210 protein-coding genes, 6 tRNA genes and 2 pseudogenes (2 of these 218 only partly in view) are annotated in these 225,296 nt (G+C 71.4%); 123 read left to right on the forward strand and 95 right to left on the reverse strand.

Going from position 1 to position 225,296, the window contains the following annotated elements:
* The 14 genes from gyrB to ACYU7L_RS04880 form a co-directional block, all read left to right on the forward strand.
* Positions 1 to 396, forward strand: partial view of a DNA topoisomerase (ATP-hydrolyzing) subunit B gene (gene gyrB / locus ACYU7L_RS04815; protein ID WP_460794135.1) — the 3' portion only. 1,755 nt of this gene lie to the left of the window's left edge; only the last 396 of its 2,151 coding nucleotides appear in the window; its start codon lies beyond the left edge, outside the window; the stop codon is at positions 394 to 396.
* 128 nt (positions 397 to 524) lie between these two features.
* Positions 525 to 3,188 (forward strand): DNA gyrase subunit A, encoded by a 2,664-nt coding sequence (gene gyrA, locus ACYU7L_RS04820; protein ID WP_460796575.1) that lies wholly within the window; start codon positions 525 to 527, stop codon positions 3,186 to 3,188.
* 156 nt (positions 3,189 to 3,344) lie between these two features.
* The gene (locus tag ACYU7L_RS04825; RefSeq protein ID WP_460794136.1) at positions 3,345 to 3,875 is read left to right on the forward strand and encodes a DUF3566 domain-containing protein; all 531 of its coding nucleotides are present in this window, start codon (positions 3,345 to 3,347) and stop codon (positions 3,873 to 3,875) included.
* 98 nt (positions 3,876 to 3,973) lie between these two features.
* Positions 3,974 to 4,050: transfer RNA gene (locus ACYU7L_RS04830), tRNA-Ile, on the forward strand.
* Between the two features lie 68 nt (positions 4,051 to 4,118).
* A complete protein-coding gene (locus tag ACYU7L_RS04835; RefSeq protein ID WP_460794137.1) occupies positions 4,119 to 4,253 on the forward strand; it encodes a DLW-39 family protein in 135 nt (44 codons plus the stop codon).
* Between the two features lie 8 nt (positions 4,254 to 4,261).
* Positions 4,262 to 4,334 (forward strand) — tRNA-Ala (locus ACYU7L_RS04840).
* A gap of 108 nt (positions 4,335 to 4,442) precedes the next feature.
* Positions 4,443 to 7,544, forward strand: coding sequence for a DUF3427 domain-containing protein (locus ACYU7L_RS04845; RefSeq protein ID WP_460794139.1), 3,102 nt, complete (start codon positions 4,443 to 4,445; stop codon positions 7,542 to 7,544).
* Between the two features lie 108 nt (positions 7,545 to 7,652).
* On the forward strand, positions 7,653 to 9,071 hold the full coding sequence (locus tag ACYU7L_RS04850) for a plasmid pRiA4b ORF-3 family protein (protein ID WP_460794140.1): 1,419 nt from the start codon (positions 7,653 to 7,655) through the stop codon (positions 9,069 to 9,071).
* Positions 9,072 to 9,712: 641 nt separating this feature from the next.
* Positions 9,713 to 10,078, forward strand: coding sequence for an OsmC family protein (locus ACYU7L_RS04855; RefSeq protein WP_460794141.1), 366 nt, complete (start codon positions 9,713 to 9,715; stop codon positions 10,076 to 10,078).
* 199 nt (positions 10,079 to 10,277) lie between these two features.
* The gene (locus tag ACYU7L_RS04860; protein WP_460794143.1) at positions 10,278 to 11,321 is read left to right on the forward strand and encodes a hypothetical protein; all 1,044 of its coding nucleotides are present in this window, start codon (positions 10,278 to 10,280) and stop codon (positions 11,319 to 11,321) included.
* Positions 11,322 to 11,494: 173 nt separating this feature from the next.
* Complete coding sequence (locus tag ACYU7L_RS04865; RefSeq protein WP_460794144.1) at positions 11,495 to 12,307, forward strand: SURF1 family protein; 813 nt, start codon at positions 11,495 to 11,497, stop codon at positions 12,305 to 12,307.
* Complete coding sequence (locus ACYU7L_RS04870) at positions 12,304 to 12,684, forward strand: DUF3817 domain-containing protein (RefSeq protein WP_460794145.1); 381 nt, start codon at positions 12,304 to 12,306, stop codon at positions 12,682 to 12,684. The genes ACYU7L_RS04865 and ACYU7L_RS04870 overlap by 4 nt, the downstream gene beginning before the upstream one ends.
* A 13-nt stretch (positions 12,685 to 12,697) precedes the next feature.
* Positions 12,698 to 13,531 (forward strand): patatin-like phospholipase family protein, encoded by an 834-nt coding sequence (locus ACYU7L_RS04875; protein ID WP_460794146.1) that lies wholly within the window; start codon positions 12,698 to 12,700, stop codon positions 13,529 to 13,531.
* A complete protein-coding gene (locus ACYU7L_RS04880; protein WP_460794148.1) occupies positions 13,528 to 14,568 on the forward strand; it encodes a 1-acyl-sn-glycerol-3-phosphate acyltransferase in 1,041 nt (346 codons plus the stop codon). Before ACYU7L_RS04875 ends, ACYU7L_RS04880 begins: the two co-directional genes overlap by 4 nt.
* Positions 14,569 to 14,605: 37 nt before the next feature.
* On the opposite strand, the gene ACYU7L_RS04885 is transcribed toward ACYU7L_RS04880, so the two are convergent.
* Entirely contained in the window at positions 14,606 to 15,316 is a 711-nt protein-coding gene (locus tag ACYU7L_RS04885) for a hypothetical protein (protein ID WP_460794150.1), read from the reverse strand.
* 163 nt (positions 15,317 to 15,479) lie between these two features.
* Between ACYU7L_RS04885 and ACYU7L_RS04890 the strand changes: the two genes are divergently transcribed.
* Both ACYU7L_RS04890 and ACYU7L_RS04895 read left to right on the forward strand, forming a co-directional pair.
* Positions 15,480 to 15,992, forward strand: a complete 513-nt coding sequence (locus ACYU7L_RS04890; protein ID WP_460794152.1) for a peptidylprolyl isomerase — start codon at positions 15,480 to 15,482, stop codon at positions 15,990 to 15,992.
* An 11-nt stretch (positions 15,993 to 16,003) separates the two neighbouring features.
* Positions 16,004 to 16,954 (forward strand): rhomboid family intramembrane serine protease, encoded by a 951-nt coding sequence (locus ACYU7L_RS04895; protein WP_460794153.1) that lies wholly within the window; start codon positions 16,004 to 16,006, stop codon positions 16,952 to 16,954.
* Between the two features lie 181 nt (positions 16,955 to 17,135).
* On the opposite strand, the gene ACYU7L_RS04900 is transcribed toward ACYU7L_RS04895, so the two are convergent.
* Positions 17,136 to 17,597: a cell division protein CrgA gene (locus tag ACYU7L_RS04900; RefSeq protein WP_460794154.1), complete on the reverse strand. Its 462-nt coding sequence runs from the start codon at positions 17,595 to 17,597 to the stop codon at positions 17,136 to 17,138.
* A gap of 68 nt (positions 17,598 to 17,665) precedes the next feature.
* Here ACYU7L_RS04900 and ACYU7L_RS04905 point away from each other — a divergent pair, with 68 nt between their 5' ends.
* Positions 17,666 to 18,520 carry a DUF881 domain-containing protein gene (locus ACYU7L_RS04905; RefSeq protein ID WP_460794155.1) on the forward strand — a complete coding sequence of 285 codons (855 nt, stop codon included), beginning with the start codon at positions 17,666 to 17,668 and terminating at the stop codon, positions 18,518 to 18,520.
* A gap of 19 nt (positions 18,521 to 18,539) precedes the next feature.
* Here the strand turns inward: ACYU7L_RS04905 and pknB are convergent, their stop codons facing one another.
* The 7 genes from pknB to ACYU7L_RS04940 are packed head-to-tail and all read right to left on the reverse strand — an operon-like array spanning position 18,540 to position 27,455.
* Positions 18,540 to 20,318, reverse strand: coding sequence for a Stk1 family PASTA domain-containing Ser/Thr kinase (pknB, locus tag ACYU7L_RS04910; protein WP_460794156.1), 1,779 nt, complete (start codon positions 20,316 to 20,318; stop codon positions 18,540 to 18,542).
* A 13-nt stretch (positions 20,319 to 20,331) separates the two neighbouring features.
* Entirely contained in the window at positions 20,332 to 21,924 is a 1,593-nt protein-coding gene (locus tag ACYU7L_RS04915) for a protein kinase domain-containing protein (protein ID WP_460794157.1), read from the reverse strand.
* Positions 21,921 to 23,381, reverse strand: coding sequence for a peptidoglycan D,D-transpeptidase FtsI family protein (locus ACYU7L_RS04920; RefSeq protein WP_460794158.1), 1,461 nt, complete (start codon positions 23,379 to 23,381; stop codon positions 21,921 to 21,923). Before ACYU7L_RS04920 ends, ACYU7L_RS04915 begins: the two co-directional genes overlap by 4 nt.
* Entirely contained in the window at positions 23,378 to 24,778 is a 1,401-nt protein-coding gene (locus ACYU7L_RS04925; RefSeq protein WP_460796578.1) for an FtsW/RodA/SpoVE family cell cycle protein, read from the reverse strand. Before ACYU7L_RS04925 ends, ACYU7L_RS04920 begins: the two co-directional genes overlap by 4 nt.
* Before the next feature lie 11 nt (positions 24,779 to 24,789).
* Entirely contained in the window at positions 24,790 to 26,220 is a 1,431-nt protein-coding gene (locus ACYU7L_RS04930; RefSeq protein WP_460794159.1) for a PP2C family protein-serine/threonine phosphatase, read from the reverse strand.
* A gap of 7 nt (positions 26,221 to 26,227) precedes the next feature.
* Positions 26,228 to 26,719 carry an FHA domain-containing protein FhaB/FipA gene (locus tag ACYU7L_RS04935; RefSeq protein ID WP_460794160.1) on the reverse strand — a complete coding sequence of 164 codons (492 nt, stop codon included), beginning with the start codon at positions 26,717 to 26,719 and terminating at the stop codon, positions 26,228 to 26,230.
* Complete coding sequence (locus ACYU7L_RS04940; RefSeq protein ID WP_460794161.1) at positions 26,712 to 27,455, reverse strand: FhaA domain-containing protein; 744 nt, start codon at positions 27,453 to 27,455, stop codon at positions 26,712 to 26,714. The genes ACYU7L_RS04935 and ACYU7L_RS04940 overlap by 8 nt, the downstream gene beginning before the upstream one ends.
* A 252-nt stretch (positions 27,456 to 27,707) precedes the next feature.
* Here ACYU7L_RS04940 and ACYU7L_RS04945 point away from each other — a divergent pair.
* From ACYU7L_RS04945 to ACYU7L_RS04955, 3 genes are all read left to right on the forward strand, one after another.
* Positions 27,708 to 27,791 (forward strand) — tRNA-Leu (locus ACYU7L_RS04945).
* A gap of 160 nt (positions 27,792 to 27,951) precedes the next feature.
* Complete coding sequence (locus ACYU7L_RS04950; protein WP_460794162.1) at positions 27,952 to 28,719, forward strand: hypothetical protein; 768 nt, start codon at positions 27,952 to 27,954, stop codon at positions 28,717 to 28,719.
* Between the two features lie 356 nt (positions 28,720 to 29,075).
* Entirely contained in the window at positions 29,076 to 30,596 is a 1,521-nt protein-coding gene (locus ACYU7L_RS04955) for an HNH endonuclease signature motif containing protein (RefSeq protein WP_460794164.1), read from the forward strand.
* A gap of 112 nt (positions 30,597 to 30,708) precedes the next feature.
* Here ACYU7L_RS04955 and ACYU7L_RS04960 read toward each other — a convergent pair whose 3' ends face one another.
* The 7 genes from ACYU7L_RS04960 to ACYU7L_RS04990 form a co-directional block, all read right to left on the reverse strand.
* Complete coding sequence (locus tag ACYU7L_RS04960) at positions 30,709 to 33,141, reverse strand: M48 family metalloprotease (RefSeq protein ID WP_460794166.1); 2,433 nt, start codon at positions 33,139 to 33,141, stop codon at positions 30,709 to 30,711.
* Positions 33,142 to 33,151: 10 nt separating this feature from the next.
* Positions 33,152 to 33,631 carry a hypothetical protein gene (locus ACYU7L_RS04965; RefSeq protein WP_460794168.1) on the reverse strand — a complete coding sequence of 160 codons (480 nt, stop codon included), beginning with the start codon at positions 33,629 to 33,631 and terminating at the stop codon, positions 33,152 to 33,154.
* Between the two features lie 170 nt (positions 33,632 to 33,801).
* The gene (locus ACYU7L_RS04970) at positions 33,802 to 34,080 is read right to left on the reverse strand and encodes a hypothetical protein (RefSeq protein WP_460794169.1); all 279 of its coding nucleotides are present in this window, start codon (positions 34,078 to 34,080) and stop codon (positions 33,802 to 33,804) included.
* Positions 34,064 to 34,888, reverse strand: coding sequence for an SPFH domain-containing protein (locus tag ACYU7L_RS04975; protein WP_460794170.1), 825 nt, complete (start codon positions 34,886 to 34,888; stop codon positions 34,064 to 34,066). Before ACYU7L_RS04975 ends, ACYU7L_RS04970 begins: the two co-directional genes overlap by 17 nt.
* On the reverse strand, positions 34,885 to 35,541 hold the full coding sequence (locus ACYU7L_RS04980) for a hypothetical protein (protein WP_460794171.1): 657 nt from the start codon (positions 35,539 to 35,541) through the stop codon (positions 34,885 to 34,887). Before ACYU7L_RS04980 ends, ACYU7L_RS04975 begins: the two co-directional genes overlap by 4 nt.
* The gene (locus tag ACYU7L_RS04985) at positions 35,538 to 37,961 is read right to left on the reverse strand and encodes a nitric-oxide reductase large subunit (RefSeq protein ID WP_460796581.1); all 2,424 of its coding nucleotides are present in this window, start codon (positions 37,959 to 37,961) and stop codon (positions 35,538 to 35,540) included. Before ACYU7L_RS04985 ends, ACYU7L_RS04980 begins: the two co-directional genes overlap by 4 nt.
* A 94-nt stretch (positions 37,962 to 38,055) precedes the next feature.
* The gene (locus ACYU7L_RS04990; RefSeq protein ID WP_460794172.1) at positions 38,056 to 38,847 is read right to left on the reverse strand and encodes a hypothetical protein; all 792 of its coding nucleotides are present in this window, start codon (positions 38,845 to 38,847) and stop codon (positions 38,056 to 38,058) included.
* A gap of 157 nt (positions 38,848 to 39,004) precedes the next feature.
* Between ACYU7L_RS04990 and ACYU7L_RS04995 the strand changes: the two genes are divergently transcribed.
* The 3 genes from ACYU7L_RS04995 (at position 39,005) to ACYU7L_RS05005 (ending at position 44,077) form a co-directional block, all read left to right on the forward strand.
* The gene (locus ACYU7L_RS04995; RefSeq protein ID WP_460794173.1) at positions 39,005 to 40,687 is read left to right on the forward strand and encodes an ABC1 kinase family protein; all 1,683 of its coding nucleotides are present in this window, start codon (positions 39,005 to 39,007) and stop codon (positions 40,685 to 40,687) included.
* Between the two features lie 56 nt (positions 40,688 to 40,743).
* The gene (locus ACYU7L_RS05000) at positions 40,744 to 42,318 is read left to right on the forward strand and encodes a peptide chain release factor 3 (protein WP_460794174.1); all 1,575 of its coding nucleotides are present in this window, start codon (positions 40,744 to 40,746) and stop codon (positions 42,316 to 42,318) included.
* A 73-nt stretch (positions 42,319 to 42,391) separates the two neighbouring features.
* Entirely contained in the window at positions 42,392 to 44,077 is a 1,686-nt protein-coding gene (locus ACYU7L_RS05005) for a ribonuclease J (RefSeq protein WP_460794175.1), read from the forward strand.
* A gap of 72 nt (positions 44,078 to 44,149) precedes the next feature.
* On the opposite strand, the gene ACYU7L_RS05010 is transcribed toward ACYU7L_RS05005, so the two are convergent.
* Positions 44,150 to 45,214, reverse strand: coding sequence for an NAD(P)-dependent alcohol dehydrogenase (locus tag ACYU7L_RS05010; protein ID WP_460794176.1), 1,065 nt, complete (start codon positions 45,212 to 45,214; stop codon positions 44,150 to 44,152).
* A 169-nt stretch (positions 45,215 to 45,383) separates the two neighbouring features.
* Between ACYU7L_RS05010 and ACYU7L_RS05015 the strand changes: the two genes are divergently transcribed.
* Positions 45,384 to 46,442, forward strand: a complete 1,059-nt coding sequence (locus ACYU7L_RS05015; RefSeq protein ID WP_460794177.1) for an LLM class flavin-dependent oxidoreductase — start codon at positions 45,384 to 45,386, stop codon at positions 46,440 to 46,442.
* Positions 46,443 to 46,590: 148 nt separating this feature from the next.
* Entirely contained in the window at positions 46,591 to 47,262 is a 672-nt protein-coding gene (locus ACYU7L_RS05020) for a hypothetical protein (RefSeq protein ID WP_460794179.1), read from the forward strand.
* A 36-nt stretch (positions 47,263 to 47,298) separates the two neighbouring features.
* Here the strand turns inward: ACYU7L_RS05020 and ACYU7L_RS05025 are convergent, their stop codons facing one another.
* From ACYU7L_RS05025 to ACYU7L_RS05055, 7 genes are all read right to left on the reverse strand, one after another.
* Positions 47,299 to 47,967 carry a hypothetical protein gene (locus tag ACYU7L_RS05025; protein ID WP_460794180.1) on the reverse strand — a complete coding sequence of 223 codons (669 nt, stop codon included), beginning with the start codon at positions 47,965 to 47,967 and terminating at the stop codon, positions 47,299 to 47,301.
* Positions 47,968 to 48,063: 96 nt separating this feature from the next.
* A complete protein-coding gene (locus ACYU7L_RS05030) occupies positions 48,064 to 48,474 on the reverse strand; it encodes a hypothetical protein (protein ID WP_460794181.1) in 411 nt (136 codons plus the stop codon).
* Positions 48,471 to 48,866, reverse strand: a complete 396-nt coding sequence (locus tag ACYU7L_RS05035) for a hypothetical protein (RefSeq protein ID WP_460794182.1) — start codon at positions 48,864 to 48,866, stop codon at positions 48,471 to 48,473. Before ACYU7L_RS05035 ends, ACYU7L_RS05030 begins: the two co-directional genes overlap by 4 nt.
* A 30-nt stretch (positions 48,867 to 48,896) precedes the next feature.
* Positions 48,897 to 50,363 carry a YncE family protein gene (locus ACYU7L_RS05040; protein ID WP_460794183.1) on the reverse strand — a complete coding sequence of 489 codons (1,467 nt, stop codon included), beginning with the start codon at positions 50,361 to 50,363 and terminating at the stop codon, positions 48,897 to 48,899.
* A gap of 112 nt (positions 50,364 to 50,475) precedes the next feature.
* The gene (locus tag ACYU7L_RS05045; RefSeq protein ID WP_460794185.1) at positions 50,476 to 50,913 is read right to left on the reverse strand and encodes a nuclear transport factor 2 family protein; all 438 of its coding nucleotides are present in this window, start codon (positions 50,911 to 50,913) and stop codon (positions 50,476 to 50,478) included.
* Positions 50,910 to 51,497 carry an SgcJ/EcaC family oxidoreductase gene (locus tag ACYU7L_RS05050; RefSeq protein ID WP_460794187.1) on the reverse strand — a complete coding sequence of 196 codons (588 nt, stop codon included), beginning with the start codon at positions 51,495 to 51,497 and terminating at the stop codon, positions 50,910 to 50,912. Before ACYU7L_RS05050 ends, ACYU7L_RS05045 begins: the two co-directional genes overlap by 4 nt.
* Positions 51,494 to 52,366, reverse strand: coding sequence for an LLM class F420-dependent oxidoreductase (locus ACYU7L_RS05055; protein ID WP_460794188.1), 873 nt, complete (start codon positions 52,364 to 52,366; stop codon positions 51,494 to 51,496). Before ACYU7L_RS05055 ends, ACYU7L_RS05050 begins: the two co-directional genes overlap by 4 nt.
* Before the next feature lie 193 nt (positions 52,367 to 52,559).
* Here ACYU7L_RS05055 and ACYU7L_RS05060 point away from each other — a divergent pair, with 193 nt between their 5' ends.
* The 10 genes from ACYU7L_RS05060 to ACYU7L_RS05105 all read left to right on the forward strand — a co-directional run bounded on the left by ACYU7L_RS05060 (position 52,560) and on the right by ACYU7L_RS05105 (position 62,064).
* Positions 52,560 to 53,462, forward strand: a complete 903-nt coding sequence (locus tag ACYU7L_RS05060; protein ID WP_460794189.1) for an IclR family transcriptional regulator — start codon at positions 52,560 to 52,562, stop codon at positions 53,460 to 53,462.
* A gap of 107 nt (positions 53,463 to 53,569) precedes the next feature.
* A complete protein-coding gene (locus tag ACYU7L_RS05065; protein WP_460794190.1) occupies positions 53,570 to 54,049 on the forward strand; it encodes a flavodoxin family protein in 480 nt (159 codons plus the stop codon).
* Between the two features lie 218 nt (positions 54,050 to 54,267).
* The gene (locus tag ACYU7L_RS05070; RefSeq protein ID WP_460794191.1) at positions 54,268 to 55,164 is read left to right on the forward strand and encodes an alpha/beta fold hydrolase; all 897 of its coding nucleotides are present in this window, start codon (positions 54,268 to 54,270) and stop codon (positions 55,162 to 55,164) included.
* Between the two features lie 4 nt (positions 55,165 to 55,168).
* Positions 55,169 to 56,185 (forward strand): 2Fe-2S iron-sulfur cluster-binding protein, encoded by a 1,017-nt coding sequence (locus ACYU7L_RS05075; protein WP_460794192.1) that lies wholly within the window; start codon positions 55,169 to 55,171, stop codon positions 56,183 to 56,185.
* 101 nt (positions 56,186 to 56,286) lie between these two features.
* On the forward strand, positions 56,287 to 57,471 hold the full coding sequence (locus tag ACYU7L_RS05080) for an acyl-CoA dehydrogenase family protein (protein ID WP_460794193.1): 1,185 nt from the start codon (positions 56,287 to 56,289) through the stop codon (positions 57,469 to 57,471).
* A gap of 26 nt (positions 57,472 to 57,497) precedes the next feature.
* On the forward strand, positions 57,498 to 58,421 hold the full coding sequence (locus ACYU7L_RS05085) for a VOC family protein (protein ID WP_460794194.1): 924 nt from the start codon (positions 57,498 to 57,500) through the stop codon (positions 58,419 to 58,421).
* A 4-nt stretch (positions 58,422 to 58,425) separates the two neighbouring features.
* Positions 58,426 to 59,877, forward strand: a complete 1,452-nt coding sequence (locus tag ACYU7L_RS05090) for an FAD-dependent oxidoreductase (protein WP_460794195.1) — start codon at positions 58,426 to 58,428, stop codon at positions 59,875 to 59,877.
* Positions 59,878 to 59,968: 91 nt separating this feature from the next.
* Complete coding sequence (locus tag ACYU7L_RS05095; RefSeq protein WP_460794196.1) at positions 59,969 to 60,712, forward strand: SDR family NAD(P)-dependent oxidoreductase; 744 nt, start codon at positions 59,969 to 59,971, stop codon at positions 60,710 to 60,712.
* A 21-nt stretch (positions 60,713 to 60,733) separates the two neighbouring features.
* Entirely contained in the window at positions 60,734 to 61,231 is a 498-nt protein-coding gene (locus ACYU7L_RS05100) for a nuclear transport factor 2 family protein (RefSeq protein ID WP_460794197.1), read from the forward strand.
* Entirely contained in the window at positions 61,228 to 62,064 is an 837-nt protein-coding gene (locus ACYU7L_RS05105; RefSeq protein ID WP_460794199.1) for an SDR family NAD(P)-dependent oxidoreductase, read from the forward strand. The genes ACYU7L_RS05100 and ACYU7L_RS05105 overlap by 4 nt, the downstream gene beginning before the upstream one ends.
* Positions 62,065 to 62,173: 109 nt before the next feature.
* Here ACYU7L_RS05105 and ACYU7L_RS05110 read toward each other — a convergent pair whose 3' ends face one another.
* From ACYU7L_RS05110 to ACYU7L_RS05125, 4 genes are all read right to left on the reverse strand, one after another.
* Complete coding sequence (locus ACYU7L_RS05110) at positions 62,174 to 62,965, reverse strand: SDR family NAD(P)-dependent oxidoreductase (protein ID WP_460794200.1); 792 nt, start codon at positions 62,963 to 62,965, stop codon at positions 62,174 to 62,176.
* Positions 62,965 to 63,312, reverse strand: a complete 348-nt coding sequence (locus tag ACYU7L_RS05115) for a hypothetical protein (RefSeq protein ID WP_460794201.1) — start codon at positions 63,310 to 63,312, stop codon at positions 62,965 to 62,967. The genes ACYU7L_RS05110 and ACYU7L_RS05115 overlap by 1 nt, the downstream gene beginning before the upstream one ends.
* Positions 63,312 to 64,487 carry a Rieske 2Fe-2S domain-containing protein gene (locus ACYU7L_RS05120; protein WP_460794202.1) on the reverse strand — a complete coding sequence of 392 codons (1,176 nt, stop codon included), beginning with the start codon at positions 64,485 to 64,487 and terminating at the stop codon, positions 63,312 to 63,314. Before ACYU7L_RS05120 ends, ACYU7L_RS05115 begins: the two co-directional genes overlap by 1 nt.
* 102 nt (positions 64,488 to 64,589) lie before the next feature.
* Positions 64,590 to 66,125 (reverse strand): FAD-dependent oxidoreductase, encoded by a 1,536-nt coding sequence (locus ACYU7L_RS05125; protein WP_460794203.1) that lies wholly within the window; start codon positions 66,123 to 66,125, stop codon positions 64,590 to 64,592.
* A 181-nt stretch (positions 66,126 to 66,306) separates the two neighbouring features.
* Here ACYU7L_RS05125 and ACYU7L_RS05130 point away from each other — a divergent pair, with 181 nt between their 5' ends.
* From ACYU7L_RS05130 to ACYU7L_RS05145, 4 genes are all read left to right on the forward strand, one after another.
* Positions 66,307 to 66,942 (forward strand): TetR family transcriptional regulator, encoded by a 636-nt coding sequence (locus tag ACYU7L_RS05130; protein ID WP_460794204.1) that lies wholly within the window; start codon positions 66,307 to 66,309, stop codon positions 66,940 to 66,942.
* A gap of 36 nt (positions 66,943 to 66,978) precedes the next feature.
* Entirely contained in the window at positions 66,979 to 67,737 is a 759-nt protein-coding gene (locus ACYU7L_RS05135; protein ID WP_460794205.1) for an SDR family NAD(P)-dependent oxidoreductase, read from the forward strand.
* Positions 67,738 to 67,811: 74 nt separating this feature from the next.
* Positions 67,812 to 68,585, forward strand: coding sequence for an SDR family oxidoreductase (locus ACYU7L_RS05140; RefSeq protein ID WP_460794207.1), 774 nt, complete (start codon positions 67,812 to 67,814; stop codon positions 68,583 to 68,585).
* A gap of 104 nt (positions 68,586 to 68,689) precedes the next feature.
* Positions 68,690 to 69,505 carry a sigma-70 family RNA polymerase sigma factor gene (locus ACYU7L_RS05145; RefSeq protein ID WP_460794208.1) on the forward strand — a complete coding sequence of 272 codons (816 nt, stop codon included), beginning with the start codon at positions 68,690 to 68,692 and terminating at the stop codon, positions 69,503 to 69,505.
* A 3-nt stretch (positions 69,506 to 69,508) separates the two neighbouring features.
* On the opposite strand, the gene ACYU7L_RS05150 is transcribed toward ACYU7L_RS05145, so the two are convergent.
* A complete protein-coding gene (locus ACYU7L_RS05150; RefSeq protein ID WP_460794209.1) occupies positions 69,509 to 70,420 on the reverse strand; it encodes a 3-oxoacyl-ACP reductase in 912 nt (303 codons plus the stop codon).
* Positions 70,421 to 70,560: 140 nt separating this feature from the next.
* Here ACYU7L_RS05150 and ACYU7L_RS05155 point away from each other — a divergent pair, with 140 nt between their 5' ends.
* Genes ACYU7L_RS05155 through ACYU7L_RS05165 form a run of 3 tightly spaced genes read left to right on the forward strand, consistent with a single transcriptional unit; the run spans position 70,561 to position 73,814 of the window.
* Positions 70,561 to 72,210 carry an acyl-CoA synthetase gene (locus tag ACYU7L_RS05155; RefSeq protein WP_460794210.1) on the forward strand — a complete coding sequence of 550 codons (1,650 nt, stop codon included), beginning with the start codon at positions 70,561 to 70,563 and terminating at the stop codon, positions 72,208 to 72,210.
* A 52-nt stretch (positions 72,211 to 72,262) separates the two neighbouring features.
* The gene (locus ACYU7L_RS05160) at positions 72,263 to 73,132 is read left to right on the forward strand and encodes a MaoC/PaaZ C-terminal domain-containing protein (protein ID WP_460794211.1); all 870 of its coding nucleotides are present in this window, start codon (positions 72,263 to 72,265) and stop codon (positions 73,130 to 73,132) included.
* A gap of 10 nt (positions 73,133 to 73,142) precedes the next feature.
* A complete protein-coding gene (locus tag ACYU7L_RS05165) occupies positions 73,143 to 73,814 on the forward strand; it encodes a PaaI family thioesterase (protein ID WP_460794212.1) in 672 nt (223 codons plus the stop codon).
* Positions 73,815 to 74,089: 275 nt separating this feature from the next.
* On the opposite strand, the gene casG is transcribed toward ACYU7L_RS05165, so the two are convergent.
* A complete protein-coding gene (casG, locus tag ACYU7L_RS05170; RefSeq protein ID WP_460794214.1) occupies positions 74,090 to 75,730 on the reverse strand; it encodes a steroid-24-oyl-CoA synthetase in 1,641 nt (546 codons plus the stop codon).
* A 128-nt stretch (positions 75,731 to 75,858) separates the two neighbouring features.
* On the opposite strand from casG, the gene ACYU7L_RS05175 reads away from it, so the two are divergent.
* Positions 75,859 to 76,647 carry a class I SAM-dependent methyltransferase gene (locus ACYU7L_RS05175; RefSeq protein ID WP_460794215.1) on the forward strand — a complete coding sequence of 263 codons (789 nt, stop codon included), beginning with the start codon at positions 75,859 to 75,861 and terminating at the stop codon, positions 76,645 to 76,647.
* Positions 76,648 to 76,696: 49 nt separating this feature from the next.
* Here ACYU7L_RS05175 and ACYU7L_RS05180 read toward each other — a convergent pair.
* The 3 genes and pseudogenes from ACYU7L_RS05180 to ACYU7L_RS05190 all read right to left on the reverse strand — a co-directional run.
* Positions 76,697 to 77,026 (reverse strand): annotated as a pseudogene (locus tag ACYU7L_RS05180) (GtrA family protein); the annotation flags it as partial.
* The gene (locus ACYU7L_RS05185) at positions 77,023 to 77,967 is read right to left on the reverse strand and encodes an NAD-dependent epimerase/dehydratase family protein (protein WP_460794216.1); all 945 of its coding nucleotides are present in this window, start codon (positions 77,965 to 77,967) and stop codon (positions 77,023 to 77,025) included. The gene ACYU7L_RS05185 and the pseudogene ACYU7L_RS05180, both read right to left, overlap by 4 nt.
* Positions 77,951 to 78,973, reverse strand: coding sequence for a glycosyltransferase (locus tag ACYU7L_RS05190; RefSeq protein ID WP_460794217.1), 1,023 nt, complete (start codon positions 78,971 to 78,973; stop codon positions 77,951 to 77,953). The genes ACYU7L_RS05185 and ACYU7L_RS05190 overlap by 17 nt, the downstream gene beginning before the upstream one ends.
* 204 nt (positions 78,974 to 79,177) lie before the next feature.
* On the opposite strand from ACYU7L_RS05190, the gene ACYU7L_RS05195 reads away from it, so the two are divergent.
* The 5 genes from ACYU7L_RS05195 (at position 79,178) to ACYU7L_RS05215 (ending at position 84,883) form a co-directional block, all read left to right on the forward strand.
* The gene (locus ACYU7L_RS05195) at positions 79,178 to 80,587 is read left to right on the forward strand and encodes an ABC transporter substrate-binding protein (RefSeq protein WP_460794218.1); all 1,410 of its coding nucleotides are present in this window, start codon (positions 79,178 to 79,180) and stop codon (positions 80,585 to 80,587) included.
* A 108-nt stretch (positions 80,588 to 80,695) separates the two neighbouring features.
* A complete protein-coding gene (locus ACYU7L_RS05200; protein WP_460794219.1) occupies positions 80,696 to 83,008 on the forward strand; it encodes a branched-chain amino acid ABC transporter permease in 2,313 nt (770 codons plus the stop codon).
* Positions 82,995 to 83,750, forward strand: coding sequence for an ABC transporter ATP-binding protein (locus tag ACYU7L_RS05205; RefSeq protein ID WP_460794220.1), 756 nt, complete (start codon positions 82,995 to 82,997; stop codon positions 83,748 to 83,750). The genes ACYU7L_RS05200 and ACYU7L_RS05205 overlap by 14 nt, the downstream gene beginning before the upstream one ends.
* Positions 83,747 to 84,526, forward strand: a complete 780-nt coding sequence (locus tag ACYU7L_RS05210; RefSeq protein ID WP_460794221.1) for an ABC transporter ATP-binding protein — start codon at positions 83,747 to 83,749, stop codon at positions 84,524 to 84,526. The genes ACYU7L_RS05205 and ACYU7L_RS05210 overlap by 4 nt, the downstream gene beginning before the upstream one ends.
* A gap of 3 nt (positions 84,527 to 84,529) precedes the next feature.
* Complete coding sequence (locus tag ACYU7L_RS05215) at positions 84,530 to 84,883, forward strand: hypothetical protein (protein ID WP_460794222.1); 354 nt, start codon at positions 84,530 to 84,532, stop codon at positions 84,881 to 84,883.
* A gap of 21 nt (positions 84,884 to 84,904) precedes the next feature.
* Here the strand turns inward: ACYU7L_RS05215 and ACYU7L_RS05220 are convergent, their stop codons facing one another.
* Both ACYU7L_RS05220 and ACYU7L_RS05225 read right to left on the reverse strand, forming a co-directional pair.
* Positions 84,905 to 85,516, reverse strand: coding sequence for a DedA family protein (locus tag ACYU7L_RS05220; protein WP_460794223.1), 612 nt, complete (start codon positions 85,514 to 85,516; stop codon positions 84,905 to 84,907).
* The gene (locus ACYU7L_RS05225; RefSeq protein WP_460794225.1) at positions 85,513 to 86,109 is read right to left on the reverse strand and encodes a hypothetical protein; all 597 of its coding nucleotides are present in this window, start codon (positions 86,107 to 86,109) and stop codon (positions 85,513 to 85,515) included. The genes ACYU7L_RS05220 and ACYU7L_RS05225 overlap by 4 nt, the downstream gene beginning before the upstream one ends.
* Before the next feature lie 48 nt (positions 86,110 to 86,157).
* Between ACYU7L_RS05225 and ACYU7L_RS05230 the strand changes: the two genes are divergently transcribed.
* The gene (locus ACYU7L_RS05230; RefSeq protein ID WP_460794226.1) at positions 86,158 to 87,405 is read left to right on the forward strand and encodes an NADH:flavin oxidoreductase; all 1,248 of its coding nucleotides are present in this window, start codon (positions 86,158 to 86,160) and stop codon (positions 87,403 to 87,405) included.
* 293 nt (positions 87,406 to 87,698) lie between these two features.
* Here the strand turns inward: ACYU7L_RS05230 and ACYU7L_RS05235 are convergent, their stop codons facing one another.
* Positions 87,699 to 89,321, reverse strand: a complete 1,623-nt coding sequence (locus ACYU7L_RS05235; protein WP_460794227.1) for an AMP-binding protein — start codon at positions 89,319 to 89,321, stop codon at positions 87,699 to 87,701.
* Entirely contained in the window at positions 89,318 to 89,932 is a 615-nt protein-coding gene (locus ACYU7L_RS05240; RefSeq protein WP_460794228.1) for a TetR/AcrR family transcriptional regulator, read from the reverse strand. The genes ACYU7L_RS05235 and ACYU7L_RS05240 overlap by 4 nt, the downstream gene beginning before the upstream one ends.
* A gap of 104 nt (positions 89,933 to 90,036) precedes the next feature.
* Between ACYU7L_RS05240 and ACYU7L_RS05245 the strand changes: the two genes are divergently transcribed.
* The 10 genes from ACYU7L_RS05245 (at position 90,037) to dmpG (ending at position 99,821) form a co-directional block, all read left to right on the forward strand.
* Complete coding sequence (locus tag ACYU7L_RS05245; protein WP_460794229.1) at positions 90,037 to 91,203, forward strand: acyl-CoA dehydrogenase family protein; 1,167 nt, start codon at positions 90,037 to 90,039, stop codon at positions 91,201 to 91,203.
* Positions 91,200 to 92,252, forward strand: coding sequence for a bifunctional MaoC family dehydratase N-terminal/OB-fold nucleic acid binding domain-containing protein (locus ACYU7L_RS05250; protein WP_460794230.1), 1,053 nt, complete (start codon positions 91,200 to 91,202; stop codon positions 92,250 to 92,252). The genes ACYU7L_RS05245 and ACYU7L_RS05250 overlap by 4 nt, the downstream gene beginning before the upstream one ends.
* On the forward strand, positions 92,252 to 93,370 hold the full coding sequence (locus ACYU7L_RS05255; RefSeq protein ID WP_460794231.1) for an acyl-CoA dehydrogenase family protein: 1,119 nt from the start codon (positions 92,252 to 92,254) through the stop codon (positions 93,368 to 93,370). The genes ACYU7L_RS05250 and ACYU7L_RS05255 overlap by 1 nt, the downstream gene beginning before the upstream one ends.
* Positions 93,367 to 93,831 (forward strand): MaoC family dehydratase, encoded by a 465-nt coding sequence (locus ACYU7L_RS05260; protein WP_460794232.1) that lies wholly within the window; start codon positions 93,367 to 93,369, stop codon positions 93,829 to 93,831. The genes ACYU7L_RS05255 and ACYU7L_RS05260 overlap by 4 nt, the downstream gene beginning before the upstream one ends.
* A complete protein-coding gene (locus ACYU7L_RS05265) occupies positions 93,828 to 95,006 on the forward strand; it encodes a lipid-transfer protein (protein ID WP_460794234.1) in 1,179 nt (392 codons plus the stop codon). Before ACYU7L_RS05260 ends, ACYU7L_RS05265 begins: the two co-directional genes overlap by 4 nt.
* On the forward strand, positions 95,003 to 95,896 hold the full coding sequence (locus ACYU7L_RS05270; protein ID WP_460794235.1) for a MaoC/PaaZ C-terminal domain-containing protein: 894 nt from the start codon (positions 95,003 to 95,005) through the stop codon (positions 95,894 to 95,896). The genes ACYU7L_RS05265 and ACYU7L_RS05270 overlap by 4 nt, the downstream gene beginning before the upstream one ends.
* Positions 95,897 to 95,999: 103 nt before the next feature.
* Positions 96,000 to 96,797 carry an IclR family transcriptional regulator gene (locus ACYU7L_RS05275; RefSeq protein WP_460794236.1) on the forward strand — a complete coding sequence of 266 codons (798 nt, stop codon included), beginning with the start codon at positions 96,000 to 96,002 and terminating at the stop codon, positions 96,795 to 96,797.
* Between the two features lie 200 nt (positions 96,798 to 96,997).
* Positions 96,998 to 97,849, forward strand: a complete 852-nt coding sequence (locus ACYU7L_RS05280) for a 2-keto-4-pentenoate hydratase (protein WP_460794237.1) — start codon at positions 96,998 to 97,000, stop codon at positions 97,847 to 97,849.
* Positions 97,846 to 98,799, forward strand: coding sequence for an acetaldehyde dehydrogenase (acetylating) (locus tag ACYU7L_RS05285; RefSeq protein WP_460794238.1), 954 nt, complete (start codon positions 97,846 to 97,848; stop codon positions 98,797 to 98,799). The genes ACYU7L_RS05280 and ACYU7L_RS05285 overlap by 4 nt, the downstream gene beginning before the upstream one ends.
* Positions 98,796 to 99,821: a 4-hydroxy-2-oxovalerate aldolase gene (gene dmpG, locus ACYU7L_RS05290; RefSeq protein WP_460794240.1), complete on the forward strand. Its 1,026-nt coding sequence runs from the start codon at positions 98,796 to 98,798 to the stop codon at positions 99,819 to 99,821. Before ACYU7L_RS05285 ends, dmpG begins: the two co-directional genes overlap by 4 nt.
* Before the next feature lie 24 nt (positions 99,822 to 99,845).
* Here dmpG and ACYU7L_RS05295 read toward each other — a convergent pair whose 3' ends face one another.
* Positions 99,846 to 100,820 (reverse strand): hypothetical protein, encoded by a 975-nt coding sequence (locus ACYU7L_RS05295; RefSeq protein ID WP_460794241.1) that lies wholly within the window; start codon positions 100,818 to 100,820, stop codon positions 99,846 to 99,848.
* A 54-nt stretch (positions 100,821 to 100,874) separates the two neighbouring features.
* Here ACYU7L_RS05295 and ACYU7L_RS05300 point away from each other — a divergent pair, with 54 nt between their 5' ends.
* The 4 genes from ACYU7L_RS05300 (at position 100,875) to ACYU7L_RS05315 (ending at position 105,335) form a co-directional block, all read left to right on the forward strand.
* Positions 100,875 to 102,065, forward strand: coding sequence for a DUF4185 domain-containing protein (locus ACYU7L_RS05300; protein ID WP_460794242.1), 1,191 nt, complete (start codon positions 100,875 to 100,877; stop codon positions 102,063 to 102,065).
* A 95-nt stretch (positions 102,066 to 102,160) separates the two neighbouring features.
* On the forward strand, positions 102,161 to 102,631 hold the full coding sequence (locus ACYU7L_RS05305) for an SRPBCC family protein (protein ID WP_460794243.1): 471 nt from the start codon (positions 102,161 to 102,163) through the stop codon (positions 102,629 to 102,631).
* Positions 102,632 to 102,713: 82 nt separating this feature from the next.
* Positions 102,714 to 104,012, forward strand: coding sequence for a S1C family serine protease (locus ACYU7L_RS05310; protein ID WP_460794245.1), 1,299 nt, complete (start codon positions 102,714 to 102,716; stop codon positions 104,010 to 104,012).
* Positions 104,013 to 104,396: 384 nt separating this feature from the next.
* Entirely contained in the window at positions 104,397 to 105,335 is a 939-nt protein-coding gene (locus ACYU7L_RS05315; protein WP_460794247.1) for an endonuclease/exonuclease/phosphatase family protein, read from the forward strand.
* A 15-nt stretch (positions 105,336 to 105,350) separates the two neighbouring features.
* Here ACYU7L_RS05315 and ACYU7L_RS05320 read toward each other — a convergent pair whose 3' ends face one another.
* From ACYU7L_RS05320 to ACYU7L_RS05330, 3 genes are all read right to left on the reverse strand, one after another.
* Positions 105,351 to 106,250 carry a phosphatase PAP2 family protein gene (locus ACYU7L_RS05320; protein ID WP_460794248.1) on the reverse strand — a complete coding sequence of 300 codons (900 nt, stop codon included), beginning with the start codon at positions 106,248 to 106,250 and terminating at the stop codon, positions 105,351 to 105,353.
* Between the two features lie 20 nt (positions 106,251 to 106,270).
* The gene (locus ACYU7L_RS05325) at positions 106,271 to 108,607 is read right to left on the reverse strand and encodes an MMPL family transporter (RefSeq protein WP_460794250.1); all 2,337 of its coding nucleotides are present in this window, start codon (positions 108,605 to 108,607) and stop codon (positions 106,271 to 106,273) included.
* A 62-nt stretch (positions 108,608 to 108,669) separates the two neighbouring features.
* A complete protein-coding gene (locus ACYU7L_RS05330) occupies positions 108,670 to 109,260 on the reverse strand; it encodes a TetR/AcrR family transcriptional regulator (RefSeq protein WP_460794251.1) in 591 nt (196 codons plus the stop codon).
* A 121-nt stretch (positions 109,261 to 109,381) separates the two neighbouring features.
* Here ACYU7L_RS05330 and ACYU7L_RS05335 point away from each other — a divergent pair, with 121 nt between their 5' ends.
* Positions 109,382 to 109,972 carry a nitroreductase family protein gene (locus tag ACYU7L_RS05335; RefSeq protein WP_460794253.1) on the forward strand — a complete coding sequence of 197 codons (591 nt, stop codon included), beginning with the start codon at positions 109,382 to 109,384 and terminating at the stop codon, positions 109,970 to 109,972.
* A 16-nt stretch (positions 109,973 to 109,988) separates the two neighbouring features.
* On the opposite strand, the gene ACYU7L_RS05340 is transcribed toward ACYU7L_RS05335, so the two are convergent.
* Together ACYU7L_RS05340 and ACYU7L_RS05345 are read right to left on the reverse strand one after the other, a co-directional pair.
* Complete coding sequence (locus ACYU7L_RS05340; protein WP_460794254.1) at positions 109,989 to 110,462, reverse strand: SRPBCC family protein; 474 nt, start codon at positions 110,460 to 110,462, stop codon at positions 109,989 to 109,991.
* On the reverse strand, positions 110,462 to 110,779 hold the full coding sequence (locus tag ACYU7L_RS05345) for a GNAT family N-acetyltransferase (protein WP_460794255.1): 318 nt from the start codon (positions 110,777 to 110,779) through the stop codon (positions 110,462 to 110,464). The genes ACYU7L_RS05340 and ACYU7L_RS05345 overlap by 1 nt, the downstream gene beginning before the upstream one ends.
* 123 nt (positions 110,780 to 110,902) lie before the next feature.
* Here ACYU7L_RS05345 and ACYU7L_RS05350 point away from each other — a divergent pair, with 123 nt between their 5' ends.
* The 7 genes from ACYU7L_RS05350 to ACYU7L_RS05380 all read left to right on the forward strand — a co-directional run bounded on the left by ACYU7L_RS05350 (position 110,903) and on the right by ACYU7L_RS05380 (position 119,218).
* Positions 110,903 to 113,020: a carbon starvation CstA family protein gene (locus ACYU7L_RS05350; protein WP_460794256.1), complete on the forward strand. Its 2,118-nt coding sequence runs from the start codon at positions 110,903 to 110,905 to the stop codon at positions 113,018 to 113,020.
* Positions 113,020 to 113,196, forward strand: coding sequence for a CstA-like transporter-associated (seleno)protein (locus ACYU7L_RS05355; protein ID WP_460794258.1), 177 nt, complete (start codon positions 113,020 to 113,022; stop codon positions 113,194 to 113,196). Before ACYU7L_RS05350 ends, ACYU7L_RS05355 begins: the two co-directional genes overlap by 1 nt.
* 174 nt (positions 113,197 to 113,370) lie before the next feature.
* Positions 113,371 to 114,972 carry a methyl-accepting chemotaxis protein gene (locus ACYU7L_RS05360; RefSeq protein WP_460794260.1) on the forward strand — a complete coding sequence of 534 codons (1,602 nt, stop codon included), beginning with the start codon at positions 113,371 to 113,373 and terminating at the stop codon, positions 114,970 to 114,972.
* A gap of 226 nt (positions 114,973 to 115,198) precedes the next feature.
* The gene (locus ACYU7L_RS05365) at positions 115,199 to 116,170 is read left to right on the forward strand and encodes an ABC transporter substrate-binding protein (protein WP_460794261.1); all 972 of its coding nucleotides are present in this window, start codon (positions 115,199 to 115,201) and stop codon (positions 116,168 to 116,170) included.
* On the forward strand, positions 116,167 to 116,982 hold the full coding sequence (locus tag ACYU7L_RS05370; protein ID WP_460794262.1) for an ABC transporter permease: 816 nt from the start codon (positions 116,167 to 116,169) through the stop codon (positions 116,980 to 116,982). Before ACYU7L_RS05365 ends, ACYU7L_RS05370 begins: the two co-directional genes overlap by 4 nt.
* A gap of 10 nt (positions 116,983 to 116,992) precedes the next feature.
* Positions 116,993 to 117,805 carry an ABC transporter ATP-binding protein gene (locus ACYU7L_RS05375; RefSeq protein ID WP_460794263.1) on the forward strand — a complete coding sequence of 271 codons (813 nt, stop codon included), beginning with the start codon at positions 116,993 to 116,995 and terminating at the stop codon, positions 117,803 to 117,805.
* Between the two features lie 39 nt (positions 117,806 to 117,844).
* On the forward strand, positions 117,845 to 119,218 hold the full coding sequence (locus ACYU7L_RS05380) for a malic enzyme-like NAD(P)-binding protein (protein ID WP_460794264.1): 1,374 nt from the start codon (positions 117,845 to 117,847) through the stop codon (positions 119,216 to 119,218).
* A 142-nt stretch (positions 119,219 to 119,360) separates the two neighbouring features.
* On the opposite strand, the gene ACYU7L_RS05385 is transcribed toward ACYU7L_RS05380, so the two are convergent.
* Positions 119,361 to 121,583: an MMPL family transporter gene (locus ACYU7L_RS05385; RefSeq protein ID WP_460794266.1), complete on the reverse strand. Its 2,223-nt coding sequence runs from the start codon at positions 121,581 to 121,583 to the stop codon at positions 119,361 to 119,363.
* A gap of 84 nt (positions 121,584 to 121,667) precedes the next feature.
* Here ACYU7L_RS05385 and ACYU7L_RS05390 point away from each other — a divergent pair, with 84 nt between their 5' ends.
* A complete protein-coding gene (locus tag ACYU7L_RS05390; RefSeq protein ID WP_460794267.1) occupies positions 121,668 to 122,183 on the forward strand; it encodes a MarR family transcriptional regulator in 516 nt (171 codons plus the stop codon).
* A 22-nt stretch (positions 122,184 to 122,205) separates the two neighbouring features.
* On the opposite strand, the gene ppgK is transcribed toward ACYU7L_RS05390, so the two are convergent.
* Positions 122,206 to 122,955: a polyphosphate--glucose phosphotransferase gene (gene ppgK / locus ACYU7L_RS05395; protein ID WP_460794268.1), complete on the reverse strand. Its 750-nt coding sequence runs from the start codon at positions 122,953 to 122,955 to the stop codon at positions 122,206 to 122,208.
* A 153-nt stretch (positions 122,956 to 123,108) separates the two neighbouring features.
* Here ppgK and ACYU7L_RS05400 point away from each other — a divergent pair, with 153 nt between their 5' ends.
* From ACYU7L_RS05400 to ACYU7L_RS05440, 9 genes are all read left to right on the forward strand, one after another.
* A complete protein-coding gene (locus ACYU7L_RS05400; RefSeq protein ID WP_460794269.1) occupies positions 123,109 to 124,140 on the forward strand; it encodes an ATP-binding cassette domain-containing protein in 1,032 nt (343 codons plus the stop codon).
* Positions 124,137 to 124,898 carry an ABC transporter permease gene (locus ACYU7L_RS05405; RefSeq protein WP_460794271.1) on the forward strand — a complete coding sequence of 254 codons (762 nt, stop codon included), beginning with the start codon at positions 124,137 to 124,139 and terminating at the stop codon, positions 124,896 to 124,898. The genes ACYU7L_RS05400 and ACYU7L_RS05405 overlap by 4 nt, the downstream gene beginning before the upstream one ends.
* Positions 124,899 to 125,099: 201 nt before the next feature.
* Complete coding sequence (locus ACYU7L_RS05410) at positions 125,100 to 126,785, forward strand: vWA domain-containing protein (RefSeq protein WP_460794273.1); 1,686 nt, start codon at positions 125,100 to 125,102, stop codon at positions 126,783 to 126,785.
* A gap of 164 nt (positions 126,786 to 126,949) precedes the next feature.
* Positions 126,950 to 128,413 (forward strand): fatty acid desaturase, encoded by a 1,464-nt coding sequence (locus tag ACYU7L_RS05415; RefSeq protein ID WP_460794275.1) that lies wholly within the window; start codon positions 126,950 to 126,952, stop codon positions 128,411 to 128,413.
* Positions 128,410 to 128,601 (forward strand): ferredoxin, encoded by a 192-nt coding sequence (locus tag ACYU7L_RS05420; protein WP_460794277.1) that lies wholly within the window; start codon positions 128,410 to 128,412, stop codon positions 128,599 to 128,601. The genes ACYU7L_RS05415 and ACYU7L_RS05420 overlap by 4 nt, the downstream gene beginning before the upstream one ends.
* Positions 128,602 to 128,682: 81 nt before the next feature.
* Positions 128,683 to 129,324, forward strand: coding sequence for a TetR family transcriptional regulator (locus tag ACYU7L_RS05425; RefSeq protein WP_460794278.1), 642 nt, complete (start codon positions 128,683 to 128,685; stop codon positions 129,322 to 129,324).
* A 134-nt stretch (positions 129,325 to 129,458) separates the two neighbouring features.
* On the forward strand, positions 129,459 to 130,748 hold the full coding sequence (locus ACYU7L_RS05430; protein ID WP_460794279.1) for a M15 family metallopeptidase: 1,290 nt from the start codon (positions 129,459 to 129,461) through the stop codon (positions 130,746 to 130,748).
* A 37-nt stretch (positions 130,749 to 130,785) separates the two neighbouring features.
* On the forward strand, positions 130,786 to 131,121 hold the full coding sequence (locus ACYU7L_RS05435) for a YnfA family protein (protein ID WP_460794280.1): 336 nt from the start codon (positions 130,786 to 130,788) through the stop codon (positions 131,119 to 131,121).
* Positions 131,122 to 131,239: 118 nt separating this feature from the next.
* Positions 131,240 to 132,208 carry an NADPH:quinone oxidoreductase family protein gene (locus ACYU7L_RS05440; RefSeq protein ID WP_460794281.1) on the forward strand — a complete coding sequence of 323 codons (969 nt, stop codon included), beginning with the start codon at positions 131,240 to 131,242 and terminating at the stop codon, positions 132,206 to 132,208.
* 18 nt (positions 132,209 to 132,226) lie between these two features.
* Here the strand turns inward: ACYU7L_RS05440 and ACYU7L_RS05445 are convergent, their stop codons facing one another.
* Entirely contained in the window at positions 132,227 to 132,886 is a 660-nt protein-coding gene (locus ACYU7L_RS05445; RefSeq protein ID WP_460794282.1) for an NUDIX hydrolase, read from the reverse strand.
* A gap of 54 nt (positions 132,887 to 132,940) precedes the next feature.
* Between ACYU7L_RS05445 and ACYU7L_RS05450 the strand changes: the two genes are divergently transcribed.
* On the forward strand, positions 132,941 to 134,914 hold the full coding sequence (locus ACYU7L_RS05450) for a M13 family metallopeptidase (RefSeq protein ID WP_460794283.1): 1,974 nt from the start codon (positions 132,941 to 132,943) through the stop codon (positions 134,912 to 134,914).
* Between the two features lie 260 nt (positions 134,915 to 135,174).
* On the forward strand, positions 135,175 to 137,343 hold the full coding sequence (locus tag ACYU7L_RS05455) for a DEAD/DEAH box helicase (protein ID WP_460794284.1): 2,169 nt from the start codon (positions 135,175 to 135,177) through the stop codon (positions 137,341 to 137,343).
* A 77-nt stretch (positions 137,344 to 137,420) separates the two neighbouring features.
* Here the strand turns inward: ACYU7L_RS05455 and ACYU7L_RS05460 are convergent, their stop codons facing one another.
* The 4 genes from ACYU7L_RS05460 to ACYU7L_RS05475 form a co-directional block, all read right to left on the reverse strand.
* Positions 137,421 to 138,071, reverse strand: a complete 651-nt coding sequence (locus tag ACYU7L_RS05460; RefSeq protein WP_460794285.1) for a QsdR family transcriptional regulator — start codon at positions 138,069 to 138,071, stop codon at positions 137,421 to 137,423.
* Between the two features lie 34 nt (positions 138,072 to 138,105).
* On the reverse strand, positions 138,106 to 138,996 hold the full coding sequence (locus ACYU7L_RS05465) for an alpha/beta hydrolase family protein (RefSeq protein WP_460794286.1): 891 nt from the start codon (positions 138,994 to 138,996) through the stop codon (positions 138,106 to 138,108).
* 268 nt (positions 138,997 to 139,264) lie between these two features.
* Positions 139,265 to 140,848: a DHA2 family efflux MFS transporter permease subunit gene (locus ACYU7L_RS05470; RefSeq protein ID WP_460794287.1), complete on the reverse strand. Its 1,584-nt coding sequence runs from the start codon at positions 140,846 to 140,848 to the stop codon at positions 139,265 to 139,267.
* Positions 140,849 to 140,951: 103 nt separating this feature from the next.
* Positions 140,952 to 141,440 (reverse strand): glutathione peroxidase, encoded by a 489-nt coding sequence (locus tag ACYU7L_RS05475; RefSeq protein WP_460794289.1) that lies wholly within the window; start codon positions 141,438 to 141,440, stop codon positions 140,952 to 140,954.
* Between the two features lie 138 nt (positions 141,441 to 141,578).
* On the opposite strand from ACYU7L_RS05475, the gene ACYU7L_RS05480 reads away from it, so the two are divergent.
* Both ACYU7L_RS05480 and ACYU7L_RS05485 read left to right on the forward strand, forming a co-directional pair.
* Positions 141,579 to 144,518, forward strand: coding sequence for a DEAD/DEAH box helicase (locus tag ACYU7L_RS05480; RefSeq protein ID WP_460794290.1), 2,940 nt, complete (start codon positions 141,579 to 141,581; stop codon positions 144,516 to 144,518).
* A complete protein-coding gene (locus tag ACYU7L_RS05485; protein WP_460794291.1) occupies positions 144,515 to 145,207 on the forward strand; it encodes an SWIM zinc finger family protein in 693 nt (230 codons plus the stop codon). The genes ACYU7L_RS05480 and ACYU7L_RS05485 overlap by 4 nt, the downstream gene beginning before the upstream one ends.
* A gap of 11 nt (positions 145,208 to 145,218) precedes the next feature.
* Here ACYU7L_RS05485 and ACYU7L_RS05490 read toward each other — a convergent pair whose 3' ends face one another.
* A complete protein-coding gene (locus ACYU7L_RS05490) occupies positions 145,219 to 145,905 on the reverse strand; it encodes a maleylpyruvate isomerase family mycothiol-dependent enzyme (protein WP_460794292.1) in 687 nt (228 codons plus the stop codon).
* 1 nt (position 145,906) lies between these two features.
* Positions 145,907 to 146,500, reverse strand: a complete 594-nt coding sequence (locus ACYU7L_RS05495; RefSeq protein WP_460794294.1) for a maleylpyruvate isomerase family mycothiol-dependent enzyme — start codon at positions 146,498 to 146,500, stop codon at positions 145,907 to 145,909.
* A gap of 75 nt (positions 146,501 to 146,575) precedes the next feature.
* Here ACYU7L_RS05495 and ACYU7L_RS05500 point away from each other — a divergent pair, with 75 nt between their 5' ends.
* Positions 146,576 to 147,277, forward strand: coding sequence for a winged helix-turn-helix transcriptional regulator (locus tag ACYU7L_RS05500; protein ID WP_460794295.1), 702 nt, complete (start codon positions 146,576 to 146,578; stop codon positions 147,275 to 147,277).
* A gap of 90 nt (positions 147,278 to 147,367) precedes the next feature.
* Here ACYU7L_RS05500 and ACYU7L_RS05505 read toward each other — a convergent pair whose 3' ends face one another.
* The 4 genes from ACYU7L_RS05505 to ACYU7L_RS05520 all read right to left on the reverse strand — a co-directional run bounded on the left by ACYU7L_RS05505 (position 147,368) and on the right by ACYU7L_RS05520 (position 152,640).
* The gene (locus tag ACYU7L_RS05505; protein WP_460794296.1) at positions 147,368 to 149,116 is read right to left on the reverse strand and encodes an ABC transporter ATP-binding protein; all 1,749 of its coding nucleotides are present in this window, start codon (positions 149,114 to 149,116) and stop codon (positions 147,368 to 147,370) included.
* Positions 149,113 to 150,777: an ABC transporter ATP-binding protein gene (locus tag ACYU7L_RS05510; RefSeq protein WP_460794297.1), complete on the reverse strand. Its 1,665-nt coding sequence runs from the start codon at positions 150,775 to 150,777 to the stop codon at positions 149,113 to 149,115. The genes ACYU7L_RS05505 and ACYU7L_RS05510 overlap by 4 nt, the downstream gene beginning before the upstream one ends.
* Before the next feature lie 158 nt (positions 150,778 to 150,935).
* Complete coding sequence (locus ACYU7L_RS05515; RefSeq protein ID WP_460794299.1) at positions 150,936 to 151,517, reverse strand: SACE_7040 family transcriptional regulator; 582 nt, start codon at positions 151,515 to 151,517, stop codon at positions 150,936 to 150,938.
* Entirely contained in the window at positions 151,504 to 152,640 is a 1,137-nt protein-coding gene (locus ACYU7L_RS05520; protein ID WP_460794300.1) for a YihY/virulence factor BrkB family protein, read from the reverse strand. The genes ACYU7L_RS05515 and ACYU7L_RS05520 overlap by 14 nt, the downstream gene beginning before the upstream one ends.
* Before the next feature lie 145 nt (positions 152,641 to 152,785).
* Here ACYU7L_RS05520 and ACYU7L_RS05525 point away from each other — a divergent pair, with 145 nt between their 5' ends.
* The 4 genes from ACYU7L_RS05525 to ACYU7L_RS05540 all read left to right on the forward strand — a co-directional run bounded on the left by ACYU7L_RS05525 (position 152,786) and on the right by ACYU7L_RS05540 (position 158,072).
* On the forward strand, positions 152,786 to 154,363 hold the full coding sequence (locus ACYU7L_RS05525) for a carboxyl transferase domain-containing protein (RefSeq protein ID WP_460794301.1): 1,578 nt from the start codon (positions 152,786 to 152,788) through the stop codon (positions 154,361 to 154,363).
* A 5-nt stretch (positions 154,364 to 154,368) separates the two neighbouring features.
* Complete coding sequence (locus ACYU7L_RS05530; RefSeq protein ID WP_460794302.1) at positions 154,369 to 156,285, forward strand: acetyl/propionyl/methylcrotonyl-CoA carboxylase subunit alpha; 1,917 nt, start codon at positions 154,369 to 154,371, stop codon at positions 156,283 to 156,285.
* A 49-nt stretch (positions 156,286 to 156,334) separates the two neighbouring features.
* Positions 156,335 to 157,273 (forward strand): hydroxymethylglutaryl-CoA lyase, encoded by a 939-nt coding sequence (locus tag ACYU7L_RS05535; protein ID WP_460794303.1) that lies wholly within the window; start codon positions 156,335 to 156,337, stop codon positions 157,271 to 157,273.
* A gap of 184 nt (positions 157,274 to 157,457) precedes the next feature.
* Positions 157,458 to 158,072: a dienelactone hydrolase family protein gene (locus tag ACYU7L_RS05540; protein WP_460794306.1), complete on the forward strand. Its 615-nt coding sequence runs from the start codon at positions 157,458 to 157,460 to the stop codon at positions 158,070 to 158,072.
* Between the two features lie 6 nt (positions 158,073 to 158,078).
* Here the strand turns inward: ACYU7L_RS05540 and ACYU7L_RS05545 are convergent, their stop codons facing one another.
* Entirely contained in the window at positions 158,079 to 158,942 is an 864-nt protein-coding gene (locus ACYU7L_RS05545) for a hypothetical protein (protein ID WP_460794308.1), read from the reverse strand.
* Positions 158,943 to 159,120: 178 nt separating this feature from the next.
* Between ACYU7L_RS05545 and ACYU7L_RS05550 the strand changes: the two genes are divergently transcribed.
* Genes ACYU7L_RS05550 through ACYU7L_RS05560 form a run of 3 tightly spaced genes read left to right on the forward strand, consistent with a single transcriptional unit; the run spans position 159,121 to position 162,775 of the window.
* A complete protein-coding gene (locus ACYU7L_RS05550) occupies positions 159,121 to 160,239 on the forward strand; it encodes a hypothetical protein (protein ID WP_460794309.1) in 1,119 nt (372 codons plus the stop codon).
* Positions 160,236 to 161,546, forward strand: a complete 1,311-nt coding sequence (locus ACYU7L_RS05555; protein WP_460794310.1) for a hypothetical protein — start codon at positions 160,236 to 160,238, stop codon at positions 161,544 to 161,546. Before ACYU7L_RS05550 ends, ACYU7L_RS05555 begins: the two co-directional genes overlap by 4 nt.
* Complete coding sequence (locus ACYU7L_RS05560) at positions 161,543 to 162,775, forward strand: hypothetical protein (RefSeq protein WP_460794311.1); 1,233 nt, start codon at positions 161,543 to 161,545, stop codon at positions 162,773 to 162,775. The genes ACYU7L_RS05555 and ACYU7L_RS05560 overlap by 4 nt, the downstream gene beginning before the upstream one ends.
* Here ACYU7L_RS05560 and ACYU7L_RS05565 read toward each other — a convergent pair.
* The gene (locus ACYU7L_RS05565) at positions 162,736 to 163,416 is read right to left on the reverse strand and encodes an EcsC family protein (RefSeq protein ID WP_460794313.1); all 681 of its coding nucleotides are present in this window, start codon (positions 163,414 to 163,416) and stop codon (positions 162,736 to 162,738) included. The genes ACYU7L_RS05560 and ACYU7L_RS05565 overlap by 40 nt on opposite strands.
* Before the next feature lie 58 nt (positions 163,417 to 163,474).
* On the opposite strand from ACYU7L_RS05565, the gene aat reads away from it, so the two are divergent.
* Positions 163,475 to 164,197 (forward strand): leucyl/phenylalanyl-tRNA--protein transferase, encoded by a 723-nt coding sequence (gene aat / locus ACYU7L_RS05570; RefSeq protein ID WP_460794314.1) that lies wholly within the window; start codon positions 163,475 to 163,477, stop codon positions 164,195 to 164,197.
* A 55-nt stretch (positions 164,198 to 164,252) separates the two neighbouring features.
* A complete protein-coding gene (locus ACYU7L_RS05575) occupies positions 164,253 to 164,687 on the forward strand; it encodes a hypothetical protein (protein WP_460794315.1) in 435 nt (144 codons plus the stop codon).
* 24 nt (positions 164,688 to 164,711) lie between these two features.
* Here ACYU7L_RS05575 and ACYU7L_RS05580 read toward each other — a convergent pair whose 3' ends face one another.
* From ACYU7L_RS05580 to ACYU7L_RS05590, 3 genes are read right to left on the reverse strand one after another with little or no spacing between them, the layout of a single operon-like run.
* The gene (locus ACYU7L_RS05580; RefSeq protein WP_460794317.1) at positions 164,712 to 165,047 is read right to left on the reverse strand and encodes a rhodanese-like domain-containing protein; all 336 of its coding nucleotides are present in this window, start codon (positions 165,045 to 165,047) and stop codon (positions 164,712 to 164,714) included.
* Between the two features lie 9 nt (positions 165,048 to 165,056).
* Positions 165,057 to 166,382: an MFS transporter gene (locus ACYU7L_RS05585; RefSeq protein ID WP_460794318.1), complete on the reverse strand. Its 1,326-nt coding sequence runs from the start codon at positions 166,380 to 166,382 to the stop codon at positions 165,057 to 165,059.
* Complete coding sequence (locus tag ACYU7L_RS05590) at positions 166,379 to 167,245, reverse strand: Fpg/Nei family DNA glycosylase (RefSeq protein WP_460794319.1); 867 nt, start codon at positions 167,243 to 167,245, stop codon at positions 166,379 to 166,381. The genes ACYU7L_RS05585 and ACYU7L_RS05590 overlap by 4 nt, the downstream gene beginning before the upstream one ends.
* An 89-nt stretch (positions 167,246 to 167,334) precedes the next feature.
* Here ACYU7L_RS05590 and ACYU7L_RS05595 point away from each other — a divergent pair, with 89 nt between their 5' ends.
* The 5 genes from ACYU7L_RS05595 (at position 167,335) to ACYU7L_RS05615 (ending at position 172,160) form a co-directional block, all read left to right on the forward strand.
* Positions 167,335 to 167,586, forward strand: coding sequence for a hypothetical protein (locus tag ACYU7L_RS05595; protein WP_460794321.1), 252 nt, complete (start codon positions 167,335 to 167,337; stop codon positions 167,584 to 167,586).
* 616 nt (positions 167,587 to 168,202) lie between these two features.
* Positions 168,203 to 169,390, forward strand: a complete 1,188-nt coding sequence (locus ACYU7L_RS05600; protein WP_460794322.1) for an AAA family ATPase — start codon at positions 168,203 to 168,205, stop codon at positions 169,388 to 169,390.
* A 121-nt stretch (positions 169,391 to 169,511) separates the two neighbouring features.
* Complete coding sequence (locus ACYU7L_RS05605) at positions 169,512 to 170,240, forward strand: hypothetical protein (RefSeq protein ID WP_460794323.1); 729 nt, start codon at positions 169,512 to 169,514, stop codon at positions 170,238 to 170,240.
* 190 nt (positions 170,241 to 170,430) lie between these two features.
* Complete coding sequence (locus ACYU7L_RS05610; protein ID WP_460794324.1) at positions 170,431 to 171,210, forward strand: glycerophosphodiester phosphodiesterase family protein; 780 nt, start codon at positions 170,431 to 170,433, stop codon at positions 171,208 to 171,210.
* Between the two features lie 11 nt (positions 171,211 to 171,221).
* Complete coding sequence (locus ACYU7L_RS05615) at positions 171,222 to 172,160, forward strand: DUF5926 family protein (protein ID WP_460794325.1); 939 nt, start codon at positions 171,222 to 171,224, stop codon at positions 172,158 to 172,160.
* Between the two features lie 253 nt (positions 172,161 to 172,413).
* Here ACYU7L_RS05615 and ACYU7L_RS05620 read toward each other — a convergent pair whose 3' ends face one another.
* Positions 172,414 to 173,490 carry a glycoside hydrolase family 16 protein gene (locus ACYU7L_RS05620; protein ID WP_460794326.1) on the reverse strand — a complete coding sequence of 359 codons (1,077 nt, stop codon included), beginning with the start codon at positions 173,488 to 173,490 and terminating at the stop codon, positions 172,414 to 172,416.
* A gap of 212 nt (positions 173,491 to 173,702) precedes the next feature.
* Here ACYU7L_RS05620 and ACYU7L_RS05625 point away from each other — a divergent pair, with 212 nt between their 5' ends.
* Complete coding sequence (locus ACYU7L_RS05625) at positions 173,703 to 174,470, forward strand: hypothetical protein (RefSeq protein WP_460794327.1); 768 nt, start codon at positions 173,703 to 173,705, stop codon at positions 174,468 to 174,470.
* A 129-nt stretch (positions 174,471 to 174,599) separates the two neighbouring features.
* Here the strand turns inward: ACYU7L_RS05625 and ACYU7L_RS05630 are convergent, their stop codons facing one another.
* The 10 genes from ACYU7L_RS05630 to ACYU7L_RS05675 form a co-directional block, all read right to left on the reverse strand.
* Complete coding sequence (locus ACYU7L_RS05630; RefSeq protein WP_460794328.1) at positions 174,600 to 175,958, reverse strand: VWA domain-containing protein; 1,359 nt, start codon at positions 175,956 to 175,958, stop codon at positions 174,600 to 174,602.
* Entirely contained in the window at positions 175,955 to 176,623 is a 669-nt protein-coding gene (locus ACYU7L_RS05635; protein ID WP_460794329.1) for a TerD family protein, read from the reverse strand. Before ACYU7L_RS05635 ends, ACYU7L_RS05630 begins: the two co-directional genes overlap by 4 nt.
* A 13-nt stretch (positions 176,624 to 176,636) precedes the next feature.
* Positions 176,637 to 177,212 (reverse strand): TerD family protein, encoded by a 576-nt coding sequence (locus tag ACYU7L_RS05640; protein WP_460794330.1) that lies wholly within the window; start codon positions 177,210 to 177,212, stop codon positions 176,637 to 176,639.
* Between the two features lie 74 nt (positions 177,213 to 177,286).
* A complete protein-coding gene (locus ACYU7L_RS05645) occupies positions 177,287 to 178,042 on the reverse strand; it encodes an AIM24 family protein (RefSeq protein ID WP_460794331.1) in 756 nt (251 codons plus the stop codon).
* Positions 178,042 to 178,683, reverse strand: coding sequence for an AIM24 family protein (locus ACYU7L_RS05650; protein WP_460794332.1), 642 nt, complete (start codon positions 178,681 to 178,683; stop codon positions 178,042 to 178,044). Before ACYU7L_RS05650 ends, ACYU7L_RS05645 begins: the two co-directional genes overlap by 1 nt.
* 12 nt (positions 178,684 to 178,695) lie before the next feature.
* Complete coding sequence (locus ACYU7L_RS05655) at positions 178,696 to 179,313, reverse strand: AIM24 family protein (protein WP_460794334.1); 618 nt, start codon at positions 179,311 to 179,313, stop codon at positions 178,696 to 178,698.
* A gap of 72 nt (positions 179,314 to 179,385) precedes the next feature.
* Entirely contained in the window at positions 179,386 to 180,504 is a 1,119-nt protein-coding gene (locus ACYU7L_RS05660) for an adenylate/guanylate cyclase domain-containing protein (protein WP_460794335.1), read from the reverse strand.
* A gap of 3 nt (positions 180,505 to 180,507) precedes the next feature.
* Positions 180,508 to 180,897, reverse strand: coding sequence for a cyclic nucleotide-binding domain-containing protein (locus ACYU7L_RS05665; protein ID WP_460794336.1), 390 nt, complete (start codon positions 180,895 to 180,897; stop codon positions 180,508 to 180,510).
* Positions 180,898 to 181,057: 160 nt separating this feature from the next.
* Positions 181,058 to 182,305 carry an arginine deiminase gene (locus ACYU7L_RS05670; protein WP_460794338.1) on the reverse strand — a complete coding sequence of 416 codons (1,248 nt, stop codon included), beginning with the start codon at positions 182,303 to 182,305 and terminating at the stop codon, positions 181,058 to 181,060.
* A gap of 31 nt (positions 182,306 to 182,336) precedes the next feature.
* Entirely contained in the window at positions 182,337 to 182,930 is a 594-nt protein-coding gene (locus ACYU7L_RS05675; protein ID WP_460794339.1) for a TMEM165/GDT1 family protein, read from the reverse strand.
* A gap of 50 nt (positions 182,931 to 182,980) precedes the next feature.
* Between ACYU7L_RS05675 and pheA the strand changes: the two genes are divergently transcribed.
* The 3 genes from pheA to ACYU7L_RS05690 are packed head-to-tail and all read left to right on the forward strand — an operon-like array spanning position 182,981 to position 184,879.
* On the forward strand, positions 182,981 to 183,919 hold the full coding sequence (gene pheA, locus ACYU7L_RS05680) for a prephenate dehydratase (protein ID WP_460794341.1): 939 nt from the start codon (positions 182,981 to 182,983) through the stop codon (positions 183,917 to 183,919).
* A gap of 23 nt (positions 183,920 to 183,942) precedes the next feature.
* On the forward strand, positions 183,943 to 184,344 hold the full coding sequence (locus tag ACYU7L_RS05685; RefSeq protein ID WP_460794342.1) for a DUF4446 family protein: 402 nt from the start codon (positions 183,943 to 183,945) through the stop codon (positions 184,342 to 184,344).
* A gap of 55 nt (positions 184,345 to 184,399) precedes the next feature.
* The gene (locus tag ACYU7L_RS05690; RefSeq protein WP_460794344.1) at positions 184,400 to 184,879 is read left to right on the forward strand and encodes a nitroreductase/quinone reductase family protein; all 480 of its coding nucleotides are present in this window, start codon (positions 184,400 to 184,402) and stop codon (positions 184,877 to 184,879) included.
* 169 nt (positions 184,880 to 185,048) lie between these two features.
* Here the strand turns inward: ACYU7L_RS05690 and ACYU7L_RS05695 are convergent, their stop codons facing one another.
* Positions 185,049 to 186,623 (reverse strand): bifunctional phosphatase PAP2/diacylglycerol kinase family protein, encoded by a 1,575-nt coding sequence (locus tag ACYU7L_RS05695; protein ID WP_460794345.1) that lies wholly within the window; start codon positions 186,621 to 186,623, stop codon positions 185,049 to 185,051.
* Positions 186,624 to 186,721: 98 nt separating this feature from the next.
* On the opposite strand from ACYU7L_RS05695, the gene serS reads away from it, so the two are divergent.
* Both serS and ACYU7L_RS05705 read left to right on the forward strand, forming a co-directional pair.
* A complete protein-coding gene (gene serS / locus ACYU7L_RS05700) occupies positions 186,722 to 188,002 on the forward strand; it encodes a serine--tRNA ligase (protein ID WP_460794346.1) in 1,281 nt (426 codons plus the stop codon).
* Entirely contained in the window at positions 187,995 to 188,909 is a 915-nt protein-coding gene (locus ACYU7L_RS05705) for an HAD family hydrolase (RefSeq protein ID WP_460794348.1), read from the forward strand. The genes serS and ACYU7L_RS05705 overlap by 8 nt, the downstream gene beginning before the upstream one ends.
* On the opposite strand, the gene ACYU7L_RS05710 is transcribed toward ACYU7L_RS05705, so the two are convergent.
* Positions 188,902 to 189,552 carry a hypothetical protein gene (locus ACYU7L_RS05710; RefSeq protein ID WP_460794350.1) on the reverse strand — a complete coding sequence of 217 codons (651 nt, stop codon included), beginning with the start codon at positions 189,550 to 189,552 and terminating at the stop codon, positions 188,902 to 188,904. The two genes, ACYU7L_RS05705 and ACYU7L_RS05710, sit on opposite strands and share 8 nt — an antisense overlap.
* Before the next feature lie 35 nt (positions 189,553 to 189,587).
* Here ACYU7L_RS05710 and ACYU7L_RS05715 point away from each other — a divergent pair, with 35 nt between their 5' ends.
* Together ACYU7L_RS05715 and ACYU7L_RS05720 are read left to right on the forward strand one after the other, a co-directional pair.
* The gene (locus tag ACYU7L_RS05715) at positions 189,588 to 190,394 is read left to right on the forward strand and encodes an HAD family hydrolase (RefSeq protein ID WP_460794351.1); all 807 of its coding nucleotides are present in this window, start codon (positions 189,588 to 189,590) and stop codon (positions 190,392 to 190,394) included.
* Between the two features lie 87 nt (positions 190,395 to 190,481).
* Positions 190,482 to 191,150 carry a hypothetical protein gene (locus ACYU7L_RS05720; RefSeq protein ID WP_460794352.1) on the forward strand — a complete coding sequence of 223 codons (669 nt, stop codon included), beginning with the start codon at positions 190,482 to 190,484 and terminating at the stop codon, positions 191,148 to 191,150.
* On the opposite strand, the gene ACYU7L_RS05725 is transcribed toward ACYU7L_RS05720, so the two are convergent.
* Genes ACYU7L_RS05725 through mobA form a run of 4 tightly spaced genes read right to left on the reverse strand, consistent with a single transcriptional unit; the run spans position 191,151 to position 193,796 of the window.
* Positions 191,151 to 191,780, reverse strand: a complete 630-nt coding sequence (locus ACYU7L_RS05725; RefSeq protein ID WP_460794353.1) for a bacterial proteasome activator family protein — start codon at positions 191,778 to 191,780, stop codon at positions 191,151 to 191,153.
* A 43-nt stretch (positions 191,781 to 191,823) separates the two neighbouring features.
* Entirely contained in the window at positions 191,824 to 192,801 is a 978-nt protein-coding gene (locus tag ACYU7L_RS05730) for an NAD(P)H-quinone oxidoreductase (protein ID WP_460794354.1), read from the reverse strand.
* A gap of 37 nt (positions 192,802 to 192,838) precedes the next feature.
* A complete protein-coding gene (locus ACYU7L_RS05735; RefSeq protein WP_460794356.1) occupies positions 192,839 to 193,162 on the reverse strand; it encodes a DUF6457 domain-containing protein in 324 nt (107 codons plus the stop codon).
* A 52-nt stretch (positions 193,163 to 193,214) separates the two neighbouring features.
* Positions 193,215 to 193,796, reverse strand: coding sequence for a molybdenum cofactor guanylyltransferase (gene mobA / locus ACYU7L_RS05740; RefSeq protein ID WP_460794357.1), 582 nt, complete (start codon positions 193,794 to 193,796; stop codon positions 193,215 to 193,217).
* A 114-nt stretch (positions 193,797 to 193,910) separates the two neighbouring features.
* Here mobA and ACYU7L_RS05745 point away from each other — a divergent pair, with 114 nt between their 5' ends.
* The 3 genes from ACYU7L_RS05745 to ACYU7L_RS05755 are packed head-to-tail and all read left to right on the forward strand — an operon-like array spanning position 193,911 to position 196,148.
* On the forward strand, positions 193,911 to 194,681 hold the full coding sequence (locus ACYU7L_RS05745; RefSeq protein WP_460794358.1) for a carbon-nitrogen hydrolase family protein: 771 nt from the start codon (positions 193,911 to 193,913) through the stop codon (positions 194,679 to 194,681).
* 11 nt (positions 194,682 to 194,692) lie between these two features.
* Positions 194,693 to 195,880, forward strand: a complete 1,188-nt coding sequence (locus tag ACYU7L_RS05750) for a hypothetical protein (RefSeq protein ID WP_460794359.1) — start codon at positions 194,693 to 194,695, stop codon at positions 195,878 to 195,880.
* A gap of 40 nt (positions 195,881 to 195,920) precedes the next feature.
* Complete coding sequence (locus ACYU7L_RS05755; protein ID WP_460794360.1) at positions 195,921 to 196,148, forward strand: biotin/lipoyl-binding carrier protein; 228 nt, start codon at positions 195,921 to 195,923, stop codon at positions 196,146 to 196,148.
* 92 nt (positions 196,149 to 196,240) lie between these two features.
* Here ACYU7L_RS05755 and ACYU7L_RS05760 read toward each other — a convergent pair.
* Both ACYU7L_RS05760 and ACYU7L_RS05765 read right to left on the reverse strand, forming a co-directional pair.
* Positions 196,241 to 196,328: transfer RNA gene (locus ACYU7L_RS05760), tRNA-Ser, on the reverse strand.
* Positions 196,329 to 196,417: 89 nt separating this feature from the next.
* On the reverse strand, positions 196,418 to 196,813 hold the full coding sequence (locus tag ACYU7L_RS05765; RefSeq protein ID WP_460794361.1) for a hypothetical protein: 396 nt from the start codon (positions 196,811 to 196,813) through the stop codon (positions 196,418 to 196,420).
* A 123-nt stretch (positions 196,814 to 196,936) separates the two neighbouring features.
* Between ACYU7L_RS05765 and ACYU7L_RS05770 the strand changes: the two genes are divergently transcribed.
* Both ACYU7L_RS05770 and ACYU7L_RS05775 read left to right on the forward strand, forming a co-directional pair.
* Positions 196,937 to 197,383 carry a hypothetical protein gene (locus ACYU7L_RS05770; RefSeq protein ID WP_460794362.1) on the forward strand — a complete coding sequence of 149 codons (447 nt, stop codon included), beginning with the start codon at positions 196,937 to 196,939 and terminating at the stop codon, positions 197,381 to 197,383.
* Positions 197,384 to 197,474: 91 nt separating this feature from the next.
* Positions 197,475 to 197,564: transfer RNA gene (locus ACYU7L_RS05775), tRNA-Ser, on the forward strand.
* Positions 197,565 to 198,123: 559 nt separating this feature from the next.
* On the opposite strand, the gene ACYU7L_RS05780 is transcribed toward ACYU7L_RS05775, so the two are convergent.
* From ACYU7L_RS05780 to ACYU7L_RS05790, 3 genes are all read right to left on the reverse strand, one after another.
* Positions 198,124 to 199,125: a LuxR family transcriptional regulator gene (locus tag ACYU7L_RS05780; protein WP_460794364.1), complete on the reverse strand. Its 1,002-nt coding sequence runs from the start codon at positions 199,123 to 199,125 to the stop codon at positions 198,124 to 198,126.
* A gap of 153 nt (positions 199,126 to 199,278) precedes the next feature.
* Entirely contained in the window at positions 199,279 to 201,102 is a 1,824-nt protein-coding gene (locus ACYU7L_RS05785; RefSeq protein WP_460794365.1) for a phosphoenolpyruvate carboxykinase (GTP), read from the reverse strand.
* Between the two features lie 311 nt (positions 201,103 to 201,413).
* Positions 201,414 to 203,255: a phosphoenolpyruvate carboxykinase (GTP) gene (locus tag ACYU7L_RS05790; RefSeq protein ID WP_460794366.1), complete on the reverse strand. Its 1,842-nt coding sequence runs from the start codon at positions 203,253 to 203,255 to the stop codon at positions 201,414 to 201,416.
* 161 nt (positions 203,256 to 203,416) lie between these two features.
* Between ACYU7L_RS05790 and ACYU7L_RS05795 the strand changes: the two genes are divergently transcribed.
* The 3 genes from ACYU7L_RS05795 to ACYU7L_RS05805 all read left to right on the forward strand — a co-directional run bounded on the left by ACYU7L_RS05795 (position 203,417) and on the right by ACYU7L_RS05805 (position 205,199).
* Positions 203,417 to 203,489: transfer RNA gene (locus ACYU7L_RS05795), tRNA-Arg, on the forward strand.
* A 248-nt stretch (positions 203,490 to 203,737) separates the two neighbouring features.
* Positions 203,738 to 203,962 carry a helix-turn-helix domain-containing protein gene (locus tag ACYU7L_RS05800; RefSeq protein ID WP_460794367.1) on the forward strand — a complete coding sequence of 75 codons (225 nt, stop codon included), beginning with the start codon at positions 203,738 to 203,740 and terminating at the stop codon, positions 203,960 to 203,962.
* Complete coding sequence (locus ACYU7L_RS05805; RefSeq protein WP_460794368.1) at positions 203,955 to 205,199, forward strand: tyrosine-type recombinase/integrase; 1,245 nt, start codon at positions 203,955 to 203,957, stop codon at positions 205,197 to 205,199. Before ACYU7L_RS05800 ends, ACYU7L_RS05805 begins: the two co-directional genes overlap by 8 nt.
* 65 nt (positions 205,200 to 205,264) lie before the next feature.
* On the opposite strand, the gene ACYU7L_RS05810 is transcribed toward ACYU7L_RS05805, so the two are convergent.
* The 8 genes and pseudogenes from ACYU7L_RS05810 to ACYU7L_RS05845 form a co-directional block, all read right to left on the reverse strand.
* Positions 205,265 to 205,564, reverse strand: coding sequence for a hypothetical protein (locus tag ACYU7L_RS05810; RefSeq protein WP_460794369.1), 300 nt, complete (start codon positions 205,562 to 205,564; stop codon positions 205,265 to 205,267).
* Positions 205,565 to 205,573: 9 nt separating this feature from the next.
* Positions 205,574 to 206,530, reverse strand: coding sequence for a hypothetical protein (locus ACYU7L_RS05815; protein ID WP_460794370.1), 957 nt, complete (start codon positions 206,528 to 206,530; stop codon positions 205,574 to 205,576).
* A gap of 1,324 nt (positions 206,531 to 207,854) precedes the next feature.
* Positions 207,855 to 208,871: pseudogene (locus ACYU7L_RS05820) on the reverse strand (molybdopterin-dependent oxidoreductase); the annotation flags it as partial.
* 94 nt (positions 208,872 to 208,965) lie between these two features.
* Entirely contained in the window at positions 208,966 to 209,334 is a 369-nt protein-coding gene (locus ACYU7L_RS05825) for a hypothetical protein (RefSeq protein WP_460794371.1), read from the reverse strand.
* A gap of 10 nt (positions 209,335 to 209,344) precedes the next feature.
* Positions 209,345 to 211,969, reverse strand: a complete 2,625-nt coding sequence (gene acnA, locus ACYU7L_RS05830) for an aconitate hydratase AcnA (RefSeq protein WP_460794372.1) — start codon at positions 211,967 to 211,969, stop codon at positions 209,345 to 209,347.
* Positions 211,966 to 212,811, reverse strand: a complete 846-nt coding sequence (locus tag ACYU7L_RS05835; protein ID WP_460794373.1) for a citryl-CoA lyase — start codon at positions 212,809 to 212,811, stop codon at positions 211,966 to 211,968. The genes acnA and ACYU7L_RS05835 overlap by 4 nt, the downstream gene beginning before the upstream one ends.
* On the reverse strand, positions 212,808 to 214,013 hold the full coding sequence (locus ACYU7L_RS05840; protein WP_460794375.1) for a CaiB/BaiF CoA transferase family protein: 1,206 nt from the start codon (positions 214,011 to 214,013) through the stop codon (positions 212,808 to 212,810). Before ACYU7L_RS05840 ends, ACYU7L_RS05835 begins: the two co-directional genes overlap by 4 nt.
* Positions 214,010 to 214,795 carry an IclR family transcriptional regulator gene (locus tag ACYU7L_RS05845; protein WP_460794376.1) on the reverse strand — a complete coding sequence of 262 codons (786 nt, stop codon included), beginning with the start codon at positions 214,793 to 214,795 and terminating at the stop codon, positions 214,010 to 214,012. The genes ACYU7L_RS05840 and ACYU7L_RS05845 overlap by 4 nt, the downstream gene beginning before the upstream one ends.
* A gap of 109 nt (positions 214,796 to 214,904) precedes the next feature.
* On the opposite strand from ACYU7L_RS05845, the gene ACYU7L_RS05850 reads away from it, so the two are divergent.
* Positions 214,905 to 216,311 carry an FAD-binding protein gene (locus ACYU7L_RS05850; RefSeq protein ID WP_460794378.1) on the forward strand — a complete coding sequence of 469 codons (1,407 nt, stop codon included), beginning with the start codon at positions 214,905 to 214,907 and terminating at the stop codon, positions 216,309 to 216,311.
* Positions 216,308 to 217,798 (forward strand): aldehyde dehydrogenase, encoded by a 1,491-nt coding sequence (locus ACYU7L_RS05855; protein WP_460794379.1) that lies wholly within the window; start codon positions 216,308 to 216,310, stop codon positions 217,796 to 217,798. Before ACYU7L_RS05850 ends, ACYU7L_RS05855 begins: the two co-directional genes overlap by 4 nt.
* A gap of 64 nt (positions 217,799 to 217,862) precedes the next feature.
* Here ACYU7L_RS05855 and ACYU7L_RS05860 read toward each other — a convergent pair whose 3' ends face one another.
* Positions 217,863 to 219,017 (reverse strand): acyl-CoA dehydrogenase family protein, encoded by a 1,155-nt coding sequence (locus tag ACYU7L_RS05860; RefSeq protein ID WP_460794380.1) that lies wholly within the window; start codon positions 219,015 to 219,017, stop codon positions 217,863 to 217,865.
* Positions 219,018 to 219,107: 90 nt separating this feature from the next.
* Between ACYU7L_RS05860 and ACYU7L_RS05865 the strand changes: the two genes are divergently transcribed.
* The 4 genes from ACYU7L_RS05865 (at position 219,108) to ACYU7L_RS05880 (ending at position 223,906) form a co-directional block, all read left to right on the forward strand.
* The gene (locus ACYU7L_RS05865; RefSeq protein ID WP_460794381.1) at positions 219,108 to 220,289 is read left to right on the forward strand and encodes a thiolase family protein; all 1,182 of its coding nucleotides are present in this window, start codon (positions 219,108 to 219,110) and stop codon (positions 220,287 to 220,289) included.
* Positions 220,290 to 220,309: 20 nt separating this feature from the next.
* Positions 220,310 to 221,089 carry a 3-hydroxyacyl-CoA dehydrogenase gene (locus ACYU7L_RS05870; protein WP_460794383.1) on the forward strand — a complete coding sequence of 260 codons (780 nt, stop codon included), beginning with the start codon at positions 220,310 to 220,312 and terminating at the stop codon, positions 221,087 to 221,089.
* A gap of 110 nt (positions 221,090 to 221,199) precedes the next feature.
* Positions 221,200 to 223,668 (forward strand): CaiB/BaiF CoA transferase family protein, encoded by a 2,469-nt coding sequence (locus ACYU7L_RS05875; RefSeq protein ID WP_460794384.1) that lies wholly within the window; start codon positions 221,200 to 221,202, stop codon positions 223,666 to 223,668.
* The gene (locus tag ACYU7L_RS05880) at positions 223,658 to 223,906 is read left to right on the forward strand and encodes a hypothetical protein (RefSeq protein ID WP_460794385.1); all 249 of its coding nucleotides are present in this window, start codon (positions 223,658 to 223,660) and stop codon (positions 223,904 to 223,906) included. Before ACYU7L_RS05875 ends, ACYU7L_RS05880 begins: the two co-directional genes overlap by 11 nt.
* A gap of 31 nt (positions 223,907 to 223,937) precedes the next feature.
* Here the strand turns inward: ACYU7L_RS05880 and ACYU7L_RS05885 are convergent, their stop codons facing one another.
* Positions 223,938 to 224,111: a hypothetical protein gene (locus tag ACYU7L_RS05885; RefSeq protein ID WP_460794386.1), complete on the reverse strand. Its 174-nt coding sequence runs from the start codon at positions 224,109 to 224,111 to the stop codon at positions 223,938 to 223,940.
* 62 nt (positions 224,112 to 224,173) lie between these two features.
* Between ACYU7L_RS05885 and ACYU7L_RS05890 the strand changes: the two genes are divergently transcribed.
* On the forward strand, positions 224,174 to 224,356 hold the full coding sequence (locus ACYU7L_RS05890; RefSeq protein WP_460794387.1) for a hypothetical protein: 183 nt from the start codon (positions 224,174 to 224,176) through the stop codon (positions 224,354 to 224,356).
* A 9-nt stretch (positions 224,357 to 224,365) separates the two neighbouring features.
* On the opposite strand, the gene ACYU7L_RS05895 is transcribed toward ACYU7L_RS05890, so the two are convergent.
* Both ACYU7L_RS05895 and ACYU7L_RS05900 read right to left on the reverse strand, forming a co-directional pair.
* Positions 224,366 to 225,007 carry an NAD(P)-dependent oxidoreductase gene (locus tag ACYU7L_RS05895; RefSeq protein ID WP_460794388.1) on the reverse strand — a complete coding sequence of 214 codons (642 nt, stop codon included), beginning with the start codon at positions 225,005 to 225,007 and terminating at the stop codon, positions 224,366 to 224,368.
* 13 nt (positions 225,008 to 225,020) lie between these two features.
* Positions 225,021 to 225,296, reverse strand: partial view of a TIGR03618 family F420-dependent PPOX class oxidoreductase gene (locus tag ACYU7L_RS05900; protein ID WP_460794389.1) — the 3' portion only. 129 nt of this gene lie beyond the right edge of the window; 276 of the gene's 405 nt are visible here — the last part of the coding sequence; the start codon falls outside the window, past its right edge — the gene reads right to left on this strand; the stop codon is at positions 225,021 to 225,023.

Consider the following 225,296-nt stretch of genomic DNA (forward strand, 5'->3'; position numbering starts at 1 on the left):
ACGCTGCTGTTCCGCTTCATGAAGCCGCTGATCGACCACGGCCACGTCTACATGGCGCAGCCGCCGCTCTACCGGCTGCGGTGGAACAAGCCCCACGAGCACGAGTTCGTCTACTCCGACTCCGAGCGCGACGCGCTGATGGCTGCTGGCCTGGAGTCGGGCAAGAAGCTCCCCAAGGAGAACCCGGTCCAGCGCTACAAGGGTCTCGGCGAGATGAACGCCAAGGAGCTGTGGGAGACCACCATGGATCCCGACCAGCGCCTGATGCTGCAGGTGACGCTGGACGACGCGGCCCAGGCCGACGAGATCTTCTCCATCCTGATGGGCGAGGACGTCGAGCAGCGCCGTTCGTTCATCCAGCGCAACGCCAAGGACGTCCGTTTCCTCGACATCTAGATATTCCGCTTTCTAGCGCGAACCCTAGATTCGAGTAGAGCCGACCAGAGAGAACAATCGTGACTGACAACACCACTGAGCCCCCCACCCTCGGCGGACGGATCGAGCCCGTCGAGCTGCAGACGTCGATGCAGCGTGCCTACATCGACTACGCGATGGCCGTCATCGTCGGCCGCGCGCTGCCCGACGTACGCGACGGGCTCAAGCCGGTGCACCGCCGGGTGCTCTACGCGATGTACGACGGGGGCTACCGGCCCGACCGGGGCTTCTCGAAGTGCTCGCGCGTCGTCGGTGACGTGATGGGTCAGTACCACCCGCACGGCGACACCGCGATCTACGACACCCTGGTCCGTCTCGCACAGCCCTGGGTGATGCGCGCGCCGCTGGTCCAGGGCCAGGGCAACTTCGGCTCGCCGGGCAACGACTCGGCGGCCGCCATGCGGTACACCGAGTGCCGGATGGCTCCGCTCGCGCTCGAGATGGTGCGCGACATCCACGAGGACACCGTCGACTTCCAGCCCAACTACGACGGTCGCTCCCAGGAGCCGGTGGTCCTGCCGGCGCGCTACCCCAACCTGCTGGTCAACGGCTCGGCCGGCATCGCGGTCGGCATGGCGACGAACATCCCGCCGCACAACCTCAAGGAGGTCGCCGAGGGTGCCAAGTGGGCCCTCGAGCACCCCGACGCGACGCGCGAGGAGCTGCAGGACGCGCTGATCGAGCGGATCAAGGGTCCCGACTTCCCCAACGGTGCGCTGATCGTCGGCCGCCAGGGCATCGAGCAGGCCTACCGCACCGGTCGCGGGTCGGTCACCCAGCGCGCGGTCATCGAGATCGACGAGGACAAGCGCGGTCGCACCTGCCTGGTGATCACCGAGCTGCCCTACATGGTCAACCCCGACAACCTCGCGATCAAGATCGCCGAGCTGGCCGACTCCGGGCGGGTCCAGGGCATCTCGGACGTGCGCGACGACACCTCCGACCGCACCGGCCAGCGCCTGGTCATCGTGCTGCGCCGCGATGCGGTCGCCCGCGTGGTGCTCAACAACCTGCTCAAGCACACCGAGCTGCAGACCAACTTCAGCGCCAACATGCTGGCGCTCGTCGACGGCGTGCCCCGCACGCTGAGCATCGACCAGTTCATCAGCAACTGGGTCGAGCACCAGGTCGAGGTCATCCAGCGCCGGACGCGCTACCGCCTCGCGGAGGCCGAGAAGGAAGCCCACATCCTGCGCGGGCTGGTCAAGGCGCTCGACATGCTCGACGAGGTCATCGCGCTGATCCGCCGCTCCCCCGAGGTCGACGACGCGCGCGACGGCCTGATCGCGCTGCTGGACATCGACGAGATCCAGGCCGTCGCCATCCTCAACCTGCAGCTGCGCCGCCTTGCGGCCATGCAGCGCCAGAAGATCGTCGACGACCTGGCGGCGCTGGAGCTGAAGATCGCCGACCTCGAGGACATCCTCGCCAACCTCTCGCGTCAGCGGCGGATCATCGCCGAGGAGCTCGAGGCGGTCGTGGAGAAGTACGGCGACGACCGCCGGACCCAGATCATCGCGGCCGACGGCGACCTCTCGATGGAGGACCTGATCCCCGACGAGGATCTCGTCGTGTCGATCACCCGCGGTGGCTACGCCAAGCGGACCCGCGCCGACCAGTACCGCACGCAGAAGCGCGGCGGCAAGGGCGTGCGTGGCGCGACGCTGCGTGGCGACGACGTCGTCGAGCACTTCATCGCGACGACCAACCACCACTGGCTGCTGTTCTTCACCACGGCCGGGCGGGTCTACCGGACCAAGGCCTACAACCTGCCGGAGGCGCAGCGAGACGCCAAGGGCGGTCACGTCGCCGGGCTGCTGAGCTTCCAGCCGGACGAGCGGATCGCGCAGGTGCTGGCGATCCGCGACTACGACCAGGCGCCGTACCTCGTGCTCGCGACCCGCACCGGCCTGATCAAGAAGACCCGTCTGGGCGACTACAACAGCCCGCGCCAGGCCGGTGTCATCGCGATCAACTTCCGTGAGGATGACGACGAGCTGATCGGCGCCGAGCTGGTCAACGCCGACGACGACGTCCTGCTGGTGTCGCGCAAGGGGCAGGCGATCCGGTTCCGTGCCGACGACACCCAGCTGCGGCCGATGGGTCGCGCGACCTCGGGTGTCTCGGGGATGAAGTTCCGCGACGGCGACGCCCTGCTGTCGATGTCGGTCATCCGCGCCGAGCAGGTGGCGGCCGAGGAGGCCGCGGAGGCGAGGGCCGCCGAGGCCGGTGAGTCGACGGCGGCCGGCGACCTGCCGGACGTGAAGGAGCAGTACGTCTTCACGATCACCGACGGTGGCTTCGCCAAGCGGACCCGGATCTCTGAGTACCGCCTGCAGTCGCGGGGCGGCATCGGCATCAAGGCGATGTCGCTGGCCAACGAGGAGCGCGGCGGCCTCGTCGGCGCGTTCATCGTGGAGGAGGGCGACGAGGTCCTGCTCATCACCCAGGCCGGCCAGGTCGTGCGCAGCCCGATCAATGCCGAGTTCCGGCCCACCGGTCGATCCACGATGGGCGTGAAGTTCGCCAAGCCCAAGAAGGGTGACGCGGTGGCTGTCGTGGCACGCTCCGTGGAGGCCAAGGAGGACGCGGTCGACGACGAGGAGAGCGGCGACGAGACGGGTCTGGAGACCTCGGAGCAGGTGGCGGGCGTGGACGCGGATGCAACAATCGCTGACGACAACCTTGCTGCAGAGGACTCTGCTGACGACAACGGGGGCGACGGCTCCGGTGACGACGAGACCAAGGAGTGACGTCCGATGACCGACCGCCCGGCCCCTAGGGCCACTCCCCCCTCGCCGGCCCCGACCGGATCGTCCGCAGCGCGGCCGACTGCGAAGCCGGCCCAGCCGGCCCAATCGGCACAGCAGCCCAGTGCGCGCAACGACGACACGGCGGTGCGCCCGGCGATGACCGGGCGCCTGCAGGCGGCCTTCTCCAACGCTGCGGACGAGCGCGCCGCCAACGCCGACCCGACGTCGGCGGCCAAGGCGGCCAAGGCATCGAAGGCGGCCAAGGGCGGGCAGGCACCGAGTGCGCCTGCCAAGAGCGGGCCGGGGCCGCGGCCGCCCCGCCGCGCCCGGCTGCGGCTGACCCGCATCGACCCCTGGTCGGTGATGAAGACCGCCTTCCTGCTCTCGATCGCCTTCGCGATCGTCACGGTGGTATCGGTCTTCATCGTGTGGTCGGTGCTTGGCGTTGCCGGCGTCTGGGACTCCATCAACGGCACCGTGCAGGACGTGATCGGCGGCGAGGAGTCGGCCGACTTCGACGTGGAGGACTATGTCGGGCTCTCCCGCGTCATGGGCTTCACGATGCTCGTGTCGGTCATCGACGTCGTGCTGATCACCGCCATGGCGACGCTCAGCGCGTTCCTCTACAACATGGCGGCAGCCCTGCTCGGCGGCATCGACGTGACCCTCGCGGAGGACGAGCGCTGAGGGTCTCCCACCCCAGGTGGGGGCCGTTTTGTCGGCCTCCGCGGGGGTGGGGTAATGTTCCCCCTCGGTCGTTGCCGAGGATCGGTGAACGCCCATGCGGGCCTATAGCTCAGACGGTTAGAGCGCTTCCCTGATAAGGAAGAGGTCACAGGTTCAAGTCCTGTTAGGCCCACCACCCGCGTCCTGCTTCACCGCCACGGTCCGGTTCCCCGGGCGTGGCACGATCCGCATGGGAGATCCACCGTGAAGAAGCTCCTGCTCGTCCTGCTGGCCGCCCTCGGTGCCGTGATGGCCAAGAAGAAGCTGGACGACGGCAAGCGTGAGCAGGCACTGTGGGCCGAGGCGACCGACCCGGTCGCGAAGCAGACTGCTTCATAACTCAACAGGGGGCATTAGCTCAGTTGGTAGAGCGCTGCCTTTGCAAGGCAGATGTCAGGAGTTCGAGTCTCCTATGCTCCACTCAGCTCGACTGTCGAGCTTGTCGAGACGCCGCAGGATTGCCTGCGGCTCTGTCCTCTCAGGTCGAGCTTCCGCCCAGATGGCCGGTGACCATGAGAGCTTGGGCCAGTGACGGAACAGCCGCTGGCCCTTCCCGGACTCCACGAGCAGTTGGTGACCCAGGCGTTGCAGGTCGCGCTCGACGACGAGGTCGCGTTTCGCGCCGAGTTCGCCAAGGTGGACCCGGCTGACCAACCGCACGTGCTGGCTCGGCACATCTATGAGCTCACTCGCGGTGCCTTGGAAGGCCGAACTGATCCGAACAGTCGGCTTCAGCTTCTCAACAGCCTCGTCGTCCTTCTTGAAGTCCCTGGTGCCAGAGTCGACGCCCCAGCGCAACAGCTGCGACGCCTTGCCAGGGACCCCGGGCCCGGAGTGCTCGATATCGAGCCCACTCGACCTAAGACGCCTTTGTCGGACGCGGCACTCCTCACCAACAGCAGTGGCGAGCCGAACCTCGCTGCCGAGTTGCGCGCCGAAATCGACACCTCGGACGAGGTCGATCTGCTCTGCGCCTTCGTGAAGTGGCATGGTCTGCGCCTCCTCGAGAGCGAGCTCGGGCGACTGCGCCGTCGCCGAGCCCCGCTGCGCGTGATCACGACGACCTACATGGGCGCGACCGAGCGGGCCGCACTCGACCGGCTCGTTCGAGAGCTCGGTGCCGAGGTGCGAATCCAGTACGACGCGGCCCGCACCCGTCTGCACGCGAAGGCCTGGATGTTTCGCCGCCGGACCCGTTACGACACGGCGTACGTCGGGTCATCCAACCTCTCCCGCGCGGCCCTCCTCGACGGGGTGGAATGGAACGTCCGCCTGTCCCGAGTGGCCACTCCTTCGCTGTTGGACAAGTTCCACGGCACCTTCGACACCTACTGGAACGACCCGAGCTTCGAGCTCTACGACCCGGAGCGCGACCGGGACCGCTTGGACGATGCGCTCGCCGAGGCTTCGGGACGCAGACAGAGCGACCGGGTGACCATCAGCCTTTCTGGACTCGAGGTCCGACCGTTCACCTACCAGCAACACATGCTCGACGAGTTGGCTGTCGAGCGCGATGTGCACGGTCGCCACCGCAATCTGGTCGTCGCGGCCACGGGTACCGGCAAGACAGTGGTCGCGGCACTCGACTACCGCCGCTTGTGCGGACCGACGCCCACCGATCGGCCTCGACTTCTCTTCGTCGCACACCGCAAGGAGATTCTCCAGCAGTCGTTGCGCACCTACCGCGAGGTCCTCGGCGATCCGATGTTCGGTGAGCTGTACGTCGCCGGCGCGCGACCCGAGAGATGGGACCACGTCTTCGCCAGTGTGCAGTCCCTCCAGTCGTATGGCGTGACGAACATCCCCACCGACGCCTACGACATCGTGGTCATCGACGAGTTCCACCACGCCCAGGCGCCGACGTACCGACGACTCCTCGACCACCTGACCCCTCGCGAACTGCTCGGTCTCACCGCAACCCCCGAGCGCGCCGACGGGATCGACGTCCGCGCCTCGTTCTTCGAGGGGCGCACTGCCACGGAGCTGCGGCTGTGGGACGCGCTCGGCCAAGACCTGCTCTGCCCATTTCATTACTTCGCCGTCGCGGACGGTACTGACCTCCGGCGCATCAGCTGGAGCCGTGGACAGTACGACGAGGGTGAGCTGTCGAACGTCTACACCGGCAACCAGGCGCGGGCTGCCATCGTCCTTCAGCAACTGCGCGAGAAGGTGATCGATCCCGGGGAGATGCGCGCACTCGGTTTCTGCGTCGGCGTCGCTCATGCCCACTTCATGGCCGAGGCGTTCAGGGCTGCGGGCATCCCCGCCCTCGCCGTCAGCGGTGAAACACCTGGAGCAGACCGGCAGCGCGCACTCGAGGATCTCAAGGCGCGCCGAGTCAACGTGCTGTTCGCTGCCGACCTGTTCAACGAGGGCCTCGACCTGCCGGACGTGGACACGGTGCTGTTCCTCCGTCCCACCGAGAGCGCCACGATCTTCCTGCAACAGTTGGGTCGTGGACTTCGCCGCACACCCAACAAGGCTGTGCTGACCGTTCTCGACTTCGTGGGCCATCAGCGCCAGGAGTTCCGCTTCGATAGGAAGTTGCGCGCCCTCACAGGCGAGACCCGGCGGGGCCTCGTGCGCGAGATTGAACGAGGGTTCCCGTTCCTGCCCTCCGGCTGCCAGATCGTGATGGACCGACAGGCCCAGTCCGTGATCCTCGACAACCTGCGTGCCCAGGTCGCGAACAGCTGGAAGTCGATGACTGCGGAGCTGCGCTCGTACGGCGACCTCGACCTCCCGACCTTCGTGCATGAGTCCGGTATCGAGTTGCCTGACATCCTGCGCCGTGGCCAGCGGTCCTGGACCCAGCTCCGCCGAGACGCCGGCCTGCCGACCGCCGCCGGAACACCACGCGAGGCGCAGCTCCTCAAACGAATCCGCGCCTTCGCTCACGTCGACGACGGACTCAGAGCGGTCGGCTACCCCCAGTTGCTGAGGACAGTCACTCCCTATGCCGACCTCAGCCAGATGGAGCAGAGGCTGGCGCGGATGCTGTTCTTCTCAGCGTTCCCCGGCGCAAACGGCTTCTCGACGTACGACGAAGGCCTCGCCGCAATCCGTGCCGAGCACGCTGCCGCCGCAGAGCTCGGCGCGGTCATCGACTTGGTCTTCGATGCAACCCGGCATGATGCGATGCCGCTGACCGAGTCCCTTTCAGATGTGCCGCTTCGCGTCCACGCGTCGTATCAACGCGAAGAGATCCTCGCTGCCCTCGACTACGCGACTCTCCAGCGAAAGCCGACGAGCATGATGCAAGGCGTCGCCTACTCCGAGTCACTGAACGTCGACGCCTTCTTCGTGACACTGACGAAATCCGAGGCGGACTATTCCCCCACCACCATGTATCGCGATTATCCGATCAGCCCCACGCTCTTTCACTGGGAATCCCAGAACGCCACCTCGGCCGCCTCACCCACGGGTCAGCGCTACCTCCGTGGCTCAAGCACGGTGCTGATCTTCTGCCGGAGGGAGAACAAAGGCGAGTACGACACGGCACCCTACGTATTCCTAGGCCCGGCCACCTATGTCAGTCACGTGGGTGAGCGCCCCCTCGCCATAACCTGGGAACTGCAACACGCAATGCCGTCGGCGTTGTTCGCGAGCGCAACCCTGGCCGGGTCGTGAACACCTCTGCTGCGACCGACGCCTAACAGGAGATGCGCGCGAACCGGCGGTGATTCACTGTCAGCCGTGGCCGAACCGACTGATGTCCAGCACCTAGTAGATCAGCTCATGGCAGGTGGCAGCCCGGAGGAGAAGGAGGCGCTTGTCGATGCGTTGATGAGCCGGCAGGTGCCCAGCATGTTCGAGCAGTTCCAGCAGGTCGAGGCGCCAAGGCTGCTCTCTGTCCCGAGCGAGATCCGGGGGTTCCGGGTGCGTCTGGACCTGCGCGACGCGAAGCCGCCGGTGTGGCGGCGCCTTGAGCTGCCCGGTGACCTGACGCTGCCGCGCCTGCACGACGTCATTCAGGCCGCGATGGGGTGGGCCAATAGCCACTTGCACCGGTTTCGCACCGGCAGCGACCACAGGTCGCCGTACTTCGTGACGACCTTCGACCTCGAGGAGGGAGAGGACGGCACGCTGGAGGACGACGTACGCCTCGATCAGCTCGTCGCTGAGAAGGGCAACCAGCTTTGGTACGAGTACGACTTCGGCGACGGGTGGGACCACAAACTGGTGGTCGAGGAGGTGCTCGACGAGCCACCCGCGACGGCGCGGTGCACTGCCGGGCGGATGGCGTGTCCTCCCGAGGATTGCGGTGGGATCGGCGGCTATGAGGAGCTGGCGACGTGGGTCCGCAGCGGGTGCGACGAGGCACTGCTCCCCGACAACTTCGAGGACGTCGCACACGCTCGCGACTGGCTCCCACTCGACTGGCACCCGGACCACTTCGACGTCGAGGAGGTCAACGCCGCTCTTGCCGTTGCGGTCTCCGAGCCCGCCGAGGTAACCGGGGAGATGGCCGAACTCGTCGAGCAGCTCGATCACCGGGGCATCCGCCTCCTGCGGGAGGTGCTGGGTCGTCCGCTCTCCCACGGGCCGACCGAGATCACGGAGGACGAGGCCGCACGGTTGACCGCGACCTATCGGACCTTCCTCGACATCGTGGGCGGCGGTGTCACGCTGACAACTGCGGGCTACCTCCCACCTGCCGTCGTCGAGCAGGTCGCCGAACGCACTGGCATTGCCGACTGGTGGATCGGCAAGGCCAACAGGGAGGACCTCACCTTCCCCGTCGCCGACATCCGCACCACCGCGCGCGCCCTCGGGTTGGTCAGTGTCCGCAAGGGCCGTCTGAGCCCGACGGCCGCCGCTGTTCGACGAGCCCATGATGCGCAGGCGCTCCTGGGGCACATCGTCGAGCGCCTGCCGGTGGGCACCACTGAGGCCGAGCGCCAGGCAGGCTGGATGGCGCTCGCCGTGGTCGGTAGTGGCGTCTCTGCTCCGGAGTGGCGCAGAGAGATCAGCGACCTGCTCTTCGCGCTCGGGTGGCGCAGCGGACAGGACCGGCTCTCGCTTCCGCCTGCCAACAGCGCGACACTCGACGTCCTTGAGCAACTCGCCGGTGCTTCGCGCGTCCGCTGGCGCGAAATCACCGGCGTCGACCTCGCCGTGGCGGCCATCGCCCGCGCGGCTATCCGACGGACCTGACCACCACCGGAGGTAGCTCGGAGAGAGCGCTGTGGCTGCAGCCCTGGACGGCAGCCAGCAGATCAGCGACAGCCCTCCTGGCTGAAGGTCTCCCCACCGGCGGCAGGCCGCCTGGCCAGCCACGCAAACGCGGCATGCCTGACGACCAACTGTGGCGGCCCGTCACCTGCAATGCTCACGCCATGAGTGACGAGCCGTCGGCGCAACACAAGATCGACATGCTCCGGGAGCGCGCGAGTCACCTCAAAGCCATCCGCGTAGCCCTGGACGACGTCCGGAGTGCTCGACATCCTGCTGGGTGCAGCCGATCCAGAGGTGGCCCGTCAGATGCTCTCCGACCGCTACGGGCTGATCGGCGCGCAGGTGGACGTTGTGATGAACCTGCAGTTCCGCAGAGCAACACAGTCGGACAGAGGCAAGATCCAGCACGAGATCGAGGAGCTCCAACAGCAGCTCGACCGTCTGCTCGAGCAGATGCAGGGGGAGCGAAGGCAAGGAGTAGGGGACGCCTGGACAATTCGATCGGGCCCGAGTGTTCCTCCCCTACCGTTCCTCTCATGGCGACACACGAGTACTCCTCCCGCCTCACATGGTCCGGTTCGACTGGCGACGGGTACCGGACCTACCCCCGGGAGCATGAGGTGCACCTGACCCCGGAGCCGCTGCTCCTGAGTGCGGACCCGGCGTTCCGTGGTGATGCCGCGTTCCCCAACCCCGAGCAGCTGCTCCTCGCTGCGGCCAGCTCGTGCCAGCTGCTGTCCTTCCTCGCGGTCGCTGCGCGTGCCGGCGTCGACGTGGTCGCGTACGCCGACGACGCGGCCGCGTTGATGCCGGACGCAGCCTCCGGGATGCGGATCACCGAGATCGTCCTGCGCCCGCGGATCACCGTCAGGGGGAGCGACGAGTCGATGGTGGCGACCCTGGTGGAGACAGCGCACGACCAGTGCTTCATCGCGAACACGCTCAACGCGACGATGCGCGTCGAGCACACCGTCGAGCTCGTGTGATGCCCCACGACCCCACGATCACGCCCTCGCGCTCACGCCCGTGGGCAGGACCGCGTTCACCGCACTCCAGGAGGGGTTCGGTGCCGAAGCAGCAACGCCGTTCGTCGCGGCCCAGGCCGAATGATTGACTTCTCCGCGTGAGCACTCCTGATGACGCCGTGACACCTGCAGCACCGGCGGTGACCCGGCGGGGCGTGGAGTGAACCTGACTCGTTGGCAGCGAGCTGGCCGGGGAATCGTCGCGCTCGCGGCGGCCGCTCTCGTGCTGGCTGGCTGCGGCCCGGACACCGACGCGCCGTCCCCCTCGTCGGCGACCTCGTCCCCGGGCACCGTGGCCAGGGAGGCCCGCGGCCTGCTCCGCGATGCGACGCTGCCGCCCGCCGTACGCGCGTTGGCGTTGGTACCCCTCGAGGCCGAGACGGTGACGGTGACCGACTACGACGCGATCCGGGACCGGTTCGGGATGACGGATCTGAGCAGCGGATCCGCCGCTGAGGACCGGTCCCGGTTCTGGGAGCGGGCTGAGCGTGACGCCGTGCTGCTCTCCCCGGGCCTCCTACGCGGACGTACGACATCAGCGGTGGCCGGCCGAGGGTTCTCCCAGGACGACGTCGCCTGGGAGGCACGCTTCGCCGGTCCGGAGGGTGAGGGCTTCGTCGTCGCCTTCCGATCCGGGGTGGACATGGGGCCGGTGTCCGCCGCGGTCGCGAAGCGCGATGTCGCGTTGCGAGGCGCCCGGGTGCTCGTCCGTGATCGGCTGCTGGTGAAGGGTACGGCGGACCCGGATGAGGAGGTGTGGGGCGAAGACGGCCCGGCCGAGCTCATCGAGCCGGGCGCCGAGTCCCTCTGGCTTCGCCGCAGCTGCGTCGAGCTCCCCGCCCTGCTCGGCCCCGGCGCGTCGTACGACGAGAGCCGGGTGGCCGACGAGCTCGACCTGCACCTTCTCGACCCGCTGGATGCGGTCAGCGTCACCTTCGAGCAGTGGGTCGCCACCGCCCGCCTCGGGCCGGACCGGCGCGACCTCTTCCCACGCTCCGACCTGGCGGCACAGTGGCCCAAGGGGGCTCAGGGGTCGCAGGGACCGGGCGTGGCCTACCGCGACGCCTTCGTCGGTGAGCCAGCGGTCGACCCCTCGACGGGACGCATCGGCCTCCAGATCGCCGACGTGGGCGCGGCAGCCCGCCTGGTGACGCAGGACCGGCTGCCCTTCACCGTCTGCCCCACCCCGCCTCCCACCTCCTGAGTCGGCGCAGACTCACGCCGTACGACGAGTGAGTCGGCGTGAACGCACAGGTTCAGCCGAGCGTTTGCGCCGACTCAGCGCCCTACCGATGTGCACTTGCGCCGACTCGGGGGGTTGCGGGGGTGCACATACGCCGACTCGGGGTTCGTCCGGGGGCGGCGTACGCTCTAAGGGTGTCTGGTGTGCTGGCTCGTCGGTTCTGGGTGGCGCATCTCGTGGGCGTTGTCTGCACCGCGATCGCCGTGAGCCTGGGGCTGTGGCAGCTGGACTCGTGGCAGGCCCAGCGCGAGGCGGCGGCGCGGGACCTGACGATGCGCGAGCCGGTCGAGCTGACGGACGTGATGGGGGCCGACGACCCGTTCCCCGGCGACCGCGTGGGGCAGCCCGTGCGAGTGGCGGGCACCTGGGTCCCGACCGGGACGGTCTTTGTCACCGATCGCACCCAGGACGGCGTCGAAGGGTCGTGGGTGGTGACGCCGCTGGCCGTCGACGGTGGTGTCGATGCGCCCGCCATCCTGGTGGTGCGCGGCTTCCTCGACGACCCCGAGCCCGACCCGGACAGCGCGCCCGAGCCGCCGACCGGAGAGGCCGAGCTCGTCGCGTGGCTGCAGCCGGCCGAAGGCACCGGCCAGATGGACCCCGACCCCTCGGACGACCTGCTCCCCCAGCTGCGGCTCGCCGACGCGATCCAGCACGTGGAGCAGGACCTCTACAGCGGCTATGCCGTCCTCCAGGACCCCACCGAAGGGCTCGGCCAGGCCGACCTCGACGCCCTGCCGAAGTCCGACCAGTCCACCGGGCTGCGCAACCTGCTCTATGCCCTCGAGTGGTGGATCTTCGCCGGGTTCGTGCTCTACATCTGGTGGCGCTACGTCCGCGACGAGCTCGAGCGGGCAGCGCGCGGTGACGCGGATCATGAGGGGAGCAGCGAGCAGGAGGCCGCCTCAGCCGCCGCTCAGGATGACGCGGTAGCGTCCCAGCCGTGAAAGCCGCGCTCCTCCGCTATCGGGTGATGGCCACCATCGTCGGTGTCTTGCTCGTCGTCCTCTGCCTCGTCGGCGTCCCGCTCGCCAACTTCGACGGCACCGGCATGTGGGGCCTCTTCGACAGCACGCCCAACTGGTTCGCCACCGGCAGCGACGCCCAGCACGTGGGCGAGGCGATCACGGAGTACCTCGGCGTCGCGCACGGCTGGCTCTACATGATCTTCGTGCTGATGGCCTTCATGCTCTCGCGCAAGGCCGAGTGGGACATCGGCTTCACGCTCGTGACGCTGATCTGCGGCACGGTGCCGATCCTCTCCTTCTGGGCCGAGCACCGCGCGACGCAGCGCGTGCGCGCGGAGCACCTCCAGACCGCCTGATACCTTCTCGAAGGTGACCACCACCGCCTTCGTCCTCGGCGGTGGTGGGGTGCTCGGCGCGGCCGAGGTCGGCATGCTGCAGGCGCTCTTCGAGCGCGGCGTCGTCCCCGATCTGGTGCTCGGCACCAGCATCGGCGCCATCAACGGCGCCATGGTCGCCCGCGAGCCCCGCGCCGCGGTGATCGGTCGGCTGACCGAGCTGTGGCAGGCCGCCGCCGAGTCCGGTGACGTGTACGGCGACCGCCCGCTGCGCACCGTGCGGCGCGCGATGTCGACCGGCACCCACATCTACTCTGCCAAGCCGCTCACCCAGCGGCTGCGCGATGAGCTGGGTGAGCTCGCCTTCGAGGACCTCGAGGTCCCGCTGCAGGTGTGCGCCGCCAGCATCGAGCGCGCAGCCGAGCACTGGTTCACGACCGGCCCGGTGGTCGACGCGGTGGTCGCGAGCGCCGCCGTACCCGGGCTGCTGCCGCCGGCGAAGGTCGGCGACGAGCACTTCCTCGACGGCGGCATCGTCAACTCGATCCCGTTGGGGCGCGCGGTCCAGCTCGGCGCCGACCGCGTCTTCGTCCTCCAGGTGGGCCGCATCGACCGCCCCCTGGTGGCTCCGCGCAAGCCCTGGGACGTCGCCCGCGTCTCCTTCGAGATCGCCCGTCGGCACCGCTTCGTCCGCGAGATGGCCGAGCTGCCCGAGCACGTCGAGGCGCACGTGCTCCCCGCGGCCGGCACCTCGAGTCGCGACGACTCCCTCTTCGCCCACCGCGACTTCACCTCCGTGCACCAGCGCATCACCGCGACGTACGACGAGTCGCTCGCCTATCTGCGCGAGCATGGGGTCGGCACGTGACCTGGAGCGCCCTCCTCGTCAGACTCCTGCGCCGCGTGGTGCTCGCCCCGGCGGTCATCGCGCTGACCGTGCTCATCTGGGGGACGCTCCCGCTGTGGCTGATCGGGGCCGCCGCGATCTCCCCGTTGGTGCCGGGCCGCTGGCGGGCGCTGCGGCTGATGTGGGTGGCCATCGTCTACCTGACCTGCGAGAGCGTGCTGCTGGTGGTGATGTTCGCCTGGTGGATCTCCTCGGGGTTCGGCTGGCGGATGCGAACGCCGTACTTCGAAGGGATCCACTACGACCTCGCGCAGGGGCTGCTGTGGGTGTTCTTCCGCGAGGCACGCCGGGTCGTGCGCTTGCGGATCCTCACCGAGGGGCCCGCCCCGGACGCCCACCCCGGCCGTCCGTTGCTCGTCTGCTGCCGGCACGCAGGACCCGGCGATTCCTTCACGCTGATGTATGCGCTGCTGCACTGGTATCACCGCGAGCCGCGCGTCGTCCTCAAGGACACCCTGGCCTGGGACCCGATGATCGACGTCCTGCTGCGCCGGGTGCCGGCGCGATTCATCTCCCCCAACCCGGCAGCCGGGGAGGACCTGGAGTCGCAGATCGCGGAGCTGGCGCAGGGGCTCGACGAGAACGACGCGTTCGTGATCTTCCCCGAGGGCGGCAACTTCACCCCGCAGCGCCGCGAGAGGGCGATCGGCCGGCTGCGCAAGCTGGGGCTCGACAAGATGGCGGACCGGGCCGAGGCGATGACGCACGTCCTCGCCCCGCGGCCGGGCGGTCTCATCGCCGCTCTCGACGCCGCGCCGGACGCCGACGTGGTGCTGGTCGCCCACACCGGGCTGGATCACCTGCTGACGGTCGCCGACGTGTGGCGCGAGCTGCCGATGGACAAGCAGATCGTGATGCGCTGGTGGCAGGTGCCGCGCGCCGAGATCCCGGCCGGACGCGAGGAGCGCATCGAGTGGCTCTACGACTGGTGGGAGCGCATCGACGTCTGGATAGCGCAGAACCGGCCGGAGGAGCTTCCCTCCGGCCGGTCCAGATAGCTGAGTCCCGATGACTCAGCAGTGATCGAGCAGTGACTCAGGCGCGGTTGTCGGGGTCGATGTCGATGACCTCGGCAGGAGCGTCGGGCGTGGTCGGCCGGTGCGGCTCGTCGGTCGCGTCCGAGAGTGCCTCGTCGGGCGACGCGGCCGCGCGGTCGTCCTCCTCGACGGCCGCAGCCGCGGTGGCGACGGGGCTGGCGGGGGTGGTCGGCGAGGTCGTCTGGGACGGCGGCGTCGGCGTGTAGGACGACTGCCAGTTGTCCGACGACTTGTCGGCCGTGAGCTTCTTCACGACGAACGCGGCCAGCCCGGCGAACAGGCTGAACAGCACGATCTTGCGCAGCTTGCCGCCCTTGGGCTCCGGCTCCGGCTCGGCCTTCAGCTCGGCGATCTTCGTGGCGGCGAGCTCCTTGCCGTGCGCTGCCTTCTCGGCGGCGTACGCCGCGCCGACGGCGGCGCCGGCCGCGGCCTTGGTGCGGCCCTCGGCGATGAGGGGGGTGGCCTTCTCACGTGCCTCGGCGGAGAGCTCGGCGGCACGCTCACGCGCGTCGGCCAGCATCGGCGCCGCCTTCACACGTGCCTCGGCGGAGAGCTCGGCAGCGCGCTTCTGTGCGTCGGCCAGTGCGGGACCGGCCTTCTCCTTGGCGGTGACCAGCGCGGACTCGATCTGGGGGCGAACGGACTCGGCGAACTCAGTCGCCTGGTCGATGGCCTGGTCGATGACGGACTTCTTCTTGCGGATGCCCATGGTGGCCTTCCTCTTGTCGTGTCACATTCATTCGATCATGCCCGGACAAACGGGTCCCGACACGCGGAACCCGGGGGCTTGTGCTGTTGCAGTACCCACAATGGCCGGGTTGGTCGATCGTGGGAGGATCGAACCCGCATCAATCGTCCATCGAGAGGCAGACATGGCTGACCTGCAGGCCACCATCAAGACCAACCAGGGTGACATCGTCATCAACCTGTTCCCCAACCACGCACCGGAGACGGTCGACAACTTCGTCGGCCTCGCGGAGGGGACCAAGGACTACAAGGCCGACGGTGGCAAGACCGGTCCGTTCTACGACGGCCTCGGCTTCCACCGCATCATCGCGGGCTTCATGCTCCAGGGCGGCTGCCCGCTGGGCACCGGCACCGGCGGCCCGGGCTACACGTTCAAGGACGAGCCGCACCCCGAGCTCGTCTTCGACAAGCCCTACCTGCTCGCGATGGCCAACGCCGGCCCCGGCACCAACGGCTCGCAGTTCTTCATCACCACCGGCACCGCGCCGTGGCTGAACTTCAAGCACACCATCTTCGGTGAGGTCGCCGACCAGGCGTCGCGTGACGTCGTGGACGCCATCGACAAGGTCAAGACCGACGGCCGCGACCGCCCGATCGACCCCGTCGTCATCGAGACGGTCCAGGTCGTCCGCTCCTGAGCACGCCCCCTATGTCCGGGCAACCGGCCCCGGGGGACGGGGTGCCGACCTGCTATCGGCACCCCGACCGGGAGACCTACATCCGCTGCCAGCGGTGTGATCGGCCGATCTGCCCCGACTGCATGCGCGACGCCGCCGTGGGCTTCCAGTGCGTGGGGTGCATCGCCGAGGGGGCGCGCGAGACGCGCGCCGGGCGTGCGCCGTACGGCGGGAAGCCGTCGGCCAACCCGGCACTGACCTCGATCGTGCTGATCGTGATGAACGCCGGGGTCTGGTTGGCGCTGCTCGCCACCGGAGGGCAGGCCAGCTCGTGGTTCTATCGCCTCGCGCTGTCGCCCATCGGCACCTGTGAGTCGCGGCAGAAGGCTGACGGCACCTTCGCCCTGGACTCGGAGTCCGCGTGCCTGAGGTGGACGAACCCGCCCGGGGACGGACTGTGGACGCCCGGTGTCGCCGACGGCGCGCTGTGGCAGATGCTCACCAGCGCGTTCGCCCACGTCGAGCCGATGCACATCGGCTTCAACATGCTCGCGCTGTGGGTCCTCGGACCCCAGCTGGAGCAGGCGATCGGGCGGGTGCGCTTCCTGGCGCTCTACCTGCTCTCCGCGCTCGCGGGGTCGGTCGTGGTCCTCTGGCTGGCGTCAGAGACCAGCGCGACGCTCGGTGCCTCGGGAGCGATCTTCGGGCTGATGGGCGGGCTGCTCGTCCTGACGCTCAAGGTGGGAGGCAACGCCACGCCCCTGCTGGGCTGGATCGGCATCAACGTGGTGATCACGGTGCTCGGGAGCCAGTTCATCTCCTGGCAGGGCCACCTCGGGGGACTGATCGGCGGTCTGCTGTCCGCCGCGATCATCCTCTACGCCCCACGGGCGGGCCGGTCGGTGTGGCAGGCGGTGGGGCTCGGCGCCCTGCTGCTCCTCCTGATCGCGGCCACGGCGCTGCGGGTGGTGGCCCTCGGCTGATCGGCCCCAGGGCTTGTGCACAGCCTGTGGATAACCGGTGAATAACACCGCTGTAAGTTCTCCACAGGAGTTATCCCCAATGTGGACAAACCCCTATATCGGGTACGACGAAGGCCCGGACCGAACGGTCCGGGCCTTCGTCGTCGCAGCACTCAGTTGGGCCCTCGGCGGGGGAGTCGGCTCACTCCCAGCGGGTGGCGTAGGCGAAGCCCACGGCCATGAAGCCGATGCCGACGACGAGGTTCCACTGGTCGAGGTCGTTGAGGACCCAGACGTCGTCGAGCTTGGTGCCACTGAAGACATAGAACGTGCAGATCCACAGCAGGCCGATCAGGAAGCAGCCGAGCATCCCGACGACCACGCCGCGCCCGCGGCCCAGGGGCGTCGAGGGGTGGGCGGCCACGCCGAGGCCGACCATGATCATCGCGAAGCCGATGAGGTAGTTCCACTTCCCGATGTCCATGAAGGCGGGCCCGCCGGGCTCGGCGTCCGACAGCGGCGCGACGCGCACGGTCGAGTAGTAGAAGGCGATCCACGCGATGCCCACGGCGACGAGCACCAGCATCAGCAGGAAGCGGACCGAGAACACCTTCCCCGCGATGGGATCGATGTCGGTCGGATGGTGGGCCTTCGGCTTGGACACCAGAACTCCTTGGCTTCACGGACGGGCTGACGGTGATTCCTCACGCGTCGCGGGCTAGCGTAGTCGTCATGACTCCCGGTTCTCACGCTGACCACCCGGACGCGCCGGACGCGTCGGGAGCGAAGGCGTCGCGAGGAGGACGGATCCGCCGGTTGGGGGCTCTCGCGGTCTCGCCGCTGACCGGCCCGCGTGGCAGCGGCCGGCGCACCTGGCGGGTGGCCACCCCCCTCGTCTTCGCGCTGAGCGGCGCGCTCTTCGTGGCGAGTGCCGAGAACAGCCAGGGGACCGATCTGCGGCCCGGGCGCTACACCGACCTGGCCTCCCTGGTGAGTGCGGAGAGCAAGCAGGTCGAGGAGAAGCGCGATCGGGTGGCCGAGCTGACCGAGGACATCGAGAAGCTCAGCCAGAGCGTCGATGACACCACCGTGCGCCGCTACCGCCATCGCATGCAGCGACTCGAGGATCCTGCGGGCCTGGTCCCCCGCGAGGGCCCCGGCGTCACCGTCACGCTCTCGGACTCACCGGACACGGTGCCCGAGGACACCCCGGAGAACCTGCTGGTGGTGCATCAGCAGGACATCCAGGCGGTCGTCAACGCGATGTGGAAGGGCGGCGCCAGCGCGATCACGATCGCCGGTCAGCGGATCGTGTCGACCACCGGGATCAAGTGCGAGGGCAACTCCGTGCGGCTGCAGAGCGTCCCCTACCCCCAGCCGTTCGTGATCTCCGCGGTCGGTGATCAGGGGGAGATCCTGGCCGCGCTGGCGGCGGACGACGACGTCTCCACCTATCGCGAGCAGTCGCAGAACCCCGAGATCCTGATCGGCTGGGACCTCGATCTCGACTACGACATCACCGCCCCGGCCTACGACGGCCTGGTCGACCTGCAGTACGCCGAGGCCGTGCCCGACACCGACGCCTGATCGGGTCCTCAGGCGGTCGTCAGGGGGTCGGCAGGTCCGTCGGCGGTCCTGGCGGGGTCTCACTCGGCGTCTCGGTCGGGGACGGCGTCTCGCTGGGCTTCTCCTCGGGCACGAAGGAGGAGACGACCAGGAACACGGTCGCGCCGTTGGCGGCGGTCTCGCTGCCCAGCGGGTTCTGCTCGAGGACCGTGCCCTTCTTCTCTTCCGTGTCGTCGCTCTCGATGACCTTGACGACGAAGTCCGCGGCCTCGATCAGCTCGGTCGCCTTCTTGACGTCCATGCCGACGACGTTCGGGACCTCTTCGGGACCGTCGGAGTAGAAGACGGTGACCACGGTGCCCTCGGCGACGGCCGTGCCCGGGGCGGGTTGGGTCTCGAGGACCTCGCCCCGATCCTCGTCGTCCTCGCGCTCGACCATCTTCACCCCCAGCCCGGCCTCGCGCAGGGTGTCCCGGGCCGCGATCCTGTCCTGCCCGAGGACGAAGGGGACCTCGACCTGCGGCTTGCCCAGGGACACCGTGAACGACACGGCGGAGTCGGCGTCGACGAACGAGCCGGCCGTCGGGTCCTGGTCGATGACCTGGCCCGAGGGGACGTCGTCGCTGCTCTCCTCGTCGATGCCTCCCACGGTGAGGCCGACATCGCCGATGGCGGCGCGGGCCTCCTCCTCGGTCATCGTGCTGAGGTCGGGGACCTGGATCCGCTCGGGCGCCGACTGCGCGACGAGGTACGCCGCGACGCCGCCCAGGACCAGCAGCAGCAGGGCTGCCAGCGCGATCAGCCACGCGCGACCGCCGCGCTGCTTCTCCTCCTCGGGGCGGTACGGCGTGGCGGCGGCGACGCTGGTCGGGTGCTGTCCGGTCGAGGCGGCCGGGAACTGATCAGTGGGGTCGGCGGCGACGGCGGGAGCCTGGACGGGCCGGCCGGCGAGGTAGCGCTCGATGTCGCTGCGCATCGCGGCGGCGCTTTGATAGCGGTCCTCGACGCGCTTGGCGAGCGACTTCATCACGATGGCGTCGATCTCCGGCGGGAGATCGGTGTCGTGGTGCGACGGGGGAGTGGCTGGCTCGCGCACGTGCTGGTAGGCGACCGCGACCGGGCTGTCGCCCATGAACGGCGGGCGGCCGGTGAGCAGCTCGTAGAGCAGGCAGCCGGTCGAGTAGACGTCGGAGCGGGAGTCGACGGTCTCGCCGCGGGCCTGCTCGGGGGAGAGGTACTGCGCGGTGCCGACGACCGCGGCCGTCTGGGTCATCGCCGACGAGGCGTCGGAGACGGCGCGGGCGATGCCGAAGTCCATCACCTTGATGTCGCCCGACGGGGTGAGCATCACGTTGCCGGGCTTGATGTCGCGGTGGATGATCCCCGCGCGGTGGGAGTAGTCGAGGGCGGACAGCACGCCGCTGGTGATCTCGAGCGCGCGCTCGGGCAGGATCTTGCGGCCCTCGCGCAGGATCTCGCGCAGCGTGCGCCCCGCGACGTACTCCATCACGATGTAGGGCTGGGCGACGCCGGCGTGGCCGTGGCCGTCGGGCTCCGACCACTCCTCGCCGGTGTCGTAGACCGAGACGATTGCCGGATGGTTCAGGGAGGCCGACGACTGCGCCTCGCGACGGAACCGCGCCTGGAAGGTCGAGTCGCTGGCGAGGTCGGTGCGCAGCCGCTTGACCGCGACCGTGCGCCCTAGCCGGAGGTCGGTGCCCTTGCGGACCTCGGCCATGCCGCCTCGTCCGAGCAGCTCGGCGAGCTCGTAGCGTCCGCCTACGAGCTTCGGTCCGGGGGTGGACCCCTGGTTCGTCATCGGTGCTGCCCTCTCACCCTGCGCTCGGGCTCTGCGTCTGGGGGGTCACTTGCATGTCGGGAGTGGTCTGGGGACGGGCGTCGGGCGCGGTGGTGCCGGCGTCGCTGGGCGCGCTGGTGGCGGGCTGCGTCGGGGTCGGCGACGGGCTGTCGCTCGGGGTCGGCTCCGCGGAGGGCTCCGTCGGCTGGGGCTCCGGTTCGGGCTCCGGCTCGGGCTCCGGCTCCTCGGGGACCGGCCCCCAGAAGGTGACGGTGACGGTGTCGCCCTCGCTGAGGCTGCCGCTCGGGTTGACGCCCTCGACGAGGTTCTCGCCCTCGTCACCGGGGTTGCCGACCTCCTCGGTGCGCACCTCGAGCCCGAGGCCGTCGAGCTCGGCCTCGACCTCGTCGACGTCGCGTCCGAGATAGTCGTCCTCGTCGATCTCGATGGTGGCGTCCTGGCTCGGGTTCTGCGTCGCGGAGCGGGTTGGGCGCTGGGTCGGCTCCCGGTTGGGCTCGGTGTCGTCGTCCTCGCCTCCGAAGAGCAGGAACGCGATGAGCACCAGCACGGCGACCGCGGCCCCGAGCAGCATCCAGGGCCAGACGGACTGCTTGCCCTCGTCCTCCTCCCGAGGCGGCGCCGGCACCGGCCCGGTGGGCTGGGCGGGGAGGGCGCCGGTCGCCGGCATCACCTGGGTGGCGTCGGCAGCCGGTACGGCGGCTGCCGCCCCCAGGACCGTGGTGCGCTCGGCCGCCGAGCCGGCGCCGGCAGCGGCGCCTGCCGGGTCCCGGAAGGCGGCGGCGAGGCTGGCACCGTCGGGGAAGCGGTCGGCAGGGTCCTTCGCCAGCGCCCGGCGTACGACGTACGCGAGGTCGGCGGGGACGAAGTCGGGCAGCTCGGGCACCGGCTCGCGCAGGTGGGCCAGCGCAGTGGTGACCGGGGTGTCGCCGACGAACGGGCGTCGGCCCGCGAGGCACTCGAAGGCGACCACGCCGAGGGAGTAGACGTCGGAGGCGGGCGTGGCGGTCTGGCCACGCGCCTGCTCCGGGGAGAGGTACTGCGGGGTGCCCATCACCTGTCCGGTCTGGGTGAGCGCCATCCCCTCCATCGCCCGGGCGATGCCGAAGTCGGTGATCTTCAGCGTCTTGTCGGGTGTGACGAGCAGGTTGGCCGGCTTCACGTCGCGGTGCACGATCCCGGCGACGTGCGCGGCGCCGATCGCGTCGGCGGCCATTGCCATCAGGCTCTGCGTCGCGCGCGCGTCGAGCGGGGAGCCAGGGCGCAGCAGCGCGGAGAGCGGCTGGCCGTCGACGAGTTCCATCACGAGGTAGGGCCTCGGGACGCCGGAGCCGTCGAGCGAGGAGGCCTCGCCGAAGTCGAACACCGCGGCCACGCCCGGGTGGTGCAGGGCGGCGGCGTGCCGGGCCTCGGTCTCGAAGCGGGAGCGGAAGGTCGCGTCGTCGGCGTACTCCGCCTTGAGCAGCTTCACGGCCACCACGCGATCGAGCACGGTGTCGCGGGCGCGCCACACCTCGCCCATCCCACCCGTCGCGATCCGCGACTCCAGCTGATAGCGGTGCGCGTCGTCGACGAAGCGTCCGCTGGTGCCGGTCTCGGGTCCGTTCACTGGTCCATCACCGCCTCCATGACTGACTTGGCGATCGGTCCACCGAGCTGGCCACCGGCGATCTCGGTGATCGAGGAGTCCAGGTCCTCGAGCATGACGGCGACGGCCACCTCACGGTCGCTGTCCTCGTCCTTGGCGAACGACACGAACCAGGCGTAGGGACGGCACTCGTCACAGCTCTCCGCCGTGCCGGTCTTGCCACCGACCTCGACGCCGGGGATGGCGGCCGGGGTCGCCGTCCCGCTCTCGACGGTGGCCACCAGCATCTTCTGCAACTCGGTGGCGGTGGACGACTCCACGGCCCGGGAGAGCTGCTCGGGGTCGATCTTGTCGAGGACCTCGAGGTCGGGTGAGCGGACCTCGTCGACGACGTAGGGCTTCATCACCACTCCGCCGTTGGCGATGCCCGCGACCACCATCGCCATCTGCAGCGGCGTGGCCCGCACGTCCCACTGGCCGATCCCGGTCAGCGCGTTCTGGGCGGCGTCGGCGTTGTCGGGATAGACGCTCTGCGCCATCGGCAGGTCGTCGAGGTAGGTGCTGTTGAACCCGAACGCCTCGGCCTGGGCGCGCATCTTGTCGGCGCCCAGCTCGTCGGCCAGGGCGAGGAAGGTGGTGTTGCAGGACTGCTGCATGGCCTGGGTCATCGGGATCTTGTCGGTGCCACAGCTGCGGCCGCCGTTGCCGATCGAGGTGGAGGTCAGCGGGAGCTCATAGCTGGCGCCGCCCGGCACGAGAGCGTCGGCGTCGTAGTTGCCGGTCTCGATGGCCGCCGCCGCGGTGACCAGCTTGAACGTCGACCCGGGGGGCAGCGTGGTCTGGGTGGCGCGGTTGAGCAGCGGCTCGTCGTCGGCGGAGTTGAGCTGCTTGTAGACCTTGTCGACCGCGCCGAGGTCGTGGTCGGCGAGCCGGTTGGGGTCGTAGGTCGGCAGCGAGACGGAGGCGAGGATCTTGCCGGTGGACGGCTCGAGCGCGACCACGGCGCCCCGGGTGCTGCCGCCGAGGGCGGTGAGGCCCTCGTAGGCCGCGTCCTGGGCCTGCCGGTCGATGGTGAGCTGCACGCTGCCCCCCTCGGGCTCGGCGTTGCTGAGCAGGTCGACGAGTCGGTTGACGAAGAGTCGGGAGTCGTCGCCCGAGAGCACGGCGTTCTGGGTCCGCTCGATGCCGGCCTGGCTGAAGAAGGAGAAGTAGCCGGTCAGGTGGGCGTACTTCAGCGGCGCGGGGTACTTGCGCTGGAACTGGTACTTGTCGTCGGAGGGGACGCTCTCGGCCACGGTGTCGCGCTCGACGATGATCGCGCCGCGCTCGCGGGAGAACGCCGCCTCGACGACGCGGCGGTTGCGCGGGTCGTCGCCGAGCTCGCCGGCGCGGACGTACTGCAGCCAGGTCGAGTTGATCATCAGCGCCGCGAAGAGCAGCAGGCAGAAGACCGCGATCGTGCGGATCGGCTTGTTCACCCGAGCTTCACCACCTGGGTGGCCTCGTCGTCGTGCTTGGTGAGGTCGACCGACAGGTCGGGCACGGGACGGCGGGCCTGGTCGGAGATGCGCAGGAGCAACGCGATGATCACCCAGTTCGCGACGAGGGAGGAGCCGCCGTAGGAGAGGAAGGGGGTGGTGAGGCCGGTCAGCGGGATCAGCTTGGTGACGCCGCCGATGACCACGAAGACCTGCAGGGCGAAGACGCCGGCGAGGCCGGTGGCCAGCAGCTTGCCGAAGCCGTCGCGGCAGACCAGGGCGGCGCGCAGGGCCCGCTCGACGATCAGGCCGTACATCAGGATCACGGCCATCACCGCGGTGAGGCCGAGCTCCTCGCCGATCGCCCCGATGATGAAGTCGGACTCGGCGTAGGGCACCCGGTCGGGGCTGCCCCCGCCGAAGCCGCGGCCGATCAGCCCGCCCCAGGCCATCCCGAACATCGACTCCACGATCTGGCCGCTGCCGGGGGACTGGTCGTAGTAGTCCATCGGGTCCAGCCAGATGTTGACGCGGTTCTGCACGTGCCCGAAGAGCGAGTACGCCGCGAAGGCGCCGCTGAAGAAGAGCAGCCCGCCCACGACGAGCCACCCGGGGCGCTCGGTCGCGACGTACAGCAGGATCAGGAAGAGGCCGAAGAACAGCAGGCTGGAGCCGAGGTCGCGCTGGAAGACGAGGATGCCGAGGCTGATCGCCCACATCGCGAGGATCGGGCCCAGGTCGCGGCCGCGGGGGAGGTCGATGAAGACCAGGCGTCGCCCGGCCAGGGCCAGCGCGTCACGGTGCAGCACGAGGTAGCCCGCGAAGGCGACGACGAGCAGGACCTTGGCGACCTCGCCCGGCTGGAAGCTGAACGGTCCGACGTTGATCCAGATCCGCGCGCCGTTCACGCTCTTGCCGATGATGGGCAGCATCGGCAGCAGCAGCAGCACGATCGCGGAGAGGCCGCAGGTGTAGGTGAAGCGCTGCAGGACCCGGTGGTCGCGCAGGAACACCAGGGCGCCCACGAAGAGCGCGACCCCCAGCGTCATCCAGATCAGCTGCTGGGGGGCGTTGCTCGTGTCCTCGGCCAGGTCCAGGCGGTGGATGACCGCGAGGCCGAGGCCGTTGAGGGCGGCGACGACGGGCAGCAGCACCGGGTCGGCGTACGGCGCGGTGAAGCGGACGACCACGTGGGCGGCGACGACGAGCGCGGCCAGCCAGCCGCCGTACCCGATCAGGTTGGTGGGGACCTCGCCGTTGACGCCCAGGCCGACCGCGGCGTAGGCGCCGATGCCGACGAGCAGGGCGAGCACGAGCAGGAAGAGCTCCGCACCGCGCCGACGTCGGTGCACGAAGCCCATCAGGGAGCCGGGCTGAGCTGCATGCTGCCGGGCCATCTGGTGCCCACTCACCCGAGCTCCGTGCCGGTCAGCGGCTGGCTGCTCTCACTGGGCTCCGACGGCGTGGGGGTGTCGCTGGTCCCGGGTGTGGAGGTCGGGTCCGAGGTGGCCTCGGGATCCTCGTCCGTGGGCGCGTCGCCCTGCTTCTCGGCCAGGTTGTCGACGATGCGGCGGGCGTCGTCGAGGCCGTCGGCGGGGATGCCCTCGCGGACCTGCGTGGCGTGATAGCTCGAGAGCCGGTTGAGCTCGACGTCGGTGTCCTCGTAGGCGTGCGAGAGCTCCAGGCCAGGGATGTCGGCGTCGAGGCCGCGATAGATGGAGACCACGCCGTCGTTCTCGGCGACGTAGTACTGGCTCTGGCTCCATGACCAGGCCGCGGCCACGACCACCCAGAGGAGGCCGATCACGACCAGGCCGAGCAGGGCGCGCTTGAGCCACACGAAGCGCCGCGGCGGCCGGGGGGCGTAGCGCATCTGCTCGGGGTCGAGCGGGTCCGAGGGGATCGCGAAGGGTACGTCGGGCGGCAGGTCGGCCTCGACGGCCTCCAGCTCGCCGGTGTCCCCGGAGCGGTGACCCCGGAAGAGCCCGCCCGAGCGGCGGCGGGGGAGGTCGGCGGCCGCACCGACGAGCAGCGGCTGGAGCTCCTCGGCGCCTTCGGCTGCCTCCTCCGACTGCTCGGCGGCGACGACGTCGGCGACGACGCAGGTGACGTTGTCGGAGCTGCCGGCCTCCAGGCTCGCGCGGACCAGCTCGACCGCGGCGTAGTCGGGGCTGCCGGTGCCGAGGATGTCGGCCAGCCGGGCGTCGTCGAGGACGCCGCTCGCACCGTCGCTGCACAGCAGCAGCCGGTCGCCGGCGGCCAGGTCCACGTGGAAGAGGTCCGGGTCGGTCTCGTGGACGCCGTCGAGCGCCTTGAGGATCAGGTTGCGGTGGGGGTGCACCCGCGACTCGGGCTCGGTGATCCGGCCCTCGTCGATCAGGCTCTGGACGAACGTGTGGTCCTTGGTGAGCTGGGCCAGCGTGCCCTGACGCAGCAGGTAGGCGCGGCTGTCGCCCACGTGGGCGACGCCGATCTGGTGGCCGTCGAAGAGCGCCACGGTCGCCGTGGTGCTGGTGCCGTTGAGCGCCGGGTCCTCGTCGACGAGCTCGGCGATCCGGTCGTGGGCGCGGTGCAGGGCACCGGCGACCAGGGCCAGCAGCTCCTCGCCGGTCGCACCCGTCGTGGGGGGCTCGTCGAGCTTGCGCAGCTGCTGCACGGCCGTGCTGGAGGCGACGTCGCCGCGCGCGGCACCGCCGACCCCGTCGCAGACGGTGAGCAGCCACGGCCCGGCGTAGCCGGAGTCCTGGTTGTCCTTGCGGACCCGTCCGACGTCGGAGAGCGCGGCATACCTCAGCCGCAGCGTCGTGGCCATGTCCGGCGTGGAATCGGTCGAGGTCATCGTGGCCTTACTTGCGCAGCTCGAGGATCGTCTTGCCGATCCGGACCTGGGTCCCGAGATTCAGGGTCGTGGGCTGGGTGATGCGGGCGCTGCCGATGTAGGTGCCGTTGGTCGACCCGAGGTCCTCCACGAACCACTGGTCGTTGGAGGCCGCGATCCGCGCGTGGCGGGTCGAGACGTAGTCGTCGTCGAGCCGGATGGCGGCGTCACTGCCGCGCCCGATCAGCACCGGCGCCTGGTCGAGGTCGGCGCGCTCGCCGGCGTTCGCCCCCTCCACCACGAGGACGTGGGTAGGCGCGCCGCGCTTGCGGCTCGGGGGCTTGCCGGACTTCTGGGCCGCCTTCTGGCTCTTGCGCGCCGCGCGGTCGGCGGCCCGGTCGGCCTGCGGGACCCGGGCGCCGAACATGTCGGAGCGGATCACCGAGACCGCGGAGATCACGAAGATCCACAGGATCGCGAGATAGGCGATGCGGATCAGGAACAGCGTCAGCTCAGACACCGCCGGCCTCCCCGTCGGTCACGAAGCGGACGGTCATGGTGGTGTTGCCGATCTTCACGCTCGACCCGTCGTCGAGAGGGGACTGGGCGACCTTGGCGCCGTCGACGAGCATGCCGTTGGTCGAGCCGAGGTCGCGTACGGCGAGCTGCGGCAGGCCGTCCTGGCGCTCCCCGACGCGGAACTCGATGTGGCGCCGGCTGATCCCCGGGTCGTTGATCCGGATGTCAGCGTCGGTGCCCCGGCCCACGACGGCCCCGGACGAGGGGAGCGGGTGCCGGGTCCCGTTGATCTCCAGCACGGCCCGGGTGCGTCGTACGGCACCGGTCGAGGGGCCGGTGGGGGGGACATTGGGGTTGCTGGTCACCTTGGCCTGGGCGCGGCTGCGGATCCGGAAGCGGCCGGTGGTGAGGTCCTCGGCCGTCTCGAACGCGATCGACACCGGGCCGGGGAACACATAGCTCTGCTGCTCGGCGTGGTCGCGCAGCGTGTTGGTGAGCTCGGTGGCCATCGCGGAGTCGTACGGCGCGAGCCGCTCGAGGTCGGTGGCGGAGAGCTCCACGTGGAAGTCGTTGGGGACCAGTCGCCGGTCGCGGCTGAGGATCTGCGCGTTGTTGTCGACCTCGCGCTGCAGGGCCGCGGAGATCTCCACCGGCTGCACCGCGCTACGGAACGCGCGGGCGAAGACGCCGGAGATCATCTGCTCCAGCCTGTTCTCGAAGTCCTGGAGCTTGCTCACCGTCCGCCTCCTCTCGTCGTCCGCCTCCGGCGGCTGCCGGCCACGTGCCTGCACCGTCGTACCCCGTTGGTGGGGACTTGAGACGCAGGGCGAAGGGTCCCGGCACACCGGGACTGCGACCGATGGTAGCGATGTGGGCCGCACCGGCGGGGGACCCGCCCTCGCAGGTCCCTCGAGAGGCCACGTGGCAGCGGGCCTGCCACGCTGGTTTGGGAATGTCGGCGGCGCTGGGATAACCTTCGGATGCTTCACGCGCGAGTGGCGGAATAGGCAGACGCGCACGGTTCAGGTCCGTGTGTCCGAAAGGACGTGGGGGTTCAACTCCCCCCTCGCGCACGTGATGAAGGCCCCGGGTTCTCCCGGGGCCTTCGTGCATTTCAGCCCCCATTCCTGAGGCTGACGAGCGAGTGTCACCGCGGTGGAGGAGGAAGGCACGACTGCGCACATCCGCAAGTTCGATGATGTGAGGTGAGGTGTGGTCGTCCTAGCATCCTTTGTGACGACCGTCGAGCACGGCACTCTCTCGCGGAGGCACATGGTGATTGGGTTTGGAGCAATTTTGGCACTCGCCGCGCCGGGGCTGGTGCTCTCGCCGGCACCTGTGGTTGCGGCTGGTGACGGACTGTCGCCCGTGGGTTGGGCTTGCATCGGCGTTGTCAGGGCCAACGGTGATCTCGGTGACGAGTTGAGCCTGCAGAACGCCACGTTCACCGGGGGGACCCTGGGAGACGACCAATCCGGCGAGTCCAACGGAGCTGGGCCGGTGCAGCCCGGAGAGAGAATCCCTGTGTGGTGCGGGTTCACGGGCGACGACGGTCTCTCGGACAACTGGGGTTGGATGTACGGCGGGCCCGGGAACGACTGCGTCGGTGAGAACTGGCTGGTCTTCAAGGGCGGCACCGGCCAGGACTGCGCAGGACCGAACGAGGCCTACTTCGCAGGCGGGCCGGGCGATGACCACGCCGGCCCCAACTCGAGCGGTCGCTTCGACGGGGGGCAGGGCAACGACTATGTCGAGGTCGTCAACGGCGGGGTGTTCAACGGAGGGCCCGGCAACGACTACATCCCCGTGGGCTCGGTCAACGACGGAACCTTCAATGGCGGTGACGGCCAGGACCGGGTCGCAAGGAACGACGGCATCGTCAACGGCGGGCGAGACGCCGACCTCGTCATCGTCAACAACGGCATCTTCAACGGCGGCCCGGGTTGGGACGTGGTCAAGGAGAATCACGGCACGTGCAAGGGTGTCGAGCAAGGGTGCTGAGCCGTCTCGAGCGGCGGCTGTCCTAGCCTCCCCGGCTACCGACCGTCGACGACCGCGTACGTCGTCCTCGAGGTAGGACTCCACCTCGAGGACGAGCAGGGTGTCAGCAGCGCCCGACGTGCCGATCCCCTGCGATCCACGCCGCCTGTGCTTGTGGCGAGCGCGTTCTCGTTGTGGTCTTGGTACTAGTTGACCGTCCGACGCTGGTCGGGCAGGTTGCGTAGGCCCGTTCGTTGGTCGAGCAGGTTGCGCAGCAACCGACGTCGAGACCCACCCGCGAAAAAAGTTCTCCACAGTCTGCGCGTCGCCCCGCTTCTGGCCCTGGGAATGTCGGTGGTCGCAGATCCAATAGATCCATGACCCAGACAGCCCCCGACACCGCCGCCGCGGTGCTCGAGGCTGCCCGGGCACGCCGCACCACGGCCGACCGGGCCGAGGTCGAGCAGCTCCAGCTCGCCGTCGACTGGGCCGCCATGCACTCGGTCGACTCCCTCGCCGACGCCGCGCTGGTCCACGACGGTTACGGCGACCACGGCCTCCCCATCGCCGGGGAGGGTGCCCCTTTGGTGGCGGAGTTCGCGATCACCGAGTTCGCTCTCGCCGTCGGCATGTCCACCGACGCCGGCAACCGCTACGTCGGCCAGGCCGTGGAGCTGCGCTACCGCCTTCCCAAGGTGTGGGCGCGGGTGTGTGCCGGTGATCTGGTGGCGTGGAAGGCGCGACGGATCGCGGACGCCACGATGAGCCTCGTGCCCGAGGGCGCGGCGTTCGTGGACCGTCACGTCGCATCGGTGGCCCACAAGATCGGTGTCGCTGCCCTGGATCGGTTGATCGAGGAGGCCCGGGTCCGGTTCCAGCCCGAGGACGCCGAGCAGCGCCGCCGCAACGCGGCTGACGGTCGCTGTTTCGATGTGGACACCGACCAGGTGTCCTACGACGGCACCATGCAGATCCGCGGCGAGCTGGACATCGCGGACGCGATGGACCTCGACGCCGCCGTGACAGCGGGTGCAGAGGCGCAGCGTGCCCTGGGCTCGGAGGAGCCCCTCGGTGCCCGTCGGGCGAAGGCGGTCGCGGACCTCGCCCGCCAACAGCTGGCGTTCGACCTCAACAACACCGCTGCCGAGCCCGGCACCACCGACGATGTCGCCGCACCGGCTCAGCGCGGTGGATCCGACTCACCCACCAGCGCTCCCGATCAACCGCGCTCATCCTCTACGACCTCCGACAGTGCGGCCCCCACGCGCGGGACAGCGCGTCGTCCCCGCCAGGTGGTGCTCTACGTCCACCTCTCCCACGACGCCCTCCGCGCCCGGGGCCTCGACAACAGCGTCGACGCTGATGGCGATGGGGGCCGGAACGGGATCCACCTCGCCCGGGTGGAGAACACCCGCTCCTTCGTCTCGGTCGACCAGGTCCGCGACTGGTGCTCCAACCCCGACACCCAGGTCACCGTGAAGCCGGTCATCGATCTCGAGGACCACGTCCACGTCAACGCCTACGAGGTCCCCGACCGCCTCGTCGAACGCGTCGCGTTGATCAACCACAGCTGCGTGTTCCCGTGGTGCACCCGACCAGCCCGCAAGCTCAGACCTGATGGGCACCGTGCCGACTGCGACCACGTCCGAGAACACGCCGCCGGCGGAAGCACCTGCTCCTGCAATCTCGCCCCGCTATGCCGGCGGCATCACCGGCACAAAACCCATTCGCCGTGGACCTACACCGTCATCGACCCCGGCACGTATCTGTGGACCAGCCCGCAGAGATATCAGTACCTGCGTGACCACACCGGGACACTCGACGTCACCCGCGACCGCCCTCGACGTGCGGCCGAGGCGCAGGACCCCGCTCCCGACGTACCCCCGCCGGACCGGTAGCTGCACCGCTCCACGCCCCGCCGCAGGCAGCATTCGGCGGGGCCACCGGCACGCCCAGCCGCCGACCTCAGCGCCCCTGCGGTTGAGCGCAAGCGCAGCGAGGAGCCCGCGCCTATGGTCCCACCGCCTCGCTGAACGTCGAGACCCACGCATACAGCGCCCGATCCGCAGCGCCCGCCGCGTCGGCGTAGGAGACGACCGGCTCGCGTCCGTCGAGCACATCTGCCTGGACGATCAGGAGCATCCGCTCGCTCAACAGCAGGGACAGGAGTGCGGCGTGCACCTCCGCAGCCGGTCCGGCGCTGACGTCCTGGTCGCGCACGGCGGCCAGCATCTCGTCGTACTGCGGGACGATGTCGGAACGGATCCTGTTCACCGCCTCGGGCGTTGGCGCGGACATCGCTGCCTGGAGCTCAGCGCTGGCCTCGTCCCGCTGCGTCAGGATGGGAGTCACGTCGGCCACGTAGTCCTCCAGTGCGGAATCCATGGTCCCGGCCGGCGTGGGGTCGCCGACGATGGCCGGTGGCGCCAGGACCAGGACTCCCGCAGCCAGGGCCAGGGTCGCCATGGCCCCGGCTGCGAGCCTCGTCCGGGGGCCGGGGCGACCGGCGAGCCGAACCGCCAGCCACACCAGGGCGATCGGGACGGCGGCCACCAGCGTGACCACCGCGCTGGAGTCACGACCGAACCGCCAGACGTCACTGACCGGCAGGGTGCTGTCGAAGAGCAGGCTCTCGTAGGCCACGATGCCGGCCCAGGCCACCACGGCCGTGAGACCGGCGGTGGCGAAGGCCCCGGTCAACCGGGCGGTCCCGCGGGACGCAGCGGTGGCAGTGGCAGCGAGCGCCGCACACGCGACCGTGATCCACAACAGTGCGAGCCAGTAGCGCCACACCCGGTCCGGATCGCCGTCGAGGTCGACCCGCAGCCGCGTCACCAGACCCAGCAAGGGCGCCAGAGTCCCGAGGGCAGCCGCGGTCCGCAACATCGGAGCCGCCCACGTCTGCCGGACCCTCGCGCCCGCTGCCCGTGTCGTGACCTGTGTCGTGAGAAGGGCACCCAACCCCACCATCGCAGCCACGACGGCGAGAGCGCGGGCACTGTCGCTGCCCGCGATCGCATGGAGAGGGTGGTCGAGGACCACGTCGAAGGTGTGCAGCCGGATCAGCTCGACAGCCGGCATCAGCGCGGCGGCCACGAGCGCCACCGTGGCCGCAGAGAGGGTGACGCACGCCGTCGTCGTGAGGCGAGGCCAGCGATCGCCGACTGCCTCCGTCAGGGTCTGCGCAAGGTCAGCCGCCCAGAACACGAAGGCACCGACGACCACAGCCGTCACGAGCGAGCCGGCCAGGTCTGCGCCGGCATGCCGGAGCAGACCCGTGTTGGCGAGCGACAGCGTCGACCCGAGGGCCAGACCGGCTGCGAGCCCGATGGAGGCTCGGGTCACGTGCGAGAGTCCGCCACCGCAGCCGGCCCATCGGGTCAGGCTGGCGCCCACGTAGGCGCCCACCAGCGAGAAGACGGCCACGTGGGCGAGCAGCGCGCCGTTCTGCGCACCCCACCCCGTGGTGGACGCGAGGTCGCCGATCAACGGCAAGCTCCAGGCAGCGGTCACGCCCACAGCGGCGTGCTCACCCCACACCAGACGCCCGAGCCGAGCCGGCTCCCTCACCACCCGGGTCCGCGCCGCGACGCTGGGGTGCAGGGGAAAGACGCGTCGTACGCGCGCCGATGGCGCCGATGGCGCCGCCCAGGTCCGCAGCAGGTCCTCGCGGTGCTCGTCGGTGATGGCGGCCCGAACGTCGGCGTAGTGCTCGCGCGTGCGCAGCAGATGCGCGCGCTGGCCATAGACGACGAGGGCGAGGATCCCCACTCGCACGAGGTACTCCGGCACGAGGGAGTAGTCCGGACGGACGATCCGCCAGGCCAGCGGCACCGCGAGCGCCGCGACGAGGACGAACCACACGACGATGGCGAAGTACGCCGGAACCACGTCGCGGTGGGCGATGTGCGCGAGCTCGTGGCGCAGCACTGCGTCGAAGGCGGCCGGTCGTCGTCGAGCGGCGCCGAGCAGCGCCGGACTCACCGCGATCCGGTAGGCGCCCGGACGGCCGTAGGAGAGTGCGCGGGTCTCGGAGTCCGTCGGGTTCCACATGAGCACCGGCTCGCGACGGAGCCCTGCCTCGGCGACCAGGGTCGCGTACCGCTCGAGAGCGACCGGGGAGTCGTCGGCCACCACCGGCACCCAGCCGTGGCTGCGCTCCAGCCACCACGGCGCGAGCTGCGTGAGCACCGCGGCCAGCAACAGGACCGCGAGCGGTGGGACCGCCAGCCACGTCCAGGTCGGGAGGACCTCACCCGGCTCCGCGGTGCTGAGGAACATCCAGTTGCCGACGAACGCAGCACTGACGGTGGTCATGACCACCAGCAGCACGAAGCGCAGCGTCGTGCCCGCCGGCTGGCGCAGTACGTCGAGCGCGGTCGGCGCGGCCGCGGTGAGCGAGGCCACGGGCCCCGTCGGGGGACCGGCCTCGAGCGTCCTCATCGTGCACCGCTCAGGTGACGGGAACGGCCAGGCGACCGGCGACGGCGTCCGAGACCAGGTCGGCGTCAGCCCTCTCGAGACCCAGGTCGAGGCACGTGGACAGTGTCACCTCGCGGACCCTCCGAACGACGTCGAGGGAGAGCGCCTTCACCACGACGGGGTCCGGGGACTCACCGTCGTGCCCGAAGAGCCGACGGACCCAGCCCTTGATGCGCGGACGCAGCTCCTCCCCGGCCGCCTCGGTCAGCACCCCCGTCAGGTAGCGCACGGCTGCGGTCGCCGCGGCCACGACGTACGGCGTCAGGACCACGACGACGCCCTCGACCCCGAAGGCCGTCAGGTCGTCGTGCGGTGCCTCGCTCCGGTGGGTGCCCTCGAGCCAGGCGCGCTCGTCGGAGCTGAAGACACCCATCTCCTCGGGCGCCGCGTCTTGGAGGACGTCCCGTGTCAGCTGGGCGACGAAGTCCTGCTCCTCAGGACTCGGCAGCATGCTCTGATCGAATGAACCCGACATCGCCACTCCCCCGGTCCCGCGGCGAGGGCCGGTGCCCGGGACCTACGCAGGCGCCCCCGCCTGACCGTATGGACCGATCGTGACCCCGCGGGGCGGCTGCGGACCAGAGGCGAACGACCCCGAGGGGCGACTCGCTTCGGCGTCGGTCAGCGCTCGCGCAGCATCCGGCGTACGCCGAGCATCAAGAGCACGACTCCGACGCCGCCGACCACCAGACCCCCGAAGAGGGCCAGGTAGATCGGATCGAGGTCGTCGGTGTCCGTCGTGCTGCCGATCATCGTCCCGATCAGGAAGCCGAAGAGCGGTCCCAGGGCGGCGATGACGCCGCCGCCGATGACCAGCCAGAGCCCTGGCGGCATCGGGGTCAGGACGATCTGGCGTCCGGGGGCGATGCCGCTGGGGCTGGTCTCACGCTCGGAGGTCATCGGAGGTCCTTTCCGTGGCGGTCGCACCGGGGGCATGACCGTTGACGGTCGGCGGGGTCTTGCGGACGGCCTCCAGGAACGGGCCGACGATGTCCATCGGGAGGGGGAAGACCACGGTCGAGTTCTGGTCGGCGCCGAGCTCGAGCAGGGTCTGCAGATAGCGCAGCTGGAGGCTCGCCGGGCTCTCGCTGAGCACCATCGCCGCATCCCGCAGCTCGTGCGAGGCCTGCAGCTCGCCGCGGGCGTTGATCACCTTGGCCCGGCGCTCGCGCTCCGCCTCGGCCTCGCGGGCCATCGCCCGCTGCATGGCCTCGGGGATCTCGACGTCCTTGATCTCCACGACGTCGACCTGCACGCCCCAGCCCTCGGTCTGGGCGGCGATGGAGTGGGCGAGGTCCTCGTTGAGGTCGGCGCGGTGGGCGAGCAGCGTGTCGAGGTCGGCGCGACCCACGACCGAGCGCAGCGTGGTCTGGGCGATCTGGGAGGTGGCCACGGCGTGGTTCTCCACCGCCATCACCGACCGGATCGGGTCGGTGACCCGGAAGAGCACGACGGCGTTGACGCGGGCGGGCACGTTGTCGCGGGTGATCACCTCCTGCGGGGGGATCGTCAGCGCCACCACGCGCAGGTCGACGCGCACGAGCTTGTCCAGGCCGGGCAGCACCACCTGTACGCCCGGGCCGAGCGCCTCGCGGAGCCGGCCGAGGCGGAAGGCGACCCCGCGCTCGTACTCCTTGATCACGCGCACCGAGCTGACGACCAGGAGCAGCACCAGTGCGAGCGCGAGTCCGATGAGGGCCCAGGTCATGGCCGGCCCTCCTTCGGCGCACGCCGGTCGGAGCCGTAGACGGGGCGGCGGCCCTGCCACTGCACGGCCACCGCCTCGCGCTCCAGGAGGGAGGCGTCCAGCGTGCGGGTGGCCATCCCCTCGGGGAGGAAGACCGGCGAGCGACGCAGGTGCGACCACAGCGGCAGGCTCACGAGGAGGGCCAGCACCACGGCGGTGCCGAGCACGATCAGGCTCGCGGCGCCCGGACGGGTGGCCGCCGTGGCCACCGGCCAGGCGAGACCCATCACCACGACGAAGCAGGCGATCCCACGATGGAACCTCGCGGCCTCCGACGCCGGCCACGAGTCGACCGCGCGGTGCACCTCGCGACCCGACATCGAGGGGGTGCAGGTCTCCTTGACGGGGCAGGAGTTGCAGATCGTCGGCGACCCCCGATAGCGCATCACCCGGTGGTCCGGGTCGAAGGACTGCGGCCAGAGGAGCTGGTCCTGCGGACACTGCCAGGCGTCGTGGTCCTCGTGGTAGGTGAAGCCGAAGGTGGCGCCGCCCTCGGCCGCCGAGGCCGCCCGCCGAGCGAGCCAGTCGATGACGTAGGCCAGCCCCACCAGCAGCAGGCAGTAGCCGCTGGCGAGCCAGACGTCGACGCCCACCGTCGAGAGCGAGCCGGTCACAGGTCCCCACCCTCCTCGCGCCGATCGGAGCGGTAGCGGCTGTTGGGGGCGATCGGGTCGGCGTCGCCCTCTGCCCGGGCCGCCACGCCGGCCGGCACACCGGTCCGGTCCGCCGCGGCCTCCGGGTGCTCCTCCACATAGAGCGTCTCGGGCGGCAGCTCGGTGGTGGTCGCCTTGATCCCGTGCCGGACCCCGAGCCAGGTGATCCACAGGAACGGCAGGATGCCGCCGAGGATGAAGATGACGTCGCCGGGCATCCGCATCCACTCGAGTACGGCGTTGCCGGGCTCGGTGATGTAGCCCAGGGCCCGGGCCTCGTAGTAGCCCTCGTTGACCGAGTGCCACAGCTGCAGCACGCCCAGGGGCAGCAGGGTCACGAAGACCATCCAGGCCAGCCCGATGTTGAGCGACCAGAAGGAGATCTTGGCGAGCTTGTCCGGCCACTTGGCCGCGGGGACGATGTAGCGCAGCGCGAAGAGCGCCAGGCCGACCGCCATCATCCCGTAGACCCCCATCATGGCGCCGTGCGCGTGGTTGGCCGTCAGCGCGGTGCCGATCTGGTAGTAGGACACGATCGGCAGGTTGATGAGGAACCCGAAGACGCCCGCGCCCACGAAGTTCCAGAAGCCGACCGCCACCAGGAACATCACCGCCCACCGGTGCGGGAACGGCGCGCTGCTGCGGGTCTGCTGGCGCGATCCCAGCTGCAGGAACGTCCAGGCCTCGACGGTCAGGAAGGTCAGCGGGATGACCTCGAGCGCGGAGAAGAACGCGCCCAGGGCCATGTGCTCCACGGGGGTCCCCGAGAAGTAGAGGTGGTGCATGGTCCCCAGCACGCCGCCGGCGGAGTAGAGGATCACGTCGAGGAAGATGATCTGGATCGCGATCTTGCGCCGTACGACGCCGAGCATCACGAAGATGTAGGCCACCATCACGGTCGTGAAGAGCTCGAGGAAGTCCTCCACCCACAGGTGCACCACCCAGAAGCGCCAGAACTCGGCGACGGTCAGGTGCGACTCGGTGCGAGCCAGCATCCCCACGGCGTAGAAGGCGGGGATCGCCAGGCCTGCGTAGAAGAACAGCCACGGCATGTTGAGGCGGTGCTCGGTGGCGAGCCGGGAGCGGATCGCCCGATAGATGATCGCGATCCAGAGGAAGAGCCCGACGATCAGCAGCATCTGCCAGAACCGCGGCAGGTCGAGGTACTCCCACTGCATGTCGAAGAACATCGAGCCCTTCGCCCAGTCGGCCCCGAAGATGCTGATCGCCTCGCTGATCATCGAGCCGAACACCACGATGGCGACGGCGACCAGCAGGCCCCACGCGAGCCAGTGCTGACGACGCGGCTCGCGCCCGGAGACGATCGGGGCGAGGAAGATCCCGGCCGCCAGGAACGAGGCCGCCGTCCACAGCAGCGAGAGCTGCACGTGCCAGGTGCGGGCCAGGTTGAAGGGCAGGATCTGCGCGAGGTCGAAGCCGAAGAAGCTGGCCAGGTCGGCGCGGTAGTGCTCGATCGCCGCACCCAGGGTGGCCTGGCCGAGGAACAGCACCGCGACCACGAAGAAGAACCAGGCCGTCACCTTCTGGGCCGGAGTGATCTCCACGTCCCCCGGTTGCCGGAAGGCGAGGGCGGGCTGCTCGCTGGCGTGCCAGCCGATCTGCCGGCTCCAGCGGCCGTAGAGCGCGAACAGCGCGCCGAGCCCGACGAGCAGGGCGATCAGCGAGAGGCCGGACCACACGACGATGTCGGCGGTCGGGGTGTTGTCGACGCGGGGCTCCGGGGGCCAGTTGTTGGTGTAGGAGTAGCTGTGGCCCGGTCGCTCCGCCGCCCCCGCCCAGGCGGTCCAGGAGAAGAACGCCGTGAGCTCGTGGATCTCCTGCTCATCGGTGATCGCCTTGGGGATCAGGCCGTACTTCGTGCTGTCCTCGCCGAAGTAGTCGGCGTAGTAGTCGCGGTTCGCCTCGAACGCCGCCACCTGCTCGTCGGTGAAGACCAGCTCGCCCGAGCCCTCGTCGTACCGGTTCTCCCGGAGCATGTCCGCCGTCGCCTCGCTGGGGTCCTGGGTGCCGGCGTCGGTGAGCGACTCCTTGATGTGGTCGGCAGACAGTCGCAGGTACTCCGCGGTGTAGTCGGGGCCGAGGTAGCCGCCGTGACCCATCACCGAGCCGTACTGCTGCAGCCCGCGACGCAGGAAGGTCTGCTGGCCGGCCGTGACCTGCTCGGCGGTGTAGAGGACCTCGCCGCTCTCGTCGACCACGGACTCGGGCAGCGGCATCGAGTCGGTGTAGGTGCGGACGGCGAGCATGCCCATCACGAAGAAGCCGAAGATCATCACCAGGGCGATGCCCTGGACCCATCCCCTGGAGAGGTTGAGCTCGGCCTTCTCGCCGGTGCCGCCCCGCTGAGCCTGGTCCGTCACATGGTCTGACATGTGGATGCCTCCATCGCCCGAGTGCCCCTCAACGTAGCGACGTGCGGCGTGGTTGGGAACCACCAGGAGAAGCGTCAGGCAGTCATCGTGGGGTGGCGGCGAAGGAGGTCAGCCGGCTGTTCGCGAAGCTCGCGCGCACCGACCCGGCCTCGCCGTCGTGATCGATGAGCGCCCCGAAAGAGGTCGTGGAGGACGGCGAAGCCACCGCTGACGCGTCGAACCAGAGGGCTCGGACCGGCACCGGCGAGCCGGCCAGCGCGCCGGTCGAGCGGCCCAGGACGCTGCTGGGCAGCATCGGGACAGAGGCGCCGAACACGACCGTGCCGCGCCATTCGTCGTTCTCGAGCAGCTCGTCCAGCAGGCGGTACGCCGGGTCGGTCGCGGCCTTCGCGTGCACCTCGGCGATGAGGCGTTGCAGAGTCGAGGAGACAGCCGCGGCGTCGTCGTTGAACCCGCCGGGCGAGGTCCAGGTGGCGGGGCGCTGCACCAAGCCCGTGACTGTGCCCAAGCGCCGCTTGAGGATCACGATCGGCTCTGCGGCCCCGACGACGAAGCGCCAGGAGGCCGCGCTCACGTCGCCGGAAGCGGTGAGCGGGGAGCCCGACAGCACCGCGAAGGGTGCGTTGGCCTGCATCGCCTCGACGAGCCCGGACGCGTGAAGCACCAACCGGTGGGTCACGCCGTCGTCGCCCGTGGTCGACGCGACCGGGAGCCCCGGAGGTGCCGATCGCAGCGCGACGGGGCTGGGGCTCGCTGCGGAGGTCCGTGGGGAAGACGCGTCCTCGTCCCCGGCCGTGGCGAGGTGGTGTCCGGTGCCACCGGCGCCCGCCAGGACCACGCACGCCGCGTGCACCAGGAGCAGGCGACGTCTCACCGACGCAACCTAGCAGTGCGGCCTCCTCGCCGCGGTGGAACGGCGACCGAACTCCAGCTGTAACGCGGGGTTCTCCGCACTACCACAGCGGCAGAACGCTGAGGTAGATGGCGTAACTCCGCGTTACATGCGGGCGTGGGTGGGCACGGTGAGGTCCATGAGCACTCTCTCCTCGACCCTGCGGTACGGCGCGTTGGCGCGGCTGCTGATGCGCCATGGCCGCTCCGACCTGCTGTCCGGGGCGGGACTGGACGAGTACCGCGTCGACGACGCGGTGGTGGAGGGGGACGGCGACCAGGCGGAGCGCTTCGTGGCCGACCTCGAGGCGATGGGTCCGACGTACGTGAAGCTCGGGCAGCTGCTCTCGACGCGCTTCGACCTGCTGCCGCCGGCCTACACCGAGGCGCTCACCCGGCTGCAGGACACCGTGGAGCCGTTCGCGTTCGAGGAGGTGCGCGCGATCATCGAGGCGGAGTTCGGGGTCGGGCTGCGCCACCTCTTCGCCGACTTCGAGGAGCAGCCGCTGGCCGCCGCCTCGCTCGGCCAGGTGCACCGGGCCACCCTGCCGTCGGGCCGGGAGGTCGTGGTGAAGGTCCAGCGGCCGGGGGTGCGCGAGCTGGTGAGCGAGGACATGGGGGTCCTCACCAAGCTGGCCTCGCTGGCCGACTCCCGCACCCAGGTGGGTCGGCGCTACGGGTTCTCCCAGCTGCTGCGCCAGTTCCAGCGGGCGCTGGCCGACGAGCTCGACTATCGCCGCGAGGCGCGCAACCTGATCCGGATCGCGGAGCTGACGGCCGACTACGACCTGCTCGTCGTGCCCAAGCCGGTGCTCGACCACTCCACCTCGCGGGTGCTGACGATGTCGCGCATCGAGGGCTCGAAGATCACCGACGTGGGCCCCCTGGGCCTGCTCGACTACGACACCACCGACATCGCCGACCAGCTCTTCGGCGCCTACCTGCGGATGATCCTCGACGAGGGCTTCCTGCACGCTGACCCGCACCCCGGCAACCTGATGCTCACCGACGACGGCCGCCTCGCGCTGCTCGACCTCGGCATGGTCGCCACGGTGCCGCCGCGGCTGCAGGAGCGGGTCGTGAAGATGCTGCTCGCGATCAGCGACGGGAACGGCGAGGAGGTGGCGCTGATCCTCGCCGAGATGGGACACCCACTGGAGGGCTGGGACGCGGCGGCCTTCCGCGACGACGTCGCCCACCTCGTCTCGCGGGCGATGTCGGCCGGAGCCGACCTCCAGCTCGGGACCGTGGTGATGGAGCTGAGCCGGCTCTCGGGCACGCACGGCCTGCGCCCTCCCGCCGAGATGTCGATGATCGGCAAGACCCTGCTCAACCTCGACCAATCGACGATGCACCTCGACCCGTCGTTCAACCCCACCGAGGTCGTCCGCTCCCACGTCAGCGGCGTGCTCGCCAGTGGGCTCAAGTCCTCCGCCGGGGGGATCCTGGCGGCGGCGCTCGAGGCCAAGGAGTTCACCACCCAGATGCCGCGGCGGGCCAACCGAATCCTCGACACCCTCGCCGACGGCGAGTTCCTGGTGCGCGTCGACGCCATCGACGAGGAGCGGCTGCTGACGGTGCTGCAGAAGATCGCGAACCGGCTGGTGCTCGGCATCGTGATCGCCGCGACGGTGCTGGGAGCGGCCCTGCTGATGCGGGTGCCCAGTGACAACAAGGTCTTCGGCTACCCCGCCATCGCGATGGTCTGCTTCCTGCTGGCGGTGCTCGGCGGGGTCGCCCTGTCGGTCTGGATCGTCATCAGCGACCGCCGGATCGCCCGCAATGCGCGCGAGGCACGCAGCGGCAGTCGCCAGCAGCGCTGAGGGCCGCGGGGGCGCGATTCCGGGGCAGGGGCTCCACGACAGTAGAGTCGGGGGTGATGTCAGCTCACACGGACGACCGTCCGCGCCGCACGTTCGCCGTGATCAGCCACCCGGACGCGGGCAAGTCGACCCTCACCGAGGCTCTTGCCCTGCACGCCGAGGTCATCTCGCAGGCCGGCGCGGTGCACGGCAAGGCCGGTCGGCGCGCCACCGTGTCGGACTGGATGGAGATGGAGAAGGCCCGCGGCATCTCCATCAGCTCCGCGGCGCTGCAGTTCAACTACGCCGACCACGTCGTCAACCTCGTCGACACACCCGGCCACGCCGACTTCTCCGAGGACACCTACCGGGTGCTCTCCGCCGTTGACTGCGCGGTGATGCTGGTCGACGCCGCCAAGGGCCTCGAGCCGCAGACGCTCAAGCTCTTCCAGGTCTGCGCGCACCGCGGCATCCCGGTGATCACGATCATCAACAAGTGGGACCGCCCGGGTCTCGACCCGCTCGCGCTGATGGACAGCATCGAGCAGCAGATCAAGATCCGCCCGACCCCGCTGACCTGGCCGGTCGGCATCGCCGGCGACTTCCGCGGCGTCCTGGAGCGTCGTACGGGCCAGTTCATCCACTACACGCGTACGGCGGGTGGGGCCACCCGCGCGCCCGAGCAGCACATGAGCGCCGAGGCGGCCGCCGGGACGCAGGGCGACGCGTGGGAGACGGCGGTCGAGGAGCACGAGCTGCTCGCCGCCGACGGCGCCGACCACGACCAGGAGCGCTTCCTGGCCGGGGAGACCACGCCGGTGCTCTTCGCCTCCGCGCTGTCGAACTTCGGTGTCGCCCAGCTGCTCGAGGTGCTCATCGAGCTTGCGCCCCCGCCGTCCGCCACTCCCGCGGTCACCGGGGAGGAGCGCGGCGTCGAGGACGACTTCAGCGCCTACGTCTTCAAGGTGCAGTCCGGCATGGACACCTCGCACCGCGACCGGCTCGCCTACGCCCGGGTCTGCTCGGGCACCTTCGAGCGCGGCATGGTCGTCACCCACGCCCAGTCGGGCCGTCCGTTCGCCACGAAGTACGCCCAGGCGGTCTTCGGGCGCGAGCGCCACTCCGTCGACCTGGCCCGGCCCGGCGACATCATCGGCCTGGTCAACGCCTCGACGCTGCGGGTCGGCGACACGATCTTCGACGGCCAGCCGGTGCAGTACCCGCCGATCGCGAGCTTCGCGCCCGAGCACTTCGCCTCGGTGCGCGCCATGGACTCGGGTCGCTACAAGCAGTTCCGCCGCGGCATCGAGCAGCTCGACCAGGAGGGCGTGGTCCAGGTGCTCCGCTCGGACCTGCGCGGCGACCAGAGCCCGGTCCTCGCTGCCGTCGGCCCGATGCAGTTCGAGGTCGCCGAGGCGCGGATGGAGGCCGAGTTCAAGGCCCCGATCCGGCTCGAGCGCCTCGGCTACCAGGTCGCCCGGGTCACCGACGCCGAGGGCGCCGAGATCCTCTCCTCCGTGCGCGGCATCGAGATCATGGCCCGCTCGGACGGAGCGCTGCTCGTGCTCTTCCCCGACAAGTGGCGCGCCCGCACCATCGCGCGCGAGAACCCCGACGTCCTGCTCGACCAGCTGCCTGCCAGCAGCACCTGACTCTTCGCCGGCCACGCGGCGTACCTCTCGTGGCACCTCGACAACCCGACACTGACAAGAAGGCGGTACGCCTGTGAGCCACCCCCACCCCGAGCTGCAGAGCCCACCCAAGCTGGCCCGCAACGGCCTGCGCATCATCGGCCTGGGCGGCCTCGGCGAGATCGGTCGCAACATGACCGTGTTTGAGCACGACGGCAAGCTGCTGATCGTCGACTGCGGCGTGCTCTTCCCCGAGGAGGAGCACCCCGGCGTCGACGTGATCCTGCCCGACTTCACCTCGATCCGAGACCGCCTCGACGACATCGTCGGCCTGGTGCTGACGCACGGTCACGAGGACCACATCGGCGGCGTCCCCTACCTGCTGCGTGAGCGCGCGGACATCCCGGTGATCGCGTCGCGGCTGACGCTGGCGCTGATCAAGGAGAAGCTCAAGGAGCACCGGATCCGCCCGGAGGTCCGCGAGGTCAAGGAGGGCGACCGCCTCGACCTGGGCGCCTTCGACTGCGAGTTCCTCGCCGTCAACCACTCGATCCCCGACGGTCTCGCCGTCGCCATCCGCACCGCCGCCGGCACCGTGCTGCACACCGGCGACTTCAAGATGGACCAGTTCCCCCTCGACAAGCGGATCACCGACCTGCGCGGCTTCGCGCGGCTCGGCGAGGAGGGCGTCGACCTCTTCATGACCGACTCGACCAACGCCGAGGTCCCCGGCTTCACGATGGCCGAGAAGGACCTCGCGCCGGCCATCGACCACGTCTTCCGCACCGCGCCGAAGCGGATCATCGTCTCCAGCTTCGCCAGCCACGTGCACCGCATCCAGCAGGTGCTGGACGCGGCGCACGCGCACGGCCGCAAGGTCGCGTTCGTGGGTCGCTCGATGGTGCGCAACATGGGCGTCGCCCAGGACCTCGGCTACCTCAAGGTGCCGCAGGGCCTGATCGTGCCCTTCGAGCAGCTCGAGAAGATGGCGCCCACCAAGACCGCGCTGATCTGCACCGGCTCCCAGGGCGAGCCGATGGCCGCGCTCGCCCGGATGGCCAACCGCGAGCACAAGATCCGCATCGCCGAGGGCGACACCATCCTGATGGCGAGCTCGGCCGTCCCCGGCAACGAGAACGCGATCTCCGGGCTCATCAACGGCCTCGGCCGCTGGGGCGCCAACGTCGTCCACAAGGGCAACGCCAAGGTGCACGTCTCGGGTCACGCCAGTGCGGGTGAGCTCGTCTACTGCTACAACATCGTGCAGCCCAAGAACGTGATGCCGATCCACGGCGAGTGGCGTCACCTCACGGCCAACGCCGCGCTCGCGGTCGCGACCGGCGTCCCCAAGGACCGTGTCGTCATCGCCGAGGACGGCGTGGTCGTCGACCTGGTCGACGGCAAGGCCAAGATCACCGGCAAGGTGCCCGCGGGCTACATCTACGTGGACGCCCAGACCGTCGGCGGCGTCACCGACGTCCACCTCAAGGACCGGCGCACGCTGGCCGAGGAGGGCGTGGTCACGGTCCTCGCGATCGTCGACGCCGACACCGGCAAGCTCGCCGACGAGGTCGACTTCCTGATCCGCGGCTTCATCCCCGACAAGACCGCGTTCAAGGACGCCACCCAGGTCGTCGAGAAGACGCTGGAGCGCGCGGCCGCCGAGGGCATCGGCGACGCCCACCGCCTGGAGCAGATGATCGCTCGGGACGTGGGCCGCTGGGCGCAGAAGAAGTTCCGTCGCAGCCCGCTCATCATCCCGATCGTCATCGACGCCTGAGCCGAGGCGTGTGACGCAGGACGGTACGACGCGAGCGCCGGGCGGTGACACCGCCCGGCGCTCGTCGGTTCCTCAGGCGCGATAGCTCCTGTTCGGAACCACCACCGCCCGGCCGTCGATCTCACCGCGCGCAAGGCGCTGGTAGGCCGTGATCGCCTCGTCGAGGGAGTACGTCGTGACCTCGGCGTGCATCAGGCCGCGGGCCGCGAGGTCCAGGACCTCCACGAGCTCCTGGCGGTTGCCCCAGTAGGTCGTCTGCACCGACACCTCGTAGGGCACCGAGAAGAACGAGACCGGCAGCGTCCCGCCGGCGATGCCGACGATGCTGAGGTCGCCCAGCTGGCGTGCCGAGGCCGCTCCCGCGGCGAGGGTCTCGTCGGAGCCCACGAAGTCGAGCACGACGTCCGCGCCGATCCCGTGGGTGTGCTCGCGGATCTCGGCGACCAGGTCGGGCCCGGGGGCCAGTGCGACGCCCGCACCCAGCGTCAGGGCCAGGTCTCGGGCCGACTCGCGGGTGTCGACCGCGATGACCCGTGAGCCGCAGGTCGCTCGCAGGACCTGGACGGCCAGGTGGCCCAGTCCGCCGACCCCGATGACGACGGCTGTCGCGGTGGGCGTCAGCTTCGCCGCGGAGCGTCGTACGGCGTGGTAGGGCGTGAGCCCGGCGTCGGTGAGGGGTGCCGCGTGGACGGGGTCGAGCCCGTCGGGCAGCGGGACGACGTGGCGGGCGGCGTGAACGAGGAGGTACTCCGCCATGCCACCGTCGAGTCCCAGACCCCCACCGCCGCCGGCAGCCGGGGCGTCCTGCGGCCGGTCGCAGTAGGTCTCGAAGCCCCGCCGGCAGTGCTCGCAGGTGCCGCACCCCCAGGCGCCGACGACGGCCACGGGCTGTCCCGGCTCGAGGCCGCGCACGCCGTCGCCGACCGCGTGGACCCAGCCGGCGTTCTCGTGACCGAGCGTGAACGGGGGGCTCCAGGGGAGCGCGCCGTCCTCGAAGTCGTGCATCAGGTGCAGGTCGGAGTGGCATGCGCCTGCTCCGCCCACCTGGACGACCACCTGACCCGGGCCGGGCTCGGGCCTCTCCTTGTCGAGCAGGACCGGTTCGCTCTTCCAGTCCGGCAGCACCAGTGCCTTCATGTCCGCTCCCTCGGACGTAGTGGCGTGGACGCGATCGCGTGGACGCTTCATCTGCCACTCTCGTCCTGGGGCCGGAGCGCCGCGAGGGGCATTGGTCCCGGCGATGGGGTCCGGGATTGGTGGCCCGTGCCAACCTTGGTTGAGAACGCAACTATCTAGAGGGAGTCTCATGGCCTACGAGCAGCTGGGAACGCCCCAGGAGCCCACCTTCGGGCTCGACACCTTCGGCGACATCGGCGTGGACGCCGAGGGCCGCCCGCTCAGCGCGGCCCAGGCGATCCGCGAGGTGGTGGCCGAGGGGGTGCAGGCCGACCGCGTCGGGGTCGACTACCTCGGGCTGGGCGAGCACCACCGCGAGGACTACGCGATCTCGGCACCCGACGTGGTGCTGACCGCGATCGCCGCGCAGACGTCGCGGATCCGGCTCGGCAGCGGCGTCACCGTGCTCAGCTCGGACGACCCGATCCGGGTCTACCAGCGCTTCGCCACGCTCGACGCCATCTCCCACGGGCGCGCCGAGGTGCAGCTGGGGCGCGGCTCCTTCACCGAGTCGTTCCCGCTGTTCGGCTACTCCCTGGAGGACTACGAGGTCCTCTTCCACGAGAAGCTCGACCTCTTCGCCGCTCTGCGGGCCGAGGAGCCGGTGACCTGGCAGGGCAGCGTCCGTGCGCCGCTCGAGGGACTGCAGGTGCACCCGCGCACGGAGGGCGGCTCGCTGCCGGCCTGGATCGCGGTCGGCGGGACCCCGCAGTCGGTCGTGCGCGCCGCGGCGTACCGGATGCCGCTGGTGCTCGCCGTCATCGGCGGCTCGCCGGCCGGGTTCGTGCAGTTCGCGGACCTCTACCGCCGCGCGCTCACCGAGTACGGCCACGACGAGCTGCCGATCGGCATGCACAGCCCCGGCCACATCGCGGCGACCGACGCCGAGGCCCGCGAGCAGATGTATCCCCACCAGGCCGCCGCCTTCACCCGGATCGGGCGCGAGCGCGGCTGGGGTCCCTACACGCCGCAGCAGTTCGAGGCCGGCGCGTCGCCCGAGGGGGCGCTGTTCGTCGGCTCGCCCGACACCGTCGCGACGAAGATCGCCTGGGCCGTGCGGACGCTGGGCCTGTCCCGCTTCCAGCTGAAGTACGCCGTCGGCGCGCTGCCCCACGAGCAGCGGATGGAGTCGATCCGGCTCTACGGCGAAGAGGTCATCCCGAGGGTGCGCGAGCTGCTGGCGTCGTAGAGCCCCGTCGCCCCCCGCCCACATGTAACGCGGGGTTATCGCGCCTACCACAGCGCTATACCGCTGTGGTGGGCGTCGTAACCCCGCGTTACATGTGGCTCGGCGAACCCTCCTCGTGACGCCCCTGCCCCGGGTCTAGGGTCGGGCCATGACTCTCGGGGGAGCCTCCGCCAAGCGGACGGGCGCTGGGCTCGCCCTGTTCGGCGCCGGCCTGCTCGCGCTTGTCGCCGGCCGCTTCGTCGGCATCGGCGAGAAGGCCCAGAACGACAGCGACCAGGAGGTGCTCCCGCTCGCGGTGCTGGCCGCGGTCTTGGCGATCGCCAGCGTGGTGGTCGCGCTCCGTGAGCGTGGGGCTCGCCGGGCGTTGGGGGTGGCCTCTGCCGCCCTGCTCGTGGTCCTGGTCGTGCTGGGGCTGTGGGGCGGCGGCTTCCGGTTCGTCTGGGCCGGCGGGGAGGGCGAGCTGTTCTACTTCGAGCTGGTCCTGGGACTGGCTGCGCTGTTCCTGCTGACGCCGCGCTTCTGGGCGTCGGGGGACGCAGGAGGCCACGGGGCGGGCGCAGCACGGCGGCTGACCGCATGGGCCCGGGTGTCGCTCCATGCCCTCGCGCTCGTCGTCCTCGTGCTGACGGCCTTCACGGCGGGGGCCGAGCACTTCAGTGACACGCACTGCTCCGGCCCGGACTTCGACGGCGAGTGCGATGTCGCCGCCCTCGAGGGGCTGCTGTGGGTCGCGGTCGCTACGGTCCTCTTCGCCGTCGTGGTCACGGTCGTGGAGGTGAGACTGGCGAGGCGCCGGCCGCAGGAGCATCAGCTCTCGTGAGCGGCGCCCAGCCCTGGGTTGCGGGTCGGGCGCCGCTCAGCCCTGGGGTACGGCGAGCGGCCGGGTCTCGTCGATGACGTCGCCGCCGGCGGTCTCGGTGGTGACCGCCACGACCCAGTCGCCGGCGTCCGTGCCGAAGCAGGCCTGCGGGACGCGGAGCAGCGCCTGACCGTTGCGGCCGGACGACAGCGTGACCTTCAGGCGCTGGCAGGTCACGGCCACCGGGGCGGAGCCGTCGGCGGGGACCAGCTCGAGGACTCCGCTGGTCTTGCCGCGGGCCACGCGCGTGGCCTTGGCCTTGCCCTTCCCCCGGCCCTTGCCGGCGCCGGGACCCTTGGTCTTCGCGGGCGCGCTCACCGTGCGCACGACGTACGTCGCGGCGGCGCCGGCCTCGACCGGGACCTCGACGTCGGGGACCTCGAGGTCGGGGACCTCGGTCGTCGGCTCCTCGACGGGGACCTCGGGCTGCCCGGCCGGGGTGAGCGTGGCGACCAGGTGGGTGCGCCCGGCGGCGGGCTTGCTCAGCTTGACCTTGATCGTGAGGTGCTTGACGGAGTTCTGCACGACGACACGGGTGATGTCGGCGACGGGGGCAGCGTCACGGCTGCGGTCCTTGGCGGCCTTGGTGCCGGCCACGGCGGCCCCTCCCGAGAGGACGAGGGCGGCGGTGGTGGTCGCGGCGAACGCGACGGTGATGCGAGACATGGTGGGTCCTCCCCAGACGTTCCCCCGTCCGGACGATGCTCGAAAAGCGTAGGAGTTCCGACGCGGCGAAAGTAAAGGAACGGGGAGTTCAGACGCTCAGCGGTGACGCAGCAGCCAGCCCAGGCCGAGGGCGGGCAGCACCAGCGGCACGAAGCCGTAGCCGGCGCCGAAGTCCGACCACACGGTCTGGTCCGGGAACCACGCCGGCACGAGCAGGCTGACGGCGCCCACGACGAGCACACCGGCCAGCTCGATGCTGCACGCGGCCACGGCGACCGCCCAGGCGCGGGCGCCGCGGTAGCGCAGCGCGACCGTCGCGACGAGGTAGACCACCGCGGCCAGCGCTGAGAGCAGGTAGGCGACCGGGGCGTCGTCGAAGCGGGTCGCGATCTGGACCCCGGAGCGCGCGCCCGCCGCGACGGCGAAGACGGCGTAGACGGCCACGAGCAGCTGACCCGCTGGAGCACTCACCCGGTCGCGGCGACGCGGAGGGCGCTCCTCGCTCACCACGTCTGCTGCAGCCGGACGATCAGCACGATCGTCGCGACGCAGGCCACCACGAGAACGGCGAGGTGCGGCGGCTCCGGCTCGACGGGCTCGATCTCCTCGCCCGTCTCCGGATCGACGTCGTCACCGGGGGCCACCGGCCGCTTCAGCAGCAGCACCGGCACCCCGATCGAGGCGACGGCATAGCCGATGTGGGTCCACCGGTCATCGGGCTCGTGGCCCTGCAGCAGCGTGATCGCGTCGTACAGCACGAGCGCCCCCACAGCCACCAGTCCACCGGTCATCGCGAGCCGCGCGGGCCGCTCCAGCGCGGGGCGGGCGAGGGCGACGCCGGCGAGGATCGCGACCACGGCGAGATAGACGGCGACGGCGATGGTCGGGGCGGGATGCACGGAGGGAAAGGCTACCGAGTCCCGCCAGACTCACTGGCGCCAGGATCGGATCACGCGCTGCGGGACGACCCCGTGCCGGATCCGCTGCGGGTGGTCGCCGACGTCGAGGTAGGCGATCTCCTTCTTGGTCTCGAAGTCGAGCACCGCGACCGCGTCGGACTCGCTGAGCGAGATCCAGCAGGTGTCGTCGAGCCCCTCGGTCGTCCAGTAGGGCTTGCCGTAGCTGTGCCCGGTCGTGCGCTCGTCGAAGATCGTGCGCCGCGTCGTACGACGGTCGACCAGCGCCGCGTAGTCGTCCATCGTGCCGGCGACGCACAGGGTCTTCCCGGCGCCGTCGATCGACAGCCCGTGGTGGGCGGAGTCGTTGACGTACTGCTCGCGCGGCATGTCCGGCACCCGGTTGGGCAGCGGGATGACCCGCTTGACCGCCCCCCGACGCGGCTCCTTGACGCCCTCGAGCGTGTAGTCGACGGCGCCGTTGAGGTCGGGGGCGCGGGTGTCGAACTCGATCAGCCCGTGGAAGTAGGACACCTGGAGATAGACGAAGCGCTCACCGGGCGCGATGGCCATCGGCCGCACGGCGGGGCTCATCCCGGGGTAGCCGGCCTCCGCCAGCTCCTTGCCCATGTCCCAGCGCCGGGTCACCTTGAAGTCGGAGTTGCGCACGATCTGGAACCAGCGGTCGCCCTTGATCGCGTCGTGCACCGGCCCGATCTTGACCGGCCCGATCTCCGGGTAGTCGCCGGGCAGGTAGACCCGCCCGATCGAGGCGTGGAAGACGCGCTTGCCGTCGGGGGTGTAGTTCGACTCGTGCGGCGTCTCACCGGAGGCGAACGTGCGCAGCCGGTCGCCCATCTTGACCACGCGACCGCCAGGCAGCGTCTCGTCGACCATCGAGAACTCGATCACCTGGCGCGACGTGGAGTCGGAGACCAGCAGCCGCCGGCCGTCGGGCGAGACCCCCATGTGGTCGGTGCGATAGCCGTCCATCGGCTGCTCGCGCACGATCGAGTCCGCCCGCCCGGCCGTGGCCTTCGCGATGTCGATCCAGACGACGTCGGCGAAGCTGGGGCGCGAGACCGCGAGGTACCTCCCGTCGCGGGTGGTGAACATGTCGTCGACGTACTGGTCGTGGCCCTCGCCCGGCCCGAACTTGATCAGGTAGTAGTAGGCGAGCTTGTCGGGCGCGCTGTGTCGCTCGGCGAGCTCCGCGGTCTTGTCCGGGATCAGGTCGACGCCGCGCTTGAGGACCTTGCGGGTCCGGGCGTCGACGATGCTGGCCGTGCCCGCCCAGTTGTTGCCCACGAACATCACGTCGCGCAGCCGGCCGGGCCGGTCGCGGCGAGCGGAGGGGGCCGTCTCGGTCGTCTGCTCCGGCGCGGCCACGGTGGTCACCTCGGCCAGCCCGCTCGGGACGCCGGCCACGGGGACGAGCGCGGCGGTCGTGGCCAGGGGGAGAGCGGCCAGGGCGAGTACGGCGAGCGGACGGTAGCGCACGGAAGCGGGCTCCTCGAGACGACGGTGGGGGTACGACGGGGTGGGCCCCGCCGTGTCCAACGGCGAAGCCGGCCCGGCGTTATCCCCTTCGCACGACGAGTGTCACCGCGTGTTACGCGTCCGCGGGGCGCAGCACCGCGAAGTCCCCGAGCATGATCTGCATGTCGAAGACCCGCCGCGTCAGCCGCCACCTCCCGTCCATGCGCACCCAGCGGTCGTCGTAGTCGCCCATGCACTCGAAGAACGACCCGGTCATCGGCCCCGCGCCGACGTGGTGCACCCGGCCGTAGCTCAGCGAGCGGGCGGTGTCCCCGTCGACGCTGACGCGGTGGTTGCCCAGCAGGTGCTGCGTGGGCCCGACGCCGCCGATGTGGGCCTGCATGGTGGCGAGGATGTTCGCGCGTCCACGGGCGCCGTACGCGACGGCGTCGTCGGTGACGATCGAGCCGATCAGCGCCCAGTCGCGCTGGTCCGTGGCCCAGGCGAGCGTGGCCAGCTGCTCGAGGATCGCGTCGCGGTCGGAGAGCCGGGGCTCCTGGGGGCCGATCACTGGAAGCCCCGGCGCGGCATCCGCGGGGTGGATGGGAAGTCCTTCAGCGCGTCGGCGGCCGACTCGCCGGCGGCGCCGGCCGCCAGCAGGATCGGCGACTCGGCGCGGCCGTCGAGGATCCGGTTGGTGCGGACCTCGACCCGCCAGCCCTGCTCGGTGCGGACCAGCTCCCAGTGGTTGGCGGTGACCCGGCGGACCTCGAAGCGCCCGTCGGTGCGCACGACCATCAGCGAGTGGCACACCGCGACGGCGCGGTCCCCGGTGACCGTCACGTGCGGCGGGCTGACCACGTGGGCGCAGCCGCCGGTGATCCAGCCCTGGTGGCCCGTGGAGCGGACCATCGCCTCGAGCTGCTCACGGCCGGCGAGGTAGACCTCGTCGACGTCATAGACGCCGTCCTCGGTCCACAGGTCCGCGATCGCCTCGGCGCTGCCGGCGTCGACCAGCGGCCCGTAGGCGGAGATCAGGTGGGCGATCGCCCGCTCGTCCTCGAGGTCGCCCAGGCGTGACTCGAGACCGACCAGGCGCGACTCCAGGGCGGCGAGGCGCTCCTCGACGGTGGAAGACGGGTCGGGCGCGCTCATGCCGCACCTCCGGCGGGGGCGAGGCCGGCCAGCCCGGCCAGCGCCTCGAGCTGCTCGAGGTAGTGGGCGTGCGACTCGGCGTGCACCGAGGCGCTCACCAGCGTCGCGCCGGCGTCGACGACGCGCTGCAGCCGGGCGAGCGTGCCCTCCGGGTCGCCGAGCGGGTCGGCGGCCCGGCCTCCGGGGAGCACGACCTCGAACCCGTCGGGGAGCTCGGCCGCGTCGAGCATCTCGCGCAGCCTCTCGAGCGGGAGACCGAACGGCACCCACCCGTCGCCGTACGTCGTGGCGCGGCGCAGCGAGCGCGCCGTACGACCGCCGACCCACAGGGGGACCCGATCCTGGACGGCGTGCGGCTCGACGACGAGACCGCTGAAGTCGTAGTGGGTGCCGTGGTGCTCGGGCAGGCGCTGCGACAGCGACGCGCGCAGGGCTGCCATCGCGTCGTCGGCGCGGGCGCCGCGGCCCTCGAAGTCGGCGCCGAGGAGCGCGAACTCCTCCTCGAGCGAGCCGACGCCCAGGCCCAGCACGAGGCGGCCCCCGGTGATCCGGTCGAGCGTGCCGTAGCGCTTCGCGATCTCCAGGGGGTGGTGGTAGCCGAGGACGAGCACCTGGGTGGCCAGCCGGATCCGCGAGGTGCGGGCGGCGAGGTAGCCGAAGGTGGCCAACGGGTCCCAGTAGGTCCCGCCGCGCTGCTCCGCGATCTCAGTGGGTACGGCGACGTGCTCGCTGCAGGTGAGGTGGTCGAAGCCGAGCCGGTCGGCGGCCTCGGCGACGACGGCGAGCTCTTCGATGTCGGCCGTGCGTTCCCACGCCGCGTGGGCGCCGGGAACGGCGGTGACGACGGGGCTGACGATGCCCAGGCGCATGGCACTCCTGTGGGGTGGGGGGATGGCGGCATCCAAGCCCACGGTCGTCGGACTCCGAGCGGGTCTCCCGGTCACCGGGAAAAATCAGGTCGGAATGGCTTCCGTCACACCGAGTCCGGTGCTACCTTCCGGATGGAGAGAGAATTCATTTCAGTTTTCGGGGAGACTGGAAGCAGCCTGGGGAGGAAGTCACATGGTCGCCACTGCTGTGGAAGCCGCCGGGGAGCGTCAGCTGCCGCCGTCGATGGTGGAGCGGATGACGCTCATCCTCGACACCTTCGAGGGCCGGTCGTCCCGGCTCACGCTGGAGGAGGTGGCCCGGCGCACGCACCTCCCGCGCTCGACCGCCCACCGCATCCTCGACCAGCTGGTGCGCCTGCAGTGGCTGGAGCACTCGAGCTTCGGCTACGCACTCGGCCGACGCTCGCTCGAGCTCGGGGGCGGCGACCACGGCCACGCCGACATCCGGGCCGCAGCGGCCCCCCTGCTGCACGAGCTGCTGATGAAGACAGGTGCGGTCGTCCACCTCGCCGTGCTCGACGGCGCGCAGGTCTACTACCTCGACAAGGTCGGCGGCCGCTTCGCCGCCGCCGTGCCGTCGCGGGTCGGCGGCCGCGCCCCCCTGCACTGCACCGCGCTGGGCAAGGCGATGCTGGCCTGGATCGACGCGGAGGACGTCGACATGATGGTCGGCTCGCGGCTCAGCCCGCACACCGAGCAGAGCATCAGCGACCTCAACCGCCTGCACCGCGAGCTCACCAAGGTCCGCTCGCGCAGCGGACTGGCCTTCGAGCGCGGCGAGTGCTTCCCCGACATCGCCTGTGCGGCAGCGGCCGTGCGTGGCCCCGACGGTCCGCTGGCCGCGATCTCCCTCGTCGGCGACGCGGACACCCAGCTCGAGCGGGTCGCGCCCCTCGTCGTCGACGCCGCCCGACAGATCTCGATGGAGCTCTTCCCCGGCATCGACCGCACCCCCGGCAACCGCCGCCGCCCCACGGGGCGGCCCGCAGGTGAGCGGCGTGTGGACGACCGGGCCGACTGGTCGCCGGAAAAGCTCAGCCACCTGATGACCGTGCAGGCTGGCGACCTCTTCTGATCCTCGGTCGGTGACCTCCGGCACTGGCCGGTGGTCCACGATCGCGCGAACCTGATGGGTGGACCACTGACCCGTCGAGCCCTCGGCCGAGGGCAAGGGAGCGCATCATGAAGATCGAATACCTGCACGCCTCCAAGTTCGGCAACGGCGAGCTGGTCGCCGCGGAGTTCACGTCGCAGATGGGTGCCAAGGGCGTCCAGGTCGACGTCCACCACATCAACGACATGGACCCTCGGCACCTGCCCGACGCCGACCTCTACCTGTTCAGCTCGCCGGGGCGCATCGGCAAGCCCAAGGGCAACATGCGCCGCTTCCTCAAGAAGCTCGACCTACCGGCGGGCACGAAGTACGCCCTGCTCATCACCGAGGCGATGGCCAAGCCGGACAAGAAGACCGGCGTCGTCCCCACGGATGAGGAGATGGCCCGCTGGCGCCAGGTCATCCCGCTGATGAACGAGACCCTGCAGGGCGATGGCCTCCTCGAGGTCGCCGAGGGCACGGTCCACGTCGTCGACATCAAGGGCCCGCTCGAGGACGGCTGGGAGAAGAAGGTCGAGGAGTTCGTCGCGCGGATCCCCGTCGGCTGAGCGGCGGCCGCGGCGCGTCGTACCCCTGAGACGGTCGGGACTGCTGCGGCTCCTGAGGTAGCGCGGGCTGTCAACCACTGATGTTGTCGGGCGAAGTTTCGCCGGACATGTTCAGCGTTCCCCGGTCGACCGGGGAAACCGACACCCCCCAAGCGCCCACACTCCCGGTCATCGGGACGCCCCGGCGGCGCGGCGGGAAGCGTTCCTACGGTGGTGCGGTGAGTGAACCGACGACCCTGGACCTGAGCCACGACGGCACCTTGCGCGAGCTGCCCACCGATCGGGGCACCCTGCGCTACCACGACGTCGGCGACCCGGAGGCGCCTGTGCTCCTCCTGCTGCACGGGTCCGGCCCGGGGGTCACCGGGTGGCGCAACTTCTCGGCCAACCTGCCGGCGCTGACGCAGTCGTTCCGCTGCCTGATCCTGGAGTTCCCCGGGTTCGGCGTCAGCGACCCCACCGACCAGCACCCGATGATGGCGGCGCTGCCGGCGGTCGGCACGTTCCTCGACGCGCTCGGGCTCGACCGGGTCGACGTGATCGGCAACTCGATGGGCGGCATCGTCGCGACCCGGTTCGCGATCGCCCAGCCCGAGCGGGTACGTCGCCTGGTCACCGTCGGCGGGATGGGCCGCAACATCTTCAGCCCCTCGCCCGGCGAGGGCATCAAGCTGCTGATGGAGTTCACCGAGGCGCCCTCGCGCGAGCGGCTCGTGGAGTGGCTGCACTCGATGGTCTACGACAAGCGCATCGTCACCGAGCAGATGATCGAGGAGCGCTGGGCGCAGGCCACCGACCCGGCCACGCTCGCCAGCGCGCGGCAGATGTACGGCCGCCAGATCGTCGAGATGATGAGCCGCCCCGACCGCTCGCCGGAGGCGCCGTACTGGGCGATGCTGCACCAGATCAAGGCCCGCACCCTGATCACCTGGGGCCGCGACGACCGGGTCAGCCCGGTCGACATGATGCTGGTCCCGATGCGCACGATCCGCGACGTCGAGGTGCACATCTTCCCCAACTGCGGCCACTGGGCGATGATCGAGCAGAAGGACGCCTGGGAGGCCACGGTGACGGCGTTCCTGACCCGCCCCGACCCGACCCCGACACAGGGCTGAGGCAGTGCCCACCGTCCGCGTGGTGGAGGTGGTCCGCGAGACCGCCGACGCCCACTCCCTGGTCCTCGAGCCCACCGGGGACTCGTCGTTCGACTACCGCCCCGGGCAGTTCCTCACGCTGCGCATCCCCAGCGAGCGCCCCGGCGGCGCCGCGCGCTGCTACTCGCTGAGCTCCGCACCCGGCCTCGACGAGCGGCTCAAGGTCACCGTCAAGCGCACCCGCGACGGCTACGCGTCCAACTGGATCTGCGACCACGTGGCGGAGGGGCACGAGATCGAGGTGCTGCGCCCCAGCGGCACCTTCGTGCCGACCGACCTCGACGAGGACCTGCTGCTCGTCGCCGGCGGCAGTGGCATCACCCCTGTGCTCTCGATCCTCAAGTCGGTGCTGCACTCCGGCACCGGCCGGGTCCACCTCGTCTACGGCAACCGCGACGAGGCGTCGGTGATCTTCGCCGCCGAGCTGCGCGAGCTCGCCCGGGAGTACGACGAGCGCTTCAGCGCCGTGCACTGGCTGGAGTCCGTGCAGGGCATCCCCACCCCGGCGGCCCTCGCGACGCTCCTCGCCGGGCACGAGTCCCGTCGCGCCTTCGTCTGCGGACCCGAGGCGTTCATGGACCTCGCCGAGCGGGTCCTCACCGGTCTCGGGGCCCCGCGCGATCGGATCCACACCGAGCGGTTCACCTCGCTCGAGGGCGACCCGTTCGCCGAGGTCGAGGTGCCCGTGGCGGCCGCCGGCGCGGCGACCAGCGAGGTCGAGGTGACCCTCGACGGGGCCACGTCGACCTATGCCTGGCCCGAGCAGGCCAAGCTCCTCGACGTGCTGCTCGCGGCCGGCGTCGAGGCGCCGTACTCGTGCCGCGAGGGCGCCTGCAGCGCGTGCGCCTGCGTGCTCACCGAGGGCGAGGTCGACCTCGAGCACAACGAGGTCCTCGACGCCGCCGACCTCGCCGACGGGCTGATCCTGGCCTGCCAGGCCCGCCCCCGCACCGAGCGGCTCCGGGTCAGCTTCGACGGCTGATCCACCCATCCCGTTCAGCGGGAGACCCCCGCCGAACCACCCCACGCGGTGACACCGTGAACGTGCGGGAGTTCCGCGAACGCGCAGGAAGTGAGACCACCATGACCAACCCCGTCATCGACGCCATCGAGGAGCGGGCCGAGGAGATCGCCTCCCTCGCCACCGCCAACGAGAAGCTCGGCCGCCTCGACGACCGCGCCGCCGAGATCCTGCGCGAGTCCGGCGTGATGAAGATGTTCCAGCCCGCCAAGTACGGCGGCGCCGAGGCGCACCCGCGCGAGTTCGCGGAGACGGTCATGAAGATCGCGTCGTACGACGGGTCGACCGGCTGGGTCGCCGGCATCGTCGGCGTGCACCCCTGGGAGATGGCGATGTGCGACGCCCGGGTGCAGGAGGAGGTCTGGGGCGAGAGCCACGAGACCTGGATCGCCTCGCCCTACGCCCCGATGGGCGTCATCCGCCCCGTCGACGGCGGCTACGTCTTCAACGGCCGCTGGCAGTTCTCCTCGGGCACCGACCACTGCGACTGGATCTTCCTGGGCGCGATGCTCGGCGACGCCGAGGGCAAGATGGCGATGCCGCCGCAGGCCTACCACGTGATCCTGCCGCGCTCGGACTACGAGATCGTCGAGGACTCCTGGGACGTCGTCGGCCTGCGCGGCACCGGCTCCAAGGACATCATCGTCAAGGACGCGTTCATCCCGGACTACCGTGTGGTGCCGTTCTCCAAGTTCCTCGACGGCTCGCAGCCGCGCGAGGCCGGTCTGGAGAACCCGACCTACCACGTGCCGTTCACGACCGCCTTCCCGATGGGCATCAGCTCCGCGGTGATCGGCATCGCCGAGGGTGCGCTCGCCGCGCACCTGGCCTACCAGCGCACGCGGGTGCAGATCACCGGCACCAAGCCCAAGGACGACCCCTACGTGCTCAGCGCGATCAGCGCCGCCGCGGAGGAGATCAAGACCGCGCGCACGATGATGCTGACCAACCTCGACTACTTCTTCGACAAGGCCGAGCGCGGCGAGGCCGTCACGATGGCCGAGCGCGCCGCGTCGCGTCGTACCCAGGTCTCGTGCGCGTGGCGCGCGGTCCAGGCGATGGACGAGGTCGTCAACCGCTCCGGCGGCAACGGCCTGCGGATGGACAACCCCATCCAGCGCTTCTGGCGCGACGGCCACATGGGCCTCGCGCACGCGATCCACGTGCCCGGCTCGGTCTTCCACGCCGCCGCCCTCTTCGAGCTCGACGCGCCGCCGGCGCCCGGGCCGATGCTGTCGATGATCTGACCACCTCGAGCGAGAGCAGAACCCCCATGACGCTGATCCGTGGCCTCGGCTACCTCAAGGTGCAGTCGCAGGACCTCGACCGCTGGCGCGAGCTGACGGTCGACTGCCTGGGCTTCCAGGAAGTCGACGGACCCGAGGCGTCGGGGGAGGGCGGTCTCTACCTGCGGATGGACGAGCGCGCCGCGCGGCTCGTCGTGCTCCCCGGCGAGGACGACCGGGTGCTGGCGATCGGCTGGGAGGTGCGCGACCAGTTCGCGCTCGCCGCCGTCGGGCGCGCCGTCGAGGCGGCCGGGTTCACCGTCAAGGTGCTCGGTCGCGAGGAGTGCGACGAGCGGCGCGTGGAGGCGGCGATCCGCTTCGACGACCCCGCGGGCACGCCGACCGAGGTGTTCTTCGGGCCGGTCCTCGACCACAGCCCGGTGCTCACCGGGCTCGCGCAGCAGTTCGTCACCGGCGCGCACGGGATGGGCCACGTGGTGCTCCCGACGCCGCGCTGCGAGGAGACGGTGTCGTTCTATGCCGAGGTGCTCGGCTTCCTGCCGCGCGGGGCGATGCGCGTCGGCCCGTCCGGCGGCTCGGCGCGGGTGCGCTTCCTCGGCGTCAACCAGCGCCACCACAGCCTCGCGGTCTGCCCGGCTCCGCACGGTGACGCGCCGGGCATGGTGCACCTGATGGTCGAGGTCGACTCGCTCGACGCCGTCGGGCGCGCGCTCGACAACGTCAACAAGCGCGGCTTCTCGCTGTCCTCGACGCTGGGGCGCCACACCAACGACAAGATGGTGTCGTTCTACGTCCGCGCCCCCGGCGGCTGGGACATCGAGTACGGCTGCGAGGGCATGTCGGTCGACGAGGCCTACTACACCGCCGAGGAGATCACCGCCGACAGCTACTGGGGCCACGACTGGTCCGGCTCCGAGCCGCTGGCCGCGTTCACCCCCCGGCAGGGCTGAGGTCGTGGTCCGCCCGATCCCGCTCGCGGAGGTCGCGTCGTTCGACCACGAGGTCGACGTGCTCGTGGTCGGCTTCGGCTGCGCCGGGGCGGCCGCCTCGATGGAGGCCGCCCGCGCCGGCGCCTCGGTCGTCGTGCTCGAGCGCGCCAGCGGACCGGGCGGCTCGTCCGCGCAGTCCGGCGGCGAGCTCTACCTCGGCGGCGGCACCACCGTGCAGAAGGCGTGCGGCTTCGAGGACGACGCCGACAACATGTACGCCTACCTCGCCGCCGCGCTCGGCCCGCACGTCGACGAGACCAAGCTGCGGCTCTACTGCGACGGCTCGGTCGAGCACTTCGAGTGGTTCCGCTCTTGCGGCGTCGAGTTCCACGAGTCGCTGTACGACGCGCCGACCTGGATGCCGCCCACCAAGGACGGGCTGATGTGGCTCGGCGAGAACGCCTGGCCCTACAACGAGCTGGCCCGCCCCGTCCCGCGCGGGCACCGGCCGGCCACCGAGGGCTGGGCCGGGCACACGCTGATGGGGGCTCTGACCGCGACCTGCTCGGCGCTGGGCGTGGAGACGCACACCGACACCCGGGCGCGCGCGCTCGTCGTGGACGGGTCCGGACAGGTGGTCGGGGTCCGGGCCACGCGCTTCGGCGAGACCGTGCACTACCGGGCCCGGGCGGTCGTGCTGACGACCGGCGGGTTCGTCGACAACGAGGAGATGCTCGCCGACCACGCCCCCGAGCTGCTCGGCCACGGCAAGGTCAGCGACGGCACCGACGACGGCTCGGGCATCGCGATGGCGTCCGCGCTCGGCGCCGCGACCCGGCGGATGGGCTTCGTCGAGGCGGCCTACACCGCGCTGCCGGCGATGGCCGTGCGCGGGATGATCGTCAACGCACTCGGCGCGCGCTTCATCAACGAGGACGTCTATCCCGGGCTCTACAGCCACGCCGCGCTGCACCAGCCCGGCCCGTGCTGGGTGATCCTCGACGAGGAGGGCCTCGATTCGGTCCCCGAGCAGGACACCTGGGGCGTTCGCCCGTCGTACGCCGCGGAGACGCTGGAGGAGCTGGAGTCCGAGCTCGGGCTGCCGCCGGGCTCGCTGGTCGCCACCGTCGCGCAGTACAACGCGCACGCCGACGCGGGCTCCGACCTGCTCTTCCACAAGGCCTCGCGCTGGGTCCGGCGCCTCGAGGGGCCCTGGGCCGCGGTCGACCCGCGACTGGGCTTCTTCGGTGACGGCAACGCCGCCGCCCACGGCACCGGCTTCTCCGGCTTCACCCTCGGCGGCCTGCGCACGAGCGTCGACGGCGAGGTCCTCGCGGTCGACGGGGAGCCGATCCCGGGCCTCTTCGCGGCGGGCCGGGCCACGTCCGGCATCCACGGCGAGGGCTACATCTCCGGCACCAGCCTCGGCGACGGCACCTTCTTCGGCAGGCGAGCAGGCAGAGCAGCAGCCCAGTAACCCACCCCACCCCCGCCGAGTCGGCGCAAATTCACAGCCCAGTCGGCGCATCTTGACCGCCGAGTCGGCGCAACTTCACCAGGAGAGCCCCGTGAACCGCTTCGAAGGACGCCGCATCGTGCTGACCGGGGCCGGATCGGGGATCGGCCGCGCGGCCGCCGTACGCCTCGTGGGTGAGGGGGCCACGGTCTTCGCCATCGACCGCGACGAGGCGGGCCTGGCCGGTACGGCGGAGCTCGCCGGCGAGCGCTTCCACCCGCACGTGGCCGATCTCGCGGAGGAGCCGGCGGTCGTGGCGGCGGCCGCTGCCGGGCTGGCCGACCTCGGGGGGATCGACGCGCTGGTCAACGTCGCCGGGATCCTGCGCACGACTCCGATCACCGACCTCGACCTCGACGTGTGCCGCCAGATCATGGCGGTCAACCTGTGGGCGCCGGTGACGCTGTGCCGCGAGCTCGTCCCGCACCTGCCCGACAAGACCGGCGTGGTCGTCAACACCACGTCGACGGCCTCGACCAAGGCCCACCCCGGGATGACCGGGTACGCCGCGTCGAAGGGCGCGCTGCTGTCCTTCTCGTTCACGCTCGCCGCGGAGCTCGCGCCGCGCCGGATCCGCGTCGTACCCGTCTCACCGGGCGGGGTGGCCACGCCGCTGACCGCCGACAAGCGCGCCTACGCCGACATCGACACCGCCTGGTATGCCCGGACCTACCCCCTGTGGGGCAAGCCCGGCGCGCCCGAGGAGATCGCAGGCGCGATCGCCTTCGCCGCCTCGGCGGACGGGTCCTACCTCAACGGCGTGGAGCTGCGCGTCGACGGCGGATCCCACTCCTGACCCCCTGATCGGAAGGCCGACATGGACGCCCCCACCCTCGACGAGCGCGTGGCCGCGCTCGAGGCCATCGAGCAGATCCGGACGCTCAAGCACCGCTACCTGCGCGCGTGCGACGCGAAGCGACCCGACGAGTTCCGCGAGTGCTTCGTGGCCGAAGGGGCGTCGATCGACTACGGGCCGCGGATCGGGCGCTTCGACGACGCGGACGCGATCGCGGCGGTCTTCGCGGCGATCGCGCTCAAGCAGGTCGACGGTCGCCACGTCGTGCTCGACATGCACCACGCCGGGCACCCGGTGATCGAGCTGACCGGTCCGGAGAGTGCGGTCGGGGCGTGGAGCCTGCGGATGCGCCAGGTCGACCTCGAGCGGAAGGTCGAGCGGGTCAGCGCGATCGAGTACGACGATCGCTACGAGGTCGAGGGCGGCGCCTGGCGGATCCGCTCCAGCGCGGTCCGGGTGCTGTGGACGCTGGCGCAGCCGCTGGCGGACGGGTTCACGATCGAGGAGAGCTTCTCGTGAGCGGCGTCGGGCGCGTCGCTCTCGTCACCGGGGGCAGCAAGGGCGTCGGCCAGGGGCTCGCGGTCGGGCTCGCGGAGTCCGGCTGGACGGTCGTCGTGAGCGGGCGCGACGAGGCCCGGCTCGCCACGACGGTCGAGCGCGTCGAGGCGGCCGGGGGGCGGGGCTTCGCCGTCGCCTGCGAGCACACCGACGACGCCCAGGTCGAGGCGCTGGTCGCCGGCGTCGAGCGTGACCACGGGCGGATCGACCTCCTCGTCAACAACGCGTGGGCCGGCCCCGGCATCGACCACCGTCGCCCCTCGCGCTTCTGGGAGCGGCCGCTGGCCGACTGGGACCAGCTGATCGGGATCGGCCTGCGCGCCCACTTCGTCGCGACCCGCGCCGCCGTACCGGCCATGGTCGAGCGGGGCAGCGGGCTCGTCGTCAACGTCTCGTCGGTCGGCGCGCGGGCCTATCTGCACTCGACGCTCTACGGCATCTCCAAGGCCGGGCTCGACAAGTTCACCCATGACGCCGGCCTCGAGCTGCGCCCGCACGGCGTCACGGTCGTCTCGCTGTGGCCGGGGCTGGTGCGGACGGCGCAGCTGCTCGCCAGCGGAGTGAAGGACATCGCCGGGGTGCCGGTCAGCGACGCCGAGACCCCTGAGCTGCAGGGGCGCGTGCTCGCCGCACTGGCCGCCGACCCGGACCTGCACCGCCGTACCGGCGGCGTCGTGATCACCGCCGAGGCCGCCGAGGAGTACGGCGTGGCGGAGCCGGACGGCGGGCGGCCGGTGTCGCCGCGGCTGATGTTCGGCGGCGGCCCGGTCTTCCCGCCGCTGCCCCAGCCCTAGCCCTAGCCCTAGCCCCGAGAATGCCGAGTCAGCGCATCTTCACGACAGGTTGTCGTGAAACTGCGCCGACTGGGCGGTGAAACTGCGCCGACTGGGCGGGTGGGCTGGCTCAGTGGGCGGGGATGAGCTTCTTCATGAACTCGTGCGTGGCGAGCACCAGCTGGGCCCGGTCGCTGCTCATCCGCATCTTGACGGTCTTCTCGTTGCCGGAGACCACGTGCAGCGGGCCGTCGGCGAGGTGGGCGAGGCCCTCGCGGGCGACGTCGTCGGGCTCGGAGACGTTCATCCCGGGGACGTCGAAGTTCAGGCCGACGCGCTCCATGGCGGGCGTCCGGGTGACCCCGAGGACCAGCTCGAGCACGTCCACGCCGTACTCGCGCAGCTCCACCCACAGCCCCTCGGCGAAGACGCGGCCGAACGCCTTGGCGGCGCCGTAGATCGACTCGCGCTCGGTGCCGAGGTAGCCCGCGAGCGAGCCGACGAGCAGGATCCCGCCGCGGCGACGCTCCTTCATCAGCCGGCCGAAGTGGTGGACCAGCGCCAGCTGCGCGGTGACGTTGAGGTCGATCACGCCCTGGAAGCCGTCGAGCTCGCCCTCCAGGAACGGCGAGCCGTAGGAGTTGGCGCCGGCGTTGTAGACCAGCAGCCCGACCTCGACGTCGGCGGTCGCCGAGACGATGGCCGGCACTGCGCCGGTGTCGGTGAGGTCGAGCGCGAGCGTGCGCACCTCGACGCCCAGGGCGCGCACCGACTCGGCCGTCGCCTCGAGCGGACCGGGCTTGCGCGCGATCAGGACGAGGTTGAAGCCGTCCTCGGCGAGCTGGCGCGCGAACGACGCGCCGACGCCCTCGGAGCCTCCGGCGATGAGCGCCCAGGGGCCGTACTTCGCGACGTCGGTCATCAGTGGTGGGCTCCTTCGGGGGCCTCGTGGGCGGCCGCGCCCTCGTGGTGGGCCGCGTCGGGGTTGGTCAGCAGTGGCTCGTCGGTGACGACGTGGATGCTGCCGGTCACGGCCGCCTCGCGCACGGAGTCCTGCAGCGCCCCGCAGCCGCGGAAGGCGGCGCCGTTGGGACCGGGGCGCGGCGAGGCGGCACGGCGCTCGAGGCAGGCCTCGACCGCGTCGGCGTGCCACTGGATGCTGGTCTGCTCCCAGCTGCTCTTGCGCACCTCCACCGTGGCGGAGCAGGCGTGGCACGAGACCGGCTCCATCGGCGCCGTCTCGAGCCGGACGTCGGGACGGACAGCCATCAGACCGGCATGCCCGAGACGCTGGTGGCGTCGGAGTCGGCCGCGGCGCGCTTGGCGAGGTTCTCCTCCACCTCGCGCTTCCAGGCCTCGTTGGGCCGGGTCGTGTCGATCTCGAACTCGAAGCGCTCGGTCATCTCCGGCGTCACGTCGGCGACGTCGACGTAGAACTGCTCGTACCAGCGACGCAGCTGGTAGACCGGCCCGTCCTCCTCGCACAGCAGCGGGTTGTCGATGCGGGCCTTGCTCTTCCAGATCGCGACGTCCTGCTCGAACCCGATCCGGATGAAGTCGCCCATCTTCTTGGCCATCTTGGTGGCCGCCTCGTCGTCGAGACCGGGGAACTTCTTGGCCATCACGCCGTACTGCAGGACGAAGGAGTTCTCGTCGATCGGGTAGTGGCAGTTGATCAGCACGCTCGGGACGTCGAAGCCGCCCTCGTAGTGGTAGACGAGGTCGTCGATCATGAACGACGGGCCGTGGTACGACGCGACCGACGAGTTGCCGGTCGAGACGGGGCCCTTGCCCTTGGCCGCGGACATGATGTCCTCGCGGCCCTCGCCGTTCATGAACTGCGTGGCGGTGTGGCCCTCGAAGATGTTCTTGAAGTACGTCGGGAACGAGTAGTGCACGTAGAAGAAGTGCGCCATGTCCACGACGTTGTCGACGATCTCGCGGCAGTTCGCGCCCTCGATCGTGGTGGTGTACCAGACCCAGTCGGTGTAGCTGTCGTCGTCGTACGCCGGGATCCTCGGGATCGTCACGTCGGCCGGCGGCGGGTTGCCCTCGGGGTCGTTCCAGACGAAGAACATGCCGTCCTGGACCATCGTCGGCCAGGAGGCCGTGCGGGCGCGCAGCGGCACGCGACGCGAGTAGGGGATCGACTTGCAGCGGCCGTCACCGCCCCAGCGCCAGTCGTGGAACGGGCAGGCGATCTCGTTGCCCTTGACCGTGCCCTGCGACAGGTCGCCGCCCATGTGGCGGCAGTAGCCGTCGAGGACGTTGATCGTGCCGTCCTCGCCGGCGAAGACGACCAGCTTCTGACCGAACGCCATGACCTGGTGCGGCTTGCCGTCGGAGAAGTCCTTCTCGAGGCCGAGGCAGTGCCATCCCCGGGCGAAGCGCGTGGGTGCGGCGTCCGCCTCGATCTTGCGGACCTCGTCGTTGACAGCGGTCATGGTGCGTCTCCATCCGGTGCGGGTGTCTTCCTTGGCAGTGTGGAACCGCTCACGAGGGGTCGTGCGGGCGGTCCCACTCAACGGAAGAAGGGTCCGCCCGGGTCAGCGCTGGAGGTGGTCGATCGCCCGGCTCGCGAACACCATGGCGGTGCCGATGGGGATGCCGGGGCCGGGGTAGAACCCGCCGGTCATCGAGGCGCTGGCGTTGCCGGCGGCGTAGAGCCCCTCGATGACCGAGCCGTCGGCGCGCAGCACCCGGGCGTCGATGTCGGTCACGGCGCCGCCCTTGGTGCCGAGGTCGGCGAGCACGAGGCGGGCGGCGTAGAACGGTCCCAGGTCGATCGGCACGAGCACGGGTCGCGCGAAGTAGTTGTCGAACTCGTCGCGCCCGCGACCGAAGTCCTCGTCCACGCCAGCAGCGGCGAAGCCGTTGAACCGCTCGACCGACGCCTCGAGCGCATCGGGGGGGACGCCGATCAGCCCGGCCAGCTCGGCCAGCGTGTCCGCCTGCTGCCAGGTGCCGGCCGCCAGGTGCTCCGCGGGGTCGCCGCCCGGCATCGAGATCGCCGGCAGTCGCCCGCCTTCGCGCTGGTCGAAGACGAGGTACGACGGGACGCGGGCCGGGTCGGCGGCCATCGCGCGACCCATCTGGTCGTAGGGGAGCGACTCGTTGGCATAGCGCTGCCCGTGCGCGTCGACGACGATGCCGCCGCGGAAGCCGAGCGTGAACGACGCGGTGCCGTCGGGCATCAGCAGGCCCGGGCTCCACCAGCCCTGGTCCATCAGGTCGAGCGCCGCACCCGCCTGCGCCGCCGCCCGGATCGGCTCGCCGGTGTTGGTGCCGGCGGGCGCCATCGCCCAGTCGGACGCCCCGGGCACGCCGTACTCCCGACGCATGGCGTCGTCGTGCTCGAAGCCGCCGGAGGCCAGCAGCACGCCGCGGGCTGCGGCGAACGCCTCCCGGCCCTCGCCGGTCACAGCCTCGACGCCCACGACCCGGTCGCCGTCGGTGACCAGCCGGTCGACCGCCGCGCCGGTGCGGACGGTCGCGTTGCCGGTGGCGTCGAGCGCCATCAGCAGCCGGCCGATCAGGGCGCGGCCCTGGGTCATCGGCTGGCCCAGGTGGTGGCCCTTCCCGATCCGGTCGCGGTCGACGGGGGGACGCACCAGCGCGGCCCGCTCGCCGATCTCGTCGAGAGGCAGCGCGGCGGGGATGAAGGAGCGTCCGCCCGGCACGCGTCCCTCCCGGTCGAAGTAGTCGGGGAAGGCCTGGAACTCGAAGGCCAGGTGCGGGTCCTCCTCCAGTCGCGCGACCAGTCCCGGCGCGGTCGTCACGAACGCCTCCTGGTGCTCGAGGTGGTCGTCGCCCAGCAGCGCCCGCAGGTAGGTCCGCGCCGACTCGGTCGAGTCCGCGAGCCCGGCCCGCTCCTGGACCTGGGTGCCGGGCAGCCAGGCGGCCGCCCCGGAGTACGCCGAGGTGCCGCCGAGCCTGTCGGTCTTCTCCAGGACCAGCGTCCGCAAGCCCGCGCGCGCGGCGAGGTAGGCGCCGGTGAGGGCGCCCGCACCGGAGCCCACGACGACGACGTCGTAGTCCTGGGTGGCGGGGCGGTGCGAGGGCGAAGTGGTCTGGTCCGGCACGATTGCTCCTTGAGGGTGGCTGCGCGGCAGCCAAACGCAGTGGCCCGCGACCGTGTGACCTGGATCCCACTCACCGGTAAGGCCGGTCACGCGCCAGGGTCGCTGCGGCAGATCATCGGCCCAAGGTCAGCAGCGGGCCAGCAGAGGGGCCCTCAGCGGGCCGACATCAGAGGGGGAGCGAGTGCCGAGAGTGGCCGAGGCGCGCACGCCGGCCGAGCCGTCGTCGCCCGAGCAGAAGCTGCGCTACGAGCGGATGCTGCGCGCGGCCGCGCACCTGGGCGCCGAGCACGGCCTCGAGAGGGTGCAGATGCATGACGTGGCCAAGGAGGCCGGCGTCGCGATCGCGACCCTCTACCGCTACTTCCCGTCGAAGACGCACCTGTTCGCCTCGCTGCTGAACGCCCAGGTCGTCCAGCTGGAGACCGCCACCATCGCGCCGCGCCCCGACCAGGACCCGGCCGACGCCGTGCTCGAGCTGCTCACGGTCTCGAGCCGGCGGCTGCTCCAGCGCCCGCGCCTGGCGCTGGCGATGATGCAGTCCAACAACGCCGCCCAGGCGGTCACCAACTCGACCTTCGCCGACACCAGCACGACCTTCCTCTCCGTGGTCCTGCGCACCGCGGGCATCACCGAGCCCACCGAGCGCGACGTGCGGCTGGCCCGGCTGATCGAGCAGAGCTGGTACGGCGTGCTGATCTCCACCCTCAACGGGCACACCACGATGGAGGACGCCCTCACCGACATCGCGATCGCGTGTCGGCTGCTGCTGGCGCCGATCTCGATCGAGCGGGGCTTTCCGTTCACCGGGATCGAGTGAGCGGCGTCCCAGCGCCGCTGCCCTAGCGTCCGGGCCATGCAACGCTTCCGCGACACCCGCGTCCTGCTGACCGGGGCGGGCTCCGGCATCGGCCGCGCCACCGCCCTGCGCCTCGTCGCCGAGGGGGCGAGCGTCTTCGGGGTCGACCGCGACGCCGAGGGCCTGGCGGGGACGTCGTCGGCCGTCGCGGAGCTGGAGCAGGAGGGCCGCGGCCGGATCGCCACCGGCGTCGTGGACGTGACCGACGAGGCCGGCGTGATCGCATGCGTGGCCGCGGCGGCCGCGGAGCTCGGCGGGATCGACGTGCTCGTCAACGTCGCCGGCATGCACCGCACCACGCCGATCGCCGAGCTGACCGTGGACGACCTGCGCACGCTCTTCGACGTCAACCTGGTCGGCACGGCGCTGTTCTGCCGGGAGGTCGTGCCGCACCTGCGCGACAAGGTGGGCGTGATCGTCAACGTGGCCTCGGTCGCGGGCAGCCACGGCAACCCCTACATGACGGCGTACGCCGCGTCGAAGGGCGCCGTCCTCGGCTTCACGCAGAGCCTGGCCGCCGAGCTGGTCGGCCGGGGGATCCGCGTCGTCAGCATCTCGCCGGGATCGATCGACACGCCGCTGACGCAGAACGTCCAGTTCGGCGACCTGGACTTCACCTACTTCATGCGCATCCTGCCGCAGCTCGACACCGGCCAGCCGGAGAAGGTCGCCGGCACCATCGCCTACGCGGCCTCGTCGGACGCGGCGTACCTCACCGGCGTCGACCTGCGCGTCGACGGCGGAGCCCACATCTGAGGGCCCACACCAGGCGCCTACATGAGCGTTCGCACCCCTCCGTTCCCCCTCGACCCCCACCTCCAGGAGCCCCCATGTCCCGCACCATCGCCGTCACCGGCGCCGCCTCCGGCATCGGCGCCGCCCTGACCACCCTCCTGCGTGAGCGCGGCGAGCAGGTGATCACCGTGGACCGGCACGACGCCGATGTCGTCGCCGACCTCTCGACGGCCCAGGGCTGCGCCGCCGCCGTTGCCGCGATCCAGGACGTCTGTGGCGGGACCCTCGACGCCCTCGTCACCTGCGCCGGCCTCTCCGCGCCCGTGCTGGAGACGGCGAGCGTGAACTTCTTCGGCACCACCGCCCTCGTCGAGGGACTCCGGGAGCAGCTCGCCGCCGCGCCGGCTCCCCGGGTCGGGCTGATCGGCTCCATCGCGGGCACGCAGCCCAACGACCCCGACCTGGTCCGGCTGCTGCTCGAGGGCGACCGCGACAAGGCGATGGCTCGCGCCGACGAGCTGATGGGCAGCATCCCGTTCTTCCTCTACACCTCCTCCAAGGCGGCGGTGGCGCAGTGGATGCGCCGCACCTGCGTGGCACCCGGCTGGGCCGACGCCGGCATCGCCATGAACGCCGTCGCGCCGGGCGTCGTCCTCACGCCGATGACCGACGACCTCTTCGCGGACCCGGCGATGAAACAGGTGATGGACGAGGCCGTGCCGATGCCGCTCAACGGCTATGCCAAGGCCGAGGACGTGGCCGCCCTGCTCGCCTGGCTGGTGAGTGTGGAGAACACCCACGTGACCGGCCAGGTCATCTACATCGACGGCGGCGCCGAGGCCAGCCTGCGGCCGAACGACCACTTCTGAGCCTGGCCGGCCCTCCTGGTTTCGGCAGGTCGCGGACGGACGCTGCAAAAAAACCCCAGGAAGTTGAGGTTTTGATCGGTCTAGACCAGGGCAGACCTCTTCACATGGCGCACCGAGACTTCACTGACGAAACGCTTGCGCGCGAGGCACGGCAGCGCAGGATCACCGAGCTCTTCGAGGTTGCCTCGACGACCACCGAGCCCGACACCCGCAAGGAGGCGCTCGACGAGATCGTCGTGCTGAGCCTCCCCGTGGCGCGCTCGATCGCCGGTCGCTACCGCAACCGCGGGGTGGCCAGCGAGGACCTCGAGCAGGTCGCCTGCATGGCCCTGGTCAAGGCCGCCCAGCGCTTCGAGCCGGCCCGCGGCCTGGACTTCCTGGCCTACGCCGTGCCGACGATCCGCGGCGAGGTCCGCAAGTACTTCCGTGACCTGGCCTGGTCGATCCGCCCGCCGCGCCGCCTGCAGGAGCTGCAGGGCCGCCTCCTCGAGGTCGAGTCCGGCTCCGAGGGCGACGGCCAGCCGCGCACGACCGCCGAGATCGCCCAGACGCTCGGCGAGAGCGAGGACCTGGTCCGTCAGGCCCAGCAGGCCCACGGCTGCTTCTCGACGATGTCGCTGGACGCCCCGGTGGGCGACCAGTCCACCTCCTTCGGCGACCTGGTCCCCAGCGATGACGAGGGCGACCGGGACGCCGTCGAGGCCCGCGTGCTGCTGCGCCCCGTCGTACGACGCCTGCGCGCGCGCGACCGCCGCATCCTGCAGATGCGCTTCGTCGACGGCGCCACCCAGGCCGAGATCGGCGCGGAGCTCGGCGTGACGCAGATGCAGGTCTCCCGGCTGCTGCGCCGGATCCTCACCGAGATGCGTGAGGAGATCGGCGAGCTCGACGACGTGCGCGAGCTCCTCGGCGCCGAATAGTCCCTACTTCTGGGTGCCCGTCGTGTCGAGCTTGGCGACGGAGTACGCCGCGTAGGTGGCGTGGGCGGGCCGGTCGGCGAAGTACGGCGTGACCTGCGCGTCGAGCTCGTCGACGGAGAAGACGCCGTCGGCAGCGGTGAACTTCTGCTCCACCTCGGGGGCGTGCATGAGCGCCACCATGTCGCCGTACACGACGAAGACCTGACCGTTGATCGTCTCCGCGGCCGGGGACGCGAGGTAGGACACGAACGTCGCCACCCGCTCGGGTGCCAGGATGTCCAGCCCGCCGGCCTCGCCCTCGGTGAAGACCGCGGCGGTCATCCCGGTGCGGGCTCGCGGGCAGATCGCGTTGGCGCGCACGCCGTAGCGGCCCAGGCCGTTGGCAGTCGAAAGCGTGAGCGCGGTGATGCCGGCCTTCGCGGCGCCGTAGTTGGGCTGCCCGGCGGGTCCGAAGAGGAACGCCTCCGAGGAGGTGTTGACGACGCGGCCGTAGACGGGCCCGCCCGCGGCCTTGCTGGCGTTGCGCCAGTGCACCGCGGCCGCCCGCGACAGGGCGGCGTGGCCCTTGAGGTGGACGTGGATGACCGCGTCCCAGTCGGCCTCGGTCAGGTTGAACAGCATCGTGTCGCGGGTGATGCCGGCGTTGTTGACCACGATGTCGAGGCTGCCGAACGTGTCGATCGCCGCGTCGACCATGTCCTGGCCGAGCTGCCACTCGCCGACGTCGCCCTTGACCGCGACGGCCTGCCCGCCCGAGGCCACGATCTCGGCGACCACGTCGTCCGCGGCGGGGCCCATGTCGTTGACGACGACGCTGGCGCCCTGCGCCGCGAGCGCCAGCGCCTCGGCCCGTCCGAGACCCGCTCCGGCGCCGGTGACGATCGCGGCGCGGCCTGCGAGGTTGGTGCTGCTCATGCGGATGCTCCTGTGAGGTGGGAGGAGGGTGGTCGGTGACTGGCAACGTAGGAGGTGCCGCGCGTGCGGGCCGGTCGACCGCCCCACTCAGTGGGACCCTCGCAGGCGTGCTGGAGGGCCCTGCGGGCAGGGTCGCGCCCGTGACCCTCCACCTCGCCAGCCTCTACGAGGCCGTTGCCGCCGCCGTGCCCGAGCGTTCCGCCCTGACCTGTGGCGACGTCCGGCTGACCTTCGCCGAGCTCGACCGCCGCGCCAACGCGTTCGCGGCCCACCTCGTGTCGGTCGGGGTCGAGCCGGGCGCCCACGTGGGGCTCTACCTGCTCAACGGCGTCGAGTACGTCGAGGCGATGCTCGGCTGCTTCAAGGTCAACGCGGTGCCGATCAACATCAACTACCGCTACACCGAGCACGAGCTGCTCTACCTCTTCAACGACGCCCAGCTCGCGGCGGTCGTGGTGGGCCGCGAGTTCACCCCGCACGTCGCGCCGCTCGTGGACCAGTGCTCGCACCTCGCGCACGTCCTCGTGGTGGCCGACACGAGCGACGTCGACGTGCGCGCGCTCACCTGGTCGGACCGGGTGAGCGTCGCCGACTACGAGCCCGCCCTCGCGGCCCAGCCCGACGACGTACCCCCTTCCGCGGAGCGGTCCCCCGACGCCCGCTTCGTGCTCTACACCGGCGGCACCACCGGCATGCCCAAGGGCGTGGTGTGGCGCCACGAGGACTTCTTCATGGCCTGCCTGGCCGGTGGGAACCCCTACGGCCCGCCGCACACCGAGCTCGACGCGCTGGCCACCGCCGCCGCCGAGGCCGGGGTCCTCAACTACCTCATCACGGTGCCGCTGATGCACGGCGCGGCCAGCTACAGCCTGTTCATGGCGCTGTTCAGCGGCGGCCACGTCACGCTGATGCGCACCTACGACCCGCTCGAGATGCTGCGGATCGTGCAGGCCGAGAAGATCCAGATCGTGACGGTCGTCGGCGACGCGATCGTGCGGCCGCTGGTGGACGCACTGCGCGAGCACAAGGACGAGTTCGACCTCTCGTCGCTGTTCGTGATCGGCTCAGGCGGGGCGATCCTGTCGCCGACCGTGCAGGCCGAGCTCGCCGAGCAGCTGCCCTCGATCATGATCCGCAACAGCTTCGGCGCCTCGGAGTCCGGGCTCGACGGCGAGGTCGCGCTGGGCGCGGACGGGCTGATGCGGCTCACGCCGAAGCCCTCGGTGCGGGTGGTCGACCTGGCCCGGCCCGGCCTCGCACCGGCGCCCGGCGAGATCGGACAGCTGGCCCGCAGCGGGCACGTCCCGCTCGCCTACTTCAACGACCCGGAGAAGAGTGCCCGCACCTTCCCGGTCATCGACGGGGTCCGGTACGTCGTGCCCGGCGACCTCGCGCGCGTGGAGGAGGACGGCACGATCGTCGTCCTGGGCCGCGGGTCGGGCTGCATCAACTCGGGTGGCGAGAAGATCTTCCCCGAGGAGGTCGAGCAGGCGCTCAAGGCGCACCCGGCGGTGATGGACGCGCTGGTCGCCGGTGTGGCCGACGAGCGCTTCGGCGAGCGGGTCGGGGCCGTCGTCGAGCTGCGGGCGGGCGCGAGCCTCGACGTCGAGGAGCTGCGCACGCACTGCCGCACGATGCTCGCGGGCTACAAGGTGCCGGCCACCGTGACCCTGGTCGACGCGATCGTCCGCTCGCCCACGGGCAAGGCCGACTATCGCTGGGCCAAGGGGACGCTGGCTGATGTGGCGGGGGCCGCCGCGGCCGGCGCCTCCGTCGCCGTACCGTCCTGACGTCCGATCTCACGTCCCGCTGATCCTGCAAGCTCCTGGAGGCTGAACCACCGTGCCGATCGACCTCGACGTGGCGCTAGGCGCCGAGCCGACCACCCGTCCGATCAGCTGGACGCGTCGCGACGTGCAGCTCTACCACCTGTCCCTGGGCGCCGGTCGCGACGCGATGACCGACCCGGAGCTGCGCTGGACCTTCGAGCGCGACCTGCAGGTGCTCCCGACGTTCGCGATGGTCGCGGGGCAGGGCGTCTCGGCCGGCGACATCGCCGCGCCGGGGCTGAGCCTGCCCGGCATCGACATCGACCTGCGCAAGATCCTGCACGCGGGGCAGGCGCTGACCGTGCACCGGGCGCTGCCGGTCGCCGGGTCCGGCACGATCTCCTCGCGGGTCAAGCACGTGTGGGACAAGGGCAAGGCCGCCGTCGTCGTGCTGGAGAACTCCGCCGCCGACGAGGCCGGCGAGCCGCTGTGGATCACCGAGATGCAGATCTGGGCCCGCGGCGAGGGCGGCTTCGGCGGCGAGCCGGGACCGGACAACCCCTGGACCGCCCCCGAGCGGGAGCCCGACGCCGTCCTGGAGTCGACCACCACGCCCGGTCAGGCCCTGCTCTACCGCCTCAACGGCGACCTCAACCCGCTGCACGCCGACCCCGAGTTCGCGAAGGCCGTCGGCTTCGACCAGCCGATCCTGCACGGGCTCGCGTCGTACGGCATCGTCGCGAAGGCGATCGTCGACGGGCTCCTCGACGGCGACGCCAGCCGGCTGCGGAGCCTGGCGGTGCGCTTCTCCGGGTCGATCTTCCCGGGCCAGACGATCACCACGTCGGTGTGGCGCGACGGCTCGACGCTGGCGCTGTCGGCCACCTGCCCCGAGCGCGATGGCGCGCCGGTGCTGAGCCACGCCACGGCCGAGATCGTCTGAGCTGTCCTCGATGAGCGAGCAGGTGGGTGACGGCGGTGGGCTCGTGCTGGGCGCTGGGCGGGTCCGGCCCACGCCCGAGCTCAGCGCTCAGCCGCAGAACGATGGAGTGGATGCCGCCGTTCAGGCCGCGCGCCGGGTGATCGCCTCGCTGCTCGGAGCGGGCGGCGGCACCGAGGCCGAGATGAGCCGGATCGCCGACCAGCTCCACGCCGTCGCCGACCACCTCGACGAGTGCGCGCCCGCGCGCGACGTACGCCTCGTCGACATGTGGGCCGGCGAGGGCGTCACCCGCCACGACCCCGTCACCGGCCCCGAGAACGCGCTCGCCCCGCCGCTGTCGCTGGTCGGCCAGGCGGATGGCTCGATCCGCGGGGTGGTGACGCTGGGGCTGCCTTACCAGGGACCGCCCGGCCACGTGCACGGCGGCGTCTCCGCGCTGCTGCTCGACCACACGCTCGGCGTCGCCAACGACTGGGCCGGCGACTCCGGGATGACCGGCACCCTGACGGTCCGCTACCACCGCCCCACGCCGCTCTTCGAGGAGCTGGTCGTCACCGGCCGCCAGGAGTCCGTCGAGGGTCGCAAGATCCGCACCGTCGGCACGATCACGACGGCCGACGGCCAGGTCTGCGTCAGCGCCGAAGGCCTGTTCATCAACAAGATGGTCGCCCGCCCGCGCTGAGCTCGGTGCCGGGATGCTGCACGGACCAACCTTGCGGCCGTCGTACCGCCGCCGGCACCGCGCACGACAGCGCACCCGCGGGCGGCACGGAGCAGGGTCGCCCCCTGGACCGCGCGCACAGGGGGGCGCCGGTCCCCGCCGTACGACGACAGCGCCGCGCCCGCCGTACGCCCCGGCCTATGTAACGCGGGGTTATCGTGCCTACCCCAGCGAAATATCGCTGTGGCAGGTCGCATAACCCCGCGTTACATGGGGGGTGAGGGGGCGCAGGCGGGTCAGGCCTCGACGGCCGTTCGGTTGACCTTGCCGGTGGCGTTGCGGGGGAGGGGGTCGGTGGTGACGCGCCAGTGGGCGGGGACCTTGAAGTAGGCCAGCTCCTCGGCGGCGTAGGCGCGCAGGGCGTCGACGTCGACCTCGCGGCCGGCCTTGGGGACGACGACCACCGCGACCTCCTGGCCCAGGTCGGGGTGCGGGACGCCCAGGACGAGGCACTCCTCGACGTCTGGGTGCTCGACCAGCACGCCCTCGATCTCGGCCGGGTAGACGTTCTCCCCGCCGCGGATGATCAGGTCGGAGCGGCGGCTGCTGAGCCGGACCCGGCCCTGGTCGAGCACGCCGATGTCGCCGGTGTGCAGCCAACGGTCCTCGCGGATCGCCTGCGCGGTGGCGTCGGGGTTCTCCCAGTAGCCGAGCATGTTGTAGGCGCTGCGCACGCAGATCTCGCCCTCCTCGCCCTCTGGCAGCGCGTGGCCGAGGTGGTCGCGCACCTCGACCTGCACGCCGATCGTCGGCCGGCCGAGCGTGCCGGGCGCCTCGGCGAGGTCCATCGGCGTCGCGACGGCGATGGAGGTGCACGACTCGGTCAGCCCATAGCTGTCGACCAGCGAGCTCGCGAACGGCAGCCCCTGGCGCAGCCGCTCCTTGAACGCCTCGGACGACGGCGCCGAGGCGAGCGCGAAGGCGCGCAGCGACGACAGGTCGTACGACGAGAGGTCGCCGTGCTCGAGCAGCCGGTTGGCCATCGTCGGCACCGCGCCCCAGTTCGTGACCCGCTCGGACTCGATCAGCCGGCAGACCTTGTCCACGTCGAAGCCGCCGAGGTGCAGCGCGATCTTGCTGCCGGTCGCCAGCCGGGGGATGGCGAGGTTGTGCAGGCTCGCGATGTGGAACAGCGGCAGCACCAGCAGGTAGGTGCGGTCCCGCGGGTCGGTCGGGTCGCCGAACGCGGCCTGGACCGCGTCCATCATCCGGTGATACTCGATCACCGAGCAGACGTTGCGGTGGGTGTGCACCGCGCCCTTGGGCTTGCCGGACGTGCCGGACGTGTAGAGGATCACCGCCGGGTCGTCCTCGGCGACGGAGGCGCTGGGCAGCTCCGCGTCCGGGTACGACGCGACCAGGCGCGGCACGTCGGTCTCGATGCTGATGACCGGCACCTCCACCTCCGTGAGCGAGGCCGCGCGCTTGGCGTCGGCGACGACGAGCACGGGCCGGGCGTTGTCGACGCCGTGGGCGAGCTCGCGAGCGGTCCACCACGCGTTGAAGCCGACGGAGACGGCACCGATGGACACCGTGGCCCAGAACGTCACGATCCAGTCGGCGGAGTTGGCTGCGGCGATCGCGACCCGGTCGCCCGGGCGCACGCCGTACTCCTCGCGCAGCGCAGCGGCCAGCGACGACACGCGGGCGGCGTGCTCGGCGAAGCTCAGGCTGGCCTCGCGGGTGGCGATGTAGGTGCGCTCGCCGTGGACGGCGGACTCGGCCAACACCTCGTGCAGGGCGCGGGCGCGGTTCTTGAAGACCGGCAGCCGGGCGCCGAGCACGTCGTCGGTGACCAGCTCGAACGGGCCGCCCGGGCCGGTGAGCCCGCCCATGACGGCGGCGGCCGCGGCGGCAGGGTCGACGCTGGTGGTCATCTCAGAACTCCTCGAAAGGCAGGGGGTCGGGGTGCTGGGGACGAGTGTGATCGTCGGCACCTCCCCCGGCCGGCGAGGTTCCAGTGACCGGGACGAGCGCGCGGCCCCCGGCCACTAGAGTCCCAGCCATGACAGCCCACAGCGTTCGCGGCGGGTCGGCCTCCATCGAGCAGTCCGACTACTGGTGGTACCGCGTGCGCTCGTCGCTGCTTCGGACCGTCCTCGAGCCCTATCTCCGCGGCTCGGAGCGGGTCCTCGACGTCGGCAGCGCCGACGGGCCGAGTGTCGGTTGGCTGCGGGGAGGCACTCAGCACGTCTCGCTGGACCTCGATCCGCGTGGTCTCGAGCCGGGTGCGGGCGTCTGCGGGTCCGCACTCTCGCTGCCCTTCCGCAGTGGCTCCTTCGACGTGGTCGGGGCCTTCGACGTCATCGAGCACTGCGACCCGGAGGGCGTCGCGGTGGCCGAGCTGACCCGCGTCCTCAAGCCCGGGGGGCACCTGTTCCTCACGGTCCCCGCCTATCAGTGGGCCTGGTCCGACTTCGACGAGGAGAACGGCCACTACCGCCGCTACACGCGGAGACGGGCCGTGGCGGCCCTGGAGAGCGCGGGGCTCGAGATCGAGCGGGCGACCTATGCGTTCGCCTCGACCCTCCCGCTCTTCGCCGCGGAGCGAGTGGCGCGCAAGGCGAAGCGCGCGCTGCGCGGCGCCGGCTCCACCCAGGCGGCGGACGTCGTCTCGCTCCCCCGCACCCCGCCGGTGCTCGACCGGATCCTCACGGGGCTCGGACGCCTCGACGACCGTCTCCTGGCCCGACGCGATCTCCCGTTCGGGTCGTCGATCGTGGTGGTGGCCCGCCGCCCGCTGGACCAGCCTCCGGCTCGCTCCACGGCACCCGCGGGCGGCGGAACGAGATGAGCTTGTGCCCGAAGAACGACACCATCACGACGATCCCGAGCGCGAGGACCTGAGCGAGCAGGACCGGCACGCCGAGCCCCTCCACCAGCGTCGGCAGCAGCACCGAGTTGAGAGCCAGCGCGGCGACCTGCACCCCGACGTAGCGAACGAAGTCGCGTGCGAGCTGACCGCGGACGTCGAAGACCAGACGGCGGTGCAGCACGAAGCCGATCACCGTGCCGATCGCGTAGGCGACGACCAGCGCGCCCAGGTAGTGCAGCACGTCGCCGGCCAGCGCGTAGAGGACCACGAAGCTGCCGAGCCCCACCGCCGTGTTGAACCCGCCCACGAGCAGGAACAGCACGGCCGGGCGACGCAGCAGGCCGAGGAGCCTGGTCATGCGGGCCTGCGCAGCTCGGCGGAGATGTGCTGGTACGTCGCGTGGATGCCGGCCGGCAGGGGGGTGCGGGCCAGCCGGTCGACCTCCGGAAGCACGACGGAGCGGAAGCGCAGGTGCGTGGCCTGCAGACGCGACTGCGGTGTCGCGCCGAGCACGATCGGCGTTCGTCGGTTGGTGAGCCGGCGAAGCTCGCCGATCACCGCGGCCAGAGCGGTGGCCCGGCCGGACGCGATGATCTTGACGACCGTGCCGCCGCTGACCTCCACCATGCGCATCGCCGCGAGCACCATCTGCGCTGCGTCGTCGACGTAGATGTAGTCGCGGGCGGTGTCGAGCGGGACGTAGAGCATCAGGGGACGGCGCAGCAGCTGGGACCGGCACAGTTGGGAGATCAGGCCCTGGGCCTTGCGCAGGTCCTGGCCGGGGCCGTAGAGGTTGGCGATCCTGCCGATCAGCAGCGGGGTCCCGGTGCGCTCCGCGAAGCGGGTGAGGACCCCCTCGGCCGCGAGCTTGGCCTCGCCGTACGGCGCGAGCGGACGCGGCCGGGTGGCCTCCGTGAACGGCGGATCGGCCGACCCGGCATAGACGCCGCCCGCCGACGAGGCCAGGAAGAACGAGAGCGACGTCTGCGGCTGCTCGGCGAGGAGGGAGGCGAGCCGGTCGACGAAGGAGGCGATGACCTCCACCTCCGCGGCGAGGGCGGCGGGACCCGTCCCGACCACTCCGGCCCCTGCGCACCACAGGACCCGCACCCGCGGGTGTGCCCTCAGCAGGAGCGCGGCCTCCGCGCCCAGCACCTCGCCCACGGCCGCGGGGTCCTCCCACGGGAGCATGGTCGTGTGCACCGGGAGCGCAGCATGCTCGGCCTGGCGGACCGCGGCACTGCCGAGGAGCCCACCACTGCCGATGACCCAGGTGAGAGGACTAGCCGGTGACGTCATGGCGAGCCCGTCGGCCGAGCGGGCCGGTGGCAGGGTCGCTGCAGATGAGGTACGGCGGGCGGCCCATCGCCATGCTCACGGCGACGCCGACGTACTCGGCGATCACGCCCAGCGCGAAGAGCACGCACCCCGAGCACAGCAGCGTGATCACCATCAGGGAGGTCCAGCCCTGCACGCTCGACCCGCCGTTGAGGCGGTCGACGACGAGCCCCAGCGCGAGCAGCACCCCCAGGGCGGCGACGGCGACGCCCAGGATGCTGACCATGCGCAGCGCGCGCGTGCCGCTGGTGAGCACCATCCTCCAGAAGTGCGACAGCAGCGCCCGCGGGTGATAGCCCGACTGGCGTTCGCCCTCGTCGCGCAAGGTCACCGGCGCAGTCACGGGACTGTCCGTCACCCAGCTCAGCGCCACGTCGAGGTAGACGCCCTGACCCGCATAGGCGGCGACGCTGCGTCCGACCTCCCCGAGGATCAGCCGATAGCTGTGGAAGACCGAGGCGTCCGCGCCACCGCTGAGCACGTTGACCAGCCGCTTGGACGCGCGGGAGGTCACTCGACGGAAGGTGGGGTGGGGGGACTGGTTGATCGGGGCGGCGTAGACCAGCGGTGCCTGGTGCCGCAGCGCGGCGTCCAGCAGGGACCCGAGGTCGGCGGGGTCGTGCTGCCCGTCCTCGTCGAGGGTCACGATCCACTCGCCGCGGCTCGAGGCGATGCCGGCCAGGGTGGCCGCGTGCTGGCCGTAGTTGCGGCTCAGCCAGACCGGCTGGATCCAGGGGTGGGAGGCGGCCAGGTCGCGGATGACCTGGTCCGAGGCGTCCGGTCCGCGGTCGTGCACGAGCAGGGCCTCGACGACGCGGTAGACGTGCCCGTCCTCGGTGGTCTGCGGACGGGTGAGCAGCTCGATCTCGCGGACCAGGTCGCTCAGGTGGCGCTCGCCCCGATAGACGGGGACGACGACCGAGACGGAGTGCTCCGCCGGAGGCTCGGGATCCGCTGCGGCGCTCACGGGACCCGACTATAGACAGCGGGCGACGCTCCCGGCGCCGTACTCGACCGACCGGTGTGCGGTCGACCCGAGGCCGCCCTGGCTAACAGGTGATCTAGAGGGCTGTACCGGCGCTCCCGCTCAGCGGGAACGGCGAGCGCGCGTGGTGTGGGTCACACCAATGATGTGCCCGTCCCCCGGCACAGTGACAAGGAGAGCTACCAGATGAGACACACCCGGAGCGCCAAGGTGGCCGCCGTCGCCATGGCCCTTGCACTCGCCGCGAGCGCCTGCGGATCCGACCGTTCCGACGAGGACGCGGGCGGCTCGTCGAACACGGCCCCTGCGGCCGACATCAAGGAGGGGTTCTTCGGGGACCTGGAGTCGCCCTGCGGCGACGGTGACGCCTCGGGCTCCACCGACCAGGGCGTGACCGACGACGCGATCACCATCGGCTACGGCGACGACCGCGGCTTCAGCGCCCGCCCCGGCCTGCTGCAGGAGATGGGCGACGCGATGACCGCGATGATCGCGTGGTGCAACGCCCAGGGCGGCATCAACGGTCGCGAGATCAAGGGCAACCAGTACGACGCGGCGTACATGAACGCCGCCAGCGTCATGCAGCAGGCCTGCAAGACCGACTTCATGATGGTCGGCCAGGGCTTCGCCAACGACATCGCCGCCGAGCCCTACCGCGTGGAGTGCAACCTGCCGAGCGTGCCGGGCTTCGCCATCGGCCCCGCCGTCTCGATGGGCCCGATGAAGTACGAGCCCGTCCCCTTCCCCGTCGACCGCTACAACGGGGCGATGCTGGAGACCATCGGCGAGCAGCACCCCGAGTTCCTCGACAACATGGACTTCGTCCGCAGCACCTCGCCGGCCGTCACCCAGGGTCTGGTCAAGGTGGAGGCCGCGCTGGCAGACATGGGCACCACGCCCAAGGACTGCGGCGTCACCATCGCCTCCGAGGGCGAGCCGAGCTATGTGCCGTTCGCCGAGAAGTTCAAGGAGTGCGACGTCGAGGCCATCTGGGTCACCGACACCCCGGACGCGCGGCTCTTCAGCTTCATGGAGGCCCTGGACCGCGTGGGCGCCGACCCGCTCGTGGTCGGTGAGTCGACCTGGTACTCCGAGGTCGTCTCGGGATGGAACGCCAAGTCCGGCGCCGGCGACAACGTCGTGGTGGGCCTGCAGTTCCAGCCGTTCGAGAACGCCGACGTCGTCCCCGCGGTCGCGCAGTACATGGACCTGATGAAGGACTCCGGCGGCAAGCGCTCGCTGCTCGGCATGCAGGCCACCTCGGCCTTCCTGCTCTGGGCCACGGCGGCCAAGGAGTGCGGCTCCGACCTGACCCGTCAGTGCATGGTCGACACGCTCTCGCAGATCCACGAGTGGGACGGCGGCGGGCTGCACGCCCCTGCCGACCCCGGCGCCAACGAGACGATGAGCTGCACGGTCGTGATGGAGCTCGAGGGCGGCAACTGGGAGCAGACCTCGCCGAAGGAGAAGGGCGAGTTCAACTGCGACGAGGGCTTCGTCATGGAGACCGACAAGTCCACCTGGGGCATCGAGCTCAATGAGGACCGTCTCGCGACGGACTTCCTCACCGACGACATGATCGTGCCGTCCGTCTGATCCTGTCCCACCAGCCGGCCCGTCACCGGCACAACAGATGGTCCGTGACCGGTCGTCCCTCGGGACGGCCGGTCACGGACAGCCCGACCTCCCTGTGAGAGGCGCCGCATGACCACCTTTATGACCTTCACGATCCTGGGCCTCGTCCTGGGCTCGGTCTATGCCATCGCGGCCTCGGGGCTCGTGCTGACCTACAACACCTCCGGCATCTTCAACTTCGCGCACGGCGCGCAGGCGATGATCGGGGCGTTCCTCTTCTGGCAGCTGCGCTACGGGTGGGAGCTGCCCACGCTGGTCTCGGTCGTCATCGTGCTGGGACTGGTCGGACCGTTGATGGGCTTCGGCCTGCACTGGGTGATCATGCGAGGCCTGCGAGACACGGCCGAGGTCACCAAGATCGTCGTGACCGTCGCCGTGCTGCTCGGCTTCGTCTCGCTGTCGCACTGGCTATGGTCGCCCGACGAGGCGCGGGTCCTGGACATGTTCTTCGGAGCGACGGCCGAGATCCGGATGGGCGACGTGGTCGTCAGCTATCACGAGATCCTCTGCATCGTCGCGGCGATCGTCATCGCGATCGGCCTGCGGATGCTCTTCACCCGCTCGAGGACGGGCGTGGTCATGCGTGCCGTCGTCGACGACCCCGACCTGCTGCGCCTCAACGGCCACGACCCCGACCGGATCGCCGGGCTGTCCTGGGCGCTGGGCTCCACGCTCGCCGTGCTCGCCGGCATCCTGATCACCCCGGTCGGCGGCGGCGCCCTGTCGGCCGACGCGCTGACCCTGCTGGTCATCGACGCCTTCGCCGCCGCCATGTTCGGGCGGCTGCGCTCGATCCCGCGCACCTTCGTCGGAGCGATGGTCCTGGGCCTGAGCGGCACCTATCTCGTGGCCTACGCCCCGACCGAGCCGTGGGTCAACAACCTGCGCGTCGCCCTGCCGATGATCATCCTGTTCGTCGTGCTCGTCCTGCTGCCCCAGGACCGGCTGCGCAGCGCGGCCGTCCGCACCCGCGAGCGCTATCGAGCGCCCTCGGTGCGCCAGGCGGCGGTGTGGGGCGTCGTGCTGGTCGTCGTCGTCCTGGCCGTGCGCCAGCTGATCGACTCCTCGTCGGTCGGCGGCCTGCTGACCGGGCTCGCCTTCGCGGTGATCGCCCTGTCCCTGACCCTGCTCACCGGGTATGCCGGCGAGATCAACCTGGCGCCGGTCTCCCTGGGCGCGGTGTCGACGATCGTCGCCTTCCACTTCGGCATGTCGGGGGAGGGGCTCGAGACGAGGATGTCCATCGGCGGGCTGGTCCTCGGGGTGCTGGCCGCGACCGTCGTCGGCGCGCTGGTGGCGCTGCCGGCGCTGCGGCTGCGCGGGCTCTACCTCGCCCTCGCCACGATGGCCTTCGGGGTCTTCGTCTCGACGATGGTGCTGCGCGACACCACCGAGCACGAGCTCTTCGGCAGGACGTTCACGGTGTTCCCCAACGGGATGCTGGTCGTGCCGGCCCTGAAGGTCGGCCCCCTCGACCTCAACGACCAGGACGTCGCGCTGGTGGTCTATGCCTCGGTCTTCTCGGTGCTCGCGGTCGGCGTGGTGGCGCTGCGCAACAGCGGCTACGGCCGCCGACTCGCCGCGATGAAGGACAGCCCGGCCGCGGCCGCGATGCTCGGGCAGCGCCTGGTCTGGCTCAAGCTCAGCGTCTTCACGATCTCCTCGGCGATCGCCGGCCTGGGCGGCGTGATGATGTCGATGGCGCTCACCACGGTCTCCTCGGACACCTTCCTGATCACGATCAGCCTGTCGGTCGTGATGCTCACGGTGGTCGGCGGCATCGGTTACGTCAGCGGCGCGCTCTTCGGCGGACTGATGGCCGGTCTCGGGTTCACGCTCACCGGAGGCGCCTTCAACGACCTCTCGATCAGCTATCCCGACTACGAGGCGACGTTCTCGCTGGCCTCGCACCTGATCATGGTCGGCATCGCCCTGGTCGGGATCGGGGTGGCCAAGAACCCCTCCGGCTTCGTGCACGACATCTTCCACGGCTATCGCCGCGCGCTGCCGGCCCGCCCGGTGCTGTACGGCGCGCTGGCGGTGCAGGTGGTGCTCTACGGCGTGGCCTACGCCGACGTGATCAACACGTGGCTCTTCTCGGTCCTCAGCCTCGTGCTCTGGGGGGCCTACCCCGCCCTGGCGGAGCGGTTCATGCCCCGGGCCGTGCTCACCCCCGCCGAGCTGGAGGAGCACCAGGCGCCGCCGATGGAGCTCGTCGGCATCGACACGCCGTACCCCGAGGGCATGGCCGCGTCCCTGGACCGCTCGCTGGGCCTGCCGCCCCGGGCCCGCGTGGTGCTCGCCAGCCACGAGCTGCACCCGGAGCACGGCCCGCACCCGCTCGACCCCGCCCGCGAGGAGATCAGCCATGTCCCCGTCTGAGTCCCCCTCCGGGGCACTGCTCTCCACCGAGGGCGTCAGCGTCCGCTTCGGTGGCAACACCGCCGTCGACGACGTCAGCATCGGCGTCTTCCCCGGCGTGGTCACCGGGCTGATCGGGCCCAACGGCGCCGGCAAGACGACGCTGTTCAACACGATGACCGGCATGCAGAAGCCGGCCGCCGGCCGGGTGCTGCTGGAGGGTCGCGACATCACCCGGCTCTCGCCCGGCCGCCGGGCCAGGATGGGGATGGCACGCACGTTCCAGCGCCTCGAGCTCTTCCTCTCGCTCTCGGTGCGCGACAACGTCCGGGTCGCCGGCGACATCGTGCGCTCCAGCCACGGACGGCGCATCGACGTCGACGCCGAGACCGACCGGGTGCTGGCGCTGACCGGTCTCACCGACATCGCCCACCTCGACGTCTCCGACATCCCCACCGGGCGGGCCCGCGTGGTCGAGGTCGCGCGGGCGCTGATGACCGGGCCGCGCGTGCTCCTGCTCGACGAGCCGGCCTCGGGACAGACCGAGCAGGAGACCGAGGAGTTCAAGGCGATGCTGCGCAGCCTCGCCGCCGACGGTCTCGCGATCTGCCTGGTCGAGCACGACCTCCCGCTGGTGATGAGCCTGTGCACGACCATCCACGTCCTCGACCAGGGTCGGCTGATCGCCTCCGGCACGCCCGCGGACGTGCAGGCCTCGCCCGCCGTGATCGAGGCCTACATCGGATCGGAGGCGGTGGCATGACCGAGCCCGTGTCCCCAGCGGTGTCCCCGGCGGTGTCTCCGGCCGGGCGCCACAGCGCAGTGGCCGTCGCGCCGACGCCGGAGCCCGTCCTCGAGCTGGCCGGCGTCCGTGCGGCGTACGGCGCGATCGAGGTGCTGCACGGCGTCGACCTCCAGGTCGCCGCGGGGTCGGTCGTCGCGATCCTCGGTCCGAACGGGGGTGGCAAGACCACCACGATGCGGATCTGCTCCGGACTGATGGCCCCCACCGGTGGCGAGCTGCGCGTGGCCGGTCGCCGGATGAACGGGATGGCCGCCGAGCAGGCGGCCCGGCTCGGCATCTGCTCGATCCCCGAGGGCCGCGGCGTGTTCCCCAACCTGACCGTGCGCGAGAACCTCTGGCTGGCCACCGGCACCGGGGCCTCGCGCCGCCAGATCGAGGAGGCGGCCTTCTCGCGCTTCCCCAAGCTCGCCGACCGCGGCAGCCAGCTCGCCGGCTCGATGTCCGGCGGCGAGCAGCAGATGCTCGCGCTGTCGCGGGCGCTGGGCACCGATCCGGCCGTGCTGCTCCTCGACGAGCTGTCGATGGGGCTCGCGCCGATGATCGTCTCGCAGATGTACGACACCGTCGGCGCGCTGGTCGAGGAGGGGATCTCGATCCTCGTCGCCGAGCAGTTCGCGCGCGTCGTACTCCCCATCGCCGACACGGCCGCGCTGATGATCGGCGGCCGCGTCGTGAAGGTCGGCGCCCCCGCCGAGATCGAGAACGAACTCTCCACCACCTACCTGGGAGGCTGACCCATGATCACCGAAGAGCGCCGCACCGAGTTCCACGACGACGTCGCCCGCCTGAAGCTGAAGTCCGACGGCTCCAAGTCGGACAAGCCGCTGCGGGTGATCGGCATCCTGCTGATGGTCGGCGGGGTGATCGGCGCGTTCGTCGCCTATCAGGCTTCGCTGTCGCAGGACGACACCCGCGACATCACCTCCGGCGTCATCCTCGCGGTCTTCTGCCTCGCGCTCAGCGTCGTCGGGTCCGCGCTGTACGTCGCGGCGGCCGTCGCCGGGACGCTGCGGCTGTGGCTGCTGCGTCAGCTCGTGGAGGGCGAGGACCGCACCGAGCGGCTCGTCACCGCGCTGCGCGAGCGCGGCTGAGGCCGCGCTGTCGGTACGCCGTCAGTCGTGGCGGTGGCGGCGGCGCCACCTGCGGACCACGAACCAGGCGACGACGAGGGCGATCAGCACGTAGGCGACGTTGGAGACGTCGCCCAGTCGGCCCTCGACCAGGTGCCACCGTGCGCCGAGCTCATAGCCGGCGCCGATCAGGACCGCGTTCCAGAGCAGGCTGCCGGCCGTGGTGTAGCCGGCGAACTGCAGCAGCGGCATCCGGTTGACCCCGGCCGGGATCGAGATCAGGCTGCGCACCCCCGGGACGAGCCGCCCGACGAAGACGGCGGAGCGGCCGTGCCGGTCGAACCAGTCGATCGAGCGCTCCACGTCGCGGGCGTGCAGCAGCGGCACCCGCTCGGCGATCGTCTCCAACCGCCGCACCCCCAGCATCGCGCCGGCGTAGTAGAGCACCAGCGCGCCGATCAGTGAGCCGGCCGTCGCCCACGCGATCGCGGAGACCAGGCCGTAGTGCCCCAGGCTCGCGGTGTAGCCGGCCAGTGGCAGGACCGCCTCCGAGGGCACCGGCGGGAACACCGTCTCGACGGCGGTCGCCACCCCCACGCCGGGGGCGCCGACGGTCCGCATCAGCCGGACCAGCCAGTCGAGGATCCAGCTCACGGGCGGCCCTCGGCGGCGTCGGTGGTCCCGGCGTCCCCGGCGGCCGGGCCGTGCAGGCGGCGCAGCTGACGGTGGCGGTGGGCGAACAACCGCGGCACGAACCAGCGCAGCACCAAGCCGTGCAGCGGCGTACGCGGGATGAACGCCACCCGGTCGACGAGTCGACAGGTCGTGGCCCCGGTCGGCTCGACGATGCGCTCGTGCTGCCACAGCGAGGCGCTCAGCATGCGCGACTGCTCCAGGAAGCGGCGCCCGGGCTCGAGCTCGGTGAGGGCGAGGTCGTCGTAGTCGATGGGGACCACGCCGCCCAGGAGCAGCCAGGAGCGGAACAGCCGTCGGCCCGGCTGCACCTGCTCGGGCAGCCGGCGCTGGTCGGCCGGCGCGGTCATCCGCAGCCAGGGGCGCAGCTCGGCGGTGATGCCCGAGAAGTCGGTCGCGGCGGCCCAGACCTCCGCGGCCGGCCGCGCGAGGTGGGAGACGAGCTCGATCCGGTCCCGCGGGGCGGGCGGCGGTGCCGGGTGCATGATCTCCTCGCTGCCGGGGACGACGTCTGGTGGTGATGGTGCCAGGGCGTCCCACATGATCCCGGTCATCGGGACGCTGCCGCGGCGGCCCCGGACGCGTTCACATACCGTCGGAAGGTGACCTCCACCACTTCCGGCGCGCCCGCGGCTCCCGCTCCCGACGTACTCGCCCCTGCGACGCTGGGCCCGCTCACCCTGCGCAACCGGGTGATCAAGGCGGCGACCTACGAGGGGCTGAGCCACAAGGGCCTGGTGACGCAGGACCTGGTGGACTTCCACGCCGCGTACGCCGAGGGCGGGGTCGGCATGTCGACCGTCGCCTACTGCGCGGTCGCCCCCGAGGGCCGCACCGACCGCCACCAGCTGCTGTGGAACGACGAGTCCGCGCCCGGCATGCGCCGGCTGACCGACGCGATCCACGCCCACGGCGCCGCCGCGTCCGCGCAGATCGGACACGCCGGCCCGGTCGCCGGAGCCAAGGCCAACCGGCTGCCCGCCATCGCGCCGAGCCGGTCGATGTCGCTGGTGACGCAGAGCATCACCCGCGAGGCCACCGTCGCCGACATCGAGCGCGTCATCGAGGCGCACGCCGACGCCGCCCGCCGCGCGATCGAGGTCGGCTTCGACGCCGTCGAGGTGCACCTCGGGCACAACTACCTCCCCAGCTCCTTCCTCAGCCCGGCGATCAACAAGCGCAAGGACCAGTACGGCGGCTCGCTGGAGAACCGCGCGCGATTCCCGCGGGCGATCCTGCGCGCCGTACGCGACGCGGTCGGCGACAAGATCGCGATCATCACCAAGATGAACATGGACGACGGCTACCCCGGCGGCTTCTGGCTCGACGAGGCGATCCCGGTGGCGCAGTGGATCGAGGCCGACGGCAGCGTCGACGCCCTCGAGATGACGGCGGGCTCGTCGCTGAAGAACCCGATGTACCTCTTCAAGGGCGAGGCGCCCCTGGACGAGTTCGCCGCCGTGATGCCGCCGCCGGTGCGACTCGGCGTCAAGGTCATCGGCAAGCGGCTGATCAAGGCCTACCCTTACCGCGACGCCTACCTGCTCGAGGACGCCCGCCAGATCCGCGACGCGGTGAAGCTGCCGATGATCCTGCTCGGCGGCATCACCGACAAGGCCTCGATGGACCTCGCGATGAACGAGGGCTTCCAGTTCGTCGCGATGGCGCGCTCGCTGCTGCGCGAGCCCGACCTGGTCAACCGGATCCAGAAGGACCACGCCAAGGCGTCGCTGTGCATCCACTGCAACAAGTGCATGCCGACGAACTTCACCGGCACCCGCTGTGTGCTCGTCGACCGCGACACCACCCGCAGCGCCAGCTGGGGCAAGCCGGAGGGGTATGTGTCGTAGGGGGCTGGCGGTTTCCCCGGTCGACCGGGGAACGCTGATGTTGTCGGCCGAAGCTTCGCCCGACAACATCAGCGATTGACACCGTCAACCACCTCGGGGGTCACACGGAGCGCATCCGCCTCGTTGGTGCCGCAGTCGCCCCCGCTGCTCGGCGTGCGCCCCTGCTCGGCGTGCGGTCGTGTGCCCGAGGGTGCGCTGGGACGCGTCACGGGGCACACGACGCGTCGATGCCCCGCGCACTTCGCGACGGGTCACGCGCACTTCGCGACGGGTCACGCGAATCTTCTGACGGGTCAGCGGTAGGTGTGGGTGCCGGTGCGCTCGTAGACCTGCTCGCCAGTCGTCGTCGTGCTGACCGCTCGCTTGAGGAGCTTGTTGCTGGCGGTACGCGGCATCTCGTCGACGACGCGGACGAAGCGCGGGGCCCACTTGGTGCCGAGGTCGGGCTGGGCGGCGAGGAAGTCGCCGAACGCCTCGGGGTCGAAGACCGCGCCGGGCGTCATCTCGACGACGGCGAGGACCTGGTCGCCCACGGTCTCGTCCGGTACGGCGAGCACGGCGACGGCCGCGAACCCCGGGAAGCGGCCGAGCAGGCGCTCGACGGGGGCGGCGGCGATGTTCTCCCCGTCGACGCGCAGCCAGTCGCCGTTGCGTCCGGCGAAGTAGAACCAGCCGTCCTCGTCGCGATAGGCCAGGTCGCCCGACCAGATCCAGCCGTCGCGGGTCCGGCTCGCCTCGGCCTCGGGGTTCTTCCAGTAGCCCTCGAAGAGCGGCACGCCGACGGTGTTCACGATCTCGCCGGTCGCCTCCTCGCCGTTGAGCAGCCGCCCGGCGGCGTCGAAGCGCGCCGGCGGGCACTCGAGCCCCGTCGCCGGGTCGACCACGATCGTCCCCTCCGGTGCGTGGCCCAGCGACCCCGGCGGCGTGCCCGGCAGCCGCTGGATGATGATCTCGCCCTCGCTGGAGCCGAACGAGTCGATCACCCGGCAGCCGAAGCGGCGCGAGAACTCCGCGATGTCGCGCTCGTTGGCCTCGTTGCCGAAGCAGATCCGCAGCGTGTTGTCGGCGTCGTCGGGCCGCTCGGGCTGCGCGAGCACGTAGTTCAGCGGCTTGCCGACGTAGTTGAAGAACGTCACCCCGTGCCGGCGCACGTCGGGCAGGAACCCGGACGCGGAGAACCGCCGCCGCAGCACCAGCGTCCCGCCCGTGCAGACCGCCGGGGCGACGCCGGCCATGATCGCGTTGGAGTGGAACATCGGCATCACGACGTAGAACACGTCGTCGCCGGTCAGCTCGCGTCGCTCGACCTGCTGCTGCGCGATCCGTCCCATCCGCCCCTGTGTGCAGATCACCGCCTTGGGCGCCGACGTGGTGCCGGAGGTGAAGATCAGCGACAGGATCGTGTCTGGGGAGACCTCGCGCGACGCGTACGGCGCGGCGCCCGCCAGCGCCTCGTCGTACGACGAGGAGCCGACGCGCAGCACCCGCTCCTCCCCAAGGGAGGGCCCCAGTGACGGGCCGAGGGAGACGCCCTCGAGCAGCGGCGCCCGGGCCTCGTCGACGACCAGCAGCTGGCACTCGGTGAACGTCACGTCACGGGCCAGCTCGGCGCCGCGCCGGGTGGGGTTGAGCCCGACGACCGTCATCCCCGAGAGCGCGGCGGCGAGCCACCAGAAGAGGTGCTCGGGGGTGTTCTCACAGAAGAGCCCGACGTGCCACGGCTCGCCCTCGCGGCCCGATGAGCGGACCAGTGACGACGCCAGTCCTGCCCGCAGCCGCGCCTCGGCGACGACCTCGCGCCAGGTCCAGGACTGGCCCTCGAAGTGCAGCGCGACGGAGTCGTCCTCGGCGCGGGCCTCGACCAGCGCACCGAACGTCACGGCCTCCAAAGAGACCGGGCCGACGGAGGGCGTCATCGCGCACCTCCCGGCAGCAGCCGGTGCACGGCGTCGTCGAGCAGCGCGGTCACCTCGTCGACCGGGCGCCCGGCGGCCACGCCGATCATCGCGCCGAGGAAGAGCGTGCTGAGGATCCGGGCAGCCGCCTCGAGGTCCTCGTCCGTGTGGCCGGCGGTGTCGCCCGCGCGGAGGGTGTCGCCGATCCAGGTGGCCCGCTCGGGACCGAAGCCCACCTGGGTGTCCGACTCGAGCAGCGCCGGCGCGCTCGCGACGTACGCGCGATAGAGCGCCTGGTAGAGCAGCGGCTTGTCGGCGGCCTCGCGCATGATCCGGGCGAAGACCGCGCTCAGCCGGTCGGCGGGGGAGTCGCCGCGCGGCCGGCGCTGGCGCACGCCCTCGGAGGAGCGCTGGCCCAGTGACATCAAGGCCTCGGTGAGGATCTGGTCCTTGGAGCTCACGTGCTGGTAGGCGGTCGGCACCGAGACGCCCGCGCGCGCGGCCACCGGCCGGATCGCCACCGCGTCGTAGCCGCCCTCGCTCGCCAGCTCGATGGCGGCGGCGATCAGCTTGTCGCGGGTGGCCGCCCGGGCGGGGGAGAGCACGTGCTGGACGACGCGGGAACCTTCCATGCGCGACAGCCTACCGGCGCCATAGACGGATGAATAGACGCGTGGTTAACATGTGTCTACTGCGTCGGCCGTCGAGCCGTCGACCCCCCGAACAGGAGTCACCCGTGGACCTTCGCGAGACACCGGAGCAGCAGGCGCTGCGCAAGGAGCTGCGCGCCTACTTCGCCGCGCTCCTCCCCGACGACGAACGACGCGCGGTCGGCGAGCAGGGCGCCGGCGGCCCCCGCTTCCGCGAGGTCGTCAAGATGCTCGGCCGCGACGGCTGGCTGGGCGTCGGCTGGCCGGTCGAGTACGGCGGGCGCGGGCTGACCGCCGAGGAGCAGTTCATCTTCTACGACGAGGTCCAGCGCGCCGGCGTGCCGTTCCCGCTCGTCACGATCAACACCGTCGGACCCACGCTGATGGCGTTCGGCACCGAGGAGCAGAAGGCGAAGTACCTGCCCGGCATGCTCACCGGCGACATCGTCTTCGCGATCGGCTACACCGAGCCCGACGCCGGCACCGACCTCGCCGCGCTCTCCACCCGCGCCGTGCAGGAGGGGGCGAGCGGCGACTTCGTCGTCGACGGCAACAAGATCTTCACCACCGGCGGCAACACCGCCGACTACGTCTGGCTCGCCTGCCGCACCGACCCCGAGGCCCCCAAGCACAAGGGCATCTCGATCCTGATCGTGCCGTGCGATGACCCGGGCTACACCTGGAGCCCGATCAAGGCTGTCGGCGGGATGAGCGTCACCGCGACCTACTACTCCGGCATCCGCGTGCCCGCCAGCGAGGTCGTCGGCGAGGTGAACGGCGGCTGGGGCCTGATCACCGCGCAGCTCAACCACGAGCGGGTCGCGCTCGCCGCGCTCGGCGGCCGGATGATCCAGCTCTGGGAGACCGTCCTCGACTGGGCGAAGACCAACGGCACCATCGAGCAGCCCTGGGTGCAGACCGAGATGGCGCGCACCTACGCCAAGCTCGAGGCGATGCGGCTGATGAACTGGAAGATGACCGCCGAGGTCAAGGAGGGCACGCTCACCGGCGCCACCGCCGGCGCCGCCAAGACCTACGGCACGGAGACCCACATCGACGTCCAGCGCACGCTCACCCAGGTGCTCGGCGCGGCGGGGCGGATCCGTCCCGGCTCGCCCGCGGCCGCGATCCACGGCCAGGTCGAGCAGCTCTCCCGCCAGGGCATCGTCAACACCTTCGGCGGCGGGGTCAACGAGGTCCTGCGCGACATGATCGCCACCCAGGGGCTCAAGATGCCGCGGAGCAAGCGATGAGCGCGCCCGAGACCCAGGGCACGACCGCGACCGACACGTCGTACGACGAGCGGCTGATGGCCTTCGTCGGGCGCCGGCTCAGCGAGGCCAAGCCCGCCCAGGACCCGGTCAACGTCGCGATGATCCGGCACTGGGTGGAGGCGATGGAGCTCTCCAGCCCGGTCCACCTCGATCCCGACGCCGCTCGCGCAACGGGCCGCGAGGATGTCGTCGCGCCGGCCTCGATGGCGCAGGCGTGGGTGATGCGCGGGTACGCCGCGACCGTGCGCCCGGCTGCCTCGACTGGGGCTGCCGGCGCCTTCCAGGAGCTCGTCGACCTGCTCGCCGAGGGCGGCTACACCTCGGTCGTGGCGACCGACTCCGACTTCGAGTTCGTCCGTGAGCTCGTGCCCGGCGACCACGTCAGCTCAGACGAGGTCGTCGAGGCGATCTCTCCGGAGAAGAGGACCGGGCTCGGCACCGGGCGATTCGTCACCACGCTGAAGACCTACCGCGACGCCGACGGCGAGGTCGTCGCGACGCAGCGGTGGCGGACGCTGCGGTTCAAGCCTGCGGTCTCGACGGGCTCGACCAGCGAGAGGGTCTCGACAGGCTCGACCGACGAGGGACGCGCGCTGCGGCCGCGGCCGGCGGTCAACCTCGACAACCAGTTCTGGTTCGAGGCGGCCAAGGAGCACCGGCTGGTCATCCAGCGCTGCGCCTCCTGCGAGACCCTGCGCCACCCGCCCGGCCCGGGCTGCCCGCACTGCGGGTCCTTCGAGTGGGACACCGTCGAGGCGTCCGGCGCGGCCACGCTCTACAGCTGGATCGTCGCGCACCACCCCAAGCACCCGGCGTTCGACTATCCGCAGCTGATCGCGGTCGTCGAGCTCGCCGAGGGCACAAGGCTGATCACGAACCTCGTCGAGTGCGCGGGCGACGACCTCGAGATCGGCATGGCGCTGGAGCTGCAGTGGCTCGACGCCGACCCCGAGCTGACCCTGCCGGTCTTCCGCCCCGCCGCTGGCGCGGGCACCCTTCCTAAGACCGCCGAGACCCAGGAGCACTGATGGACTTCCACCTCGACGAGGACCTCCAGGCCGTCCAGGGTCTGGCCCGCGACGTCTTCACCGACAAGGCGACCACCGACCGGGTCCGCGAGATCGAGACCACCGAGACCCGCCTCGACGACGCGCTGTGGGCCGACCTGGCCCGCACCGGCCTGCTCGGCATCGCGCTCCCCGAGGAGCACGGCGGCGCCGGCCTCGGCCCGGCCGCGCTCGCGGTGGTGCTCGAGGAGCAGGGCCGCTGCGTCGCCCCGGTCCCGCTGTGGAGCGCCGGAGTCGGCGCGCTCGCGATCGCCGAGCACGGCACCGACGCCCAGCGCGCCGCGCTGCTGCCCGGCGCTGCCGACGGCTCGCTGCGGATCACGCTCGCGCTGGAGGAGTACGACGGCGCCGCGCCGGCCGCTCCCCGCACCCGCGCCACCCGGGCGGACGATGGCGACGGCTGGACGCTCACCGGCGTCAAGGCCGTCGTCCCCTCGCCGCAGGGCGCCAGCCACGTGCTGGTCTCGGCGACCACCGACGCCGGCCCCGGCCTGTTCCTGGTGGAGACCGACGCCCTCGCCTGGGAGCTGAGCGCGGTCACCACCCACGACCTCGCCGGTGAGCTCACCCTCGACGGCGTCCGGGCCCAGGCCGTCGGCGAGCCCGGCGGACCGGCGCTCACCACCGTGCTGCGCCACGCCGTCGTCGCGCTGGCGGCGGTCCAGGTCGGCGTCGCCTCGGGCGCGCTGGCCCTCGCCGCGTCGTACCTCTCCGAGCGCGAGCAGTTCGGCCGCCCGCTCGGCACCTTCCAGGCGCTGCAGCACCAGCTCGCCGACTGCTGGATCGACATCGACGCCATGCGCGTCACGCTCTGGCAGGCGCTCAGCGACCTCGAGGACGACCCGACCGGGCCCGCCGCCGCGCGCTCCTCGCTGGTCGCGTCGTGGTGGTGCGACCAGGGCGGGCTCGACGTCGTGCACCGGGTGCAGCACGTGCACGGCGGCATCGGCGTCGACGTGGACTACCCGGTGCACCGCTTCTTCCTGTGGGGCAAGCAGCTCTCCTCGACCCTCGGCGGCGCGGCCGCCACGCTGGCCGACCTGGGCGGCGTCCTCACCACCCAGGAGGTCCGCTCGTGACGACCCCGGCCCCCACAGTCCTGCCTCCCACGCGTACGGCGAGCGGGGTCGCCGTCGGCGACACGCTCCCGGAGCTGGCGATCCCCATCACCCGGACGCTGATCGTGGCGACGGCGATCGCGAGCCGCGACTACCAGGACGTCCACCACGACCCGGCGCTCGCCGTGGAGCGTGGCTCCAAGGACATCTTCATGAACATCCTGACCAGCAACGGCCTCACCGAGCGCTACGTCGCCGAGTGGGCCGGGCCGGCCGCGGTCGTGAAGCGGATCAAGATCCGGCTGGGGGCGCCCAACTACCCCGGCGACACGATGACGTTCACCGGCTCGGTCACCGCGGTGGACGGCGACCGCGTCGAGGTCGCCGTACGCGGTGACAACGCGCTCGGCACCCACGTCGGCGGCACGGTCGTCGTCGAGCTGCCCTCCGCTGATCCCGCCACGCAGGGGAGCGACGCATGAGCATGCCGATCTCCGGCGCCACCGCGATCGCGGGCATCGGCGCCACCGAGTTCTCGAAGGAGTCCGGCCGCAGCGAGCTGCAGCTGGCCTGCGAGGCCGTCCAGGCCGCCCTGACCGACGCCGGCATCGCGCCGTCGGAGGTCGACGGCATGATCACGTTCACCGCCGAGTCCAGCTCGGAGAACCACGTCGCCCGCAACGTCGGCATCGGCGACCTCAGCTGGTTCTCCCGGGTCGGGCACGGCGGCGGCGCGGCGTGCGGCACCGTCGCGCAGGCTGCGGCCGCCATCCACAGCGGACTCGCGGAGGTCGTCGTCTGCTGGCGCGCCTTCAACGAGCGCTCCGGCGAGCGCTACGGGCTGGGCCAGGCCAACCGGCCGATGGACACCAACGCCGACCGCGCGGCGTACTCCTGGATGACGCCGTACGGCCTCTCCACCCCGGCTCAGTGGGTCGCGATGTTCGCGCGCCGCTACATGCACGAGTATGGCGCCACGTCGGAGGACTTCGGCCGCGTCGCCGTCGTCGACCGCAAGCACGCGGCGACCAACCCCAAGGCGTGGTTCCACGGCCGGCCGATCACGCTCGAGGAGCACCAGGCCTCGCGCTGGATCGCCGAGCCGCTGCACCTGCTCGACTGCTGCCAGGAGACCGACGGCGGCCAGGCGATCGTGGTCGTCTCGGCCGAGCGGGCCCGCGACCTCGCGCAGGCGCCGGTCATGGTTCGTGCCGCGGCGCAGGGCCAGGCGAAGGACCAGCACATGATGACGTCCTATTACCGCCCCACGATCTCCGGGCTGCCCGAGATGGGCGTGGTCGCGCAGCAGCTGTGGCGCCAGAGCGGGCTCACCCCGCAGGACATGGACGCGGGGGTCATCTACGACCACTTCACGCCGTTCGTGCTGCCGCAGCTGGAGGAGCTCGGCTTCTGCGGACGCGGCGAGGCCCGCGACTTCATCGCCGACGGCCACCTCGAGCTCGACGGCTCGCTGCCGTTCAACACCCACGGCGGCCAGCTCGGCGAGGCCTACCTGCACGGCATGAACGGGATCGCCGAGGCGGTCCGGCTGGTGCGCGGGGAGTCCGTCAACCAGCCCGGCGACGTCGGCAACGTCGTCGTCACCGCCGGCACCGGCGTGCCGACCAGCGGCCTCGTGCTCGGGGCCGACCGATGAGCAGCCTGGATCCGACGACGAGCCTGGATCCGACGAGCCTGGATCCGACGAGCCTGGGAGGGCAGATGGAGAACGCCGGCGAGTGGGTCGGGAAGGTCCTCGGCGAGCAGACGCACGCGTACGACGAGCGCGACGCGATGCTCTACGCGCTCGCCGTCGGGGCGGCTGCCGACGACCTCGACCTGGTCTTCGAGGAGCGGCTTCGGGTGCTGCCGACCTTCGCGCTGACGCTGGCCCAGTGGGCGCCGGACGCGCTCGGGTCGGCGGGGGCCTTCGACACCTCCACCGCGGTGCACGGCTCGCAGCGCCTCGAGGTGCTCAAGCCGCTGCCGCGCTCGGGCGAGGTCGCGATGAAGGCGTCGGTCTCCGCTGTGTGGGACAAGGGCTCGGCGGCGATCTTCGAGGTAGCTGTGGAGAGCGACTACTCGGTCGCGACGTGGGCGATCTTCGCGCCCGGCTGCGGCGGGTTCGGCGGCGACCGGGGACCGTCGGCGCCGCCCGCTCCCGAGGGGGAGGCGACGGCGCGGCTCGCCGTACCCACCGCGCTCAACCAGGCCGCCCTCTATCGCCTGCTCGGCGACCGGCACCACATGCACGTCGACCCGGAGGCCGCGCGGGCCGCCGGCCAGCCGCGGCCGTTCCTGCACGGTCTGGCGACGCTGGCCACGGTCACGCTGCCGTTGGCGCGCGCGGCCGGCGCCCACCCCGCCGACCTGGTCTCGCTCGACGGCCGCTTCGGCGCCCCCGTCTTCCCCGGCGACACCCTCGAGGTGGACGCCTGGGTGACGGGCGGAGCCGACGCGGGAGGGGCTGCGGGCGCTGAGGCGCGCTTCGAGGCCACCGCCGACGGCCGTCCCGCGCTCAAGGGCGGCAGGGCACACTTCTCCTGACCGCCGAGTCGGCGCATCTTCACCGCCGACTCGGCGCAATTTCGCAGCCGAGTCGGCGCAATTTCACGCGCACGCAGTCTCGGATGAGCGTGGGGAGGCAGCAGTGAGCGAGTCAGCGAAGAACGCAGGGACCGAGCCTGTGCTCAACCCGGCCAGCGTGCTGGCGAAGGTGCTCCGGGTGCTGCAGGCGTTCACCGCCGAGGACACCGGTGTCACCCTGGCCGAGCTGGGTCGACGCACCGGCCTGCCGAAGGGCACCCTGCACCGCGTCGCCGCCGACCTCGTAGCGGGTGGGCTGCTCGACCGGGAGGGCCAGGACTACCGCCTCTCCGGACAGCTCTTCGCGCTCGGCATGCGCGCGTCGGTCGAGCGCGGGCTGCTCGAGGTGGCCACACCGTTCCTCGAGGACCTCTACGAGCGCACCCACGAGACGGTGCACCTGGGGCTGCGCGAGGACACCGAGGTGGTGTACGTCGCGAAGGTCGGCGGTCATCAGCAGGTGCGGTCGCCGTCCCGGCTGGGCGGTCGGATGCCGCTCCATGCGACGGCCATCGGCAAGGCCCTGCTCGCCCGCGCCCCCGAGGACGTGCGCGAGCGCGTGCTGGGGAGTGCCATGGCCCGCCTCACGCCGCGCACGATCGTCGCCCCCGGCATCCTGGCCCAGCAGCTCGAGACGATCGTGGAGGCGGGGGTGGCCTTCGAGTTCGAGGAGTCGGCGGTCGGCGTCGTCTGCGTGGCCGCTCCGATCCTCGACGGCCGCGACCGGGTGGTGGCCGCTGTCAGCGTGACCGGGCCGATCACCCGCTTCCAGCCGCAGCGGCACGCCGCCTCCGTGCACGCCGCGGCCGCCGGGATCGCGGCGACCCTCGCGCGCCGCGACGCGTTGCGTCGTACGGACTGACAACTTGCGCCGACTGGGCGGTGAAGATGCGCCGACTCGGCTGACAATTTGCGCCGACTGGGCGGTGAAGATGCGCCGACTGGGCTGGGTGGGGGGTTCCACTGAGTGGAACCTTCGGCTGTTGCGGGGTGGGGTGATGGCGGAAGGTGGGGGCACTGGCCCGCTGTGGCCTCCCACGATCTGCGAACCGGAAAGACCCGATGACGACTACCCCCCACGACTCGGCCCCCCGTCCGGAGTCACCGACGCCCGAGGCGATCACCGCGGCGGCGGACCGGCTGATCGCCGCGCTCACCGACCGTGAGCCCTGCGAGCCCGTCCGCGACCTGATCGGGTCCGACGACGTGGCGGCGGCCTACCGGGTCCAGGAGCAGCTGACCGCTGCTCGCCTGGCCGGCGGCGCGCGCATCGTCGGACGCAAGATCGGCGCCACGTCCGAGGCCGTGCAGACCCAGCTCGGCGTCGACCAGCCCGACTTCGGCGTGCTCTTCGACGACATGGACTGCAGCGCCGACGGCGTCGTCCCGATGGATCGTCTGCTGCAGCCCAAGGCCGAGGCCGAGGTGGCGTTCGTGCTCTCGCAGGACCTGGCCGAGGGCCCCCTGGACGTGGCGCAGGTCCGCGGCGCGGTCGAGTACGCCGTGGTCGCGCTCGAGATCGTCGACTCGCGGATCGGCAACTGGAACATCTCCTTCGGCGACACCGTCGCCGACAACGCCTCCAGCGGGCTCTACGTCCTCGGCTCCGAGCGGCAAACCCTCGACGAGGTCGAGCCGGTCGAGGTCGAGATGTCGATGAGCATCGACGGCGAGATCGTCTCCACCGGCAACGGCGCCGCCTGCCTCGGCGACCCGCTGAACGCCCTGTCCTGGCTGGCACGGATGGCCCGTGACCACGGTGAGCCGCTGCGCGCCGGCCAGGTCATCCTCTCCGGCGCGCTCGGCCCGATGCGTCCCGTCGAGCCCGGCGCCATCGTCACCGCCGTGATCAGCGGCCTCGGCAGCGTCACCGCCCACTTCACGAGCCCCGACCCGCAGGGAGAAGCGTCATGAGTGAGAAGAAGACCAAGGTCGCCATCATCGGCTCCGGCAACATCGGCACCGACCTGATGATCAAGGTGATGCGCCTCTCGAAGAACCTCGAGATGGGCGCGATGGTCGGCATCGACCCCGACTCCGATGGCCTGGCCCGCGCCGCGCGCTTCAAGGTGCCGACCACCCACGAGGGCGTCGACGGGCTGATGGCGATGGAGGGCTTCGACGACATCGAGATCGTCTTCGACGCGACCTCGGCCAAGGCCCACATCGCCAACGCCGCCAAGCTGCAGCCGCTGGGCAAGCGGATGATCGACCTCACCCCGGCCGCCATCGGCCCGTTCGTGGTGCCGGCGGTCAACATCGAGGAGCACCTCGACGAGCCCAACGCCAACATGGTCACCTGCGGCGGCCAGGCCACGATCCCGATCGTCGCGGCCGTCTCGCGCGTCGTACCGGTCGCCTATGCCGAGATCGTCGCCTCGATCGCGTCGAAGTCCGCCGGGCCCGGCACCCGCGCCAACATCGACGAGTTCACCGAGACCACCTCGCACGCCATCGAGAAGGTCGGCGGCGCCGAGCGTGGCAAGGCCGTCATCATCCTCAACCCCGCCGAGCCGCCGCTGATCATGCGCGACACGGTCTTCTGCCTGGTCGCGGCGCCCGACGAGTCGATGCACGACGAGATTCGGGCGTCGGTCGAGAAGATGGTCGGCGACGTCGCCGCCTACGTGCCGGGCTACCGGCTCAAGCAGCAGGTCCAGATCACGGAGATCCCCGAGGACCAGCCGGTGCACACGCTGTTCAAGGAAGGCACCAGCACCCGCCCGACCCACCAGGTGTCGGTCTTCCTTGAGGTGGAGGGCGCCGCCCACTACCTCCCGGCCTACGCCGGCAACCTCGACATCATGACCTCCGCGGCGCTGCAGATGGCCGAGCGGATCGCCCAGAAGGGGGCCACCCGATGACCACCGAGCTCTTCATCCAGGACGTCACGCTGCGCGACGGCATGCACGCCGTACGCCACCGGATCACGCCCGACAACGTCGGCCGGATCGTTGCCGCCCTCGACGCGGCCGGCGTCGACGCCATCGAGGTCGCGCACGGCGACGGCCTGGCAGGTGGGTCGGTCAACTACGGCCCCGGGTCCCACACCGACTGGGAGTGGATCGAGGCGGCCGCCGCCAACATCGACAAGGCCCGGCTGACCACGCTGCTGCTGCCCGGCGTCGGCACCATCGAGGAGCTCAAGCACGCCTACAGCCTGGGCGTCCGCTCGGTGCGCGTCGCCACCCACTGCACCGAGGCCGACGTCTCCGCGCAGCACATCGCGACCGCCCGCGAGATCGGCATGGACGTGGCCGGCTTCTTGATGATGAGCCACATGGCACCTGCCGACGAGCTCGCCAAGCAGGCCAAGCTGATGGAGTCGTACGGCGCGCACTGCGTCTACGTCACCGACTCCGGCGGCCGGCTCACGATGAACGGGGTGGCCGACCGGGTGCGGGCCTACCGCGACATCCTCGACGCGGGCACCGAGATCGGCATCCACGCCCACGAGAACCTCTCGCTCTCGGTGGCCAACTCCGTCGTCGCCGTCGAGAACGGCGTGACCCGCGTCGACGCGTCGCTGGCCGGACACGGCGCCGGGGCCGGCAACTGCCCGATCGAGGCGTTCATCGCGGTCGCGGACATCTACGAGTGGAACCACCGCTGCGACGTCTTCGCGCTCCAGGACGCCGCCGACGACATCGTCCGCCCGCTGCAGGACCGTCCGGTGCGGGTGGACCGCGAGACGCTCACGCTGGGGTACGCCGGGGTCTACTCGAGCTTCCTGCGCCACGCCGAGGCCGCCTCCCAGCGCTACGGCATCGACGTCCGCTCGATCCTGATGGAGGCCGGCCGGCGTCGTCTCGTCGGTGGCCAGGAGGACATGATCGTGGACATCGCGCTCAACATGGTCGCGGAGCGCGACGCCCAGGCCAGCTGAGCGTCGTACGGCGGCCGCCGAGCCTCAGGCGGCCGCCGTGACCCGCCGCTCGTGGCGGGCGAGGGCGAGGGTGAGGAGCGGGACCAGCGCCCACACCAGCAGCACCAGGACCGGGCGAGCCGGGACGTCGTCGAAGAAGACCAGCCCGTTGACCGCCTCGATCGTCGCCCCGTGCGGGGTGAGCTGGGTCAGCAGCGGCCACGGCAGCGGGAGCAGCGACGGGTCGCGCAGCGTCGCCAGCGGCATGGCCAGGAGCAGGAACCCGGCGCTCGCTGCCCCGATGCCGGCGAGGCCGAAGAGGCTCTCGAAAGCGAGCATCACCCAGGCGGCGACGAGCATCGCGGCGCCGGCGATTGCCCACAGCTGCCACAGGTCGACGGCATAGAGTGACCGGGTCGCCACAGCGGCCACCAGTCCGAGGATCGAGCAGACCGCCGTCAGCCCGACCAACCGCAGCGCCGCGTGGGTGCCGGTCCGGGCGACCGGCCCGCGGACCATCGTGAGTGCGGCGGCCAGCAGGAAGCCCACGACCACCCAGGCCCCCGACAGCAGGTGCGCCCACGTGCGCTCGGCCCCCGGGTTCTGGGCCGTCTCGAGCACCCGGACCTCCAGCTCGCGGCCGTACGACGCGCCGACGGCGGCGACGCGCACCTCGATCGCCTCGCGCAGCGCCGGGTCGTCGGCCGTGGACACGAGCAGACGGTCGCGGTCCGCGACCAGGTCGACCAGGACGGCAGCGGTGACGTCGCCCTCCTGGACGCGGGTGCGGGCCTCGGCGGCGTCGGCCAGTGCAGCGGCCTGGAACGGCTCGCCGGGCAGCGCCTCGGCCCGCTCCGCGAGGCTCTGCGCGACGATCGGCGGAGCGGCGATCACCAGCGAGACGTGATGGGGCGCACCCACGCTGCTCGCGAGCTGCAGGGCGAGCCCGACGTGCACGAGGGCCACGAGGGCGACGAGGATGAGCACGGGACGCGGGAATGCCTGCCCTAGCGTCGCCATGGGCCGAGCCTAACCGCGCCGACGGGCGCACGAGACTGCAGGACGGGAGGTCCGATGGGTGCACAGCCACACGGGACCCGCCTGCCGTGGCGGCTGCGCGTCCTCGGGGTCGTGGCCCCGGTGATGGTGCTCTCCCTGGGCTCGATCCTGGTCGTCCCGGACGTCGAGGTCGACCTGGACCCGCCCGCCGTACCGCTCGCCAGCGAGACGCAGTGCCTGCCCACCGGTCGGCTCGACTCCGTCCGCGACCTCAACGCCTTCGCCGACGAGGTGCGCGGGGGCGGCGAGTTCGCCGGCGCCGACGTCGGGGCCGACGTGACGCTGCAGGACGGGCGCCGGCTGTGGGTCTTCGCCGACACGCTGCGCGCGGTCGACTTCGACGGGCAGCGGTTCGTGCGCAACTCGATGCTGGCGTTCTCGTCCGAGTGCGTCCAGGTCGTCCTCCCGGCGGACCACGGTGCCCTCATCCCCGACCGCGCCGACGGGGTCGGCTACTGGCCGATGTCCGTGGGCCGCGTCGAGCGTCCCGGCTACGACCTCGTCGCGGTCCTCACCCAACGGGTGCAGGCGACGGACGGGCCGGACGGCATCTTCGCCTTCGACATCCTGGGACCGTCGGCCGCGGTGTTCGTCGTACTCCGCGGCGAGACGCCCCAGCTGATCGCGCAGCAGGACCTCGGCCCGGACGACCCCGACACGACGCGACCGGTCTGGGGTGCCGCGTCGGCGGTGTCGGGCGACTGGCTCTACCTCTACGGCACCTCCCGTCCTGCGGGGGAGGGCATCTTCGGGTTCGCGCTGCGCGTAGCGCGGGTGCGGCCCGAGCAGATCCTCGAGCAGAGGCGCTGGGAGTACTGGGACGGCGAGCGCTGGCAGGGCGACGCCGACGATGCGGCGGAACTGATCGGGGCGCAGGGTGGTGTCTCCCAGACGCTGAGCGTGTTCGAGAAGAACGGGCGCTGGTATGCGCTGAGCAAACGCGACGAGTTCCTCGGCACCGACCTGGTCGTCTGGACGGCGCCCTCGCCCGAGGGGCCCTTCACGGACCCGGTCGTGCTCGCCCAGCTGCCGTCGATCAGCGAGACCGGCGAGCTGCGCTACATGCCGCTGGCCCACCCCGACCTGCTCCCGCGCCGGGACTCCGTGGTGGTCTCCTACAGCCGCAACTACACCGACGCCTCCAAGGTCCAGGAGAACCCGTTCCTCTACCGGCCGGCGTTCCTGCGGGTGCCGCTGCCGGGGTAGGGCTGGCAGGGACCCGGACCCCGTGCAGGTGCCCGCTAGGCTGAACGCGCTTCCGCGCCGAGGCTCTTCACCGCCGAGGAAAGGTCCTTTCTCGCATGAACCGCTTCCGTACGTCGACGGAGTCGCAAGCCGTCGTCCCCGCTCCTCGCGAGGAGATCTGGGCGGTGCTCACCGACCCGGACCTGCTCACCAGGTTCACGCCGTTCCTGGCCAACATCGAGGCGGACGGCGACTACTGGCGCTGGGAGATGAGCAAGCTCCCGGTCCTCGGCATCAGCGTCGCGCCCTCCTTCACCGAGCGGATGGTCTTCGACGAGCTGAACCGCATCGACTACGTCCACGAGCCGCCGCCCGGCGCCGTGGAGCACGCCGGCGTCAACGGCTGGTACGTGATGAAGGACGCAGGCGAGGGCACCCATCTCTCGATCAGTCTCGGCGTCGAGGTCGAGCTGCCGCTGGCGCGGATCGCCGCCCCGGCGGTGCAGGCCGCGATGAAGGGCGTCGTGCTGACGATGGGGCACCAGTTCTCGGCCAACCTGATGAAGCACCTCGGCGTCGAGCACTGAGCAGGGCCAGGCGGCCGGGGTTCACAGCAAGCTCACAGGCTGCTCCCATCCTGATCCGAGGTACGGCGGGTTTCGTGGAGGCATGAGCAGCTCCGACCCCTTCCAGACGCCCCGGGCGGCATCGCCTCAACCGACGTCGGCCCCCTCCTACTCCTACGCCCAGCACCCGTTCAGCCACCAACCGCCTCCGTCGAGGCGGCCGGGCTGGAAGCCGGTGATCCTCAGCGGTCTCGCCGGGGCCGTGGCCGGAGCCGTGCTCTCGGCCGGCGTGGCCGTCCCGCTCACGATGGTGCTGACCGACGACGAGCCGGTGATCAGCTCCACGGACCGGGGCGCGGGCACCGGTGACTCGGACCAGGGCGGCACGGGGACCGAGCTGCCCGACGGCGGCTTCGGCGCCGGCGGCGGAATCCAGGGCATCCCCTCGAGCCTCACCGGCGTCGAGGCCAGCGAGGAGCAGTCCGCGGGCGTCGTGCTCGTCGAGTCCCTGATGCGGGGAGGGGCGGGCGCCGGCACCGGCATGGTGCTCACGTCCGGCGGGCTGGTGCTGACGAACTACCACGTCGTCGAGGACTCCACCGAGGTCCAGGTGAGCGTCGCCGTCGACGGCACGACGTACGGCGCGGAGCTGGTCGGCGCCGACGAGACGGCCGACGTCGCCCTGCTGCAGCTCGAGGACGCCTCGGGTCTGGACACCGTGGCGCTGGACGATGACGGCGATGCGGTCGTCGGCGCGGGCGTGACCGCGATCGGCAACGCGCAGGGCCAGGGATTCCTCTCGGCGATGACGGGCTCGGTCACCGCGCTCGAGCAGCAGATCACCACCTCGGACAAGATGGGCTTCGGTGCGACCGATGCCGAGCTGACCGGCCTGCTGCAGACCGATGCGGCGGTGGTGTCGGGCTACTCCGGCGGGCCGATGCTCGACGACCAGGGGGAGGTCGTCGGCATCAGCACGGCCGCGTCGATGAACGCGGCCCAGAACCGCGGCGGCCAGAACGGTGGCGCCCAGAACCGTGGCGCGCAGAGCTACGCCGTGCCGATCGAGGACGCGCTCGCGATCGTCGACCGGATCGAGGACGGCGACGAGAGCGGGACCGTGCGGATCGGGCCCGGTGCCTACCTCGGCATCGGGGCCCAGACCACCGCCGACGGTGTGGGGGTGGCCGAGGTCGAGACGGGCAGCGCCACCGACGACGTCGGCCTGGTCGTCGGGGATGTGATCACCGCGCTCGACGGGTCGGCGCTCACCTCGCTCAGCGACCTGACCGCCCGGCTCGCGACGTACGAGCCGGGAGAGCAGGTGGAGCTCACCTGGACGACGAGGGCCGGCGAGACCCGCGCGGCCACCGTCACCCTCGGGGAGAGCCCGGTCAACTGACCCCGCCTAGCACGAGACAGGCGCGTCGCCCCGTGTCGCAGTCGTCGTGCCAGTGACATCTCCCACGTGGCGGTAAGTGGCAATCGCCTGCCCGAGACGTCTGTAGATAGCAGACTTTCTCTCCGGCGCGGCCCCAGGGACGGGGCCTCGCCACGTGTCAGGTACGGCTCTTCAAGCGCAAGGACGCGCGAATGCTTCGCTACGGCGGGCTCTCATGCCTTGGGCTCGTGGGGGCGACGTAGAAAGACGCTCGCCCACGGGGGGCATGCGCGCAGCGAGAGTCGGTACAGGGAAGTGCGTCACCACCACGTGGAGAGTCGTCCGCGCCATCCAGCTCCGCGACGGATCCGGGCCCGCCACCTCGCCCCGCTGGCTGCTGCCTGCTTGCTGACGACCGTCGTGATCTCCGGCCCAGAGTCCGTCGCCGTCGCCGACGACGCTGACGTCGTCCGGGCTCAGGTCGGCTCAGTGGTTGGGCCACGGCCCGGCGCCGGGCCAGGGTCCGGGCCCGGGAAGATCGGCAAGAACCCCGTTGCGCTGAGGGTCGGGACGCTCAACACGCGTTTCGACAAGGTCGGCGACGCGGCGTTCCTCGACCAGCTCGACACGCTTCACCGTCAGGGCCCGAACGTGCTCCTGCTCCAGGAGACCCAGCACCGGTTGCGCCCGATGAGGCGGTGGGCAGCGAAGCACCGCTACTTCCTCTATGCGCCTGGGAGCGGGTCGTCCTCCCGGCACGAGTCGGTCGTGCTGTTCCGCAGGGACGGCCGCTTCACCTTCCGCTCCGCGGACCTGCGCCTGGGCTCGGGCCACGTCCGCCGTGAGGGCGGCGTGAAGATGGCTCCGCGCTACATCGCCACCGTCCGCGTGCTCGACCGCCGTACGAACCGCCACCTCGCGTTCTCGTCGACCCACGCGGTCCCCGAGGTCCAGTACTGGCCCGGCGAGAAGGTCATGCCGCGTCGCGGCACCTCGACGCTGCGCGCCTTCCTCGGGCACATGCGGGCCATCAGGAGCCAGGTGAAAGCGAACGCCAGGCAGGGCGCGATCAGCATCCTGGGCGGGGATCTCAACGCCGGCGCCGAGTACGAGGATGCGTGGAAGGGCTTCATGAGCGATGCCTTCGGCTCGCTGATGGTCTCCAACCACCGGGTGCTGGGCCAGGTGCCGACGTTCGTCGCCGACAGCGACAACCAGGAGCGCTCGATCGACTACATCTTCGCGTCTCGCTCGCCCGGCATCACCTTCGTCTCCCAGCAGACCATGGACGTGGTCAGCGACCACCATGCGCTGATCGTCAGCTTCCTGGTCACGCCCCGCTGAGCCGAGCCCGGCCACCTAGGAGCGGTGGGACATCCCGTCGCCGGGGGAGCACACGAGCTCGTCGGAGCCGTCGGAATCGTGGTGCGGACGTCGCTGATTGGGCAGAGACGACAGGTCGTTTCCGGTTTTCGATGCCGTTGGGGACCAAACGGCATCAGGTACGGCGCCCCTCCGCGGCCGCAGCACCCAGAGCGCGCCGACCACCAGGCCGCAGCCGACGACGGCGTCGAGCCAGTAGTGGTTGGCGGTGACGACGACGACGGCGAGCGTGATCGCCGGGTGCAGCGCCCACAGCCAGCGCCACCGCGTTCGTCCGGGGACGATGAGGACGATTGCCACGAGCAGCGCCCAGCCGACGTGGAAGCTCGGCATCGCGGCGTACTCGTTGGAGAGCCCGGAGAGGACCGGCGCGGCATAGACCGAGTCGCCGCCCTGGAGGGCGGTGTCGACCATGCCGAGCTCGACGAGCAGGCGCGGCGGGGTCACCGGGACCACCATGTGGACGAACATGCCGATGCCGGTGGCGGCGAGCAGGGAGCGCTTGGCCCAGTGGTAGGTCTCCCGGCGGCGCAGGAAGAGCCACAGCAGGAGCCCGAAGGCCACGGGGAAGTGCGCCACCGCGTAGTAGCGGTTCGCGCTCTCGATGAGGAGATCGTGGTCGATGAGCTGCGCTTGGATCCAGACCTCGGTCGGCAGCGGCAGCCACTCCTGGAGGCGCAGGATCGCCCGAGCGTTGTCGTCGGCGCGGGCGACGTCGTCGGCGGCGAGGATGCGCCCGAGGTTGTAGACGCCGAACGCGAGCAGGAGCTGGGCGAGCTCGCGGACGAGCGAGCGCAGGGTGGCGCCGGCGATCGAGAGCCTCCCGAGACGGGACATGACCCCGAACGAGCCGGGTCGCGGTTCGTTCGGGGTCATGTCAGTGCAGTTCTCTCAGGTCAGGCGTCGACGAGTGCGTCGTCGGTGGTGTGCATGTCGGCCATGTGGGGACGGTCGAGCTTCTCGCCCTCCACGTCGACCTCGGGCAGGATCCGGTCGAGCCACTTCGGGAGCCACCAGGCCTTCTCGCCGAGCAGGAACATCAGCGCCGGGATCAGCGCCATCCGCACCACGAAGGCGTCGAAGAAGACGGCGATGGCGAGGGCGAAGCCCATCGACTTGATGATCGGCTCGTCGATCAGGATGAAGGCCGCGAAGACCGCCATCATGATCACCGCGGCGGCCGCGACGACGCGGGCGCTGTTGCGGAATCCGTCCACCACCGCGTGGTCGGTGGTCGCGCCGTGCACGTGGGCCTCACGCATCCGGGTCACCAGGAACACCTGGTAGTCCATCGCGAGGCCGAACACGAGCCCGATCAGGAAGATCGGCATGAAGCTGACGATCGGCTGGCCCTCGAACCACCCGAACGCACCCTCCTGGAAGACCGCGACCGTGGCGCCGAGCGTGGCGAGCACCGACAGCAGGAACCCGAACGTCGCGGTGAGCGGCACCAGGATCGAGCGGAAGACCAGCACCAGGAGCACGAACGCCAGACCGATGACGACGGCGAGGTAGATCGGCAGCGCGTCGGAGAGTCGGTCGGACACGTCGGTGGTGATGGCGGTCAGGCCGGTCACGCCCATGGTCGTGCCGGTGTCCGCCTCGATCTGGTCCTGACCGTCGCGCAGGTCGTTGAGCAGGTCCTGCGTCTCGGTGTCCTCGGCGCCGAACTCCGGGGTGATCATGATCTGTGCACCCGTGGCGGGGCCGGTGGGCTCGCCCTGGGCGTTGGTCTCGGCGTTGGTGACGACCATCTGGGCGTTCTTCACGCCCTCCTGCTCGGAGGCCCAGGCGGTGACCTCGCCGAACGCCGCCATCCGCTCGTCGTCGTCGGAGATGTCGCGCCCGTCGACGACCAGCAGCATCGGGGCGTCGCGACCGGGACCGAAGGACTCGGCGACCAGGTCGGAGGCCTTGCGCTGGGTCTTGTCGGCCGACGCGGTGCTGTCGGTCGGGAAGGCCAGGTGCAGGTCCTTGAGCGGGATGGCGAGTGCGCCGAGCCCGACGATCACCAGCAGCGCCACCAGCAGCGGGGCGCGGCGCACCATGCGCGACCAGCGCACGCCGTTGTTGAGCAGGCGGCCGTCGGCCTCGCGCTTCGGGTGCGCCTTGCGGACCCGGGCGCCGAAGGCCTTGGTCTTGAGCAGGCCGAGGACGGCAGGCAGCAGGGTGAGCGCGACCAGGACCGCGATCAGCACGGTGGCGGCGGCGGCGATACCCATCGAGGTGAGGAAGGGGATCCGGACGACGGCGAGGGCGGACAGTGCGATCAGCACGGTCAGGCCGGCGAAGACGACGGCCGAGCCGGCGGTGCCGACGGCGACGCCGGTGGCCTCCTCGCGGTCGTCGGTGTGGTCGAGCTCGTTGCGGTAGCGGGCCAGGATGAACAGTGCGTAGTCGATACCGACCGCGAGGCCGATCATCGTGGCGAGCATCGGTGTGGTCGAGCCGATGTCGAAGAACGCCGTCATGCCGGTGATGCCGGTGATGCCCAACGCGACGCCGATCATCGCGGTGATGACGGGCAGGCCGGCGGCCACGAGCGAGCCGAAGGTCAGGATCAGGACCAGGACGGCGACTGCGATGCCGAGCAGCTCCGACTTGCCGCTGATCTCGAGCATGGCGGTGGTGCCGGACCCGTTGGCCTCGACGGTCAGGCTGTCGGAGCGCGCGTCGTCCAGCGTCTCCATCAGCTCCTCGATGGTCGCCGGCTCCACGTCGGCGATGGTCTCCACGTCGAAGTCCCAGGTGATGGTGCCCACCCGGCCGTCCTCCGACAGCGGGGACAGCGCGTCGGCGTTGGCCTGCGCCACGTCCCGGGGCGTGCCAGCGGCCACGGAGGCCTCGACCAGCTGCTCCTCCTGCGCGGCGGCCGCGTCGACGGGGTTGGCCAGCGGCGACTCCGGCATCTGGGGCAGCTCGGCGAGGTCGGCGATGAGCGCGTCGACGGCCTTGCGGTTCTGCGGGTCGTCGAGCGACTCACCCTCGGGCACCGCGACGACGACCTTGACCGTGGCCTGGTCGAAGGCGTCGGTCGCCCCGGGGAAGAGCTCGGCCTGGAGGTCGGCGGCCTTCTCCGAGGGGATGCCGGGGATCGAGAACGCGTCGGACATCGGCTTGGACATCGTCGCTGCGAACGTCCCGACCGCGAGCATGGCGATCAGCCACGCGGCGATGAAGATCGGCCACCGCCGGTAGGCGGTCTTGCCGAGTCGGTAGAGCAGGGTTGCCATGGGGTTCTCTCCTGAGAAGGCAGGGCGGGTGGCCCGGGAAGGGAGCGGGGGTGGTCGAGGGGTCAGGCGAGGAGCTGCCGGACCTCGTTGAGCACGTTGTCGTAGGCGGTGGCCAGGTCGCGTTCGAGCGGGTCGGTCAGGAACATCTCGAGGGCGGAGTCGAACAGGCCGGCGATGAGGCGTACGGCGATCTGGGCGCGCTGGGCGTCGAAGCCCGCGCCCTCACGCTGCCGGATCTCCTCGACGATCTGGCCGCTCAGGACCACGAAGCGGTCGTGGGCTGCCGCGAGCAGCCGGGGGGTGGCGAGCAGGATGCAGCGGGTGCGGGCGACGTCCTCGCGGGTGAGCTCCCGGTCGTCGAGCAGCTCGACGCACAGGTCGCGCAGGTCGTGGACCAGGTTGCTGCCCGCCCCCCGGGCGCGGAAGCGCTCGACCGACTCGGGGGAGAACTCAGGCGGCACGCCCAGCACGGCGTCGAGCTTGCTGGGGTAGTAGTTGAACAGGGTCCGGCGCGAGACCCCCGCAGCCTCCCCGAGATCCTCCATCGTGAAGCCCTCGAGCCCATGCTCCTGGGTCAGCTTCTGGGCGCAGACCGAGATGCGGTGCTTGGTCGCCTCACGGCGGCCCTCTCGCGTCGTTGCACTTTCGGTCATGTAGTGCAGTTTTGCACTCTGTCCCAAGAAGTGCACCATTCGCGCCATGTGATCCTGCTCGCACAGGCGTCGTCCGGGCCCGCAGGGGAGCCGCGGATGCTAGGCCCTGATACTGGATTGCGTGCCCGCTTGCGACCTGACGCCCGTCCTCCGCGATCGTTGGAGCCCCAGCATCTTCGACCCTACCCACCGGCTGACCGACACGGATCTGGAGACGCTGCTCTCCGCGGCTCGCTGGGCTCCGAGCGCCGGCAACTCCCAACCCTGGGCCTTCCTGGTCGCCCGGCGCGGCAGCTCGGCACACGACGTGGTCATGGAGGCGCTCAGCCGCGGCAACAGGGGCTGGGTCCCGAACGCCTCGGCGGTGCTCGTCAACCTCACCCAGACCGGTGACGACCCCGAGGTGGAGAAGCCCGCCTACACCGACTACGCGACGTACGACCTGGGGCAGGCGGTGGCCCACCTGACCGTCCAGGCCGTGGCGATGGGGCTGCACGCCCACCAGTTCGCCGGCTTCGACCACGACCTGCTCGCCGAGCGGCTCGAGGTGCCCGCCCACTTCACGGTGACGACGTGCGTGGCCGTCGGTCGCCACGGCGACCCGGCGGCCGCGGACGAGGGACTGCGCGAACGCGAGGCGCGGGCCCGGCACCGCAAGGAGCTCGACGAGTTCGTCTTCGCCGGGACGTGGGGCTCGCCCTGGCGGGAGTGAGTCAGCCCGGGTCAGGTCAGAGCCGGTCGAGGACGACCGGGTCCTGGCACGCCTTCGCCCACGCGTCGATCCGCGCCCGGATCTCCCGGCCCAGCAGCCACTGGCCGATCGGCTCGGCGACGAAGCGCAGCCAGGCGGGTCGCACGGAGTAGGTGTACTTCCACACGGCACGCGTGCCGTCCACCCCGTCACGGGCGTCCGGGACGAAGCGCCAGCCACCGCCGAAGGACTCGAAGAACCACGGTCCCGTCACCATCGTCATCCCGACGGAGGTGGGCGGGCGGTAGGAGACGTACTCCGAGACCATCCGCGGCCCGACCCGGGCCCGGGTGTGCGTGCGCAAGCCCTTGGCGGGCCGCTCCGCCCCGATCAGGTGCTGCTCGCGGATGAAGGGGTCCCAGCGCATCCGGAGGTCCCCGGTCGTCTGCGAGACCGCGAACGCCGTGTCGGGAGCGACCGGCACCCACGTCTCGGCGCTGACCTGGGGCATCAGCCGGCCTGGTCGAGCCCGAACTCCCCGCGCCGGTCGGCGGGCACGAGGTCGGCGTACTCGCCGTTGCGCTGGATGAACTTCGTGAAGAACGCGCACGTGGGGATGGCGGCCAGCCCCTGCTCGCGGGCGTAGCCGAGCGCGCCGGTGGCGAGCTCCTTGGCCAGTCCTCGTCCCTCGAAGGCGGAGTCGACCTCGGTGTGGGTGAAGTCCACCACCTGGTCCGAGAGCTCGTAGTCCACGAAGCCGGCGAGCCGGCCGTCGTCGAAGACCTCGAACCGCGTCTGGTCGGGGTTGTGCTTCACCTCGGCAGTCATGCCCGGGACGGTACCCGGCTGCCGGCGCGACACGCCTGCCCGCGTGACGTGTGACACGTGTCTCGGGGGGCAGAGTGATGGAGGTGCGGTCACCCCGACCGCCGGGCAACTCGGGAGCAGCACATGTCGACCACCCTCCGTCCCTCCTCGCCGCCACCCACGCCCCGCGGTCGGCTCGACCCCAAGCAGCTGGTGATCTGGGGGCTGGTCGCCGCCGTCGGCGCCGTCTGCTGGGCGGTGCTGGCCCTCTCGCGCGGCGAGGAGGTGTCCGCGCTCTGGATCCTGTTCGCGGCGCTGTCGTCGTACGCCATCGCCTACCGGTTCTACTCCCGCTTCATCGCCGAGAAGGTGCTCGGCGTCGACGACACCCGGGCCACGCCGGCCGAGCGCCTCGAGAACGGCGTCGACTTCGAGCCGACGGACAAGCGGGTCCTCTTCGGCCACCACTTCGCGGCCATCGCCGGCGCCGGGCCGCTCGTCGGGCCGGTGCTCGCGGCGCAGATGGGCTATCTGCCGGGCACGATCTGGATCATCGTCGGCGTCATCCTGGCCGGGGCCGTGCAGGACATGGTGGTGCTGTTCTTCTCGATGCGCCGCGACGGCAAGTCGCTGGGCCAGATGGTCCGGGAGGAGATCGGCGTCGTCGGCGGCACCGCCGCGCTGATCGCGGTCTTCGCGATCATGATCATCATCCTGGCCGTGCTCGCGCTCGTCGTCGTCAACGCGCTGGCGGAGTCGCCGTGGGGCGTCTTCTCGATCGGGCTGACGATCCCGATCGCGCTCTTCATGGGGTGGTACCTGCGCACCCTGCGCCCGGGCAAAGTCCTCGAGGTCACCGGGATCGGCGTGGTGCTGCTCCTGCTCGCGATCGCCGGCGGCTCCTACGTCGAGGAGATGGGCCTGGAGAGCGCACTCACGCTGGACAAGGAGACGCTCACGCTGATGCTCGTGGGCTACGGCTTCGTCGCGTCGATCCTGCCGGTGTGGATGCTGCTCACGCCGCGCGACTACCTCTCGACCTTCATGAAGATCGGCGTCATCCTGCTGCTGGCCGTCGGCCTGATCCTGGCCAACCCCGTGCTCGCGGCGCCCGACGTGTCGACGTTCGCCACCGAGGGCACCGGCCCGGTCTTCGCCGGCAAGCTCTTCCCCTTCGTGTTCATCACGATCGCCTGCGGGGCGCTGTCGGGCTTCCACGCGCTCATCGCGTCGGGCACCACCCCCAAGATGGTGCAGAAGGAGGGCCACGTCCGGATGATCGGCTACGGCGGGATGCTGATGGAGTCGTTCGTCGCCATCTCCGCGCTGATCGCCGCCTGCGTCATCGACCAGGGCATCTACTTCGCGATCAACGCCCCCGCCGGCGCGACGGGCGGCACGCCGGAGGCGGCCGCCGACTTCGTCAAGACGCTGGGCTTCACGATCTCCCCGTCCGACCTCACCGCGGCGGCGGCCGCGATCGAGGAGGACACGCTGATCTCGCGCACCGGCGGGGCCCCGACGTTGGCCTTCGGGATCTCGCAGATCTTCACCGACGCCTTCGGCGGCGGGCTGGCGGCGTTCTGGTACCACTTCGCGATCATGTTCGAGGCGCTGTTCATCCTCACCGCCGTCGACGCCGGCACCCGCGTGGGCCGCTTCATGCTGCAGGACACGGTCGGCAACTTCTGGCCCCGCTACGGCGACGTCTCCTGGAAGCCTGCCTCGTGGTCGGCCAGCGCCGTGGTCGTCGGGCTCTGGGGCTACATGCTCTACGTCGGCGTCACCGACCCGCTCGGCGGCATCAACCAGCTCTTCCCGCTCTTCGGCATCGCCAACCAGCTGCTCGCCGCGATCGCGCTGACCCTCTGCGTCACTCTGCTGGTCAAGCACGGCAAGGCCAAGTGGGCCTGGGTGCCGGGCATCGGCCTGGCCTGGGATCTCATCGTCACGATGACCGCCAGCTGGCAGAAGATCTTCAGCGACGATCCCAAGATCGGCTACTTCAAGCAGGCGTCGGTCTACCGCGACGCCAAGGACGCGGGCGAGGTGATCGCGCCGGCGGCCGACGCGGAGCAGATGCAGCAGATCATCAACAACTCGATCCTCAACGGGACCCTGCAGAGCACGTTCGCGCTGCTGGTCATCGTCATCGTCGCCAACGCCGCCTGGGTCGTGGTGCGTGCCCTGCGCTCGGGCGGCCCCGGGGGCGAGGTCGCGACCACCGAGGTGCCCAAGGTGGAGTCGGAGCTGGTGGCGTGATGACCGGCTTCTGGGCCCGGGCCCGCTGGTACCTCGCCGAGATCTCCGGCGACGCCCGCTATGAGCGGTACGTTGCGCGCTGTGAGGCCGCGGGGGAGGCGGCGCGCGATCGCGCGTCGTACGAGCGTCACCGGTCGGCGTACCGCGATGCGCACCCCGAGGGGCGATGCTGCTGAGAGTCAGGGCTGGGGGCGGCGCGCCGCGCCAGGTGAGCGGAGACACACAGGTACTTGAGGACTAAATGACCCGAGCTCTCAAGACCTGTGCTGGGGAGCCGATCCTCAGGGGTGACAGGCAGCCCACCCCCGATATCGGGCACGCCTCCCTCTTCCCCTGATCGAAGGACCGACATGGACGTCACCCCCAGCAGCGAGACGCACCGCCGCTTCCGACTCGCCGACCTCAGCATCCGCCTCAAGATCTCCGCGGCCCTCGGGCTGCTGATGACGGTCTCCCTGGCCCTCGGCGTGGTGGCGATCTGGTCGACCAGCGAGCTCGCCGACGTGCGCGACGACGAGCTGAGCCGCTCCGTGCCCTACGTCACCCTGCTGCAGGACATCCAGCTGGGCGCGAAGTCCATCGCCAACGACGAGCGAGGGCTGCTGCTGACCGGCGACCCCGAGTTCGCGGCGAGCATCGAGGAGAAGACCCTCGAGCTCGAGGCCGACTTCGAGGAGGCTCGCAAGCTGGCCCCCAACGACGCCGCCCGGGCCCAGCTCGAGACCGCTAGCGAGCAGATGCTCGCGTGGGGCGACTCGCTCACCAAGGAGTTCGAGCTCGCTGCGACCGACCCCAAGGCGGCCGTTGCCCTGAGCGTCGGCAAGAGCCGCGACCTCCGCAAGGTCTACGAGGACACCCTCGCCGAGGCGACCCTCGAGGCGCAGGAGTCGATCCAGAACGGCACCGAGTTCTCCGAGCGCGTCGACACCGCCCGGACCACCCTGATCGCCATCCTCCTGGTCGGCGCCCTGCTGTCCGTGCTCGCCGCCTGGTGGCTCATCCGCAGCATCGTGCCCCGGCTGCAGCGCACGCTGGTGATCCTCAAGGCGATCGCCGGCAACGACCTCACCCAGACCCTCGACGACGACGGCCGTGACGAGATCGGCGCCATCGCAGCCGGCGTGAACGGCGCGACGGGCGGCGTCGGCGAGCTGGTGCGCCTGATCCGGGCCAGCGCCGAGTCCCTCTCGGGTGCCGCCCACCAGATGTCGACCACGTCGCAGCAGATCGCCGGCTCGGCCGACGAGTCCGCCTCGCAGGCCAACATCGTGTCGGCGGCCGCGGAGCAGGTGTCCCACAACGTGCAGACGGTCGCGACCGGGACCGAGGAGATGTCGGCCTCGATCCGTGAGATCGCGAAGAACGCCTCGGACGCGGCCGAGGTCGCAGCCCAGGCCGTCACCGTGGCCGAGGCCACCAACGCGACGGTGGCCAAGCTGGGTGAGTCCTCGGCCGAGATCGGCAACGTGATCAAGGTGATCAACTCGATCGCGGAGCAGACCAACCTGCTGGCCCTCAACGCCACGATCGAGGCCGCGCGCGCCGGCGAGGCCGGCAAGGGGTTCGCGGTGGTGGCCAACGAGGTCAAGGAGCTGGCCCAGGAGACGGGCAAGGCGACCGAGGACATCGGCGGCCGGATCGAGGCCATCCAGGCCGACACCGCGGCGGCCGTCGCGGCGATCGCTGAGATCGGGCACATCATCGCCTCGATCAACGACACCCAGACCACCATCGCCTCGGCGGTGGAGGAGCAGACCGCGACGACCAACGAGATGGGTCGCAACGTGAGCGAGGCCGCCACCGGCGCTTCGCAGATCGCCGCGAACATCACCTCGGTCGCGCAGACCGCCTCCGACACCAGCGAGGGCGCGGCCAGCACGCAGGTCGCCACCGAGGAGCTCATCCGGATGGCCTCCGACCTCACCGAGCAGGTGGCGCTCTTCCGCGTCTGAGCACCGCCAGCACCGCACCGACCCCGGGTCGTGTGTCCGAGGGCGCGCCAGAGCGCGTCGTCGGGCACACGACCCGGAGTCGCGTGGGCCGGAGCGGAGACGAAACATCCGTTCCAGTGATGCGTCGGCCGCAGAAACAGCGGCTTTACGTCCGCGCAACGCAGCCGAACGACAGTGATCGCGGCGGGCAGGGAGCCCGCCCAGCGCGATCATCTGTGGGGTTCACATGCGTCCTCTCGACTCAACGTCTCGTCTGACCCGACTCCTCGCGGGCGCGTCGGCCGCCGTCCTGGTGGCCGGTCTCGCTGCCGGCTGCAGCTCCGAGGAGGACGCCGCCGCGGGCGACGTCGTCAAGGTCGGCACCCTGCGAGGCCAGCCCCACTTCTACGCGCCGTACCTCTACGAGGACCACGCGTCCGGCGACGTCACATACGAGGTGGTCGCCCTCGACACCGCGCCTGCCCTGAGCGACGCGCTGGTCAGCGGCCAGATCGACTTCGCCGTCGGCAGCATCACCGCCACCATCGGCTCCGACGCCCAGGGCCGCGACCTCAAGGTCGTGGCGGGGGCGGCCGACGGCGGCAGCGGCTTCGTCGGCAACGACTCCATCGGCGAGATCGGCGACCTGGTCGGCAAGAAGCTGGGCTACCTCGCCTCCAGCTCGCAGGAGGTGGCGCTGCGGCTCACCCTCGAGGAGGCCGGCGTCGACATCGAGCAGATCGACCTGGTCTCGCTCAAGGCCACCGAGTTCTTCGGCGCCTTCGACTCCGGACAGATCGACGCGTTCTTCGCCCCGGAGATCGCGGTCTCGCTCGCCCTGGCCAAGGGCGGGCACGAGATCGCCTCGCCCTACGACACCCCGATCGCCAAGGTGAACCTCGGCCTGATCACGACCGGCGAGATGATCGAGAAGGACGCCGACCTGGTCCAGGAGGTCGTCGACACCCACGCCGCCGCCACCGACTACATGGTCGAGAATCAGGACGAGTGGCTGCCCGAGCTCGTCGAGACCTACGGCGGCGACCAGGCGACGTTCGAGGTCGCGCTCGACAACTTCTGGCTGCGCGCCGACCTCTCGGAGGAGTACCAGACCCAGATCCAGGCCCTCATCGACCAGCTCGAGCGACTCGGCCTGGTCGAGGACGCGCCCGCCATCGACGCGGTCGTGGACGACTCCTTCGCCCCCGAGGCGTCGTGAGCGGGGCGCTGCTGCGCGCGTCGCGTCGTACGGCGATCGCCCTGGTCGTGCCGGTGCTGATGCTGATCGGCTGGCACCAGGGGGTGGAGCAGCGGTGGGTGCTGCCCTTCGAGATCAAGATGGGCTTCCTGCCGCCGCCGTGGGACGTCGCGCGCGGGATGTGGGACTTCGCCTTCGGCGGCGTGCTCGACGACGCCTACAGCGGCAAGCTGTGGGAGCACCTGTGGGCGAGTACGACGCGGGTGCTGGCCGGCTTCGGCCTGGCGGCGGCGCTGGCGATCCCGCTCGGAGTGCTGATGGGGCGCTACCCGCTCGTCAACGCGGCCCTCGACCCGACCGTCAACCTGTTCCGGCCGATCCCGGCCACGGCCTGGGTGCCGCTGGTGCTGCTCGTGATCGGCTTCGGCTCGCAGGCCACGATCTTCCTGATCCTGATCTCGAGCTTCTTCCCCATCCTGATCAACACGGTCGCCGCCGTACGCCAGGTGCCCGAGCGGATGGTCGAGGCCGCCCAGATGCTCGGGACCAGCCGGCTCGGGATCCTGGCCAAGGTCGTCGTCCCGGCGGCCACGCCCGGCATCGTCAGCGGGCTGCGGATCGGCCTCGGGCTGGCTTGGGTGATCCTCGTGCTGGGGGAGAGCAACGGCATCGAGCTCGGCCTCGGCGGCGTGATCAACCTGGCCCGCGAGCTCGCCCGCACCGACCTGATCGTGGTCGGCATGGTCTACATCGGGCTGGCCGGCCTGCTCTCGGACCGGCTGCTGCTCCTGATCCTGCGGGGCGCCTTCGGGCGCCGTCCGCTCACGCGCTGAGGAGGCGACGATGACCGTCGAGACGACACGGGCCCTGGCCCAGCTGAAGGCCGGCACCGGCACGGTGCTGGTGGAGGGACTGTCGAAGCGCTACGGCCCGCCCGGCAGGGGGGTGGACGCCATCGCCGGGCTGGACCTGGAGATCCCGGCCGGCGAGTTCGTCGCGCTGGTGGGGGCGTCGGGCTGCGGCAAGAGCACGCTGCTGCGGATCCTCGCGGGCTTCGAGGACGCGACCGGCGGACGGGTCGAGGTGGGGGGCCGGCAGGTGCGTGGCCCCGGGCCCGACCGCGGGGTGGTCTTCCAGGACTACGGGCTCTTCCCGTGGCTGAGCGTCGCGGAGAACGTCCGCTTCGGGCTGCGCCAGCGCGGGATCCCGCGCGCCGCGGCTCGGCGCCAGGCCGCGACCTTCATCGAGCTGGTCGGGCTGACCCGCTTCGCTGACCGCTTCCCCGGGGAGCTCTCCGGCGGCATGCAGCAGCGGGTCGCGATCGCCCGGGTGCTGGCCAACGAGCCGGCCGTGCTGCTGATGGACGAGCCGTTCGGCGCTCTCGACGCGCTCACCCGGTCCTCGCTGCAGCGCGAGCTGAGCCGGCTCCACGTCGAGACCGGGACCACCGTCGTCTTCGTGACGCACTCGATCGAGGAGGCGGTCTTCCTCGCCGACCGGGTCGTGGTGATGACCGGCGGCGCCTCGCACGGCGTGCCCGGGTCGATCGCCCAGGTCGTGCCGGTCCAGCTCGGCCCCGACCGCGACGTCAACGCGCCGGACTTCAACGAGCTCGAGCGGACCATCTCCGCGCTGGTGCATGCGGGCGTGGGGTGACTTTGTAGTAACCGGGGTGGGGTAGCAGAGTGCGGTTCCATGGCCGCCACCGCTTCGTCGTACTCGATCACCATGCGTCTGCACGCCGACCCCGACCACGGCGTCGTGGGGGCGGTGGCCACCACGATCGCCGAGGCCGGGGGCGTCGTCACCGCGATCGACGTCACCGAGTCGAGCGCCCACCTCCTGGTGGCAGACGTGACCTGCTCGGCGATCGACGAGGCGCACTCGCGCGCCCTCGCGGCGTCGGTCGGGCAGATCGAGGGCGTGCGGGTCCACAAGGTCAGCGACCGGACCTTCCTGCTCCACATCGGCGGCAAGATCGAGGTCACCTCGAAGGTCCCGCTGCGCACCCGTGACGACCTCTCGATGGCGTACACCCCGGGTGTCGGCCGGGTCAGCTCGGCGCTGGCCCGCCACCCCGAGGACGTGTGGCGGCTGACGACCAAGGGCAACACGGTCGCGGTCGTCACGGACGGCTCGGCGGTCCTCGGGCTCGGCAACATCGGGCCCGGGGCCGCCCTGCCGGTGATGGAGGGCAAGGCGGCGCTGTTCAAGAGGTTCGCCGACATCGATGCCTGGCCGATCTGCCTGGCCACGCAGGACACCGACGAGATCGTCAAGGCCGTCGAGATGATCGCCCCCGGCTTCGGCGGCATCAACCTCGAGGACATCGCCGCGCCCCGGTGCTTCGAGATCGAGCGCCGGCTGCGCGAGAGCCTCGACATCCCGGTCTTCCACGACGACCAGCACGGTACGGCGATCGTGGTGCTGGCCGCGCTCACCAACGCACTGCGGGTGGTCGGCAAGAGGCTATCCGAGGTGCGCCTCGCCGTCTCCGGCGGTGGCGCGGCGGGGACGGCGATCGTCACGCTGCTCCTGGCGGCGGGCGTCACCGACGTCGTGGTCTGGGACAAGGAGGGCTGCCTGTGCGAGGACGACGAGTCGCTGTCCCCGAGCAAGGCGCGCCTGGCCGCGATGACCAACCCGCGCAAGGTGCGCGGTGACCTGCGCGCCGCGCTCGCCGGCGCCGACGTCTTCATCGGCGTCTCCGGACCGGGCCTGCTGCGTGCCGAGTGGATCAAGGACATGGCCCCCGACCCGGTCGTCTTCGCGCTCGCCAACCCCGACCCGGAGGTCGACCCGGCCGAGGCCGACAAGTACGCCGCCGTCGTCGCCAGCGGGCGTTCGGACTACCCCAACCAGATCAACAACGTGCTCGCCTTCCCCGGCGTCTTCCGCGGCCTGCTCGACGCCCGCGCCTCCGACGTCACCACCGACATGCTGCTGCGCGCCGCCGACGCCATCGCGGGCGTCGTCACCGATGCCGAGCTCAACGCGAGCTTCATCATCCCCTCGGTGTTCCACCCCGACGTGACGAAGACGGTCGCCGCCGCCATCGCCGGCCCCTGAGCGCCGGCGCGCGCCGTACGCGCCGCGCTCGCGCCGCCGCCCGCCGTACCCGCAGCTGTAACGCGGGGTTATCCGATCTACCGCAGCGGTATTTCGCTGTGGCAGGCGGCATAACCCCGCGTTACAGCTGGGGTGGGGGTCGCTACGCCGGCACGGGCGCGGGCTGGTCCTCCTTCGCCGCGTCGCGGGTGTCGACCTTCCTGGGCCACCAGAAGCGGTCGCCGAGGGCCACGGCCAGGGCCGGGACGAGGACGGTGCGGACGAGCAGGGTGTCGAGCAGGACGCCGATGCAGATGACGACGCCGAGTTGAGCCAGTACGACGAGCGGCAGCACGCCGAGCACCGCGAAGACCGCCGCGAGCAGGATCCCGGCGCTGGTGATGACGCCGCCGGTGGCGGTCAGGGCGCGCAGCATGCCCTGTCGGGTGCCGTGCTCGGCGGCCTCCTCACGCGCACGGGTCACGAGGAAGATGTTGTAGTCGACGCCCAGCGCCACCAGGAAGAGGAACGCGAACAGCGGTGTCGACACATCCAGCGCGGCGAAGCCGAAGACCTGGGTGAACAGCCACCACGAGACCCCCAGGCTCGCGGCGTAGGTTCCGAGGACCGTCGCCACCAGCAGCAGCGGCGCGACGAACGAGCGCAGCAGGGCGAAGAGCGCCAGCAGCACCAGCCCGAGGATCAGCGGCAGGATCACCAGCCGGTCGCGCCCGGCCGCCTCCCGCTCGTCGAGCGACTCGGCCTCCGGCCCGCCGACGTAGGTCTCGTCGTACGACGCGAGCGCGTCGCGCAGCGAGCCGACGGCGTCCCGCGCCTCCGCCGAGCTGGGGTCGGCGTCGAGGACGACGTCGATCTGCGTGATCCCGGCGCCCTCCGTGGAGAGCCGCGCCGAGGCGACGCCATCGGCCGACGTCGCGGCGTCGAGGACCTCCTGGCCGTCCGCGCGGGTGAGCACCTGGGTGGGCTGGGAGGTGCCCGCGGGGAACGACTCGGCCAGCCGCTTGCTGGCCGAGATCGCCTCAGGCTCGTCGAGGAACTGGTCGGCGGTGCCCAGCCCGATCTCGATGCGGAACAGTCCGACGGCCATCACCGCGAGCAGGGCGAGGGTCACGCCGACGAACGCCAACGGTCGGCGGGCGACCTGGTCACCCACGCGACGCCACAGCGAGGTGTTGGACTCGACCAGCGCGGCGTCGCCCTCGTGGGGCACGCGCGGCCAGAACACCCAGCGCCCGAAGAGCACGAGCGTGGCCGGCAGCACGACCAGCACGAAGACGGCGGCGACCACGATCCCGACGGCACAGGCGAGGCCGAGCCCGCGGGTCGTGGGCGTCACCGACAGCAGCAGCGTGAGCACGCCGATGACGACGGTGGAGGCGCTGGCGAGCACGGCCTCGGCCGTACGGCGCAGCGCGATCGCCATCGCCGCGTTGCGCGAGTGATGGCTGCTCAGCTCGTCGCGATAGCGCGAGATCAGCAGCAGGGCGTAGTTGGTGCCCGCGCCGAAGACCAGCACGGACAGGATGCCGACGGTCGACTCGTCCCACTTCACGTCGAGTGCGGCCATCACCTGGGTGGCGAGGATCGCGGCCAGCCGGTCGGCGATGCCGACGATCGTCAGGGGGATCAGCCAGAGCACGGGGCTGCGGTAGGTGATGACCAGCAGCAGGGCCACCACGCTCGCGGTGACCGTCAGCAGCCGGAAGTTCGCGCCGTCGAAGACCGCGGCGAGGTCGGCCTGCACGGCGGCCGGCCCGGTGACCTGGCCCTCGACGCCCTCGGGCAGTGCCTCGTCCACCTTGTCGCGTAGGTCGCCCACGATGTCGGCGGTGTCGGAGGCCGTGGAGGAGTCGACGGGTACGACGAGCAGCGCCGCCGTGCCGTCCTCGGACGGGGTGACCGGCGGGCCCTGCTGGCCGCCCTCGGGTCCGCCCGCCGGTGCGCCCTCGGGTGCGCCTTCCGCTCCGTCGGGAGCACCGCCACCTCCGGGAGTGCCCTCGCCAGCACCCTCAGCTCCTCCGGCAGCGCCGAGCAGCTCGCCGGCGGTCGACGTCAGCTCCTCGAGGGCACCGGCGGAGAGCTCGCCCTCCTTCGCGGTCCACAGCACGATCGCGACCGACGAGTCCTCCTCCGGCAGCTGGTCGCGCAGCTCGGTGGCCAGCGTCGAGTCCGCGTCCCGCGGCAGGGAGTCGGTCGAGGCGGCGTCGCGCTCACCCTCGCCGAGGAAGCCGAGCATCGCCACGGCCGCGAGGATCGGGACCAGGGCGACGATCGCCGCCGTACGCCTTCCGGTGATGAAGCCGGTGACGGCGTCGGCGATGCGGCCCGCGAGCGATCGCTCGGCGTGCTGACGGGTCTTGGTCATGCGGTCTCCCGGTGGATGAGCTGGGTGGTGACGAGGAGGGCGGAGTAATGTGTAACAAGATTAGTCGCTAAGTTGGTGAATCAAATGTCGGACCGATCCATTCCCAGTGGTACCCCGCCATCTCGCCCTGCCACGACGTACGCCGCGGCGTGGGGGCCCAACGCGACCCTGCTCGCGCTGCGCGAGCTCGTCGACAAGGGCGGCGAGCTGCGTCGCGTCGTCTCGCGGCGCGCCAAGATGAACGACCGGGAGTTCAGCGCGGTCGAGCACCTGACCCGCGAGTCGCTCGGGCCCGCCGAGCTCGCGCGTCGTCTCGAGGTGAGCTCGGCCGCCTCCACCGGCATCGTCGACCGACTCGTGGAGCGCGGGCACGTGGAGCGTCAGCCTCACGCCGGGGACCGGCGCCGCACCGAGGTCCACCTGACGCCGTCGGCGCGCGAGGAGGTCCTCGGCCACCTGCTGCCGATGTTCCGCGCGCTGGCCGAGGCGGATGCGGAGTTCACCGACGAGGAGCGGGCCGTGGTGGAGCGCTACCTGCGCGGAGCGATCGCGGCGATGGACGCCGTCATCGAGGAGCAGCGGGGCACGCCCGAGCCGTGACGCGCCCGGTGTCGGTGGTGCGTCAGCGACTCGCGAAGAGCGCCGCGCCGACCACGCCCGCCTTGTTGAGCAGGGTGGCCGGGACGATGGGCGTGTCGAGGTCGAGCAGCGGCAGGAACTCCTTGCTGCGCTTGCTGATCCCGCCGCCCACCACGAACAGCTCGGGGGAGAAGAGCCGCTCGAGCGTCTGGTAGTAGGTGCTCAGCCGCTCGGCCCACGCCTGCATCGACAGGTCCTCGCGGACGCGCGCGCTGTTGGCGGCGCGGCTCTCGGCGTCGAAGCCGTCGATCTCGAGGTGGCCGAGCTCGGAGTTGGGGATGAGCACCCCGTCGTGGACCAGCGCGGAGCCGATGCCGGTGCCGAGGGTGGTCACGATGACCAGCCCGTCCTGGCCGCGCGCCGCGCCGTACGTCACCTCGGCCAGGCCGGCGGCGTCCGCGTCGTTGACGACGTGGACCTCGCGCTGCAGCGCCTCGGTGAAGATCTCGTCGGCGTTGGCGCCCACCCAGGAGTCGTCGATGTTGGCCGCCGAGTGGACGTGGCCGTGGCGCACGATCCCGGGGACGGTCACGCCGACGGGGGCGTCGGACGCGGGCAGCTTGGCGACCAGCTGCTGCATGACCGCGGCGACCGCCTCCGGCGTGGCCGGCTGCGGTGTGGCGATCCGGACCCGCTCGCTGGCGAAGTCGCCGACCTCGAGGTCGACGGTCGCCGCCTTCATGCCGGTGCCGCCGAAGTCGATGCCGACGGGAAGTCCGTTCCTTGTGCTCATGGGTCCATAGGACCATGCGCTCGTCTGCGTACGACGGGTGATCCGGTGCGTGGCGATGAGTCCCGGGGTCGGCGCCGGTCTCCTCTGCGATATCCGGATCGCCCCCGCTCGACGCCGAGCACGGGCGGCCACGGAGGAGCACCAGGAGGCCAGATGATCCGAGCACGCGGACTCGTGCAGACCTTCCACACCGGGCAGGGCAGGAAGAGGCAGGAGGTGCGCGCCGTCGACGGCGTCGACCTCGACGTGGCCGAGGGGGAGGTGGTCGGCTTCCTCGGCCCCAACGGCGCAGGCAAGACCACCACCCTGCGGATCCTCACCACGCTGCTGCGTCCCACGGCGGGCACCGCCACGGTCGCGGGGTACGACGTGGCGACGCAGTCGCTGCAGGTGCGGCGCAGCATCGGCTACGTCTCACAGGTCGGGTCGACCTTCTCCGGCGCCTACGCCGGCGACGAGGTCGTCGACCACGGGATGCTCTACGGCCTGTCGCGCCGCGCCGCGACGGCGAAGGGCAAGGAGCTGTTCGACCAGCTGCAGCTCGACGGGCTGTGGCGGCGGATGCCGAAGAACATGTCGGGCGGTCAGAAGCGCCGTCTCGACATCGCGATGGGCTTGATCCACGAGCCCGGACTGGTGTTCCTCGACGAGCCGACGACCGGGCTCGACCCCCAGGCGCGCGCCAACCTGTGGGACCACATCCGCGGGCTGCGGGAGCGCAAGGGGGCGACGGTCTTCCTGACGACGCACTACCTCGACGAGGCCGACGTGCTCGCGGACCGGATCATGATCATCGACCAGGGCCGCATCGTCGCCAGCGACACCGCCGACAACCTCAAGGCGCAGGTGTCGGGCGACCTCGTCGACCTCGAGGTCACCAGCCCCGACGGCCTCGCGGTCGCTGCCGAGCGTCTGGGCAACGTCGCGGAGGCCGTCAGCGTGGAGGGCCATCACGTGCGCGGACGCGTCCAGCGCGCCGGGCGCGTCGTACCCCGGCTGCTGCGCGAGATCGAGGCCGGTGGCGTGACGCTCGAGTCCATCGAGGTGCTGCGACCGACACTCGACGACGTCTTCCTCACCCTGACCGGGCGCACCCTGCGCGACGCGGAGAACGCCGGTGACGACACCTCCTCCGCGGCCGCGAGCGACCTACCCGAGCGCACCCTCGAAGGAGCCGAGCGATGACCTTCTTCCGCGACGCCGCGATCGTCTTCCGTCGCCAGATCCGGATGAACCTGCGCAACCCCGCGTGGGTGCTGATCGGCGTGATGCAGCCGGTGCTCTACCTGCTGCTGTTCGGTCCGCTGCTCAAGCCGCTGGTCGGCTCGTTCGGCCTGGAGACCGCCAACCCCTACACGTTCCTGGTGCCGGGCCTGCTGGTGCAGCTGGGCATGTTCGGGGCGTTCTTCGCCGGGTTCAGCCTGATCGGGGAGTGGCGCGAGGGCGTCATCGAGGCCGAGCGGGTGACGCCGGCCAACCGGACGGCGCTGCTGGCCGGGCGGCTGATGCGCGACCTGCTGCAGCTGCTGGTCCAGGCCCTGATCCTGGTCGGCCTGGGCTACTGGATGGGCATGCGCGGGTCGGTCGGCGGGGTGGTGCTCGGCGTGCTGCTGACACTGCTCGTCGGGGGAGCCTGCGCCGCCGCCTCGCACGCGCTGGCGCTGACCACGAAGAGCGAGGACGTGATGGCGCCGGTCATCAACATCGTGATGATGCCGGTGCTGCTGCTGAGCGGCATCCTGCTGCCGATGACGCTCGGTGCGGCCTGGCTGCAGCGGACGAGCGACTTCATGCCGTTCCGCTGGATCGTCGACGCTGTGCGCGACACGTTCGTCGGCGACTTCGCGACGTCCGCGGTGCTGTGGGGCACGACCTGGGCGGGCGTGCTGTTCGCGCTCTCCGTGTGGTGGGGGACGGCGGTCTTCCGGCGGGAGAACGCCTGAGGGCGACGGCTGTCACGCCGTACGACGTGGGGCCGCCGGGGCTGGGCGACCCGTCACCGGCTCCGCGACACGCCGCGAGAATGGTCGAGGGAGTGACGGGTCGCGGAACCGGGGGGTGGCGTCTCGCGTCCCACCTGCATGAACAGGCGAACCCTTCACTCCCCTTCCTCGCGCCGGGCCCGGGCCGGTGCGACACTGGCCGTGTCCGCTCTCGTGGGCAGCCTGGCGCTGGCCGGCTGCAGTGACGACGGGCCTGATCCCGCCCCTGCTCCGGGGCCCGGCGGCGCGGGGCGCGGGATCGACGCTCGCGCCTACTTCGAGGACTACGAGTCCGGCGAGGACGACGACGGGGTCCTCTACTCGCAGAGCCAGCCCGAGGCGTACGCCGACGGTGCGGCCCCCGGCAGGTCGTCGGGTGGGGTGCCCGGGTCCGTGGTGCCGGGGCCTGGGCTGCCGGGGCCGCCGCCCGGGCCGGGCGAGGACAACGTCTTCGTCGAGGCAGGGACCAGCGGGTTCGTCGAGACGTCGCAGGACGCGCGCTCGACGTTCGCGCTCGACGTCGACTCCGGCTCCTGGGGCGTGGCGCGGACGCTGCTCGAGGCGGGAGAGCAGCCGCCTCCGGCCGCGATCCGGGTGGAGGAATGGGTCAACGCACAGCCGCACGCGGACCCGGTGCCGACCGACGCCGACCTCGCGCTCAGCACCGAGACGGGCGTCTCGCCCAGCGCCGACGACACCCAGCTGGTGCGCATCGGCGTCACCGCCCGCGAGGTCGCCCCGGCGCAGCGGCGGCCGGTCAACGTCACGCTGGTGGTCGACCGCTCCGGCAGCATGGACATCCGGGAGCGCCTCGGCCTGGTGAAGGCCTCGCTCGCCCTGCTCGCCGACCAGCTGCGCGACGACGACATCGTCTCCGTGGTGTCCTTCGAGGACCAGGCCACGCCGATCCTGGAGCCGACGAAGGTGCGCGACACCGACGCGCTGCTCGAGGCCATCGACGAGCTGAAGCCGGGCGGCAGCACCAACCTGGTGGCGGGGCTCGAGCTCGGCTACGAGCAGGCGCGCGAGTCGTTCCGCGAGGAGGCGACCAACGTCGTGCTGCTGGCCTCCGACGGCGTGGCCAACGTCGGTGTCACCGGGCCGGACGCGATCACCGAGCGGATCGCCGAGGAGAGCGCCGACGGCATCCACCTGGTCACCGTGGGCTTCGGGATGGGCAACTACAACGACCACCTGATGGAGCAGCTGGCCGACCGCGGCGACGGGTTCTACGGCTACGTCGACGACTTCGAGGAGGCCGAGCGGCTCTTCGTCGACGAGCTGACGACCACGCTCGTCCCGGTGGCGGAGGACGCCAAGGCGCAGGTCAGCTTCGACCCTGAGCGCGTCTCGTCGTACCGGCTGATCGGCTATGACAACCGGGCGCTGGCCGACGAGGAGTTCGTCGACCCCGGCGTCGACGCGGGCGAGCTCGGGTCGGGGCACCACGCGACCGCGCTCTATGAGGTGCGACTGGCCGACGGCGTCGCGGACGGCGAGAGCATCGGCGAGGCGCAGCTGCGCTGGCGCAGCCCGGATGGCAGTGCGGCTGGGGGTGGCGGCGGGCAGCAGCAGGCGTCGATCGACCTGGTGGCGGCCGACCCGCAGAGCCCTCCGTCGCCGGCCTGGTCGCTGGTGGCGGCCACCGCCGACCTCGCGCAGGTGATGAAGGGCGCCGCCCCGGTCGCCGACCGTGGCATCACCATCGACGACCTCCGCGGTCGGATCGACCCGCTGGTGGCCGACGAGGTGCCGGGCGCCGAGGAGCTGCTGGCGCTGCTGGAGCTGGTGGAGTCGACGGTCGGCCTCGAGGTGGACCCGGAGCAGGACGAGCCCGGCCCGCAGTGACCGCTGCCTGACCTCTGCTTGTTCAGATGCGGGGCTTTACATCTGCGCACCCCTTGTCAAAGCGGTTTACAAACCCTAGGGTCCTGTAAACCAATCGACCGCGCGTCGTCCGACCCCCGTGGGTCGGCGGCACCAGCATCATCGACCAGGCAAGGAGGCCCGCCATGGCCGCAGAGCAGCGTCCGGACGCCCGCCCGGGTCGTCGTACCGCCGACGGCACCGGGGTGATCCCCACCGGCTCGACCGAGCAGTGGAAGGACCGCAAGCGCTACCTGTGGCTGATCGGTCTCGTGGTGCCGTCGCTGGCCTTCCTCGCCATGGGCCTGCACGCCCTGACCGGCTGGGGCGCGTGGTTCTGGATCGGGCCGGTCGTGGTGCTCGGCGTCGTCCCGACGATCGACCTGCTCACCGGGCTCGACCGCTCCAACCCGCCGGACGACGTGATCGAGGAGCTCGAGAACGACCGCTACTACCGCTGGATCACCTATCTCTTCCTGCCGATCCAGTACGCCGGCTTCGCGGCGGCGTTCTGGCTGATCGGGACCGGTGACCTCTCCTGGGTCGACAAGCTCGGCCTGGCCACGACGATCGGCGTGATCGGCGGCATCGGCATCAACACCGCCCACGAGCTGGGCCACAAGAAGGAGAGCCACGAGCGCTGGCTGTCCAAGATCGCGCTGGCGCAGAGCTTCTACGGCCACTTCTACATCGAGCACAACCGCGGCCACCACGTCCGGGTCGCGACCCCCGAGGACCCGGCGAGCAGCCGGCTCGGGGAGAGCTTCTACCGGTTCTGGCCGCGCACGGTCGTCGGCTCGCTGAAGAGCGCCTGGCGCCTGGAGAAGCGGCGCTACGCCCGCAAGGACCAGCACCCGTTCCGCCTCGGCAACGACGTCCTCAACGCCTGGGTGATGTCGGCGGTGCTGTGGGGCGCGATGGTCGCCTGGCTCGGGGTCGCGATCGTGCCGTTCCTGGTCGTGCAGGCGGTGGTCGGCTTCTCGCTGCTCGAGGTCGTCAACTACATGGAGCACTACGGGATGCTGCGCCAGAAGGTCGGGCGCCCGGGCAAGGAGCGCTACGAGCGCGTCGAGCCGCGGCACAGCTGGAACTCCAACAACATCGCCACCAACGTGCTGCTCTACCACCTGCAGCGCCACAGCGACCACCACGCCAACCCGACGCGTCGCTATCAGACCCTGCGCGACTTCGAGGAGTCCCCGGTGCTGCCCACGGGGTATGCCGGGATGATCGTGCTCGCCCTGATCCCGCCGGTGTGGCGCCGGGTGATGGACAAGCGGGTGCTCGCCCACTTCGGCGGCGACGTCACGCTGGCCAACATCCAGCCCGGCAGGCGCGAGCAGATCCTCGCGACGTACGGCGCCCGGGTGGTTGAGCCGGTCCCCTTGCCGGTGGTCGAGGAGCGAGCGCCGGCCCCGGTGGTCGAGGAGGTGATGGCCGCCCGCTGCCCCGGCTGCGGCTACACCTACGAGGTCGAGTCCGGCGACGAGCACGAGGGGTTCGCGGCCGGCACGGCGTGGGCCGACATCCCCGACTCGTGGTGCTGCCCCGACTGCGGCGTACGCGACAAGGTCGACTTCGTCGCGCTCACCTCGGAGGCCTCACGATGAGGATCGAGGTCGACCGGGAGCGCTGCGAGGGCCTGGGCATGTGCGAGGCGATGGCCCACGAGTTCTTCGAGCTCGACGACGACGAGGTGATGCACGTCCTCGACGAGAGCCCCGCCGAGGAGCACCGCGCCCAGGTGAGCGCCGCGGTCAAGAGCTGTCCCGTGCTGGCCCTCTCCCTGACGGGCTGAGCGGGACTCGGCGGGACCTCGGCGGTGGGATCGGCGGTGGGATCGGCGGTGGGAAAGAAGGGGGTCCCTAGACTGGCGGCCGTGTCCTCCTCTCCCGCTGCCGAGCCCCAGCCTGCGCCCGACGGCCGGAGTCCGGGGCGGGCCCGTCCCGGCCACCAGCGGGTCCTGCGCGAGCGGATCGTCGAGGCGGCCGTGCTCGCCACCACCGAGCAGGGCTGGGCGACGGTCACGATGGCCAAGCTGGCCGACCGGGTCGGGGTCAGCCGGCAGACGGTCTACAACGAGATCGGCTCCAAGCCCGCGCTCGCCGAGGCGATGGTCTTCGCCGAGCTCGAGCGCTTCCTCGGTGTCGTGAGCGAGGCCTTCGACGCCCACCTCGGAGACCTGGTCGCGGCGATCCGCGCCGCCTCGCGCGGCGTACTCGAGCTGGCCGAGGACAACCTGCTGCTGCGCGCCGTCGTCTCCGCGACCCACGGCGCCGACACCGAGCTGCTGCCCCTGCTGACCACCAACGCCGAGTCGCTGCTCGCCACCGCCAAGGGGGTGATCGCCGAGCGGCTCTCGTCGTACGACGTGACCCTCCCGGCCCGCGAGCTCGACGCCTGTATCGACATGATCGTCCGCGTCGTGCTCAGCCACGTCATGCAGCCCTCCGGCACCCCCGCCGACACCGCCGCCGGCATCGCCTTCGTCGCCGCCCGCGTCCTCACGCCCGCCGCCTGACCCGCCCGCCCACCCCGCCCCCGCCCCATGTAACGCGGGGTTATCCGACCTACCTCAGCGCTATATCGCTGTGGTGGACCGGATAACCCCGCGTTACATGGGGGCGGGTTACCCTCGTGTCCGGGGAGGCGGTCATGCGAACGGGAGCACGTACGTCGCGCCGCGGGGGCAGTGCCGTCGCGGTGCTGGGCCTCGTCGCGCTGACGCTCGTCGCCTGCGGGGACAAGGACGCGGAGCCGGACGCATCGCCGACCGGAGCGGCCGAGTCGTCGGCGTCCGGCGGGGCGGCGGCGCGGCCCGGGACCGGCGATCCCAGCGCGGCGGCCAGCGTGGAGCCGGGTGCCTCGTCGAGCGCCTCCGGCACGCCCGCCCCGCCCTCCGACTATGCGATGGACCCGCCCGGCCCGCTCGAGGACACGCTGCTGCCCGCGGACATGCTCGTCTACAGCCAGGAGCCCCTCAGCGACGAGATGGTCGACGAGATCGGTGCGCTCAAGGGGATCTCCGAGGTCGAGCAGCTCTCGCTGTCCCAGGTCGCGGTCGAGGATCGGGTGCTGATGCTCGCGGCCGTCGACCCCGCGTCGTACCGCCGCTTCACGCAGCGCGAGAGCGCCGGCCTCCAAGAGATCTGGGACCGCGTCGCCGGCGGCGAGATGGCGATCACCCCGCACCTGGGGAAGCGGCTGCAGGACGACGCGGGCTACGTCCAGCTGGGCAACGACGCAGACGCCCCGCAGCTGCACATCGGGGCCTTCGCCCCGCAGGTCCCGCAGATCGACGCCGTGGTCAACCAGCGCTGGGCCGAGGCGTTCGGCATGAAGGCCGGCAACGCCGTGCTGATCTCCACCGAGCGGCTCACCTCGCCACAGTCGGTGCGCGAGTCGATCGAGAAGATCGCCGGCGACAAGGCCTCGGTGCAGATCCTCGGGCCCGACCTCGACATCAGCGCCCAGCAGACGGCGTTCCTGACCGGTGGCTCGGTGGCCGCGGCGGTCGGGACCTTCAGCTATGGCGTCATCGGCGGCGGGCGGATCGCGCCCGACCCGGCGTGGGTGAAGGCCAACATCCGCACCGAGGCGGTCCCGATCCTCGGCAACGTCACCTGCCACAAGGTGATGCTGCCGCAGTTCCGCGCGGCGCTGACCGAGATCGCGTCCACGCCCGGGCTGGCCGCGAAGATCCACCCCGACGAGTACGCCGGCTGCTACTACCCGCGCTTCATCGCCAACTCGACGTCGCTGTCGCTGCACTCGTTCGGCATCGCGGTCGACCTCAACGTGCCGGGCAACGGCCGCGGCACCAAGGGCGAGATCGACCGCACCGTGGTCTCGATCTTCAAGAAGTGGGGCTTCGCCTGGGGCGGCGACTGGAGCTGGACCGACCCGATGCACTTCGAGATGGACCGGATCGTCCAAGCTCGTTGACGGGCTCGTTGACGGGCGCGCTGACACGATAGGGACCATGACCGTCACCCGCTCCCTGCTGCTCTTCGCGATGGCCGCGCTGCTCGAGATCGGCGGCGCCTGGCTGGTCTGGCAGGGGATCCGCGAGCACCGGGGCTGGCTCTGGGTCGGGGCCGGCGTGCTCGCCCTGGGCGCCTACGGCTTCGTGGCGACGCTGCAGCCCGACGCCAACTTCGGCCGCATCCTCGCGGCGTACGGCGGGGTGTTCGTGGCCGGCTCGCTCGCCTGGGGGATGGTGGTGGACGGCTTCCGCCCCGATCGGTACGACGTGGTGGGTGCGCTGGTCTGCCTGGTCGGGGTCGCGGTGATCATGTACGCCCCCCGCAGCGCCTGAGCGCGCACCTGGGCCCGCACCTGAGTCCGGCTCACCTGAGCGCCCAGCGCCCAGCCCAGTGTCCGTCGTGCACTGCGCCCAACGCTCCGGGTGGCGCCCCGTGGTTAGGCTCGCCCCCATGCGAGCAGCCCAGGTAGTCACTCTCACCGGTCCCGCCGACGTCGTCGTCCAGGACGCCCCCGAGCCGGTCCCCGGCGCCGGAGACGTGCTGATCGACGTCCATCGCGTCGGCATCTCCTTCCCCGACCTCCTGCTGAGCAAGGGGCAGTACCAGATGAAGCCCGAGCCGCCGTTCACCCTCGGGGTCGACGTCGCCGGCACCGTGGTCAGCGGCCCCGAGGGCTTCAACCCCGGCCAGCGCGTCGTGGGCGTGGTGCCGCACGGCGGCGCCGGCGAGCGCGCCGTGGTCCCCGCGATGTTCACCTTCGCCCTGCCCGACACGCTCTCCTTCGACGAGGGTGCGGCGCTGCCGATGAACTACCTCACCGCCCACTTCACGCTCGCCGAGCGCGGCAACCTCCGCAAGGACGAGACCGTGCTCGTGCACGGCGCCGCCGGCGGGGTCGGCACCGCGAGCATCCAGGTCGCCAAGGGGTACGGCGCGCGGGTGATCGCGGTCGTCTCCACCGAGGAGAAGGCCCAGCTCGCGAAGGCCGCCGGGGCAGACGAGACCGTCCTCCTCGAGGGCTTCCGCGACGCGGTCAAGGAGCTCACCGGCGGGGTCGGCGTCGACCTGGTCGTCGACGTGGTCGGCGGCGACGCGTTCACCGACTCCCTGCGCATCCTCGCCCCCCAGGGCCGGCTGATGGTGGTCGGCTTCGCGGCCGGCGCAGGCATCCCCGAGGTCAAGGTCAACCGGCTGCTGCTCAACAACGTCGACGTCCGCGGCGTCGGCTGGGGCGCCTACGCGATGACCCGGCCGGGCTACATGCAGGAGCAGTGGGCCGACCTGGTGCCGATGATGGAGTCCGGCGTGATCAAGCCGCCGATCGGTGCGTCGTACGCACTCGAGGACTTCGGCCAGGCGCTGCAGGACATGGACGACCGGCTGACGCTGGGCAAGTCCGTGGTGCGGGTGCGCGACTGACGGGGCAGCAGGGTCTGCTCAGGTGTGGGTGAACCGCGGCTGGGTCAGGTGCGCCACCGGCAGGTAGCGGCCGAGCACCAGCTCGCGCAGCTGCAGCAGCATCGCGCCGGTCGGGGCGTGGACCCGGTCGTGGTGGCTCAGCCGCATCTGGAGCACCTGCCCGCCGTCGGTCTCGTCGACCCAGTTGACGACGTAGTCGGCGACCAGCCGGGCGATCGGGAACGTGTGCACCGAGCGCACCTCGACGGCGTCCGCCACCGGCGCCCAGCCCATCGGCGCCACGACGACGTGGGGCGTGATCCGGAAGCCGGAGACCGTCGGGAGGTCGTCGAGGACGCCCAGCACCCGCGCGGTGGCGGGGTCGAGCCCGACCTCCTCGTGGGCCTCGCGCAGCGCCGCGTCGCGCAGGGACTCGCCCTCGTCGACCTTGCCGCCCGGCAGCGCCCACTGGCCGGCGTTGCGCCCGCGTCGCGCGCGGCGGACCAGCACGAACGACGCCTCTTGTCCCGCCTCCTGCGGGTCGAAGAGGATCACGCACACCGCGGCCGGGCGCAGCGCGTCGTCGGCCCAGGAGGGCCAGAAAGGCGTGTCGGGCCGCGGGCGCTGCTCGTCCGTGGCGAGGCGCGCGAGCTGCGCAGCCAGCCGAGCTGCTACCGCCTCGAGCGACGTCAGTGTCATCGTGTCTCCCGCCTGCCGCGCGCAGGCTATCGCGGTGCCGGTTAGGGTCGAGCCGTGACGATTCTCGATGACGCCCGCGAGGGCATGGACACCGGCATCCGGCCGCAGGACGACCTCTTCGGTCACGTGAACGGCCGGTGGCTCGCCGAGACCGAGATCCCCTCGGACCGCTCGAGCTGGGGCCCGTTCGTCTCGCTCGCCGACGCGGCCGAGGAGCACGTGCGCGAGATCATCCTCGAGATCTCCGAGCACGACCGCGAGGGGCTCGGCGACGACAGCCGCAAGATCGCGGACCTGTTCGCCTCGTTCATGGACACCGACGCGATCGACCGGCTCGGTGACGCCCCGGTCCGCCCGCTGCTCGGCGCGGTCGGCGGGCTGCGCGACGTGCGCGACCTCGCGGCGTACCTCGGCGAGTTCGAGCGGGTCGGCGGCCACGGCATCTTCGGCTCCTACGTCGACACCGACAGCCGCAACTCCGACCGCTACCTGTTCCACCTCGGTCAGGGCGGGCTCGGGCTGCCCGACGAGTCCTACTACCGCGACGAGAAGTTCGCTGAGATCCGCGAGCAGTACGTCGCCTACCTGACCCAGCTGCTGAGCCTGGCCGACGTGTCGGTCGCCGGCATCACCGACCCGGCCGCGGCTGCGACGAAGGTGCTCGAGGTCGAGACCCGGCTCGCGCAGGGGCACTGGGAGCGCGCCGAGTGCCGCGACGTCCAGAAGACCTACAACCTGCTGACGATCGCCGAGCTGCGCGAGCTGTGCCCGAGCTTCGACTGGGACGTCTACGTCACCAACCTCGGCGGCGCCGAGCGGACCATCGCCGAGACCTGCGTGCGGCAGCCGTCCTACTTCACCCACCTGTCGACGACGCTGGCCGAGGTGCCCTTCGACGACTGGCGGCCGTGGATGGCGGTGCGCGTGCTGCGCTTCGCCTCGCCGTACCTCACCGATGAGTTCGTCGAGACCAACTTCGACTTCTACGGCCGCACCCTCAACGGCACCCCGGAGCTGCGGGCCCGCTGGAAGCGGGGCGTGTCGCTGGTCGAGGGCGCGCTGGGCGAGGCGGTCGGCAAGGAGTACGTCGCGCGCCACTTCCCGCCGCACTCCAAGGCGATGATGGACGAGCTCGTCGCCCACCTGCTGGAGGCCTACCGGCAGTCGATCGCGGCGCTCGACTGGATGACCGAGGAGACCAAGCAGCGCGCGTTCGACAAGCTCGCGACGTTCCGGCCGAAGATCGGCTACCCCGACCGCTTCCGCGACTACTCCTCGCTGCACATCCGCCCCGACGACCTGATCGGCAACGTCGCCTCGTCGTCGTCCTTCGAGACCGACCGGCAGCTCGCCAAGATCGGCGCGCCCGTCGACCGCGACGAGTGGTTCATGCTGCCGCAGACCGTCAACGCCTACTACAACCCCGGCACCAACGAGATCTGCTTCCCCGCCGGGATCCTGCAGTCGCCGTTCTTCAGCCCCGACGCCGACCCGGCCGAGAACTACGGCGGCATCGGCGCAGTCATCGGCCACGAGATCGGCCACGGCTTCGACGACCAGGGCGCGCAGTACGACGGTGCCGGCAACCTGCACGACTGGTGGACCGCCGACGACAAGGCCGCCTTCGAGGTCAAGGCCCGGGCGCTGGTCACGCAGTACGACGGGTTCTCCCCGCGCGCACTGCCCGGCGAGCGCGTCAACGGCTCGCTGACCGTCGGCGAGAACATCGGCGACCTCGGCGGCCTGACAATCGCGCTCAAGGCCTACCGGATCTCGCTGGGCGACCGGCCGATTCCCGAGGCCGACGGCCTGACCGGCATCCAGCGGCTGTTCATGAACTGGGCCTTCGTCTGGCGCACCAAGCGCCGCCTCGAGCAGGAGCGCCAGTACCTCACCATCGACCCGCACTCCCCGCCGGAGTTCCGCGCCAACATCGTGCGCAACCTCGACGAGTTCCACGACGCCTTCGGCACCCAGCCGGGTGACGGGCTGTGGTTGGAGCCGGGTGAGCGGGTGCGGATCTGGTGAGGGGGCTGTGGGGCTGTCGGTTTCCCCGGTCGACCGGGGAACGCTGATGTTGTCCGGCGAAACTTCGCCCGACAACATCAGGGATTGACAGTTCAACTACCCATTTGACCGATATCCGGCGACCCCGCGCGACAAGATGACGCATTTCGACCCGGCAGCGGTCCCGCCCTGAGCGGCCACCGCCACGCTGTTGCCGCGTCGGGCGCCGCCCCTGTGGAGGGAGTACGACGGGTGTCCGTGGCCGCTGGTAGACAGGGCGCATGACCACCCCCACCTCCGAGGCCGTGCCCAGCACCCAGCCCAGCACCGACCGGGCCGCCGTGCGCCACGAGGCCGAGGAGCGTCTGCGCGCGCTCGTCGGCCGCGAGGACGCCGTCCTGCGCGAGGACCAGTGGACGGCGATCGAGGCGCTCGCGGTCGACCACCGCCGCGCCCTGGTCGTGCAGCGCACCGGCTGGGGCAAGTCGGCGGTCTACTTCGTCGCGACCGCCCTGCTGCGGGCGCGCGGAGCCGGACCGACGGTCATCGTCAGCCCGCTGCTCGCGCTGATGCGCAACCAGATCGCCGCCGCCGAGCGGGCCGGCATCAAGGCGGTGACGATCAACTCGACCAACATCGAGGACTGGCAGCGCATCCACGCCACCATCGAGTCCGGTGAGGTCGACGTGCTGCTGGTCAGCCCCGAGCGGCTCAACAACCCGGCGTTCCGCGACGAGGTGCTGCCGCAGCTGGCTGCGACCACCGGCCTGCTTGTGGTCGACGAGGCGCACTGCATCTCCGACTGGGGCCACGACTTCCGGCCCGACTACCGCCGGATCCGCACGCTGCTCACCGAGCTGCGCCCCGGCGTCCCCGTGCTGGCCACGACCGCCACCGCCAACGAGCGGGTCACCCACGACGTCGCCGAGCAGCTGGGCGGCGGGCTGCCGCAGGCGCAGGAGTCGGCCGACCAGCGTGCCGAGGACGCCGGCGTGCTCGTGCTGCGCGGGTCGCTCGACCGCGAGTCCCTCCGACTCGGCGTCGTCCGGCTGCGCACCGCCGAGCAGCGGCTGGCCTGGCTCGCCGACCACCTCGCCGAGCAGCCCGGCAGCGGCATCATCTACTGCCTCACGGTGGCGGCCACGCAGGAGATCGCGGCCTACCTGCGCGACCGTGGCCACGAGGTGCACGCCTACTCCGGCCAGACCGACCCCACCGAGCGCAACGCGCTCGAGCAGTCGCTGGCCGAGGGCCGGGTCAAGGCCCTGGTGGCGACCAGCGCTCTCGGGATGGGCTTCGACGCCACGCTCGGCTTCGTGATCAACGTCGGCGCGCCCGCCAGCCCGGTCTCCTACTACCAGCAGGTCGGCCGCGCCGGCCGCGGCACGGACGAGGCCACGGTCGTGCTGCTGCCGGCCATCGAGGACCGTGACATCTGGAAGTACTTCGCCTCCCTCGCCTTCCCCCGCGAGGAGCTGGTCCGCCAGACCATCGACGCCCTCACCGAGGCCGGGCGCCCGATGAGCACCGCCGGGCTCGAGACCCGCGTCGAGCTCAACCGCACCCGCTTGGAGACGATGCTCAAGGTGCTCGACGTGGACGGTGCCGTCCGCCGCGTCAAGGGCGGCTGGGAGGCGACCGGCCAGCCGTGGGAGTACGACGCGGACCGCTACGCCCGCGTCGCCCAGGCACGCGAGCGCGAGCAGCAGGCGATGCTCGACTACCTCGACACAGGCGAGTGCCGGATGTGGTTCCTGCGCCACCAGCTCGACGACCCCGAGGCGGCGCGCTGCGGCCGCTGCGACAACTGCGGGGGCCTCGAGCTGACCAGCACCGTCTCCGAGCAGGCGATCGAGGAGGCGCACGCCCGGTTGGCCCGCCCCGGCGTGGCGATCACGCCGCGGAAGATGTGGCCGACCGCGCTGGCCAACATGGGCATCGACCTCAAGGGCAAGATCAGCGAGGCCGCCTCCGAGGGACGGGCGATCGCCCGGCTCACCGACCTCGGCCACGGGCAGGCGCTGCGCGACCTCTTCCGCCCCGACACCCCCGACGGGCCGGTCCCGGTCCCGCTGGTGCGCGCGGTCATCGAGGTGCTCGGAGACTGGCGCCCCCGTGCGGAGGCGATCGTCTACGTCGAGTCCGCGACCCGGCCCACGCTGACCCGCGACTTCGCCGACGGGCTGTCGCGCTACCTCAAGATCCCCGTCGTCGGGACCTGGGCGATCGTCGACGCGGGAGTCGCACCCGGCCAAGGCGCGATGAACTCCGCCCAGCGCGTCGCCGCGGTCGGCCGCCGCTTCGCGCTGCACGCCGAGGTCCCGACCGGCCCGGTCCTGCTCCTCGACGACCGCGTCGGCACCGGCTGGACCCTGACCCTCGCCGCCCGTGCCCTGCGCCAGGCCGGCGCCACCGACGTCCTCCCGCTCACCCTCGCCGTGGAGTCCTGACGCCGACCCGTCACTGCCTCGACCAGTTCGTCGGCGTGTCGCGGCGCGAGTGACGGGTCGCTGACGGGCGGGGCCGGTCAGGGAGCCGAGGCGGTGAACAGCGCGTTGATCAGCGCCGTGCAGGCATCGAGGTCCGGGACCCGCGAGGCCAGGACGTCGGCGTAGAGGAAGCTCTCGCCCAGGCGGACCGCCGCATAGCTGAGCGTGTCGACGTCGACCAGCGGCGCGAGCACGCCGGCTTCGACGTCGTGCTGCAGGATCTCGGCCTGGCGGCACACCAGGCGCGGCTGGATGCACCCGCGCGGATCGGTGAGCAGCCGAATCGCCACGGACGGCTCGGCATCCAGGAGGTGGCGCAGGCCGGGGTCCGCGGCGATGGTCGAGCGGAAGTCCTCCATCACCGCCAGCGACCGGATGCCCTCGTGCGACGCATCCCCCGCGGCGCGGGCGCGCTCCCAGCGGTCGACGCAGAGGGCCAGCGCGTTGTCGCCCAACAGCCACAGCGCCTCGCCCAGCAGCTGCTCGCGGGTGCCGACCCAGCGGTGCAGGGTGACTCGGGAGACGCCGAGCTCGCCCGCGAGCGCGCCGACGTCGAGCCGCTGCTCGCCGTACACGATCCGCGCGGCACGCCGTACGGCGCGAGCGGCGGCGGGTGTGAGGTCGGACAGCGGATCCGGCCACGTCGGGAGTACGCCGCGCGCCCCGGCGGCGACCGCGTCAGCGGCCACCACCGGGGCGTCGGGAGGGGTGTGCGTGCTCAGCTCAGGCCGCGCAGGTGTTGCGGTAGTCCGAGACCTCGCCGAACAGCGACGTCTCCGGGCCCGGGCAGAGGAACTGGCGGTAGCGGCTGTCGGAGTCGACGTAGAGCTTGAGCCAGCTGATCGTCGAGGACGCGATCGTGGTGTTGGAGGTGTTGGGGGCGAAGTGGTCCTCGTTGTTGAGCTCGAGGTATGCCTTCGGCGTGCTGTCCGGGATGGAGTTGTAGAACGGGATCGCGTGCGAGGTGGTCGAGGCGACCGAGTCGTTCTCCGCACCGATCATCAGCGAGGCGGTGCGGATCTCCGGCCAGGTCTTGTCGAGGTTCCACGGCGTCAGGCCGACGGCGGCCTTGAGCGAGGGCCGGTCCTTGGCGGCCTCGAGCGTGCCCCCGCCGCCCATCGAGTGGCCGATCACGGCGAGCCGGTTGGGATCGATCCGCGAGCGGATGGTGGTGCTGCTGCGCTGGGTCAGGTAGTCCAGTGCCGCGAGGAGTTGGTCACCGCGCGAGCCCGGCTGGTCATAGCGGCTCTGGGTGTTGAAGGTGATGACCACGAAGCCCTGCGAGGCCAGCCGCGGGCCGAGCCAGGCGATGGTCGACTCCGAGGCGGTGTAGCCCGGCGAGATCGCCACCGCGCCGTACGTCCCCTCCGCGGTGCTGGTCGGGTAGGTGATGGTGGCCGAGCCGAAGCCCGGCGTCGAGAAGTCCGACACCGAGGTCGACGAGACCGAGAACGGCCCGCGGGCCGCCTCGATGCTCGACTGGGTGGGGTTCGGCCCCCGCTCGTAGGGGCCGGCCGCGTTGGCCGGGGCGAGGGATCCTGCTCCCCCGAGGAGGGAGGCCATCAGGACTCCCGCCGTCGCCAGTGTGCTGATGATGCCGGTGCGCTTGCGCATGCTCGTCTCCAGGTGAGGTGGAGGGCGTGATGCGGCGAAGACCTGTGTCGACGCCAGTGCCCGAGATGGTGTGACGGTGATCACGTTACGAACCGGCGATATGTCACACCATGGGCGGCACGCACAGACTCCATGGGGCGCGGCGTCGGGTGGCGGACGCGGCGCGACCCGTCACTCGCTCCGCGACACGCCGGGAAAACGGTCGAGGGAGTGACGGGTCGGCTGGGTGGGGCTGGGCTGGGTGGGGGCTGGGCTGGGGGATGCCTGGTCAGTGGCCCATCAGGGCGGTGGGGTCCACCTGCTTGGCCGGGGGCTTGCGGGGGAGGAAGGCGACCGGGATCAGGCAGCAGCCGACCAGGATCGTGCCGATCACGAAGACCGTGGCGTAGGACGACGCGAGGTCGGGCAGCGCGACGGGAGCGAGCTCGGCCAGCTTGGCCTTGAGCGCGACCGCCTCCTCGCCGGTGGCCTGGGAGAGCAGCCGCTTCACGCCGAGGTAGGGCCCGGCGGTGTCGCTGCTGGTGATCCCCTGGGTGAGCAGCACCGAGAAGAGCGCGGTGCCGATCGAGGCGGCCACCTGCTGGGTGATGTTCATCAGCGTGGAGCCGCGGGCGATGGTGTGGTCGCTCAGCGTCTGCAGTGCCGACGACATGATCGGCATCATCGTGGCGCCCATGCCGAGGCCCATCACGAACAGCGAGCCGAGGATGAAGGCGTAGGAGGTGTCCTCCTCCAGCTGGGTGAACATCGCCATCCCGAGCGTGACCGTCGAGATGCCGGCGAGCACCACCTTGCCGGGGCCCTTCTTGTCGGCCAGGAAGCCGGCGATCGGCATGGTGATCATGGCGCCGACACCCTGCGGGGCGAGCAGCAGGCCGGCGCCGAGCGCGTCCTCGCCGCGGACCTGCTGGAAGTAGAGCGGGAACAGCAGGCTGGCGCCGAAGAACGCGATCGCGAAGAGCGCCATGGAGAGTACGGCGAAGGTGAGCTGGCGGCTCTTGAACAGCCGCAGCTCGACCAGCGGGTGCGCGTTGCGGCCCGCCAGCGCCCACGGCACGAAGGCGGCGATGAGAAGCACACCGGCGACGACGGTGCCGATCACCTCGGTGGTCCACATCGTCCCCTCCTCCTGCTGCGCCTCGGGGATCGTCGAGATGCCGTAGAGGAAGAGCGCGAGACCGGGGGAGAGCAGCACCATGCCGAGCCAGTCGAAGGTCTCCGACGGCTCGACGTGGTCCTTCGGCAGCACCACCCAGGCATAGACGAGCGCGAGCAGCCCGATGGGCAGGTTGATCAGGAAGATCCAGTGCCACGACGCGATCTCGATCAGCCAGCCGCCGAGGATCGGCCCGAAGATCGGTCCGAGCAGCATCGGGATGCCGAGCACGGCCATCACCCGGCCCACCCGGTGCGGCCCGGCGGCCCGGGTCAGGATCGTCATGCCCAGCGGCATCAGCATGCCGCCGCCGAGGCCCTGCAGCACCCGGAAGATCACCAGCGTCTGCAGGCTGTCGGCCACGGCGCAGAGCACCGAGCCGGCGGTGAACAGCGCAACCGCGAGCAGGTAGAGCCGCTTGGTGCCGAACCGGTCGGCCGCCCACCCGGTCAGCGGGATCACGCTCGCGAGCGCCAGCGTGTAACCGGTCATCGTCCAGGCGACCTCGGCCGCCGAGGCGGAGAACTCGTTCTGGAACGTCTCCAGCGCGACCGAGACGACCGTGATGTCGAGGATCGACATGATCGCGCCGAGCACGACCACGCCGGCGACGATCAGGACGTCCTTGTCGAGCTTGTCGCTCGCGGCGTCGTGAGAGGGAACGTCGGAGGGCTGCTTGTCGAGGCTCGTGGACACCCGCAGACCCTAGGGATCCAGAGCCGTCCCCGTCATCTGGTTTCCACGCGATCCGGCTATGGGCTTGGCCACACGCGCTGGCGCCCGGTAGCAGAGGGGACGCTCAGCCGAGCTGCGCCTCCACCGCGCTGACCACCTGCGGGTCGTCGGGCACCACGCCGGGGCTGAAGCGCGCCACGACCGAGCCGTCGGGCGCGACGAGGAACTTCTCGAAGTTCCACTCCACGTCGCCGGCCGCGCCCTTCTCGTTGGGCGTGCGGACGAGCTCGTCGTACGCCGGGTGGCGGCCGTCGCCGTTGACCTCGACCTTCTCGGTCATCGGGAAGGTCACGCCGTAGGTCGCGGAGCAGAACTCCTGGATCTCCTCCGCGCTGCCGGGCTCCTGTCCCATGAACTGGTTACAGGGGACGCCGACGACCGTGAAGCCGCGCTCGGCGTACTTCTCGTGCAGCTGCTCGAGCGCGCCGTACTGCGGGGTGAGGCCGCAGCGGCTGGCCACGTTGACGACCAGGGCGGTCTTGCCGCCGGTGATCTCGCCGAGGGTGGCGGGGGTGCCGTCGAGGCGGGCCAGGGGTGCGTCGAGGAGGGTCATGGGCCGAGACTAGCGAGTCCCCAGCAGGTGGCGAGCGAGCGCGGGGGAACGAGTTGTCGGCGCCACGCGTTAGCGTCGAGTCGCCGTCCGGCACTCCGCCCCCACGGTCAGCCCAGAGGTCCCGCCCGGAGGTCCCGCTTGAGCTTCGTCCCCGTCACCGGGCCCGCAAGGCTGCGCACCGCCGTCCCCCCGCGGGACTCGGTGGTGGAGTTCACCGCGCCGGTGCCGGCGGGCGGGGGTACGACGCGCCGCGAGGTCGCGCTGCCGATGCGGGCGGCGCTGCCCGTGCTGACCAAGGCGCACGCCCGCGACGACGCGCACCCCAGCGTGCGGCTCCTCGCCGGCGCCGTGCTGCTGGGCATGCGACTGGTGGCGGCGGGCCGCTTCGAGCCACGTCCCGTGGAGTCGCCGCTGGACAGCCCCAGCTGGCGACTCACCGCGCTCCCCGACGACGACGAGGACCGGATCGTGATGCTGGCGCGCGCCGGGGCCCACGACGGCCTGGACGAAGCCGGCGCCGAGGGCGTGGTCCGCCAGGTGCTCGACGCCGTCGTCGACGCGATGCCGCGCAGCGCGCCGCGGGGGGCGACGCCGCCCGCCGCGGAGACCGAGACGGGGTCGGCCGGGCCGACGGACGCGCAGGCCGGCGCCCCGGGCCCGCGGGGTCGCTCCCTCGCCGAGCGGGGTCGCGCGATCGCTGAGCGGGGCGCCGCCCGCGCACCGGGACGAGGTCCGGGCCGACGTCCAGCCCCCCGTTTCGAGGAGCGCCTGCAGGCCCGCCTCGACCGGGTGCAGGCGGCGGCGCACGAGGCACCCGCTCAGCTGGTGCGACTGCTGCTGCGGGTCGAGGCCGACGAGGAGGAGCTCGTGGCGGGCTCGCTCCGCCTCGTGCTCCAGGTGCAGGACGAGCTCAACACCCTGCGCACCTGCGACGCGGCGCTGCTGTGGACCGAGCCGCGCGGCACGCACGGGTTCGGCGAGCGGGCGCGCACCCACGCGCTGATCGCCCTGCGCGCGGCCGCCGAGGCGTGGCCGGTGCTCGACCGGTTCCTGGAGATGCGGGTCCCCGACGAGATCACCCTCGAGACCGACGAGATCGTCAGCCTCCTCGATCACGGCGTCGGCGCGCTGAAGGACCGCGGCGTCGACGTGCTGTGGCCACGCTCGCTGGGGCGCGACCTCACCTCCACCACCGTGCTCGACCAGGCCGCCGCGCGTCGTACTCCCTCGGCCCGGGAGGGCCAGCTGGTGGAGGGGCTGTTCGGCGCCGAGAAGATCTTCAGCTTCCAGTGGCAGCTGGCCGTCCACGGCGACCCGCTGACCCCCGAGGAGATGGACCAGCTGGCGGCGTCGGCCAGCCCGATCCTCAAGCTGCGCGGCAACTGGAGCGTGGTCGACCCGGCGATGGCCAGGCGCGCCAAGAAGCGCCTGGTCCGCACGGTGACCCCCGCCCAGGCACTGAACGCCACCCTGACCGGCATCGTCGAGGTCGACGACAAGGACGAGACGGTGGTCGTCGGCGCGACCCTGGAGCGGATCCGGGAGCGGATCCGCACGGCGGCGACCCGCGATCCGGTCGCGGCGCCCGCGCTGCTGCGCGCGCAGCTGCGCGACTACCAGCTGCACGGCCTGACCTGGCTCAGCGAGATGACGTCGCTCGGGCTCGGCGCCTGCCTGGCCGACGACATGGGCCTGGGCAAGACCGTCACGCTGATCGCGCTGCACCTGCACCGCCGCGAGGGCGGCGCGCTGGGACACACGGGGGGGCCGACGCTCGTGGTCTGCCCGGCGTCGCTGATGGGCAACTGGGAGGCGGAGATCCGCCGCTTCGCCCCCGAGGTGGAGGTACGCCGCTTCCACGGGTCGCAGCGCTCGCTCGAGGGGTTGGCCGGCTCCGACGAGCGAGCCGGGGCGATCGTGCTCACGACCTACGGCACGATGCGGCGCGACTGCCTGCCCGGCGACGAGGCGGCGGCTCGGGCGCTGGGGGAGGTGGACTGGGACCTCGTCGTCGCCGACGAGGCGCAGCACATCAAGAACTATCGCTCCTCGACCGCCCGCGCGCTGCGCACCCTCGACTGCGTCGCCCGCGTGGCGCTCACCGGCACCCCGGTGGAGAACGACCTCACTGAGCTCTGGTCGATCCTCGACTGGGCGATCCCCGGGCTGCTCGGCAGCCGCAACGCCTTCCGCCGGGCCTGGGCCGCCCAGATCGAGGGCGGCGTCGACCCGGAGATGACCGCCCGCTTCGCCGCCCTGATCAGCCCGTTCCTGCTGCGCCGGCGCAAGTCCGACCCGGGCGTCGCGCCCGAGCTGCCCGCCAAGACCGAGACCGATCACCTGCTGGCGCTGACCCGTGAGCAGGTCGTGCTCTACGAGGCGTTCGTCCGCGACACGATGGAGCGCATCGAGCGCTCCGACGAGGAGGCCCGGCGCGGGCTCGTCCTCGCGCTGCTGACCGGCCTCAAGCAGATCTGCAACCACCCGGCGCAGTTCCTCAAGCAGGCCAGCCCCCGCCTTGCCGGGCGCTCGGAGAAGCTCGACCTCCTCGACGAGCTGCTCGGCACGGTCCTCGCCGAGGGCGGGGAGGTGCTGATCTTCACGCAGTACGTCGCGATGGCCCGGCTCCTGGAGACCCACCTCGCGCGCACCGGCGTACCCCACCAGTTCCTGCACGGCGGCACCCCCGTCCGCGAGCGCGAGGCGATGGTGGCGCGCTTCCAGGCCGGTGAGGTGCCGGTGTTCATCCTCTCGCTCAAGGCCGGCGGCACCGGGCTCAACCTGACCCGCGCCGACCACGTCATCCACCTCGACCGGTGGTGGAACCCGGCCGTCGAGGAGCAGGCCACCGACCGGGCTTACCGGATCGGGCAGACCAGGCCGGTCCAGGTGCACCGGCTGATCACGCAGGGCACCATCGAGGAGCGCATCGCCGAGCTGCTGACCCGCAAGCGCGCGCTCGCCGACGCCGTCCTCGGGCGGGGCGAGCTGGCCCTGACCGAGCTCGACGACACCGAGCTGCGCGACCTCGTCGAGCTGCGCCGAGCGCCGGTCGCGCCCGAGGACGGTGATGCGTGAGCGCGGTGACCCATCGTCGCTTCCCGGCCCGCCGGGCGCCGCGCGCCGCCACCTGGTGGGCGAAGGCGTGGCTGCGGGCGGTGGAGGAGTCGGCCTACGCCGAGGAGGACCTGCGCAAGGCTCGGGCCCTCGCCCGCTCCGGCGGTGTCGGCGCGATCACCGTGGACTCGGGCACCTTCCTGGCCGCCGTGCAGGAGGGCGACGACGCCTGGACGGTGACTGGCACCGTCCCCGTCGTCGACGGATCCGGCGTCCAGACGCTGGTCGAGCTGGTCGCCGCCGAGGCCGGCCGGGTCGCCGCCCTGCTCGCCGGGGAGCTGCCGCTGCAGCTGGTCGAGGACGCCGACGAGTCCGGCGTCGAGCTGCTGCCGTACGGCGGGGAGCTGGGCGCCGCCTGCACCTGCGACGCCTGGGCGGACCCGTGCCGGCACGCGCTCGCGGTGCTCCACCAGCTCGGCTGGCTGCTCGGTGCCGACCCGTTCGTGCTGCTGCAGCTGCGCGGGCTGCCGCGCGACGACCTGCTCGCCCGGCTGCACGCGCGGACCTCGACTGAGGGGTCTGAGGGCATGGAGGATCTCGACCCGCGGCTGGAGGACGACCTCGACACCGCGCTCGACGCCGCCGCGCGGGCCCGGCGGCTGCTGGAGCTGTTGGAAGATCCGACCCAGCCGGTGGACCACCTGTTCTGAGGCGGCGCCCGTCAGTGCGTCGGGGTGAGGCGCGAGCGCAGCACGGTCGTCCCCGGCCCGTCGAGCTCGTCGAGGTAGGCGGTCCTGCCGGCCATGCTCATCACCAGCGCGAGCGTCGATCCGGTGACCAGGGAGCCGGTGACCAGGGAGCCGGTCACCGGGAACTGGACCGACGACGGGCCGGTCGCGAACGGTCCGTCGTCGGCCCGCAGCTCCAGGCCGGCCACCGTCCGGTGGCTGTTCACGGCGAAGTCGCGACGTGCGTAGAACTCGGCCACCGGCGTCAGCGCCTCGACGCTCGGGGTGCGGCGCAGGCCCAGGGGGCGGCGGATGTCCTGGGCGTGGACGACGATCTCGCCGAGGTAGGCAGCGGTGTGGCCCGACGGCGCGGTCACGCTGTCGACGACGGCGCGGAACCGCTCGAGCGTCTCGGCGGAGGTCGTCCCGCGGTGCTCGGCCAGCCTTCGCTCGTTGTGCACGTCGGGGCGCAGTCGCGCGCCGAGCATCGAGCGCAGCCACCGCCACTGGCCGAGGCTCGCCGCGGCGGTGAGGTGGGCGACGACCTGCTCGACGTCCCACTGGCCGCACAGCGTGTGGTGTCGCCACTGCTCGGCGCCGAGACCCGACAGGTCCTCCGCCAGGGCGGCTCGCTCGACGCGCGCCAGCTCCCAGAGTGGGTCGTTCTGCTTCTTCCCCATGTCACCCGACCTCCACGTCGCGTCCGGAGACCATCAGCAGCAGGTCGATGGCGTCGGCCACGACCTCGTCGCCCTCGCCCCACGACGTCCCCGTCGCCCCGTCGACCAGGCGCAGACCGGCAGCGCGCTCGCGGCCTCCGCCGAAGGAGACGGGGGTGCGCAGCTGGTGGGCGAGGGCGCGGGTGATCGCGGAGGGCGGATGGCTCCTCGCGATGCCCAGGGGGCGCCTGATGTCCTCGCCGTGCACGACGGCCTCCACCAGTCGGGTCGCGAGGCGGGCCGGCGGCGTCCGGGTGAGGCCGGCGACGTTCCGGAGGGCATCGAGGGTGTCGCTCGGGTCGGCGCGCCGCTCCCGGCAGACCCCGGCCTCGTTGGCGCGGTCGAAGTCCATCCGGGCCGCCACCATCGAGCGGACGAAGGCGAGGCGGCCGGTGCGTGCCGTGTCGACGAGGTGTGCCACGACGTCGTGGACGTCCCACCCGGGGCACAGGGAGGGCGTGCGCCACTGCTCGGGACCCAGCTCGTCGAGGTCGTCGGCCAGCTGTCGGCGCTCGTCGTGGACGACCTCCCAGATCGCCGTGGCTGAGCTGCGCATGTCGGCTCCTCGCCCTAGGTAGCGGCACTACAGAATATGAAGTGAACACTACTGTGGGCATAGTAGCCTGTGTCAATGGCAACGCGCCGCACCTACGGGTCCTTCAACGACGGCTGCGCGGCGGCCCATGCCCTCGACCTCATCGGGGAGCGGTGGACGCTGATCGTCGTACGCGAGCTGCTGCTCGGCCCCAAGCGCTTCACCGACATCCAGCGCGACGTCATCGGCATCGGTCCCGCGGTCCTGACCCAGCGCCTGCACGACCTGGAGGCAGCAGGCATCGCTCACCGGCGCCGGCTGCCCGGGCCGGGACGCACCGACGTCTACGAGCTCACCGCGTGGGGGCACGGGCTCGAGGCCGTCAACACCGCGCTGTCGCTGTGGGCGGTGTCGTCACCGGCGCTGCCGATGGAGGCGGACATGAGCCCCGACACGGTGGTCCTGGCGATGCGCGCGCACGCCCGGCCGGTCCCCGGGTGCGCGGACGAGCAGCGTGTGGCGCTGCACCTGACCGACTCGCGTCGCCCGGACAGCGAGCCGGCGACCTACCTGGCGCGGGTGTCGGCGGACGGCACGAGCATCGACCGGGAGCCGGACCCTTCGCGGGTCGACGCCGAGGTGGCGGCCACCACCGCGGGGTGGAAGGCGTGCGTGATCGGCGGCGTCCCGCTCGAGCGGCTCGAGGGCGTCGAGATCTCCGGCAGCCGCGCGGCCGTCGAGCACCTGGTCGCCGCGACCTCCCTGTCCGCTCCGCCCGTCTCCGTCGCCCGGGAGTGATCCTCAGCCGGCGCGCTGGGCGGCGAGGAGGGCGTCGACGTCGTGGGCCGGGGCGGGCCGGGCCAGGTGGAAGCCGGGTGGCGACGATGCTCAGTCGGCCGCCGACCACGCCGCCCAGAGCTCGCCGTACCGTCCCCGGCGCGCCAGCAGCTCGTCGTGGGTGCCGCGCTCGACCACCTCGCCGTCGTGCAGGACGAGGATCTCGTCGGCCGTGCGTGCCTGGGTGAGCCGGTGCGCCACGACGAGGGCGCCACGGCCTTCGGTCACCGCGAGTGCGGCGGCCTCGAGCTCGCGTGCGCCGGCCGAGCCGGCCTCGGCCGTCGCCTCGTCGAGGACCACGACCCAGGGGTCGGCGAGTACGACGCGCGCCAGCGCCAGCTGCTGCGCCTGAGCGGCGGTGACGCGGTGCGCGCCATCGCCGACGAGGGTGTCGAGCCCGTCGGGCAGGGCGGCGACCCAGGCTCCGGCGTGGGCCACGGCCAGGGCGGCCAGGACCTCGTCGTCGCTCGCGTCGGCGCGGGCGAGCGTGACCGCGTCGCGCACCGTGCCGGAGAAGACGTGCACGTCCTGGCTGACCAGCACCACCCGGCGTCGTACGGCGTGGGCCGGGAGCGCCGCGAAGGGGATGCCGGCGAGCGTGACCTCGCCGTGCGTGGGACGCAGCACCCCCGCGGCGACCGCCCCGAGCGTGGTCTTGCCGGCCCCGGTCGCCCCGACCAGGGCGATCCGGCGGCCGGGCTCCAGACGCAGGTCCGTGGCGGTCAGCACGGGCCGGCCCGCGACGTACTCGTGACCGACGCCGGCGAGCACCAGCGCGCCCGGGGTCGCGGGGAGGACGTCGACGGACTCCTCAGGGACGGGGAGTCCGGCGACGCCTGCGAGGCGGGCCAGGGACGCGCCGGTCGACTGCAGCTCGTCGAAGAGCAGCAGCAGCGCGCCGATCGGGTTGAACAGCCGGTGGAAGTAGAGCGCGGCCGCCGTCACTGCGCCGACGGTGCTCAGGTCCTCGCGCACCAGCCAGAAGCCGGCGCCGATGACCAGGCCGAGCCCCAGCAGCTCGGTGGCGTTGATGCGGGTGAAGAAGCGGGTGAGGAGGCCGAAGACGTCGAGCGCGATGTCGACGGCGCGCTGGGAGGTCGCCTCGACGCGGCCCTGGTGCTCGCGCTCGAGCGCGTAGGCCCGCACGGTCGGCGACCCCTCGATCGAGCTGACCAGCACCTCGGCGCGCTCTCCCTGGGCGATGCGCTCGTCGCGGTAGCGGGGGCTGGAGCGGGGGAGGTACCACCGAAGCGCGCCGGCGTAGGCCGGCACCGTGAGCAGGCCGACCAGCCCCAGGCGCCAGTCGAGCGTCAGCAGGCCGACGGCGGTGAAGGAGATCGTCACGATGGCGGTGACGAGCGTCGGGATCACCCGGACGAGCGCGTCGGCGATCATCCGGACGTCGTCGCCGACGCGGGAGAGCAGGTCGCCGACGCCGGCGCTCTCGACGCGGGCGGCGTCGAGGTGCAGGGCGCGGTCGAGGACCTCCTCGCGCAGCTTCGCCAGCGCCGGCTCCCCGGCCCGGGCCAGGAACGCCACCGCGAGGCCGCTGCTGATCGCGGCGATGACTCCCGAGCCGGCGATCAGGAGCGCGACGCGCGTGACGTCGTCGGCGTCGCCGCCGGAGCGGATGTCGTCGACCAGCTGGCCGAGCACCCACGGTGGCACCAGTCCGCTGAGGCCGGCCACTGCGAAGGAGAGGACGGCCGCCGTGAGGGCCGCCGGATGCGCGGCGACGAGTCGCCACGCCGTACGCACGGTCTCTTGGCGGCTCGCGATCGGCAGCAGGTCGCGGCTCATCGCAGCACCAGCTCGCGATAGGTCGGGTCGCCGCTCAGCTCGGCATGGGTGCCGCTCGCGGCCACCCGGCCGTCGCGGAGCACGACGACGCGGTCGGCCTGCGCGAGGAGGGCGGGGCTGGTGGTGAGCAGCCACGTGGTGCGGTCGGACCCGGCGCCGTGGCGCAGCTCGCGGATGCCGGCGGCGATCCGGTGCTCGGTGACCGCGTCGACGGCGGTGGTGGGGTCGTGCAGCACCAGCACCGGAGCATCCGCCGCGAGGGCCCGGGCGAGCGCGACCCGTTGGCGCTGGCCGCCCGAGAGCGTCGAGCCCTGCGCCGACACCGGCTGATCGACCCCCTCCTCCCGCAGGGCGGCGACGTCGGTGGCGGCCGAGGCGGCCAGGGCGCGGTCGAGGGTGGCCGCGTCGCAGCCGTGGGGCGGCGCCACGTTGCTGCGCAGGGTGCCCTCGAAGAGGTCGGGATGGTGGGGGGCGACGACCAGCCGGCTGCGGCGGGCGTCGACGTCGAGCTCGTCGAGGGGTACGCCGTCGAGGAGGGCGCTGCCGTGCTCGTCGGGGTGGACCTCGCCGGAGAGGATGCGCATCGCGAGGGCGGCGTCCGAGGGGTCGGTCACCAGGCCGAGCAGCTCGCCGGGTCGTGAGGTCACGTCGCGCAGCCGGAGGCCACGCGGGTCGCCGGAGTCGGGCGTGCGGTCGCCCGCGCCGAGCAGGGGCGGGGAGTCGAGATAGGCCACGATGCGGCGCGCCGAGGCGTACGCCCGGCCCGCGTGGGCGCCGACCTCGCCCAGGGCGCTGATCGGCTCGGCGAGGAACTGGGTGAGGCCGACGATCGCGACCAGCTCGCCGATGGTGATGTCGCCCTCGACGGCCAGCCGCCCGGCCAGCAGCGCGACGAGCGCGAGGAAGAGCGTGCTGAGCCCGGTGGAGAGGCCGGTCATCACGCCGTACGAGTCGGCCGTGCGGATGCTCGCGTCGCGGGCCGCCGCGCTGTGCACGCGATATCGACGCCCGGCGACGTCCTCCGCGCCGATCCCCTTGAGCACGCGCAGCCCGCGGACCAGGTCGGTCGCGACCCCGGTGGCGCGCGCGACGGTCTCCTGCTGCTGGTGGCTGCGCCGCGAGATCGTCGGCGTCACGACCTGGATGATCGCCAGCACCACCGGCACCCCGATCAGCACGACCAGGCCCAGCTGCAGGTCGATGCCGATCAGCACCCAGGCGCTGACGAGGATCGCCATCAGGCTGGCGAGCGTGTAACCCACGGAGTTGACCAGCTGGCCGACTGCCTCCGCGTCCGAGGTGGCCAGCGACAGCGTCTCCCCGGGCAGCAGCGTGCTGCTGGTCCCGCGCGGGTCGAGCGCCCGCCCGGCCGTCTCGACGCGCATCGCGTGGGTCTCGCGCTCCATCACGCCGACGCCCAGCCGCGCGCCGTACCGCCACGAGAGGCTGAGCACCACGAACAGCCCCACCAGCACCGACCCCCACAGCGCCAGCTCGCCGGCGTCGGAGGTGGCCACGGCGCGGTCGATGAGCAGCCCGATCACCACCGGCACGAGCGTCTCGCACAGCTGCCAGAGCGCCAGCAGCACCATGAAGACGCTCAGCCGCCGCCAATTGCGGCGCAGCATCCGCCAGACCAGCGCGAGAGGGGTGGAGGGCACCGAGTGAGGCTAGCCTTACCCGGCTTCCCGCCCTTCCCCGACCTCCCCCATGTAACGCGGGGTTATGCGAACTGACGCAGCGCCATTTCGCTGTGGTGGATCGGATAACCCCGCGTTACATGGGGCTCGGCGGCGCGCGGGGGCGGCCGCGCCGGCGGCTAGGTCGGGATCGTGAGGGCGGCTCTGGCCATCTCCGCGAGCAGGGCGCGCATCGTCTCCTCGGGGAGCAGGGCGCTGCGGGGGGTCGAGTTGATCAGGCCGAACGCCGCGTGGGCCATGGCGCGGGCGCGATCGGTGGCCAGGCCCGGGTGCAGGCGGCGCAGCTCGGCGGCCCACAGGTCGACGTAGTCGCGCTGCAGCGCCCGGACCCGCTCGCGCGCCACCTCGGGCAGGGACTCCCAGTCGCGGTCCTGGACGACGATCAGCGGCTTGTGGCGCAGGGCGAAGTCGACGTGCCAGTCGATCAGGGCCGTCAGCGCCTCGGCGGGGTCGTCCACGCCGTCGGTGCGGGCTCGACCCACGGCGAGCAGCTCCTCGCTGATCGAGACCAGCATCTCGGCGAGCATCGCGTCCTTGGAGGAGAAGTGCTTGTAGAGCGCCGGCCCCGAGATCCCGCACGCGGCGCCGAGATCGGCGACCGAGACGCCGTGGAAGCCGCGGGCGGCGAAGAGCTCGGCGGCCGTGGCGAGGATCTGCTCGCGTCGGCTGGTCGGCTCGGGTACGGCGCTAGCGGGGCTCATCGTGGGCCTGACGATCGGCGGGGGCAGTGGTTGGCGGGGAGGTCAGCGGAGCGGTCCGAGGGGCAGCCTCGGCGGCGGGCGCGTCGGCAGCGCGAGCCGCCTCAGCGGCCTCGGCGGCGCGGGCGGCCCGGGCGGAGCGCTCGAGCGGGGAGGGTGCGAAGGTGACGCTGACCGTCTGGAAGCCCTTCAGCCGCTGCGCCTGGGCGAGTCCGGCATAGGCGCGACGGTCGCCGTCGGTGAGCCGGACCCGGTCGGTGAACGGCGTGAGCAGCGCGCGTGGGTAGAGCCGCTTGGCCAGCACCACGTTGAGCTCGACGCCGATGACCGAGACGACAGAGGCGGCATAGATCAGCCCCATCAGGCCGAGGACCAGGCCGAAGGTCTGGGTCATCGCGGAGGTGCCGACAAGCACCGAGGTGGCGTAGTAGGCCCCGACGATCTGCAGTCCCTGCCACATGACCGCGACGGCGAACGCCCCCGGCGCCGCGCGCAGCAGGTGGTGGTTGCGGGCGGTCGCGAGCCGGAACAGGGCGGTGAAGGCGCCGCCGACGAGCACGATGTTGACCAGGCGCAGCGCCCACCCGGCCCACCAGTCGGGCGAGGAGCCGAAGATGTCGGTGGCGTTGGCGACCTCGCTGGCCACGCTCACGGCGAGCAGGACCACGCCGACGAGCACCAGGATGCCCAGGCTGCGCACCCGGGCCAGGATCGGGTTGGGGCGGCTGTTGCGGGGGATGGCCCAGGCGGCGTTCTGGGTGTTCTGGATCGCCTGGCCGAGCCCCACCGCGCCGTACAGCGCGATCAGCGTGCCGATCACGATGCTCCGCGGCGACCCCTGGAGGCCGCCGGGCCGCCCGAGCTCGTCGCCGATGATCGGGAACTGGCTGAGCGCCGTGTCGAGCAGGCTCTCCTGCAGGCCGGGTCGGCCCTCGAGGACGAGGCCGAGGATCGAGGTGCCGAGCAGCATCAGCGGGAAGATCGCGATGAACGCGTAGTAGGTCATCGCGGCGGCGAGGTAGTTGCCCTGGTCGTCGATGAACTTGTAGACCACGGCGAGCGGGATCGACAGCCGTGGGTGCCGGCGGTGCCACCGGTCGACGGAGGCGACGAACCCGTGATCCACGTGAGGCAGGCTACTCGGCCCGCGTGCCAGATCTCCCTCGACGCGACTCTGGATCCGGCGCCCGATGCGGTGAACCATGGCCGGACCGACCCCGAGGCGGTAGCATCGCCGGCGTTGGTTAGCGATCATTAACCTGGAGGTACGCATGGCCGCGGAGATGAAGGAGCTCGTCGCCGAGCTGCGCGAGCGTCTCGCCGTCGCCCGGCGCGGCGGCTCGGAGGCAGCCCGCACCAAGCACACCGACCGCGGCAAGCTGCTCGTGCGCGACCGCGTCGACCGGCTCCTCGACCCCGGCAGCCCGTTCCTCGAGCTGAGCCCGCTCGCCGCGACCGGCATGTACGGCGGGGACGGTGCCGGCAGCGCGGAGACCGTCCCCAGCGCCGGCATCGTCACCGGCATCGGCCGGGTCAGCGGCCGCGAGTGCATGGTGATCGCCAACGACGCGACGGTGAAGGGCGGCACCTACTACCCGATCACGGTCAAGAAGCATCTGCGCGCCCAGGAGGTGGCCGCGCAGAACGAGCTCCCGTGCATCGCGCTGGTCGACTCCGGCGGCGCCTTCCTGCCGATGCAGGACGAGGTGTTCCCCGACAAGGAGCACTTCGGCCGGATCTTCTTCAACCAGGCCAACCTCTCCGGGCGCGGCATCCCGCAGATCGCGGCGGTGATGGGCTCGTGCACCGCCGGCGGCGCCTACGTCCCGGCGATGTCGGACGAGACCGTGATCGTCAAGGACCAGGGCACGATCTTCCTCGGTGGCCCGCCGCTGGTGAAGGCCGCCACCGGCGAGGTCGTCACCGCCGAGGAGCTGGGCGGCGGCGACGTCCACGCCCGCACCTCCGGCGTCGTCGACCACCTCGCCGAGGACGACGCCCACGCTCTCGCGATCGTGCGCAGCATCGTCGACACCTTCGAGCGCCGCCGCCCGCCGTCGATCGAGCGGCACGAGTCCGAGGAGCCGCTCGAGGACCCCGCCACCCTGTACGACGTGGTCCCCACCGACGCGCGCACGCCGTACGACGTGCGCGAGGTGATCCGCCGCATCGTCGACGGCAGCCGGATGCACGAGTTCAAGCGGCTCTACGGCGAGACGCTCGTCTGCGGCTTCGCCCGGATCCACGGCTACCCCGTCGGGATCATCGCCAACAACGGTATCCTGTTCAGCGAGTCGTCGCTCAAGGGCGCGCACTTCATCGAGCTGTGCAACCAGCGCGGCATCCCGCTGGTCTTCCTGCAGAACATCACCGGCTTCATGGTCGGCCGCGAGTACGAGAACCGCGGCATCGCCCGCGACGGCGCCAAGCTCGTCACCGCGGTCGCCTGCTCGGTGGTCCCGAAGTTCACCGTCGTCATCGGCGGCTCCTACGGCGCCGGCAACTACGGCATGTGCGGGCGCGCCTACGACCCGCGCTTCCTGTGGATGTGGCCCAACGCTCGGATCTCGGTGATGGGCGGCGAGCAGGCCGCCTCGGTGCTGTCGACCGTGCGCCGCGACGGGCTCGAGTCCCGTGGCGGGGAGTGGTCGGCCGAGGAGGAGGAGGCCTTCAAGGCCCCGATCCGCGAGCAGTACGAGCACCAGGGCTCCCCCTACTACTCCACCGCCCGGCTCTGGGACGACGGGGTCATCGACCCCGCCGACACCCGTCGGGTCCTCGGCATGGGCCTCGCCGCCGCCGCGCACGCGCCGGTGCCGGAGCCCTCCTACGGCGTCTTCCGGATGTGATGAGCATGATCCCGATCGACCTCCACACCGTCCTGGTCGCCAACCGCGGCGAGATCGCCCGGCGGGTGATCCGCACCTGCCGGCGCCTGGGCATCCGCAGCGTCGCGATCTTCACCGATCTCGACGTCCACGCCCTGCACGTCCGCGAGGCCGACGAGGCGCTGCGGGTGAGCAGCTACCTCGACATCGAGGCCGTGGTCGCCGCTGCCCGCGCCGCTGGGGCCGACGCCGTCCACCCGGGCTACGGGTTCCTCTCCGAGCGCGCCGAGTTCGCCCGGGCGCTGGAGGAGACCGGCATCAAGCTGGTCGGGCCGTCCTCGACGGTGATGGACCGGATGGGGCGCAAGGACGCCGCGCGGGAGATCGCCGTCGCGGCGGGGGTGCCCGTGGTGCCCCGCGGCGAGGACGCCGGGTTCCCGGTCCTCGTCAAGGCGGCCGCCGGCGGCGGCGGCAAGGGCATGCGCATCGTCCGCGACGCGAGCGAGTACGACGCGGCGCTGGCCGCCGCGAAGCGCGAGGCGCTGTCGTCCTTCGGCGACGACACCATGCTGGTCGAGAAGTACGTCGAGCACGGGCGCCACCTCGAGGTGCAGGTGCTCGGCGACGCCCACGGCAGCGTGGTCCACCTCTTCGAGCGCGACTGCTCCACCCAGCGCCGCCACCAGAAGGTCATCGAGGAGGCCCCCGCCCCCGGCATCGACGCCGCCCTGCGGCACCGGCTCACCAGCGCCGCGGTCGCGCTGGCGAAGCACGTCGGCTACGAGGGCGCCGGCACCGTCGAGTTCCTCCTCGACGCGGACACCGGCGAGGCCTACTTCCTGGAGATGAACACCCGCCTCCAGGTCGAGCACCCGGTCACCGAGGCGATCTGCGGCGACCTCGACCTGGTCGAGCACCAGCTGCGCGTCGCGGCGGGGGAGCCGCTCTCGTTCGGCCAGGACGAGCTCTCGATCAACGGCCACGCCATCGAGGTACGCGTCTATGCCGAGGACTCCTTCGGCGGGTTCCTGCCCCAGGCCGGGACGGCGACGCTGGTGCGCTGGCCAGAGGGCGTGCGCGTCGACCACGCCCTGGAGAGCGGCCAGGTCGTCAGCACGTCGTACGACCCGATGCTCGGCAAGATCGTCGTGCACGCCGCCGACCGCGAGAGCGCCCGCCGCGCGCTGATCACCGCCCTCGACGACACCGCGATCCTCGGGCTCACCACCAACGCCGGGTTCCTGCGGGCGCTGGCGGCGAGCGACGAGTTCCGCGACGCCGCCATCGACACCGCGTGGCTCGACACGGCATGCGTCGAGGCGCCCGGCGTCGACACGCCGCGCGTCTTCGCGGCCTGGACCCAGGCGATGCTCGCGGCGGAGGGCCACCTGCCCGGCGGCCTCGACGCGGGGCACCCCTTCCACGCCGACGGCTTCCGGCTGGGCGCCGCCCACGCCTCGCAGACCGTCGAGCTCGACCGGCCGGTGGTCGTCGACCGCGCGGCCGGACTGGTCGGGGACCAGGCGGTCCGCGAGCTGTCCGCCGAGCGCCACGTGGTGGTGCTGTCGATCGAGGGACACCGGGAGCAGGCGGTGGTCGATGCGACCGCCCACACCGTCGAGGTGGTCCACCGCGGCCAGCGCCACGTGTTCACCCGTCCCGACCCGTTCCTCGACCACGCCGCCGACGTGGGCGACGGCACCATCCTCGCGCCGATGCCCGGCACGGTCCTCACGATCGACGTCGCCGAGGGCGCCACGGTCGCGGAGGGCGACGTGCTGGCCACGATGGAGGCGATGAAGATGGAACTCACCTTGAAGGCGCCGTTCGCCGGCACCGTCACGGCCGTCGAGGCGAGCGTGGGCAGCCAGGTCCCGCTCGGTGCCCGGCTCCTCGTCGTCGAGCCCGAAACCGTCGAGCCCGTCCCCGCCGACGCCGAGTAGCGTCGGACCCAGCCGACCCCCGCGGCCAGACAGCAGAGGAGAACCGCCCGTGCGCAGCCCCCAGCAGGTGCCCGCCCCCGGCCTGCCGGAGCAGGTGACGATCTATGAGGTCGGCGCCCGCGACGGCCTGCAGAACGAGTCGACCCGGGTCCCGCTCGAGGTCAAGGCGGAGTTCGTCGGCCGTCTGCTGACCGCGGGCATGCCGGTCGTGGAGGCGACCAGCTTCGTGCACCCCAAGTGGGTGCCCCAGCTCGCCGACGCCGCCGAGCTGATGACGCTGCTCGTCGACCAGCACGGCGACGAGGCCCGCGACCTCCCGGTGCTGGTGCCCAACGAGCGCGGCCTGGACCGGGCGCTCGACCTGGGGCTGCGCCACATCGCGATCTTCGGCTCCGCGACCGAGACCTTCGCCCAGCGCAACCTCAACCGCAGCCTCGACGAGCAGTTCGCGATGTTCGAGCCGACCGTACGACGCGCGCGCGACGCCGGCGTCCGGGTGCGGGCCTACGTCTCGATGTGCTTCGGCGACCCGTGGGAGGGCGAGGTCCCGATCGACCAGGTCGTCTCGGTCGGCAAGCGGCTCTTCGACCTCGGCGCCGACCAGCTCAGCCTCGGCGACACCATCGGGGTCGGCACCCCCGGCCACGTCTCTGCCCTGCTCGCGGCCTTCGCGGAGGCCGGGATGGCGACCGACCAGCTGGCGATGCACTTCCACGACACCTACGGGCAGGCGCTGGCCAACGCCTACGCCGCGCTGCAGGCCGGCATCACGACGTTCGACAGCAGCGCGGGCGGCCTCGGTGGCTGCCCCTACGCCAAGAGCGCCACCGGCAACCTCGCCACCGAGGACCTGGTGTGGATGCTGCGCGGTCTCGGCATCGACACCGGCGTCGACCTCGAGGCCCTCGTCGCCACCAGCACGTGGATGGCCGGCCGGCTCGGGCGTCCCAGCCCGTCGGCCGTGGTGCGTGCGCTGGGTGACGGCTGAGCGCCACGTTTCTGGGCTTGTGTCACCTGGATGCCCGATCCTGTGATCGCGCCCAGGCGGCAGTCGCCAGGATCCGGATCTGCCGTTGTCACTCCCGGGGCCTGGCGGGTCCAAGGCCCCTGGTCGCCCTCCCTCTGCGACTGGTAAGCCGATTGCAGGAGCGATCCCGTCGTGAGGAGCAGACATGGCCTCGATAGCGCTGTTCCACTCGGTGCTCGGAGTCCGACCAGGCGTGCAGGACGCCGCCGCGCGGCTGCGCGCAAGCGGGCACGAGGTGCTCGTCGTCGACCAGTACGACGGCCGGTCGTTCGAGGACTACGCCACCGCGATCGCCTATCAGGAGGAAGTGGGCTTCCCCAGACTGATGCAGGCCGCCCTTGACGCCACGGCCGACCTGCCGGACGGCTTGGTGGTGGCCGGCTTCTCCAATGGCGCCGGCATGGCCGAGCACGTCGCCCTGCACCGCCCGGTGGTTGCTGCGGTGCTGTTCTCCGGTGCGCTGCCGCTGCCGTTCCTCGGCGCCGACGCTTGGCCCGCGGCGGTGCCGGTGCAGCTGCACTACGCCGTCTCGGACCCGAACCGCAACCAGGACTGGGTGGACCAGTTCCTTGCGGCGGTGCGCGCGTCCGGAGCGGACGCCGAGTTCCACGAGTACGTCGCGTCCGGGCACCTGTTCACCGACGCCTCCCGACCCGACGAGTTCGACTCGCGCGCCACGGAGGAGCTGTGGACCCACGTGGACGACTTCCTCCGGAACATCCCAGGGCCGTCCCCGACTGCAAGTCCGCTGCGGGCGTGAGGCAGGTCACTTGGAGCGCTGCCGGCGCACCAGCAATGTGAGCGCACCGGCGGTGGCGAACAGCCAGGCAACTGCCAGTCCAGTCGCTAGGTCGCTGCTCCCGTGGTTGCCGTAGTCGTCGGTCACGTTTGGCGGCAGCATGTGCTGGGCGCCGCCCTCGTTCTGGTGCACGACGGCAGACACGTGCATTGCGCCATGCGCGATCACGGCACCCAGTGGGTTGCCGGTCAGGGCGGTCGGCACGTTCGCGACGATGGCGCCGATCTCGGGGTACTTGATGGTGTCGCCGCGGTACTCGGAGTGCCCCAGGTGGTAGGTGGTGGTCACTAGCAGCGACAGGGCCAGGGCGAGCCCCGCGAAGCTGACCTTGCGGCCGAACCCCCTCCGGTTTCCGCGCATCAGCAGGTAGGCCACGGCGGCCGGGAACACGTACAGGGTCAACGCGTCCACGGACCCGTAGATCAGGCCGCGCCAGAGGATCTGGAACCCGTAGCGCCAACCGTCTGGGTGCGGTGTGGCCGCTTGGTTGAAGACGCCGATGGCCAAGGCGGCGCCAACGAGCGCTCCGACCAGGAGGCTCTGCCACAGATGCGCGGTCCACAACGGTCGTAGAACTGAGGCGTACGTGAACAGGAACGCGACGAAGAACGACACGGCGACCGTGAAGTAGCCGAGGAGGTACAGGTCAGGCTGGAGCTCGAGCCAGTCAGTGCCGACCAAGGGCACCAAGAAGAACAAGATCGCGCCAGCTCCCAGCCACAGCAGCAGGGAGCCTGTCCCCTCGCTGGTGGAGGGCTCGCGCACGGGTGTGGGGGTGTGGATCCGGTGGACGAGAGCTGAGTTGCGCGTGCGGCCGGTCATCGTGCTCATCTCCTTGCTGCTCCCAGCATGGACACCACGCTCGGCGAGGCGAAGGGGCGAAGGTCCCCCAGCCAAGGGTCGGCAGGAAACGGCCGGGACAGCCTGTGGCGCACGTTCGCAATCGGATCTGCCCGCCCCGCATCGCCTGAGAGGCGGGGGCCCAGCGTCGTACGGCAGAATCACCCCCATGAGTCGTCGCGTCTACATCCACATCGGGGCGCCCAAGACCGGCACCACCTATCTGCAGGACCGGCTCATGCGCAACGCCGCGTCGCTGGCCGCGCACGACGTGATCGTGCCGACGAAGTCGCGGATGGTCGACGCCGACCTCTTCCACTTCCGTGCGGCCCTCGACCTGCTGGGTCAGGACTGGGGCGGCGCCCCCGGTCACGCGGCGGGCAGCTGGGACACCATGGTGCGGCGGGTACGACGCGCCGAGGGCACCGTGATCATCAGCCACGAGATCCTCGCCCCCGCACCCCCCGACAAGGTCGCCCAGGTGATGCGCGATCTCGCCGGCAGCGAGATCCACATCGTCTACAGCGCGCGCGACCTCGGCCGCCAGCTGCCCGCCGCCTGGCAGGAGAGCATCAAGCAGGGCCGCAAGTGGAGCTTCCGACGCTTCCTCGACCGCGTCGAGAAGGGCGGCTCGTGGTTCCACAAGGCCTTCGACCTGCCGACTGTGCTCACCACCTGGGGCACCAACCTGCCGCCCGAGCGGGTCCACGTCGTGACGGTGCCGCCCTCGGCCGCAGCCCCGGCGGTCACGCTCGGCGGCGCGGCTCGCAGTGACGAGCTGTGGCTGCGCTTCTGCCGGGTGTTCGACATCGACCCGGCCTGGGCGCCGCTCGACAGCGAGCGGACCAACCGCTCCCTGGGCATCGCGGAGACGCAGCTGATCCGCCAGCTCAACCGACGGATGGGGCGCGAGGTGCGCCGCGACCAGCGCTACGACGTGCTCGTGCGCGACCTGCTCGCCCACGACCAGCTCGCCCGGCGCAGCTCGACGCCCGTCCGGCTGCACCCGCGGCGCTTCCCCTGGGCCGAGGAGCAGGCGGAGCGCTGGATCGAGTGGATCGAGGGCAGCGGCGTCGACGTGGTCGGCGACGTCGCCGACCTGCGTCCGGTGCGGCCCGCCGAGGACGCGATCTGGAGCAACCCCGACCGGGTGGGCGCTCGCCGCCAGCTCGAGGTCGCGCTCGACGCCCTCGAGACGATGACCCGGGAGGCGGCCAACCGCCCCGACCCCGACCGCGCGCTGGGGCAGCGGATCCGTGCCCAGGCCAAGAAGCTGCGGAGCACGTGAGCGCCGCAACGGCCGGAATCGTCCGCGCTCGGGAGTGGGTCGACCACCTCCGCGCCGGCGGCACCACGCCCTGGCTCGAGTGGCGGGGTCCCGTCGAGACCGACGTGGACCCGGCCTCCGCTCGATCGGTGCCCGCCGAGCAGCTGCTCCCCGGCGCCCAGCAGCTCGAGCTGGTGCGCCGGATCAACCTCGAGTCGGCGTCGGGCGCGCCCGCTGAGCTGGTCGAGCGGGTGCTCACCGCGAGCGCACCGGGCCGGGGCGCACTCGACCTCCCGCTGGTCGGTGTCTCCGACGGCGATCCCTTCGGTGCCCGACCGGTCGACCCCGCCACGATCCCCGCGCCCGAGCTGCTGCGCCTGGCCACCGGTCTGATCGCCGACGACGCGGCGAGCTCGACCGCTCCGGCTTCCCCCGCCGTCGACCCCGCCGTCGACCCAGCCGTCGCGCCTGCCGTCGACCCCGGCCCCACGCCGCGGTCCCTGCCCTGGCGCCGTCGCCCGCAGTTCGTCGGCGACCCGCTCCTGGCTGGTGTGCTGCGCGACCAGCTGGTGGCCCAGCGCTACGCGCCCGGCCGGGTCGACGTCCTCGTGCTGGGCGGCGACCTCGAGCACCTGCTCGGCGCCGTGTGGACCGCCCGGGTCGTCGCGGGCAAGGCGGTGTCCTGGTCCGCGTTCTGCCACAGCTGGGCCGAGCGCGACCGGCTCCCACCGCGCGCCGACCTCGCGGCGCTGGCCGCGACCTGGTCGCGTCGGGGGCGTCGCGTCCGCATCGTCACCGACCCGACCGCGCTCTCTCGCCTGATGCGCACCCGGCGTGCCCTCGCCATCCCTCCGCCCGTTCCGGCCGCTGCGGCCGAGATCGCGCAGCGCGTCTCCCAGGTGCTCGGCGTGCTGGTGCCCGCCGAGCAACGCCCGGCGCTCACCCGCGCCGTACTCGCCTCGGCCAGCGCCGCCGCCCGGCCCACACCCCGGGGCGCCTCACCCCAGGACTCCGGGCTCCAGGACTCCGGGCTCCAGCTGCCGCCCGTCGTCCCCGCCGAGTGTCGGCCCTGGCTCCTCGAGCAGGCCGGCCGGCAGCGTGAGTCGCTGGCCGCGGCTGAGTACCCTGTGCACGGCCGGCTCGAGACCCTGCTGCCCGCCGAGTCGCCCGCGACCCACGAGCGGCCAGATGCCGCAGCGCTGACCGTGGCCGTGCGGATGCTGCTCGACACCGGCCCGCGATCCATTCATCAGGGCCCGGGATCCATCCATCAGGGCCCGAGATCCATCCATCAGGGGGAGCGACGAGAGACGAGGGACCAGGCGTGACGACCAAGCGGGTGCTGGTGCACGTCGGCACCCCCAAGACCGGCACGTCGTACTTCCAGGACGTGCTGTTCCGCAACCGCGAGCTGCTGCGGGAGTCGGGGATCCTCTATCCCGCCGAGCGCTTCGACGCCCAGTTCCTCGCCGCGCTCGACCTGATGCGGCTGCCGTGGGGCGGGCTCGAGGCCGACGCCGTCGGCGCCTGGGAACGGCTCGCCGGCGAGGTGCGCGACTTCCACGGCACCGCGATCATCAGCCACGAGATCCTGGCCACCGCCACGCGGGCCCAGGCCGACCGGGCGCTGGCGTCACTGGGCCACGAGCCGGGCGGCCACGGCCGAGGTCCGGAGGTCCACCTGGTGCTCTCCGTGCGCGACCTGGTCCGCCAGATCCCCGCGGAGTGGCAGGAGAACGTCAAGCACCGCAGCACCGCCAGCTATGCGCGGTTCCTCGAGATGATCCGCGACCCCGAGCGCCAGGGCCGGATCCCCACCTGGTTCTGGGCGGCCCAGGAGATCCCCGACATCCTGTCGCGCTGGGGACACTCGCTGCCGCCCGAGCGGGTCCACCTCGTCACGGTGCCCGCCCCCGGTGCGCCCCGCGACCTGCTCTGGCAGCGGTTCAGCACGGTCTTCGGCCTCGACGGGCTCGAGCTCGACATGGCGGCCGACCGCTCCAACCCCTCGATGGGCGCCCCCGAGACGACGTTCATCCGGCGGCTCAACCGCGCCGTCAACCGGGTCGTGGAGCCGGCCGACTACCGTCCCCTCGTGCGGGAGCTGCTCGCCCACCAGACGCTGTCGCGTCGTACGACGTCGCCGCGGCTGGCGCTGCCGCCGCAGGACCACCCGTGGGCGCAGGAGGTGGCCGACCGCTGGATCCAGGCCATCGAGGAGCGCGGGTACGACGTCGTCGGCGACCTCGCCGACCTGCGCGGCGGGCCGCCCGCCGAGGACTACACCGACCCCGACCGGCCCCGTGAGCGGCTGGTCTCCGCGGCGGCGCTGGACGCCACCCGGGCCCTGCTGCTGGAGAACGCGCGCCTGCGGCAGAGCGAGGAGCGCCTGGTCGCCGAGCTGAGCGAGACCCGGCAGGCGCTCGAGCGTGCCCACCTGCGCCCGTCGTACCGGCTGCGCGAACGGATCGTGCACCGTCTCGACGCGTCCCGGACGGGCGCGGTGCTGATGCGGGTCTATCGCCGGGCGCGGGGCAGGAGCTCCCTCTCCGCATAGCGGCCGATCTGCCAGGTCGACCAGCCGTCGCTGCCCGCGCCCACCAGCCCGCCGACGATCGGCACCCGACGCCCGACCGTCGTGACCACCTGCTTGCCGGCGACCTTGCCGAGCATGGCGGCCGCCACCTCGCCGGACACCAGGCGGTCGAGCGCGGGGTCGTGGGTGGGGGCGGTGGCCAGCGCCATCGGCGGGGCCGGGATCTTGCGCTTCTTGAGGAGCTTCTCGACCTCGTCCTCACCCAGCAGCGTGACGAGCAGAGCGTTGCGCACCCGGGGGTCCTCGAGGTCATAGCCGCGCAGGTGGCCGATGCCAGCGATCATCCGGCACTGCACCAGGGCCAGCCCGGTCACGTTGACGGGGATCGTCACAGCCGCGGTGACCAGACCGCCCAGGTTGGTGACGAAGCCCTGGGCGCCGGCGTAGCGCACGTGGTTCTCGATGACCTCGCGGATCGCCAGCTTCGCGTCGCCCTTCTGCTCGGCAAGCTGCTTGTCGGCAGCCTCCGCGGCGGGAGGGAGCGGGCCGACGCCGCGGATGGCGCGGTTGAGCGCCTCCCGCGCGAAGCCGCTGCTCAGGCCGGGGGCCATCTGCGCGGCCTTGGGCAGCAGGGCCCGGCTGACGTTGCTCTTCACGCTCATGGGCTCGATCCTACGGAGCGGGCGGTGGTGGCCGCGGGGGACTCGCTACCGTTTGCCCGTGCCTGTCGAGCCGTCACCCACGCCCTGGGACTTCGGCGACCCCGCGCGCTTCGACGAGCGCGGCGAGCTCGCCGAGGACGACCTCGTCGCGATCGGGGCCGACCTCGCGCCCGGCACGATCCTCGCGGCCTACCGGCGCGGGCTCTTCCCGATGCCGTCCGGCGAGCAGGGGGACCCGCCGTACTGGTTCTGCCCGGTGAGTCGCGGTGTGCTGCCGCTGGACGGGCTGGTCGTGTCCCGCTCCCTGCGCCGCGCCGTGCGCGACTACGAGATCCGGGTGGACACGGCGTTCGCCGAGGTGGTCGATGCGTGCGGCGACCCGCGCCGCCCCGGTGGCTGGATCGACGGCGACATCCGCGCGGCGTACGTCGGGCTGCACCGGCTCGGCTGGGCGCACTCGGTCGAGGCCTGGCGTGACGGCGTGCTCGTCGGCGGTCTCTATGGGCTCGCGATCGGGGGGCTCTTCGCGGGGGAGTCGATGTTCCACCGGGCGCGTGACGCCTCCAAGGTCGCCCTCGTCGGTCTCGTCGAGATGCTGCACGACGAGCACGTCGGCGACCGGCTCCTCGACGTGCAGTGGAGCACGCCGCACCTGGCCTCGCTCGGCGTCGTGGAGATGGCCCGCCGCGACTACCTCCAGCGGCTGGACCGGGCGCTCGCCGTACCGCTTCCGGAGTCGTTCGGCGGCCCGCCGAGCAAGCGATTGGCTCCGGGGGCATGAACCGTGGTGGATTGGGCAGGGTCTCGCCCCGAGACCACCACACGGAGGAGAACACATGAAGCCCCTTTCCCTGGCTGCCGGCCTGATCCTGATGAGCGGGGTGCTCGTCGGGTGCGGCGGCGGCGACGCGCCGACCGACGCGTCCAAGGCCGACTTCTGCGAGACCTACGTCGACACGGACGCGCTGACCGAGGAGGACGCCACCGGCGCCGACGTGCGCGACTGGGCCGACAACCTGGAGGAGACCGGGACCCCCGAGGACATCTCCGACGACGCGCGCAAGGGCTTCGAGGTGTTCCTCGAGGCGGCGAAGGACATCGACGAGGACGCGAAGGCCGACGACATCGAGGAGCCTGACGTCAGCGCCGAGGAGGAGAAGCAGCTCGAGGCGTTCGGTGAGTACGTCGGCAAGACGTGCACCGAGGAGATGCAGAAGAAGATGGAAGAGGAGATGCCGGAGCTTCCCGACATGGAGGAGAGCACCGAGTGACTCCTCCTTCCCCTGCGGCGTGGGTCAGACCACCCGCGGGGGAAGGCCCGTCTCGCTCACCATCGGGCGGCCGGCGCCGGCCCAGTCGAGCATCCCGCCGTCGAGGTTGACCACCTCGCGTCCCTGCTGGGTGAGCCAGGCCACGGCCTGCGCGGAGCGACCGCCGATCTTGCAGACCACCAGGGTCTGCTCCGTCGGCACCTCGTCGAGGCGCTGCACGAGCTGCGAGAGCGGCACGTGCAGCGCCCCTTCGATGTGGGCGTTGTCCCACTCGACCTGTTCGCGTACGTCGAGGATGCGCAGGCCGGCGGGCAGCGGATCGGGCACACCGTCGACGCCGACGGTGGGGATCTGGGTCATGGGACCACGCTAACCCGCGGGCGTCGCGACGTCGCGCGGTCCCCGCACCGGTGCCCTGCGCGACCACACGACGACCGGGATCAGCAGCAGGGCCAGGAAGCCCCCGGCGAGCGAGAGCGTGGCGAAGCTGGAGGCGCCCACCACGACCCCCGAGACCGCCCCGCCCGACGCGCCGGCGAGCGCGACCAGCACGTCGAGCGTGCCTTGGGTCCGCGCACGGGTCTCCATCGGCGCCGCGTCGACGACCAACGCCGTACCGCTGATCAGGCCGAAGTTCCAGCCCAGCCCCAGCAGCACCAGGGCCGTCGTGAGCACGAGCAGCGAGTCGCCGGGCGCGAGCGCCGCGACCAGGCCGGCGGCGAGCAGGGTGGCCCCTGCCGCGACGGCCATCGGGACCCGCCCGACCCGGTCGACGAGACGGCCGGTGATCAGCGAGGGCAGGAACATCGCGCCCACGTGCATGCCGATGACGAAGCCCACCGCGTCCAGGCTGTGGCCGTGGTGGCGCATGTGCACCGGGGTCATCGTCATGATCGCCACCATCGCGATCTGGGTGAGGACCATGACCGTCGCGCCGACGGCCACGCCGCGGCGGGCCAGGGCGGACATGCTCGGGGTGCCGGGGGCGGCGTCGGCGTTGCCGGCCGCCGGGGTGCTGGCTTCCGAGGCGGCGACCGCGCGGGCGACGAGGTAGGGGTCGGGCCGCAGGGCGACCGACAGCACGAGCCCGGCTGCGCCGTACGCCACCGCAGCGAGGAGGAACGGGCCGGCGAGACGGGGGATGCCGATGACGTCCGCGAGGTCGCCGAGCAGACCGACGGAGTTGGGACCGGCGACCGCGCCGAAGGTGGTCGCGACCAACGCCACCGAGACCGCGCTGCCCCGGCTCTGCGGCGGTGCGAGGTCGGTGCCGGCGTAGCGAGCCTGCAGGTTGGTGGCGGTGCCGGCGCCGTAGACGAACATCGCAGGGAAGAGCAGTGCCGGGCTGTCCAGCGCCGCCGCGGCGACGATCCCGAGCGCCCCCGCGGCGCCCGTGAGGAAGCCGGTCGCCAGGCCGAGACGGCGCCCGGAGCGGTGCGAGAGGCGGCCGACGAGGTACGCCGCGAGCGCGGACCCGAGGGTGAAGAGGGCGGCGGGCAGCCCGGCGATGCCCTCGCCGCCGACCATGTCCTGGGCGAGCAGCGCCCCGACCGTGACGCCGGCCGCCAGCCCCGCTCCGCCGAACACCTGGGAGACGACGACCACGCGCAGGGTGCGGCGGTGCAGCGCCTCGCGGGCAGCCGGGGAGGCTGCCACCACGGCCACGTCGGGCCGCGCCGTCGGATGGCGCGTCACTTGAGCAGTCGCGACATGCGCCGGTCGGCGAGCGTCTTGCCGCCGGTCTGACAGGTGGGGCAGTACTGCAGACTCGAGTCGGCGAACGACACCTCGCGCACGACGTCGCCGCAGACGGGGCACTTCTGCCCCGTGCGCCCGTGGACCGACAGGTTCGACTTCTTCTCGCCCTTGAGCTCGCTGGCCGCGAGGCCGCGCGAGCGCTCGACGGCGTCGCCGAGCACCGTGCGGATCGCGTCGTAGAGGATCTCGAGCTCGTCGTCGGTGAGGCTGTTGGCCGGCTTGAACGGCGAGAGCCGTGCGGCGTGCAGCAGCTCGTCGGAGTAGGCGTTGCCGATGCCCGCGATCGTCCCCTGGTTGCGCAGGATCCCCTTGATCTGGGAGCGCCCGGCGTCGGCCAGGATCTGCGCGAGCAGGTCGCGGGTGAAGTCGTCGCTCAGCGGGTCGGGGCCGAGGCGGGCGATGCCGGGCACGTCCTGGGGGTCGCGCACGACGTACATCGCCAGGCTCTTCTTGGTGCCCGCCTCGGTGATGTCGAGGCCGTGCTCGTCGTCGATCACGACACGAGCCGCCATCGGCGACTTGTTGCTGGGCTTGGGTGGCAGCTTGGGCACCTCGTCGCGCCAGCGCACCCAGCCCGCCCGCGCGAGGTGCAGCACCAGGTGCAGCCCGGAGGCCTCGATGTCGAGGAACTTGCCGTGCCGGGTGACGTCGTCGACCAGCGTCCCCTCGAGCGCCGACAGCGGCGGGTCGAAGGTCTTCAGGGCGCTGAACGCAGCCAGGTGGACCTTGGTGATGGCGTGGTCCTTCAGCCGGCCCTTCAAGTCGAGGGCCAGGGCTTCCACCTCGGGCAGCTCGGGCACGTCGGTCAGTCTAGGGCGCGGGGGTGCGCGGCGGGCGGGACCTGCGCGGACCCGTGACAGCGCCGGGGGCGCGGGGGCATCATGGATGGATGTACCCCGCGCGACCGCTCCCCGCGGCGGGCTCGATCTTCCTCGACGCCCGCGGCGACGACCGCGCGCTGCGCGTCTCGTGGCACCACGACGACGGCCTCGTCGTCCTCTCCCTGTGGCGCGAGAACGTCTGCGCCGGCTCCTTCCGCCTCGGCGTCGACGAGGTCCCCGCCCTGATCGACCTGCTCCGCGCCGGCCTCGACACCGCCTACGACATCGCCGCCGGCCAGCGCACCGCCCGCGGCGCCTGAGCCGGCGCCGTCCGTCCCTGAACTGCCACCGCCCGGCCTGCCGTTTGGTCCCCAACGGCAGGTATTTCCGGCAGATCCATGTCGTCTCTGCCCAATCGGCGACGTCACTGACCGGCACTCAGCCAGCCACATCCCGCTTCCGACGAGCGTCGCTCGCGGCGACCCCCGTCGGCTGCGTCGCGCGGACGTCGTAACGACGTGTGTCGTCGACCTGGCGGAGTCGATCGCCGGCGAGGTCGTACGACGAGAGCGCCTGGCGAGAGGGGGCGCCGTTTGGTCAGAGACAGCATGCGTATCAGCGAAATCCGTGCCGTTGGGGACCAAACGGCAGCGATGGGCGGCGGCGGCATGCAGGTTCTGACCAATGGGTGACGTCGCGATCATTGGTCGGGCGTCCGCGCCGCTTGTCGTCGTACGACGAGAGCTCGTCGCCGCAGGCTGGGGGAGTCGGTGCGACCTCCAGGGGCGAGGACCAGGGCCGCCGATTGGGCAGAGACTGCACCGGATTCCGCGAAATGCACGCCGTTGGGGACCAAACGGCAGCAGCCCCGACGCCACCTCACAACACGCTACCGAAATCTAGCCCCAGTCCTAGACGCCCCGATATCGTCCGGACATGGATCCCATCCGCAATCCCTATGCCCCCGGCGCCGGACAGCGCCCGCCCGAGCTGGCCGGGCGTGATCGGGAGCTGCGGCAGTTCGAGGTGACGTTGGAGCGGGTCGCGGCGGGGCGACCGGAGCGGAGCATGGTGCTCTCCGGGCTGCGCGGGGTGGGAAAGACCGTGCTGCTCAACGCGTTGCGCTCGCAGGCGGTCAAGCGGGCGTGGGGGACGGGCAAGATCGAGGCGCGGCCCGACCAGAGCATCCGGATCCCGATGGCCCAGGCCGTGCACGCGGGGATCCGTGAGGTGTCCCACCGTCATCGCGACCCCGACCGGGTGGACGCCGTGGCCGGGGTGCTGAAGAGCTTCGCCCTGCGGACGTCGGCCGAGGACCGCAAGGGGATGCGTTGGTCGCCGCCGATCGACGTGGCCGCCACCCGGGGCCGCGCGGACTCCGGCGACCTGGAGCTCGACCTCGTCGAGCTCTTCTCCGACGTCGCCGAGCTGGCGGGAGACCTGGGTGTCGGCATGGCGGTCTTCATCGACGAGATGCAGGACATCCCGGCCGCCGAGCTCGCGGCCCTGTGCGGCGCCTGTCACGAGATCAGCCAGCAGGGTGCGCCGTTCATCGTGGTGGGCGCCGGCCTGCCGCACCTGCCGGTGGCGCTGGCCGCCTCCAAGTCCTACGCGGAGCGGCTGTTCCGCTACGTCTCTGTGGATCGCCTCCCCCGGGAGATGGCGGATCGGGCCTGGCGGGTCCCGGCGTCCACCGAGGACGTCGACTTCGAGCCCGGGGCGCTCGACGAGCTCTACCGCCTCACCGACGGCTATCCCTACTTCGTGCAGGCCTACGGCAAGGTCACCTGGGATGCGGCCGTCGGGTCGCCGGTCCGCGTCGAGGACGTGCAGGTGGCGGCGCCGGAGGCGGAGGCCGAGCTCGCCGTCGGGTTCTTCGGTGCCCGCTACGACCGGGCGACGCCGGCCGAGCGTGACTACATGGTGGCGATGGCCGATCTGGGGGCCGACAACGCCGACGGTCCCGTCTCCACCGCCGACGTGGCGCGCCACCTCGATCGCAAGCCCCAGTCGCTGTCCCCGGCCCGGGACGGACTGATCAAGAAGGGGCTGGTCTTCTCCGCGGAGCGGGGGAGTGTCGCGTTCACGGTGCCGCACTTCGGAGCGTTCCTCCGCTCGCGCTGACGAGACCTGTTCGGAAACTGAGATGTCACACCCCGTGTGACTGCTTGTGACACTTCGCCCCGTAGGTTGTTCGACAGCCGGACGCGGGAGCCGTCCGGATCAACTACAGAGGGAGAACCACGTGCAGATGACGCGCGTAGCAAAGCTGTTGACCACGGCCGTCCTGAGCGGCGCAGTGGCACTCTCGGGAGCCCAGCTCGCTGGTGCATCCGCCCTGCCGGCCAGCCTGACTGTCGCCCAGACAGGCGCTGGGCCGGCCACCACGACCGTCAAGACGGTCTCCGGTGCCGACACCTCGGCGTCCGAGCGGGCCAAGGCCCCCCGCGCCAAGCGGGTCGCCCGCAAGCAGCGCACCGGCAAGAAGATCGCCGAGCGCAAGCGGGCGATCTATCGCGAGGTCCTCGCCGACCCCAAGATGACCGACCTCGAGGACCTCGGTCCGCAGATCGAGACGGCGGCCAAGCAGGGCCTGGCGCGCCTCAACCAGCTCGCCAAGAACCTCCGCAAGGCCAAGAGCCCCAAGCGCGCCACCGCGATCGTGAAGCGGCTGCGCGCCCTCCAGGCCAAGGAGCTGCACGACGTGGGCCGCACGGCCGTCGCCGCCTTCTACGCCCAGGAGGACCCGAGTGCCATCCGTGATGTGCTCGAGATCATCGAGGGCTCGCCGCTCGCGGGTCCCCTCGCTCCGGTGCTCGGGCTGATCCGCGGCATCGTTGACATGATCGACTCCACGCCGCTGGGCAAGGTCCTCTCCATCGTCGACACCCTGCTGGGCGGCCTCACCGGGCTGCTGAAGAACCTGATCTCGATGCTGCCCATCCCGACGCTGCCCGCCTCGGCCGGTCGCTGATCCGGCACTGACGCCGGCACGACCCAGCACTGGCTCCAGGCAGCACCGTCCGCTCGGGACTCCCCACGTGGACCCCCCTCGTGGACCCCCGACGTGGACACTGCGGCGGGTCGGGTGCACCATTTCGAGGCCGACATCCGTCGACCCAGATGGTCATCCGACCCGCCGTTCTCTGTTTGCGAGGAGATGCATGAGGCCGAAGGTGGTCGCCCACCGAGGCGCCAGCCACGACGTCGCGGAGCACACCCTCGCCGCCTACCTCGCAGCGCTCGACGCCGGCGCCGAGGGACTCGAGTGCGACGTACGCCTGACCGCCGACGGTCACCTCGTCTGCGTGCACGACCGTGACCTGCGGCGTACGGCGCGCACCCGCGGCGTGGTCTCCACGATGGAGCTCGCGGAGCTCAGCGACCTCGACTTCTCCTCGTGGAAGAACCCCTGGGCCGACCTCGACGACGAGCGTCCCGAGCGCGACGAGGAGCTCGACCGGGTCCTCACGCTGCGCCGGCTCCTCGAGACCGTCGCCGACTATGGCCGTCCCGTCGAGATCGCCATCGAGACCAAGCACCCGACTCGCTATGCGGGCCTCGTCGAGCGACGCGTGGTGGAGCTGCTGCGCGACTTCGGCTGGGACCGGGCCGACTCGCCGGCCAAGGTGATGAGCTTCTCCGCGACCGCCCTGCGCCGGGTCGAGCGGCTCGCGCCGGACCTGCCGGTGGTGATGCTCATCGACAAGGCACACCACTGGCCGATGCTGCGCCGCGTGATCGGAGCGGACTGGGCACTGGGACCCGGGGTCACCGAGTTGCGCGACCACCCCGGCTTCGCGCGCCGGTTGCAGGAGACCGGCCGGGAGATCAACGTGTGGGTCGTCAACACCCCCGAGGACCTCGAGGTGTGTCTGCGCTATGGCGTCGCATCGGTCATCACCGACCGGCCGGCCTACATGCGGGAGCTGCTCGGCATATAGGTTCGTCTGTCATGGGAAAGAGCTCGCGCACCAAGGCCCGTGACCAAGCGACCGGTACGCCCGGGGAGGTGGGGCCTCGCCAGCCGTGTCCGTGCGGCTCGGGGAAGCGCTACAAGGCGTGCCACGGCTCGTCCGACCCGTCTGCCGTCGCGTTCGTCGTCCGCCCCTTCGAGGGCATGGCGTCGGAGTGCGACGTCATCGCGCTGCGGGAGCTGGTGCCGGCCGCGACCGCCCCGCTCACGCTGAAGGACTCCGACCGCTCGGTGCTGCTCTGCTCGCTGCTGCCCGGCGCCGCACCGGCCATGGTCCGCGAGGACGGCACGATCTGGCTGGGGCTGCAGGTCCAGCACCACTACGGCGACCCGGCTCGCGACGCGGGGGCCGTGCTCCAGCGTGCGCTCGAGGCTGCTCCCGGTGACGTCGTCGGACTCACCGAGGCCCCCGGGGACGGCCCGCGCCTGCAGGACCTCGTCACGGACCAGGCGCTCGAGATCACCGTGCACGAGGGCTTCGGCTATTGGCTGGCCGACGTCGAGGACCAGACCCCGGCGATGGCGGCGGCCCTCGAGCAGGCCAACAGGGCGGCGGCACCCACGGTGCGACTGAGCAGCGTCGAGGCGGCGTACTGGACCAACGTCGGGACCAAGGAGCACCTCCGCTGGGTGATGCCCGAGCCCGAGGACCAGCTGCTCGACGCGCTGGCCCGCCTGCACGCCGCCGGCAAGGACAACATCGCCGAGGGCTCGCGCCTGGTCGGCATGTTCCGTGCCCACGGGCTGCTGGCCCCGGTGTGGGACCTCCCTGTCGGCACCGGAGCCGAGGTGCTCGAGGCGCCCGCCTCCCAGTTCGCCGCCGACCTCGCAGAGGCGCTTGCGGACCCCACGCCACTCACCTCCGCCGAGCGTTCGACGCGGGCCGGTCTCACCAACCGCCAGGTCACCATCAGGTGAGGTGCGTCACTTTGCAAGAAATGCGGGTTTTGGGCTGTTGTCGAGCCTGAAGGTCCCGTACATTTTCCCCTGCCCGGCCGTTGTTGTATCCCCCGTCAGCAACGGCCGGGCCTTCCAATTTCGCTTGCAGTCGTCGTCGAGACCTGCCGGATGCGCCGGGTCCCGAGCCGCTGACGACTCGGGGACCCGGTCTCCCTCCCTGCGCGGGGTCCGACGTACGTCGGTCTCCCCCCAGCGCAAGCTCTGGTGGGCCTCAGCCCTGCTGGTAGATGCGCACCCAGTCGACCTCGAGGGCGATCGAGGACTTGCCGGCCGGGAGGGTCGGCCAGGCGCCGTCGATCTTGTGGGCGTGGGTCTGCAGACCGACCCACATCAGGGTGTCGGGGATCCGGACCTTGTCCGTCTCCACCTTCATCACCTGCCCGTCGAGCAGGTAGACGATCTCATCCGCCGACCAGCGCACCGACGCCGTGTGCCACTGGGTGAAGTCGCCGTCGACGAACCTCTGTGAGAGGCGGTGGTCGGACGGGGTCCCCCAGTGCGTCGTCATCATCATCTTCTCGCGGTCGCCCCAAGTCTCGGCGATCTCGTAGAAGTCGATCTCCGGGGGCCAGACGTTGTCCGAGGGCCACAGCAGGGCCGCGGCGGAGACGCCCTTGCCGGCGTCGAAGCGGATCCGGGCGTCGTAGCGGCCGTAGGTGCGTGCGCCCTGGTCCCAGTCCCAGCCGCCGACGCCTCCCGACACCCAGCGGCCGTTCTTCATGCTTGTGTGCAGCTTGAGGGTGCCGTCGGAGACCTCGACCTGGGAGGGGTCCCAGAAGGCGTCGGGGCAGCACCCCGGCCGGCCGTTGAAGGGCTCCCACTTGGTGGTGTCGAGACCGCTGGTGCCGAACTCGTCACCGGTGACGAACGTCCAGCTGTCAGAGGGCGGGGCCGGAGTCGGTGCGGGCGTCTGGACTGGCGTCGGTACCGGCGCTGGGGCCGGTGCGGGGGTCGGCGCGGGTCGGGTCTTCGGACGCTTGCAGTGACGGTGCTTGTGCAGTCGGGCCGGGCGGTTGCTGCGGTGCTTGCGCGGCCAGCACTTGCGGCGCTTGCGAGCGCTCGGCTCGGCCGTGGCCGACTTCTGGCCCTGGCCAGCCTGCGCCGCACCAGCGCGCGCCGCGCCCGTCTTCGTCGTACCGGCCTTCGCCGTACCCGTCTGGCCGGTGCCGACCTGGGTCGTGGCGGCAAGCCGTGTGGCGTCCTGCCCGACGGCCGGTGAGAAGGCGCTGAGTGTCGCCGCGGCCAAGAACAGCGTGACGATGATGGATCGGAGCCTGATGCCCGACATGTGGGGTCCTCCCGAGTCGACGGGCGCGCTCGTCGGGCCCTCCCCGGGGCGCACCATGCCCTCTCTTCGGTGCCGGGCGAGGTCACATTGAGACCGGTCGCGGGTTCTTTCCGCCCGACTTTTGAATCGCAACAAATCGAGCGAGCAAATGTGACGTGGTTAACATGCGGCAGCCCTCGCGGAAGGGCGGCCACCGTATTCGGGAGGAAACCGTGCATCTACGCAAGCTCATGGGGCTGTTGACCGCCCTGCTCGTCGCCATCGCCGCCTCAGTGGCGCTCACCGGACCGGCCCGCGCCGAGGCGCCGTCGGGGGCTGAGCCGACCGCCAGCGCCCGCGCCGCGGACTGCGCCGCCGAGAAGTCCGCCCTCACGAAGGCGAACAAGAAGGTCAAGGCGAAGAAGGCGCAGTTCAAGAAGGCCTCGAAGCAGCTGAAGAAGGCGAACAAGAAGGCCAACAAGGCGAAGGGCGCCAAGAAGGCCAAGGCGTCCAAGGCCAAGAAGAAGGCCAAGGCCAAGAAGATGCGCGCCAAGAAGGCGCTCAAGCGTGCACGTCAGGCCCAGGCCCGTGCGAAGCAGCGCCTGACCGCCTGCCAGAACGCGGGCGAGCCCGAGCCCGGGCCGGGCTCGCCGATCAGCCCGGAGCAGCTTTGCGCGATCCTGCCGATCCCGGGCATCTGCGACGCCGGCGGCGACGGCGGCGACGGCGGCTCCCCTGCTCCGACCCCGGACGAGGTCGTGGCCGGGCTGTGCGATCTGTCCCCCGAGCTGTGTCAGCTGATCGGTGGCGGTGAGGTGCCGACCTTCGAGGATGTCGTGGCTCAGCTTTGCGCGATCCCTGGCATCAGTGAGCTCTGCGCCGCCGCCGGTGGTGGCGGCGGACTGCCGGAGCTCCCGGAGCTGCCGATCCCGCCGCTGCCGCTGCCGGACGAGATCTGCGCCCTGCCCGTCCTCGGGGCGATCCTCTGCCCCACGCCCTGACCTCCAGGGCCGCAGCAGCACCAGCTCCACCGCCCCTGACGCATAGCTGACGGGGCACACGACCAGACGTCCCGGCCTCCACCAGGAGGCCGGGACGTCTGTCGTCTCAGAGGAGCTGGGTCGCCAGAGTCAGCGTGTCAGCAGACCCTGTGAGCGCGCCCGACGCAGCCAGTCCGGGTACTCGGTCATCAGCCGCTCGAACAGCGCGTCGTCGCTGATCGGGCTCCGCCCGAGGAGCTCGTCCTCGGAGACCGAGAAGAAGTCGGCGTTGTCGGTGAAGCGCCCATCGAGGTCGTCGAGCTTCTCCAGGAAGGGGAAGCCACGCGATCCGATGCCCATGAACTGCCAGAAGATCGGCTCGTACGACGCAGCGCGGACCTGCTTGGTCGCCACTGCCTTGTCCGAGGGCTCGCCGTCGGTCACGAACATGACGTAGACCGGCACGTCGGCCGGCTGTGGAGCAGTCCGCTCCTCGCTGGCGCCGAAGTAGTGCCTGCGCACAGCCGTCACCGCTGCGCCATAGCGGGTGTCGAACTCCAACGGGTGCTGCTTGAGCATGCCCTTCACGTATTCCGGATAGCCCTCCAGTCGCAGCCCGCCGGGCTGGTGGACCTGCTTCCCGAACAGGAAGACGTCGACCTCGCCGTCGTCGTCGAAGCGCAGGCCCAGGGCCAGCACCCGCTCGGCGAGGCGCTGGACGGCCCCGCGGGAGTAGAGACGGTTCATCGACCCGGAGATGTCGAGGACGAGGGCGACCCGGGCGGTGTGCTCGCCGAGGCCCTTCTTCTCCAGGCTCACGCCGGCCTTCTTGACGAGGCTGAGCATGCCGGTGTCGCCGGCGGAGGTGAGCTTCTTCTCCAGGTCGATCACCCGCCGCTTCTCGAGGCTGACGGTCTCGGCAGGAGGCGCAGGAGGCGCTGCGGCGGGCGCGGGGCTCGCCTCCGGCTCGTCGTCGACGGAGACGCCGACGTCGGTGGCCATCGCCCCCAGCCCGCCGGTCCACCCGCGACCCACGGCCCGGACCTTCCACTCGCCGCCGCGGCGGTAGACCTCCGCGAAGACCATCGCGGTCTCATCGGACGCCTCGAGCTCGGTGCGTACGGCGGGGATCCCGTCGCCGCCGTCGGCAGCGACCTCCACGCCCAGCCCGTCGAGATCGCCGAAGCGCCCCCCGTCGAGGGAGGCGCCGATGACGACCTTGTCGACGCCGCCGGGCACCCGACCCAGGTCGAGTGCGACCCGGTCGAGCGTCGTACCTCCGCGGGCGGACTTGCCGAGGTGGCGCACCGCGCCGTCGGCACCCGAGGGCTGGTTGTAGAAGACGAAGTCGGCGTCGCTGCGGACCCGACCGCTCTCGTCGCACAGGAAGGCCGACAGATCGGCGTCGACGCCGGTGCGCGCGACCCAGGTCAGCGTGACCACCACGGTGGGCCCGAGCCCGACCGCGGTGAGGCCGACGTTGCCGCCGCGCTGCAGCCGGTGGGTCACTTGCGGCCCTTCGCCCACTGCATGCCCCAGCCGTAGGACTTGTCGAGCTCGGCCTGGGACCCGTTGATGTAGCGCACCTCCCGGTCCACGCGCAGAGCGCCGCCATCGTTGGTGAGCATCGCGATCGCGCAGGTGATCGCCGAGTTGGAGGTCTCGTCGAGACGGATCTCGATGGGGGCGGCGCCGATCGGGTGGAGCGTGACGACGCCGTCGGCGGCGGCCCAGTTGGGCGTGCCCTCATAGATGAAGGCGAAGACCAGGACCCGCTTGATCTCGGAGAGCCGGTCCAGGTTGACCGTCAACGTCTCGCCCGCGGCGTTCTGGCCGGAGCGGTCGTCGCCGTCGAGCATGACGTAGGGCGCGGAGTCCAGCGAGCCGAACGCGTTGCCGAGAGCCTGTACGACGCCCTTGCGGCCGTCCTGGAGCTCCCACAGCGCGGCCAGGTCGAGGTCGACGCCCGAGGAGCGGGCCTTGCGGAACAGCCCCTTGGCGGGAGCCGCCGTCTGGGCCCAGTTGAGGTTGATCCGCATCTGACCCGAGGCGCCCTGGCCCTTGGCCAGCGAGATCGAGGGAGCGGACTTGGTGAGCGTGACCTTGCTGAGAGAAACGCCCGCCCCACCCCCTCCGTCGCCGGAGGGAGCGGGGCGCTTGGTGTAGTCGACCATGAGGTGGCAGGTCCTAGACGTTGACGCCGAAGTCGGCGGCGATGCCGCGCAGGCCGGAGGCGTAGCCCTGACCGACGGCCTTGAACTTCCACTCGGCGCCGCTGCGGTAGACCTCGCCGAAGACCATCGCGGTCTCGACCGAGGCGTCCTCGGTCAGGTCGTAGCGGGCGATCTCGGCCCCGCCGGACTGGTTCACGACGCGGATGAACGCGTTGCGGACGGCGCCGAAGTTCTGCTTGCGGGTGTCGGCGTCGTAGATCGAGACGGCGAAGATGACCTTCTCGGCCTCGGCGGGCACCGCGGCCAGGTTGATCTTGACGACCTCGTCGTCACCCTCGCCCTCACCGGTGAGGTTGTCGCCGAGGTGCTCGACCGAGCCGTCGGCGGACTTGAGGTTGTTGAAGAAGACGAAGTGTCCGTCGGAGAGGACCTTGCCGTTCGCGCCCACCATGATGGCCGAGGCGTCCAGGTCGAACTCTCCCCCCGAGAACGTGTTGGTGTCCCAACCGAGGCCGACGTTGATGTCGGTGAGGCCGGGCGCCTCCTTGGAGAGCGAGACGTTGCCGCCCTTGCTGAGCGAGACTCCCATTGAATTCCCTTTCGCTTGAGTGGTGCGGTGGTGTCAGTTCTATCGTGCCGGTGGCTAAGTGGTGCCCGAGTGGGCTACTGCTGCTGGCCGCGGGCGACCAGTCGGTGGCCGAGCTGGACGGCGCTGTTGGCGTCGAGCAGGTTGGTGTGAGACTCCACGATCCGCATCATCGCCGAGTCCACGCGCAGCTTCTCCGACGACTGCATGAGGATGGTGCCGGCGCCGGTGAAGTCATATTGGCGCTCCTCGCCCGACTCCCGCCCGAGCATCCCCTGGACGCCCGCCATGAACGAGGCGGCCATCCAGTTGTGGTCGTAGTGCTGCGACGGCGACGGGCAGTCGGCCCAGCCGAGCAGCGCGTCGGGGTCGGCGCGGAACGGCGGCTCGACGAAGATCACCGGCCCGTTGGAGGAGGCCAGGAACTTGCCGGTCCCGATCAGCGTGACGAAGCCGGGGACGATCGACTGCTTGAGCTCCAGCGACGGCTCGAAGCCCAGCAGGTTGACCTGCTTGATCGTCAGGTTGCCGGCCTCGAGGTCGTAGGAGTTGATGTCGTTGCCCCTGTCGCCGATCACGAGCTTGCCGTTGCCGGCGGCCACGATCCAGTCCTGGACGTAGAGCGGCGAGGAGAAGCGGGCGGCGACCCAGGCGGCCCGCGAGGCGAACGCGGCGATCCCGGAGAAGTCGATGTTGCCGTAGTAGGCGATCATCGCGCCCTTGTTGAGGAACCACTCCCCGGCGAGGTCGATCGAGAACGAGTAGGCGTTGACGTTGTCGTTGCTCGGCAGCGTCTGGGCGTTGAAGACGGACATGTTCAATCCACCGATCATCAGAACTTCTTCTCCGAGGCCTGGACGTAGACGGTGCCGTGACCCGACACGTGGAGCTGGAAGGCCTCGCCGGAGCCGCGACCGATGAGGTCGCGCATCCCGACGCTGGCCTTGAGGTCGACGTTGAGCGCGCCGACGTGCCCGACGTACGCCTGGGGGTCGACGCCCACGGTCTCACCGTTGAGCTGCAGGGGGAAGGTCCCGCCGTGGGACAGGATCGCGACCGAGCCCTGCCCCGAGAGGCGGGTGGTGAAGAGGCCCTGCCCGGTCATCGCGCCGCGTACGGCGGCGCGTACGCCGCCCTGCCCGATGAACTCGACGCCGCTCTGCAGGTTGGCGTCGTGGGCGAGGAGGCGGTCGGCCTCCACGGTGAGGGAGTCGCCGGTCAGGTCGATGACGGTGACGTAGAGGCCCTGGTAGCCGTAGAGCACCGAGCCGCTGCCCTCGGTGGCCATCATCTTGTTGGACTCGCCGGCCATGGCGGTCCCGATCATGCCGCCGACGCCCTGGCCGGCGCCGGCGATGGGCCGGAAGCTGATCGCGCCGTCATAGCCGAGCATCGCGCCGCGGCGGGCGAGGATCGCGTGGTGGGGGTCGACCTGGACGCGGACGACCTTGCTGTTGACCTGCTCGAATGTCATCTCAGACCCCCCTCAGCGCTCGGCCGGCTGGATGTAGACCAGACCCTGGCCCTCGAAGCGCAGCGAGAAGGGCTCGCCACCGCCCTCGCCGGCCAGCGACCGCCACGAGACACCGGAGACCAGCGACATCTGCAGCTGGCCCGTGCCCGCGACGTACGCGTCCGGGTCGACGACCAGCGGCATGCCGGGGGCGACCTCGAGGCCGATCATCGGGCCGTCGGACATGATCGCGCACTGGCCGGTGCCGGTGACCTTGGTCGTGGCCAGGCCCTGGCCGGACGTCATCCCGCGCAGCCCGGCGAACTGGACGTCGAGCTTGAGGCCTCCGGTCACCGCGAGGATGTGCTCGGACTCGACGGTCAGAGTGTCGTTGTCGAGCTCCACGACCGTCACGTCCAGGGCGTCCTGCGCCAGGTAGGCGCGGCCGTGCCCGGTGCACTCCATCAGCGAGATCGACTCGCCGGCGACCTTCTGCTTGAGGGCGGCGCGGAGTCCGCCGCCGCCGCCCATGCCGGCGTGCTTGAAGTCGATGTTGCCGCTGTAGGCGACCATCGAGCCCGATGCGGCCCGGATGGTGTCCCCCGTCAGATCGGCATGCAGAACCCGTTTGTCCGCGGTCAGCGTCGCCACTGCCACCCCCTCGTCATCACGCCTGCTCCAGGCGGGTCGTCGAGGCGCCCCGGCCGGAGCGCCGGGGGCAGCCTAGCGGCGTCGCAGGACCCACGGCTCGAGGCGCGAGTAGCCCTTCACGGAGCGTCGGCGCATCCGTTGGAAGCGGTACGGCGATCCGTCGTCGCGCCCCTTGGGGTCCCCGATGTCGTGCTCGTGGCAGAGCTCGTCGTGGGTGCTCCGGTCGACGAGCACGGTGGAGGGCCGGGCGAGGGAGGTGAGGCGGGCCGCGATGTTGACGACGGGGCCGTAGACGTCGCCCAGCCGGCTGACCACCTCGCCGTACGCCACTCCCGCGCGGACCCGGGGGAACGAGTCGTCCTCGTCGGCGCCGAGCGCCACCAGGTCGAGCGCGATCTGGGCCGCGACGGTGGGGGAGTCGGCGACCAGCAGGATCTCGTCGCCGATGGTCTTGATGACCCGGCCGCCGTGGTCGACGACGACCTGGGTGGCGCGGTGCTCGAAGCTCTCGACCCAGTCGACGAGCTCGGACTCGGCCAGCCGCTTGCTCTGCGAGGTGTAGCCGACGATGTCGACGAAGCAGACCGCCATCGTCGTGGACTTGTCGCCGGTGCTCCCGGGGGAGCCCGTGCTCACCGCCCGGCCGGCGGCTCCGGCGAGGTGGCGGCGCCAGATGTAGGACTGCAGCCGCTCGACGCGCGGGACCACGGAGTCGATCAGCTCGAGGAGGCGCTCGTCGAGGACGAGATCCTCGGCGGGGGCCTCGGTCTCCGGTGACTCGGTCTCCGGTGACTCGGTCTCCGATGATCGGGCGGCGATCAGCCCCGTCAGCAGCCCGGTCTGCCACTCGGCGAGCCGGGCATAGCTGCGGCCCCAGGTGCGCACCAGCGCCGCCTGGGAGTCGGGACCGAGCACGCCCAGCATCACCAGGTCGCGGGTCAGGCCCAGCGCCTCGACGTCGCTCTCGGTGAACGCCACGTCCTCGGGGTCGCGGTGGGGGAAGCCGAGCAGGCGCCACAGCTCCTCGGCCAGCTCGAGCGGCACGCCGGTGCGCTCGGCGACCTCGAGCTTGGTCAGGGTCGGTGCGCCCCCGAGCAGAGCCGCCTCGACGGCGGCCAGCGGGTCGCCCCCCACGCCGCCCCCGGGACGGGCTGCGCCGCCGTCGTCGAGGCCGCTCGGCTCCGGCGGCACGGCTCAGCCCTGCAGGCTGTCCGGGTGGGGTGACATCCGGTCGTGGGCGGCCTTCTCCAGCGCCTCGTGGAAGGCCGGGAGCTCCGCGCTGAGCCGCTCGAGCTTCTCCCGGGACAGGTGCAGCAGCTTGAGGTCCGACAGGCTCACGATCGTCGCCGTACGCAGCGTGTGGTTGACGATCGAGGTCTCGCCCACGATGTCGCCGGGTCCCAGCTTCGCGATCTCGTGGCCGTGGCGGCGCACCGAGACCTCGCCGGTCTCGATGATGTAGGCCTTGTCGGCCGGTGTGCCCTCCCAGATCGGGGACCAGCCCTGCGGCACGCTCACCGGCGTCGCCATGGCCTTGATCCGCGCCACGTCGTGCGGCGCGAGTCCCTCGAAGATTCCCGTCATCGGGTCCTGCCTCTCTGCTGTGGTCCGTCCACGCCGTCCCAACGGTCGGGGCGGCCCGACGTCACGCCGCCCCACCCCACATGTAACGCGGGGTTACGACCACTATGGCAGCGTTATACCGCTGAGGCAGTGTGAGTAACCCCGCGTTACATCTGGGGGGTCAGTCGGTCGGGAGCGGGTCCCGGGTCACCGGGCAGCTCATGCAGCGGGGGCCGCCGCGGCCGGAGCCGAGCTCGGAGCCGGCGATCCGGACGACCTCGATGCCGGCCTCCTCGAGGCGGTCGTTGGTCTCGACGTTGCGCTCGTAGGCCACGGCCAGGCGCGGGGCCAGGGCGAGGGTGTTGTTGCCGTCGTCCCACTGCTCGCGCTCGGCGGTGACCGGGTCGAGGCCGGTGTCGATCTGGTGCAGCGTGTCGATGCCCATCGCCTTGGCGGCCGCGACGAGGAACGGCTCGGCGCCGCTGACGTGCAGGTCCAGCTCCCGGTCGTCGGGTACGGCGCCGCCCGGCGCGGTCACGGCGTACGCCTGGAGCGAGTCGGCGACGTTGGGATACATCACGATCTTGTCGACGTCGACCATCGTGCACACCGTGTCGAGGTGCATGGTGGCGCGCTCCTGCGTGATGGGTACGGCGAGCACGGTGTGCGCCAGCCCGTCGTTGAGGACCTGGCGGGCGAACCGCTCAACGCCCGCGGGAGTGGTCCGCTCGCCGACACCGACGGCGATCACGCCGGGCGCCAGCAGCAGCACGTCGCCGCCCTCGACGTGCTCGTGCTGCCAGCCGTGGATCTTGGGCGTCCCGGCGAAGCGGGGGTGGTCGGTGTAGATCAGCTCGGTCAGCTGGGTCTCCCGGGCCCGGGCCGGCATCGCCAGCGACGTCACCGTCACCCGGTCGCGCACCCACACGCTGGAGTCGCGGGTGAACAGCAGGTTGGGCAGCGGGTCGATGATGAAGTCGTCGTGGGCCAGCAGCGAGGTGACCAGTCCGTGCCCGCCCTGGACCTCGTCGTTGCGGATACCCGCGGTCAGGTGGCGGGTCAGCTCGTCGGGAGACGCGTCGTGGAGGGCAGCGGTCAGGTAGGCGCGCAGCGTGTCGCCCAGGTGCAGCCCGGACAGCGCCGTGGTGATCGCGCGGTTGCGCGACGCCTCGCTCTGCAGGGTCTCGGTGAGCAGCTCGGTCAGATAGAGCACCTCGACCCCGCGGCTGCGCAGCGCCTCGGCGAACGCGTCGTGCTCGTCCTGGGCCCGCGCGACCCACGGGATGCCGTCGAAGAGCAGCCGGTCGTTGTTGCGCGGGGTGAGCCGCTGCAGCTCGGGGCCGGGCCGGTGCAGGAGGACCGTGCGGAGCCGGCCGACCTCGCTGTCGGCTCCGGTCTTCGCGGTCGCGGCAGTGGTGTCGACGCTCATGTCGCGACTCTAGACCGCCAGACGGCCGGTCTCAGCGCAGCAGGTCGTACGTCGTGAGCGCGGCCAGCGCGAGACACACGGCGGCGCCGACGTAGTGCAGCACGCTCAGCTTGACGTGGCCCAGCAACCAGCGCCCGACCAGCACCGCGAGCCCGCTGACGGTGAGCAGCGCCCCCAGCGAGCCGACGAAGACGCTGACGGGGTCGTCGTACTTCGCCACCAGCGAGAGCGTCAGCAGCTGCGACAGGTCGCCCCACTCGGCAGCGAAGAGCACCAGGAAGCTCGCCCCGATCGCCTTCCAGCCCTGGGCGGCCGGCGCCTTCTCGGCGAACTCCGAGCCGTCGTCGGCGGCGTCGTGCGAGCGCGCCTCGCGCAGCAGCAGCACGGCCCCGGCGAGGAAGAGCAGCGCAGCCGCTCCCTGCACCAGGTCCTCCGGCAGCAGAGCCGCGGCCTTGCCGAGCGCCACCGCGATGCCCACCTGGACGGTGAAGGCCAGCCCGACGCCGATCCAGACGTAGAGCGGCCGGAACTTCGTGGACAGCACCAGCGTCGCGAGGAACGTCTTGTCGGGCAGCTCCACCACGAAGATGGCGGCGAAGGTGAGGGCGACGACGACGAGATCCACGCCCAGAGGATCCCATCCGGGCCGGGGCGGGTGACGACTAGGGTGAGCGCGTGGTCCCTGACGCGTCGCCCCGTTTCTCCTACCTCGGCCCCGAGGGCACCTTCACCGAGCAGGCGCTGCGCTCGCTCCCCGAGGCGGCCGGGGCCGAGCGACACCCCGCCGCGACGGTGACCGTCGCCCTCGACGCGGTGCGCAGCGGCGAGTCCGACGGCGCGGTGGTGCCGATCGAGAACTCCGTCGAGGGCTCGGTGCCCGTCACCCTCGACGAGCTGGCCACCGGCGAGCACTTGATGATCACCCGCGAGATGACGGTGCCGATCCGGTTCTCGCTCTTCGCCCGTGCCGGTACGACGCCCGCGGACGTCCGCGTCGTCGGGACCCACCCGCACGCGGCCGCCCAGACACGGCGCTGGGTCGCCGAGCACCTCCCCGGCGCGAGCGTCGTGCACACCACCTCGACGGCCGCCGCCTCCGCGGGTCTCGCCGACGGGAGCGCGCAGTGGGACGCGGCGATCTCGGCGCCGCTGGCCGGGGAGCGCTACGGCCTGGAGACGATCGCGGACGGCATCGGCGACAACCCGCACGCGATGACCCGCTTCGTCCTCGTCACCCGACCCGGGGTGGCGGCGCCCCCCACCGGTGCCGACAAGACCTCCCTGGTCGTCTTCATCCGCGACGACCACCCCGGGGCTCTGCTGGAGCTGCTCGAGGAGTTCACGCTGCGCGGCGTCAACCTGTCGCGCATCGAGTCGCGCCCCACCGGCGTCGGGCTGGGGCGCTACTGCTTCTCCATCGACTGCGAGGGACACGTCGCCGACGCCCGGGTGGGGGAGGCGCTGACGGGGCTGCGCCGTACGTCGGGCGGGGTGCGGTTCCTCGGGAGCTATCCGCGCGCCGACCAGGTGGTCACCAAGGTGCGGCCCGGCACCTCCGACCGCGACTTCACCGACGCCGCCGCCTGGCTCGAGTCGCTGCGCCGCGGACAGTAGGACGGGCACTAGGCTCTGGCGCCATGCCCGTGGCCCTTGCTTCCCTCGCCCTGATCGTCGCTCTGGGCGGCCTCGCGGTCGCCGTCCTCGCCCTGCGTCGTACCCGCCCCGAGCAGCGGCCGGCCGTCGACGCGCTGCCCGAGGACGTGCACGGGCTGCGTCAGGAGGTCGCGGCGCTGCGGGCGGAGGCGGCCGACGCGCTGCGCCACCTCGCGGTGGTGCGCTACGACGCGTTCGGCGACATGGGCGGTCACCTGTCCTGGTCGCTGGCGCTGCTCGACGACGCCGGGCATGGGGTCGTCCTCACCTCGATCCACGGCCGCAGCGAGGCCCGCACCTATGCCAAGTCGATCACGTCGTGGACCAGCGAGCAGCAGCTCTCGCCCGAGGAGGACGAGGCGATCGCGCACGCTCGTCCCCGCTGACCCCGACTGACACTGACACTGACACTGGCGCTCGGCTCGCCTACGCTCGGCGGCCATGAACCCGTTGCGCCCCGCTGCGATCGCGCTCGGCCGCCAGCCGTGGCTGCCGCGGTACCTGCCCGTCATCGTCCGCGTCGACCAGACGATGCGCCGCGTCTCGCGGGGCCGGTTCACGCTGCTCACCTTCGCGAGCCTCCCGGAGCTGTTCCTGACCGTGCCGGGACGCAAGTCCGGGATCGCGCGGACCACCCCGCTGCTCTGCGTGCCCGACCAGGGCTCGTGGCTGGTGGCGGGCTCCAACTGGGGCGCGCCGAAGCCGCCGGTCTGGGTGGCCAACCTGCGCGCGGTCATCGAGGCGGGCGACACGGCCGTCATCGAGTTCAAGGGCCGGGAGGTCGGGGTCCGTGCCGAGGAGCTGAGCGGCCCCGAGCGCAGCGAGGCCTGGGCGGTCATGGTCGAGACCTGGCCCAACTACCGCACCTACGCGACGCGCACCGAGCGGCTGATCCCGGTCTTCCGGCTCACCCGCGCCTGACGGGGTGCGGCCCCGATAGCCGGGAGCCCAGGAGGCGGGTACCGACAGGTAGCTGGAGATCCTCACGCGTCAGGTGAGGGAAGAACTCCAGTTACCCGCGAGTCGGGCGGTTCGCCGACGTGGACGCTGCTGCGGCCCGCCGTACGGCGGGCCGGGGCGCCGCCGCCCCTCAGCGCGGGACGCGCACCAGCAGCCGCCCGTGGATGCACTCCATCCGGAGCTCGCGCCCGGAGCCGATGGAGTCGCCGTCGAGCTGGCGCGGGGTGTCGGTGGCGGCGCGGACGACGACGGTGGCGCCGGTCATCCGGTTGACGAGATCGTCGGTGTGCTTGCGCTTGAGCAGCACGCGCCAGGCCAGGGGGACCCAGGCGAACAGGTTCTTGGGGTGCAGGATCACGACGTCGAGCTCGCCGTCGTCGATGGTGGCGTCGGGCAGCAGCGGCATGCCGGCCTGCAGGAAGCCGACGTTGCCGACGAGGACTGTGCGGGCGCGGTGCTTGGTGAAGGGGCCGTCGTCGACGGAGACCTCGACCCTCACCGCCGGGAACATGATCGACTTGAACCCGGAGACGACGTAGGCCATCCAGCCCACGCGCTTCTTGAGCTCCTCGTTGACGCCCTCCATGATCGCGGCGTCGAAGCCCATGCCGGCCATCACCATGAAGTGGGTGTCGTCGAACCCGTCGCCGGAGACCTTGACGAGGTCGATGGCTCGGTCCTGGCCGTTGAGCGCGACGTCGATCGCGGAGCGGATGTAGAGCGGGATGTCGAGGTTGCGGGCGAGCAGGTTGCCGGTGCCGGCCGGCACGATCCCGACCGGGATGCCCGTCCCGGCGAGCTCGGCGCAGACCTCGCGCACGGTGCCGTCGCCTCCGCACACGATGACCAGGTCGGAGCCCTCGAGGGCGGCGGCCTCGGCCATCCCGCTGCCCGGGTCCTCGATCGTCGTGTAGTGCCACCGGGGCTCCGACCAGCCGGCCTCCGCGGCCATCGACGACACGATGGAGCGGAACTGACCCGGATCCTCGACCTTGATCGGGTTGAGCACGACCGAGAGCCGGCGGCGTGAGGCGAAGACCTCGGGCAGCGGCTCGGTGTTGTCGGCCGTGCTCCGCGGCAGCGGGTTGACCAGCGCCATCGCGACCAGCACGAAGGTGAGCGCGAGCAGCGCGCCGCCCACCACGTCGGAGGGGTAGTGACGACCCAGCAGCACCCGGTCGAGGCAGACGAGCACCACCGCCACCAGCGCCAGCGCGCCTGCGATGCGGCGCACGTTGGAGCGGCGCACGAGCATCGTCACCAGCACGATCACCACCCCCGCCATCGCCGCGACCGACGAGGCGTGACCGCTCGGGAAGGAGTTGTTGATGTGCAGGTCGACGCCGTCCTGCCAGGCCGGTCGGTCGCGGCCGAAGAGCAGCTTGGAGCCGGTGGTGGCCAGCGCGGTGGACGCCATCACCGCGACGGTGAAGTACGCCGCGCGCCGGTAGGCCTTGAGGAAGAGCGCGACCGCCAGCACAGCGGTGTAGACCGTCATCGCGATCGTGTTGAAGACGTCCTCGACGACGCCGAGCGCCGTGCGCAGGGCCGACTGGTCGAGCCCCCATGCCGCAGCGGACTCCCCACGGCCGTCGAGCTCGCGCAACGGGGTCCAGTCGGTCACGACCAGCGCAGCGAGCGTCAGGTAGGCGGCCAGGGCCACGGCGGCCCATACGAGGGTGATCAGACGAGAACGGTCGAGCACTCCTGGGCTCCCCTCACGGACGCGCGACTGGACGGACGCCCAAGTATGGCGCGCAGGCCGTCCCCGCCCTCATCGCGGTCGGCGGCTAGCCTTGCCGCATGATCGACCCGCGACTCCTCCGTGAATCTCCCGACCGCGTCCGCGCCGCCCAGGCCAAGCGTGGTCTGTCCGACGACGTCGTGGACCGCGCCCTCGCCGCGGACGAGGCCCGCCGCGCGGCGATCGCCGAGTTCGAGGCCAAGCGGGGCGAGCAGAAGCAGCTCGGCAAGCTGATCCCGAAGGCGTCCGGCGACGAGAAGGCCGACCTCCTCGCGCGCACCAAGGTGCTGGCGGCCGACGTGAAGGCCGCCGAGGCCGCGCAGACGCAGGCCGAGGAGGAGTGGCAGGCGGCCCTCGCGTCGATCCCCAACCCCGCGGCCGAGGAGGTGCCGGCCGGCGGTGAGGACGACTTCGTCGTGCTCGAGACCGTCGGCACCCCGCGCGACTTCGCCACCGAGGGCTTCGAGCCGCGCGACCACATCGAGCTCGGCAAGATCCTCGGCGCCATCGACATCGAGCGCGGTGCGAAGGTCTCGGGCAGCCGCTTCTACTTCCTCACCGGGGTCGGCGCCCAGCTCGAGCGCGCGCTGGTCAACCTGGCGATGGACCAGGCCCGCGAGTCCGGCTTCATCGAGGTCATCCCGCCCGCGCTGGTCAAGCCCCGCGCGATGGAGGGCACCGGCTTCCTCGGGCAGGCCGCCGACGACGTCTATCGCATCGAGGGCCAGGACCTCTACCTCGTGGGCACCTCGGAGGTCCCGATGGCGGCCTACCACTCCGACGAGATCCTCGACGGCGAGTCGCTGCCCAAGCGCTACGCGGCCTTCAGCCCGTGCTACCGCAAGGAGGCCGGCTCGCACGGCAAGGACACCAAGGGCATCATCCGGGTGCACTGGTTCGACAAGGTCGAGATGTTCGTCTACACCACCGTCGAGGAGTCGTACGACGAGCACCAGCGGCTGCTGGGCTGGGAGAAGGAGTTCCTCGACAAGCTCGAGCTGGCCTACCGCGTGATCGACGTGGCGGCCGGCGACCTGGGGCTGTCAGCCCAGCGCAAGTTCGACTGCGAGGCGTGGATCCCCACCCAGGGCAAGTACCGCGAGCTCACCTCGACCTCCAACTGCACCGAGTTCCAGAGCCGGCGTCTCGACATCCGCGGCCGCTTCGGCGACGACGGGATCAAGCACGTCGCGACGCTCAACGGCACGCTGTGCGCGATGACGCGGACGATCGTCGCGATCCTCGAGACCCACCAGCAGGCCGACGGCTCCGTGCGGGTGCCGAAGGCGCTGCAGCCCTACCTGGGCGGGCGCGAGCTGCTGGAGCCTGTCCGTGGCTGACGCGTTCCGCACCGAGTCCGGCCAGGACGGCACGCAGAGCGGCCCGGCGAAGGACCCCTCGACCACCGCCGGCGCGCCCGGCTCGCCGGGGTGGCGGCCCAAGCTGGTCGCGCTCGACATCGACGGCACCCTGATCCGCTGGAGCGACAGCGGCACCACGCCCCGCGAGGAGATCACCCCCGCGGTCCACGCGGCCGTCCAGCGGGCCCAGGACGCCGGGGCGCACATCGTCTTGGCGAGCGGTCGCTCGCCGCACGGCATGACGTTCGTGGCCGACCTGCTCAACCTGCACACCGAGGGTGACGAGCCGCTGTGGATCGTGGCCTCCAACGGCGCCGTGGTCTTCCGCTACCCGCCGATGGAGGTCGTGCACGAGGAGACGTTCGACGCGGCGCCGGCCGTGGCGGCGGTGCTCGAGCACCACCCGGAGGCGCTGGTGGCGGTCGAGGAGCGCGGGGTCGGCTACCGCGTCAACCGGCACTTCCCCGACGGGGAGCTCTCCGGGCAGATGTTCATCACCGAGGTCGACGACATCGTCGCCCACCCCGTCAGCCGCGTGATCATCCGCGACCCCAACGCCACCTCCGAGGACTTCGTCCAGCTGGCCGCGAAGCTGGGGCTGCAGGGCACCGACTACGTCGTCGGCTGGACCGCCTGGCTCGACCTCGCCCCCGTCGGCATCTCCAAGGCCTCGGGGCTGCAGCAGGTCGTCGACGTGCTCGGGGTCGAGGCGGCCGACGTGCTGGCGATCGGCGACGGCCGCAACGACCTCGAGATGCTCGCCTGGGCCGGCCGCGGGGTCGCGATGGGCCAGGCCGTCCAGGTCGTCCATGACACCGCCGACGCCACCACGACGGGCGTCGACGAGGACGGCGCGGCCGTGGAGATCGACCGCTGGTTCAGCTGAGATCGAGCGCGTAGTCGCGTGGGGGCGCCCACTGCCCGTCGCGCTCGAGGTGGGCATAGATGTCGCGCTCCGGGGCGAAGAAGTCCAGGAGCCGGCGGCGTACGCCCGCGTCGATGTCGGCGGGGCGCTTCTGGCTGACGTTGCGACGCTCGAAGGCCAGCGGCTTGCCGACCTTGTCGCTGAGCCAGCCCTGCCACACGTCGCTCGACTCGTAGCGGAAGATCCGGTCCACGCCGATCACCCGTGACTCGTAGGAGCAGAACCGCGCCGGCCGCCCGATGCCGAGCAGCGACTTGTCGCGCGCGACGTAGCGCTCGGCGAACTCGGTGAAGCTCTGGTCGCCGGTCCAGTTCTGCGCCTTCTCGGGGTCGCGGCGCAGCTCCGGGCGCGAGCGGTAGCGCCACCAGCTCTCCAGCCAGTCCAGCGGCTCCCGGAAGAGGCACACGACCTCGTAGTCCTCCCGCTGGTGGCCCCCGAGCTCGAGGACGGGCGCGATCCGAGTCGCGAACGCGGTGTAGTTGGAGTGCTTCATCGGGCCACGCAGGATCGCCCGCGCCTGGGGCTCCAGGACGTGCTCGACGGCGGTCGAGGCGCACTTGGGCATGGAGAGCCACACGAAGCCGCGGTGCGGGAGGGCCATCATGTCTCGACCCTAGAACAAGCCGATAGCGTGAGGGCGTGAGCCTCCCGAGCAGCACCCCTCGTCTGGTCGCGACCGATCTCGACGGGACGCTGCTGCACACCGACGGAACGGTCACGGCGCGCACCCGCGAGGTCCTCGAGGAGCTCGACCGGCGCGGGGTGCCGGTGGTCTTCGTGACCGGCCGTCCGCTGCGCTGGATGGAGGCGCTGTGGACCGACGTGGGCGGGCACGGGCTGGCGATCTGCTCCAACGGCGGCATCGTGTACGACGTGGCGCTCCACGCCGTCCGCTCCTCGCGCACGATCGCCCCGCCCACGGCCGTCAAGGTCGGCGACGTCGTGCGTCGCGCGCTGCCCGGCACCACCTTCGCGCTGGAGACCACCTCCGGCTTCGCCCGTGAGGAGGGCTTCCTGCCGCGGCGGCCCGCACCCCCCGAGGTGCCGGTGGGCACGCTCGAGGAGATCGCCGACGACACCGTCGTGAAGCTGCTCGCGCGCCACGAGACGATCGAGCCCGAGTCGTTCTGGGCCCAGGTGGAGGATGCGGTCGGCGATCTCGTGACGACCACCTGGTCGTCGTCCACCGCGCTGGTGGAGATGAGCGCGCAGGGCGTCACCAAGGCCTCGACGCTCGAGCTGCTGTGCCAGGAGATGGGGGTGGCCGCCGCGGAGGTGGTGGCCTTCGGGGACATGCCCAACGACATCCCGCTGCTCAGCTGGGCGGGCACGTCGTTCGCGATGGACAACGCCCACCCGTCCGTGCACGCGATCGCGACCCGGCGCGCTCCCGCCAACGACCTCGACGGAGTCGCGACCGTCCTGGCGGATCTGTTCGGCCTGTGACGCGTTGATTCCGCACCACCTGATTGACTGGTGACCCCCGCACCGCCCCCAGGCACAGAGGCTCGCGCAGCACCCCGGAAGGCCGGCATGACGACCCAGCACGACACCCACGACGTACGACGTCCCTCCCGGACGTCCGCAGGCCTGCTCGCGACCGTGGTCATGCTCGCGAGCCTGGCGCTGCTCGCCGGCGCCCCTTCGGCTGCGGCCTCACCCGCCGCGCCTGCGGCCCTGCGGTGCGCCGCCGAGACCATCGACGAGCACGCCGACAACGCCGACCTGGTCGCTGTCGGCTCGGTGGTCGCGGCAGTCGGTCAGCAGGCGAGCGTCGCGCCCGGCCAGAAGACGGCGCCCCCGACCGAGCCCACCGTCTGGACGGTCGCGCTGGAGCGTGTCTTCGCTGGTCGTCCCGACGCGGACATCATCGAGGTGGCTGTCCCGCCGGTCACCGACGTCGTCGCCCTGCGCGAGGGCGGCGCCTATGTGCTCTTCCTCGCGCGTGACAGCCGGGGCTGGGCGGTGCGTCCGTGCAGCGGCTCGGCGCCGGCCACCCCCGCTCTGACCGAGCGGGTGGCGCAGGCGCTCGGCGAGGGGACCGAGACCGAGAAGGAGCAGGTCACCGCCCAGCGCACCGTGGTCGAGCAGGAGGAGCCCACGACGCTGGTGCGCTTGGCGGCACCAGGCGGCGCGCTCGTGCTCGTCGGGCTTCTCGGGCTGGTCCTCGTGGGCAGGATCGGCGACCGGCCCGAGCGCTGACTAGAGGTACATCCCTCCGGCGCCACCGGGAGCCGGAGGTGCCGCCTGCTCGGCAGGGACGGCGGCGCCGGCCGACATGCCGGGGGGCAGCGAGCGGCGCATCTGCTCGAGCTGGGCCCGAGCGGCCATCTGCTGGGCATAGATGGCGGTCTGGATCCCGTGGAAGAGCCCTTCGAGCCAGCCGACCAGCTGGGCCTGGGCGATCCGGAGCTCCCCTTCGCTCGGCGTGCCGTCGGCGAAGGGCAGCGAGAGGCGCTGCAGCTCCTCGACCAGCTCGGGGGCGAGGCCGGCCTCGAGCTCATGGATCGACGACTCGTGGATCTCCTTGAGGCGGGCCCGGCTCGCCTCGTCGAGCGGGGCGGCCTTCACCTCCTCGAGCAGCTGACGGATCATGCTGCCGATCCGCATCACCTTGGCGGGCTGCTCGACGAGGTCGGTGATGCTGCGCCCGTCCTGGTCCTCCTCGTCATCCCCGTCGGTCTGACCGTCCTGCGGCATCGCGTTCAGCGCACTCGCGGGGACCGTGCCGAGGGGCTGACCGTCCGGTCCGATGATGACGATGTGCTCGTCGGACCCGGTGGTCGATTCGGCGTCGGCGGAGCTGCGGGCAGGCTGGGCGTGGTCGCTCATGGCCACCAATCTAGTCGCCCCCTCCAGCCGGGCCCGGCTCCCCTCAGAGCGTCAGCAGGATCTTGCCGCTGTGCCCACCCTCGCCCATCAGCGTGTGGGCCCGCGCCACGTCCTCCAGCGGCATCGTCTCGTGGACGATGGGCTTCACCTGCCCGTCGGCGACCAGTGGCCAGACGTGCTCCACGACGGCGGCGCACACTGCGGCCTTCTCTTCCGTGGACCGGGCGCGCAGCGAGGTCGCGGCGACGCTGGCGCGCTTGGCCAACAGCTTCCCGATGTTGAGCTCGCCCTTGACGCCGCCCTGCATGCCGATGATCACGAGGCGTCCCTCGACGGCGAGCGCGTCGACGTTGCGAGGGAGGTACTTCGCGCCCATGTTGTCGAGGATCACGTCGGCCCCGTGGCCGTCGCCGGTGGAGCGGAGGACCTCGACGAAGTCCTCGTCGCGGTAGTCGATGGTGACGTCGGCGCCGAGCTCGGCGCAGAGCGCCCGCTTCTCGGGGGAGCCGGCGGTGGTGAAGACCTTCGCGCCGTACGCCGAGGCGATCTGGATGGCCATCGTCCCGATGCCACCGGCGCCGCCGTGGACGAGGAAGTGCTCGCCCGGCTGCAGCTCGGCGACCATGAACACGTTGGACCACACCGTGCACGCCACCTCGGGGAGCGCGGCAGCGGTCACCAGGTCGACACCCGCGGGGACGGGCATCACCTGACCGGCGGGCACGACGACCCGCGAGGCGTAGCCCCCGCCGGAGAGCAGGGCGCAGACCTCGTCGCCCACGGACCAGTCGGTCACGCCCTCGCCCACCGCCGCGATGATGCCGCTGCACTCCAGGCCGAGCACGTCGGTGACGCCCGGCGGCGGGGGATAGAAGCCCTGGCGCTGCAGGGTGTCGGCACGGTTCACCGCCGTCGCGACAACGGTGATGGCCACCTCGCCCGGGCCGGGGTCGGCGTCGGGCAGGTCGGTGAGGGTCAGGGCCTCGGGGCCCCCGGGCTCGGGAGCGATGACGGCGCGCATGCGCCCAGCCTAGGAGGCCGCCCGTGAGCGTGGCGGTTCAGGCCTCGAAGACGTCCGTCGAGTGGTCGACGCCTGTGTCGTCGGGGACCGGGTCGTTGATGTCCAGCGGGTCGGGCGCACCGGCGGGGCGCTCCCAGCCCTCGGCCAGGGCCTGGGCCCGGGCGGCCAGCTGCTCGGTCTGCTCGGGGTTGGCCGCGGTCATGCCGACGGCGAGACCGAGGAGGTAGGTCGTGATCGGCGCGGCGGGACGCTCGACCTGGTGCGAGGCGATCTTGGCCAGGTCCAGGACCAGGCCCTCGTCCACCTCGACGTCCAGGTCGAGGACGTCGCAGAGCTCATCGATCCAGTCGTGCAGGTTCACGGGACCCACACTCGCCGAACGGGGCGCGGTCCGCAACCTGTGGCGTGTCGCGTCAGCGCTCGAGGTCGCGCAGGTCACGCCAGGTGTCGACATCGACGCCCTCGTCGCCGTCGGCCGGCACCTCGGCGAGGTCCAGGTCGGCCAGCAGGCGGTGCAGCGCCATCCCGTGCTGCTCCTCGAGTCCGGGGCGGACCTCGTCGAGACGGCGTACGTCGATCACGCCGGCCAGCTGGCGGCGTCCCTCGCCGCCGGCCTCGACCAGGAACGCGCCGTCATGGCCCACAGCGGCCTCGCGCAGCCGGCGGAAGGTGTGCGCCGTGACCTTGGGCATGTCGACGGCGAGCACGCCGAGCAGCGTCGGCGAGCCCAGGAGCGCGTCGCGACCGGTGAGCAGCCCGGCGACCGGGCCCCCGCGCGGGGGGTCCTCGCGGGTGAAGGTGACGGGTCGCTCGGTCGGCACCTGCTCGCCGACGACCACCACCTCGGTGGCGTCGAGCACGGCGTCGAGGGCGTACTCCAGCAGCGTGCGACCGGCGTGCTCGATCGAGGCCTTGTCGATGCCGTCCATCCGCGCGGCCGTGCCGCCGGCGAGGACGACGGCGGAGAAGCCCTGGGCGCTGAGGTCGAAGTCCACGGGCGGAGTCTCCCACCTCCCCGGGAGCCCTGGTCGTGTGCCTGGGGACGCGGAGGAGCGCGTGCTGGGGCACACGACCCCTCGGTGCGCCGGCGGGGGTGGCACTCTGGAGACATGAGTGACTCGCTGCGCATCGCGCTGGTCCAGGAGGCGTCCGGGCTCGAGTCGGACGAGAACCGCCGCCGGCTGGCCGACCTCGTGCCCGACGACGCCGACCTCGTGGTGCTGCCGGAGGCCTGGGCGCGCGACTTCGGTCCGTCCGGGTCGGACGTGAGCGCGTTCGCGGAGACGATGGACGGCCCCTTCGTCCGAGAGGTCGAGCGGGTGGCCGACGAGCGCGGCGCCGTCGTCGTGGCGGGCATGTTCGAGGCGTCGGCCGACCCGGCCCGTCCCTGGAACACGCTGGTCGCGCGCGGCCCCGGCGTCAGCGCGTCGTACCGCAAGATCCATCTGTACGACTCGTTCGGCTATCGGGAGTCCGACCGGCTCAGCCCGGGCGTCACCGAGCCGGTGGTGATCGACGTGGAGGGCTTCCGGGTCGGGCTGATGACCTGCTACGACCTGCGCTTCCCCGAGCTGGCGCGGGCGCTGGTCGACCGGGGAGCCGAGGTCCTCGTGGTGCCCGCAGCCTGGCTCGCCGGGCCCCTCAAGGTCGACCACTGGCGGACGCTGGCCCGCGCCCGCGCGATCGAGAACACCACCTGGGTGCTCGCGGTGGGCCAGCCGGCACCGCGCTACACCGGGCACTCGCTGGTGGTGGACCCGATGGGGGAGGTGCTGGCGGAGACCGGCGAAGAGCCAGGTCTCGTCCGGGCCACGCTGGAGCGCGAGGTGCTGGACCGGGCCCGACGCACCAACCCGTCACTGTCCAACCGGCGTCTGTAACCTTCCTCGTCGTGTCATCCACCTCCAAGGGCCGTCGCGCAGCCCCTCGCCGCGCCGCTCCGCGACCCCCGTCGCGGTGGGCCCGGCTCCGCGCCCGCCGGGAGCCCGCCGACCCACTGGTGGTGGAGCCGCTGGTGGTGGACCGGACGGTCGCAGAGAAGCCGGCTGCCGACCGCCGTTCCTCGCCCGCTGCCCAGCGTGGACGTGACTCGAGCCGGTGGCGTGAGCCGCTGGCACCGCGCACCCGGCTCGTGCTCTGGAGCCTGGTGGTGCTGGTGGGCGTGGCCGGCATGATCGCCCCGATGGTGCCGATCGGCCCGGCATGGCTCGGCAGCGTGGGCACGGTGATGATCACCGTGGCCTACACCTGGGGTCTCGCCGTGCGCACCGGCGGGCGCGCCGTCATCTTCTCCCTGCTCGCGCTGGTGCTCGGGATCGGCGTCCTGGTGATCGACACCGACCTGCTGCGCAGCGGGGCGGCGGTGCTCGTGTGTGTGGTGGCGGGCGTCTTCGGCGTGATGGCCACCGTGCCGGCCGTGACCTTCTGGCACGCCGTCCGCGAGGTGCTGGTGGCGCTCGCGGTGGCGGCGGGTGGCGGCTTCGCCGCCGTCGGCTATGAGCCGGCCGTGCTGCTGACGCGCTTCGAGTACACGACGCTGGCGCTGGCGCTGGCCGCCTCCTTCGCCGCCGTCTACCGCCTCGGGGCGGGCCTGCACGGCCTCGGCCGCCGCGGGTTCTTCGCGGTGCTGGTGGGCAGCCTGCTGCTGGCGGTGATCTTGGCGTACGCCGAGATGCTGCGCCGCTATGGGACGCCCGGCCTGGTCGACTCGGCCCTGGACGTGGTGCGCTGGAGCCGCGAGAACCTCGGCGCCGTGCCCCGTCCGATCCAGGCGCTGCTGGGAGTCCCGGCCCTGGTCTGGGGCTGTCACATGCGTGCGCGGCGCCGCCAGGGATGGTGGGTCTGCGCCTTCGGCATCACCGCCACGGTGCCGCTGACCCACGCGATCGTCAACCCCGCAGCCTCCCTCGCCGAGGCGGTGCTGTCCGTGGGCTACAGCCTGATGGTCGGGCTCGTCGTCGGGTACGTCGTGATCCGGCTCGATCTCGCGCTCACGGGGCCGCGTGGTGCCCGTGCCCGTCGTCTCGAGGAGGCCGCGGCCGTGCGTCCGGAACCGGCCCGGGCCCAGCCGCTGCAGTAGTCATTCGGGGTACCTGCAAGTAACGACTACCGTCGCGATCATGGCCCGCGAGAAGCAGATCGAGATCGTTGCCGAGATGGTCGCGAACGTGATGGAGGTCCCCGTCTCCGCGGGGGACACCGTCGCTCCCGGAGACACCGTGGTGCTGCTCGAGTCGATGAAGATGGAGATCCCCGTGCTCGTCGAGGTCGCCGGGCGCGTCGCCGCCGTCCGGGTCACGCCGGGCGACGTCGTCCAGGAGGGCGACGTCCTGGTCGTCCTGGACTGACCCCCGCTGGTCGAGCAGGTTGCGCAGCCGGTGGTTGAGCAGGTTGCGCAGCAACCGCCGTCGAAACCAACCGACGTCGAGACCCGGTGACCTGGCAGAGGGGGCGGGATTCGAACCCGCGGTAGGTCTCCCTACGACCGCTTTCAAGGCGGTTCCGATCGGCCGCTCCGGCACCCCTCCTCGCATGGTCCGACCCCACCCGAGGGCGGCTCGTGACCGTTGCGCGGGAGCAGTCTAAGCGGCTCGGCCGGCTGAGCGTATGGGTGTGCCTACTCCGAGCCGCCCAGCTCGAGGTTGACCTCGTCGTAGGCGAGGTCGCGCAACCGCTGGAGGTGGTGCGAGATGTCGACCAGCAGCCGCCGCAGCTCCTCGCGTACGTTGTCGACGTCGCTGTCCTCGAGCACGTGGGGAGCCATCCGGCTCAGGCGCAGCAGCAGCTCGTTGCGCTCGCGGATCGCCGCGCCGCCGCGCGCCATCAGCCACCCCTCGCCCTCATAGGCGCTCTCGTCGACCAGCATGTCGCGGACCCCGAGGATGCGTTGGCGCACCGTCCAGCGCCAGTTGCCCAGTGCCACGTCGGCGCCCGAGTTCCGGTCGCTCGGCGAGGGGATCGCGTCGAGGGCCTGCTGCACACTCCTGAGGGCCGCGCCCGGCGTCGTACCCATCTGAGCCCTCCTGGCGGTCACGGGCGCAGGTGCGCCTCCGCACCGAGTGTGGCGCGCGCCATCGAGGACCACAAGTGCGTGCCCGATTGGTCCGCACCGGTCGTGTCTTGCTTGAATCGTGGGGTGTCCGACTACCGTCTCTCTCCCTCGTTGAACGCCCGCCTGCTCGGGTCGCTGCTGGTCGTCTCGGGAGTGGTGATGGTCATCGCCCTGCTCCTCGTGGGACTGGCCTCGCTGCCCGGCTGGCTGGTCCCCTTCGCGGGCGTGACCTGTCTGGTGGTGCTGGCGGTCGTCGGGGCCCTGGTCCTGCTGCGCGGCTGGGCGGTGCGCCTGGGCGAGGACGGCTACCAGGTCCGCCACATCCGTGGCGCAGGCGTGATGCAGGCCCGGTGGACGGACGTCGAGGACGCCGTCGCCGCCACGGTCGGTGGTACGGCGTGTGTCGTGGTCCGGCTCAAGGACGGTCGCAGCACGACGATCCCCGTCGCCTATCTCTCCGTCCCGCGCGAGGTCTTCGTGCGTGACCTGCAAGAGCACCTGCAGCACGGACAGGGCCTGCGCCGACTCTGACCCGGGCCTGTCTCACCCGGGTACGGCGCGCGAGTGTCGCCCCTGATTCGGCAAGAGCCCGGGGTGCCTTGTAGCCTGTGACGGCTGTCTGGGAGGCGTCGCCTAGTCCGGTCTATGGCGCCCGCCTGCTAAGCGGGTTGAGGGTTGTGCCCTCTCGCGGGTTCAAATCCCGCCGCCTCCGCAGTGAGTTCGGCCCCGTTCCCCCTCGTGGGGACCGGGGCCGAGCTGCGTTCTGGCGGGTCTCGGAGGACTGCCAGCTTCTGCAACTTGATGCAATGCAAGTTTGTGAGGCAGTGATCGGCTGAAAGGTTCCTCCGCCTGACCCCAGAATGGTGTCCAGCGAGGGTCGCCGTTGGCCCTCACAAGAAGGTGAGGTCACAATGAAGAACCTGCGTCGCGTCGGTATCGCACTGGCCGCAGCAGTCATGAGCCTTGCTGTTCTCGGGACCTCGGTGCCTGCCCAGGCGGCCCCTGGTGGCAACGGCAAGACGGACTCCTCGAAGATCGTCCCCCTGCGGGACACCAGCTGGGGCTGGTAACCCCCACCAAGATCCCTGAGACGCGGACCAACCAACCCCCACATGTTCGGTCCCTGAGCCATCCCCCCGGCCCGTCTCAAGGCACAAGGGCAGTGACGTCTGACGTCACTGCCCTTGTGACATTTTTCAGGGTGACGTGTCTACGAGGGGGACTGCCGAGGGTGGCCAACCAGCCCGTCTCGGCAACGGAACCGCCCCCGGTCACTCCTCCTCAGGAGCTCGTTCCTGGCCGGACACACCTTGGCTTCCCATCGCGTACCCGAGTTGGAAGCGCGTCTGCGCCTCGTACTCCTCTTTGAGATCCGAGATGTACCCCGCATACGTCCTCGGGCTGACGCCGAGACGCTTCGCGCTGGCCGGGTCGGCGTGGCCCTCGATGAGCATTCGGATGGTCATCGCTCGCTGCTCCGCGGCGATGTCCTTCATCATCGATGTCTCACGGTTGGTGAACGGTCGAGCGCGCTCCCAATGGCGGTCGAACATGTCAACGAGGTAGGCGACCAGCGAGGGGTCCCGAATCGCCAAGGCGACGTAGAGACCCTCGTGGCCGGGGATGACGGCCACTCGGCGGTCGACCACGATGAGGCGGTTGAAGAACTCGTCGAGGGTGCGGACCTCGGCGCCGCGCTCTGTCACGGCGGAGACGTACTTGTGCGTCTGCGAGTTCCGTCGCGCCGCGTGCTGATACAGCGTCCGCATCTGGACGCCGCGCTCAAGGGCGGCGATGTCGCGCTGCAGAGCGGTCTCCAGCGCGGCAGCGCGGCCAGCCTGGGGCTGAGCGGTGAGCAGCTCCCACTCCGCATCGCGCACGAGTGAGGTGAGGAACGGGTTGATGGCCTCGACTCGCAGCTCGGTGATGGAGCCCATCGCCGGGTGCGGGGCTCGCCGCCATGTCTGGGAGAGCGAGTTGAAGGCCATGGCCCACTGGGAGGACTCCTGGAGGAGTTCTGCCCCTTGCTGTCCGAGGGGGGTTACGACCCGCGCCTGGGCTGCCGAGGGGTCGGTGGCGACATAGCAGCCCGTGGCGGCCTCGAAGACGAGTAGGCCCAACTCTCTCAGCAGCTCGAATGCCGCGCGGTCCGGTCCGCCCTCGGAGATGCGTGGACTGTCCTCCTCGATCGGGCCTGAGGTGAGCACGTGCTCATAGAGGTCACGCGCCGCCGTCTCGAAGAGCTCGCGCTCCTCTGGGCCGTACTGCTCCACGCTGTCCTCCCGTCAACCCCTGCCGGGCATTATCCATCGTTTGCAGGTTCTTGCAGGGAACCCCCCGAAACCCCCAGGACCCCACCCGACAGTCGTCGGGTGGGGCCCTGCGGCGAGCTCAGCGTCGGAGCAGCAGCTCCGGTGCCGGGTGGATCAGCTTCCGAGACGCTGCTTGAGCCCGTCCAGCTCGCTCCACAGCACGGTCGGCAGGTTGTCGCCGAACTTCTCGAACCACTCCTGGATCTGCGGGATCTCGGCCTTCCACTCCTCCGCGTCGACCTTGAGCGCGGCCTCGAGGTCCTCGGCGGACATGTCGAGCCCGTCGATGTCGAGCGCGCCCGGCGCCGGCACGTGGCCGATCGGGGTCTCGACCGCGGCGGCCTGGCCGTCGATGCGCTCGACGATCCACTTCAGGACTCGGCTGTTCTCGCCGAAGCCCGGCCACAGGAAGCCGCCGTCCTGGTCGCGACGGAACCAGTTGACGTAGAAGATCCGCGGGAGCTTGGCGGCGTCGTTGTCCTTGCCGACGTTGATCCAGTGGTTGAAGTAGTCGCCGGCGTTGTAGCCGATGAAGGGCAGCATCGCCATCGGGTCACGACGCACGACGCCGACGGCGCCGACGGCGGCCGCGGTGGTCTCCGAGGAGAGGGTCGCGCCCATGAACGTGCCGTGGACCCAGTCGCGGGCCTCGGTCACCAGCGGGATGGTCGTCTTGCGGCGACCGCCGAAGAGGATCGCGTCGATCGGGACGCCGCGCGGGTCGTCGTACTCCGGCGCGAGGATGTCGCACTGCTTGATCGGCGTGCAGTAGCGCGAGTTCGGGTGGCTGGACAGCTCCTCGGAGTCCGGCGTCCAGGGCTCGCCCTTCCAGGAGGTGGCCTTGGCCGGCGGGTTCTCGAGACCCTCCCACCACACGTCGCCGTCCTCGGTCAGGGCGACGTTGGTGAACACCGAGTTGCCCTTCTCGATGGTCTTCATCGCGTTGGGGTTGGTGTCCTGGTTGGTGCCCGGCGCCACGCCGAAGAAGCCGTACTCCGGGTTGACCGCCCACAGGCGGCCGTCCTCGCCGATGCGCATCCAGGCGATGTCGTCGCCCAGGGTCTCGACCTTCCAGCCCGGGACGGTCGGGGCCAGCATGGCGAGGTTGGTCTTGCCGCACGCCGACGGGAACGCCGCGGCGATGTACTTGCGCACGCCCTGGGGAGAGGTGAGCTTGAGGATCAGCATGTGCTCGGCCAGCCAGCCCTCGTCGCGGGCCATCACGCTGGCGATGCGCAGGGCGTAGCACTTCTTGCCGAGCAGGGCGTTGCCGCCGTAGCCGGATCCGAAGGACCAGATCATCCGCTCCTCGGGGAACTGGACGATGTACTTGGTGTCGTTGCAGGGCCAGGCGACGTCGGCCTGCCCCTCGGCCAGGGGGTGGCCGACGGAGTGCAGAGCGGGCACCCACTGCGGGTCCTCGCCGGCGGCCGCGAGCTCCTCGATGCGGCGCAGGACCGAGCTGCCCATCCGCGCCATCACGGTCATCGAGACCGTGACGTAGGCGGAGTCGGTGAGCTCGATGCCGAACATCGGCTTCTCGGCGTCGAGGTGACCCATCACGAACGGGATGACGTACATCGTGCGGCCCTTCATGCAGCCGGCGTACAGCCCGCGCATGAGGTCCTTCATCTCGTTGGGGTCCATCCAGTTGTTGGTGGGCCCGCAGTCCTTCTCGTCGACCGAGCAGATGTAGGTGCGGTCCTCGACGCGCGCCACGTCGGTGGGGTCGGAGGCCGCATAGAAGGAGTTCGGCTTGATGGCCGGGTTCAGCTGCGTGAACGTGCCCGATGCCACGAGGGTCTCGGTCAGGTGCTTCCACTCCTCGTCGGAGCCGGTGCACCAGTGGATGTTGTCGGGCTGGGTGAGCTCAGCGATCTCGTTGACCCAGGCGAGGATGCCTTCGTGAGTCGTGGGCACCTGGAGTTCGGCGGTCATATGTCTTCGTTTCCCTCTCGCGCATCGCGAGGTCGCCCACCGGCAAAGGGTGTAGCGACCCCGGCCATCGAGCGTATCGATGGACGTGTCGTGGAGTGTCGTATGTGTGATCGCGCGGCTTCGTTGTCGCGGCTGTTGTCGGCCATGAGGTACGACGGGCTGTGACCGCAGTGCCCCCTGGTGGGCTGAGGGTAGCCCGCGTCCGCGGACCCTCATATTGGATCGATCAACTGCATGTGACGTGGGTCTCACGCATGATCGGGCGCTCCTGTGGGCGCCTAGCGGAGGCGCCCTCGGCGCGCCCTGGGCGCCTAGTCGTCCTCAGCCTGGAGTGCGGCGGCGACGCGGCGGTGCGCCGCCCAGATCTCCTCGGGGAGCCGGGCGAACTGCGCCAGGTGCTGCTCGCGGAAGCCGATCTCCTGTCGCCAGCGCGCCACGTCGATCGAGAGCACCCTGTCGAGGTCGCCGGGGGCGATGTCTAGCCCCTCGAGGTCGAGCTCGTCGGCGGTCGGCAGGATGCCCACCGGAGTCTGCCGGCCCTGCACCTCCCCGTTCTTGAGGCGAAGCAGCCACAGCAGGGGGCGCAGGTTGTCGCGATAGCCGGGCCACAGGAAGTGGCCGTCGTCGGGGTCGCGCTGGAACCAGTTGACGTGCGCGAAGATCGGCTGGTCCTTCGCCGCCCGGACGATCTTCAGGTAGTGAGCGGCGTAGTCGCCCTCGTCGTAGGCCATGAAGGGGCGGTTGGACATCGGGTCGTAGCGGAGCAGCCCCTCGACGCCCTCGGCCGCCGACGTCGCCTCCGCGCCCAGCGTCAGTCCGTCGTAGACGCCCTCCGCGAGGTCGTGGATCGCGCGGATCAGCGGCTCGCGGTCACGGGTCCTGCCGCCGAAGATGATGGCGTCGATCGGCACTCCGGGAGCCGCGTCGTAGTCGGGCGCGATGTTGGGGACGTTGTCCAGGGTCGTGGTGAAGCGACTGTTGGGATGCGCCCACGGGCTGTCGTCGCCCGGATCGCGCTCGGCGATTGGCACGCCCTTCCAATCCAGCCAGCCGGTGACGTCGGCGGGCGGCTGCGGCGTGCGCCCCTCCCACCAGACCTCCTCGGTGTCGGGGTTGTAGGCGACGTTCGTGAAGATCGTGCCGGTCCCCGGCCCGACCGAGGCCAGGGCGGTGGGGTTGGTGCCCTCGTTGGTGTCCTTGGCGACGCCGAAGACGCCGTACTCGGGGTTCATGCCGAAGAGCCGACCGCTCGCCGGGTCGATCCACAGCCACGCGATGTCGTCGCCGTAGAACCACACGTCGTAGCGCTCGCCGAGACTGTCCGGCGGCAGCATCATCGCGAGGTTGGTCTTGCCCGAGGCGCTGGGGAAGCCGCCGCAGATGTGGTGGGTGCGGCCGGTCTCCTTGTCGCGGATGCCGATGAGCATGTACTGCTCGGCGAGGAAGAGCCCCGAGGCCCACCCGTCGTACGCCGCCTGGCGCAGGCCGTGGGCGATCTTGCCCAGCAGCGCGTTCCCGCCGTACGACGAGCCGAAGTGCAGGATCGTGCGCTGGTCGGCCACGGTGACGAAGTAGCGCTGGTCGTCGGGCGTGCCCTGCCCGAGGTGCTCCAGATCGCCGGTGACGTGCACGGCGCGGACGAACTGCGAGGGGTCCTCGAGTCCCTCGACGTGCTCCACGCCGACGCGCGACATCCGGATCATGTGGAGCACGACCGTGCGGGCGTCGGTGAGCTGGACGCCCGTCGCGTACGGCGCGAGCGCGTTGCCGGGCGGCGCCATCAGGTAGGGGATGACGTACATCGTCTTGCCGGCCGAGGCGCCGCGCATCCGCTCCTGGAGCAGTGGCGTCATCTCCTCGGCCGGACGCCAGTTGTTGTAGACGCCCTTGTCGTCCGCGTTGCTCGTCGCGACGACCGTGCGCTCCTCGGAGCGGGCGGTGTCCTTGTAGTAGCTGCGGGAGTAGTAGCGCCCCTCGCCGGCGGGCAGCAGCTCGCCGGCCTCCAGCGCCTCGGCGATCAGGCGCTCGTCGTCGGCGGCGCTGACCACCTCCACCCGCGCGGCGCCGGTGAGCTCGGCCCACTGGTGCACGTAGGCGCGCACCTCGGGGTTGGTCAGTCCCGCGTCATCCAGGCTTGCATCCACGTCTGCCATCGTCTGCCGCTCCCTCGGTGAAGAACCGTGCGTCTCCTTGGATGCTGCCCCATCAGCGGGCCGCTGTCAGGCGGATCACCGCGCGGGGGCGGGTCTGATTTCGGGATCTGCGGCCCGGTCGGCTATTCTCATCCAGTCCTCGCGCCGCGGTGTGGGGACGGGCGCCTGTAGCTCAACGGATAGAGCATCTGACTACGGATCAGAAGGTTTGGGGTTCGAATCCCTACAGGCGCACAGATCGGATCCACCGCATGACCTGCGCGAACGCGTCGAGAAGGGCCGCTTCCCACTGGGGAAGCGGCCCTTCTCCGTCTCAAATACCGTCTCAAAAACTCTTCGCCGGTGCGCTGTCGCCCCGGGTCGGCTTCGGACGCGTCCCCCCACCGCATCCCTCCCGGCGTCCCCCCGGAACCCGGTTGCGTCCCCCCGTATCCCCTCTCCCGGGTGATCGTCGGGGCGCCGGTGCCGTCCCTAGGTGCCACATGGAGACCATCACCCCCACCACCGCCCCCACCACGACTGCAGCCGACACCCTGCTGCTCACCCTCGACGAGGCCGCCCGCGAGCTGCGCTGCGCCCGGCGCAGCGTCGAGCGGCAGGTCGCTCGGCACGGGCTCACCGTCGTGCACGTCGGCCGCTCGGTCCGCGTCGAGCGCCGCGAGCTCGAACGGTTCATTGCCCAGATGCGCGACACTCGACATGGGTAGGCCGCGCAAGTCCGCCGAGCTGACCAGCCCCAGCATCTACCGCGGCGCCGACGGCCACTGGCACGCCCGCGTCACCCTGGGCCGTCGACCCGACGGCACCACCGACCGCCGGCACGTCCAGCGCCGCACCAAGGCCGAGCTCCGCGAGGCGGTCCGCGCGCTCGAGCTCCGACGCGATACCCAGGGGCACACCTGGACCCAGGGCGACCCGACCCTGGGAGCCTGGCTCGAGCACTGGCTGGAGGCGATCCTGCCGATGACCGTGCGCTGGAAGACGTTGTCCACCTACCGCAGCCAGATGCGACTCCACGTGCAGCCGACGCTGGGCGGCTGGCGGATGAGCGAGATCCAGCCCGAGCACCTCGAGGAGCACTACCGCCGGATGCAGGCGGAGGGGCACTCCACCCACACCATCCGCGCCGTTCACCGCGTGCTGCGCTCCGCACTCAACGAGGCCGTCCGCCGTCGTCGCCTCGTCGGCAACCCCGCCCTCATCGCCCGCCCGCCCCGAGCCGTGGACGTCGAGGTCGATCCCCTCTCCATCGAGGAGAGTCGCCGTGTCCTCACCGCCGCCCAGACCACGCTCCATCCCGCCCGCTGGTCCATCGCCCTCTCCCTCGGCCTGCGCCAGGGCGAGGCGCTCGGACTGGTCTGGGACGACGTCGACCTCGATGACGGCGTCCTGCGGGTGCGCCGCTCGACCCAACGCCGCACCTGGGAGCACGGCTGCGCCGTCGTCGAGAACATCCCCTTCTGTGGTCACCGGCGCGGCGCCGAGTGCGAGCGCCGCATCGGTGGAGGTCTGCTCCTCGTCGAGCCCAAGACGAAGGCCTCCAAGCGCACGATCGTCCTTCCGGGACCGCTCGTCGACGAGCTGCGCAGCCATCGCGCAGGAGTCATCCGCCGGCGCCTCGCGGCCGGCGAAGCCTGGGACAGCACCCACGACCTGGTCTTCCCCGCCACCGACGGTGGACTGATCGACCCGGCCCGCGACCGCATCGAATGGCATGCCCTCTTGAAGCGAGCCGGCGTCCGCCAGGTCCGCCTGCACGACGCCCGCCACACCGCCGCGACCCTGCTCCTGCTCCAGAACGTCGACATCCGCACGCTCATGTCGATCATGGGCTGGACCGAGATGGCCACCGCCCAGCGCTACACCCACGCCGTCGACGAGTTGCGCCGGCGCGCGGCCCGCCAGATGGGCGCCCTGCTGTGGGACGAACAGGTTGGCGGGTGACTCGCCAGCTGCTCCTGACGACGGAGGCCGGCATACCGCCCACTGTGACGTAGATGGAATCTGCTTCAACCGAGGCGACGGTTCGCTTCGTACAGGTAGTAGAACTCGCTCGCCTTCGACCCCGCCTGCCCCTCACGTTGAGCGCGAATCGCTTCGAGCGCTACCGTCGCAGCCCCACCTCCCGCCGTGGCGATTAGGCCCGTCGTGAGGGCGTCTAGGGCCGTCGCGCTCGCGACCGTGATGTAGGTGCCTGCGGTCCAGCTGCTGAAGTCGCGTATCCGCTCCACGCTCAAGGTGCGCGCGAGTTCCCGCACCAGCCCGTGGTCCGCCATTTCGTCCTCCAGTCCCAGCAGGACAGGCTTCACCGTCTCGATCTACAGCTGCTCGACCTCGAAGTCAAGGTTCTCCCCTACAACCTGCGGCATGTCCTTCGAGAACCGAGCGACGGCGCCTCGATAGCGGGCCAGCGGCAGCGCCAACTCCTTCCGCATGTCCAACAGTTCGTCCATTTTGGCAGTTGGAAACGCGGGCAGGCGCTCGGTGAATCCCGCGCCGAGGGCTGCCTGCGCCGCAAGGCGCAAGCCCTGCGGGTTGGCCGGAATCATCCTTCCTTCCAGCATCGACTGGATGATCCCGCCAGCCTGCCGGTCGAATAGGAGCCGTGTCTTCTTGTCCGTCAACCGCGCGACGAGCGCATCGATCCAGTTCCACAATTGGACGTCGGTGTTGTCGGTCGGGTCGAGGTCCATTGGGCGCAATGTTGAAGAAGGGGACGCGCCGAGGTCGGCAATCTTGATCGACCCGCTCCTGATCGCGGTCACCAATTCGGTCGCCCCCTGCTCGTCCAGCAGGTTGGTGAGGGTCGCCTGCATCTCGCGGCCGTGCTCGGCGGCCAATTCTTGCAGCTCCCGCAGTTGGTCGGCGCCTTCGACGCCCAAGGCCTCAAGAGCTTCAGGCGGCACAGACAGTGCCGCCTCCATCGTCTGGCGCCAGTCCAGCGGCAGCGTCGCTTCGGAGCCGTCTCGGGTCGCCAGGTAGTTGATCGTGTCGTCGTCCAGTGAGGCGAGCAGCCCGTATCCCCCCAGTTCCCCAGCGTCGATGACTTGCCGCAGTTCGTCGAATATTGACACCCCGAGGCTCACCAACTCGACCTCGTCGGCGTAGAGCAGCGCGGCCTTAGTCAACTCTGTGTCTTGATCGAGAGGCCGGCGATCCCCAGCCCCGCTCTGTGGCGTCGTTGCGATGGCGACTTTGATCGGCGACTCACTCAGAGTCTCTTTCGCGCGCCTGCGCTCTCGGCGCGGCTCGCGGCGCTTGCGGTCTCTGCCCATGCGTCCAGTCTGCTGGGCGCCGCCGACATCTGGCGGGATCCCGAGCACATGCCCAAGTCCCATGTAGCCCATACCATCGCCACCGCCTATGAGCGACCTGGCGGTTTTTGTTCAGCTGGGGGGCGCAGAGTTGCAGGCGGTGGCCGTTCCACGTCCGGAGTCAGTTCACGCGTGATCAACCGTAGCGCGTTGCGCACCGGTAGCCATTCATAGGCCGAGAGGTTGCCGTTGGCGCGACGGCGTTCTAGGTGCGCGAGCAGCTTGCCGACTGCTTGTGGGTCATTGCGGATTGTGCGGAGTGCCTGCTCGATCGAAGGGGCGGCCCTCTTCGGTTCTGGACCAGTGGACGGCATTGGATCGCTGGATGTCGTTGTGGCGTCGGGTGGCTGGGCTCCGGCACGAGTGCGGGGGATCTCGACGATCCGGATCTCGATCGCGCCTTTGCGCGCTCCGAGTCGCTGGAGAGCGGCGTCGTTGCGGCACCGTGTGGAGCACCAGACGGGCCGTCGTCCGACGCCGCGGTAGACGACCACGCCGCCGCAGTTCGGGCACGTGCTTGCCTCATCCGGCGAAGGGTCGCGGTCGACCATGTGGCACCTCGTCAGGCGGGGGGACGGGGCAGGGGGCATGCCCTTGATTCGCACAATCGAAACAAGCGCGTACCGGGAATGCAAGAGGTGTGTGGCACTTCGACCTTCTCGAATGTAGCGGGGGATGAGAATCGGCGGTGACGCTCGGCGACGTCGGCACACACTGGTGCGTGGTGAGCCTGTCGAGGTGTATGGCGCGGGGCTCTCGGGAGTCGGCGGATTGTTGCTGCGAGCACATGGGTCTGTGTCCTGACAGAGAGCCCTCCGGGTGTCGCCAGCCACGACGGCCGCGGCCGGTCCGATGAGGAGGCTTGTGATGGCAGCGTTGTTCGACCGGGCTGCCGGTCTGGATGTCGGGAAGGCGTCGGTGTCGGTGTCGGGAGGAGGTGCACCGGGTTGTACGACGGGGCAAGGGTGTCGGTCCGTCGACCGACCGTGTTCATCGTCTCCTTGTTGCGGCGGACGACGAGCCGGAAGGGCCGCCCGGCGGGGGAGTCCGCGGCCGCGTGCATCGTCGAGATCTCGGCGGCGACGTCCGGGGGGCACAGGTCGAAGCGCTCCCCCCTCGCCCGGCAGGACCGTCACGGGCTCCAGGTCGGTGCGCAGCACGCCGTGCGGGTGCTGACGGACATCCTCGAACGGGATCCGCGACCGGTTGCCGAAGGACGACAGCAGCGCCTCCGCGTCGGGCACGGGGTCGTCCGGCCCCCAGACGCGGGAGCTGATGCGCAGGGTCAGGCCCATGGCCTGGCCGAGCCGGAGCCAGAACTCCCAGTCCTCGACGACCCCGGGAGGGCGGGGGAGGACCGGTCGGTCCACTGCCCGAAGTCCTCGCTGAACCAACTCTCGTTGGGCCGGGTGTGATCGGCGCGCTCGAGCCCGAGCGCGGGCGCGACGACGTAGTCGGCGAGCCGGGCGGTCTCGCTGGGGTAGGGATCGACGGTCACCAGCAGCTCCAGGGAGCGCAGGGCCTCGACGGTGCGGGCCTGGTCGGGGATGCAGGAGGTTGCCCCCGCACACCACAAGCGCGCGGACGCGGTCGGGCCCCGCCTGCAGGATCTCGTCGGGAAGGATGCCGGTCGGCAGCGGGTTGCCGTAGAGCATCCCGTGCCCGCCGACCTGGCTCCGGAGGCCGCTCTCCCACGGCCGGGACGGCGCGCGCACCCCGGTGCTGCCCGGCTTCGGCCCCCGAGCAGCGTCCTGCCCGCGGCCCGGTCGCCGGCTCGGGGGAAGCGTCCGCAGACCAAGTTGAGCGCTTGCAGCAGGTGCTCGGCGAGGTTGGACTCCGGACCCATGTTGGCGCCCGTCCCCGACGTCGCCATGCCCTGGGTCGCGGTGCCGAAGGCGCGGGCCGCCGCAGCCAGCTGCTCGACGGGTACGCCGGTGACCGCCGCGACCCGGCCCGGTGTTGCCGGGTCGACCGCGAGCCGCAGGTCGTCGAGCCCGTCGACGAACCGGGCGCAGAAGTCGGCGTCGTGCCAGTCCCGCTCGAGGCTCTCGCGCTGCAGCCCGGCGTACAGCATCGCGTCGGTGCCGGGGACCGGGCGCAGGTGGAGGTCGGCGCGGGTGGCCGTCTCGGTCCGCCGCGGGCCGACCACGATGAAGGCCATCCCGGCGGCCTGCGCGTCTCGGAGCCGGCGGGGTCCTCCGTGCACCGGGAACCCGCTGACCTCGCCACCCTGCATCGACACGAGCGGGTTCGAGCCGGCCAGCAGCCAGACGTCGGAGTCCTCGAACCGCTGCCGACCGCCGCGCCACGATCCGAGCCGCTCGGCGGCGACGAACTTGGCGGACTGGTTGACGGTGTTGGTCGAAGAAGTACTTGTGCGTGCCCAGGGCGCGCTGCTAGGCCGTCGCGAAGGGGAAGGTGAGCGTCGAGGTGTAGGACTGGGTCCCGACGAAGAACGCCACCGCGTCGGGCCCGTGGTCGTCCACGATCGCGCGCAGGCGCTCGGCGACCTCCTCGACCACGAGACCGAGCTCCCTGGGTTCCAGCTCGCCGTCCGGTTTCCGACGCTGACTGGTCAGGAACCGGTCGGGCGCGTGGTGGAGCTCGCCCGAGTGTCGGCCCTTGGGGCAGGTGAAGCCGCTGCTGAGCGCGTTGTCGCGGTCACCCTGGACGCGGGTGACGCGGCCGTCTACGACGGTGACGCGGATGCCGCACAGGCCCGAGCAGATCCGGCAGTACGACGTCACCGTCGTGGGAGTACTCATCGCCCAATCATCACACTGTTCTAACTGATTGGCGACCGTGGGCGGTCTCGACCAGGTGGGGGAGGACGCCGCCGGCGCGCAGCCAGGCCGCCTCGACGGGGGTGTCCACGCGGATCCGGGCCTCGTGGCACGCCACCTCGTGACCGTCGCGCCGGAGCACCACGGTCACCATGCCGCGCGGACCCGCCTCCAGACCCGCGGCCACGTCGAGGAGGTCGAGGTGCTCGCTGCCGTCGAGCTCGGGCGCGCTCCACTCGAGGGGCAGCACGCCCATCGCCACCAGGTTGGTGCGGTGGATGCGCTCGAACCCTGCCGCGAGGACCGCCCGGACGCCGAGGAGGCGGGTGACCTTGGCGGCCCAGTCCCGGGCGGAGCCCGCGCCGTACGAGTGCCCGGCGACGACGACGGCCGGGACGCCGGACGCCGCCAGGGTCGCGGCCGCCTCGTGGACCGGGACCGGCTCGGCGTCCGAGCTCACGCGGGTCCAGCCGCCGGGGTGGTCGGGGGTCAGTCGGTTCGCCAGCCGCGGGTTCGCGAAGCCGCCCCGGAGCATGACGTCGTGGTTGAGGCGCCGGGAGCTGAACGTGCCCAGCTCGCTGGGTGCCACGCCGCGGTCCAGCAGCCAGCGGCCCGCGGCGGAAGCGGGATCGATCCGGGCCACCGGCGAGATGTCGTCGGTGGTCACCGCGTCGCCGAGGACCAGCAGCGGCCGGGCGCCCAGGATGTCGCCGACCGCCACCGGGGTGCGGAGCTCCTGGTCGGCGAAGGGCGGGCGGCGGATCGACCCCGTCTCGCCCTCCCAGTCGTACGACGGGGCCGCGGGCCGGTCGAGCGCCTCCCACCGGGCGGTCGTGAGCGTCATGGCGCCACTGCGGCCGAGGGTCTCGTGCTCGTGGGCGCCCAGGATCTCGTCGACCTCGTCCTCCGACGGCCACAGGTCGGCGAGCCGGACCGGCCGCCCGTCCCGGTCGGTGCCGAGCGGGTCGGTGGACAGGTCGGTGGTGACGGTCCCGGCGAGGGCCAGCGCGACGACGACGGGTGGGGAGGCCAGGTAGGAGTGCGTGACGTCCGGATGGATGCGCCCGGCGAAGTTGCGGTTGCCCGACAGCACCGCGGCGACCCGGGCGCCGGTGCGCCGTACCTCGTCCGAGACGCCGGTTGCCAGCGGCCCGGAGTTGCCCATGCAGGTGCCGCAGCCGAAGCCCGCGACCTGGAACCCCAGCTCGTCCAGCGCGTCCTGCAGGCCGCTGCTCCGGAGCAGCTCCGCAGCCGTGCGGGAGCCGGGGGTGAGTGACGTCTTGGTCCAGGCCGGCGGTCGCAGGCCGAGCTCGACGGCCCGCCGGGCGACCAGTCCGGCCGTCACCATGGCCCGCGGGTTCGAGGTGTTCGTGCAACTCGTGATGGCGGCGATGGCGACAGCGCCTGCCGGGAGCGTCGAGTCGGCGGCGGCCTCGCCGGGAGCGGAGCCGGGCAGCTCCGGCAGCCCGAGAGCATCGTGCGGCCGGCCGGGCCCCGCGACCGTCCGGACGACCGTGCCGAGGTCCACGGTGACCAGGTCGTCGTACGCCGGGGGCCGGGCCGTCGGGTCGTGCAGCATCCCCTGCGCGGTGAGGTAGGTCCGGGTGAGGTCGACCGCCGAGGCGCTCCGGCCGGTGGCGGCGAGGTAGTCGAGGGTCCGCCCGTCAGGTGGGAAGTACGCCATGGTCGCGCCGTACTCGGGCGCCATGTTGGCGACCGTCGCCCGGTCCGGGACGCTGAGCCCGGCGAGGCCCGGGCCGTGGAACTCCAACATCCGCTGGACCACGCCGAGGCCGCGGAGCAGGGCGGCCAGGTGCAGGGCGAGGTCGGTGGCGAGCACCCCGTCCGCCAGGCGACCGTCGAGTCGGACGCCGACGACCTCGGGGACGGGGATCGCCAGCGGCTGTCCCAGCGCGGCCGACGTCGCCTCGATGCCGCCGACGCCCCATCCGACCACGCCGAGCGCGTTGATCATCGTGGTGTGGCTGTCCGTGCCGACCAGGGTGTCCGGCACGACCAGCCGCCGGCCGTCGGGGAGCGATCCCTCCGGGTCGGGCAGCGCCACGTGCGCTAGGACCTCCAGGTTGAGCTGGTGGCAGATCCCGATCCCGGGCGGGACGACGCGCAGGCCGGGCAGCCGGTCCTGGGCCCAGCGCAGGAAGCGGTAGCGGGCGTCGTGGCGGGCGTACTCGAGGTCCAGGTTCGCGACCTCCGCAGCGGACGTGCCGGCGACGTCGACCTCGATCGCGTGGTCGACCACGAGGTCGAGGGGGCGCCGGGGCGCCAGCGCGGCCGGGTCGATCCCGAGCTCGTCCGCGACCTCCTGGAGCGTCACCATGTCGGCGAGCACGGGGAGCCCGGAGGCGTCCTGCAGCAGGATCCGGACGGGCGTGAAGGGGATCGACGCGCCGTGCTCGCGGGTGGCGAGCCGTCGTACGTGGTCCGCGGTGACGGTCTGCCCGTCCTCGTGCCGCAGGAGGTTCTCCGCCAGCACCCGCAGGCACGACGGCAGCGTGTCGACGGGGCCCGCGCCGCCGGCCCGGGCGGCGGCCAGGCTGACGTAGGCGACGCCCGGATGGCCGGGCAGGTCGCGCACGGAGTCGAAGGAGTCGGTCATCGGGCCTCGGGCACGGTCCGGGCCGGCGCCCCGTCGTACGACGGGAGCAGCGGCGGTGGCAGCGGCCCCTTGATCCGGGTGCCGGCCTGCGACTCCTCCCACGAGTGGGCGAGGATCCCGACCGAGCGGGACAGGATGAAGAGACCCCGGCCGAGCGCGGGCGGGAACCCGAGCTCCGCGTAGATGACGGCCGTCGCGCCGTCGATGTTCATGGGCACCGGGCGGCGTCGTCCGCTGGCCAGCTGATGCTCGATCTCGAGGGCGACCTCCAGGTGCCGGCCGGGGACGGTGCCGGTGCGCACGTGCTCAGCGACGAGCTCGAGCAGCGGGTCGCGGCGGGGATCGCGGGGGTGAAAGCGGTGACCGAACCCGGGCACGTAGGCCTTCCGCCCGCGGAGATCGAGGAGCCGATCGGACACCGCCTCCTCGACGGAGCTCTCGGCGCTGGCCGCCAGCAGGTCCTCCAGCAGCTCCATGCACTGCTGCCCCGCGCCGCCGTGCACGTCGCCGAGGAGGCCGACACCCGTCGACATCGCGCCGTGCAGGCCGACCCCGCAGGAGGCGGCCATCCTCGCCGCCGCGATCGACGGTGCCTGCGGCCCGTGGTCGACGGCGGCGACGAGCGCCTTCTCGAGCAGCTCGGCCTGGCCGGGCGTCGGCAGCTCGCCGCGGACCATCAGCCAGGTCGTGTCCACGAAGCTGGCGCCTCGGATCAGCTGCTCGACGGGGTAGCCGCGCAGGCGGATCTCGCCCGGCACGATGTCGGAGACCGCGGTCGTCCACCAGTCGGTGACGTCACGGGTCGTCGTGGCGTCGAGCGCCTCGCTGCGCGGATCGCTCATACGGCGCCCTCCTCCCGGAGTCGGGCGACCTCGGCCGCGGTGAAGCCGGCCTCGGCCAGCACGACGTCGGTGTGCTCGCCCAGCCGGGGCGGGGGGCTGGTCGGGCCGGCGGCCGCGCCGTCGATCCGGGTGGGGAGACCCAGCACCCGGACCTCGCCCCCGCCTGCCGACGGGGAGGGCAGGTCGTTGACCAGCCCGCGGTGCCGGACCTGGGCCGAGCGGAGGGCGTCGGGCACCCCGACGACCGGGGCGGCCGGCACGCCCGTGGCCAGGAACACCTCGTCCCACTCGGTGGCCGAGCGGGTGCCCAGCGACTTCTCCAGCTCCTCGCGCAGCTCGTGCCGATGCCTCTTGCGGTCGTCGCGGGTCCGGAAGCGGGGGTCGACGAGCAGCTCGGGCCGGTCCAGGACGCCGCAGAGCTCGACGTACTGCTCCTGCTTGTTGGCGGCGATGTTGAGGGCGCCGTCGGCCGTCGCGAAGGTCCCGCTCGGCGCGGAGGTGGTGTTCTCGTTGCCCATCGGGACGGGTGTCCGCCCCGTGGTCAGGTGGTCGGAGACGACCCAGCCCATCGAGGTCAGTGCGGCGTCGAGCATCGACACGTCGAGCTGGGCGCCGCGGCCGGTCCGGGCCTTGCGGACGAGGGCGGAGGAGATCGCGAACGCGGCCGCCAGGCCGCCGAAGCTGTCGCACACCGGGAACCCGACGCGGAGCGGGGCGGTGTCGGCGCTCCCGGTGACGCTCATGATCCCGGAGAGGCCCTGGATGACCTGGTCGTACGCCGGCCGGGTGCGCATCGGCCCGTCCGCGCCGAAGCCGGAGATGGCGCAGTAGACCAGGCCGGGATTCAGCTCCTGGAGCCGCTCCCAGCCGAAGCCGAGCCGGTCCATGACCCCGGGGCGGAAGTTCTCCAGGAGTACGTCGGCGTCGGCCACGAGTCGCTCGAAGACCGCCTGCCCGCCGGGGGACTTCAGGTCGACGGTCACCGATCGCTTGGCCGAGTTCTGGGCCAGGAACGAGGCGCCGAGGTGCTCCGAGCTCAGCACCGGGTCGGCCCCCAGCTGCCGCGCGAGGTCGCCGCCGTGCGGCGTCTCGACCTTGATGACGTCAGCCCCCACCAGCGCGAGCTGGTAGCCGGCGAACGGCCCCGCGAGGACGTTGGTCAGGTCGAGCACGCGGACGCCCTCGAGAAGATCGGCGCTCACAGCAGTACCTCGACCGGACCGAGCCCCGCCGAGCTGATCCGCGCGGCACCGGCGGTGACCAGGTCGACGTACGTCCCTACCCGATCCGGGGTGAAGCGGGAGGTCGGCCCACTCACCGACAGGGCCGCGAGAACCCGTCCCTCGGCGGTCACGATCGGGGCCGCGACGGCGGACGCGCCGAGCTCGCGCTCGCCGTGCGTCACCGCGAAACCGGCACCCTCGATCCCGCGGAGCTCGGCACGCAGCGCGTCGACCTCGCTGCCGGCCTGGTGGGCGACGGCGGTCACGACGTGGTCGGGGGCCCCGGTCAGCAGGACCTTGGCCGCGGCGCCCGCAGCCAGGTCGTAGGGCACGCCCACCTCGACGACGCTGCGGACGGTGGCCGTGCCCTCGACCTGGGCGATGGCGACGCGGCCCAGGTCCTGGCGCACGTAGACGTTCACCGTCTCGCCGCAGCTGTCGACGAGCGTGCGCATGTGCCCGGTCGCCTCCTCGCCGACCTGCCACAGGGCGCCGGCCAGGCCGACCCAGCGCAGGAACCCGGCGCCCAGCCCGTAGGTCGCCTCCCCCCGCAGGTCGGCGACCAGGTCGAGGCCGGACAGGGTCGCGAGCAGGCGCACGACCGTCGTCTTGGGCAGCCCGGTGGCCTCGACGATGTCGCGCAGGGTCCGCGTCGGGTGGTTCTGGTCGAAGAGGCGGAGCACGTCGGCCGCTCGGGCGACGCTCCGGATCGCGGGGTCCGCTGCGACGGACGTCTCGGTGACGTGGGGTGCGGGAGCCATGGCTCGCACTGTAGACCACTAGATGGCTTTAGCAAACCACTAAATGGTTTGACGCGGATGGGAGCGCGTGGTTGTATCCTCATAATCAGTCAACTGATTCGGAGGCGTGATGACGGTGGACGAGGTCGACCTGGTGGTCGTGGGATGCGGCGCCGGGGGGCTGGCGACGGCGACGCAGTTCCTGCAGGACCGTCCGGGCGGACGGGTGGTCGTCCTCGAGCGCACCACCCGGGAGCAGCGCGGCGGCAACACGGCCTGGACGGGGTCGTTCTTCCGCCTCGACCCGGACGGGGCTCCGGCGCCGGACTTCACCGATCGGATGACCGAGCTGAGCGACGGCCTCACCGACCCGGCGATCATCGCCCGCCTGGCCGAGCTGGCGCAGCCCACGATGGCCTGGTTGCGCGAGAACGGCGTCGCCACCACGTCAGGCAGCACCTACTTCCTGACCTCGAAGGGGCCGCGGCTGATGCCCGAGGGCGGCGGTGCCGCGATCGTGGAGCAGCTCGCCCGGCGGGTCGAGGAGTGCGGCGGGGTGATCGAGTACGGCGTCACCGCCGAGCGCCTGGTCCAGGACGCCGACGGCGCCGTCGTCGGTCTCGAAGGCGTGGACGCCGACGGACGGCCGCGGGCCTGGACGGCCGGCACCGTCGTGCTCGCCTGCGGGGGGTTCGAGGGCAGCACTGAGATGCTGCAGGAGCACCTGGGCGAGCGTGGCGAGGAGCTGGCGCCCATCGCGCCGGGCGGCCGGGCCAACCGGGGCGAGGGCATCCGGATGGGGATCGCCGCCGGGGCCGGCACCGACGGTCAGTTCGACCGCTTCCACGGTGAGCCGGTCGACCCGCGCAGTCGCAACGCCGAGGCCCTCGTGATGGTCTACCCGTACGGCATCCTCGTCGACCACCGCGGTCAGCGGTTCCTCGACGAGGGGGCGGACACTCCGGACAACACCTTCGAGGCGGTGGCCTACAAGATCTGGCGCGACGCCGACCAGTTCGCCTACGTCATCGCGGACCAGAAGCTCGTGACCCAGCAGATCGCACGGGCCGTCCTCACCGACCGCGAGCCCGAGTCGGCGCCCACCCTCGAGGCGCTCGCCACCCGTCTGGGCATCGACGGCGAGGCGCTGGCCGCCACCGTCGCGACCTATAATGCCGCGGCCGTCCCCGGTCCCCTCGACGTCACGGAGGTGGACGGCGTCGCCACCGCCGGCCTCGAACCGCCGAAGTCCAACTGGGCCCGGCCGATCGACGCGCCGCCGTACGTCGCCTGGCCGGTGACCTGCGCGATCACCTTCACCTTCGGTGGGCTGCTCACCGACGCCGAGGCGCGCGTCCTTCGCCCCGACGGGACCCCGCTCGACGGCCTGTACGCCGTCGGCGAGACCGCAGGCATTTACCACCACAAGTACCCCGGCGCGACGTCGGTGCTGAGGGCGCTGGCCTTCGGTCGGGTCGCCGGCAGCACGGCGGCGACCCGGGCGGCGGCCACCCGGACCGAGGGAGCCACGCGATGACCGCCGAGACCGAGCACTACCTGATGCTGATCGGCGGGGAGTGGGTCCCTGCGGAGGACGGCTCGACCTTCGCCTCGATCAACCCGTTCGACGGTCGCGAGTGGGCCGATGCGCCGAGCGCGACGCCTGCTGACGTCGACCGCGCCGTGCAGGCCGCGCGGACCGCGTTCGAGGAGGGTCCGTGGGCGGCGTCGACGCCACGGCAGCGGGCGACGTGCCTCCGCACGCTCGGTGACCTGATCAAGGCCAACGCCGACGAGCTCGCGCGCATCCAGGTGCTGGAGAACGGCAAGCTGATTCGCGAGGTCGCCGGGCAGACGCTCGCGCTGGCCGATCACTGCTACTTCTACGCCGGCGTCGCGGAGGCACCGACCGGCGAGACGCTCGCCAGCAGCGTGCCGAACATGCAGGTGTTCACGGTGCGCGAGCCGATCGGCGTCATCGCGGCCATCACGCCGTGGAACAGCCCGCTCGCGCTGCTGCTCTGGAAGCTGTGCCCCGCCCTCGCGGCCGGCAACACCGTCGTCGTGAAGCCCTCGGAGGTCACTCCGGTCTCGACCCTGGCCCTCGCCCGACTGATCCAGGAGGCCGGCTTCCCCGACGGCGTCGTCAACGTGGTGACCGGGGCGGGTCCGGTCGGCGCGGCGCTCGCCGAGCACCGCGGCGTCGACAAGATCGCGTTCACGGGGTCCACCCACGTGGGCAAGATGATCGCGGTCACCGCGGCCGAGCGGCTCGCCCGGGTCTCCCTCGAGCTGGGCGGCAAGTCGCCCAACATCGTCTTCCCGGACGCCGACCTGACGAACGCCGTCAACGGGGTCGTCGCCGGCATCTTCGCCGCGACGGGGCAGACCTGCATGGCGGGATCCCGGGTGCTCGTGCACCAGGACGTGTACGACGAGTTCAGCGCCGCGCTCGCGGAGCGCACCGACCGGATCCGCCTCGGCGACCCGCTCGACGCGGAGACCGAGATGGGCACCGTCGCCTCGGCGGCCCAGCACCGCAAGGTGCTCGACTACATCGAGATCGCCAAGGGCGAGGGCGCGACGCTCGCGGCGGGAGGCGTGCGGCCGACCGAGCCGGGGCTGGCGCAGGGACTCTTCGTGCGGCCCACGGTCTTCACGGGGGTCACCAACGAGATGCGGATCGCGCGCGAGGAGGTGTTCGGTCCGGTCGCCGTGGTGATTCCCTTCGTCGACGAGGACGACGCCGTCCGCATCGCCAACGACACCTCGTTCGGGCTCGCGGCGGGCGTGTGGACCTCGGACGTCGGCCGGGCGCACCGCATGGTGCGGCGGCTGAGGGCGGGGACGGTCTGGGTGAACAACTACCGCAAGACCAACTACGTCGCACCGTTCGGCGGGTTCAAGGAGAGCGGCCTGGGCCGGGAGAACGGCTCGCACGCGATCGACGAGTACACCGAGGTCAAGACGGTGTGGATCGACACCGGCAACGTCATCACCGACCCGTTCAACCCGCGCGCCTGAGCGGGGCGAAGGACGGCAGAAGGGGGCGTCACCGCACGGTGACGCCCCCTTCTGCCGTGTGCGATCAGCGGCGACCGGTGAGCTCGCGGCCGATGATCTGCCGCATGATCTGGTTGGTCCCGCCGTAGATCTTCTGGACCCGCGCGTCCAGGTAGGCCCGGGCGATGGGGTACTCCATCATCCAGCCGTAGCCGCCGTGCAGCTGCAGGCAGCGGTCCACCACCTTGTTCTGGACCTCGGTCGACCACAGCTTGGCCTTGGCCGCGTCGACGGCCGAGAGGTTGCCCTCGTTGTAGGCGAGGACGCACTTGTCGACGTACGCGCGGGTCACGTCGAGCTCGGTCGCCATGTCGGCCAGCACGAAGCGGCTGTTCTGGAAGTCGGCGATCGGCTGGCCGAACGCCTCGCGCTCGTTGGTGTAGTCGAGCGTCCAGCGCAGGGCGGCGTCGGCCGCGGCCAGGGCCATCGCCGCGATGGACAGCCGCTCCAGCGGCAGGTGGTGCATGAGCTGGCGGAAGCCGCCGCCGACGGAGCCGAGGACGTTGTCCTCGGGCACGAAGACGTCCTCGAAGAACAGCTCGGCGGTGTCCTGGGCCTTCAGGCCGAGCTTGTCCAGCTTCCGACCGCGGCTGAAGCCCGGCATTCCGTCCTCGACGACGAGGAGTGTGAACGCGTCGGTGCCACCCGCGGGATCGGTCTTGGTGACCACGACGACGTAGTCCGACTGGATCCCGCTGGTGATGAAGGTCTTCGAGCCGTTGACCTTCCAGCCCCCGTCGACCTTGACGCCGCTGGTGCGGATGCCTTTGAGATCGCTGCCGGTGCCAGGCTCGGTCATCGCGACGGCCATGATCTTGCGGCCCGCGCACATGTCGGGCAGCCACCGCTGCTTCTGCTCGGCGGTGCCGAGGTCGGCGACGTACGGGATCAGGATGTCGTCCTGCAGGCCGAAGCTCGAGCCCAGCGACGCCGCGCCCACCCGCGAGAGCTCCTCACAGACGATCATCCGGTAGCGGAAGTCGCCCAGCCCGGGCCCGCCGTACTCCTCGGGGCCGGAGAGGCCGACGACGCCCTGCTCGCCGGCGGCGATCCAGACGTCCCGGCCGGTCGAGCGCTGCTCGTCCCATTCCTCGAGGTGCGGCTCCACCTCGCGGCGGACGAACTCGCCGACCACCTTGCGGAACTGCTCGTGGTCCTCGGTGTACAGGCCACGGTCCATGGGTCACCTCACGTTGTCGGGCTTCGGGGTCCGTGTCATAGTAAGGGTTCAATCAGTAAACTGATAACCCTCGTCCAAGGAAGTCTCCTCATGGCCACAGCCGTCATCGTCGACATCGTCCGCACCGCCTCGGGCAAGGGGAAGCCGGGCGGCGCGCTGTCCGGGACGCACCCCGCAGTCCTGCTCTCCCAGACCCTGCGCCAGCTGGTCGACCGCAACGGCCTCGACCCCGCCCTCGTCGAGGACGTCATCGCGGGCTGCGTGGGTCAGGTCGGCGACCAGGGCCTCAACATCGCGCGCACCGCGCTCCTGCACGCAGGCTTCCCGGAGTCGGTGCCCGGCACCACGATCGATCGCCAGTGTGGGTCGTCCCAGCAGGCCGCCCACTTCGCGGCCCAGGCCGTGATCGCCGGCGCGCAGGACGTCGTGATCGCCTGCGGCGTGGAGTCGATGAGCCGGGTCCCGATGGGCGCCGCGGTCACCCCCGGGTCCAACCCGCACGCGCCGCTCGCCGAGCGCTACCCCGAGGGCCTCGCCCACCAGGGCATCGGCGCCGAGCTGATCGCCGCCCGCTGGAAGCTCGACCGCGAGGAGCTCGACGCCTTCTCCGCCCGCTCGCACGAGCGGGCCGCGGCGTTCGCCGCCGAGGGGGGCTTCGCGAACGAGCTGGTCCCGGTCACCCTCGCGGACGGGACGACGCACACCGTCGACGAGACCGTGCGGGCCAGCACCACGGCCGAGGGCCTCGCCGGCCTAAACGCGGCCTTCTACGACGAGGGCTTCGCGGCGCGGTTCCCGGAGATCCAGTGGCGGATCACGCCCGGCAACTCCTCGCCGCTGACCGACGGCGCGTCGGCCGCGCTCATCATGAGCGAGGAGAAGGCGCTCGCCCTCGGCCTCACCCCCCGGGCCCGCTTCCACACCTTCGCGGTGACCGGGTCCGACCCGCTGGTGATGCTGGACGGCGTCATCCCGGCCACCCACCAGGCGCTCGCCAAGTCAGGGCTGACGATCGACGAGATCGACGCCTACGAGGTCAACGAGGCCTTCGCTCCGGTCCCACTCGCCTGGGCCCGCGAGTTCAACGCCGACCAGGCCAAGCTCAACGCGCGCGGCGGGGCGATCGCCCTCGGTCACCCGCTCGGCGGCTCGGGCACGCGCATCCTGGCGACCCTGCTCAACCACCTCGAGGCGACGGGCGGCCGCTTCGGCCTCCAGACCATGTGCGAGGGCGGCGGCATGGCCAACGCCACCATCATCGAGAAGCTCTGACCCCGGGAGGACTGCGACACATGGACATCAACGGCAAGGTCGCCCTGGTCACCGGAGGCGCCTCGGGCCTCGGTCTCGCGACCGTCAAGAAGCTGCACGCCCAGGGCGCAACAATGGTCGTCGTCGACCTCCCGTCCTCGGACGGGAAGACCGTGGTCGACGACCTCAACGGCCTGCGTCCGTCGAGCGCGGTCTTCGCCGCGACCGACGTCACCGACGAGGACCAGGTGACCGCGGCGGTCGCGATCGCCCAGGAGCAGGGCACCCTGGTCGCCGTCGTCAACTGCGCCGGCATCGGCAACGCGATCCGAGTCGTCGCCAAGGACGGGACGCCGTTCCCGCTGAGCGACTTCAAGAAGGTCGTCGAGGTGAACCTGGTCGGCACCTTCAACGTCATCCGGCTGGCGGCGGCGGCGATGGTGGCCTCGACGCCGGTGGAGGCTGAGGAGCGCGGGGTCATCGTCAACACGGCGTCGGTCGCCGCCTTCGAGGGGCAGATCGGGCAGACGGCGTACTCCGCCTCGAAGGGTGGCGTCGTCGGCATGACCCTGCCCATCGCCCGCGATCTGGCCCAGCACGCCATCCGCGTCAACACCATCGCGCCGGGTCTGTTCATGACCCCGCTGTTCCAGACCCTGCCGCCCGAGGCGATCGACTCCCTCGGCAAGCAGGTGCCCCACCCGTCGCGGCTCGGGGACCCCACGGAGTACGCCACCCTGGCGGCGCACATCGTCGAGAACGTCATGCTCAACGGCGAGACCATCCGCCTCGACGGCGCCATCCGGATGTCGCCGCGCTGACGACTCCGAACACGCGAGGGCGGTCGGGCCTCGTGCCCGGCCGCCCTTCCGTTTGCGCGAGAATCGTGTAACTTATTCAGCGGTAACGCCGATCACATTCTGGAGGGTCCATGACCTCGCAGCAGCTCGACCTGACCGCCGCCGGACCGCTCGCGGGTCTGGTGGTCGTGGACGTGTCGTCGACCCTCCCGGGCGCCCAGGTGAGCCAGTTCCTCGCCGACTGCGGCGCCGAGGTGATCATGGTCGAGCCGCCCGGCGGCTCGATGGTCCGCCAGCTGCCCGGCTGGCCCGCCCTACTGCGCGGCAAGCGCAGCGTCACCCTCGACCTGCGCAGTGCGGAGGGGCAGGACAGCCTGCGGGCCCTGCTGCAGGGCGCCGACGTCTTCGTCCACACCCTCCGGCCGACGACCGCCGAGCGGATCGGACTCACCCACGAGGCGCTGGAGGAGAAGTACCCCCGGCTCGTCACCGCCCACATCACCGGCTGGGGATCCGACTCCCCGTGGCGTGACTACAAGGGGTGGGAGGGTCTCGTCTACGCCAAGACCGGCGCGATGTGGTCCAAGCGTCAGCTGACCCTGCGCCCCGGCCCGTCGTTCGTGACCGCGCCGTACGCCTCGTGGGGCGCCTCCCAGGCCGCCATCCACGGCGTCCTGGCGGCTCTCCTCGAGCGTGACTCCAGCGGCCGCGGCCAGGTGGTCGAGTCCGACCTCGTCCGTGGCCTCGGGGCGCTGGAGGTCTACAACTGGTTCTACGAGATGGTGATCCACCGCTACCCGGGTGCGTTCACGCCGATGGACGTGGCCTACGACGACCAGGGCCGGCCCCAGGCCTACCTCATCTACGCCCTGCTCATCGGCGCGACCAAGGACGGCACCTGGCTGCAGTTCGCCCAGACCGCCCCGCGCCTGATGCAGGCCTGGCTGGCCGAGCTCGACCTCGCCAAGGAGCTCGCCGACCCCAAGTGGGCCGGCTTCCCCATGCTGCCTACCGCCGAGCTGCGCGAGGAGTGGTGGGAGATGATGCTGGAGCGGGTCCGGGCCCGGACCTTCGCGGAGTGGCAGGAGACGTTCGAGCGCAACACGGACGTGAGCGCCGAGATCTTCCGCACGCCCGACGGCTCGTTCGAGCACCCCCAGACGGTCTTCGAGAAGCGGGTCCAGGTCGTCGACCAGCCGGGGGTCGGGCCGGTCACCCAGGTGTCGACCCTCGTGCACGCCCATGGCCGGCCCCTGACCGAGCTTCGGCCGGCGCCCGCGCTCGGGGCCGACGACGGGGCGCTGGCGAGCCTGATCGAGGCCGCCGCCGGCCGCCGCAGCGGGGGCGAGGAGGTGGAGGCGCCGGCCGCCCTGCCCCTGGACGGCGTCACGATCCTGGAGTTCGGCTCGATGTTCGCCGGCCCCTACGGCACGACCGTCCTCACCGACCTCGGCGCCCGCGTGATCCACGTCGAGACCCTCGAGGGCGACGGCATCCGCAACCTCGTCGCCTTCCCCGAGGCGGGCGGCGCCAAGGTGATGCAGGGCAAGGAGAGCCTCGCCGTCGACCTGGCCACGGAGGAGGGGTTGGCGGTCATCCACGCCCTGGTCCCGAAGGTCGACCTCGTCCTCCAGTGCTTCCGCGGCGACGCGGCCACCCGGGCGGGCGTGGGGGAGCGGCAGCTGAAGGCCATCAATCCCGACCTCGTCTACCTCAACGCCCCCGGCTACGGCACGACGGGCCCGTACGCCGGCCGGCCGGCGTACGCACCCTCCATCGACGCCGCCGCAGGGCTCTCGGCCACGGACGGAGGCGGCAATCACGCCCCGGCCGACATGGAGGAGACGAAGCGTCGGGGCGCCGCCCTGCACTCGGCGGGCGCGGTCAACTGCGCGCAGGCGGACGGAATCGCCGCCCTGGCGGTCGGGACCGGCCTGCTGCTCGGCCTCTACGCCAAGCGCCGCGGCATCGACCTCCCCGACCTGACCACGACCATGCTGGGCTCGGCCCAGCAGTCGCTGGCCGTGCTCAACACCCAGTACGACGGCCGTCCCGAGCTGCAGTCGGTCGACGGTGACTTCTACGGGCTGCACGCGCTCTACCGGCTCTACCAGGCCTCGGACGGCTGGGTGTTCCTGGCGGCGCCGTACGACCACGAGTGGGCGGCCCTCACGGCGGCGATCGCGCCGTACGCCGACCTGGCCGAGGACGAGCGGTTCACCACCCGCGAGCTGCGACGCGCGCACGACGCCGAGCTCGTCGAGGTCCTGTCCGGCGTCTTCTCCAAGCGCGGCAAGGAGGACTGGGAGCAGGAGCTCACCGCGCAGGACGTCGGCTGTGTCGTCGCGGTCGAGTCCAACATGGAGTGGACGATGCAGGACGACGAGTTCTTCGAGGCCGGCTACAGCGTCGAGGCCGTCAACCCGATCTTCGACGAGCACCGCCGCCTGGCGCCGATCACCCGCTTCTCGCGCTCGCTCACGAAGGCCGACGCCGGGTGCACCCTGGGCCAGCACACGGTGGCCATCCTCCAGGAGCTGGGGTACGACGACGCGCGGATCGCCGATCTGAAGGAGCGGTCGGTCGTCGGTGGCGACTGAGGTCCGCGGCCTCGGGCCGGGCAGCCGCCCGGCCCTGCTGGTCTCGGAGATGCAGCGCGGCATCGTGGACCCGACGATGACGACGCTGCCCGGGCTCGCCGACCACGTGGTCTCCCGCGACGTCGTCGGGCGGATCGCGGCGCTGGCGGCGCTCTGCCGGAGGGGGACCTGCCCGTTGTGTGGTGCACGATCGAGCTGCGATCCGACCGGGTGGGGACGACCGCCACCAGGCGGCTGACCCGCGGGTTCAGCGGCGGGCCAGCGGGACGTCAGCGGAAGTCGGCGGCGTACCGCTCGAGGCCTTCGACCACGGCCCCGACCGAGTCGACCGGCAGCTGCAGCACGAACGAGTCGACGCCGGCCTCGGCCAGCTCGCCGAGGTTCTGACGATGCTCCTCGTCCGACCAGCCGCCGCGCAGCACCTCGCACTGCGGGGTCTGCACCTGGACGAAGGCCGTGGGGTTCGCCTCGCGCAGGGTCGCGACCTGCTCGGCGAGGGGGCTCGGTGGGCACGGCGGTGCTGAGCACCGTCGCCGCGACCTCCGCCCGGGGGCACGCCGGCGGGCTGACCCCGGCGGCGACGACGCACGGCTACGCCACGGCGTTCGCCGTCGCCGCCGTCCTGCTCGCGGTCGGCGCCGTCGCGGGCGGGCTGCTCCTGCCGACTCGTGCCGCGGCTGCGGACTGAGGCGTCGGGTCAGCCGTCCGCGAGCAGGGGCGACCGACGGACCCAAGCCCCGTCGACGGTCTCGGCGAGGAGGAAGTCGGCGAGGGCAGCACGGGAGAGGCGGATGCCGCCGGGCTCCCCGACCTGCCGGGGGCGGGCGGGGGAGTCGACCGGCTTGTCGTGCAGCAGCGGCAGCCGGACGAGTGTCCAGTCCAGCGACGAGCCGCGCACGATGTCGGCCATCGCGACGATGGCCCGGTACGCCGGGGCCGCGCCCAGCCGGATCCCGGTGACCATCAGGCTGAACCGCAGGTCCCGGGTGTCGGCCGGGTCGGTCGCGGACGGCGTCGACGTCGCGACCAGGCGGCGTACGCCGACGGCGGTCATCGCGTCGACCACGTTCTGCATCCCCGGCACCAGCGGGGGGATGGAGGCCTTGTCGCGGCCGGGCCCAAGGACGCTGATGACCGCGTCGGCGCCGGCGACCGCGGCGTCGAGGGAGGCTCGGTCGTCGAGCTGACCGGTGACGACCTCGAGTCCGGGCCGGCCGGCGAGGTCGCCGAGCTTGTCGGGGTGGCGTGCGTGGACGGTGACGGTGTGGCCCTGGTTGAGGGCCCGGCTGACGACGAGCCGGCCGGCCGGGCCCGTGGCGCCGAGGATGGTGGTCTTCACGGTGGCGCCCGGATCAGCCCTGGGTGCGGACGCGGGCGGGGCGGAAGGTGACGACGACCCGGTCCTCCGCGGCCTGCTCGGCCATGGATTCGAGGGTCTCGCCGTAGGTGCCCACGAGCTTGGCCATGAAGCTCCGCTCGGCGTCGTCGTCGGCGATCTCCGCCTGGGCGCGCACCTCGAGGGTGTGGAACGGATTGTCGGGCGCGATCGCGAAGATCGTCGCCTGCGGCCGGGCGAGGAGGTTGGCGTACTTCTTGCGGTCCTTGGACAGCGACGTGCGCAGCACGCC

Source organism: Nocardioides pacificus (assembly GCF_054775955.1).

Bases quoted from the DNA above. Each gene is read 5' to 3' on its own strand.
- ACYU7L_RS05050 (WP_460794187.1), bottom strand. From the start codon at position 51,497: ATGAGCGCGCCCGACCCGTCTTCCACCGTCGAGGAGCGCCTCGCCGCC.
- ACYU7L_RS05415 (WP_460794275.1), top strand. From the start codon at position 126,950: ATGGCCGCAGAGCAGCGTCCGGACGCCCGCCCGGGTCGTCGTACCGCC.
- ACYU7L_RS05310 (WP_460794245.1), top strand. From the start codon at position 102,714: ATGAGCAGCTCCGACCCCTTCCAGACGCCCCGGGCGGCATCGCCTCAA.
- ACYU7L_RS05875 (WP_460794384.1), top strand. From the start codon at position 221,200: ATGACCTCGCAGCAGCTCGACCTGACCGCCGCCGGACCGCTCGCGGGT.
- ACYU7L_RS05665 (WP_460794336.1), bottom strand. From the start codon at position 180,897: ATGACGGGAATCTTCGAGGGACTCGCGCCGCACGACGTGGCGCGGATC.
- ACYU7L_RS05745 (WP_460794358.1), top strand. From the start codon at position 193,911: ATGAGTGACTCGCTGCGCATCGCGCTGGTCCAGGAGGCGTCCGGGCTC.
- ACYU7L_RS05495 (WP_460794294.1), bottom strand. From the start codon at position 146,500: ATGCGCAGCTCAGCCACGGCGATCTGGGAGGTCGTCCACGACGAGCGC.
- gyrA (WP_460796575.1), top strand. From the start codon at position 525: ATGCAGCGTGCCTACATCGACTACGCGATGGCCGTCATCGTCGGCCGC.
- dmpG (WP_460794240.1), top strand. From the start codon at position 98,796: ATGACCACCGAGCTCTTCATCCAGGACGTCACGCTGCGCGACGGCATG.
- ACYU7L_RS05580 (WP_460794317.1), bottom strand. From the start codon at position 165,047: ATGACCCAGATCCCCACCGTCGGCGTCGACGGTGTGCCCGATCCGCTG.
- ACYU7L_RS05285 (WP_460794238.1), top strand. From the start codon at position 97,846: ATGAGTGAGAAGAAGACCAAGGTCGCCATCATCGGCTCCGGCAACATC.
- ACYU7L_RS05205 (WP_460794220.1), top strand. From the start codon at position 82,995: ATGTCCCCGTCTGAGTCCCCCTCCGGGGCACTGCTCTCCACCGAGGGC.
- ACYU7L_RS05620 (WP_460794326.1), bottom strand. From the start codon at position 173,490: ATGTCGGGCATCAGGCTCCGATCCATCATCGTCACGCTGTTCTTGGCC.
- ACYU7L_RS05420 (WP_460794277.1), top strand. From the start codon at position 128,410: ATGAGGATCGAGGTCGACCGGGAGCGCTGCGAGGGCCTGGGCATGTGC.
- ACYU7L_RS05330 (WP_460794251.1), bottom strand. From the start codon at position 109,260: ATGACCGAAAGTGCAACGACGCGAGAGGGCCGCCGTGAGGCGACCAAG.
- ACYU7L_RS05280 (WP_460794237.1), top strand. From the start codon at position 96,998: ATGACGACTACCCCCCACGACTCGGCCCCCCGTCCGGAGTCACCGACG.
- ACYU7L_RS05195 (WP_460794218.1), top strand. From the start codon at position 79,178: ATGAGACACACCCGGAGCGCCAAGGTGGCCGCCGTCGCCATGGCCCTT.
- ACYU7L_RS04905 (WP_460794155.1), top strand. From the start codon at position 17,666: ATGACTCCCGGTTCTCACGCTGACCACCCGGACGCGCCGGACGCGTCG.
- ACYU7L_RS05850 (WP_460794378.1), top strand. From the start codon at position 214,905: ATGACGGTGGACGAGGTCGACCTGGTGGTCGTGGGATGCGGCGCCGGG.
- ACYU7L_RS05175 (WP_460794215.1), top strand. From the start codon at position 75,859: ATGACAGCCCACAGCGTTCGCGGCGGGTCGGCCTCCATCGAGCAGTCC.
- ACYU7L_RS05300 (WP_460794242.1), top strand. From the start codon at position 100,875: ATGGGTGCACAGCCACACGGGACCCGCCTGCCGTGGCGGCTGCGCGTC.
- ACYU7L_RS05835 (WP_460794373.1), bottom strand. From the start codon at position 212,811: ATGAGCGATCCGCGCAGCGAGGCGCTCGACGCCACGACGACCCGTGAC.
- ACYU7L_RS05240 (WP_460794228.1), bottom strand. From the start codon at position 89,932: ATGGAAGGTTCCCGCGTCGTCCAGCACGTGCTCTCCCCCGCCCGGGCG.
- ACYU7L_RS05060 (WP_460794189.1), top strand. From the start codon at position 52,560: ATGGTCGCCACTGCTGTGGAAGCCGCCGGGGAGCGTCAGCTGCCGCCG.
- ACYU7L_RS05720 (WP_460794352.1), top strand. From the start codon at position 190,482: ATGACGACCCAGCACGACACCCACGACGTACGACGTCCCTCCCGGACG.
- ACYU7L_RS05080 (WP_460794193.1), top strand. From the start codon at position 56,287: ATGACCAACCCCGTCATCGACGCCATCGAGGAGCGGGCCGAGGAGATC.
- ACYU7L_RS04885 (WP_460794150.1), bottom strand. From the start codon at position 15,316: ATGGGCATCCGCAAGAAGAAGTCCGTCATCGACCAGGCCATCGACCAG.
- ACYU7L_RS05785 (WP_460794365.1), bottom strand. From the start codon at position 201,102: ATGACCGCCGAACTCCAGGTGCCCACGACTCACGAAGGCATCCTCGCC.
- ACYU7L_RS05765 (WP_460794361.1), bottom strand. From the start codon at position 196,813: ATGGGTACGACGCCGGGCGCGGCCCTCAGGAGTGTGCAGCAGGCCCTC.
- ACYU7L_RS05150 (WP_460794209.1), bottom strand. From the start codon at position 70,420: ATGAGCAGCACCAACCTCGCAGGCCGCGCCGCGATCGTCACCGGCGCC.
- ACYU7L_RS05545 (WP_460794308.1), bottom strand. From the start codon at position 158,942: ATGAGCACGATGACCGGCCGCACGCGCAACTCAGCTCTCGTCCACCGG.
- ACYU7L_RS04960 (WP_460794166.1), bottom strand. From the start codon at position 33,141: ATGAGGACGCTCGAGGCCGGTCCCCCGACGGGGCCCGTGGCCTCGCTC.
- ACYU7L_RS04850 (WP_460794140.1), top strand. From the start codon at position 7,653: ATGGCAGGTGGCAGCCCGGAGGAGAAGGAGGCGCTTGTCGATGCGTTG.
- ACYU7L_RS05325 (WP_460794250.1), bottom strand. From the start codon at position 108,607: ATGGCAACCCTGCTCTACCGACTCGGCAAGACCGCCTACCGGCGGTGG.
- serS (WP_460794346.1), top strand. From the start codon at position 186,722: ATGATCGACCCGCGACTCCTCCGTGAATCTCCCGACCGCGTCCGCGCC.
- ACYU7L_RS05800 (WP_460794367.1), top strand. From the start codon at position 203,738: ATGGAGACCATCACCCCCACCACCGCCCCCACCACGACTGCAGCCGAC.
- ACYU7L_RS05790 (WP_460794366.1), bottom strand. From the start codon at position 203,255: ATGGCAGACGTGGATGCAAGCCTGGATGACGCGGGACTGACCAACCCC.
- ACYU7L_RS05235 (WP_460794227.1), bottom strand. From the start codon at position 89,321: ATGACGCCCTCCGTCGGCCCGGTCTCTTTGGAGGCCGTGACGTTCGGT.
- ACYU7L_RS05870 (WP_460794383.1), top strand. From the start codon at position 220,310: ATGGACATCAACGGCAAGGTCGCCCTGGTCACCGGAGGCGCCTCGGGC.
- ACYU7L_RS05615 (WP_460794325.1), top strand. From the start codon at position 171,222: ATGGGAAAGAGCTCGCGCACCAAGGCCCGTGACCAAGCGACCGGTACG.
- ACYU7L_RS05865 (WP_460794381.1), top strand. From the start codon at position 219,108: ATGGCCACAGCCGTCATCGTCGACATCGTCCGCACCGCCTCGGGCAAG.
- ACYU7L_RS05815 (WP_460794370.1), bottom strand. From the start codon at position 206,530: ATGGGCAGAGACCGCAAGCGCCGCGAGCCGCGCCGAGAGCGCAGGCGC.
- ACYU7L_RS05065 (WP_460794190.1), top strand. From the start codon at position 53,570: ATGAAGATCGAATACCTGCACGCCTCCAAGTTCGGCAACGGCGAGCTG.
- ACYU7L_RS05110 (WP_460794200.1), bottom strand. From the start codon at position 62,965: ATGACCGACGTCGCGAAGTACGGCCCCTGGGCGCTCATCGCCGGAGGC.
- ACYU7L_RS05595 (WP_460794321.1), top strand. From the start codon at position 167,335: ATGTACCCCGCGCGACCGCTCCCCGCGGCGGGCTCGATCTTCCTCGAC.
- ACYU7L_RS05015 (WP_460794177.1), top strand. From the start codon at position 45,384: ATGGCCTACGAGCAGCTGGGAACGCCCCAGGAGCCCACCTTCGGGCTC.
- ACYU7L_RS05140 (WP_460794207.1), top strand. From the start codon at position 67,812: ATGTCCCGCACCATCGCCGTCACCGGCGCCGCCTCCGGCATCGGCGCC.
- ACYU7L_RS05400 (WP_460794269.1), top strand. From the start codon at position 123,109: ATGATCCGAGCACGCGGACTCGTGCAGACCTTCCACACCGGGCAGGGC.
- ACYU7L_RS05670 (WP_460794338.1), bottom strand. From the start codon at position 182,305: ATGAGCGTCGACACCACTGCCGCGACCGCGAAGACCGGAGCCGACAGC.
- ACYU7L_RS05025 (WP_460794180.1), bottom strand. From the start codon at position 47,967: ATGTCTCGCATCACCGTCGCGTTCGCCGCGACCACCACCGCCGCCCTC.
- casG (WP_460794214.1), bottom strand. From the start codon at position 75,730: ATGACCACCAGCGTCGACCCTGCCGCCGCGGCCGCCGCCGTCATGGGC.
- pknB (WP_460794156.1), bottom strand. From the start codon at position 20,318: ATGACGAACCAGGGGTCCACCCCCGGACCGAAGCTCGTAGGCGGACGC.
- ACYU7L_RS05435 (WP_460794280.1), top strand. From the start codon at position 130,786: ATGACCGTCACCCGCTCCCTGCTGCTCTTCGCGATGGCCGCGCTGCTC.
- ACYU7L_RS05430 (WP_460794279.1), top strand. From the start codon at position 129,459: ATGCGAACGGGAGCACGTACGTCGCGCCGCGGGGGCAGTGCCGTCGCG.
- ACYU7L_RS05540 (WP_460794306.1), top strand. From the start codon at position 157,458: ATGGCCTCGATAGCGCTGTTCCACTCGGTGCTCGGAGTCCGACCAGGC.
- ACYU7L_RS05020 (WP_460794179.1), top strand. From the start codon at position 46,591: ATGACTCTCGGGGGAGCCTCCGCCAAGCGGACGGGCGCTGGGCTCGCC.
- ACYU7L_RS05825 (WP_460794371.1), bottom strand. From the start codon at position 209,334: ATGAGTACTCCCACGACGGTGACGTCGTACTGCCGGATCTGCTCGGGC.
- ACYU7L_RS05845 (WP_460794376.1), bottom strand. From the start codon at position 214,795: ATGGCTCCCGCACCCCACGTCACCGAGACGTCCGTCGCAGCGGACCCC.
- ACYU7L_RS05500 (WP_460794295.1), top strand. From the start codon at position 146,576: ATGGCAACGCGCCGCACCTACGGGTCCTTCAACGACGGCTGCGCGGCG.
- ACYU7L_RS05340 (WP_460794254.1), bottom strand. From the start codon at position 110,462: ATGCCCCAGGTCAGCGCCGAGACGTGGGTGCCGGTCGCTCCCGACACG.
- ACYU7L_RS05380 (WP_460794264.1), top strand. From the start codon at position 117,845: ATGGCCGCCACCGCTTCGTCGTACTCGATCACCATGCGTCTGCACGCC.
- ACYU7L_RS05200 (WP_460794219.1), top strand. From the start codon at position 80,696: ATGACCACCTTTATGACCTTCACGATCCTGGGCCTCGTCCTGGGCTCG.
- ppgK (WP_460794268.1), bottom strand. From the start codon at position 122,955: ATGAGCACAAGGAACGGACTTCCCGTCGGCATCGACTTCGGCGGCACC.
- ACYU7L_RS05255 (WP_460794231.1), top strand. From the start codon at position 92,252: ATGGACTTCCACCTCGACGAGGACCTCCAGGCCGTCCAGGGTCTGGCC.
- ACYU7L_RS05550 (WP_460794309.1), top strand. From the start codon at position 159,121: ATGAGTCGTCGCGTCTACATCCACATCGGGGCGCCCAAGACCGGCACC.
- ACYU7L_RS04995 (WP_460794173.1), top strand. From the start codon at position 39,005: ATGAGCACTCTCTCCTCGACCCTGCGGTACGGCGCGTTGGCGCGGCTG.
- ACYU7L_RS05860 (WP_460794380.1), bottom strand. From the start codon at position 219,017: ATGGACCGTGGCCTGTACACCGAGGACCACGAGCAGTTCCGCAAGGTG.
- ACYU7L_RS05600 (WP_460794322.1), top strand. From the start codon at position 168,203: ATGGATCCCATCCGCAATCCCTATGCCCCCGGCGCCGGACAGCGCCCG.
- ACYU7L_RS04975 (WP_460794170.1), bottom strand. From the start codon at position 34,888: ATGACCTGGGCCCTCATCGGACTCGCGCTCGCACTGGTGCTGCTCCTG.
- ACYU7L_RS05320 (WP_460794248.1), bottom strand. From the start codon at position 106,250: ATGACCCCGAACGAACCGCGACCCGGCTCGTTCGGGGTCATGTCCCGT.
- ACYU7L_RS04925 (WP_460796578.1), bottom strand. From the start codon at position 24,778: ATGGCCCGGCAGCATGCAGCTCAGCCCGGCTCCCTGATGGGCTTCGTG.
- ACYU7L_RS05650 (WP_460794332.1), bottom strand. From the start codon at position 178,683: ATGACATTCGAGCAGGTCAACAGCAAGGTCGTCCGCGTCCAGGTCGAC.
- ACYU7L_RS05635 (WP_460794329.1), bottom strand. From the start codon at position 176,623: ATGGTCGACTACACCAAGCGCCCCGCTCCCTCCGGCGACGGAGGGGGT.
- ACYU7L_RS05250 (WP_460794230.1), top strand. From the start codon at position 91,200: ATGAGCGCGCCCGAGACCCAGGGCACGACCGCGACCGACACGTCGTAC.
- ACYU7L_RS04965 (WP_460794168.1), bottom strand. From the start codon at position 33,631: ATGCTGCCGAGTCCTGAGGAGCAGGACTTCGTCGCCCAGCTGACACGG.
- ACYU7L_RS04895 (WP_460794153.1), top strand. From the start codon at position 16,004: ATGTCCGGGCAACCGGCCCCGGGGGACGGGGTGCCGACCTGCTATCGG.
- ACYU7L_RS04970 (WP_460794169.1), bottom strand. From the start codon at position 34,080: ATGACCTCCGAGCGTGAGACCAGCCCCAGCGGCATCGCCCCCGGACGC.
- ACYU7L_RS05385 (WP_460794266.1), bottom strand. From the start codon at position 121,583: ATGACCAAGACCCGTCAGCACGCCGAGCGATCGCTCGCGGGCCGCATC.
- ACYU7L_RS05725 (WP_460794353.1), bottom strand. From the start codon at position 191,780: ATGAGCGACCACGCCCAGCCTGCCCGCAGCTCCGCCGACGCCGAATCG.
- ACYU7L_RS05120 (WP_460794202.1), bottom strand. From the start codon at position 64,487: ATGACCGCTGTCAACGACGAGGTCCGCAAGATCGAGGCGGACGCCGCA.
- ACYU7L_RS05455 (WP_460794284.1), top strand. From the start codon at position 135,175: ATGACCACCCCCACCTCCGAGGCCGTGCCCAGCACCCAGCCCAGCACC.
- ACYU7L_RS05445 (WP_460794282.1), bottom strand. From the start codon at position 132,886: ATGACACTGACGTCGCTCGAGGCGGTAGCAGCTCGGCTGGCTGCGCAG.
- ACYU7L_RS05100 (WP_460794197.1), top strand. From the start codon at position 60,734: ATGGACGCCCCCACCCTCGACGAGCGCGTGGCCGCGCTCGAGGCCATC.
- ACYU7L_RS05055 (WP_460794188.1), bottom strand. From the start codon at position 52,366: ATGCGCCTGGGCATCGTCAGCCCCGTCGTCACCGCCGTTCCCGGCGCC.
- ACYU7L_RS05135 (WP_460794205.1), top strand. From the start codon at position 66,979: ATGCAACGCTTCCGCGACACCCGCGTCCTGCTGACCGGGGCGGGCTCC.
- ACYU7L_RS05515 (WP_460794299.1), bottom strand. From the start codon at position 151,517: ATGAGCCCCGCTAGCGCCGTACCCGAGCCGACCAGCCGACGCGAGCAG.
- ACYU7L_RS05270 (WP_460794235.1), top strand. From the start codon at position 95,003: ATGAGCAGCCTGGATCCGACGACGAGCCTGGATCCGACGAGCCTGGAT.
- ACYU7L_RS05440 (WP_460794281.1), top strand. From the start codon at position 131,240: ATGCGAGCAGCCCAGGTAGTCACTCTCACCGGTCCCGCCGACGTCGTC.
- ACYU7L_RS05000 (WP_460794174.1), top strand. From the start codon at position 40,744: ATGTCAGCTCACACGGACGACCGTCCGCGCCGCACGTTCGCCGTGATC.
- ACYU7L_RS05010 (WP_460794176.1), bottom strand. From the start codon at position 45,214: ATGAAGGCACTGGTGCTGCCGGACTGGAAGAGCGAACCGGTCCTGCTC.
- ACYU7L_RS05610 (WP_460794324.1), top strand. From the start codon at position 170,431: ATGAGGCCGAAGGTGGTCGCCCACCGAGGCGCCAGCCACGACGTCGCG.
- ACYU7L_RS05350 (WP_460794256.1), top strand. From the start codon at position 110,903: ATGTCGACCACCCTCCGTCCCTCCTCGCCGCCACCCACGCCCCGCGGT.
- ACYU7L_RS05355 (WP_460794258.1), top strand. From the start codon at position 113,020: ATGACCGGCTTCTGGGCCCGGGCCCGCTGGTACCTCGCCGAGATCTCC.
- ACYU7L_RS04930 (WP_460794159.1), bottom strand. From the start codon at position 26,220: ATGACCTCGACCGATTCCACGCCGGACATGGCCACGACGCTGCGGCTG.
- ACYU7L_RS05115 (WP_460794201.1), bottom strand. From the start codon at position 63,312: ATGGCTGTCCGTCCCGACGTCCGGCTCGAGACGGCGCCGATGGAGCCG.
- ACYU7L_RS05375 (WP_460794263.1), top strand. From the start codon at position 116,993: ATGACCGTCGAGACGACACGGGCCCTGGCCCAGCTGAAGGCCGGCACC.
- ACYU7L_RS04890 (WP_460794152.1), top strand. From the start codon at position 15,480: ATGGCTGACCTGCAGGCCACCATCAAGACCAACCAGGGTGACATCGTC.
- ACYU7L_RS05730 (WP_460794354.1), bottom strand. From the start codon at position 192,801: ATGCGCGCCGTCATCGCTCCCGAGCCCGGGGGCCCCGAGGCCCTGACC.
- ACYU7L_RS05525 (WP_460794301.1), top strand. From the start codon at position 152,786: ATGGCCGCGGAGATGAAGGAGCTCGTCGCCGAGCTGCGCGAGCGTCTC.
- ACYU7L_RS05685 (WP_460794342.1), top strand. From the start codon at position 183,943: ATGCCCGTGGCCCTTGCTTCCCTCGCCCTGATCGTCGCTCTGGGCGGC.
- ACYU7L_RS05575 (WP_460794315.1), top strand. From the start codon at position 164,253: ATGAAGCCCCTTTCCCTGGCTGCCGGCCTGATCCTGATGAGCGGGGTG.
- ACYU7L_RS05365 (WP_460794261.1), top strand. From the start codon at position 115,199: ATGCGTCCTCTCGACTCAACGTCTCGTCTGACCCGACTCCTCGCGGGC.
- ACYU7L_RS05640 (WP_460794330.1), bottom strand. From the start codon at position 177,212: ATGGGAGTCTCGCTCAGCAAGGGCGGCAACGTCTCGCTCTCCAAGGAG.
- ACYU7L_RS05565 (WP_460794313.1), bottom strand. From the start codon at position 163,416: ATGAGCGTGAAGAGCAACGTCAGCCGGGCCCTGCTGCCCAAGGCCGCG.
- ACYU7L_RS04825 (WP_460794136.1), top strand. From the start codon at position 3,345: ATGACCGGGCGCCTGCAGGCGGCCTTCTCCAACGCTGCGGACGAGCGC.
- ACYU7L_RS05465 (WP_460794286.1), bottom strand. From the start codon at position 138,996: ATGCGCAAGCGCACCGGCATCATCAGCACACTGGCGACGGCGGGAGTC.
- ACYU7L_RS05265 (WP_460794234.1), top strand. From the start codon at position 93,828: ATGAGCATGCCGATCTCCGGCGCCACCGCGATCGCGGGCATCGGCGCC.
- ACYU7L_RS05165 (WP_460794212.1), top strand. From the start codon at position 73,143: ATGAGCGAGCAGGTGGGTGACGGCGGTGGGCTCGTGCTGGGCGCTGGG.
- ACYU7L_RS05475 (WP_460794289.1), bottom strand. From the start codon at position 141,440: ATGACCCTCCTCGACGCACCCCTGGCCCGCCTCGACGGCACCCCCGCC.
- ACYU7L_RS05295 (WP_460794241.1), bottom strand. From the start codon at position 100,820: ATGGCGACGCTAGGGCAGGCATTCCCGCGTCCCGTGCTCATCCTCGTC.
- ACYU7L_RS05215 (WP_460794222.1), top strand. From the start codon at position 84,530: ATGATCACCGAAGAGCGCCGCACCGAGTTCCACGACGACGTCGCCCGC.
- ACYU7L_RS05185 (WP_460794216.1), bottom strand. From the start codon at position 77,967: ATGACGTCACCGGCTAGTCCTCTCACCTGGGTCATCGGCAGTGGTGGG.
- ACYU7L_RS05690 (WP_460794344.1), top strand. From the start codon at position 184,400: ATGAACCCGTTGCGCCCCGCTGCGATCGCGCTCGGCCGCCAGCCGTGG.
- acnA (WP_460794372.1), bottom strand. From the start codon at position 211,969: ATGACCGACTCCTTCGACTCCGTGCGCGACCTGCCCGGCCATCCGGGC.
- ACYU7L_RS05645 (WP_460794331.1), bottom strand. From the start codon at position 178,042: ATGATCGGTGGATTGAACATGTCCGTCTTCAACGCCCAGACGCTGCCG.
- ACYU7L_RS05710 (WP_460794350.1), bottom strand. From the start codon at position 189,552: ATGATGGCCCTCCCGCACCGCGGCTTCGTGTGGCTCTCCATGCCCAAG.
- ACYU7L_RS05210 (WP_460794221.1), top strand. From the start codon at position 83,747: ATGACCGAGCCCGTGTCCCCAGCGGTGTCCCCGGCGGTGTCTCCGGCC.
- ACYU7L_RS05530 (WP_460794302.1), top strand. From the start codon at position 154,369: ATGATCCCGATCGACCTCCACACCGTCCTGGTCGCCAACCGCGGCGAG.
- ACYU7L_RS05755 (WP_460794360.1), top strand. From the start codon at position 195,921: ATGGCCCGCGAGAAGCAGATCGAGATCGTTGCCGAGATGGTCGCGAAC.
- ACYU7L_RS05855 (WP_460794379.1), top strand. From the start codon at position 216,308: ATGACCGCCGAGACCGAGCACTACCTGATGCTGATCGGCGGGGAGTGG.
- ACYU7L_RS05360 (WP_460794260.1), top strand. From the start codon at position 113,371: ATGGACGTCACCCCCAGCAGCGAGACGCACCGCCGCTTCCGACTCGCC.
- ACYU7L_RS05390 (WP_460794267.1), top strand. From the start codon at position 121,668: ATGTCGGACCGATCCATTCCCAGTGGTACCCCGCCATCTCGCCCTGCC.
- ACYU7L_RS05305 (WP_460794243.1), top strand. From the start codon at position 102,161: ATGAACCGCTTCCGTACGTCGACGGAGTCGCAAGCCGTCGTCCCCGCT.
- ACYU7L_RS05145 (WP_460794208.1), top strand. From the start codon at position 68,690: ATGGCGCACCGAGACTTCACTGACGAAACGCTTGCGCGCGAGGCACGG.
- ACYU7L_RS05490 (WP_460794292.1), bottom strand. From the start codon at position 145,905: ATGGGGAAGAAGCAGAACGACCCACTCTGGGAGCTGGCGCGCGTCGAG.
- ACYU7L_RS05345 (WP_460794255.1), bottom strand. From the start codon at position 110,779: ATGACTGCCGAGGTGAAGCACAACCCCGACCAGACGCGGTTCGAGGTC.
- ACYU7L_RS04955 (WP_460794164.1), top strand. From the start codon at position 29,076: ATGACCCAGACAGCCCCCGACACCGCCGCCGCGGTGCTCGAGGCTGCC.
- ACYU7L_RS05505 (WP_460794296.1), bottom strand. From the start codon at position 149,116: ATGAGCCGCGACCTGCTGCCGATCGCGAGCCGCCAAGAGACCGTGCGT.
- ACYU7L_RS05085 (WP_460794194.1), top strand. From the start codon at position 57,498: ATGACGCTGATCCGTGGCCTCGGCTACCTCAAGGTGCAGTCGCAGGAC.
- ACYU7L_RS05405 (WP_460794271.1), top strand. From the start codon at position 124,137: ATGACCTTCTTCCGCGACGCCGCGATCGTCTTCCGTCGCCAGATCCGG.
- ACYU7L_RS05225 (WP_460794225.1), bottom strand. From the start codon at position 86,109: ATGACCGGGATCATGTGGGACGCCCTGGCACCATCACCACCAGACGTC.
- ACYU7L_RS05805 (WP_460794368.1), top strand. From the start codon at position 203,955: ATGGGTAGGCCGCGCAAGTCCGCCGAGCTGACCAGCCCCAGCATCTAC.